Source organism: Flexivirga alba (assembly GCF_042661025.1).
In the GTDB taxonomy this organism is placed as follows: Bacteria; Actinomycetota; Actinomycetes; order Actinomycetales; family Dermatophilaceae; genus Flexivirga; species Flexivirga alba.
Genome location: NZ_JBHSWH010000001.1, coordinates 3461220 through 3682418, shown reverse-complemented (window position 1 = coordinate 3682418; position 221199 = coordinate 3461220). Strand labels below are relative to the sequence as shown.

Genomic DNA, 221199 nt, shown 5'->3' with positions numbered 1-221199 from the left:
TGCGCGAGGACTTCGCGAAGAAGCACGAGGACGTGGTCAAGGCCTGGCTGGCTTCCCAGACCGCCGGCCGCGACTGGATGGTCGCAAACCGGGGCAAGGCCGCCGAGTTGCTGAACAAGACCTGCCTGGGCGGCAAGTTCCCGGACATCGCCAAGGGATACATCGATCACTTCGCCGACGATCTGGTGCCGAAGCTGCACCCGGACTGGAAGGTAGCGAAGGCCGACATCGACGTGATGCTCGATGTGGCGCAACAGATGGGCATCATCAAGAAGGGTCAGATCTCGTTCGAGGACCTTGTTCCAGCATTCGCACGGGCCTGAAACGGTCCGAACGAAAATATCCCCTGCAGTTCCAATCGCCAGGAACTGCAGGGGATTTCGTTCGCCTCAGCGGCGGATCGATCCGCCGTCGACGACGAGAGTCTGCCCGGAGACGAAGGATGCGCCCGGTGACAGGAAGAACCGGACCGGCTCGACGAAGTCGGCGGTGGTCGCCGCTCGCTTGATCGCGCGGGTGCTGATGTTCGCGTCCTCGCCGGCCGCGATGGACTCGGACAGTGGTGTGACGACCAGGCCCGGTGCGATGACGTTGACCGTGATGTCGCGTGCGCCGAGCTCCGCCGCCAGGCTGCGCGCGAAGCCGATGATTCCCGCCTTCGACGCCGCGTACGCCGCGGCGCCGGCGGGCGCCTTGAAGACCGTGCCCGAGGAGAAGAGGACGATGCGTCCGCCGTCGGCGACCTGGTCGGCGATTCCCTGCACGAAGTTGAGCGTGCCGTGCAGGTTGACGGTCAGCAGCCGCTCCCAGTCGGCCCGAGACATCTGCAGGAAGGGCCCGAACTTGCCGATGCCAGCGCAGTGCACCACCGCGTCGATCTTGGTGTCAGAGCCGTACTCGAGCACCTCATGCAAGCTCTCAACGGCGCTGTTCGTCGTGATGTCACCGTTGGCGTAGGCCACGCCGGGCTGGGGGTGAGCAGGCGGTGTGAGGTCCAGCGAGGTGATCCGCCACTCAGCGGAAAGCGCGCTCACCAGCTCGGCGCCGATGCCGGATGATCCCCCGGTGAGTACCAGAATGCGTTCTGCCGCAGGCGGTTTCGCCGAGGATGAGTGGCTGGTTGCGGGCATCGATCGTCGCCTCCGAGTGTGTTGGATGGGTTCGCTCCGCATTGTTTCAGCGGCGTGCCTCGGGAGTCTCCGAAGGAGGCATATCGCGCTGATAGCGGTTCTTCCATTGCCCGGTCGTTGACGCTGACCTCATGCTGGCGCCAAGTCCCCAAAACCCGGAGGCACCAGATGAATTCGGCACCACAACGTATCGGCGTGCCTCGAGAATCCCTGCCACAGGAGACCCGCGTTGCGGCCACTCCCCGGACTGTGCAGCAGCTGATCTCGTTGGGCTACTCGGTCCAGGTCGAGCGGGGTGCCGGCGCGCGGGCGGCATACCTGGACAACGCGTATGTCGGTGCCGGAGCAACGATCGTCGGCGATGACGTCTGGAACGCCGACCTCCTCCTGAAGGTGAATGCGCCCTCCGCAGATGAGGTCCCGCTGCTGCAGCCGGGACAATACCTCGCATCGCTGCTGGCGCCCGCGCTCAACCCGGAGCTCGTCGAGAGCATCGCAGCCCGAGGGGCCACCGCGCTGGCCATGGATGCGGTACCGCGAATCTCCCGCGCCCAGGCCCTGGATGTCCTTTCCTCCATGGCGAACATCGGTGGCTACCGAGCAGTGGTCGAGGCGGCGCACGAGTTCGGGTCCTTCTTCACCGGGCAGGTGACGGCTGCAGGGAAGGTCCCACCGGCAAAGGTGCTCGTGGTGGGCGCCGGTGTCGCCGGACTGGCCGCCATCGGAACCGCCGGCTCACTCGGTGCCGTCGTCCGGGCGTTCGACTCCCGTCCCGAAACAGCCGAGCAGGTGGAGTCGATGGGCGCGGAGTTCCTCCGCGTCGACGTCGATGAAGGCACTGACGAACCCGGTCCGTCTGCTGACGGCTACGCCAAGGAGACCGGTGCGCAGTTCAACCGGTTGGCGGAGCAGCTGTATGCCGCTCAGTCCCGCGACGTCGACATCATCATCACGACCGCTCTCATCCCCGGAAAGCCGGCGCCACGGCTTATCACCGAGGAGATGGTGGCGTCGATGAGGCCGGGGTCGGTCATCGTCGACATGGCAGCGGCCAGTGGTGGCAACGTGGCGGGCTCACGCGCGGACGAGCTCGTCGTGACCGAAGGCGGCGTGAAGATCATCGGCTACACCGATCTCCCCGGGCGGCTTCCAACTCAGGCTTCACAACTGTTCGGCACGAACCTGGTCAATCTCGTCAAGCTCCTCACTCCGGGTCAGGACGGCCGGCTCGCGCTCGATCTCGACGACATTGTGCTGCGGGGGATGACGGTTTGTCGATCCGGCGAGGTGCTGTGGCCACCACCTGCCGTGCAAGTGTCGGCAGCACCGGTCGCTCACCCAGCTGCCGCAGCACAGGCGGTTGCCGAGCCGCCCGCGGCGCCTTCGAAGTATCGGACGCCTGGTCTGCTCATCGGTGCGATCGCGCTGATCCTCGGCATGGGTCTCGTCGTCCCGTCGGCGTTCCTCGCCCACTTCACCGTGTTCCTGCTTGCCGTGGTGGTCGGCTACTACGTGATCGGCAAGGTGCGTCACTCACTGCACACACCGCTCATGTCAGTCACGAACGCGGTCTCGGGAATCGTGGTCATCGGTGCCCTCCTCCAGCTCGGTTCATCCGACCCGACCACCCGCGCGATCGCCCTGGCGGCCGTAACCCTCGCCAGCATCAATGTCTTCGGCGGTTTCACCGTCACGGCACGGATGCTCAACATGTTCCGGAAGGCCTGACCCGATGACCACCACGACACTCACGGGGGTGTACGCGGCATACATCGTGGCGACCTTCCTGTTCGTCCTCACCCTTGCCGCACTCAGTAAGTTCGAGTCCGCGAAGCACGGCAACCTGCTCGGCATCGCCGGCATGGCCATCGCGGTCGGCGCGACGATCGTCTCGGTTGTCCACGGGAACGGCATCGGTCTGCTCGGACCGATCGCCCTCGCAGTGGCGGCAGGGGCTCTCATCGGGACCTGGCGAGCGCGGGTCGTGGAGATGACCGGCATGCCCGAGCTCATCGCCGCCATGCACAGTTTCGTCGGGCTGACGGCAGTGCTCGTCGGATACAACTCCTTCCGTGAGGTTTCGTCCGACATGTCGGTCGCGCGCGACCTGCAAGCCACCGGGATGACCGACGTGCACAGCGTCGAGGTGTTCCTCGGGATCTTCATCGGTGCGGTGACCTTCACCGGATCCGTCGTCGCGTTCCTCAAACTGTCCGCACGGGTGCGTTCGACACCGCTGACCCTGCCCGGTCGGCACTGGCTCAACCTGTCGGCCCTGCTGATTTCGGCGGGTCTGCTGTGGTGGTTCGTCGCGTCACCGTCGCTCGCCCCTCTTGCGGCGATGACGGTGATCGCACTGGCCTTCGGTGCCCATCTCGTGGCATCGATCGGCGGCGGCGACATGCCGGTCGTCATATCGATGCTGAACTCCTACAGCGGCTGGGCCGCCGCAGCATCGGGCTTCATGCTCGGCAACGACCTGTTGATCGTCACCGGGGCACTTGTCGGATCGTCGGGCGCCTACCTCTCGTACATCATGTGTACGGCGATGAACCGCTCGTTCGTCTCGGTGATCATGGGCGGGTTCGGCTCGGACGGCGCACCGTCCACCGGCAGCGCGCGCGACTATGGGGAGCACCGTGAGATCAAGGCCGGCGCAGCCGCCGACCTGCTCGACGCGGCGCGATCCGTCGTCATCACGCCCGGCTACGGTATGGCGACAGCCCGGGCCCAGTACGCGGTGGCCGATCTGGCCCGCCGTCTGCGTGATCGCGGCGTGACGGTCCGGTTCGCCATTCACCCTGTGGCGGGCAGGCTTCCCGGTCACATGAATGTCCTGCTGGCCGAGGCGAAGGTTCCCTACGACCTGGTCCTGGAGTTGGACGAGATCAACGGCGACTTCGACGAGACCGACGTCGTGCTGGTGATCGGCGCGAACGACACGGTCAACCCGGCCGCGACCGAGGAGCCGGGGTCACCGATCGCCGGTATGCCGGTCCTCGCGGTCTGGAACGCCAAGGACGTGATCGTGTTCAAGCGGTCGATGGCGACCGGCTATGCAGGAGTGCAGAACCCGTTGTTCTTCAAGGAGAACACCCGGATGCTGTTCGGGGACGCGAAACAATGTGTCGAGGACATCATCGCGGCCCGGGCCTGAATTTGCCTCTACGCCAACCGGATTCGCAACGGCATCGAACCCCAGCCGCGCAGCGCGTTGTTGTGGTGCCGGTGGATGGGCGCGGCGAGCTCGATGTGCTCGACCCGCTCGATCATCGCCTTCAACAGTGACTCGGCCTGCAGCCGGGCGGCGTGCTGGCCGACGCACTGGTGGATGCCCATGCCGAAAGCCAGGTGACCGGACGGATCGCGCGTGAGGTCGAACAGATCGGGGTTCTGCCAACGGCGGGGGTCCCGGTTGGCGGCCCCGTAGGAGATCAGCAGCCGTTCGCCCTCCGGGATGGTGATGCCGGAGATCGTGACGTCCGTCGTGCTCTTGCGGAAGAGCACCTGAACCGGCGATTCCCAGCGGAGTGCCTCGTCGAAGGCGACGCGTGCCAGGCCGGGGTTGTCGCGCAGCGCGGCCCATTGGTCCGGATGAGTGGCCAGTGCGTAGAGCAGCGCGGCGAGCCCGTAGATGGTGGTGTCGACCCCGGCATTCAGCAGGGACAGGACCAGGATCGGCGCCTGCTCGGCGAGCAGGTCACCACGGTCGACCGCTGCCCAGATGTCTGCTCCGAAACCCTCGGGCTTCAGGCTCTCGCGTTGGCAGCTGCTGGCGGCCCAGGCACCGAGTTCCTCACGGCGGCACTCGCCCTCCTTGACCAGGTCGTTGCGCGGACCGACGGTGTTGAACACCATGTCGGCATACGGCAGCAGGTTCTCCCGGCCTTCTTCGCTGATGCCTGATGCGTTCGGGAAGAAGTTCGTCGGGAAGACAGACGCGATGTCCTGATATCCGTCGATGTCCACCGTCGGACCTGCGCCGTCCAGCACCTGGTCGAGCAGCGCCGCGGCCTGCCGCCCGCATTCCTCGGCCATTGTCCGCAATACGCGCGCGGACATGATCGGCTCCAGGACCGCACGGGGTGCATCGTGCTCGGGTGGGTCCGTCTGCAGCAAGCCGCGAGCGCGCCACGGCTCGTAGATCCCCACGCCGAACCCGGACGCGAGGTCCTGCCAGTTCGACAGCACTGACCTGACTTCGTCATACCGCCCGACCGCGTGCACGCCGTACTTCGGCAGGAACGCGATCGGACCGGCCTCACGCAGGCGCTCTTGGAACGGGAAAGGGTCCTCGAGCGTCGCCGGCGAGAACGGATCCTCGTCGAGCACTGGAGCAGGCTTGCCCTGGGTGGCGGGAGGGACTGCGGTCGACATGGTGGTGATCCTCCTAGAGGTCGAGCACGATGCGTTCGGTGGCTGATCGCGAAACGCAGACGAACATCCGGTCGTTGCGGGCACGTTCGGCGTCGGTGAGCAATGAATCCCGGTGATCAGGTATGCCGTCCAGCACCGACACCTCACAGGTGCCGCAGAGTCCCTCCCGGCACGAGGACAGGACCGGTTTCCCGACCTTCTCCAAGGCGTCGAGCACGGACTCCTCAGAAGTGACGGTGACCGCGATCCCGGATCGGGCCAACTCCATCGTGAACGGACCCTGGCGAAGGGGAGTGGGCGCGACGGCGGCCTGGAAGCGCTCAAAGCGCACGTGACCCACCGGCCACGAAGAGGTCGCGCTCTCGACGGCGGCCAGGAGGGTTCCGGTCCGCAGCAGTACACCTTCGTGCCGTCTGCGGGTTCGATCAGGAAGCTGAGATCGAGCAGTCCGGACTCGTCCTGCGGGCAGATCGTGACGCGCTCGCCATACTGCTCCAGGTGGTCGAGGAACGCCATGGAAGCGCGGGATCGGCCGCCATACAGCAAATGCCAGTCGATCTGCAGCCGTTCCGCGGTGTCGATCATCGCCAGGATGGGTGTGATCCCGATGCCGCCGGCGATGAACTGGTAGGACGTGGCCGGAACCAGGGCGAAGTTGTTGCGCGGCGTGCTCACACCGACCACGTCGCCGACGGCGAGCTCGTCGTGCACGAAGTGTGAGCCACCCCGTGACACTGGCTCACGCAGGACCGCGACTTCATACGCGGCCGGCTCCCAGCGGTTGCCGCACAGCGAGTACTGACGGACCACCTGGTCCGACCCGGCCGACAAGATCAGATCGATGTGCGCACCGGGTGTCCAGAACGGGAGCCGGGCACCGGACGGGGACTCGAGGCGCAGTCGTACGACACCGTCGGCGACCTGGTCCTTGCTCGCGATTCGCACCGAGTGGCTACCGGAACTGCCGGCAGGACCAGTGGCCGCCGGGGAGGTCGGACAGGTATCCATGGTCACCTCGGGACCCACCTCAGCGCGCGCGATTCTGGACGAGCTTGTCGATGCCTGAGACGGCGAAGTCAAGGATCATCGTCATGACCCCCATCGCAATCAGGACGGCGAACGAACCGGCGACATCGAAGTTCGAGGTGAGGGCCGTCAGCCGCTGACCGAGTCCCGAGTAGGCGCCGACCATTTCGGACAGCACCGCGCCGAGGATCGAGTAGACGACACCCAGGCGCAGGCCACCGACGATGCTGGGCAGCGAACTGGGCAGTTCGATCTTGAAGAACCGCTGACGCGCGGACATCGTCAGTGATTCGGCGAGTTGCTCGATGTCATGCTCGATGCCCTGCAGGCCGGACAGGGTCGATGTCAGCATGACGAAGTAGACGACGCTCGCCGCCACCATGGCCTTGGGCGTGAAGCCGAGTCCGAACCACAGGATGAAGATCGGTGCCAATGCGGGCCTGGGCAGGCTGTTGGCGAAGGTGAGGAAGGGTGCCATCGCACGCTCGAGCAACGCCGAACGGGAGAAGATGACGCCGGTCAGGATGCCGAGCACCGCACCCGCGACCAGGCCGCTGATCGCACCGCCGAACGTGGACTCCGCATCGGTCCAGAACGATGCATCACTGAGCTGATTGACGAATGCATCGGCGACGGACTTGGGGCCGGACACCATCAGTGGCGAGACCCACCCCTGTCTGAGGCGAGCCACCAGACACCGATGACGACGACGAGCACGAAAAGTCGCAATGCCCAGGTGTAGAGCAGACTGCGGCGCCGGGCGGCGCGACGCTCGGCCAGGATCTCCTCGCCGATCCGACGCCCGATGGCCGCACTGTCCGGTGGCGTCGCCGCGTCGATGGCGGGGACTTTGGGGGTCATGGTGTCCATCATCTAATGCTTCCCAGGTCGATATCGGAACGTTGACTGGTTGCTGCGAGGGCTCGCGGGGGAGTCGATCACCCAGCGGGATTGCGAACGAGGTCCACGTCCGCTGGAGTCGAAGTGTGTGGCCCGCCGGCGACCCGGATGGTCTCGCCGGTCAGATAGCTCGCCCCGTTGGAACACAGGAAGAGGCAGACCCGAGCGATGTCCTCGGGTCGGCCGATGCGACCCATGGCGACGAATCGGGTCACCGATACCGCGGTCGACTCCTGCAGAGCGAAGCGGGATGCCGGCGTCATGACCGCGCCGGGCTCGACGCAGTTGACGCGGATGTTGTCCTGCGCCCACTCCCAAGCCATGGTGCGAGTGAGGGATGCGAGCCCGGCCTTCGAGGCGGCGTAGGCGCCGCGGAGCGGGTGGGCGTATCCGGCGGAGGCGGAGCCCACATTCACGATGGAGCCGCCTCCGACTGCCCGAAAGAACGGCAAACAGGCGTTCGCCAAATGGAATGCACCGGAAAGATTCGAACCAACCGTCGCATTCCAGGCGTTGACTGAAAGGTCTTCCAGTCGGGCACCGAAATTTCCACCCGCATTGTTGATGAGTATGTCGATGCGGCCGAATCTTTCATGTGCGACGCGGACGATTTCTTCGGCGGTCTCGGGTTCGCGGATATTGCCGGTGACGGCGACCGCGGAGCGGCCGGCGTCCGTGACCGCAGCGACACGCTCGGCCAGTACGTCGGCCTTCCGGCCGTGGACGACGACGTCCGCACCCGCTGCCGCGAACATGTCCGTGACGGCGGATCCGATCCCACCCGAAGCGCCGGTGACGACAACGACCCGGTCGGTGAAATCGAACGTGACGGAACCGTCGTTGGCGCGCTCCGCGGCCGGCTGCGGCTGCGTCGTGAAGGCTGGCTCGGCAGGCATGGACGTCCTCTCGACTGATGCAGTGGAGTGATCAGCATCACGTCGCGGCCGAGGCCCGGCAAGATCGGGACCTCTATCAGGGCGATAGCCGCGTCGCAGCCAGTGATCCGTTGACAGTCCCTCGGCGGTCAACCTACGTTTATGACGATCCGAACGAACGAATCTTGTGGCATACGACTGTGCGAGATTCTGCCAAGAAACTTACTCAGGATTAGCTTCCAGGATGTCGCCGCATTACTTCGACGAATTCCCGTATCCGCGGGTCGCCGTCGCGTCGCGGGAGAGGGATATAGGACGATGAGAACGATGCTGAAGTCACAGTCTCCGGACCGGTCGGAGAGCTCGCAGTCTGTTCCGCAAGAGTCCGGTGCCGAGCGCCGACCGGGACTCGCTGTCGACTTCGCCGGGGTCAATCACAGCTTCTTGCACAACGACAAGCCGGTGCGTGCACTCGATGATTTCAATCTGAATGTTGCCGCGTCCGAGTTCGTGAGCATCGTTGGCCCGTCCGGATGTGGCAAGACCACGGCATTGTCGATGGTCGGTGGACTGTTGGCCCCTCGCACCGGCTCGGTCCGTCTCGACGGCAAGGACGTCAAGGGGACCAGCAAGGACACTGCGTTCCTGTTCGCACGAGACGCCTTGCTCCCGTGGCGAAGCGCGAGACGGAACGTCGAGATCGGTCTGGAAGTGCGCGGAGTGCCGCGCGCCGAGCGCCGTCAGCGCGCGGAGGAATGGTTGCAGCGGGTGCGGCTGGAGGAGTTCGTCAACTCCGACATCCTGCGTTTGTCGCAGGGCATGCGTCAGCGGGTCGCCATAGCCCGGACCCTGGTCCAGAATCCACGCCTGATCCTGATGGACGAGCCCTTCGCAGCCCTCGACGCGCAGACTCGCGCCCAGCAGCAGGAGGAGTTCATCAAGCTCTGGGAGCAGGAGCGGCCGACCGTCATCTTCGTCACGCACGACCTCGAAGAAGCGATCCTGCTCAGCGACCGCGTCATTCTCATGGCGAGCCGCCCCGGGCGCATCGTCGCCGACATCAAGGTTCAGTTGCCCCGGCCGCGGACCCAGGAGATGCGGACCCATGAGGCGTTCACCGCGCACTTCGACGACCTGTCGGCGCGACTTCGCGAAGAAGTCAATCGTGCCGAGGAGCAGCGGCAGGCCAGTGCGAATGAGTGACGCCACCCGGGGGTCGACGGTCGACACGTTCGGCACCGCACAGACCGTCCGGGCGGACGACGGGGTCGACATAGCGTTCCGAGTCCACGGCGCCGGGCGACGCCCGGTCACCTTGCTGCACTCACTGGGTCTGGACGGCTCGTGGTTCGAATCCCTCGTGACTGCAATGGGTTCCGACTATCAGTTCATCGTGCCGGACCTACGCGGGCATGGTCGCAGCGCTACCGGTGAGGTCTCACTGGGCCGGGTCGCAGCAGACGTGATCACCGTCCTCGACGCGTGCGATGCCCGCTCCAGTGCTGTCTTCGGGATCTCGATGGGTGGGATGGTCGCTCAGGTGCTGGCCGCTAGCTACCCGGAGCGTGTCGACGCGTTGTGCTTGGCCGCGACCACGTACGGGTATGACGAGCCGGCCATCGCGGGTGCGCTGGCGCGGGCCGCCGAGGCACGCAACGGCATGGCGCCGATCGCCGCAGCGACGGTGGCTCGCTGGTTCGGTCCGGCGGACGAGGTTCCGCAGCGGTTGCTTCCGCAGGCTCGGCGAGCCGAACAGCAACTGTTGGCCGGCAGCGCGACGGTCCACGCCGACTATCTGGCGGCGATGACCCAGGTCGGTGAGTTTGCGGTTCCGGTCGGGACACCCACGCTGGTGTTGGGCGGCCGCGACGACCTCTCGACCGGTAGCGCCGTGATCGAACGGCTCGCCGGATCCATTCCCGGTGCAGAGCTGCACTTCGTTCCCGGCGGCCACTTGATGGCCTTCACCGACCCCGAGTCCGTTGCGGCGCACCTGCGAGATTTCCTGGACTGCCTCGACTGATCACCAGCTCGGGCACCAGCGCCATACTGCAGCACAGAAGGTAGGAACAATGACATCCCGACCGGTCGAGCCACCGACCATTGACGAACTGCGTCGGCACATCGCCGCGGCGGAGACGCCTGCGCTGCTGATGCTCACCGCGCACGTGACGGATGACCCCGGCATCCTGCGCGAGGAGTGGCGGCCGGATCCGGTGGCGCTGCCGCGCGGCAGCGCGAGCGCCGCGGACGACGCCTCGATCCGTGAGCTGTGCCTGCGTCTGCTCGAGCCACACCTGGCTGGTATGGCGGACTGGCCCGAACGCCCCAGCGCGCTCGTCATGTCCGCCATCGGCGAGTGGGTCCTGGGCGAGAGCGCCGGCGAGGTGCAGGGCCTACTGCACCAGGCGTTCGTCCCGGCCGGCACCGATCCCCGGGCGCCGCAGTGGACCGTGGACCAGGTCGCTCCCGGGCGCAACTTCCGAGTCGCCATCGTCGGTGCAGGCATCTCCGGTCTGCTCGCCGGCTTGCGGATGAAGCAGGCCGGAGTCGAGTTCGTCATTCTGGAGAAGGACGACAGCGTCGGCGGAACCTGGACCGAGAACACCTACCCCGACTGTCGCACCGACGTGCACAGCCACGTTTACTCCTACTCCTTCCTCGACTACGAGTGGCCGTCGTACTTCAGCCGGCAGCACGTCATCCTCGACTCCTTGCGGCAGTTCGCGAGCGATCAGGGCCTGCTCGACCACATCCGGTTCGGCGTTGAGGTCACCGGAGCGTCGTGGAACGACGACCTGGCCACCTGGACCGTCAGCACAGTCGATCGCGATCGAGCCGAGGAGTCCCGCGACTACAACGTGTTGGTGTCGGCGGTCGGTCAACTCAACCGGCCGTCCGTGCCCGACATCGACGGGCTGGACCGCTTCGCCGGGCCGGCCTTCCACTCCGCCGAGTGGGACCACTCCGTGGACTTCGCCGGAAAGCGCGTTGCGGTCATCGGCACCGGCGCCAGCGCTCTGCAGTTCGGCCCCGCCGTGGCCCGGGAGGCAGCGTCGGTGACGGTCTTCCAGCGCAGCGCACCGTGGTTGAAGCCCACGCCTGAGCTGCGTGAGGACATCCCGGATCACGAGGCCTGGTTGTTCTCCCATGTCCCGGCCTATCGCGCCTACTACCGCTTCTCGATCTTCCTGCCCCGCGCCATCGGTCAGTTGGAAGCAGTGACTGTCGACCCGGAGTACCCGCCCACGGAACGCGCCGTCTCCGCGGTGAACGAGCAGATGCGGAAGCTGTTGACGGCCTACCTCGAGGACCAGGTGACCGACCGTCCCGACCTGGCCGAGCAGATCATTCCCGACTACCCGCCGGGCTCCAAGCGGATCATTCGCGACGACGGCACGTGGATCGCCACTCTCAAGCGAGACAATGTGCGCCTGGTCAGCGACGCGGTCGCGGCTGTCGACGAGACCGGGGTGATCACTCGTGGCGGCGAGCACATCGACGCCGACGTGATCTGCTTCGGGACCGGCTTCAAGGCCTCGGACTTCCTGATGCCGATGAAGGTGACCGGCGCCGGGGGAGTGGACCTGCACGAGACCTGGGGCATCGACGCCTGCGCTTACATGGGTATGACGCTGCCGGACTTCCCCAACCTGTTCTGCCTCTACGGGCCCAATACGAACCTGGTGGTTCACGGCAACCTGGTCTTCTTCATGGAGTGCCAGTCGGTCTACTTGTTGAGCGCCGTCAAGACGCTTCTCGAAGGTGGGCACCGGTCGATGAACTTGCGTCCCGAGGTGTTCGAGGACTACCGCGACGAGATCACCGAGGCCAGCGCACAGCGTGCCTGGGGCTGGTCCAAGACACACAGCTGGTATCAGAACGCCGAAGGTCGCTCGACCATCATGTGGCCGCTGTCGGCGCAGCGCTACCTGGACAGCACCGAAGCTGTCGATCCCGATCACTACGAGTTCAGCTGACGACCCTCCGTGCTGGCCGCGCCACTCGCGGAAGCTGAATTCGCCACTCATTGAAGGAAATTGACATGATCAACGACAACACTGTGGTCGTCAACGGCCTGGAGACCCGCTACCTGTCCGGTGGCCCGGATGACGCGCCGGTCGTCGTCTTCCTGCACGACGGCGCGTGGGGTGCCAGCAGCGACGTGACCTGGGGTGAGGTGGCCGCGCTGGCGGCGACCGACTACCGCGTCGTCGCACCGGATCTGCTCGGTTTCGGTGGGTCGGCGAAGTCCGTGCGACTCGACCAGTCGCCCTTCGCCTTCCGCACGACGCACCTGTTCGCGCTGCTGGATCATCTCGGCATCACCGGCCCGGTGCACCTCGTCGGCAACTCTTTCGGCGGCTCGATCGCGCTGCGTGCGCTGACCGATCCCGTTCTGGCAGAGCGCATTTCGTCCGTGACCGCGATCAGCGGAACGGGCGGACCCTGGCGCACCAAGGAGAGCGCACAACTGGGCGCGTTCGACGGCACCGAGGCCGACCTGCAGCGCATCGTGGAGTTGCTGTGCGACCCCTACCCAGGACTTCAGGCGCAGGTGGCCGCTCGCTACCGGTGGGCGAGCATGCCGGGCAACTACGCGGCCACCGTCGCACCGCATGCGGCCGTACCAGAACCGCTGCGTGTCGAGCGCCCGGCCGACCCCTACCCGGCCAACCTCGCTGCGGCGACCGCTCCGGTTCTGTTGTTCGAATGCACCGGGGACCCGCTCGTCGAGGCCGGTTGGACCAAACATCTGCAGGACATCCTGCAGGACGTGACCGTTGCTGAGGTGCCCTACCGGCACGCGCCGAACATCACTCATCCGCACGAGACCTGGGAGATCATCGCGGCGTTCCTCAAGGACACCGATGCAGCTGAGTGACCCGAACCGCGCCGTTGCGGCGTCGCAGGTCGACCACGGCGCGCTGTTCAGCCTGCAGGGCGAACACCACGTGGTGCTCGGCGCCGGCGCCGGAGTGGGCGAGCACGTCGCACGCACACTCTCTGGACTGGGAGCCGAGGTTCTGTGTGTCGACATCACCGAGGGGCCGGTCGTCGAGCTCGCCGAGGAACTGCATGGCGCCTATGTCGTGGCCGACGCCACGACCGAGGTCGGCTTCGACCGGATCGTCGACCGGGCTGGTGAGTGGACCGCGCCGGCAGGCGGCCTTGACGGGTATGTCGACGTCATCGGGCAGATGCAGCGCAAGCCGCTTCCGGAGTTCACCCTCGCCGAGTGGGAACGCGATTTCCGGGTGAACCTGACGCACGCCTTCCTGGCCGGGCAACGGCTCGCACCGCTCGTCCGGGACGGAGGCTCCATCGTGCACGTCTCGAGCGTGATGGGGTCACACTCCGGCCGCACCGCCCCGGGCTATGGGCCGGCCAAGGCAGCGTTGCAGATCTGGGTCAAGCAACTTGCTGCGGAGTACGGGCACCGTGGAATCCGGGTCAATGCGGTGGCGCCCGGGCTCTTCCTGTCTCCGCGCGTCAGCCAGTCTCCCGATCTGGCAACGCAACTCGGTGCGCGACCGATGCTCGGGCGGCTGGGGCAGCCCTACGAGGTCGCCGCCGTTGTCGCATTCCTCCTCAGCACGGCCGCCGGCTACATCACGGGGGCTACGATTCCGGTTGAGGGTGGGGCGACCAGTGTCGACTCCACCGGCCTGGACGACCTGGCTACCTAGGCAGGGCGACATACGACACGCGACCGATAAGGGGTACCGGTGAGGTTCGAGCAGCTCCGCTATCTCGAGGCGGCACTCCGGACCGGCTCGTTCCGTCAGGCCGCCAAGGAGTTGGGAGTCTCCCAGCCCACGATCACCACCCAGGTGCAACGTCTGGAGGAAGACCTCGGCGTTGTGCTCGTCGTTCGTGGCGCGCAAGGCGTGCTGCCGACGTATGCCGCGCAGCGGCTCCTGCCGCATGCCCAGGCCGCCATCCGTGCCGAAGATCTGCTGCGGCAGGAAGCCAGCGCGATCGAGGGCATGAAGGTCGGCAGCGTGCGCATCGGCACGGTCGCGACCGGCAACATGCTGATTCTCCCGGACGTGGTGAAACGGTTGCGTGACGAGCATCCGAACATCCGGTTCGAGGTTGCGGCCGGAGGATCGACCATGGTCCGCCGGGGTGTCATCGGCGGGCACTTCGACCTGGGGCTGCTGATCCGGCTGAGCATGGATGAGAGCCACGAGGACGACGACCGGCTCGCGTACTCGGACCTGATGAGTGGGCGACTGGTCCTGTGCGTTCCCCAAGATCACCGACTCGCGCAGGTCGAGTCCCTCGACGTGGCCGAGCTCAGCGGCGAACCGCTGATCTTCTTCACCAAGGGCAGCATCCTGCGCGTTGCGTTCGAGAAGCTCATCTCCGGGATCGAGGCCAACGTGGTCTTCGAGGCCGACGGCGCCGAGACCGCTCAGCGGATGGTGCGTGCCGGCGTCGGAATCTCGATCGCGAACTCGCTCGCACCGTCGACGGTCAGCGGCAATGGCGTTGTCCTCGTCCCGATCAACGAGCCGTGGGCTCGAGCGACCTTGTCGGTGGCGGTACGCCGCGACGAACAGCGCAGCGTCGTGGTGCAGACTCTGCTCCGCCTCATCCGGGAGAGCCCGAACCGGTAAGAAGCGCAGCGCGTCCGATAGCGGTTTCGAATCGCGGCTCCATCCTTCTTGCTCTATCTTGCGCAGACCTCACACGACAGGCTTCGAGCAGTCCATTCGCCGTTCGGCAAACGAAGCCGATGTCCGATCGAGGTCTGTTTTGTCCCACGATGCCGCGCCCCGTTCCGCCGCGATGCTGCGGGCGGCCATCCAGTCCGTACGATCGTCCGGCGGTCAGGTCGTCCCCGAGCCCGAGGCGAAGGCAGTGCTGCGTGACTTCGGGATCGCCGTCCCGTACGGCCATGCCGGCAACGACGTCCTCGCAACTGCCGCCGGGCTGGACGAACCACTGGTGCTCAAGGCCGTGTCCCCGACCCTGGTGCACAAGTCCGACGCCGGCGGTGTCCGTGTCGGACTCCGCGCGGCCGAACTGCCCGCCACCGCCCAGCAGATGTCGGAAGAGCTGGCCGAGCACGGTCACCGGATTGAACGTTTCCTGGTCGAGGAAATGGCTGCTGCGGGCCAGGAGGTCGCGGTGGGTGCGGTTCGCACCCCGGGGCTGGGCTGGACGGTCATGGTGGGGCTCGGCGGCGTGTTCATCGAGGTGCTCGCGGACGTAGCCTTCGGAGTTGCACCTCTGACGTCGCAACAGGTGCGGGCGATGCTGCGTGAGCTGCAGGGCATGCCGCTGCTGGAGGGCGCACGTGGTGCCGAGCCGCTGGATGTGGACGCACTGGTGGCCCTCGTGGTTCGGCTGGCCGGCGCTGATGGGCTGCTCGCCGCAATGCCTGACGAGGTGACCGAGATCGACCTCAACCCCGTCATCGTGTCGACGTCCGGTGCGGTCGCGGTGGACGCGCGGTTCGTCGTCGGCGGCGCCGACACGGCTGGCGAGCGACCGGCCCGCACGGCCCCGGCCACCACCGATTTCTCTGCGCTGTTCGACCCTCAGACCGTCGCGGTCCTCGGTGCCAGCGCCACCAAGTCCAATGTCGCCAACATGTTCATCAAGAACCTCGTCGCCGGCGGGTATGCCGGTCGCATCCTGCCGATCCACCCCTCGGCGGACACGGTGGAGGGGCTGCCGGCAACGAGCTCGCTCGGGCATGTGGACGGAGTCGTCGACTATGCCTTCGTGGCGCTGCCCGCGGCCAGTGTCACCCCGGCGCTTTCCGTGGAAGGTGCGAATGTGCGGTTCGCACAGGTCATTTCGAGCGGCTTCGCCGAGATCGAGGACGGTGTTCAACTCGAGGCGGACCTGGTCACGACGATGCGTTCTCGTGGTATCCGCTTGCTCGGTCCGAACTGCCTTGGCACCCACTCTTCTCGTGCCCGGCTCGGGTTCATCCCGGACGCACCGTTCGAGCCCGGTCGCGTCGCGGTCATCTCACAGAGTGGTGGCTTGTCCGTCGACATCCTGCGGCTCGGGTCGGCCCGTGGGGTCGCTTTCCACAGCGTCACCTCCATCGGCAACGGCGCCGACGTGACCGCGGCCGAGCTGGTGCAGCACTTTCTCGATGACCCGGAGATTCAGGTCGTCGGCCTCTACCTCGAGTCGCTGGACAACGCGCGCGCCGTCCTCGACGTGTTGCAGGAACGAGCAGACACCAAGCCGGTCGTCCTGCTCGCCGGTGGGCGGACCGACGAGGGTTCACGAGCCGCCACGACCCACACCGGCGCGTTGACGGGCAACCACCGGCTGTGGCCGGCGCTCGCCCGGCAGGCCGGCATGGTTCTCGCGGACTCCCTCGAGGACTTCCTCAACGTGCTGCTGGCCTTCGACAGTTTCGACCTGTCCGATGGCCCCTGGAACCACGACGTGGTGCTGTTCGGTAACGGCGGTGGCGCGAGCGTCCTGGCGGCCGACGCCCTGGCCCGCCGTGGCCTGGCGACACCACGGCTGCCGGAGGAGACGATTGCCGCACTCGATTCGCTCGGCCTGCCGCCCGGCTGTGGTCTGGTCAATCCGATCGATACCCCGGCCGGCACGCTTGCCGTCCGCGGCGGTGCCGTCACCGAGGACATCCTCACCGCGGTCCTCAGCTCGTCCGATCCGGCATACGTGATCACCCATCTCAACGTCGGAATCATTCAGCGCAACCTGGCACACCGTTTCGGCGACGTCACCGGAACGATCATCGACAGCATCGCCCGGACACGGGACAAGTTCGACAGCGGCACCCGTCATCTGCTCGTGCTCAAGGGCGACGGCAAGCCGGACATCGATGAGGAGATCCGCGGCTACGCCCGCCGTGCGAGCGAGTGGGGCATACCGGCATTCCCCGAGTTCGAGGACGCCGCCATTGCCGCGCGGGCGCTCCTGGACCACCACGACTTCACCGCACGAAAGGCGACCTCCTGATGACCGATCTGACCTATTCCGAGATGCACGAGGAGCGGCGCAGCGCTGCGTTGGCGATGGGTGGCGAACGCAAGCTCAAGGAGCGTGCCGCGAGGGGCGACCTCAACGCGCGTGAGCGCGTCGCCCTGCTGTTCGACGAGGGAACGTTCGCCGAGACCGGACTCTTCGCGACCTCGCCCCGCGACGAGGACAAGGACAAGACCCCGGCCGACGGGAAGGTCACCGGGACCGGCGACATCGACGCCCGCCGGGCAGCGGTGATCGCCTACGACTTCACCGTCAAAGGCGCCTCGAGCAGCGCCACCAGCAACAAGAAGATGGGGCACATGAAGGAGCTCGCGGCTCGTGGAATGCCGCTGGTCTACCTCGCCGAGTCCACCGGGGTACGCATGCCTGACGTCATGGGTGGCACCGGGCTCGGCTCGGCGAACGACAAGGCGCGCTTCCTGCGCCGTCGCGAAAGCCCATGGGCATCAGCCGTTTTCGGCTATTCGTTCGGCTCAGCTGCTTGGCACACGGTCAGCTCCGACTTCGCGGTCTTCCGCAAGGGCGCGATGATGGCGGTCTCGAGTCCGGGACTCGTAGAACGCGCTACCGGACACGCCGTCGACCGGGAGGAACTCGGCGGCTGGAAGCACCACGCGACGATCACCGGTTTCGCGGACGCAGTCGCGTCCACCGACGAAGAAGCGATCGGTCTGGTCAGACAGTTCCTCAGCTACCTGCCGTCACACAACGGTGAAGCGCCGCCTGTTGCGCCGGTGACGCCCGGCTCGGGCGAGCGCAGTGCCGAGCTGAATTCGCTCGTGCCGGAGTCACGCACCACGGTCTATGACGTCCGCAAGATCATCGAGGTCATTGCTGACGAAGGATCGGTGTTCCCGATCAAGGCCCAGTTCGGCAAGTCACTGGTCACCTCACTGGCACGGATCAACGGCCAGAGCGTCGGATTCATCGCGAGCAACCCGCTGTTCAAGGGCGGAGCCGTCGACGTCGCGGCAGCGGAGAAGGCCACCAGCTTCATCGTGTTGTGCGACTCCTACAACATCCCGATCGTCTTTCTCGTCGACCAGCCGGGATTCCTCATCGGCATCGAAGCCGAGCGCAACAAGATCGTCGGCAAGGTCATCAACTGGATGAACGCGCTGTCGCTGGCCACCGTCCCGAAGGTCACGCTCATGCTGCGCAAGAACTACGGGCAGGCCTACGTCAACATGGGCGGTGCCTTCACGGCCGACGCGACCGCCGCCTGGTGGTCCGCCGAGGTCAGCTTCATGGACCCGCGCTCGGCAGTGAGCGTCGTGCACGGCATCGACCCCGAGACCGAACCCGACGAATACGAACGCCGGCTCGCGGAGATGTCGAAGGAGTCCACGGCGTATGACGTCGCGCGGGTGTATGGCGTCCAAGACGTCATCGACCCCGCGGACAGCCGCCAGTTCATTCTCACGGCACTGCGCGACAACGCGTTGAGCCGCACCAATGGCGTTGGCGATCACCTGCTCAGCAGTTGGCCCACGAGTTTCTGATGACGGAGAGAAGCATGGCGAAATTTCCGAAGAGTGTCCTGGTCGCGAACCGTGGCGAGATCGCGCGCCGGATCATCCGCACCGCGCGCCGGCTGGGCGTCGAGGCCATCGCGGCCCATCACCTGGTCGACGCAGGGCTGCCGTTCGTGTCCGAGGCCGATCGCGCCGTTGAGCTCACCGGCGAGTCACCGGTGCGGGCCTACCTGGACGGTGAACAGATCATCGCGGCCGCGTTGGCGGCCGGCGCCACCGCCATACATCCTGGTTACGGATTCCTCGCCGAGAACGCCGATTTCGCTCGGAGCGTCGCGGCCGCAGGCCTGCTCTGGGTCGGTCCGTCGCCCGAGGCCATCGCCCAGATGGGTGACAAGGTGACTTCGCGCGCGGTGGTCGCAGCAGCCGGGGTGCCAGTCAGTGGCGAACCCGGCGAGGCCCTCGCCGATGCCGACGAGGCGGTCAGTGAAGCGCAGCGCATCGGCTACCCCGTGATGGTCAAGGCGTCCGGCGGGGGCGGTGGCATCGGTATGGCGGTCGCCCGCGACGAGGCGGCCCTGCGCAAGGCATTCGAGAGCACCCAGTCGATGGCGGTCCGCAGTTTCGGGTCCGATCGCGTGTTCGTGGAGCGCTTCGTGGCCAACGCACGCCACATCGAGGTGCAGGTGCTGGGCACTGCCGACGGCACGATCGTGACACTCGGCGAGCGTGACTGCTCGACGCAGCGCCGGCACCAGAAGCTGGTGGAGGAGTCGCCGGCCGCGAACCTTGATCCGCAGGTCCGCGACCGGATGCAGGAGGCCGCCGTTCGTGCGGCGTCGGCCGTGGGCTATCTCAATGCCGGGACGGTGGAGTTCCTGCTGGACACGCTGACCGGTGACTTCGTGTTCCTTGAGATGAACACGCGTATCCAGGTCGAGCACCCGGTGACCGAGCTGGTGCAGGGAGTCGACCTTGTCGAGCAACAACTCAGCATCGCCCAAACAGGCCGGGTGACAGAGGAATTCGCGCCGGAACCGCACGGGCACGCGATCGAGATTCGAGTGTGCGCGGAGGACCCGGTGCGATTCTTTCCCAGTCCCGGGCCGATCGACGAATGGGTCGAACCGTCAGGCCCGGGCGTGCGGGTGGACGCGGGCTACTGCGCCGGGTCGGAGGTTACGTCGTACTTCGACCCGATGATCGCGAAGATCTGCGTGCATGGCGCGGATCGGGTCGAGGCCATCGAGCGGGCGCGGGCTGCGCTCGGCGATCTGGTCGTCGGTCCGCTGCAGACGAACGTTCCCTTCCTGAGCAAGTTGCTTGCGTCGGAGGAGTTCGCGAGCGGCACCTATGACACCAACATCGTGGCGAACGTCAAGGCCGGCTAGTGCCGTGATCCACGAGTAGAGCTGGTTCGAAGGGGAGGAGACCCGATGGCGGAGACATTTCAGGCAGAGGTGACCGGTCAGGTCCGGGAGGTGCTGGTCGCCCCTGGAGACGGCGTCTCGGAGGCCGACCCGATGGTCGTTCTCGAGTCGATGAAGCTACCGGTCCGGGTGCTGTCAACAGGTGACGGAGTCGTCGTCGCAGTCCATGTGGCAGAAGGCGACACGGTCGGTCCCGGCCAACCTCTGGTCGACGTCGTGATCGAGTGAGCAACGTGCAGCACGCAGCGAAAACCAAATGTCCGAAGGAGAGCTGAGATGGCCGAGACGATCCAGGCCGAAATGGCCGCCAGTGTCTGGAAGATCCTGGTGGCGCAGGGCGATCACGTCGAGGAGGACGACCCGATGATGATTCTCGAGTCGATGAAGATGGAAATCCCGGTGCTCGCCGAGTCCACCGGAACCGTGCTGAAGGTGTATGTCGCCGAGGGCGACCACATCACGTCAGGGCAACCGCTTTTCGACGTGGAGGCAGAATGAGCGCGACAACAGGAACGAGCGCCGCGGCGAAGGCGTGGTCGGTGCCACGCCTCGGTGAACCGCGTGACGTGCTGGAGCTGACCGCTCAGGACGTTCCGGTGCCGGGGGAGGGCCAGGTCGCCGTGCGGGTTCGCGCTGCTGCCGCCAACTTCCCCGACGTCTTGATGTGCCGCGGTGAATATCAGGTGCGTCCGGAGCTGCCCTTCACCCCGGGCCGGGAGATCTGTGCCGACGTCGTCTCGGTCGGACCCGGAACCACCCGCGCCACCGTCGGCGACCGAATCCTCGGCCTGACGACGCTTCCCACGGGAGGCTTCGGCGAATTTGCCTTGATGGACCAGCAACTGGTCCACCAGGCTCCCGCATCGTTGACCGACGCCCAGGCATCCTGCCTTTTCATCGGCTACCAGACCGGGTGGTTCGGTCTGCACCGCCTTGCGCGGATCCAGTCCGGCGAGACCCTGCTGGTGCACGCCGCAGCGGGTGGCGTCGGCAGTGCCGCCATACAACTCGGCAAGGCGGCCGGCGCGCGGGTCATCGGTGTCGTCGGTGGTGCGGCGAAGGCCGACTACGCGAGGCAGCTCGGCGCCGATCTGGTCGTCGATCGCCGCAGCGAAGACTTCGTCGAAGTGGTGAAGGACGCGACCGACGGTCGCGGCGCCGATGTGGTCTTCGATCCGGTGGGTGGTGACGTCTACCAGCGGTCGACCAAATGCATCGCGTTCGAGGGACGCATCCTGGTGGTCGGGTTCGCCGGTGGCGAGATCCAGAGCGCCAAGCTCAACCACGCCCTCGTCAAAAACTACGCGATCCTCGGAATCCATTGGGGTCTCTACAATTCCAAGAATCCGCAGGCGGTCGACGACTGTCACGAAGAGCTGTGTCGGCTGGCCGACGCCGGTGCCATCGACCCGTTCGTGAGCGAGCAGTTCTCGATCGACGGTGTGCCCGCAGCACTCCAACGGCTCGCCGACGGGGAGACCGTCGGCCGCGTTGTGATGGTCGCCGATGGCGACTGATCCACCGCCCGGTCTCGACCTCGACCGGCTCTCGGACTGGCTGGTCGGCCAGCGGGTGACACCGGTTGCCGGACCGCTGCGGGCCGACCTCATCGAGGGCGGTAAATCGAACCTGACGTATGACGTCACCGACGGGCAACACCGGTGGATCGTGCGCCGTGCCCCGCTCGGCCATGTGCTGGCCACCGCGCACGACATGCGCCGGGAGTATCGCGTGGCCGATGCACTGCGCCACACGAGTGTTCCAGTGCCCGCAATGATCGCGTTCTGCTCCGACGACGAGGTCATCGGAACGTCCTTCTACGTGATGGAACGGGTCGAGGGAGTGCCCTACCGCTACGCCGACGAGTTGCGCCGTCTCGGCGAGGCGCGCACTCGAGGCATCTGCGTCGAACTGGTCCGGGCGCTTGCCCTGTTGCACCAGGTCGATCCCGAGAGCGTCGGCCTCGGCGACTTCGGGCGTCCCGACGGGTTCCTGGGCCGGCAGGTGGCGCGCTGGAAAGGCCAACTGGACAAGTCCCGTACGCGCGACCTGCCACTGGCCGATGTCCTGTATGACGCACTCGCTGCTGCGGTTCCGGAGTCGGCGCCATCCGGGATCGTGCACGGTGACTTCCGCCTGGACAACGTGCTGATGGATACCCACGACCGACCTGCCGCCGTGATCGACTGGGAGATGGCGACGCTGGGAGACCCGCGGCTCGATCTCGCCCTGATGCTCGTCTACCAGCGCCGGGCGCGTCTCGTCGCCGACGAGAGCGGGACCGATCCGGCGACGTACGACGTGACGCTCGCACCCGGCTACCTCAGCGAGCCGGAGATCCTGCAGGAGTACCAGGATTCCAGCGGCATCGATGTCACCGGCTTCGGATTCCATCTCGGGTTGGCCTGTTTCAAGCTCGCCGCGATCGGCGAAGGCATCCGCTTCCGCCATACCCACGGACAAACGGTCGGAGCCGGGTTCGAGGGCGCCGGCGACAGCGTGCCGATGTTGCTCGAACTCGGCCTCGGCACACTGAAGGAGTACACCTGATGAACTTCGAGACCGACCCGCAGGTCGAGAGTCTGCGCAAGAATCTGCTCGACTTCATGGAGTCGCACGTCTACCCGGCCGAGTCGGTGTTTGAGCACGAATCGGCAGACGCGGCAGACCGTTTCGCTTCTTCGGACCTGCCGGTGATGCGTGGGTTGAAGGACGAGGCCAGACGACGCGGATTGTGGAACCTCTTCCTTCCTGGCTCGGAGGGCGCCGGACTGACGAACCTGCAATACGCGCCGTTGGCGGAGATCACCGGCCGCAGCAGCACGCTGGCTCCGCAGGCGATGAACTGTTCCGCACCGGACACCGGCAACATGGAGTTGTTGTCGATGTTCGGCACCGAGCAGCAGAAGCTGGACTGGCTGGAGCCGTTGCTGGACGGACGGATCCGCTCGTCGTTCGCGATGACCGAGCCGGCTGTGGCGTCCTCGGACGCGACCAACATCGCCACGTCGATCGTCCGCGATGGGGACGATTACGTGATCAACGGGCGCAAGTGGTTCATCACGGGCGCGATGAACCCGCACGCGAAGATCTTCATCGTGATGGGTAAAACCGATCCCACGGCGCCGCGGCATCGCCAGCAGAGCATGGTCCTGGTGCCGCGTGATACCCCCGGTTTGACCGTCGAGCGTGACCTGACGGTCTTCGGCTACGACGATCACCACAACGGTGGCCACGCCGAAGTCTCCTTCACCGATGTCCGGGTGCCGGCAAGCAACCTGATCGGCAACGAGGGTGACGGGTTCGCGATCGCTCAGGCACGGCTCGGCCCGGGGCGGATCCATCACTGCATGCGAGCCATCGGCACGGCGGAGCGGGCGATCTCGATGATGTGTGCGCGCGCCGAGGAGCGAGTGGCATTCGGCCGGCCGCTCAGCGAACAGGGCGTCATTCGCGACTGGATCGCCGAGTCACGGGTCCGGGTCGAGCAGCTGCGGCTGTTGGTGCTCAAGACGGCGTGGCTGATGGACACCGTCGGCAACAAGGGCGCACATACAGAGATCCAGGCGATCAAGATCGCGACGCCGGCGGCTGTCGAGTGGATCCTCGACAAGGCGATCCAGGTCCACGGCGCCGGTGGGCTGTCCCAGGACTTCTTCCTGGCGTCGGCCTACGCCCACACCCGGACTCTGCGTTTCGCCGACGGCCCGGACGAGGTCCACAAGAACTCACTGGCCCGCCGGGAGCTCCAACGCCAGGCCGCTGAGCGTGCAAACGAGTCATGAGCGTCCTCAACAGGTTTCGGCTCGACGGCCGAGTAGCCGTCGTCACCGGTGCATCGTCCGGGCTCGGCGTGGCCTTCGCGCGCGGCTTCGCCGAGGCCGGCGCGGACGTCGTTCTCGCCGCGCGTCGCGCGGATCGGTTGGAGCAGACCGCCGAGCTGGTGCGCTCGACGGGTAGGCGCGCATTGTGCGTCACCACCGACATCGTCCTGCCCGAGGACTGCGAACGCCTGGCGGCGGCCGCCACGGAGGAATTCGGTCGCCTCGACATACTGGTCAACAACGCCGGTGTGGGCACGGCGGTGCCGGCGTCCCGGGAGACACCGGAGGAATTCCGGCGAGTCGTGGACATCAACTTGAACGGCTCGTATTGGGCCGCGCAGGCGTGTGGCGCTCGTATGACGCCCGGCAGCGCGATCGTGAACATCTCCAGCATCCTCGGTCTGACAACGGCCGGGCTCCCGCAGGCGGCATACGCCTCGAGCAAGGCCGGAATCATAGGTCTGACAAGGGATCTCGCGCAGCAATGGGGTGGCCGCAAAGGCATCCGGGTCAACGCGATCGCACCCGGCTTCTTCTCTTCGGAGATGACCGACAACTATCAGCCGGGCTACCTGGAGAAGATGAGCGAGCGGATCGTGCTCGGGCGGGTCGGCGACCCCGAGGAACTCGCCGCGACTGCAGTGTGGCTTGCCTCGGATGCCGCTGGGTACGTCGTCGGGCAAACCATCGCCGTCGATGGCGGCGTGACGCTCACTTGATCAACTCCAGCAGATTTCGACGAAGGAGCACACCAGCATGACCGAAGCAGTAATCGTCGCCACCGCCCGTTCACCCATCGGCCGAGCCTTCAAGGGCTCACTTGCCGACGTCCGCCCGGATGACCTGGCAGCACACGTGATCGGAGCCGCACTCGCATCCGTTCCGTCTCTCGATCCGACGACCATCGAGGACCTCTACCTCGGGGCGTGGGAGCACAGCGGCGAGCAGTCGGAGAACATCGCCCGCCGGGTGGCAGTCCAGCTGGGACTGGACACCGTGCCTGGCTCGACGGTGAATCGCGCGTGTGCTTCCAGCGTCCAGACGACCCGGATGGCCGCCAACGCCATCAAGTCCGGTGACGGCGAGATCTTCGTTTCCGCGGGAGTGGAGTGCGTCTCCCGCTATCCACGCTCCGAGGGCGGCGTCGGATCGGGCGACCAGAACTTCCACAACCCGCTCTTCGCATCCGCGGAACAGCGCACGGCCAGGCTCGCCGCAACGAACGCGAAGTGGACGGATCCGCGTGCCGAAGGGTCGCTGCCGGATGTCTACATCTCGATGGGTCAGACCGCTGAGAACGTCGCGACCCAGCGCGGGATCAGCCGCGCCGAGCAGGACGAATTCGCTGCTCGCTCACAGCAATTGGCGGAAAAGGCAATTGCCGACGGGTTCTTCGACCGCGAGATTGTGCCGTTCACCAAGGCCGACGGCACGGTCGTGTCCACCGACGACGGACCCCGCGCCGGGACGACGGTCGAGACGCTGTCGGGTCTGCGTACGGTGTTCCGCGAGGACGGGACGGTCACGGCCGGTAATGCGTGTCCGCTGAACGACGGCGCCGCCGCGCTGGTGCTGATGAGCGACACCAAGGCCGCTGAGCTGGGCCTGCAGCCGATCGCCCGGGTGGTGGCCACGGCCGCAAGCGCGTTGTCGCCGGAGATCATGGGTCTTGGTCCGGTGCAGGCCAGTCGCCGGGCCCTCGCCAAGGCAGGTATGACGATCTCGGACATCGATCTGGTCGAGATCAACGAGGCGTTCGCGGCGCAGGTCATTCCGTCATACCGGGAGCTCGGCATCGACCTCGACCGGCTGAACGTCCACGGCGGTGCGATTGCTCTGGGTCACCCGTTCGGCTCGACCGGCGCCCGTATCGCCACGACCTTGCTGCACGGTCTGCAGGAGCGCGACGGTCAGTTCGGTCTCGAGACCATGTGCGTCGGCGGGGGACAGGGTATGGCGATCATCTTCGAGCGTCTCAGCTGAACCACCCGAGAAGGGCCGGCGGACTTCCGCCGGCCCTTCTCATGCGTGGAAACCCTTGTGGCGCAGCCGGTTCAGATCGACAGGCCACCATCGACAGGGAGGACGACACCGGTCACGTAGCCGGCTTCCGCGCTGGCCAGGAAGCTGACGGCGGCGACCATTTCCGAGGGGTCACCGAAGCGGCCCGCGGGTATGGCGGCGATGAGTTCCTGGCGCTTGTCCTCGGGTATGGACGCGACCATGTCGGTCTCGGCATTCGGCGAGATCGCGTTGACGGTGATTCCGAACCGGGCGAGTTCCTTGGCAGCGGTGCGGGTGAACCCGATGATGCCCGCCTTGGCGGTCGCGTAGTTGGCCTGGCCGATGTTGCCGTGCAAACCCGTGTATGACGTGACGTTGACGATCCGCCCGTGGCCCTGGGCGCGCATGACGGGAACGGCCGCACGGGTCATCCGGAACGTACCGCCCGCGTGCACCGCGAGCACGGTGTCCCATTGTTCGTCGGTCATCTTCCACAGCACGGTGTCGCGCAGGATGCCGGCGTTGTTGACCACGACGTCGACACGACCGGTCCGGTCGACGACCTGCCGGACCGCGGCGTCCACGTCCGGGGTCGACGAGACGTCGGCCCTGATCGGCTGCGCGCCGATCTCGTCGGCCGTCGCCGCCGCGGCGGCACCGTCGAAGTCGACCACGAACACGTCGGCGTGCGCTGCGGCGAACGCCCTGGCGATCTCTCGGCCGATGCCGCGCGCGGCGCCGGTGACGATGACCGAGCGCCCGGTGAAGTCGAAGGCGATGTTGCTGTCAGAGGCCGAGGTCACGTCCGACCAGCTCCTTCATGATCTCGTTGGATCCTGCCCAGATCTTGGTGACACGTGCGTCGCGCCAGGCTCGGGCGACCCGGTATTCGTTCATGTATCCGGCGCCGCCGTGCAGTTGTAGACAGTGGTCGAGGACGGAGTTCTGGACCTCGGCGGTCCACCACTTCGCCTTGGCGGCGTCGGTGGGTGTCAGCTGCCGACCGCTGTGCGCCAGCACGCACTGGTCGACATACGCCTGGGTGACTTCGACCTTGGTGGCCAGTTCCGCGAGCAGGAACTTGTTGGCCTGGAAGTTGCCGATCGATTGGCCGAATGCGGTGCGGTCCTTGGCGAAGTCGATGGTCTCGTCCAGGATCTGGCGAGCATGAGCCAGGTTGGTGACCGCCGCCGAGATCCGCTCCTGCGGCAGCCAGGTCATCATGTGTCCGAAGCCCTTGTCACGCTCGCCTATCAGGTGGGAGGCCGGGACACGGACGTTGTCGAAAAACAGCTCAGCAGTGTCGGATTCGGGTTGTCCGACCTTGTCCAGCTTGCGGCCTCGACTGAAGCCGGGGATGTCGGTCGGCACCGCGAATAGCGATATTCCCTTGGCCCTCGAGTTCGGCGTCGTGCGGGCGGCCACGATGACCAGGTCCGCGCCATACCCGTTGGTGATGTAGGTCTTGGAACCGTTGAGGACGAAGTCGTCGCCTTCCGCGGTAGCGGTCGTGCGCAGCGCAGCCAGGTCGGACCCGGCGCTGGGTTCGGTCATCGCGATGGCGGCGACCCCATCGCCCGATGCCAGTCGGGGCAGCCAGGTCGTGCGCACTTCCGGGGTGGCCAGCTCAGTCAGGTATGGCGGAACGATGTCGGCGTGGATGCCGACACACGATGGGAGCGCCATGTTCACCGCGGCGAGCTCTTCCATCAGCACGGCGTTGAAGCGGAAGTCCTCGGCTCCTGTTCCGCCGTGTTCAACCGGGATCTCGAGTCCGAGGAGTCCTTGCCGTCCGGCCGCCTGCCAGAACTCTCGTGGGATGGCCTTGGCGTCCGCCCACTTCTCGACGTGGGGGAGGACCTCACGTCGTACGAACTCTTGGACTGCGGAGCGGAACTCTTCGTGGTCGTCCGTGTAGACGGTCCTGTGCATCACAACTCCTGCGTGATTCTCGTGGCGAGCAATTGGCTGGTCAGCGGCTGCAGTGACCGGTCATGTCGCGCGGGCGAAGTCCGGGACGAGCCGCTCGAAGGTGACGGATCCGGTCTTGACCAGACCCAGTCGCTCCGCGATGGCGATCATCCGGTCGATGCTCTCTCGGGTCACGCCGAACATCGGGTTCATCTTGGGCACCAGTACGTCGGTGAAATGCTTGACGAACGCTGTCGATTCGGTCGCAGCTTTGCCATTGAAGCTGCCGGTGTTGAGTTCTTTCGCTGCGGCTGCTTGATGTTCGGTGATCCAGGTCTTCGCCGCCCACTGCGCGGCGAGCCAATTCTGTGCAGCCGCCCGGTTGGTCTGCGCGAACTTCTCGCGCACGCAGATCGCGTAGACCACCTGCTTGTTCAGGACGTTCGGGACCTCTGCGTCCGTGAAGTCGACCATGATGCGGCCGCCGGCCTCGGACACCATCATCCGGCTGGTCACATAGGAGATGCCGACATACGCGTCGATGCGCCCGCCCTGCATCTGCGCGATCGCCGGTGTCGCCTGGCCGACCGCGAGATGTGTGACGTCGTCGTTCGACATCCCGGCGGCGCTCAGGGCCAGCCGCAACTGCAGGTCGGCGCCCGCCCCGATCGCGGTGACCCCGACGCGCTTTCCGCGCAGGCTTGCCATCTTCTCCTTGAAGCTGGCGTCCTGCGCCGGCCAGTTGTGCCCTTTCGCAACCACGATGGAGTTGATCGGCTCCGGGTAACGGACGCCGACGACGACCGGCCGCTCACCCGGGCGTGAGTGCGCGAACGCCTCGATGGTGAGGAGCATGTCCTGCGCGCCGCCGTTGATGGTTCCGCCGCTGAGCAGCTGCATGCCTTGCACCCCGCTGGTCGGGTAGATGAACTTCGGAACGTCGAGATGGTGTCCTTCGTAGAGGCCCTGTGACTTGTCGACTGCGTCGAGGAAGTAGGTATCACCGGGCGCTGTCGCGATCGGAAACTTCGTCGCGCCGGCAGACCCTGCCGCGCTGTGGTCGTTGCCCCCGCATGCGGCCAGGATGGATCCAGCGGCAGCGGCCCCGAGGCCCAGTCCGGTCCCCCTCAGGATTGACCGACGGTCCCAGTCGAGCGACGGGATTCGGGATGGGTGGGAACTCGGCATGCGGCCGCGGGTCATGGCGCTCCTGACTGATGGACCGTGCAGATCCAGGTCCGCACTCGACATACTTGGCGTGGACCAGACCCGGCTGGCTTCGCCGTTCAGGTGGACCAGCGAAAGCGTATGGCCAGAAAGAGGATTCGCACTGGTCGCGACTCCTATTGCGGTGATAGTCGGGTCAGGCCGACCGTGGCTCGAGCAGCCGTTCTCAGGTCTCGAGGTCGGTGATGAACTGTCGGGACGGCACGAAGAAGGTCGAGCCGGTGACCGCGGTCGAGAAGTCGAGGATCCGGTCGTGCAGTGGCGGTGGGGCACCGACGAACATGCGCTCGAGCATCTTCTCGATCACCCACAGGTGCCGGGAGTAGCCGATGAAGTAGGTGCCGTATTCGCCCTTGCCAGGTATGGCGAACGGCATGTTGTCGCGCAGAATGTCGTGCTCGCCGTCCTCGTCCTCGATCGTGCACAGCGTCTTGTGCGCCTTCTGCTGATCGTCGCCGGCGTCGGGCAACTCGACGTTGTCGAACTTGGTCCGGCCGATGATGGCCTCCTGCGCCTCGGTCGACTGACTGCGCCAATCGCCCAGGTCGTGCAGGTACTTCTGGGTGACGACGTAACTGCCGCCGGCGTATGCCGGGTCCTCCGCTCCGACGATCGTGTCGTGCTCCGCGTCGGGACCGCTCGCGTTCGCGGTGCCGTCGACGAATTCGAGCAGGTCACGAGTGTCGAAGTACCGGAAGCCGGCGACGTCGTCGACTGCACTCACCGAAGTGCCGAATGCCTCCAGCAGCATCCGCTCGAACTCGACGATCAGGCCCAGGTTGTCGGCTCGCAGGTGGAACAACAGATCCCCTGGCGTTGCCACAGCTGTGTGCTTGGCACCCTTGATCTCGGCAAAGGGCTTGAGCTCCTTGGGAGCCGGTTTGCCGGTGAGGCGATCCCAGACCCGATGGCCGATGCCTACGTTGCAGCTGAAGAAGTTCTCGGCGGACCGGATCCGCACGTTCTTGACGAGATCGTCGGTGCTCGCGACCACCGAGCGGGCGGTCCGCGTCGCGTCCTCGCCGTCGTTGATCGTCAGCACCAGGAAGGCCGCCGACTGACTGAGCGGCTTGGCGACGTCTTGTGGCTGTGGGCTCTCGACCTGGCTCATGTGCTCAGGCTAGGACATTGCTGCCTGCCGCCATACAACGCGAAACACCCTGCAGGTCGGGGCTACTCGCTCGCTCGTCCGGCAGGGTGCGTGCCAACTTCTGGTGTCCGGTGCTGCGTTTACGGAACGTCGATATGCGGGGTGAAGTCGTCGGGCCAGGCCCGCTCAGAGATCGGGAACCCGAAGGGCCAGACGACGTTGTCGGTGAACTGGGTCCGCTTGAAGTCGTTGCCACGGACGATGTTCCTGCGCTGACTGCCGGCCTGCCCGCCATGTCGAAACCACACGCATCCGTTCATCCGGCCGATGAACTCGCAGTGGACGAGGTCGGCGTCGTGCGCGAAGTGTCCTTCCCAGCGGCAGTTGAGGAAGGTGCATTCCTCGAAGCGCGCGCTCATCATGCTGAAGCCGCGGCAATGTCCTTGTCGAAGCCGGCGAACGGACCCGCAGCGGTGAAGTGCAGGAAGGCCACAGCAGTGGTGTGTGCACTCTCAGGGGCTGGGCGAAGATGTCTGCTCCAGTCGATCTGGGCCGGTGAGGGTCGCCTCGACTGCGGCGATTCGGAAGCTCGGACTGCGGACAACCTGTGGATGACCGAGCCTCACACCGAGCCGACTCGTCCGCGCGCACGCTTACGCAGAGGTGTGGGTCGGGTCACTGCGGCCGGCGTCGCTGCCGGCGTGCTCCATGGGCGGGTGCGCCACCACCGCAACCGGGCACAGAGCCCGGCGTATGACGCGCTGGCTGACCGTCCCCAGGACGAGTCCGGCGACTTCCCGGTGTCCTCGGGTTCCCACGACCAGCAGCGAGGCGTGGGCGCTGTGCTCGACAAGTGCGCCGGCAGTGGGGGCACACTCCACGCGCGTGGTGACCTTCACATCCGGATACTGCGAGCCGAGTCGGGCGAGTCCCTTGTTCAGGTGCGCCTGGTGGTACTGGTGGGCTGCTTTCACGTCACCACCGGGCATGGGGATGCCGCTGGCGAAGTCCAATCGGTCCAGTTGCCAGCACAAGACGGCGACCAGTCCGACACCGCGGCGGTCGGCTTCGGCGAAAGCGAAGTCGAGCGCCGCGACCCCGTCGGGCCGCAGATCGACACCGACGACGACCGGCCCGTCCGCCTGGCGGTCGGTGACGGCTGCGCGCACGATCAGCACAGGACAGTGGGCTGCAACAGAGACTCGTGTCGTCACCGAGCCCAGGACGGCACCGCGGACCGCGCCGGAGCCTTTCGTGCCGAGCACGATCTCACTGGCCGCGCTTGATGCGTCGACAAGGGCGAGCGTCGGCGACTCGGCCGGTTGCGACCACGTGACGGGAAGTCCTGGGTGGTGCTTCACCACGATGCCGAATGCCTCATCGCAGATGTTGTCGATCGGCTCGACGTTCTCCGTCGAGGCGTAGCCGGAGAACAACGTCCCCTCGGCGTGCAAAATGTGCAACGGGTGGTTCGCCTGCTCGGCGCGGTCGGCGCCCCACCGCAGGGCGTGCCAGCCTTCTTGGGATCCGTCGACACCAACGACCACGGCGTTGTTGGGGATGTGACTTGTCATGGAAGGCCTCCTCGGTCGCGCACCGGTGGGTGCTGTGTGACTTCAGGATCGGCCGACCGGTCCGCGGCGACGAGGGCCAAAGGTCCCGAAGCCTGTTCACGAGCTGCCTGCAGGTCCTAGTGTGAAGTTCATGCAGAGCCCGAATGAAGGTTCTGCCGGTGGGCATTCCCTGGTGACGCCGGCCGCGCTGGACTTGGACGACCTGATCGGCGAGCTTCGCGCACGCGCGGAGGCATCAACCCGGTCGCATGAGCGGTTGGCGCACCTGCTCGACGCAGTCGTAGCGGTGACTGCAGACCTGGAGTTGAGTGACGTCCTGTCCCGGATCGTGCGAGCCGCGTGCGAGCTGGTCGACGCCAAGTTCGGTGCGCTCGGTGTGCTTGACAGGGACCGTGAACACCTGGTCGAGTTCATCACCCGAGGTCTCACCCCGGATGAGCGGGCAGCGATCGGCGATCTGCCGCACGGCAAAGGCATCCTCGGATTGCTGATCCGGGAGCCTCACCCGCTGCGGTTGGGGGACCTGTCGAAGCACCCGGACAGCTACGGTTTCCCCGCCAATCACCCTGCCATGCACAGCTTTCTGGGGGCACCGGTACGCATCCGGGACGAGGTGTTCGGCAACATCTACCTGACGGAGAAGGCCGACGGTGGCCAGTTCACCTCGGATGACGAAACGATCCTGATCGCGCTGGCGGCGGCAGCCGGTATCGCGATCGACAACGCACGACTGTACGAACGGAGCCGGCGGCAGCGCGCCTGGGTGGAAACCAGCAGTGAGCTCAGCCAGCGACTGCTGGAGGGATCGACCGAACGCGATGCGATGCGGTTCCTGGTCGCGGCGGCGGTCGAGCACGCCTACGCACGCAACGGGTTCGTCGCACTGCACGACGAGGTGGGCCAGCTACACGTCGTCACCTGTGACCTACATTCGGGAGGCGAGGCGTGTGACACCGTTCTCTCGGCGCCCGGTTGGCGCACGCTGGTGCAGACGGGCGAGCCGGTCCTGCTCGGCGCGGGCAGTAGCGCGCCGGCCGACTTGGGCACCGGTCTCACGACTGAACTGACGTCTGTGCTGGGCGACGGGCACGGTGAGATAGCGGTGTTGCCCGTTGTCGTCGGAACCGAAGACGTCGGGGTGCTGGTGGTGGTCTGGGACAAGGACAGCGCCTCCCTGGCGGCCGAGATGCTGGAGCTGTTGGCCGGACTCGCCGGACAGACCGGTCTGGCGCTGACCGCGTCGCGTGCCCAGCACGACAGGTCGCGGCTCGGGCTCTTGGAAGACCGCGATCGCATCGCGCGCGACATGCACGACCACGTCATCCAGCGGTTGTTCGCGACCGGGTTGTCCTTGCAGGCAGCCAGCCACCTGGCGACCCATCCCACGGTGCGAGCTCGGGTCGACGACGCGGTCGATGACCTGGACCGGGCGATCAAGGACATCCGGCATGCGATCTTCGAATTGCACGACGTCGGATCCTCGACAGCACGGCAGGCCGTGGAGTCGTTGGTCGCCGAGCTGACCGAACCACTGGGCTTCCCGCCCGAGATCAGCATTGAAGGGCCGGTCGATCGCTTGCCGGCCGGGGTGGTGACCGATGTGCTGGCGGTGGTGCGGGAGGGCCTTTCGAATGTCGCCCGGCATGCCGGCGCGGACCGTGCGTCGGTGGACGTCGACTGCAACGAGGAGCTGATCGTCCGGGTACGCGACAACGGCGGCGGCATACCGCCGGGAACTCGCCGCAGCGGCCTGGACAATCTCGACCGGCGCGCCCGGTCGCGCGGTGGCGCGCTGACGGTGCAGCCGATCGGTCCGGCCGGCACCGAGTTGGAGTGGCGCATACCCGTCGACCGTGCGTCGGCGACATCGACGGGAGAGGCCATGCGCTCATGAAGATTCGCATCTTCCTGCTGGACGACCACGAGGTCGTGCGGCGCGGCATACGGGACCTACTGAACATCGAGCCCGATCTCACCGTTGTCGGCGAAGCCGGCAGTGCCGGCGCGGCACTTCGGGAGATCGTGATCACTCAGCCGGATGTCGCGCTGCTCGACGTCCGGCTGCCGGACGGGTCCGGCATCGACGTGTGCAGAGACGCCCGCTCGGCGCTGCCGACGATGAAGGCGTTGATGTTCACCTCGTACAACGACGCGCGTGCTCTGCAAGCAGCGGTGCTCGCCGGCGCGTCCGGATATCTGCTCAAGGACATCAAAGGCCCGAGTCTGACCGACGCGGTACGCGCGGTCGCTGGTGGTCGCAATCTGTTGCGCGACAACGAGGTCGAGCGGCTTCGTCGAACGTGGCAGGAACCCGACACCACCGATCGGCGTCTGCAACTCCTGACACCGCAGGAGCGCCGTATCCTGGACCACATCGCGCAGGGTATGACCAACAAACAGATCGCCGATGCACTGCACCTGGCCGAGAAGACCGTGAAGAATTACGTGACCTCGTTGCTCGCCAAACTCGGCATGGAACGCCGTACCCAGGCGGCGGTATTCGCCGCCACCCAGGCCGGCGAGTCAAGACAACGGGACCAATGACCCTGTTGGGACACCGCTGCGGGGAGCACCGTGGGTGCCATGAATCTCACGAACAATGACCTCAACACCGCCGAAATGCCTGTCTCCGAGTGCTGGGCACTGATCCGGTCGGTGCCGGTTGGCCGACTGGCGGTCGTTGTCGAGGGCCAGCCGGACATCTTCCCGGTGAATCACCTGGTCGACCACGGCACGATCGTGGTGCGCACCGGCACGGGCACCAAACTGGCCGCGGCCGATCGGCACCCCGTTGCCTTCGAGGCCGACGGGTATGACGTCGCGCGCGCCCAGGCATGGAGCGTTGTCATCAAAGGCACCGCCCGGTCGATCGAACGCTTGCACGAGGTCGTCGACGCGCTCCAGCTTCCGATCTTCCCGTGGCAGGACGGTCCGAAGCCGGCATTTCTGCGCATCGAGCCGGACTCGATCACCGGCCGGCGGATCCAGGTGCAGGGCGGAGTCGGTGGCGACCAGAAGTCGGTGTGACTGACGGCTGACCGTCCGGTCAACCATCGATCCGGACTGTCTCACCAAGTTGCGGCACCACCACACACCAACCCGTGTGTTTGCGGACCGGGCACATGGCACGGCGCAGAACACCCTGGCTGACGGAGCCAAGCACGAGACCCGCAGCCTCGTGCCGGCCGCGCGACCCCAGCACGACCAACGAAGCCTTGCCGCTGCATGCGACGAGCATGTCGGTGGGGTCGCCGCGGACCAGACGCACCTTCACCGCCACCCCGGGGTGTCGATGCTGCTCAGCAGCAACCAAGCGCTGGACATCGGCTCGCTCCAGGAATCCGTACTCCGTGACGTGTACAGGCGCCAACGACTGCTCGGACAGCTCCGCCTCCTGAAACGCCGCCCGCAGTGCATCGCGGTCGTTCGGCCCGCCTTCCAGGCCGACGACGACGGGTCCTACCTGTTCATGCATCGCCAGATCGACTGAGAACAAATGGGTTTCGCTCAAGTCCCGACTTCGGGACTTTGGTCCATGTCGGAAGGACCGCGCACCGGCGACAGTGGATACGTTCGAGCAGCCGTGTCGGACCTTCACTTCCGCACTGAGACCCAAGGAGTTTCACCATGTTCGCGTCCACCACTTCGGCAACGAGACCTCGGCGGCACATGTCTGACGGCAACGCACCCGAACCGGTCAGGCCCGGCGCATGGTTCCAACTCGCCCTGGTGACAGTCGGATTCGCAATCAACTTCTGGGCGTGGGCACTGATCAGTCCGCTCGGCCCGCTCTTCAGCCCGGACAAACACAAGCTCGCACCGGCGGCCTACGACAAGGCGCTGCAGTGGTTGCCGTTCAGCGGCCACCACCCGCTCACCGCCGGACAGGCGAGCCTGTTGGTCGCCGTGCCGGTGGTCGTCGGGTCGATCGGTCGGATCCCGGTCGGGGCTCTGACCGACAAGTACGGCGGTCGTGTGATGTTCCCGCTGGTCTCCGCTGTGACCATTCTGCCGGTGCTGGTGCTCGGCTTCTGGGCGCAGTCTTCGCTGGTCGCGATGCTGATCGCGGGTGTGTTCCTCGGTATCGGTGGCACGTCGTTCGCGGTGGGCGTGCCGTTCGTCAACGGCTGGTTCCCGCCGGAGAAGCGCGGTATGGCGATCGGCATCTTCGGCGCCGGCATGGGCGGCACCGCCATCAGTGCGTTCACAACCGTGAACCTATTCAAGTCACACGGTGGGGCGACACCGTTCGTCGTCGTCGCGGTCGCGTTGGCGCTCTACGCGGTCGCCGCACGCCTGCTGCTGCGCGACGCGCCGGGGCGCGTCATACCGAGCACACCGCTTGTGAAGAGGCTTGTCGGGACCGCGAAACTGCCGGTGGCCTGGCAGGCTGGGCTGCTCTACACGATCGGGTTCGGCGGTTACGTCGCTTTCTCGGTCTTTCTGCCGCTCTACCTGAAGAACACCTACACGCTCACGGCGGCGGATGCAGCGACGAAGATGGCCGGATTCGTCATCATCGCGGTCATCATGCGGCCGATCGGTGGTACCCTCGCCGACCGGCTCGGCTCGGTCCCGGTGCTCGCGAGCTCCTTCGCGGTAGTGGCAGGTTGCGCGGCCCTAGCGGCCGGGGAGCCGCCGTTGCAGGGTTACGGCACGCCGGTGTTCCTGGTTCTGGCCGCGGCGCTGGGTGCTGCGTCGGGGGCGACGTTCGCGTTCATCGCGCACGTGGCCGATCCGGCCCGCGTCGGTGGAGTCACCGGCCTGGTCGGTGCAGCCGGCGGGCTCGGCGGTTTCGTGCCACCACTGGTCATGGCTTACATCTACAGCGCCACACGTTCGTACGCGATCGGCATGTGGCTGCTCGCCGCCTGCTCGCTCGGAGCTCTCGCCCTGGCCGTGACGATTGTTCGGCACACCGCACTCGAGGCCGTGGCACCGGCGGCCGGCGCTGCGTCGGCGCGCCAAGGTCTCGCCGGCGTTCCCGGGACCAAAGGCCCTGCCAGCCAAGGCTGTTCAGACGCGAGTGTGTGACCTATGCAAACATCGACACATCCACGAACCCAGCAACTGACCACCGAGCAGTGCATCGCCCTGCTCCAAGAGGCAGCGGTCGGCCGACTCGGCGTGATCGTCGCCGGACGCCCGGAGATCTACCCGGTCAACCACGCCGTCCACGAGGGCGACATCCTCTTCCGGAGCGGCTCGGGCACCAAGCTGGATGCCGCAGTCGGCGAGCACGTCGCCTTCGAGGTCGACGGTTACGACGCCGAGACGAAGACGGCATGGAGTGTGCTGGTGACCGGTCTCGCGACCGAGGTGGCCCGGCTGCACGAGGTCCTGGACCTGCTGCGGCTTCCGGTCTTCCCCTGGGAGCCGGGTGCGAAGCCCCACCTGGTGCGGATCCACCCCGAGACGATCAGCGGCCGGCGGTTCGCTGCGGTCGACCTGTTGCGGACCTTCGCGACCTGACGGCCGCCCGGGGTGGACACTCGGTGGGTGACGAAGCAGCCCGCGATCCGTGCACGCCACCTCGATGTGTCGCTGCACGGCAACACGGTGTTGCACGACCTGACCTTCGATGTGCCGGCGGGTGCGGTGGTGGGACTCATGGGTCCGTCCGGCTGCGGCAAGACGACCCTGATGCGTTCGATCGTCGGCGTGCAACGTATGGCGTCAGGCGAACTCACCGTTCTCGGGCAGCGGCCCGGATCGGCCGCTCTGCAACACGACGTCGGATATGTCACCCAGGCGGTCAGCGTCTACCGAGAGTTGACTGTCTCCCAGAATGCGTCGTATTTCGCTGCGCTGCAGGGACATTCGCGGGCCAGCGCCGACCGAGCAATTGCAGCGGTCGGGCTCGCCGACCTGGCCGGTCGCCGGGTGGACCGGCTCTCCGGCGGGCAAGCGAGCCGGGCGTCGCTCGCCTGCGCACTCATCGGAGCGCCCGCGCTGCTGGTGCTCGACGAGCCGACGGTCGGTCTCGATCCGGTCACCCGCGAGGAGATCTGGAGTCACCTGCAGTCGGTGGCTGCGCGAGGTGCCACGTTGCTCGTGTCGAGTCACGTGATGGACGAGGCCGCACGATGCGACAGCGTGCTGTTGTTGCGCGACGGTCGGTTGCTCGCGCATCTGTCTCCCGCCCAACTGCTCGACCGAACCGCCGCCTCGTCATACGACGAGGCTTTTCTGCGGCTCATCCGCTCCGGGGAGATGCCGTGAGCGCCCGGATCCTCGGCGCGACGATCCGGCGCATCCTGCAGCAGCTGCGTGCCGACCCGCGGACCGTGGCGATGATCATCGCGGTGCCGGCGCTGCTGTTGACCCTGCTCTACTTCATCTATGGCGGCGGACCCGTGTTCAACCGAATTGCCCTGACAATGCTCGGGATTCTGCCCATGTTGGTGATGTTCCTCATCACCTCTGTCGCCATGCTGCGCGAGCGGACCTCCGGCACGCTGGAACGCCTGCTGACCACCCCGCTGCATCGAGCGGATTTGCTGGCCGGATACGGCATCGCCTTCAGCGTGGCCGCCACCGCCCAATCAGTCGTGCTGGTGGGTGTGAGCGTGTGGGCCCTCGGTGTGACCACAGCAGGCCCGATCGTGTGGGTGCTACTGGTCGCGGCGGTCTCCGCCGCCGTCGGGGTGGCCACTGGACTGTTGGCCAGTGCCTTCGCGCGCACGGAGTTCCAGGCCGTGCAGTTCATGCCGCTGGTCATCGGTCCGCAGATCTACCTGTGTGGCCTGCTCGTTCCGCACAGCTCGATGCCCCGCGGTCTGCAGGCCCTCGCCGACATACTGCCCATGACGTATGCCGTCCGCGCGCTCACCGCCATCGGCGACCAGCCGTCACCGACCGGAGATGTGCTGCGAAACGTCGCGATTCTCGCGGTGTTCGCGCTGGCCGCCCTCGTGCTCGGCGCCGTCTCGATGCCGCGCCGTACTCGCTGATCGCGCATTCGCACGGTGACCAGCGATGCACCCGACCCCGTGGTTGAAACCGCGCCACGGCGAGGCTGTCCGCGAACTGACTGCTCATCCGGCGCGCACACGCTGGCCCGGCACGGTGCCTTCGTCCCGATTTTCCAGGCGAGATTGATCTGACGAAATCGATTGTGGTTTGGGGACTTTCGTCCTAACGCGCGGGTCTGAGACAGCCGGAAAATAGTAGTGAGGCCGACCAGGTCCCACTGTTCAAACTCTGAAGGAGAAGGCCATGCGTTCCACACTCGACAGACTCATCTCATGGATGGGACTCGGGATCGCTGTCGTCCTGCTTGCCGCTGGTGGGATGCTCACGTGGGCCCACAACTTCATCGGCAACGAGGTGCACCAGCAGCTCTCGTCACAGGCGATCACGATGCCCGGCGGTCCAGCGCTCACCACGCAGGACATGAAGGACAACCTCGGCAAGTACGCCGGTCAGACGATGACCACAGGTCCGCAGGCCAAGGCGTACGCCAACCACTTCATCCTCGCCCACATGAACGAGGCAGCGAAGGGGCAGACGTACGCCCAGGTGAGCGCGGCGCAGATGGCCGCTGCAAAGGCTGACCCGAACTCTGCACAGACCCAGCAGCTCACCGAGCTCAAGACCACCCTCTTCCAGGGCGACACACTCCGTGGCCTGCTGCTCTACGGTTACGCATTCGCGACAATCGGCACGATCGCCGGGTATGCAGCGATCGCGGCGTTCGCCGGCGCGGCACTGATGCTGGCGCTCGCGGGGTTCGGTCTGCGGCACGCAGCACTCGCCCGACGTGGTTCGTCGGTCGTCGGACCGCGCGTCTCGAGGAAAGCCGTTCCGCACACCGCGTAGTACCGATCGAGTTGTCGGACGCATCGAACCCGCTCCGCGACCCGTTGGTCTCGGAGCGGGTTCGATGCGCGCCGGCCGGTAAAGGACCTACCTCGCACCCCGGGAGGGTGAGGTATTTCGCCTGGCCGTAGGAGGTTCACCAGCCGGTGTCTACGGGGGCGACGTAGGTCGCGTTGTCGCCGAGCCGCTCGACCGTGGCTGTCGCAGCGGGCTCGCCGGCGGCAGGGGCGATCAACGCCACCTTGCAGGACGACGATCCGGCATTGAGGACCACAACCTTCATCGGGTTGAACCCGCGCCGACCGCACCAGGGCCGGATTCGATCGCCGTTCGACAACGTCGTGTCATGTGTTCCTCCGTCGAGGTCAGAATCAGTGTGCCGCTCCAGTTGATCTCGGCCGCCGAGCGCCTTCCAGGGACCAATGGCCTGCGCCCGGTCGCGGGTGCACGCGCCACCTCGGGGCGAAGGTGCCAGTGTTGCACTCTCGGGACTTTCGGCCCTCCTCCACGATTCTGTTCGTGGCAGAACCTGAGTACATGACACAGACACACGCACAGACACAGACAGCAACCGACCACGAGTTGAAGACCAGCGTCACCGAGGAATTGTCCTGGGCATCCAACGTGAACGCCGACCACATCGGCGTCTCGGTCAATCGCGGCGCGATCACCCTCTCGGGACAGGTGAACACCTACCCCGAGAAGTCGGCCGCGGTGGCGGCAGCGCTGCGGGTCGCCGGGGTGACCTCAGTTGCCGACGAGATCGCGGTGTGGTCCCACCGGGCGGATCGCGACGACACCGGGATCGCCGCGCACGCCCGGCAGGCCCTGGAGAGCAGCGCCTCCGTGCCACACACCGTGCAGGCCGTCGTCCATGAGCACCAGGTCACGCTGACCGGTTCCGTTCCGTGGAACTACCAACGCAACGTCGCCGGCCGGCTGATGGAGAACCTGCCGGGCGTCTATTCGGTGCAGAACGACATCAAGATCGTCCCGCAGCTCCCGTTCGCCGCAGACACGGCGAAGCAGAACATCCGTGCGGCGCTGCTGCGGAACGCTCAGGTCGAGGCCGATCACATTCACGTCCACACCAACGGCACCGAGATCGAGCTGACCGGGAAGGTGCAGACCTGGGCCGAACGCAGCCAAGCCGGACACATCGCCTGGAACACGCCCGGAGTGACGAAAGTGCACAACAACCTTCATATCGCCCCTTGACCCGCTGCCCATCTTCACGAAACGACTGGAACGGCAGATTTCGGGGACTTTGGTCCGTAGACGCAGGCGCCGACTGCGGGGACCGTGGAGGTCATGTTCCATGTCACGTTTCGCCTGCGTCGGCCGCTGTCCCGGATCCTCTTGGGGTCGGTCGCGGCCTTTGCTGTCGCGTTCGGGCTCGCATCCCCCGCCGCTGCCTTGCCCGGGACGTCCGTGACCTACCCGACCGGCTCGAGCGCAACCCGGTTCACCGGCTTGGCGTTCGACACCTGCACCGCGCCCACGACCGCACAGATGACGGCCTGGCGCCCTTCCTCGTACCGCGGGATCGGCGTCTACATCGGTGGCGCCAACCGCACCTGTGCCCAACCTCAACTGACGGCGACCTGGGTCACCACCGTGAGTCGGCAGGGGTGGGCCATCGTGCCGATCTACATGGGACTTCAGGCACCGTGCACCTATCGTCCCAACGCGCAGAAGATCACCCCGAGTCTTGCAGCGGCACAAGGCAAGTCGCAGGCTGCCGACGCCATCACCAAGGCGCGTGCCCTGGGTATGCGGCCGGGGAGCGCCATCTACGGCGACATGGAGCACTACGACGCGACGAATGCCTCTTGCCGCACGACGGTGCTGACCTATCTGTCCGCGTGGACCAGGGAACTGCACCGACAGGGATTCGTCTCCGGGGTCTACGCACATCTCTACTCCGGCGCGCTGCACCTGTCCCAGACCTACAGCTCAACGGCCTATGCACGACCGGATGCGCTGTGGATCGCCCGATGGGATCTCAACTCGTCACTGACCGGTTGGTCGGGGATCTCGAACCTCCACTGGGCCAACGGTCAGCGCGGCAAGCAGTACCGCGGTGACCACACGGAGACCTGGGGTGGAGTGCGGCTGAACATCGACAGCGACCGTTTCGACGCGCCCGTGGCGACCGTCGGTCTGGCCTTCAAAGTCACCAGCACCGTGCCCCTGAACTATCGCAACGCACCGACCACGAGCGCCACGGCCCAGGGTTCCTACGCCCCCGTACAACGCTGCGGGTGGTGTGTCAGACGTACGGAACCACGGTGCACAGCACCGCGGTCTGGGACCGCTTGAGCAACGGGGCCTATGTCACCGACTACTACCTCAGTACGCCGTCCAAGACGACATACAGCAGGCCCCTGCCGAAGTGCAGCTATCCGTACCAGACCACTCCGCCGAGTCTGAACCGTCGTGCCGGCCCGGGACCGACCTACGCGCTGCGCGGGACGCTGCCGGAAGGTTCGCTGGCCTGGGTCTCCTGCCAGTCGCGCGGATCGTCGGTCTACACGACTTCGGTCTGGGACCGCCTCTCGGACGGTTCCTGGGGGAGTGACTACTACGTGTCGAGCCCGAGCAGTACGACGTACAGCTCGCCCGTCCGGCGCTGTTGAGCGGGACTTTTGGCACCGGCGCTCTTGGTGACGGGCGTCGACGATGGGTGTATGAGACTGTTCAGATTCTCTCGGCTCCTTCGAGTGCTGCAGGACAAGTTGCCGGTGCACAGCGAGCCGGCGCAGCGGCGTCGACAGAACTGGTTGGGCGGCGGCCTGATCGCACTGGGTGTCGGCCTGGCAGTGACTTCCTTCCTCGGGCCGTTGGTCACCGGGGTCATCCGGTACCGCGTCACCGGACTGATGAGGACTCAGCTCGAGGCGGCCGACGCCGTTTCATTGATCGTCGTCGCGCCGGTGTCTGTCGCTCTCGGCCTGGCCGCGCTGCGAGGGGCACGACTGACAGCACCCTTGGCGCTCGCGCCGGCGACATACACCCTCTACATGGTCACCGAGGTGGTCCTCGGACCCGACTACTCCGGCATACCCGGGAACGTCGAGCGGTTCTTCCCGCTCCTGTTGGGGCTCCTCCTGGTGGCTGGTGCGGTCGGCGTCGGCGCATGGACCATGACGAGCCCGGCGGTGGTGCCGGCACTGTCACCCGGACGTGCCCGACTGACCGGGGAGTGCTTGCCGGAACGTCCGTGCTGCTCGTGATCGGCCGCTACGTTCCCGCATTGGCCGACGCGATAAGTGCCCACCCGACCAGCCCGACCTACCGAGCGAGTCCGACGATCTTCTGGACGATCGCTCTGGAGGATCTCGTCGTCGTCATACCCACGATGCTCGTTGCGGGCATCGGGACCTGGCGCGGTAGTCAGTGGGCGGTGCGGGCTCGCAGCGCGATCGTCGGCTGGTCCGCCACAGTGCCGCTCGCGATCCTGGCGATGGGCATCGCCATGTATGCCGAAGACGGGCCTGGCTCATCGCCGGCCGACATCGCGGTCCTGGCAGCGTTCTCGGTGACGCTGCTCGTCCCGGCGGTGCTGTGTTATGCGCCCACGAGAGGACGAGCAGGCTCGCCGATGTCGGCTGCAGCCGCCGGGCACTCCGCCTGACGCCCGCCTCCTAACGTTCGGCGAGTTCGGCGTGGTGCACCTCGTCCGCCGGCGTCGGCAGCACGACCACCGGACACGCCGCCATTCGCGAGCAGTACTCGCTCGTCGAGCCGAGCGCCGCATGGCGTATCGACCCGACACCGTGACTGCCGATGACGAGGAGGCTCGCCCCCGCGAGCGAGCCACCAGCACCTCTTCAGGGCTGCCAGTCTCGGTCTCCTCCGAGATCGGTGGTCCGTCGGTCAGGTCGGTGCAGGCATCCCTGACCACTTGGGCCCGGAGTTCTTCTGCAGCTTGACGAGTGTCGGCGCCGTAGGATCCGGCCCGCCATACCGTGACGGCCTCGATGGCACAGCCGCGCAGGGCGGCCTCGCTGATGGCCCAGCGCATCGCTCTCAGCGACCCGGTTGACCCGTCGACGCCTACGACGATGACGCGGCTGTCGTGTTGAATTGGCATGTTCATTCCTCCATCACGATTCAGCGCCGCAGCGCGGCCTGTTCCCTGAAGAACTCGTCCAGGTCGATCTCTCCGCGAGCAAGGCGCAGTCGCAGTGCACGCTCCGCCTCCGACAGAGGTTCCTGTGAGCGGTCCCGATAGTTCACGCGGATCAGCGCGACGGTGCACGCCAGCAGCGCGACGCCGACCACGATCCCGCACACCGCCATCCAGCCGCCTACGCTGCCGACCCCATCTGCCCAACCCATCATCACGAACCTCCTGCTGAACGATTTGTGTTCAGCCTGGCTCTCGGACGCCGACCGCCACAGGGCCGAAGGTCCTGTGGCAGCCCCGCCGGGTCCGTCGCGATGTGTGCTGATGTGGCCTCGGTTGGTCGACGCCACATGGTGGTCACGCGGGGCCGTCTTTGCGGGCCTTGTTCTAGGTCAGGGTAGGCGCGGCCGGCGACGGTGGCCCGGGCCACCGGGGTCACAGGAGGATCTCCAAACCTCGGCGGATGGCTGCGTGGGCTTTCGGGAATTCTGCTGCCATGGTGATCAGGTGGCCGGGTTGGGATCCTGGCCGCTGAAGCCAGCGGCGAAGTGCCTCGTTTCCTGCTTCATAACCTTCGGTTTCGCGCATTCGGAACGCGTCGATGATGGACCGCTCGGCGGAGGCTGAGAGACACGCTGCATCCAGTGCGGCGCTGGCACGGTTGAGGATCGCCATCTGCGGGTAGGTAACCCACGGAAGCGCGCTGACCGCGAGCGGCCATTGCCGACAGATGGGATAACGGGAACGTGTCCACGTTGAACGTGCCTTATCAGCGATTTTCTCCGCACGTTCTCCGCGAATACGCGTTGCTGGCAGACGGTGAGCGTGGCGCGGTGATCGGCCCGCGCGGCGACGTGGTGTGGATGTGTGCCCCGCAATGGCACGACGATGCGGTCTTCTCCGCGTTGATCGGCGGCCCCGGGGTCTACGCCGTGACGCCGACGGATCCCAACATGGTGTGGGGTGGCAGTTACGAGGCGCGGTCACTGATCTGGCGCAGCCGGTGGGTCACGACCGACGCCATCATCGAGTGCCGCGAGGCGCTGGCACACCCCGGAGAGCCTGGCCGCGCGGTGCTGCTCCGACAAATTCGTGCAGTGCGCGGAGCTGCTCGAGTGCGAATCGCACTCGACGTGCGGGCCGGCTTCGGCAAGGAACCAATGCGCGAGGTGCGGCTGGACCACGAGGTGTGGGAAGGGAATTCGGGGGATCAGAGGTTTCGCTGGAGCGGGGCGGCACTGGCCGCGGTCAGCGACGGTGCGCTCATCCAGGAGATCGAACTTGAACCGGGGCAGCGCCACGATCTGGTGCTCGAGATCGGAGCACAGTTGGCGGACAGCCCGGTTCGCGCAGCCGATGCGTGGGTAGCTACCGAGCATGCGTGGGCAAAAGACGTGCCGGAAATGAGCACCAGTCTGGCGCCACGGGACGCCGAGCTGTCGTATGCAGTGTTGCGCGGCATGACCAGTTCGTCCGGAGCGATGGTCGCGGCCGCCACGACAGGATTGCCGGAGCGCGCCGATGCCGGCCGCAACTACGACTACCGCTACGCGTGGATCCGCGACCAGTGTTACGCCGGACAAGCAGTCGGATCGGTCGGCCCGCTGCCATTGCTGGACTCGGCGGTGCAGTTCGTCTCCGAGCGGGTCCTCGCCGACGGCGACAAGCTCCGGCCGGCCTACCGGATCGACAGCGCGAACCTACCCAAGGAGCACGACCTCGGCCTGCCCGGCTATCCCGGCGGCGTCGCAAAAACCGGCAACTGGGTCAAGGGTCAATACCAGCTGGACTGCTGCGGCGAGGCGCTGCTGCTGCTGTCGACCGCGGCGCGCCACGACCACTTGGACGTGGAGCACTGGGACGCCGTACAAGCCCTGGTCGCAGCGATCGAGCACACGTGGACCGAGCCCGACAACGGGATCTGGGAGCTGGATCCCAAGCACTGGGCGCACTCCCGGCTGATGTGCGCGTCCGGCCTGCGCCAGATCGCCCAGCACGCGCCGAAGCACGACGCGGCGCGCTGGGCCGGCCTGGCCGACACCCTTGTCGCCAGCGCGGCCTCCGACTGTGTCGCCGCCGATGGCCGGTGGAAACGCGCTCCGGACGACGACCGCGTCGACGCCGCGTTGCTGCTGCCCGCGATCCGCGGCGGTGTGCCCGCCGACGACCCGCGCAGCGTCGCGACATACAAGGCAGTGCAGGCGGACCTCAGCCAGGACGGTTACGTCTACCGCTTCCGACAGGACGCCGGGCCGTTGTATGACGCCGAAGGCGCGTTCCTGCTGTGTGGTCAGCTGATGGCGCTCGCTGCTCACCAGCAGGGCGACGCGCTGGAGGCCGTCCGCTGGTTCGAGCGCAGCCGATCCGCCTGCGGCTCGCCCGGGCTGTTCACCGAGGAGTTCGACGTCCAGCAGCGCCAGCTGCGGGGCAATTTCCCACAGGCATTCGTGCACGCCATCACCCTCGAAACAGCACACACACTGACGCGACCCGCAGGAGGCATCTCATGAGCAGGAAATCGCAGCACCGCCCGCAGACCGTGGTCGTCACCGGCGCCAGCGGGGGCATCGGCCGTGCAGCCGCGATCGCCTTCGGGGCGCGCGGCGATCGGGTCGCTCTGCTGGCTCGTGGACACGCCGGTTTGGAGGGCGCAGCCGAGGAGGTCCGGCGTGCCGGTGGGCAGGCGATGACGGTACCCACCGATGTGGCCGAGCACGACCAGATCGAGCAGGCCGCAGTGCAGGTCGAGGAGCACTTCGGTGAGATCGATGTCTGGGTGAACGTCGCGTTCACGTCGGTCTTCGCGCCGGTATGGGAGATCGAGCCGGAGGAGTTCGAGCGGGTCACCAAGGTGACCTACCTGGGATTCGTCTACGGCACGATGACCGCGCTGCGCCGGTTCCGGCCACGTGATCGCGGCACCATCGTGCAGGTCGGCTCCGCGCTGGCGTATCGCGGCATACCGTTGCAGTCGGCATATTGCGGCGGCAAGCACGCCATACAGGGTTTCAACGAGGCGCTGCGTTGCGAGTTGCTGCACGAGAAGGCGGGCGTGCACACGACCATGGTGCAGATGCCGGGCACCAACACCCCGCAGTTCTCCTGGGTGCGTTCCCGGCTGCCCAACAACGCGCAGCCGGTGCCGCCGATCTATCAGCCCGAGATCCCCGGTCGTGCCGTCGTGTATGCCGCCGAGCATCCACGCCGTCGCGAATACTGGGTCGGCGGCAGCACCGTCGGGACACTGCTGGCCAACGCAGTCGTCCCCGGCATTCTCGACCGCTATCTCGGGCGCACCGGCTTCTCCTCACAGCAGACCGACCAGCGGCGCGACCCCGATCAGCCGGACAATCTCTTCAGTCCCGCCGACCAGGACCGCGACTACGGCACCCATGGCGCATTCGACAAGATTGCGACGGACACCTGCTATCAGTTGACCGCCTCGCACCACCATGTGGAAATCGGGCTCGCCGCCGCCGCGGCGAGCGCCGGGATAGCCGCTCTGTCGGCAGGTCTACGGCGGCGATTGCGGTGATGCCCGCCGAAGCCGCCGTGACCGGCGCGAGAGCAGCGTGCGGCCTCGCGTTGGCCTGTCGGCATTCCCTGCTCGACCGGCTGCAGGGCGGGCGGATGCTGGTCCAAGCCGGTGCCGAAGCCTGGGCGCGCGGCGTATCGGGCCCGGCCCGGTCAGACACCGCCACCGTCTACACCGCCGCGGCAGCGGTCGATGCGCTGCACGGAGTCTCCATGCTGGCGGTCGCCATCTGGCCCAGCCATCGTCGCCAGGCGTCGGCATCCGCGGCTGTCGCGTTCCTCTTCGCGGTCGGGGACCTGCTGGTGCGTCGCACCGACCGGCCGCACCTGCTGACCACCGTTTTGCTGATGGAGGTATGAAATGTCTTTGTTCCGAATGAGTTCCGCGCAATCCAGTGGGGTCGTCCACCTGATCGACCGAGCCGTGGCGAATGTCGAGCACGGCCGTTTTGAGCAGTCGCTGTCCGGGCTCACCGCGGTGGCCGCACTGGTGACCACGGCCGAGATCTACCTCGAGCACTACAAGGCCGGGTTCGGCAACAAGTGGATGTGGTCACCAGTCCTGGTGACGCCGCCGGTCGTGGTCGCCGGCGTCGCCGGGGTGTTCAGCAAAAAGTGGGCCAAGACCGCACTGCCGGTCACGGCGGCGGCATACACGCTGAACGGTTTGGCGGGGAGTACTTCCACGCCCGCGGCGTCTCGCGCAAGCCGGGCGGCTGGAAGAACGCGTCGTACAACGTCCCGATGGGGCCGCCCATCGCCGCGCCGGGGCTGATGTGCATCGTCGGCGGGATGGGGCTCCTCGCGGCGATCTTGCGGCGGGAGAAGTGATGCCGGCGGAAAGCGACGAGAAGAGGATCGACAAGGACAAGGGCGAGCACCTGCCGCACCTGCGCGCGGACGGGGCGCCCCCGCGCGCCTCATGGCTGCCGCGACAGCGGCGCGGCATCACCCCGCAGATGATTGGGCGTTACCCGGACTACGACGTGCTGGAGGACGCCGACTCCTGGGACGCAGTGACCCGCGGCGTAGTTCTGGCGCGACTCGACCCGGTCGGGCCATTGCGGTTCTTCGAACCGTCGGAGGAGGCGAGCCTACGTGCGCTGTGCGACGTGACCACCGGGCAGGACGAGGACCCGCGGGTTCCGGTCGCCGAATCGGTGGACGCCAAGTTGGCGGACGGCAAGTTGGACGGCTTCCAATACGTCGACATGCCCGACGACCGCGACACGTGGCACCTGGTGCTGGCCGGGCTGGACGAGTCCGCGCACGAGCGGTTCCAGGTCGCGTTCGCTCAGTGCGGGATCGACGAGCAGGAGCAGCTCGTGAGTGACTTCGCCGCGGGGCACCTGAGCGGCGGATCGTGGAGCCAGCTCAACGTCAGTCGCGCATGGTCGGTGTGCATGCGCGCCATCCTCTCCGGCTTCTACTCCCACCCCTGGGCGTGGAACGAGATCGGCTTCGGCGGCCCCGCCTATCCGCGCGGTTACATGCGCACCGGCGCGCTGAACTCCACCGAACCGTCCGAGAGCCGTGGTGCCACCACCGAGGACCCGGTCGGCACGGTCCGGGCGGAGCCGAAGGAGTTCGGGGTATGAGTGTCAAGGAACATCTCCGTAACGTCGCCAAGGGCTCAATCGGCCCGGTCGACAACGATTCCCGGTTCCTGCTCGACGTGCACTCGCGCGCCTTACCGGGGCGGCAGACCATGCAGCAGTATGACGATGAGGACGAGGTCGACCTGGTCATCGTGGGTGCCGGCGCCGGCGGGTCGGTGCTCGCGCAGCGTCTGGCCCGGAAGGGCTGGCGGATCGTGGTGATCGAGGCCGGGCCGTTCTGGGACCCGGACAAGGACTGGGTCTCCGACGAGGCCGGCTCGCACGGGCTCTACTGGACCAGCAAGCGGATCATCGGGGGAGCGGACCCGATCGAGTTGGGCAAGAACAACTCCGGCCATGGTGTCGGCGGCTCGATGGTGCACTACGCCGGCTACACCCCGCGCTTCCACCCGTCGGACCTGGAGACCTTCACCCGCGACGGTGTCGGCGCCGACTGGCCGATCCGCTACGAGGACCTGCTGCCGCACTACGAACGGGTGGAGCGCGAGTTGCCGGTGGCCGGGCAATACTGGCCGTGGGGACATCCACACAGCTACCCGGGCAGTCCTCACCCGGTTTCTGAGTCCGCGAACGTCATCTGGCGCGGCGCCGAGGCCCTCGGCATCCAGATGCGGGTCGGTCCGGTCGGCATCGTCAACGGTACCTTCGGCAACCGTCCGCACTGCATCTATCGGGGTTACTGCCTGCAGGGCTGCAAGGTGAACGCCAAGGCCAGCCCGCTGGTCACCCATCTCCCGGACGCCCTGGCACACAACGTCGAGATCCGCTCGAACTGTATGGCGTCCCGGGTCGAGCTGGACGAGTCCGGCCGCGCCCGCGGCGTGGTCTATCTACCTCAGCCGGGCGGACCAGAGCGCTTGCAGCGTGCGAAATTCGTTGCGGTTGCCGGGTATTCGATCGAAACGCCGCGCCTATTGCTGGCTTCGACGTCGGCGCGGTTCCCGCACGGTCTGTGCAACGACCACGACCTGGTGGGCCGCTACGTGATGGTGCAGGGCGCCACTCAGACCTCCGGCCGCTGGCCGGAGGAGCTGCGGATGTACAAAGCGCCGCCGCCGCAGGTCTCCAGCGAGGACTACTACGAAACCGACACCTCACGCGGCTTTGCGCGCGGCTTCTCGATCCAGACGGTCTCGCCGCTGCCGATCGGCTGGGCCGAGCACGTGCTCGCCGACGGCCACTGGGGCCGTGCCATGCGCGAATACATGCGTGACTACAACCACTGGGCGACCGTCGGTGTGCTCAACGAGCTGCTCGCCCATCCCGACAACCGAATCACGCTCGCCGACGAGGTCGACTCCTACGGCCTGTCCGTGGCCCGGATGGACTACACCCTCACCGACAACGACAAGGCCAACGAGGCCTACTCCACCAAGGTCATCACCGACATCCTCAAGGCCGGCGGAGCCCAGGACGTGCTGACCATCCACCGCTACGCGCACCTGATCGGCGGAGCGCGGATGGGCAGCTCACCGGAGACGAGCGTGGTGGACGCAAACCAGCGGTCGTGGGCCGTGCCCAACCTCTTCCTCGCCGACGGCTCGGTGTGCCCGACCCAGGGATCGGCCAATCCGGCCCTGACGATCATGGCCCTCGCGTCCCGTCTCGCCGAGCGTATGGCGGACGGCTCGGCCATGTCCGACGATCCCGAGCAACGCGCGGGTCCCGTTCGCGCCAGACAGCCGGTCGGGTGATCGACCTGCGCGAGCCCGCGAACAACTAGATCAATGCCATTGCACAGTAAGGAGATTCATCATGAGCGACACCGTCAGCGACTTCGTCATCGACCGACTGATCGAGTGGGACCTGCACCAGTTCTACGGTTTCCCGGGCGATGGCATCGGCGGATTCGACGGCGCCCTGGAGCGAGGTGAGCGGGACGGCAAGGCGTTCCGTTACATCCGCCCGACTCATGAGGAGATCGCGGCCTTCATGGCGTGCGCGCATGCGAAGTTCACCGGGGACGTGGGTGTGTGCATCGCCACGTCGGGGCCCGGCGCCATACACCTGCTCAACGGGCTCTACGACGCGAAGATGGACAACCAGCCGGTGGTGGCCATCGTCGGGCAACAAGGCCTGGCGGCCTTCGGCAGCGACACCCAACAGCAGGTCGACCTCGAGCGGGTCTACCAAGACGTCGCAGGCTACGTGCAGACCGTCGTCACGCCGATGCAGGCGCAGTTGGTCGTCGACCGGGCCGTGCGCATCGCGGCTGCGCAGCGGTGCCCGACGGTGGTCATCCTGCCGGCCGACGTGCAGAACCTCCCGATGGAGGAGCCCACGATGGAGCACTGGGTGGCGCGCACCGGGGTGGGATACGCGTCCACGGTGCTCACCCCGCCGCAGGGGAGCTGCAGCGTGCCGCCGAGGTGCTGAACGCCGGGAGCAAGGTCGCGATGATCGTCGGACAGGGCGCGCGCGGCGCGACTGACGAAGTGATCGCGATTGCCGAGCAACTGGGTGCCGGAGTCATCACCGCGCTGCTCGGAAAGGACGTCATACCAGGCGATTTGCCTTATCACACGCAACAGCTCGGCCTGCTTGGCTCCAAGCCCAGTTACGACATGATGCAGGATTGCGACACGCTGCTGATGATCGGCAGCAACTACCCGTATGCCGAGTTCCTGCCCAAGACCGGACAGGCGCGTGGTGTGCAGATCGACCTGGCGGCAGGGCATCTCAGCCTGCGCTACCCGATGGAGGTCAACCTGGCCGGCGACGCGAAGTCGACGATGACCGCGCTGCTGCCGCTGCTGCATCGCCACGAGGATCGGTCGTGGCAGGAGAAAGCCGTTGAGGGCATGCAGGATTGGGAGCAGGTGCTGATCGAGGAGGCCGCGACCAAGGCGGACCCGATCAATCCGCGCTCCGTTTACCACGAGCTCAACAAACGGCTGCCGTCCGACGTGATCGTCACCGCGGATGCAGGCTCCACCGCGGACTGGTACGGCCATCACATCAAGCTCGGCCGCGAGGCCAGCGGCAACCTGTCCGGCATGCTCGCCTCGATGCTCGCGGCGATGCCGTATGCCGTCTCAGCCAAGTTCGCCCATCCGGACCGGCCGGTCGTTTGCACGATCGGTGACGGCGCCTTCCAGATGCTCGGCATGAACGAGATGATCACCGTGAAGCGACACTGGAAGTCGTGGGCCAACCCGACCTTCATCGTGCTGATCTTGAACAACGGTGACCTCAACCAGGTTTCGTGGGAAATGCGCGAGGCAGGCGATCCCCGGTACGACACCTCGCAGCTGGTCGAGCGCATCGACTACGCCGGCTACACCGAGCTGCTCGGGATGAAGGGCATCACCGTCGAGCGGCCGGAGGACGTAGCCGGTGCGTGGGACGCAGCTTTCGCGGCGGACTGTCCGGTGGTGCTGGATGTGCACACCGACCCGAACGTTCCGCCGCTGCCGGCACACGTCTCACTCAAGGAGGCCAAGGGCTTCCTGGCCGCCATGCGCAAGGGGGACCCGGCGGAGGTCTCCGTCATTCGCGACTCGGTCCGTGCGGTGGGTGCGGAGCTGAAGGCCGGCGTCAAGAACGCGCTGAGTCACGATGACTGATAACGCGTCTGCGGCTGCCGTCCCGGTGCAGCGCGTCGAAGTCTCGGCATACCGATTCCCCACGGACGCACCGGAATCCGACGGCACGCTGGCCTGGGACGCCACCACGATGATCATCGTGCGCGCCCACGCCGGTGACCGGGTCGGAGTCGGCTACACCTATTGCGGGCTGGCCGTGGCGACGGTAATCACCGAGATGCTGGCCGACGTGGTGCGTGACCGGGACGCGCTCACGCCCTCCGCGTCGTGGGCCGCCATGCAGCACCAGGTCCGCAACCTGGGCAAGCCCGGCATCGCCGCGCAGGCCATCGCCGCCGTGGACATCGCCCTGTGGGACCTCTATGCCACGCTGATCGGACAGTCCCTGTCGGTCGCGGCGGGCGCGGTGCACTCGGGAGTGCCGGTCTATGGCAGCGGTGGCTTCACGTCATACGACGACGAGCAGCTCACCGAGCAGCTGACCGGCTGGGTGGAGGCCGGGATCCCGCGAGTCAAGATCAAGGTGGGCCGCGACCCCGATCGGGACGAGCACCGGATCGCCGTGTCCCGCAAAGCGATCGGCCCGGATGTGGAGCTGTATGTCGACGCCAACGGTGCCTATCAGCGCAAGCAGGCGCTGCTTTGGGCCGAGCGCTTCGCGGCGTATGACGTGCGCTGGTTCGAGGAGCCGGTCAGCTCCGACGACCTGGCGGGCCTGCGACTGGTTCGGGACCGTGGACCGGCCGGAATGGACATCACCGCAGGCGAATACGGCTACCACCTACCCTACTTCCAGCACATGCTGGACGCCGGCGCGGTCGATTGCCTGCAGGCCGACGCCACCCGGTGTCTGGGTGTCAGCGGGATTCTGCGGGTCGCCGCGCTCGCCGATGCGCGCAGTATCGACCTGTCGCTGCACTGCGCTCCACAGATCAGCGCGCACGTCGGCACGGCGATCTGGCACCTACGGCACCTGGAGTATTTCCACGACCACACCCGCCTCGAGCAACTCGCGTTCGACGGTGTGCTGCAACCGGATTCGCACGGCGTGCTCGTCCCGGACCGGGATCGTCCCGGGCTGGGCATCACCCTGCGAGAGTCGGACATCGCGCCGTACCAGGTGGGCTGACTGCCGGTGGCCGACATCACGGTGCTGCGTCGACGATGACGAAGTGCAGCTCCGACGAGGGTTCCGCGAGTCGATGTGCATCGAATGGCCGACAGGTGGGTACTCCGGTGGAATGGACACGAGGAGAGCCATTTTCACGACACCCAGGCCCAGCGTCAGCGACGGACCGGAGGACACCTGGGCCCAACGCCCCCTCGCGATGCTGACGATGACACGCTCGCCGAAACGTTCCGCACGATGATCCAGCACCCCGACTATCCGTGTCTCGGCGCGCGCTCGGTGGTCAACCGCCATCGTGCGTCGGTGCTCGTGCTGCCACGACTCGGGGGAGGCAATGCGGCACCGCAACTGCTGGACGGTCTCAGCAGGTTCGCGGCGGAGACGAACGTCGACGAAGGATTCGCCTCATTCGTTTGCATCTTTCGGCAGCCCGAACGCACCGACGAGAAGAGTTTCGAGCAGCTCTTGTGGCAGCAACTGCAAAGCATCGCGGACGCCGACAACGCGCCCTGGAGCAGGGAAGTGTCCGACGACCCGGTCGAACCGCACTTCTCCTTCAGCGCCGCCGGAACGGCCTATTTCGTCGTGGGACTCCACCCGGACGCTTCGCGGATCGCCCGGCGGGCCCCGTGGCCGACGCTGGTCTTCAACCTGCACGAGCAGTTCCAAAACCTCCGCACCGACGGGGGATTCGACCGGATGCGCGAGCGCATCCGGAGCCGGGACAGCGAGCTCCAAGGCTGCCCGAACCCGATGGTCGAGGACTTCGGCGACGCGTCCGAGGCCCGCCAGTACTCCGGGCGGGCCGTGAAAGCGGAGTGGACTCCGCCGGCCGACTTCGGAGCGACGGAACACAACGGACAGGGCCAGTGATGCAGCGAATACCACCCCAGACCGGCCTCGGCATACGACTCCGGGCCGGCGATCGTCTCGTCGTCGTGGACCCGAACGGCGGGCAGGTCAGCGACCTGTTTTGTGTCGCTGGGGACGGTGGAGGCGATTGGTTGAGCAGTGGGCGAACCATCGACTACGGGAACACGATGTACTTCTCGAGCGGCGACACGCTCTACAGCAACCTCAGTCGTCCCATGCTGACGATCGAGGAGGACACCTGCGGCCGGCACGACTTCCTGCTGACACCCTGCAGCCAGGCGACATTCGACCTGTTGTACCCCGACTTCGGCGGTGCGCCTCACCCGAGCTGCTTCGACAACCTCTGTGCGGCCCTCGGCCCCCTCGGCGTGGAGCCGGGAACGATCTCGACAACCTTCAACATCTTCATGAACGTCTGGTTCGACGCAGGCGGCACCATGCACATCGACCCTCCGACCTCTGATGCCGGAGACAGATTCGTCGTCCGCGCGCAGATGGACCTGCTGGTCGGCGTCACTGCCTGTTCGGCGGAGAAGTCGAACGGTGGCGTCTGCAAGCCGATCGACGTCGAGGTCATCTCGAAATCATCGGCCCCTGAATGAGATTCGCGCGAACCGCGACGGCTCACTCTAGTTGGCGCAACTGCTCGTGGGCGCTGGCGAACATGTCCTTGAAGGAGGCACCCATCAGGCCGGTACCGTCCTGCAGTTTCTCGGCGAGCGCGACCTTGGCCTTGGCCTGGTCGGTGAGGTCGCCCGTCAGCTGGCCGAACTCTTCCTCCTCCTCATGCGCGGCGTGGTTGACGACGTCCGAGCACAACGCCCGATATTTGTCTTCGAAGTCGGCAGACATCGCACCATCGCTTTCAAGATCGGAGATCGCGGACTCCGCTGCGGTCTCCTCTTGCACTCGCGCGGCTGCCTCCTCGGGACTGACCTCGGTCGTCGCCAGCAGGTGGACCGTGCTCTGTTCGAGGGCTTCGTGCACGGCCAGCATTCGCCGCACCCGGGTGAACGCCTCCTGCCGTTCGTCGCCGGCGAGGTCCAACACCTTCGGCATCACGTCCTTGACCTGTTGATGTTGGTCGGTCAGATACGTGACCAGATCTTGAGCGGTATTCATTTCGGTGTGCGACATGAGGACGGTCCTTCCAATTGTTGTGTTTAACCGCGCGGCACAGCTACCGGCGAGATGGGAACTCCTCGTCCAAGACACGCACGCGTCGGTGAGACGCGGCGCCGACGATTCCTCCCAGAACCGCGCCGAGCAGTCCAGCAGCGGCGATCACGATCGCGCTGATGACGGCGGCACCCGTGCCATGGAGGGAACCAACGTGAATCCGAGGAAGAGATCGATCTGGTAGAGCGGGCCATACTTCGTGCTGGAGAACTCGACGATGAGCGACACAACCACGGCGGCCAACGCCGCCCACAGCCACACGCTGAGACCTTCGACGAACCCATGCGCGCGTGCCATGGTGCCGCAGACGTAGCCGCCGACGAGGCAGGCGATGAAGGCGAGCACCAACAGGGCGATGGCGCCGCTCCAATGCACCGTCGCCGGTTGGTTCAGTCGTGCGACGCCGAGCGCATCGCCGACTTTGCGGGCAGCGTCGCTACCGATCTTGGTGACGATGGCCTCGACGATCGCGACGATGACCAGGTAGCAGCCAACGGCGGCGAGGTAACCGCACAGTCCGCTGCCGAACTGCGGGGTTCGCGGCGCGATGCGCCGCTTCGTGAGAGCGGTGCCGGTCGCGGTCGTCCGGCCGCTCGGTCCTATCGGTTCAGACGGTTCCCGTTGTACACCACGGCCATCGTGTCTCCCGCCCCCGGACTCGTCGCTGTGTCGTCCGACGACCGTCCCGTCCCCGGTGTCCTCGCGTGCGTTCAGCGGCCCGCTGTCCGAAGCGGTCCCCTCATTCTCGTGCGTCTTTCGAAACCGGTTGAATGGCATGTCGTCATCTCGATCCTGATCGCGTTTGCTCGCCGACTACGCCCATCGCTACTGGGCCCGCGAACGCGGTTCGTCTACCCGTCCGGCGGATGGCCGAAACAGCGTCGATGAGTCGGATGGCCACACTGCGGGTATGCAGACGTAATGGTCGATCAGCAGGCTGACACGCTCGAACGGGATCTCGTCGCTGAGGTGGACGGTGAGATCCGCTTCGACGCGGGCAGCCGCGCCGCGTATTCGACCGACGCGTCGAACTTCCGGCAAGTGCCTATCGCGGTCGTCATCCCGAGCACTGTCGAGGCGGGTGCCAAAGCCGTTGAGGTGTGTCACCGGCACCACGCACCTGTGGTGTCCCGTGGCGGCGGCACGAGTCTCGCGGGACAAGGGACCAACCGCGCGGTCATGATCGACTGGTCCAAGCGCTGTCATCAGGTGCTCAAGGTCGACCCGGCCAGCCGGAGATGCGTCGTCGAACCGGGCATTGTCCTGGACGAGCTCAACCGCGAGTTGGCGCGGCATTCCTTGCGATTCGGCCCCGAGCCGGCCACGCATCCCAACTGCACGATCGGCGGGATGATCGGGAACAACTCCTGTGGGGCAACCGCACAACGCACCGGCAAAGTAGTCGACAACGTGTCGCGCCTCGAAGTCCTGCTCGCCGACGGGACACGATTCTGGTGCGGTCGGACCACCGACGAGGAGTATGCCGAAATCGAGCGGCATGGCGATCGGCGAGCCAGGATCTACCGGTCGCTGCGTCACCTGCGAGACGAGTATGCCGACGAGATCCGTGAGCGCTTCCCCGACATCCCGCGCCGGGTGTCGGGTTACAACCTCGACTCCTTGCTGCCGGAATACGGATTCGATGTGGCGCGCACCCTCGTCGGCAGTGAGTCGACCCTGGTCACGGTGTTGCATGCCGAGTTGGACCTCGTCCCCGTGTTGCTCGAACGCACCTTGGTCGTGCTCGGTTACGACTCGGTGGCGGCCGCCGCCGACGCGGTGCCAGGTCTCCTGCCGTACGACCCGATCGCCCTGGAAGGGTTCGGTGAGCGCCTGATCCACGACGAGCAGGTAGAACATCTCCTGCAGGACGCACGCGGTGAGATGCCGGAGGGGAACGCTTTCCTGATGGTGCAGTTCGGTGCGCGCCGCAAGCCGGACGCGGACCGGGCGGCGCACACCATGCTGCGCGGGCAAGGGCGGCTGTCGGAGGACCCGGACGTGTCACTGGTGGCGGATCCGACCGTGGAGGATGACCTGTGGGCTGTCCGGGAGGCAGGACTCGGGGCAAGCGCGCACGTGCCGGGCGAACCCGACGCCTGGGCGGGATGGGAGGACGCCGCGGTCGCGCCGACGAAGCTGGGCGACTACCTGCGTGACTTCGAGTCGCTCTGCCAGAAGTTCGGCTACGCCGACGACGCGGTACCGAGCATCTACGGGCACTTCGGCCAGGGCTGCATCCATACCCGAATCCCGTTCCGGTTCACCGACGTCGACGGCATCCGTGCATATCGCCAGTTCATGGAGGAGGCCGCAGACCTGGTCGTCGGGTATGGCGGGTCTTTGTCCGGGGAGCACGGGGACGGTCAGTCCCGGGCCGAGCTGCTGCCGAAGATGTTCGGCAACCGGATCATGGCGGCGTTTGCCGAACTCAAGGCGACCTTCGATCCCGAGAACCTGATGAATCCGGGGAAGCTCGTCGCGCCGGCACGACTGGACGAACACCTCCGGCTGGGCGGGTCGTGGTCTCCGCACGTCGATGGTCCGATCGCTTTCGACTATCCCGCGGACGGGGGTTTCGTGCACGCGGCGAACCGTTGTGTGGGCGTCGGCCTGTGTCGCGCACCGGAGCCGAAGGCGGACGACGTGATGTGCCCGTCATACCGAGCCACGCGTGAGGAGGTCCACTCAACCCGGGGCCGCGCGCGGCTGCTGTTCGAGATGATGAACGGACACGGCGACGGCACGATCACCGACGGCTGGCGCTCCAAGGAGGTCAAGGGCGCCCTCGACCTGTGCCTGTCCTGCAAGGGTTGCGCGAGCGACTGTCCCGTCAACGTCGACATGGCGACCTACAAGGCGGAGTTCCTGCACCACCACTACCGACACCGACTGCGTCCACGTGCGCATTACGCCCTCGGCTGGCTACCGCTCGCCGCACGATCGGTCGCTGCGAGTCGAAGTGCGCGGATCGTCAACCGGCTGACCGGAATTCAGTCCGTCCGGAGGGTCGGTGCCAAACTCGCGGGCGTCGAGAATCGGCAGGTGCCGAAGTTCGCGACGCAGACTCTGCAGGAGTGGTGGAGCGAGCGGACCGCACAGGGGAGCGGAGAGCGCGGCACGGTCCTGCTCTGGCCGGACACCTTCACCAACTACTTCGACCCGCAGATCGGGAAGGCAGCCGTCACGGTCCTGGAGGACACCAGCTACGAGGTGCAACTGCCCCGTGAGGCGGTGTGCTGCGGCCTGACCTGGACGTCGACGGGACAGCTGGATGTCGCGCGCCGCGTGCTGCGCCGTACCGTTCGGGCGCTCGCGCCGGCTCTGCACGAGGGCTGGCCCGTGGTGGGTCTCGAGCCCAGTTGCGCTGCGATGCTGCGCTCGGACGCGCCCCGCCTGTTGCCCGACGACCTCGGCGTACGGCGGCTGGCCGCACGCGTCGTCGGCTTCGCCGAGCTGCTCCAGAAGCACACGGATGGCTGGTCGCCGCCCGACCTGGGAGTACGCGAAGCATTGGTGCAGGTGCACTGTCACCAGCACGCGGACAGTGGCTGGGATGCCGACCGCGCGCTGCTGGCGGATGCCGGTGTCGAGGCGCACAGCATCGGCGGATGTTGTGGCCTGGCAGGCAATTTCGGCTTCGAGGCGGGCCACCTCGGGGTGAGTCGCGCGTGTGCCGAGGATCGACTGCTACCCGCATTACGGGATGCAGGCGACTCGGTCGCGGTGCTCGCCGACGGCTTCAGTTGCCGCACCCAGATCGCCGAGCTGGACGAGTCCGGGAAGCACCCCGTGCACCTGGCCGAGCTCTTGGCGAAGGGACTCCAGTCTGGGACGACACACACCGAAGGGGACTGACCGGCCGTCACTGCCCGACCTTGGGGAAATCTCCGGATCTCCGGCCTAGTGGTCGAAGCTCGGGTTGGTCGTCGCGTGCGGCTCTTCCGTCGCGTCTGCGTCGGACAACGCGCCGGCCAGCACGTGTTCCTCGCTGATGATCGTGAGGAAGCCACCTGAGTTGCGGAAGATCTCCTGCCACCTGTCGACCACGACGTCAGCAGAGGCGACTCCGAACCGATCGTTGACCGCCCTGATCAACGCTGCCATCTCATCCGCGTCGGCGTCTCGCTGCTGTGCTGCAGGTCCTTCTTCGTCCAGTCCTGGTACGCCGAGTGCTTGCCGTCCGTGCGGCCGACCTTCGATCGAGATGAATTGGCCGCTGCATTCGCGATGCGCGCCGACTTCTCCTTGCTGTTGCCCTCGTCGCGCAGCTCCTCGTAGAGCTCGTCGTCCTTCACCGACGGTGCGGGCGTCTTCCTGCCGGGCATGCGAGTCTCCTCAGATTGTTGGCGCTTCGGTCCGTGCCTTCGGTTACTACCCGATTGAAGCGAACTCACGCGTCACGTTGGTTCAGACGACGTCTGCGGTAACCCAAATCGGGATGCCTCCAATGGTCGGTCGGGCCCGACCGGTCTTCAGCGCAACCGGGATGGCGTTGCGACTGCTCAGCTGAGACTTTTTCTTCGAATTGCGTTGTGCTGCAATTAAGTTCAGCGATTACCCACCTGGGCGACCTTGCCGAAATCCGTGCATCGTGTCACTGTTGTTTCAAGTGCCGGCTCAAGAAGAGCGGTCGGTGTGGTTTCTCCTTGAAAGAGAATTGCCATGCCGCACTCAGGAACTCTCAGCAGGCCTTCAGGGACGCCCAGCAGGTCGTCTCAGGAACAGCGCGAGCGCGCGGATCATCTGCTGCGCAAGGCGCAGCACGCAAATCGTGGATCAGCTGCCCGGTTACGTCATGAGGTGGTGCTCGACCACCTCGCGCTGGCGACCTCCATCGCACACCGCTACGACCACCGTGGCTTGGAGCGCCAGGATCTGGAACAGGTCGCCTTGCTGGGGCTGGTCCAGGCGGTGCGTCGTTACGATCCGGGACATGGGTCCGGTTTCATGGCGTTCGCGGTGCCAACCATCACCGGCGAGCTGAAGCGACACTTCCGCGACCACGGTTGGGCAGTGCGCCCGCCACGTCAGCTTCAGGAACAATGTCTTACCGTCCGGTCCAGCGCCGAGCGGTTGGCACAAGAGCTCCGTCGGGATCCCACCACTGCCGAAGTCGCCGCGTCTCTGGGGCTGACTGAGCGAGAGGTCGCGAGGGCACGAGGCGTCGACGGGCAGTACGTCGCGCGGTCGATGGACGCGCCGGTCGATCGCGACGGGGGTGCGACCTTGGCCGACACGTTGGGCGAGACCGACACCGATCTCGACCGGGTCGAAGATTTCGAAACGCTTCGTCCGCTGCTGAGCAACCTGAAGTCGCGGGAGCGGCTGATCGTGCGGTTGCGTTTCGTCGACAACCTGACCCAACGGCAGATCGGCCAACAGATTGGTGTCAGCCAGATGCAGGTGTCACGTCTGCTCACCGAGATCCTGCTCCGGCTGCGCCGTGCCATCGCGGCCAAGCACGACGACATCAGCGCGGCATCGTGACTGTCGAATCGTCCTGCAACTACACAGAAGTCACGACTAGTGCTCACATCTGGAGGTACATCTGATGGCTGATCTTCGCTCGCTCATCGTGCGGCTCGCCGAACTCGAGGACGCCGTGCGAACCGTGCCGGTCGTCGCGGCGGGTGACCGCAGCGCCGCGGTCAATCCGGACCTGCAGCATGTCATCGACGAGGAACGTCTCGTGGTGGCGCAGATCCGGGCGTTGCCGTCGGCGGCGGCCGTGACTGAGGTGCCGTGATGTCGTGAGCTGCCGCGCGTCGACGTGTGAACGGAACGTCATGGGGTAGCAGCAGGTCGATCCGAAACAGTCCGCGCCGCCGCGCGAGTAGGGAGTATGTCGTGACTGCGAAGAAGACCGCCAAGAAGGCTGCCAAGTCCGGCCCGAAGAAGGTTCGGGTTGAAGTACCAGGCCGGCCGGGTTCCGAACCGGCAACGCTCGAAGAGCCGACGACCCCACGGGAACCGTTGCCGCCCAAGCCCGACCAGCGCGGTCCCGCGCCCACGTCGCCGACGGGCGCTTCGCTCGAGGTTGATCCGGCGTACGCCGCCCAGCACGGGGAGTACCTCACGACGGCAGGAGGCACGCGTCTGCGGGAGACCGACATCTCGCTGAAGGCGGGGCCGCGTGGGCCCATCCTGCTGCGCGATCACCACCTGCGAGAGAAGATCACCCACTTCGACCACGAACGGATCCCGGAGCGTGTCGTGCACGCACGCGGCGCTGCGGCACACGGACACTTCGAGGCCAACGGCGCCGCCGAGAGGCTGACCTGCGCCGCGTTCCTGCGGTCCGGTGCGCAAACGCCGGTCTTCCTGCGATTCTCCAACGTCGTCGGCTCGCGTGGCTCCATGGACACCGCACGGGACACCCGCGGTTTCGCGACGAAGTTCTACACCGAGGAAGGCATCTTCGACCTCGTCGGCAACAACATGCCGGTCTTCTTCATCCAGGACGGCATCAAGTTCCCCGATCTCGTGCACGCGGTGAAACCGAACCCCAGCAATGAGATTCCGCAGGCGCAGAGCGCGCACGACGGATTCTGGGACTTCGTGTCCCTGCGCACCGAGGCGCAGGCGCACACGATGTGGCAGATGTCGGACAGGGGCATCCCGCGCTCCTACCGGATGATGGAGGGCTTCGGGGTGCACACCTTTCGGCTGGTAAACGCCGAAGGGGAGACGGCTCTGATCAAGTGGCACTGGAAGCCGGCCTTCGGGGTGCACTCGCTGACCTGGGAGGAGGCGCAGCTGGCCGCGGGCAACGACCCTGACTACCACCGGCGCGACCTGTCGGACGCGATCGAGACGGGCGCGTTCCCGCGCTGGGACCTAGGAGTCCAGGTTTTCCCCGACACCGAGGACCAGATCTTTGAGGGCATCGACCTGTTGGACCCCACGAAGTTCGTACCCGAGGAACTGGCGCCGGTGCAGATCATCGGCACGATGACCCTGGATGCGAACCCGGTGAACTACTTCGCCGAGACGGAGCAGGTGGCGTTCCACCCCGGGCACCTGGTGCGCGGTATAGATGTCACGAATGACCCGCTGCTGCAGGCCCGGTTGTTCTCCTACATCGACACCCAGCTGACCCGGCTCGGCGGCCCCAACTTCGAGCAGATCCCGATCAACCGCCCGCACGCACCCGTCAACGACATGCTGCGTGACGGGTTCCACCAGAGCGGCGACCAGGGCGGGGCGGCGCCATACCACCCGAATTCGCTGGACGGCGGCTGCCCGTTCCTGGCAGACGACACGTCGGCCGCGTTCATCGACGTGCCCGAGAAGCTGGCTGCGAGCCACACGGTGCGTGAACAGCCCGCAAGTTTCGACGACCACTTCAGCCAAGCGACCTTGTTCTATCGCTCGCTGTCGCCGGTTGAGCGCGAGCATGTGGCCCAGGCCTATTCGTTCGAGTTGGGCAAGTGCTTCGAGCAGGCTGTCAAGGAGCGTCAGGTCAGCCACCTGGCGAACATCGACGACGAGCTCGCCGAGCGGGTCGCGGCGGCACTGGGTATTCCCGTGCCGAAGCCGACCGTGCCGCCTGCCACCGATGTCGAGGCGAGCCCCGCGCTGAGTCAGGTCGGCGAGTCCTGGCCGGTGGCCGGCCGACGGGTGGCCCTCGTCATCGACTCCGCGAGCGACAACGGTGGCGTCAAGAAGGTGCGCAGCAAGTTGCTCGCCGCCGGAGTGCTGCCGGTGCCCGTCGCACCGCATGGCGGCCAGGTGGCGGGCGTAGACGCGCAGCGCACCTACCTGACGGCGGCGTCGATCGAATTCGACGCGATCATCCTGTTGACGGCCGCGGCACCGGGCGAGGACGCGGACCCGAACCTGGACACCAAGGCGGGGTATGACGACTCACCCGACCGCACTGTCGATCCGCGGGTGGAAAAGCTCGTGGGGGAGTGCTGGCGTCACTCGAAGTCGATCGGCGCGATCGGCGGTGGCCTCGACGTGCTTCCCGCGACCGGTGTGCCGGCTGGGGCGCCGGGTGTGCAGGTTGGGGAGACGGTCGAGGTGGTCGAGGCCGTGCTCCACGATCTGCAGCAGCACCGAGTCTGGCAGCGCTTCGCGGCGGAAGGACGCGCGCTCTGATGAATGTGCCGAGAACAGATGCGCTGCAGCGACTTTCGGCGAGTGGCGTCTCGGTGTGGCTGGACGATCTGTCGCGCGAACTGCTCGCCGGGGAGCTCGACGACCTCGTCGAGCACTACTCGGTGGTGGGCATCACCTCGAATCCGACCATCTTCGCGTCGGCGCTCGCACAGGGCAACCGTTATGACGAGCAGCTGAAAAACCTTGCCTTCGAGGGTGTTTCGGTGCAAGAAGCGGTGTTCCGGATCACCACGGACGACGTGCGATCGGCGTGCGACCGCCTCCGGCGGGTGTATGACGCCACCAACCGCCGCAACGGCCGGGTCTCCATCGAGGTCGATCCCGGCCTGGCCCATGACACGCAGGCGACCGTAGAGGAGGCGCGCCGGCTGTGGAACACCGTCGACCGGGAGAACCTCTTCGTCAAGGTTCCTGCGACGCCGGAGGGCATTCCGGCGATCGAGCAGCTGATCGGTGAGGGCATCAGTGTCAATGTGACGCTGATCTTCTCACTGAGTCGGTACCGCGAGGTGAGCGCGGCATACATCGCCGGACTCTGGACGGCCGCGGGGCGCAAGTTGAGCCTGGCACCGATCGCCTCGGTCGCGTCATTCTTCGTGAGCCGGGTGGACGCGGCGGTCGAGAAGCTGATCGGTCCCGACGATCAGGCGGCCGCCGAGGCCCTCCGCGGCCAGGTCGCGATCGCGAACGCTCGCCTTGCCTACCAGAACTTCAAGGAGACGCTGCGCAGCGATGACTGGCGCGACCTGCGCGAGCAGGGCGCTCGGCCGCAACGTCCGTTGTGGGCGTCGACAGGCGTGAAGGATCCCGACCTGCGCGACACGCTCTACGTCGAGGAACTCGTCGCACCCCAGACGGTGAGCACGATGCCACTGCGCACGTTGCAGGCGGTGGCCGATCACGGTCGCATCACCAGCGACACAATCACCGGCAATTACGGCGCCGCGCAGCGAACCATCCGTACCGCCGAGGACCATGGCGTCGACCTGGCCCAGGTCACCGAAGAGCTGGAGCAGGACGGGGTGCGAAAGTTTGAGGCGAGTTGGGCGGAACTCGCCGGCACGGTCCACCAGCAGCTTGCGCAGCTGGAAAAGCAGGAGCAACGTGAATGACGTCAAGCGTGACCCGGCGGTGGACGCTGTGGCGGGCGCTGACGGGTTCGAGCGCGTGCGGAGCGAGACCGTGCGTGATCACGAGGAGCTCTACGCCTCCCGCTGCCGTCGGGCAGGCGGGCACCTGGCTCGCAGATACCCAGCCGCTGATGGTTGACGCGCTCGCCCGACTTTCGCCCGGCAAAGCCGTCACGGCTTACGATCTCGGGGCCGGGATCGGTCGCCATACGCTCCCGATGCTGGGCCTGTTACGGCCGGGTCCGAGGTTTACGCGGTCGACCTCCTGGAGTCCGAACTTGATCGGATCAGCGGCGCCGACTCACGTGAGAACGGCGTAATCCTGCACACGGTTCAGGGGGATCCTGTCGACTTCACCTTCCGGACGCCGGCCGACCTCGTCATATTCTTCTCCGCCATCGAGCACTTGCCCGATGAAGAGCGAATTCGTAGTCTGCTGGAACGGATCAAGGTCGCGATGAATCCTGCTGGGGTGGCGGCCGCTGGGATCGTGGCCGACCGATTCGAGGAGGTCGGTGACGATGGGAAGCGGCGTCCCGCGCTGCTGGGGAGCGGCTTGTCCGCGTCGAGAGCGCACGAACTACTTACGGAAGTGTTCGATGGCTTGCCATCGACTATGTGCGCTCGAACCCGGCTGAGGTGGACGCAGAACGAGACGGCGAGCACTACACGCTCAACTCCACCCTCGTGACCTTTCTGGCGAGACGACCTACCGCCATCACTGCGCCGCACTCCTCGCCGCCCGTGTGACGTGATGTTTTGAGAAGCACTTGGCGGTGCACTGCTCGTTGGCCGCTGGTAGAGAGACGCGTGGTTCTCGACCCCGTTGGTCCTGCTCCCATGCGCCTGGCAGCTCGTCGCACTTCTAGCGCGTGGCGATGTGGCCGTTTCGTAATTCGTTCCCCACCGACACGGGTGAAGTCGGCCAGGTATGGGTACAGCAGACGTACACCACTCGCGCTGGCCGCTCACGAGCAAGCCAGACCAAACGAAGGAGTCAGTACCGTGATCATCTTGGGTGTCATCCTGCTCATCATCGGCCTCGTCGTGGCATCGCTCCACGTGCTGGTGGTCATCGGCATCATCGTCCTGGTCATCGGCGTGGCACTGGCCGTCCTGGGTCGCACCGGCCGTGCAATCGGAGGGCGTAACCATTGGTACTGAGGCCAGCTCTGAACCCTAAGCTTGGCTCCGGCTCGACGTCATGACGATGAGTCGGTCCGGTGTGCGGCGGACGTCCGCCGCGGCGTTAGCCACGCCAAGATCGTGGGCGAACACGCTGCGTGCGGCAGTGAGGCGGGCCGGGCGGGAAACGCCATACGGCAGTGCTCCTGCTCCGGGCTACGAAAGAGTCAGCCTGGATCCACCGTCCGATGATTTCTTGCGGCGGAATGCGTGAGTGTCGAAACAGGGACGGGCTGCGTTCGAACCGGCCCGTCTCGATGTTGCCGAGCTTTCGGTCGATGCCCTGCAGCACCGGCTGCAGCGGTTCGGGCCCCTGCGAGATGAGGTCCCTGCGAGTCCTTTCAGTCGAGAGCGATCCACAGGATTGATAACCCACGCGCGGTCCCGTCAAACGACCGCCACCGCGCTGGGTCGGTGAGTGCGGCAGCACCCCAGGGAACGACAGCAGGTTTGCGCCGGGCCCTTCGTGGGCACACCTATGGGTGGCGCGGTCCACGGTGGACCTCCTGCCGCTGTGTAGCGCCCCTGATGAGGAGTTGACATCCATGAACGGAACGACCTGGATCTGGATCATCATCGCGATCATCGTGATCCTGATCATCGTCGGGATCGTGGTGACCTGGGCTCGCAAGCGGAGACTGGACATGAACCGCTCCCAGGCGGCCGAGCTGAGGGATGACTCCGCCGAGCACAATCTGGCGCTGCGTGAGCACGAGGCGTCGGCGGCCAGGGCCGCGGCCGAGGCGCGCGCGGGCCAGGCGGATGCCGACCAGCGCGCCGCGCAGGCCGAGCAGCTCAAGGTCGAGGCCGATCGGCAGGACGAGGACCGCAAGGTGGCGCGGCACGAGCATCACGAGCAGCTGCGTAAGGCCGACGCCCTCGATCCAGACACGAGGACGGATCGTGAAGGTTACCAACTCGATGCGAACGGGAACCGGATCAGTCCCGACGAGCCCGGTGGCACGGCCACCGGCCATACCGACGACGCCACCGCGGCCGATGAGCGAAACACCCGACGCGACAGCTGAGCTATTGCACCGACTGGGCGTGCGGTCGACACGCGCGGCCGCGCCGCGACCGTACCGACCCCCGAAAGATGGTGCGGTCGCGGCGCCACGGACCAGCTCATGGCCGCTGGTCGGCGAGCGCGCGGGCGGACTCGAGCAGCATCGCGTGGACGAAAGCCTGCGGCAGGTTGCCACGCATCTGCCGCTGGTTGACTTCGAACTCCTTCGACAGCAGTCCCGGTGGAACAGCACTGACCAGCCGATGACGAGGATTACGTGGACGCTTTGACTGGGATTTCGAAAACCGATGCGTTGCAACAGCTATCGGTGAACGCCGCGACGCTGTCCCGACCCGGGATGCTGCAGACCATTGCGCTTGGCCTGCGGGCCGGAGCAGCGGGCACGACTGTGCTCAGCCTGGTGACGTATGCCGACATGGCTGCTCGCGGCCGACCGTCGAGCTCGGCGCCGGAGCAGCTCGCAGCTCGGATGGCGGGGACTATCGGCATACCGCTCAGAAAGGGAGAGCAGCAGGCGGAGGCGCGCGCGCAGGGCTGGGGCGCCCTGCTCGGCATCGGCAGTGGACTGGTGGCCGGTGTGACTTGCAGCTTCCTGGTGCGCCGCTGTCGGCCACGCGATGTCGTCCTCGCCACAGTGCTCAGTGCCGGAGTCATGCTGGCGAGCGACGTCCCCTTGGTCGCAGCCGGCCTGACAGACCCGCGGACCTGGGGAATGAGCGGCTGGCTGTCCGACATCGTTCCGCACGCGGCGTACGGCATGACCACGGCTCTTGCGCTCCGCTGACGAGCCGCCTCGAGGCTCGTGATCGTCGCGCTGGGGTTGAAGACGCACGCGGCGGGTACAACACGTTTACTACTGGCTGTCCGAGACCCTGACAGCGATCATCACCGGCGTCGAAGGGCTCCACATGAGCAGGATCACCGGCCAGCAGTCTGCGACTCCCGACAGACCAGCTGCGCGCGTTCGTTATGTCGGCTCGTTCACGGAGCTGTCCCGGCAGGTCAAAGACAGCGATCTGCTGGACCGCCGCTACGGCTGGTACTGGTCGCGGATCATCGGCATCGTCCTTGCGTACGCCGCGGTGTGGGTGGCCGTCGTCATCATCGGCGATTCGTGGTGGCAACTGGTCGTGGCGGGTGTCCTCGCGGTCATTTCCGCTCAGATCGGCTTCCTGGGTCACGATGCCGCCCATCGCCAGGTCTTCCGGTCCTGGCAATGGAACGAGTGGACCAGCCGGGTGCTCAGTGGGCTGTTCTTGGGGCTGAGCTATGGCTGGTGGGACAAGAAGCACAGCATGCATCACGCGGCTCCCAACCAGGAGGGTATCGACCCGGACATCGCGTCGGGCGCTCTCGCGTTCACCCCGGACCTGGCCCGGGCCCGGCAGGGGATGGGCGCGGCATTCGCCCGGAGGCAGGGCTGGCTGTTCTTTCCGTTGTTGACCTTGGAGGGGCTGAACCTGCAGCTACGCGGCGTCCAGACCGTGACCAGCAGGCGCCCCTTGCCGCAGCGCTGGGCGGAGGCCTCGCTCATAGGGGTGCGGCTGGTGGCCTACCCGATCGCGCTCCTGCTGCTGTTGCCTCCGGGCAAAGCCGGCGCGTTCTTCGGGCTGCACATGGCGCTGTTCGGTGTCCTGCTGGGAGGCTCGTTCGCGCCGAATCACAAGGGTATGCCGTTGGTGCCGCACGGCATGAAGGTCGACTTCCTGCGTCGGCAGGTGCTGATGTCGCGCAACATAGTGGGCGGGCCGCTGGTCGACTTCGCGATGGGCGGGCTGAACCGGCAGATCGAGCATCATCTGTTTCCGAGCATGCCGCGTCCTAACCTGAGGCGCGTCCAGCCGCTGGTCCGGGCGCATTGCGCCAAGCACAACGTGACCTACACGCAGAAGACGCTGTGGCAGTCCTACAGGATGGTTATTCGTTACCTCAACCAGGTCGGCATCGGTGCGCGAGACCCGTTCGACTGCCCGCTCGTGCGCAGATACCGCGGATAGAACCACCGTCGGTGAGGCTGTGTCGCGACGTTTGTCCGGGTGTTGACGGGGTAAGGACCGAACTGACCACACAGGAGCGTCAGGAGACAGTCATGCGCTCAGCAAACCCCTTGGTACGACTGACAACTCAGCTTGAGGACGACGACTCGCTCGATCAGATCGCGGGGATCGTGTTCCCGATCAGCCAGGCGCTGGTGCGGTCACCGACACGACGCGACCTGCTGCAGGGCGGGTGGCTGGGACACGCCGTGCACCCGATGATGACCATGGCACCGCTCGGCATGTGGATCTCCGCCGGCGTGCTGGACGTCTTCGCCGGGCGGCACGCGGCTCCAGCCGCGCGGAAATTGGTCGGTGCGGGCCCTGCTGTCTGCGTGGCCGACCGCGGTGACCGGTCTCGCGGAGCTGGCGAGCGCCGACCGGCGGGAGCTGCGGATCGGTGCTGTGCACGTCCTGGCGAACACGACCGGCTTCGCGTTGTACCTCGCGTCATACCGCGCCCGGAAGCGCAACCATCACGGCCGGGGCGCCGCGATCGGTCTGGCCGGCTTGGCCTGCGTCGGCGCGGGCGGCTACTTCGGTGGTCACCTGGCGTCGGTGCGCAAGATGTCGAGCGTCAACCCGGCATTCCAGCACGTCGGACGCGATGCATGACAGAAAACTCGGCCGTGCCGAAGCCCCACGCTCGGCACGGCCGCTTCGATGTCCTCCACAGCTGGTTACTCCTTGACGTTGCGCGACGTCACCAGTACGGCCGGTGATCAGCGCGCGAGGAAGCGGCCCACAATGTTGTTCCACTCGTCGGCGTGACTCATGGTGACACCGTGTGGGCCGCCCTTGATCACGTGCAGCTGACTGCCCTCGATCGCGTCGTGGGTGCGCTGCCCCGAGCCCTCGAACGGCACCAGCGCGTCGGAGTCGCCGTGGATGATCAGGGCCGGCACGGTCACCGCGGCGAGATCGGCCCGGAAGTCGGTGGTGGCCCAGGCCTTCAGGCACTCCTCGGCGGCCGACTGATCCGACTGCAGCGCCTGGCACATCGTGTCGCGCTGGACGTTCTCCCCGACGGCCAGGTTCCCGTTCGCCGAGAGGAGCTGCGTGGTGAAGTCGTCGAAGAAGGCGTGCCGGTGGACCTGCAGCGCGGTCAGCATCTCGCCGGCGCGCTCCTTGTCCAGCGGTCCGTCCGGGTTCTTCGCGGTCTTCGCCAGGTATGGCGGAACGGCCGATGCGAACACCACGCTGCGGACCCGGTCGGCGCCATACCGGGAGAGGTAGCGGGCGACTTCGCCGCCGCCCATCGAGAAGCCCACCAGGGACAGATCCCGCAGGTCAACTTCCTCGATCACCGCCTGCAGGTCGGCCGCCAGGTAGTCGTAGTCGTAACCGGCGGCCGGCTTGTCGCTGCGGCCGAAGCCGCGCCGGTCGTAGGTGATGACGCGCAGTCTCGCGTCGCGCAACGCGGGCACCTGGGGTGCCCACGATTCACCGGACAGTGGCCAGCCGTGGATCAGCACCACCGGGCGGCCGGTGCCGCCGCTGTCTTCCACATGGAGCTTCGTGCCGTCGTGAGCGATCACCGTCATGATGCACTCCATACCCATTTCTTGCGGGTCCAGCACCGCTGGGCCGATGGAGCCGGGCCTGACGCAGTGTGCGCTCGGGCTACGGAGTCTTCTCGGTGGCAGGCACATCTCCGGTGGTGAGGACCTGCGTGGAGGTCAGAGTGCCCTGGGCGAGCTGGGCGGCAACCTGCGACAGGCGAGTATGGGTGCGACGGGCGTAGGCGCGCAGTGCGGTGAACGCGTGGTCCATGTCGGTCGCTCCGGAGGCGGCCAGAATGCCCTTGGCCTGCTCGATGACGACACGGCTGCTCAGCGCACCTTCGAGCTGAGCGACCATGACACTGCGGTGATGGATCGCCCGCTCGGACAGAATGCCGATGGTCGCCACATCAGCCAGCGCCCGCGCGACATCCAGGTCGGCCTCGGGCATTGCCCCGGTGCGGGTCCGGAAGAGGTTCATCGCGCCGATGACCTCGTCCCGCAGCCGCATCGGCACGGCGTCCACGGCATGGAAGTCCTGCTCAGCGGCGGCCTGCACGAACCGTGGCCACCGCTCGGTGTGCTCGGCCAGGTCGGGTGCCGACACCGGCTCCCCGGAGCTGACGCAGTCGACGCACGGCCCTTCGTGGGCCTGTTGCTGGAAGAGCTCCAGCAGCCGGGTGTGCTCACTGGAGGAGGCCATTACCCGTAGACCGCCGCGTGGATCGACCAGCAGAATCCCGGCCGCGTCGGCGCGCAGCAGGTCCACGCAGTGGTCGACCAATTCCTGCAGCAGGTCGGTGATGTCGTAGTCGCCGACGAGGGTGTCGGACAGTTCCACGAAGGCCCGCACGAGCTGCTGTTCGCGATCTGCTGTAGTCATGGCGTCTCCTGTGCGTTCCCCGCGATGCAGGTTCGTCTTCGAGTGTAAAACGGTGCGTCCCGTCGGGACCTTTTGCTCGTTGCGTCCTCGATCACGGTGGGCCCGTATCGTCGGCTTGCAGGACCAGGCGGCGCGCGACAATGTCGGCGGACACGTCCTCCAGGGTGCGGCCGTGCGCGAAGGCGTGGGCGCGAAGTCGCGCGAACGCGATCGCGGACGGGACGCCGCCGAGCTGGACCATCGACATGCCCGTTGCCTGATGGACCACCCGGCTGCCCGGGATACCGTCGCCGAGCCATGCACCGTCGTGGCCGTCCACCAGGACCCATTTCTCGCCGACCTGCGACAGCGCCGCAGTGAGAATGTCCGAGGCACCCAGTGCGAACGCCAGGTCGTCGCGGTCCAGCTCTCCGGCCGCCCGCGAATAACACAGCGCTATCCCGATCACGGTCGCTCCCAAACGCATCGGGAAGGCGAACAGCGCCGCCACCGGCAGGCGGGCCAGTCGGTCGATCAGGCCCGGCCACGCTGCCTGCCACTCGGCGTGGCCCAGGTCTGGGACCAGCACCGGCCGTGCCCTGGTGAACGCGTCCAGACTGGGCCCTTCCCCGACGATGTGCTGTGCCTGCTCGACAGCGATGATCACCTCGTCGGTGGCGGTCAGGGTATGCCGCTGCGTGTCCGAGGACATCAGCGTGATCGCGGCGCCATCACCGGGCAACGCCCGCGAGCCGATCTCGGCGACCGTGGTCGCCGTTGTCGGGTCGTCACCATCGGCTCGCATGACCGCGTCCAGGGTGGCCCGTAATCGACTCAGGTCATCCATTGCGGCCGCACCTGCCGTCCGGCAATGCGGGTGTCCATAGCCTCTCCCATCCGCCGAACATCGGCTGTGGAATCAGAGGGGATGACACGGCCTCCCACGGACACCACCGGTCTTGACCCTACGCGGCCGGGCGAGCCCCAGCGGCGTCCACCCGGCCATTGCCTACCCGCGACCGACTGCAGGGAGACGACTCGGTGGCGGCCTGCCGTTCGTCGGCGTCGTCGTTTTCGGGTCGCCCGGTTCTGCGGCAGGCGTTGTCGCGACGGGGGCGAGCTGGTCCAGCACGTGGGCCAGGACAGGATCCGCGCTGGGGTCGGGCCGTTGGTGTCCGCAACTGACCTCGCAGACCAGCGCGGCGATCTCGCGGATCTTGATGTTGGTGTCCCGCGACACGCGATCCAGGACGGCGAACGCCGTCTCGGCGTCGATCCGGTACTGCAGCATCACGACGCCCTTGGCCTGCTCGATCACCGGCAGGCTGAGCAACGCGCTCTGCAGGCCACGGATCTGCTCTTGCAGCGCCGCCATGTCTGGGGGAATCGGCTGGTGATCACCGGCGGGGAAGCGGACGACATCGGAATGGGTCATCAGAGGTGGTACCTCCTACTGGGAATCAGCTCAGTGGAGCCACCGGGGTCTGGGGTGACCAGGTGATCAATTGTAACGTCCTTGGTACCTCGTGGAGGGGCGGCCGACGGCCCCCACCCGCAGCAGACCGTCACTGTCCCCGAGCATTCCTACTCCTGGCGGGACTGCTGCACACCGGCGCGGTCGATACCCGCGACGGGATCCACACGCCCCTCAGCCCCACCGACCCGGATGCTCCCTCTCTACTGGACCTGGCACCCACGGTCCACCAGGCCTCGGGCATGGTCTCGGTGCAACTCAAAACCGACACCGCTGCAGCCTTGGACCGGCTTCGCTCCTTCGCAACCGACCACGACATACCCCTCGACGAAGTGGCCGCGCACGTCGTCAACCGGCAGCTCCGGTTCGACGACCCCGAATAAGCCCCGGGCACGTTGCGCGCTACTACACGCGACGCCGTTGTATGGCGAGCAGGCTCGGTCAGTCGGCCCGCTCGAACTCGCCCTTCATCGTGGCGAGGGTGCGCCTGATGTTGCCACGCTGAAAGTCCGCGAAGAGCTTGCCGCCGGTGACGGCGCGGTCGAAAACGGCGGCGGCCTGGTCCGGCCACCTCGTCCGTCCGTCGGTCCAGGTCTCGGTGATCCGGGTGCCTCCGTCGACCTCCTCGAAGGCATAGGCCCAGGTGGCGATCCGGCCGCGCAGCGTCGGCTTGCGGGCACCGATCATGCGTACGTCGAAGGCGAAGAGCCGTCCGGGGTCGGAGGCCGTGACGACGCACTGGGTCACCCAGCGGGCCCGGCCGCGGCGGTTGGTGCCGTCGAAGGTCTCGCCCACCTCCAGCGGACGGCCTTCCGCCGGTGTGGTGGCGCCGATGTTCTCCGGGCTCCACCTCGGCATCTGCGCCGGGTCGGCGACCTGCTGCCAGATCGTCTCGGCATCGACGTCGATGACGATGCTGTCGCTGACCGCCATGGTGCGGCTCATTCGGGTCCTCTCGTTTCGGGAGCGCTGACCCGCGCGCCACGTGGCCACCAGTACTCGTGTCGCAGCTGGTGGAGTCGGATTATTGACAACACGGCAGGTCCGGCCGTCGGCGGGTCTGGTCGAACTCCTTTACTGCCGGGCACATTCAGCGTTGTACCCGCTGCCACCAAACGGAACCGGTGTGCCGGGGCAGACCGGACGACGTGCGCCCACATTGTCGGGCGCTTGACAATGCCCGCACCTGACCCGCACCGTGGAACACGGCCTTCGAGCAGCGGGGGCACATCACCTGACCGCTGCTCTCGAAGCAGCGGTCACCGGCCCCACTGGAGGCCAGCATGACCATTGACAACGACATTCCCACCCATGCACCGGGATCCGTGCGCGCTTTGATCGGCGAACTGGCACAACTCGAAGACGCCATACGCCGCGCCAGCACCTACGTTTCCCGGAGCGTCAACGGGCCAGTGCTCAACCCGCAACTGCTCGATCTGATCAAACGAGAAGCCGAGGTCGTGGCCGCACTGCGCGCGCGACGGTCACCCAGCGCGCTGCCTGTCCGACCGCAATCGCACGACGACTTTCCGGGAACGGTTCAGCTGCCCTGAGGCTTGCACGGCGGTCAGGAGGGGAGCGCTATGACGCCGACGCGCTGGGTACGTTCACGGCATGATCAGGGCCGCCATCGACCAACCGGGACACGTCCCAATAGGCGGTCCGGGCAGGCGTCGGCCAGGCTGACTCGCAGCTACCGGAGCACCAGCCGGCGGCCCCGAGAACCAGCCGACGGCCACCCCACTGGCGCAGTCCACGGTTCATCGAGGGCTGCGTCAGGCCAACGGTTGGACCGGTACTTGGTCTACCTCGTCATTGCGTCAGCAGTCGTCGCCAGCGGGCTCATCGTCCGGCACTTGCTGCACCGCGGCCGCGCGACAGACGAACCTGAACCAAGGTGAGCCGTCGTCGTTTTGGCGTAGATCTGTGAGACTCAGCGGCTGATTTGGCACACGGCCGTAACGAGGACGATGACGAGGAACGCAAGCATCCCCATCAGGTAGGCGGCGACACCACCTCCCCGGATCGCTGTGGCGCGGGTCCGCCATACCCCGCTGACTTGGCCAGCAGGCGGCGCGAGGACCTCGGCTTGCCGACTTATCGCCCGGGCACGCTTTCGGAGACGGTTGACTTGTGGGCCGGGCCCAACGAGCAGCACCGGGTCAGCGACCCGTCCGCGCGTGTCGCCGGACCGGAGTGATCGCAGTCCTGACCTTCATGCGCTATCTCTTACCCCGTAGCCGGTCCGGTGACACCCCGACCGCACCGGAGGACGTCAGCGCCGACCCAGTAGGCGCTGCCCGGCAAAGCCGGCCGCTTCTTGTCAGCGGTCACTTTCACGTGCGCAGGCGACACGGTGGCACCGTCGAGCGACACGAAGGTCAACCGGCGCCGGCCGATCATGCCGATGGTCACGCAGCCGAACACCGGTTCATCGGTGGTGGTATCGACATACACCGATTCCAGCGTGCCAACTTTGTGCCCGGATTGGTCGACAACGTCGCGGCCGCGCCAGTCTCGAATGTTCTCCGCGTGAAATTGCATTGCTTCGGCTCCTATGCTTCTGGACACATCCAGTGCCGTACCCGCTGTGGCGAAACGGAACCGGTCGTGCGCAGACGCCGGGGATGCTCCAGCTGCAGTTTGCGGGTCAACGCCTGTCGCGCGGTGCCGGCGTGGTCGAGGTCTTGTGACAGGACCGCAGAATTGCCAGGTGATAGTGGTGGGCCACGCGCCCGGTGCGCAATCGGATGCGTAACCAGCGGGCCCGGGCGGGGACGGGGCGCGGCACGACGGCGCCGATGCTACAGGCGACTCCGGCCAGCGCCAGGGCCGCGGCGAGGAACGCCCAGGCGAGCCCGGTCGCGCCGCTCAGCGACAGGGCGAGCAGGGCGCTGAAGCAGCCCAGTGCACCCCCGGTGCGGATCAGCCGGACACGTCGCGTCCAGCCGTGGCGGCGGGTGACCAGTTGTCTCATGAACTCCGGATCATCGAGACACAGGTCGATCATCAGCAGCTTGAACGCGCGCTCGTCCTGCGGAGTCAGTGCCACCACGGCCTCCTGTGCTTCATGAGTCCTCACGCCTCGCGCTCGTCGCGCCGCAGGCGTGCCCCGCGAGCGACATCGTCGTCCTCCTTGGCACGCGCCTTGTCGATCTTGCGGGTGTCGCGGGGTGGGAGCTGGATGGTTTCCTCCGCATGTATGCCGGCCTGTAGCTCACGGCCGCGCTCGAGCTCGGCGTCCAGCTGGGCGCCGAACAACAGCGCCAGGTTGGTGATCCACAGCCAGAGCAGGAAGACGATGACGCCGGCGAAGGGCTGTTTCACGTTGGGGGTGGCGTAGTAGAGCAGCGCCACGATGAGCACCACGATCGCGAGCATCACCGGCCACTTGGCGATCCGCCATACCAGCACCGCGGTGGAGCCCAGTCCGATGGCGTTGCTGACGGAATTGGCCGCGGGCCCACTGACGACCAGACCGACGAGGACCAGCGCGGACAGGATCACCGTGACAAGGGTGACCAGCAACATCACCGGACAGTGCGGCCCAAGCCACGGCGCGGCCCCATGGCGTGCTCGGTTCGTGCATCCGCTCGGCGTTCTTGCCAGACGTGCCCTCGGGATTCTCGTTCGTGTCGTTCGTGTTCTTGCTCATGTCCTTCCTCGTTCATTCAGAGGTCTGCTGCCGGCGGGCGCGGCGGAGTATGTCGGCACCGATCCCCGACGCGGTCAGTCGTCGGGTCGTCGGGCCGGAGGTGTCGTGTCCGACCGCACCTGGTGGAGCGGATCCGTCTCCACGCTGCTGACCGTCGCCGCCCGACGGGTAGTAGCGGAAAAGCTCCTGTTCCTCCTGGGGGCTCAGGTGCTCATCGGACTCCACCTGCGGGGCGTCCTTGATGGTCTTCTTGTCATACGGCACGCGTAGCTGCGAGCCGTCCGCGTCCGCCTGGGTCAGTGGGACGAAGGAGGCCGCGCCGCCGAACATGCCGGTCTTGATGGTGACCCAACGGGGCCTGCCCGAGTTGTCGTCGACATAGACCAGGTCGATCTTGGCGATCTTCGACCCGTCGTCGCCGACAACGGTGCCGTGCTCGAGCAGGGTTGGGATCTGGTCTGTGTTGATCATCTGTTCCTCCCAATGGGACTGGTGCCTCGTGGACTCGGGACGCCGATCTGACGCCCGGTCACCTGTCGCTGGGCGGTGAGGTTCGGTAAGGCCACCTCCAGCACAGGCATGGCTGCCGGGGTCCGGGGCGACACTGCGGCGAATACCAGGTGTCGACGCCGCTTCAAGCGGAGTAACTACCCCCGACGGGCGAAGAAAAACGTCACTCGGCACATTCGGGAGGATCGGCACGGGTTTACGGGCCGACCGATCCCCGGTGACACACACCTGGGTGATCGGCCGTTTGAGGCGTAAGTTGAAAGGGAAATATGAGCGGGGGTGGGGCGTGTGTTTGCCGTATTCCTTTCACCTGTTCAGACCGACGAAACTGTATGGAAGCGAGGTGGCCCCGTGTCGCATGAGACAAAAGACTTCGGTCGTGCTCGGGCGTTCGAGCAGATCAGCCGTGATCTGATGCACGCCGGAGGCGAGCAGCCGACCCTGGCGTTGATCACCGAGCTCGCAGTCGAGACGGTCCCGGCATGTGATGCCTGCGGTGTCTCGATCCGCCGCACCGACGGCACAGTGGACACACCGGCGTGCACCTCGCCGCTGGTGGAGAAGGCCGACGCGCTGCAGTACGAATTCGGGGAAGGCCCCTGCCTGGACGCGGTGTGGAAGCTCGACACCTACGTCATCGAGGACATGGAGTCCGAGAAGCGTTGGCCCCGCTGGGCACCCGCAGCCGCTGAGCTGGGTTTCCGAGCCATCCTGAGTGTGCGCCTGGACACCCCGGAGCGCACCCTCGGCGGGCTCAATCTCTATGCCCACGCCCCGGACGTCTTCGACAACACGGACGTGATGATCGCCAGTATCTTCGCGCGCCACGCCGCCAACGCTCTGACCGCCACCCGCCGCAACGACGGCTTGCACACCGCACTCCAGACTCGCCAAGCCATCGGGATCGCCCAGGGCATGCTGATGCAGCGATACGGGCTCAACCTGGACCAGGCGTTCGAGGTGCTGCGCCGCTACTCCCAGGAGCAGAACATCAAGCTCCGGGTGGTGGCCGAGGAACTGGTCGCCGCGGGGACCATCACGCAGGGCATCGGCGCAACACTCAACGAGGCCGAGCCCGAGACCGCATCAGCCGGCAGCCCGCCTCAGCAGGTGTCCCGACCCGCAGTCTGAGTCCGCCGCGCGGGACCGGCAACCCATCCCGCATCGAGCCGCCGTAGGCGGCTGGCCCGTTTGATCACTCCCGCGCTCGGGTAGCTGCTCCGTCAGGAAGCCTGCCGTGCTGCGCGAGGAGAACCTGATGGAAGCCCGGATCATTCTGCGCGTCGACGGTCGGCGACGCGCCCTGACGGTCGACACTCGCACGAGCCTGTTGGATGCGCTGCGGGATCGACTGGGTGTCACGGTGCCGAAGAAGGGCTGTGATCGCGGGCAGTGCGGCGCGTGCACAGCGTTGGTCGACGGCCGCCGCGCGACCACGTGCCTGTCTCTCGCGGTCGCCAATGACGGCGCCGAGGTGGTGACGGCAGGCGGACTGGCCGATGACGAGGGCCAGCTGCACCATGGGGGCAGCCCCACGGAGGGCGCCATGACTGAAGCCGAGGCGCCGAAAGACCTTGTGGCGAAACAGTTTGCGGCGCACTCGTTCGGAGCGCAGTTCGCCGAGGTGCGAGTTCACCGCGACACCGGGGAGATTCGTGTGCCGCGCATGTTGGGCGTCTTTTCCGTCGGGCGGATCATCAATCCGCGCACCGCGCGCTCCCAGCTGATCGGCGGTATGACGATGGGCCTGTCGATGGCTCTCTTCGAGCACAGCGTGATGGACCCGAGCTTCGGGCACATCGTCAATCACGATTTCGCGGAGTACCACATCGCGGCGCACGCGGATGTCGCCGACATCGAGGCGGTGTGGCTCGACGAGTCCGACCCGCACACCAATCCGATGGGGACCCGAGGCATCGGCGAGATCGGCATCGTCGGTGCGGCCGCGGCGATCGCGAATGCCGCCCACCACGCGACTGGCGTGCGCGTGCGCGATCTTCCGATCACTCCCGACCAGTTCGTCAGCGCAGAGGAGACATGAGATGTCACACGTGGAGCATTCATCCGGTCAGCAGGACACCGGACGGCAGGAGGCCGAACAGGTCGAGCTGACCGATAAGGGAAAGCGCACGATCTGGACGTGGGCTTCGGTGATCGCCGTCGGCGGGTTCCTGTTCGGCTACGACACCGGCGTGATCTCCGGGGCGCTGCTGTTCATCAAGACCGACTTCCACCTCTCCTCCACCGAACAGGGCGCGGTCGTCAGTCTGCTGCTGCTGGGCGCGATGGTCGGCGCACTCGGTGAGGGCCGAGTGGCCGACTCGCTCGGACGTCGCAAGGTGCTGGCTCTGGTCGGAGTGATTTTCCTGATCGGCACCGCGATCGCAGTCTTCGCCACCGGTTACGTCATGTTGCTGGTCGGCCGGGTGGTGCTCGGTCTCGCAGTCGGCAGCGCCTCCGCGCTGGTGCCCACCTACCTGGGCGAGCTCGCACCGGCGCAGGTCCGCGGCCGGGTGCTCACCCTCAACCAGCTGATGATCACGATCGGGATCATGGTCGCCTACCTGGTCAACCTGGCGTTCTCCAGCGTCCAGAGCTGGCGCGGGATGTTTGCGGTCGGCGCGATCCCGGCGATCGTCATACTGCTCGGCGCCCTGATCATGATTCCGGAGTCTCCGGCCTGGTTGCTGACCAACGACCACACCGACAAGGCGCAGAAGGTCTACCGCCGGATCGCCGGCGACGAGGACGGTGGCCAGCAATTGCTGGAAGCGCGCCAGCAGGAGATGGAGGAAGAGCAGCACAAGAGCGGTGAGAAGGTCGGCTGGCGCGGCCTGTTCAACAAGGCGGTGCGACCGGCCCTCGTCGTCGGTGTCGTGCTGGCAGCCCTCCAACAGTTCGGTGGGATCAATACGATCATCTACTACGCACCGACCATCATGCAGAAGACCGGCTTGACCGCGTCCAACTCGATCTACTACGCCGTCGCCGTCGGCGTCATCAACCTGCTCATGACGATCGTCTCGCTGTGGGTGGTCGGCCGGATGGGGCGTCGCAAGCTGCTGCTCATCTCGATGAGCGTCATGCTGGTCGCGCTCGCAGTGATGGGCCTGTCGTTCGTGGCCTCCTGGGGTTCGGTCCTGTCGCTGGTGTTCATGGTGCTCTACATCGCGGGCTTCGCCGTCGGCATGGGGCCGCTCTTCTGGGTGCTGATCGGGGAGATTTTCCCGCCGAACGCCAGCGCGACGGGCTCCGGCGCGGCCACCGCAGTCAACTGGGCGTCCAACCTCATTGTCAGCCAGGTGTTCCTGACGGTGGTCACCACGATCGGCCTCGGCCAGACGTTCTGGTGCTTCGCGGTCATCTGCGTCTTCGCCCTGTTCTTCATCGGCAAGTACGTCCCGGAGACCAAGGACCGTGACTTCCCCGAGATCGACGAGGACATGCAGCACCGCTTCGGTCGGGAAGCAGCCCCGCAAGAGGCTGAGTCTCCCTCGTCGTCTTGACCCGCTCCAGGTTGTTGCCTGCTGACGCCGAGCACTGGCGACAGCTGATCGCGGGTGAGGTCGACGACGCCTGGCAGCGGGTGCGCAGCGGCGGCTGGCCCGCCATACAGGGGACGTTCGCCGCCACGGTCTCGTGGGTGATCGCCCGGCATCTGGTCCAGCACCATCAGCCGTTCTTCGCACCGATCGCCGCCGTCGTAGCGCTCAACGCCACCCGCGGGGAGCGCGGCACGAACGCGCTACGGATGCTGGCGGGCGTCATCCTCGGCATCGTCGTCGCGGAGGCGGCCGTCACGGTGATGGGCTCCGGATACGTGACCCTGGCGGTGGCGACGCTCGTCTCGATGCTGCTCGCCCTGGTGCTCGGCTCGGCTCGGATGATCATCGCCCAGGCGGCGGCGAGCGCCATACTGACCGTCGCCACGAACGCGCCCGGGGTCGGCCCGGCCCGACTGATCGACGCGCTGATCGGCGGCGGCGTCGCGCTGGTCGTCAGTCAGCTGCTGTTCCCGGCAGCGCCGCTCAAACTGTTGCACCGGGACGAATCCGCTGCCCTCGCCGGTATGGCGCGATCGATGCACCTCGCCGCCGAGGCCATCGAACGCAACGACGACGCACCCGCCGACCGCGCCGTCGAGCAGCTGCGCACCGTGCGTGACCGACTCACTGAGCTCGGCAAGACACGGCAACTGACGCTGCACACCGCCCGACGCACGCCGCGGTGGTGGCTGCGCCGAGAGCCGATAGTCCAGGAGGAGGAGAACGCCGGACAGCTCGACCTGCTGGGCAGCAGTTGCCTCGCGCTGACCCGGGCGATCATCGCCGCCGGCGAGGCTCAACTGCAATCGCTGAAGGGCGCGATCAGCGAGTTGGGCGACGTGCTGCAAGCACTCGCCACCGCTCCGACGAACCGCGACGTGCGCCAGCACGCGGCTGACGAGGCGCTGCGGATCGCCCGCAGCACATCGCAGATCTCACCAGACGCTCCGGAACCGGAACGGGCCGTGGCCTGGTCGATGCGGCAAGTCGCTCACGACACGATCATGTTTGCCGGCATCGACCCGGAGCAGTGAGGCCGGACCGGTAGCAGCAGAGCCACAATCCGCGGGCCTTGTCGGCGCGGAGTCTGATGCCCGGGTCGGAGCGTCGGCTTTCGACGGCACCCCGACCGGTCTCCGCGGAATTGAGGGCCGAGCGGGCTGGGTTATCAGTACCCGGTTCGCGGCGGCGTGCTCCAGCTGGTTGAGGAACGCTGCCGTCTCGTCGGCAGCTCGGCAGGGATGATCATTGCTTTCCCGCGCTATGGCCTGACAAGCATCCACGACAGCCAGCGGGTCCACGTCGCTCTCCGGTATGGGTGTCCACGTGTACCCGTGGTACAGGGCACGGTGGCCGTCATCGTCGCACTCGCCGCGATGGTGGGCGCCCTCGCAGTAACCGCTGGCGACGTGGCCGCGCAACAGCATGCGTCCCAAGCGATCGGGGTCCAGACCCTGATCGTCGCTGGCGACGGCCCGGACGCGGTACATCATCGCGGCCGTGACAAGGAAGTCGACCGGGTCACACTGGCGTACGAAGACACTCATGATCGATCCATTGTGGAGTTCGGAGGGGGTGTCCAGTGTTTCACCGGTCTGGTCGTATCGCCGGCCAGTGGTGTGCGACCAGGTCGCGGCAGTGCAGGCACAAGGTGACACGTGGGAATGCGCCCAGGCGCGCCACGCCGATCGGGTGTGTGCACGACTCACAGGTCCCGTACGTGCCGTACTCGATGCGCTTGAGGGCTGCGGTCGTCTCCTGCATCAGCAGCCGAACTTCGGCGACCGCGCCGTTACCGCGGTCGATCCGGGACGGCGGCGCGGCACCCAGGTCGCCTGGGTCATCGCCGGTCGCGCCGCAACGCACGTAGGTGGTGGCATCCGCGCCTGCCGTGACCAGTTCCTCGCGAAGCCGGAACAATTCTGAGTCCAAGCGCGCGCGTGCCCGCGCCAGGTCAGCGGTGGTCAGGCTGTGTCGGGTGCTTGTGTTGGGTTTCGTCACGACGTGCTCCTAACGGGAACCTGAGGTGGTGACGGCCCTGACTCACCCGAGCCAGGCAGAGCCCAGCCGACGCTGCGGGGACAGCGGCAGCAAATGTGTGAATAACGCTCCGGTCTGCCCTTACCCATTTACAGCGCACCTACACGTGAGGCCGCACGCGCTATGGGCAGCAGCGCTCCTTACCGCGCGAGCTGCCGGTAGATCTCATCGAATCTGGCAACCGTGCGCCGGGCAGCATGGCGCTCGGCGATGTGCCTGCTGACAGCGCACATCGTCCGCCGGTCCGCGGCGAGTAGCGTCAGCAGCGCCTGCGTAAGCGCGGTGATATCGCCGGGTGGGTAGAGGAAGCCGTTGGCGCCTTGCTCCACCAGGTGCGGCAGGGCGACCGCATTGGCGAGCACAACGGGCAGCCCCGTCGCGAGTGCTTCGAGGGTGGCAATGCTCTGCAGCTCCGCAATCCCTGGCATGCAGAACACGTCGCACGCGGCATACACCTCGGGCAGGATCGCGTCCGGCACGAAGCCGAGGAAGTGGGTCCGCTCCGCGATGCCGAGATCGGCCGCGAGCTTCTCCAACCGGGGACGGCACGCACCAGCGCCGGCGACCACGAAGTGGACCGGAACGGGAAGGCGGGCGAGTGCCTGTATCGGCTCCTCGAGCCGCTTGTCGGCGTCGAGCCTTCCGACATACCCGATGGTCGGCACGTCGGGGAGCGCGAGCGCTCGCCGGCTGGCCTCCGGACCTGAGCGCGGGTGAAACGCGTCGGTGTCCACGCCGCATGAAATCGGTTCGACCGCACGGCTCAGACAGTGCCGGCGTACCAGCGCGGCAGCCGTCGGGGTCGGCGCGGTCACCCGATCTGCGTTGCGGTACACCCGCTGGAAGTCGTACCACGCGGCACCGGCCAGCAGCGGGCGGCACGGACGTGGAATGTATGGCGTGAGGTTCTGCGGCATGAAGTGGTTGGTCGCCACCACCGGTATGCCGCTTTTAACGGCGGCCCGGATCGCTGCGCGACCGATCGTGAAGTGATCCTGTGCATGCAGCACGTCGGGCCGGATCCGCGCGACCAGTCCGTGCACGCGTCGAGACGCGCCGACCGGATTCGTGAAACGCAGCGGTGGATGGATCAGCAACGGTAGGGACGGCAGCCGGTGGACGCGGACCCCGTCGGGGTCGACGACCAGCTTCCGCGGCCCACTGTCCGAGGAACACACGACGTGGACCTCGTGTCCGTATTCGACCAGACCCCGGGCGAGCCGCCGGGCGAAGACGGAGCTGCCGCTGACGTCGGGCGGGTAGGTGTCGGTAGCTATCAAAATGCGCATCAGGTGGCACTCTGTTCCCGCGAGTGTGCTGGGTGGACGTGGGACAGTACGACGACACCGGCCGCGGTCAGCCCGGCCGCGAGCGCGACCCAGGCCAGATTCAGCGGCGCGGTCGGGATCTGGTCTCCGAACACGAGGACGCCGGTGAATGCTGCGCTCAACGGATCGACGACCAGCACAACGGCATACACCTCGGCGAATCGCGCCAGCCGGTAGGCGGACTGCTGCGCCACCCCACCGACCAGGAGCAGGGCGATCACCAGGAGTGTCGGCCAGCCCAGCACGGCATCGAGACTGGCCGCCGCCTGCCGCCCGATCGCCCCGATCAATGCCGCGCCCACCCCGAATGACGCTCCCGCGCCGGCCGCGATTGCCGCAGCACGCACGTCGAGGCTGACTCGCCGGCGCGGCAGGGCCAGCGCGACGCCGGCGATCCCGAGCGCGATCACGGTCATACCGACCGCGCCACGGGCCGGTACGTGCGTGCTGCCCTCACCATGCGGCAGCACGACCAGGAACGCAGCCAGCCCGACGATGACGATCCCCGATCCGATCAGCGCACGCGTGCTGGGCCGGGTCCGGTCCAGAGCCGACCTCGCACCCACCGCGAAGATCAGACCCACCGTGCCCACAGGCTGGATCGCACTCACCGGTCCGATGCTGAGCGCGACGACGTGCACCGCCACGCCGCTGACACTTGCCACCGCGCCAGTCAGCCAGCGCGGCTGCCGAATCAAGATGAGCAGGAAACGGATCCGGCTGATTCGCTCGGAGCGGACACCGACCGCGGTGCGCGACTGCAGCGCGGCTCCGACGGCGATCAGCAGGGCCGCGACCACCGCAAGCACCACTGCAAGCTGATACACCGCGATGCCTCAACTCGCGTCCTTCAGCGCGCGTGCCATGGCAGCACGTTCGCAGCCCGTCCTGGACAAGCCCTGCGAGCTCACCATCGGACCACCTCTTCCAGCTTCCGGCTCGTCGGTGGCGTGATTCAGCCGTCTGAACGAGACCCGTCGGACGGGGCCGGCGGTCCGTACCGGCCACGGGAGAGCCGCTCGGCGCGCCCCTCAGCCACCGCCTCCCGCAGTGCGCGGCGGAATCGCCCAGGACCCCAGTAGCGCCCGTGCACCATCTCGAACAGGTTGGAGGTATTGAGCGCTCCATGATCGGCCAACGCCCGGACGATGGACTCGATCTCGTCGTCGAGCACGTCAGGTGGTTCCGTCGGGTCTGACACAGACATCCGAGGCGACCAAAGCGTCCGGCCCGGACCCGGCCGGTACCGAGCCGCCCCGGTCGTCTGCCGCCGTTGCCGGCGTTCCTCCCGCGCCCTGATCCGCTCGTCCCGGGCCCGACGTTGCTCGTCCCTGCGTGTCTTCTCGTCGTCGTCGGCGTCGTCACCCGAGGACCCGGTGTCCTGAGTCTTCTGCTCGTGCTCCGCGCCGCCGCGCCCCTGTCCGCCGTCCTTCGCGTCTTCGGCAGTCAGCGGCATCGCGATGCTCTCCAGGCTCTTGCCCTCCGAATTCACCCCGAAGAGCAGCTCGACGACTCCGCCGATCGCCATCACCACAGCACCGATGATGAAGCCCAGAGCGATCAGCGAGGTGTCGCCGGAGTCGATGAACCGGCCGAACAGCAGTGGCCCCGCGATGCCGCCCGCAGCGGTGCCAATGGCATAGAAGAAGGCGATGGCCAGCGCACGCGTCTCCATCGGGAAGATCTCGCTGACCGTCAGGTAGGCCGCGCTCGCACCGGACGAGGCAAGGAAGAACGTCACCATCAGCATGGCTTCGAATCCCCATACGCCACCTGCCGATTCGACGACGACCCAGGCCAGGACCAGCCCGGCGACAGCCGAGCCGAGGTAGGAGATCGCGATCATCGGCTTCCTGCCGACCGTGTCGAACAGCCGACCGAGCAGCACCGGCCCCAGGAAACTGGCTACGGCATACAGGATGAAGAAGATCGGAATCCGGTCGGATGACACCTTGTATGCCTTGCCCAAGAGGGTTCCGAGGTCGAAGGTGATCCCGTTGTAGAGGAATGCCTGGCCGACGAACAACGAGAAGCCGAGGATCGCGCGTTTCGGATAGAGCTTGAACGCGACCTTGGCGATCTCCCGGAACGGGATCGCCTGGCGTTGCCGGACGGTGATGCTGTCGCCCGGCTCGGACAACTCTTGGCCCGTCTCCTCCTCCACGTCATCTTCGATGTCGCCGACGATCCGTTCGGCCTCGTCCTGCCTGCCGTGGATGAACAGCCACCGGGGACTCTCGGGTACGTGCCGCCGCACGAGCAGCACCAGCAGTCCGAGGATCGCGCCGAGCCCGAAGGCCAGTCGCCAGCCGAGGTCGGCCGGCAGCACGCCCTTGTTGAGCAGCACGATGGCCACCGCGGCCCCGCCCGCGGCCCCAGCCCAATAGGTGCCGTTGATGATCAGATCTATCCGGCCGCGGACCCGGGCCGGGATGAGTTCGTCGATGGCCGAGTTGATCGCTGAATACTCGCCACCGATGCCGGACCCGGTGAAGAACCGCATGAGGAAGAAATACCAGGGCGCGAAGGCGAAGGCGCTGAGCACGGTGGCGGTGATGTAGACGCCCAGGGTGAGCATGAACAGCTTCTTACGACCGAAGCGGTCGGTCAGCTGACCGAAGAACAGCGCTCCGACACAGGCGCCGACGACGTAGATGGCGCCGGCCATCCCGATCTGCGCCGAAGTGATCGAGATGCCGCTGTCGCCCTCGGTCATCCGGGCGGCCACGTTCCCGACCATCGTGACCTCGAGGCCGTCGAGGATCCAGACGCTGCCGAGCCCGATGACGACCCGCCAGTGGAACTTGGCCCACGGCAGCCGGTCAAGCCGAGCCGGGACCTTGGTGGTGATCGTGCCTGTCTCGGCACTCATCTCTGTGCGTCCTTTCGATTGCGCAAGAACCGCCACAGTCGCAACGGGAACATCCCCAGAAGTGGCGCACGTTTGCCGACGTCCTGACCGTCGCGCCGGTCGAATGCGCGGGCATACTTCCTCGCAGCAACGGCAGAGTCATAGGTCTTGGATCCCGTGTGTCCACCACACCATTCGCAAGCCCACGTCATGGTGCGGTCTTGCGCGTGGAACCGGACCCGGTGGCCGACGAACACGCACTTCGGGTTTCGTGCTCGGTGCTCGCGGTCGACTCTCATCAGGTCATTCATCACGAAGACTCCGTGCTGCGGCGGTGATCGCCTCGGCGTCGATGCCGGCTGCGTGCATCAATTCCTCGGGAGTGCCCGAGGTCGGCATGATGTCCACGGCCAGCTTGCGGACCACGGGCCGCTCTTCGCTTTCCGCCAGCGCTTCCAGGACCGCGTCGCCGAGCCCGCCCTCGCCGCGATGGTCCTCGACGGTGATGATGGCTTTCGTGTCGGCCGCAGCCTGGCGTACTGCTTCTTCGTCGATCGGTTTCACCGAGTAGCAGTCGATGACCCGTGCCGTGATCCCATGTGCGGCAAGGAGATCCGCGGCCTTTACGGCCTCATCGACCGTGACTCCGCACCCGATCAGGGTCACGTCGTCGTTGTCGCCTTCCCGCACGGTCCGGCTGCCGCCGACGTGGACGCGTTCGTCGGACGCTGTGCGCACCGTCGTCTTGCCGCGCAACACCCGCAGGTAGGAGATGCCGCTGCGGTCGGCGATCTCCTCCATCAGGCAGGTGACTTGGTTCGCGTCGGACGGATGCAGCACGACGCTGCCGTGGATGGCACGTAGTGACGCCATGTCCTCCAACGCCATCTGCGAGGGGCCGTCCGCGCCGATGGCGACGCCTGCGTGAGATCCGCACAGGCGCAGGTCGGCGCGTGACACCGCAGCCATGCGGACGAAATCGTAGGCCCGTGCCCAGAACGCCCCGAAGGTCGAAGCGAAGGCCGTCCAGCCTCGCGTGCCGAGGCCGACGGCAGCCGCTGCCATCTGCTGCTCGGCGATGAACATCTCGAAGTACCGCTCGGGCCGGGCCTCGGCGAACTGGTCCGAATGCGTGGAGTTTGAGACCTCACCGTCCAGCGCGACGATGTCCTCACGGGTGGCGCCGAGCCAGGCCAGCGCGGCGCCATACGCCTCCCGCGTCGAGCCCTCGGTGCCGACTTCGTATGTCGGACGGTCTGCCTGCGTGCTCGAGAAGCGGTGCGGGTCCTGGCTGGTGTCGGGATGCTGCACGTCGACCTGCAGGTCCCGGAATCCGCCGAGCTCCTGGACCGCGGAAGCTGCGTCCTCCAACGGTTTTCCGTGCTTGCCGGGCTGGTCTTCTACCGCCTTGACGCCCTTTCCCTTGAGCGTGCGCGCAATGATCACGGTGGGCTTGCCTGATACGCCGGCAGCCTCGGCATACGCCTCGTCAATGGCCTGCACATCGTGGCCGTCGACGACAATCGGATGCCAGCCGAACGCCGTCGCCCGGTCGGCATACGCCTGCAGGTTGTGACCGAGCATGGTCTCGCGGGTCTGCCCGAGGCGGTTGACGTCGATGATGGCGGTCAGGTTGTCCAGCCCGCGCCAACCGGCGTAATTGAAGGCTTCCCAGATTGATCCCTCCGCCATCTCGGAGTCACCGCACAGCACCCAGACGCGGTAGGGGAGTTGCTCAAGAGCCTTGCCGGACAAGGCGATTCCCACACCGATCGGCAGACCCTGACCGAGTGACCCGGTCGCGACATCGGTCGGGGGCATCCTCGGTGTCGGGTGTCCCTCGAGCCTGCTGTCCAGCCGACGGTAGGTGCGCAGCTCCTCCTCGTCGATGGCACCTGCGGCGTGCAGCATCGCGTAGTAGAGCGGCGAAGCATGGCCCTTGGAGAAGATCACATGGTCGTTGTGCGGGTCGTCCGGTGTCTGCAGGTCCCAGTGCAGGTGGCGGGCCATCAGCACCGCGATCAGGTCGGCCGCTGACATGGACGACGTGGGGTGACCGGAGCCGGCCCGATCACTCATCACCACCGAGTCGACCCGGAGTTGTTGGCCCAGTTCAGCGCAGAAATCCAAGTCCGGCCGAGTGTCCGAGGTTGTTGTCATCGAGTGTGCTGCTCTCAGCGACGCAGGATGAGCGGCATCTACCCGTCCTCGTGAAGGGGGAAACCGGGGACCGTCGGGAGGGTTGGGTCGTTGCTGCAATGGGTATGCGGCGGGGATGAGGCCCGGAGCTGTAGTCGACGAGGTCGAGGTCCGCGCGCTGTCGTTCGCGACCTCGGCGCCGGAGAGCGACGGCACCCTGACGTGGGATCACATCAATGTCGTGACCGTGGAAGTACGTGCGGGCCCAGAGGTCGGCCTCGGGTGGTCGTACACGTCGCCGGCAGCCGTGGAGATCATTCGATCGGTTCTCGCGCCGGAAGTTCTGGGCGAGGATCCGTCCAGTCCCGGACGTCTGTGGGAACGGATGCACCGTGCCTGCCGCAACCTCGGGACGCGCGGTGTGGCGATGGCGGCGATCAGTGCGATGGACATCGCGTTCTGGGATCTGCGCAGCAAAGGGCTGCGGTGCCGCTGGCGGACCTTTGGGGTGCGCACCGCGACTCGGTCCCGATCTACGGGTCCGGCGGCTTCACATCGATGGACGAAGGTCAGCTCGACGAGCAGGTCGAAGCGTGGCTGAGTGCCGGTTGTTCGGCGCTGAAGCTGAAGATCGGTGAGAATTGGGGCCGCAACCTGACGCGTGACATCGACCGGGTCGCGCGTGTCATGGCCAGAGTGCGCGGCGACGTCGAGGTGATGGTCGACGCGAACGGCGGCTACTCACGAAGCCAGGCGATGCACGTCGGACAGGACCTGGACCTGCTCGGCGTGACGTGGTTCGAGGAGCCGGTGTCCAGCGAAGACCTGTCGGGGCTCGGACAGTTGAGCGACGCCCTGAGTTGTGATGTGGCCGCGGGGGAGTACATCGCCGAGATTTCCGATGCGCGCTCGATGTGTGAGGCCGTCGACTGTGTCCAGCTGGATGTGACACGGTGCGGCGGGTACACGGGGTGGCGGCGGTGTGCGGCATACGCGCACGCGGTCCACGTCCCTGTCTCCGGGCATGGCGCGCCGGCGCTACACCTGCCGCTGGCACTCGCAGATCACACAGTTCGCCACGCCGAGTGGTTCAGCGACCACGTCACCGTGGAGGAACAGTTGATCGAGGGCGCACCGGCCGTCCGAAACGGGCAGATGTCGTCGGTGCGCCCCGCGGCCGTGGGTCACGGTTATCGGCTGAAGGACGTGTCGCGGTTCGCGGTCGACGATGTCTCGACCCAACGGATCGGTATGCGCGGAATCACCTCGCTGGACGCGCATCGGCCCCCACGGCTCACCTGAGCTGGCTGTGTCATCGCCGGCAAGAGCGGGTATGGCGCGGGTATGGACCAGCACAACATCGACGACATACCCACAGCGATTGAGATCGCCGGCGCGGTCACGGCGCAGCACGGCATGATCCGCGCCGCGTTCCACGCCGCGAAGACCGGGTCCGAGGAGGATCAGGAAGTGGCCACTGAGCTGCTGTTGCGGTTGCTCGCCATGCACGAAGCAGCCGAGCAGTTGACGGTCCACCCCTCGCTCGCGCACGCCGGGGGTGGTCCGGTCGGGGTCGGCGACGACCGCATGGCCGAGGAGCGGCAAACGGTCCAGCTGGTCGAGCGGCTTCAGGAACTCGACCGCGGGTCGTACGAATACAACATGCAGCTCGCTCTGCTCGAGGAAGCCGTCACGCATCACGCGACGGCCGAGGAGGCCTCTGAACTGCCGTTGTTCGCCGATCTCGGCGCCCCCAGCGACTGAGGATCGGGCAGGCGCTGCACGCGGTCGCGACCGCGGTGGAAGGCGAGTGCCCGATCGAGTACGGGGACTTCTCCACCATGGTTCGGGACAGCACCACCTGGCTGGCCGGCTGACGATGCGAAGTAACGGTGTGATGCCTTCCATGTCCGATGCCCAGCAAGACCGCCCGCAGCGAATCGTGGTGGTAGGCAGCGGTTTTGCCGGTTTCGAGGCCGCACGAGGGCTCTCGCGCCGCCTTCGTCGCGCGAGTGTCTCCGCCGAGATCATGCTGGTGTCGCCCGACGACTACATGCTCTACACACCACTGCTGCCGGATGTCGCGGGTGGCCTGCTCGACCCGAAGTACGTCGCCGTACCACTTTCGAAGACGTTGCCCGACGTGGTGTTGCGGCCGGGGCGTGTCGCAGCTGTCGATCTCGACGCGCACACCCTGCAGCTGCGGGACCAGATCGCGGGAACATCCGAAATGCATTGGGACAAGCTGGTTCTCACGCCCGGCTCGGTGACCCGGCTGTTCGATGTCCCCGGTCTCGCCGACAATGCCCACGGGCTGAAGACCGTCGCGGAGGCGCTCTACCTGCGTGAGCACTTCCTGCGCGAACTCGAGCTCGCCGACCACGACCCCGATGAAGAGCGGCGGAAGGCTCGTCGAACGGTGGTCGTGGTCGGGGCGTCATACGCGGGCACCGAGTTGGTGACCCAGTTGCGGAAAGATCACGCCTCCCACGGCACAGCACGCCACACGGCAAGGCCGGGTCGTCGCCCGGAACGTGGCCGCGAGCCTCGGCGTCGGCGCCCCGATCAACTACAAGCACCACGACCTCGGCCTGGTGGTCGACCTCGGGCCGGGTTTTGCAGTCGCGAACCCACTGGGGATCCGGCTCGCCGGTCGCCCTGCCAAGTTCGTCACCCGCGCCTACCACCTCTCGGCGCTGCCCCACGCGCCGAATCGGTGGGCGACGGCGGCGGCCTATCTGCGCGACACCGTCGCCACGCGACCAGTGTCGTTGCTCGGGCTGGTCGGCTCGGAGGCAGCGAGCTTCCGCAGCAGCGAGGACGTCTCTGATGACCGGCACGACTGAGGGTCGGCCGACGCGGCAGGCCGCGGACAGTGCATTCGCACGGGCTCGGCACGAGACGGTGCGGTATCACGAGGAGTTCTATGCGTCTGCTGCCGTGGGGCAGCCAGGTACTTGGATGGAGGAGCCTGACCAACTGATGGTCGACGCACTGGAGAGACTTCCGCAGCGCGGCACGGTCACGGCTTACGACCTCGGCGCCGGTATCGGCCGTCATACGCTCCCAATGCTGAGTCGGCTACCGGCTGGCTCCGAGGTGTATGCCGTCGACCTGCTGCAGTCCGCCCTCGATCGAATCAGCAGCGCCACGGTGCCGCAGGACGGCACAACGCTGCACACAGTGCAGTCGGACCTGGCCGACTTCACCTTCCAGACGGCGGCTGACCTCATCATTGTCTTTTCGGCCATCGAGCACCTGCCGGACGAGGGGGCCATTCGCGTTCTGCTGGAACGGATTCGAGCCGCTCTGAACCCTGGTGGAGTGGTGGCAGCAGGAATCATCGCCGACCGATTCGAGGTCCGCGAAGATGGGACGCCGCGAGCGGCGCTGTTGGAGAGCGGACTGTCTGCCGCTACAGCTGCGGACCTGCTCGCGGACGTGTTCGGTGCGTTCAGCGTTGACTATCTGCGCTCGAATCTCGCTGAGGTGGACGAAGAACGGGATGGGGAGCGCTACACGCTCCGCTCTACGCTCGTCACCTTTCTGGCAAAAAAACATCAGTGAGCCCGTCGACGACGGCTGACGCGCGAGTACCGTCATGGACAGTCGGCGATCTGGTGGAGGACAACGCTCAGGATCCAGACGGAAGCCGTGGATTGAGCCGGGTCATAATTCGCGCAGCGGCGCCATGTCTGCAGGTAGGTCGCGATCATCAGTTCGGGCGCACGTTCGGGTCGCATGCGTCGGATCAGCCCGAAGACCTGGACGGAGGTGGCGTCGTAAAGCCGTGCCAAGGCGGCCAGGTCGCCACCTGAACATGCGAGCAGCAGACCGGACAGCATTTCATCCTGTAACGCGGGTGCTGCCGACGCAGTCAGAAGATTGATCTCGGGGTGGCGCTTGCGGCGTGGAGTCTCGGACATGTAGGCCTCCCGGTCGATCACCAGACGATCGCCGAGGTCGTTCGTGGCGCCGCGGCAACACTCCAATTCGTGAATGCTGAGTCGTACCCACCGGCCGCCTGGTGCATTCCCTGCCGCGCGACGCGTCTCTGCGAGGCGCCCGCACCGGTGGCATGTCATCGAGGCATCGGATCCTGCCCATCCGTGTCGGACAGCTCTGCATCCAAGCGTTCCAGTACCCGCTGGACGAGGATGTCTGAGCCCATCACCTGATCGCGAATCGGCGGCCAGCCGTCACCGTCGCCCATGTCGGACTCGACGCCCGGTCGAACGTCGTGGTCGACGACTCGGACGACGTCGCAGTCCGCGCCGGGCATCGCCTCCAAGACTTGTCCGGACGAGGCGCTGTTTCGCCGTTCGACGTTGCAAGGCAAGCGACAGGAAGAACCATGCTGAACAAGCAGGTGCATCCGGACGACCTGCGAGGGCTGCCGTTCCACGCCGCTTCACTGGCCGCGGTCGGGCTGTGCGTCGGCCTGTGGATTCGCGCGAAGACGGTCGACGAGACCGAGCGCGGCAACGCTGAACGCCGAGCGCTGTTCGTCGGTCTGTGGCCACCTACCCTCTGGATGATCGGAGACACGGTTCGCGGTTGGGACAAGTAAGTGCTCAGCCGAAAGGTCTGCCGAGTTGCTCGGTCATGCCGGTCTCGCCAGCTGATCGACGGCTGCGGCGAACACGCTCGGCGCAACGGATGCACTGTGCACGATGTGCCGGCGTACCACGGAGAGCCGCGTCGTCATCACGAGTCCGCTGGTCAGGGCGGTATGCCGCCATCCGATACGTCGCCACGCCGCTTCGTAGCGCGACGGGGTCCCGGCAACCACCGCTTCGACGGCGGCACGCGCCTGCGCCATCCCGATCGCAATGCCCTCGCCGGTGATCGCATCGATGTAACCCGCGGCGTCACCCACCAGTAGGACGCGACCGGCGACTCGTTGCTTCGAACGCTGCCGCAAGGGTCCGGCTCCGCGTGGACGGGAGCGCACCTGGTCGTCGATACGTGCTGCGAGCAGCGGGAACCCTCGCAACAGTTCGGCCAGTGGACGACGATCCCTGCTCAGCACCGCGACACCGACCTGTCGCGGTCCGACGGGAGTGACGTAGGCCTCGCCGACGGCTGACCAATGCACCTCGACGTACGACGTCCACGGCTCCATCTCGACGTGACAGCGCTGGCCGAAGCGGGGGCTGCTTGCCGGGGGACGGTCGAGCCTCAGCGCGCGTCGCACGCGGGAGTGCAGTCCGTCTGCGGCGATCACGTACCGCACTGGGGCGCCATCGACCTCGACGTGGTCTGCTGCATTGAGGACCTCGTGCACCCGCCGTGCCTCAGTCGTCACACCCGCAGCCTCGACGCGACGCGCGAGTGCCTGTTGCAGGACCGTCCGGCGCACGCCCAGGCCGAAGTCTGCTCGGAACGCCGCCTCGGCAGTGTGGCGCGCGTCGAGGTAGCGGATGCCGCACAGTTGTCGTCCTTCCGGTCTGACCCCGAGATCGCGCAGTGCGGCGACAGCGCCCGGCATCAGCCCCTCGCCGCACGCCTTGTCGATGGGTCCGGTCCTGGGCTCTCGGATGACGACGTCGAGGCCGGCGCGGGCGGCATACAGGGCGGTGGCCAGCCCGATCGGGCCGCCTCCGGCGATGAGCAGATCACGCATGGGCCGCGCGCGTTTCCTGGGGCAACGACGCGAGTGCCGCGTTCTCGGTGCGGATGCGCACGGTCAGGAGCGCAGCGTTCAGGACGGTGAACACCAGCGCGGTGATCCAGCTCGCGTGCACCATCGGCAGGGCAATGCCCTCTACGACCACGGCGACGTAGTTCGGGTGGGCGAACCACCGGTAGGGGCCCGATCGCACCGGCGCCAACCCGGGGACGACGATCACCCGCGTGTTCCAGCGGTGGCCGAGGACGCTGATGCACCGCCAGCGCAGGCCTTGGGCGGCGACGACGAGCACGAGCATCGGCCAGGCGAGACCAGGCGGAACCTCGGGCCTGCGCACAAGGGCCTCGACCAGCATCGCGAGGAGAAGTCCGGTGTGCAGCACGACCATGGCCGGGTAGTGGCCCTGCCCGGTCTCTCGGCCACCGTGCGCCAGACTCCATGCGGTGTTTCGCCGGGACACCACCAGCTCGGCCAGTCGTTCGACGCCGACCAGGGCGACCACGAGGATGAACGCGGGCAGGCCGGCCAGTGCCGTCACGACGCCTGCCGCGGGTCGGTGGCGCGCAGCAGCACGACCTCGGAGCAGAATCCCGGGCCCAGCGCCAGCAGCAGCCCGTAACTGCCCGGTCGTGGTGGCCGGTCGCGCAGGGTGTCCTGCAACACGTGCAGCACCGAGGCCGACGAGAGGTTACCGATACGCGCCAGCGAGTCCCGAGTCAACGCGACGTCGTGCTCGGTGAGGCCAAGGAGTCACCCAGTGCGTCGATGACCTTCGGCCCGCCGGGGTGGCACACCCACCAGCCGATGTCAGCGCGCGTCAGGCCGTTGTGCTCCAGGAAGTCGTCGACGTCGTCGCGGATATACCGCTGTACGACCGCCGGCACTTGTGCGTCGAGCACGATCCGCAGGCCGCCTTCACCGACGTCGAAACCCATGATCCGCTCGGAGTCGGGATAGAGGTGGCTGCGACTGTCGAGCACCTCGATCGGACCGCCGTGTCCCGTCCCGCCGTGTGCGACGACCGCCGCTGCCCCATCCCCGAACAAACCGCTGGCCACCAAGTTGGGAATCGTGGTGTCGTCGCGCTGGACGGTGAGCGAGCAGAGTTCGACGGTGACCAGCGCGGCGACCTTGCAGGGGTGTCCGACGAGGTAGTCGTGCAACCGCGCAACGCCTGCGGCGCCGGCGACACAGCCGAGGCCGACCATCGGGACTCGCCGGACGTCGGGGCGAAGACCGAGTGTGCTCGCGATCCGAGCATCCAGCGACGGGATCGCCAAACCGGTGACAGTTGCGCAGATCAGGTAGTCGACGTCCGTGGGTGCCAGGCCGGCATCCTTGAGCGCATCTTGCAGCGCCTGCGCGCCGAGCGGCACGGCGTGCTCGATGAACAGGTCGTTGGCAGCACCGAAGCTGTCGAGCGTGCCGTAGTCCTGCAGTGGCAGAACGACGTGGCGAGTGTTCACTCCGACGTTGCGGTGCAGCCGGCGCAGCATCTTCTCGTCCAGCCCGCCGCGGGCGATGACCTCGGCGAACGCGTCGGTGATCTCGTCCTGCGTGTGACGTTGCTGCGGTAGCGCGCCCCGAACCGCGAGGATCTCCATGTCAGTGTCCCTTCAGACGGATGAGTTGGTTGCGTACGAGACCACAGGCAAGAGAGGCGGCCAACCGCGCAGTGAGCCGGCCGCCACCTAGCCCGAGTTCGACCAGATCGTCGAACGTCCGCTGGTCGTGGGCCGCGCTCGTGATTCCGGCTTCGACGATCGCTGGACGCGTTGTCAGTCGCGCCGCCAGCCAGGTGTGGTGCAGGTGCGTGTTCAGCTGGGCACGCACGGCGCCGCGGTACCGTGCGGCCACGTCGCCACGGCCGCCGTCGACGGCAGCGCGGGTCAAGGCTGCGTAGTAGATACCTTCACCGGTCATCGGATTCACCAGCCCGGCCGCATCGCCGGCATACAGGACGTGGCCGTCGGGTTGCTCGGAGTGCCAGCCGTACCTGGACAACGGGCAGGTGGTGTGCGCGCCACCGGCTGCCGTGCTGCGATGGCCCGCCGACCCTGGGTCGGCGCGAGGGACGCGCGGATCACCGAGTGCGCGCCGTCGGCGCTGATCAGGGCGCGTGTCCGGAATTGTTCGTCGATCACAACACTGGCTCCGTCGACGCGCGCGTCGCGCACCCTGTGGTGGGCCAGATGTGCACCGGCGCTGACCGCGCGTTCCACCAGCCGTGTGTCGAACACCTCACGCGGAATGACGTACACCGGGCGAGCCATCAGCCCTCGGACAGTCCGGGAGCCTCGGGACAGCTCGAGCTCGCGCAGCGGCGTCCAACCGTCGACGATGGCGCCGACGCCCAGACTGTCCAACACGTCGATGACCTGTGGCGCGAGTCCGTCGCCGCAGCTCTTGTCCCTCGGGAAAGTTGCGCGGTCGAGCAGGAGAACGCGCGCGTTGGGCTGCTCCTGCAGCACCGCCAGTGCGGCTGAGGAACCGGCCGGACCCGCGCCCACGATGACGACATCCCATTCCTCGCTCATCCGGCGACCAGCAACAGTCCGACGTCAGCGACAGCGATACCCATAGCGGCGTAGAACGGCGTTTTCCCGTCACTCACCATGGCCAGTCCGGCGAGCACGGCCACGACAGCGGCAACGGCGCCTGCTGCAACCGGCTCGGTCCGGGCCTCGATCAACAGCAGCAGGACCGAGGCCGCGAGGAGGCTCGTTACAGCCAGCAGGCTTGTCCTGCGCGCGCCGAGACGATGGGCCAGACCGTGGATGCCGGTTGCCTCGTCGTCGGCCAGATCGGGCAACACATTCATCAGATGCGCACCGACGCCGAGCAGAGCGCCTGCCACCGCAACCCACCACGGCGACGTCGCACCGCCGGCGAGGGCGACGGACACCGGAAGACCACCGAACGCAACGGCATACGGCAACCAGGACAGCACTGTTCCCTTCATCCCGAGGTTGTAGGACCAACCGGCAGCGACGCACGGAAGATAGACCTCGGAGAACCCGATGCCGTTACCCAACGACAGGACAACGGTCCCGATGGCCGTGACTGCGCAGGCGACTCGTCCGGCGCGGATGGACAGCTCCCCGGTGGCGAACGGCTTGTCCCGTCGAGCCGTGGCGCGGTCCCGGTTGACGTCGATCAGATCGTTGCTCCACCCGATGGATAGTTGTCCGGTCAAGACGGTCGCGGCGACCAACGCGATGCGTGAAGCCGGTAAGCCGATCGATACGCCATACGCCGAGGCGAGCACAGTGACCGCCAGGCTGGGGCCCGGGTGGCAAGCCTTGAGAAGTCCGCGCAGTTCGCGTGCTTCTTCGATGGGGCGCCGTGGCCTCCCGGTTGAGAACTTCCACCGCTTGCCGCGAGCGGTGGTCGACGCCGACGTGCCGAGACCGAGAGCGCGAAGCAGCGTGCCACCGAACCGGGTGGCGAGTCCCACCGGGTGGTCGGCTACGAGTGCGTCGCGTGTCGCGATGTCCCAATCTCCGCTGCATTTGTCCAACGGCTGCCGGAGTGGCACCCAACAGGGCTATGCCCGGCCACCCGCGGTTTGAAACCATGAGCCGCGCGGGCGATGAGGACGTCAGCCCTTCACCGATGCCTTCGACCCGGGAAGGTCGGGGTCGGCGGACGCGTCGGGTTCGGCAGCGGGGATCGTGGGTAGAGCAAGCGCATGGCACTCATATCCAGTACAGGATTTGCTCATGTTCGGCTCACCGTGACCGACATCGCCCGGTCGAAGTCGTTCTACGACCAGGTGTTCGGGTGGCCGGTGGCCATCGACGCTTCCGACCAGGTCGACGAGCCGGGGGTCAGGGCCTCACAGGAGAAGTTCTATGGCGGCACGATCTATCAGACACCGCAGGGCACCCTGTTCGGGTTACGCCCGGTCGGCACCGATGGTTTTGACCCTGGCCGGACCGGGCTGGACCACGTCAGTTTCGCGGTCGCCTCCCGCGCCGAGCTGCATTCGGCCGCTACAGCGCTGGACGAGGCGGGGATCGAGCACGGCTCGGTCCAGGATCTGCCCGCCGCCGGCCTGGCGATCCTGTCCTTTCAGGACCCCGACAACATCAACGTCGAGCTGACCGCACCTCTCACCTGACGGTGCTCGATCTGCAGGTTCAGGCCACCCATCGCGAAGTCGAGCAGCGGCCCACCCAGGACGTTGCGTGACATCAGGACCTGCCGCCGCAGGAAGTCAACCTTCACGCCCGGCGGCACCAACGGCATACGTTTGTGGTTCGGCGCGAAGGAGCCGCCCAGCAGGACCCCGAACAACCCCGTCTGTAATGCGAAGAACGCCGCTGGCTTGCCGACGGGCAACAGCAGCAGTAGAGCGAGCGGGTACGCCGTCAGGCGCACCCCGATGAGCAGGACTTCTGCCCAACACCGCTGCAGCGGCCTCTCGCTGGCCACGGTTCGGACACTCTGCAATTGAAGGTTCAGTCCCTCCAAGGTCAGCACTGGAAAGAACAGCATCCTTGCCGGCTGGCGAAGGCCGCGGCCATCCCGTGCCGTGCCCGGGCCACGACCGGGGTGAACGCGAGGGCTCCCGACGCGATGTCCGGATCGCTGCCTTCCTGGTTGGGGGACGCGTGATGCAGGGTGTGCTCTTGTCCCACCAGCCGTAACTCAACCCCAGGAACAAGCCGCTGAGTACCCGGCTGGTCCACTCGTTCCACTGCCACGACCGGAAGATCTGGCGGTGGGCGCCGTCATGACCCAGGTAGCCGATCTGCGCAGACCACACCGCCGTGAACGCCGCGAGGGTGCCGATGATCCGTGACCAGTACCAGCCGTAGCGACGGTCCAGCAGATGGCTCTCCATGAAATGCCCGGTCCTGGACGTGGTCGCGACCCCGCCTGAACGCGAAACACCCCGCAGATTCGGACGATTCGCTCGCTCGTTCTGCAGGGTGTCGTGCAACTTCTGGTGTCCGGAGGGGGACTTGAACCCCCACCCCCGTTAGGGGACTAGCACCTCAAGCTAGCGCGTCTGCCATTCCGCCACCCGGACAAATGGGTGTGTCGACCGTCCTCGCAGCCCGGCCAACGAGCGGAAACACTAGCACGCAGTAGCCGGTTTCCTTCAATCGTGCCACGGCCCGCGGCACAAGGCATTCGCCATACGCGCCACGGGCCCTCGACACACAGATCTGGTCGCTCAGACGTCGAGCCCGAAGTCCTTGATGACGCCGGCGAGGCCGCTGGAGTAACCCTGACCGACAGCGCGGAACTTCCACTCACTGCCGTTGCGGTAGAGCTCGCCGAAGACGAGCGCCGACTCGGTCGCGGCGTCCTCGCCGAGGTCGAAGCGGGCGCCCTTGTCGTTGTTGGTCGGGTCGTCGGCGTCGAAGACGCGGATGAATGCGTCGGAGACCTGACCGAAATTCTGGCCACGCGCGTCGGCCTGGTCGATCGAGGCGATGAAGGTGATGCGCTGGACGTCGGGGGAGACCTGGCCGAGCGACACCTTGATCTGCTCATCGTCACCGTCACCTTCACCGGTGCGGTTGTCACCGAGGTGCTGCACGGAGCCGTTGTCGCCGGTCAGGTTGTTGTAGAAGACGAAATCGGCCTGGCTGCGGACCTTGCCGGTGTCTGCCAGCAACAGCACCGACGCGTCCAGGTCGAACTGTGCGCCGTCGGTGGTCCGCGGGTTCCAGCCCAGGCCGACCATCGCGGTCGTCATACCCGGCGCTGCCTTCTCCAATGAGATGTTCGCGCCCTTGCTCAGATTGACCGGCATGTGCTGTCCCTTCATGTCTCTGGCTGCTTTCAGGTATGACGCTAGCCTCTCGCGGTCGTTCCCGTATGTCGGAGGTGGAAGGCAGACTGCAGCCATGCTGTTGGAGCAGGTCATCTCGGTGTCGCAGGCCGTGCGGGCGACACGATCCCGGTTGGCCAAGCGGGACGCGGTCGCGCAGCTGTTGCGCGATGCGAGCCCGGGCGAGGTGCCGCTCGTTGCGTCATACCTTGCGGGGTGCTGCCGCAGCGACGGATCGGTGTCGGCTGGCGTGGACTACGCGACGCTCCGGAGCCGAGTGACGACGCCGCCGTGACGGTGACCGAGCTCGACGACGTGCTCTCTGCAGTCGCCGCGGTGAGCGGGGCGGGCTCGGTCGGGCAACGCAAGGAATTGCTGGGGAGTCTGTTCGGCCGGCTGACTGCTGCTGAGCAACGCTTCGTGACCGGTCTCATCCAGGGCGAGCTGCGGCAGGGAGCCGGCGACGGGGTGATGCTCGCCGCGATCGCGGAGGCCAGCGGCGTGCCGGAGACCGCAGTTCGGCGGGCGGTGATGCTGGCCGGCTTCACCGCGCCGGTCGCCGCGGCAGCCCTGAACCACGGCGCCGAAGCCGTGGCCGCCGTCGGGTTGGTCGTCGGTCGGCCGGTCCGTCCGATGCTGGCCGGCAGCGCCACCGACATCGGCGCCGCAGTCGATGTCGAGGCCGCGCAGCAGGTGGAGACCAAGCTGGACGGCATCCGCGTGCAGGCGCACAAGATCGGCGACGAGGTCCGCCTCTTCACGCGCAGCCTGGATGAGATCACCGACCGGCTCCCGGAGGTCGTCGAGATCGTGCAGCAGCTCCCGGCGGGTCGGCTCGTGCTCGACGGCGAAGCAGTCGCCCTGACCGCCGACGGCAGGCCTCTGCCGTTCCAGGTCACCGGCGCACGCACCGCGAGCAGTGCCGACCCACAGCGGCTTCGGGAGGAGACGCCGGTGACTCCGATGTTCTTCGACCTGCTGCACCTGGATGGCGAGGACCTGATCGACCGGCCGTTTCGGGAACGGCACCGGCGACTGGTCGACCTGGTGCCGGCGCGGTGGCTCGTGGCGCACGCAGCAGCCGATCGAGTCGAAGCGGCGCGGCACTTCTTCGACGAGCGTGTCGCGGCCGGTGACGAGGGTGTCGTCGTCAAGGACCTCGACGCTCCGTATGCCGCAGGCCGTCGCGGCGCCGGCTGGGTGAAGGTGAAGCCACGGCACACGCTCGACCTGGTGGTGCTCGCGGTCGAATGGGGCAGCGGACGCCGCAAGGGATACCTCTCGAACATCCACCTCGGAGCGCGAGATCCGGAAACCGGCGGCTTCGTGATGCTCGGAAAAACATTCAAAGGTATGACGGACGAGATGCTCCGCTGGCAGACCGAGCGCTTCACCGAGCTCGCAACCGACCGCGGCGACTGGGTGGTGCACGTCCGGCCGGAGCAGGTTGTCGAGATCGCCTTCGACGGACTGCAGCGCTCCAGCCGCTACCCGGGCGGGCTCGCACTGCGTTTTGCGCGAGTCATCCGTTACCGTGACGACAAGCGGGCTGAGGACGCCGACACCATCGACACCGTTCGAGCGCTGGCCGGGCAGTGATCGAGTGCGCCATACGTGGCAGGCTGGTCGAATGACTTCCCACGACACCGATGACAAGGAATTGCGCGCCGAGGACGAGGTTGTCCGCATCACGCAGGATCTGATCGGCATCGACACGAGCAACTACGGCGACGGCAGCGGCCCGGGTGAGCGCAAGGCTGCCGAATACGTGATGCAGGAACTCATCGAGGTCGGTCTCGACCCGACGCTGCTGGAGAGTGAGCCGGGTCGCGCGTCAGTGCTGGTGCGGATCGAAGGCGAGGACTCCGATCGTGGTGCACTCGCTGTGCACGGTCACCTCGACGTCGTCCCGGCGAATGCCGAGGATTGGCAGGTGGATCCGTTCGGAGCAGAGATCAAGGACGGCTGCGTGTGGGGACGCGGCGCGGTCGACATGAAGGACATGGACGCGATGATCCTGTCCTGCGTGCGCGAGATGGCCCGCACCGGTCGCAAGCCGGCCCGCGATCTGCTGATCGGCTTCCTGGCTGATGAGGAGGCAGGGGAGTCAAGGGCAGTCATTGGCTGGTCGACAACCATCCGGAGCTGTTCGAAGGCGTCACCGAGGCGATCAGTGAGGTCGGTGGCTACTCGGTCACCTTCGACGGCAAGTCCGGCCAGCAACGTGCCTACCTACTGCAGACCGCGGAGAAGGGCATCGCCTGGCTGCGGCTGCACGCGCACGGGCGAGCCGGCCACGGCTCGGTGCCCAACGACGAGAATGCGGTCGTGCGCCTAGCGCAAGCCATCGCTCGCATCGAGGCACACGAGTGGCCGCGCGAATACATCGCCTCCGTGCGGCAACTGTTGGACGGTTTGAGCGACCTGACCGGCGCGACCTACAGCGACGACGACCTTGGCCCGATCCTGGACAAGCTCGGTGGTGCCCGAGGGTTCGTCGAAGGCACGCTGCGCGACACCTCGAACTTCACCATGCTCGACGCGGGCTACAAGCACAACGTCATACCCCAGAGCGCGTCCGCGTCGCTGGACTGCCGCTACCTGCCGGGCCACGAGGACGACCTGATGGCGATCATTCGCGAGCTCGCCGGTGAGCACGTCGAGGTCGAGGTGCTCCACCACGACATCGCGCTCGAGGCGCCGTTCGACGCACCACTGGTCGAATCGATGAAACGCGCACTGCTGTCACACGACCCGCAGGCCGCGATCCTGCCCTACTGCCTGTCCGGTGGCACGGACAACAAGGCGCTCAAGCGGCTCGGGATCACTGGCTATGGCTTCGCCCCGCTGCAGTTGCCGGCCGACCTCGACTTCGCGCCGATGTTCCACGGCATCGATGAGCGAGTCCCGGTGGAGTCGTTGAAGTTCGGTGCCCGGGTGCTCGGACAGTTCCTGCACGACTGCTGAGGGTTTCGACACGCCTCCTACGCTGCGCTCCTCCGGCTACTCAACCAGTTTGGTGCGCATCACGCAGTGCGGCGGACGCGGATGATTCGGCGACGCAACCAGACCTTGCGTGCGCCACCCAGATAAAGGCGGCTGCGGGCCAGCTCCCAGTGGCCGTATTCCGCCTGATCGGTGATCGCCTGGCGGACCTCGGACCGACTCATATCGCGGGGAAACGTCAACACGCGGAACTCGTACTCGGTCATCGCGATCATTATCCCTCAGTCATCCGCGGATCCGACCGATTGACAAGGGCGTTGCTCTATTACGAATCCGCTGTGACCGGGTACGGTCAAGCCATGACCGCTGAGCCGCGTGCCGCATTGTCCGCCCTGGTGAGTGCGTTGGAACGACACTTGGAGGCCGCTGCATCACGCCGCAGCGAGAACGATCCATCGGTGGTTGCGGCATACCGCGACCTGGCGGATGCGTTCGAGGATTACGACGACGCACTCATGGACAACTATGGCGAGGTCACTCCGCTCGAGGTCTACGTCGGCGATGACGACGAGGATGACGAGGACGATCTCGAGAGCGACGACCCCGAGACCGACGACGATCTCGATGAGGACTCCGAGGGACAGTACATCGGCCTTGCCGGTGACGACACGGACGACCTCGATTACGAGGACTCCGAGCGGTAGTTAGTCAGCCGACCCGCGACACGTCGTCCAGCGCTTGCGCTATCTGCGGCGGCAACTGAGTTTCGGCGCTCGCCAGCACCGTGCGCAGCTGGCTCCGGTTGCGAACCCCGACCACCAGTGAGCTGATACCCGGCCGGGTGCGCGCCCAGCTCAACGCGATCTGTGCCGGGCTCGCGCTCAGACCCTCTGCGGCTGTCGCCACGGCATCCACGATCGAGTCGGAGGTGCCGCCGAGGCGGCGAGCGGCCCACCCGGAGTGCCGACCGGAGGCTGCGCGAGAGTCGGCAGGCACGCCCCGGCGGTACTTCCCGGTCAGCACGCCGCCGCCGAGTGGTGCCCATGCCAGCAGGCCTGCGCCGACGTGCTGCGCAGCGGGAAGGACCTCGGCGTCGGCACCCCGCTCGACGAGGCTGTACTCGATCTCATTGGCAGTCAACGGAATTCGCGCCTGTTGCAGGATCGAGTGCGCTGCGACGAGCTGCCAGCCGGAGTAGTTGGAGACCCCGACATACCGAGCGCGTCCAGTAGCGAGAGCGTGTTCCAGCGCCGACATCGTCTCGGCGAGCGGCACGTCATCAGCCCAGGTGTGCACCAGCCAGAGGTCGAGGTGGTCGGTGCGCAACCGCCGCAGCGACGTGTCCAGCTGGCTCAGCAAGGTGCCGCGCGAGGTGTCGACCACACGAGAGCCGGTCGTGCGCGAGATGCCGGCCTTGCCGACGAGGACGAGTTCGTCCCGACGCCCGCCGGCGACGAACTCACCCAGCATCTCCTCCGCGGCCCCGTCCGTATAGCCGTATGCCGTGTCGATGGTCGTTCCGCCCGCTTCGCGGAAATCGCGCAGGATCTCCTCGGCGAAGATCTCGTCGACGGTGTCGCCCCAATTCATGGTGCCGAGAGTGAGATCGCTGACGCGCAGCCCTGAGCTGCCGAGATTCGCCGATTGCACGGCACAACCGTAGTGGTCGGGGCTCGCCGGGCTGCGCAGGCCGGGCGGTGACCTGAGGAGCGGTGAGGTACGAGCCGCGTCTCGAAGGGCCGCGTCTCGAAGGGTAGCGTCGTCGCCATGGATCTGGGCATCAACCTCGGTTACTGGGGCACAGCGGGTACGGACGACCTCACAGCGATGAAGGAGCTGACGCTGGCCGCGGACGATTCTGGCTACCGCGTCGGCTGGCTGGCGGAGGCCTACGGCTCCGACGTGCCGTCGCTGGCGGCATACCTGAGCGCGTTCACGAAGAACCTCGAATGGGGCAGCGCCGTCTTCCAGATCCCCGCCAGGACGCCGGCGATGACCGCAATGACCGCTGCGACCCTGGACAAGATCACCGGCGGTCACTTCCGCCTGGGCCTCGGCGTGTCCGGCCCGCAGGTGAGCGAGGGCTGGCATGGAGTGCGATTCGACGATCCGCTGGGCCGCACCCGCGAGTATGTCGACATCATCCGACTCGCCTTCGACCGCAAGAACGTCGAATACCACGGCAAACACTTCGAATTGCCGCTCCCGGACGGCCCCGGAAAGGCGCTGCGCCTGCTGCTCCTGCCGGAGCGGGCGCAGGTGCCGATCTACCTGGCGGCCATCGGACCGAAGAACATGGAGCTGACCGGCGAGATCGCCGATGGTTGGCTCGGCATCTTCGTCAGCCCCGAGCACGTGCCAGAGCAGCTCGCGCAGCTGCGCATCGGCCGGCAGAAGGCCGGACACGCTGACGGGTCCCTCGACGGCTTCGACGTCGTGGCGACTGCCGGGCTGAGCCTCGCCGACGATCTGGACACCGGCGCGAACCGGCTGCGCGCGAACGCCGCGCTCTACATCGGCGGTATGGGCTCCCGTAAGAAGAACTTCTACAACGCGCTCGCCCGGCGGATGGGGTTCGACGAGGCAGCGCAGCAGGTGCAGGACCTCTTCCTGGATCGCAAGCACCGCGAGGCGGCGATGGCCGTCCCGCGAGACTTCATCGACCAGACCGCGTTGATCGGGCCACGTGAGCACGTCGCCGAGCGGCTGCACGCGTATGCCGACGCCGGTGTGACGACCCTCAGCGTGGCTCCGGCCGGCGACAGCCTGCCGGATCGGGTCGCCGCGGTGCGGACGCTCGCGGAGATCATGGACTCGGAAGGACTCCGGTAACACATGGCAACGGTTCTGCTGCTGAGGCACGGTCGCACGACCTCGAACACCTCTGGGGTGCTTGCCGGTTGGACCCCGGGCGTCGGCCTCGACGAGACCGGTGAGCGACAGGTTTCCGAGGTCCGTAAGCGGCTCGAGCAGCTGCCGATCGTGCGGATCGTGAGCAGCCCGCTACAACGCTGCCAGGAGACCGCAGCCGCGATCGGGGCAGGTCTACCGGACATCACCGTCGAGACCGATGAGCGCCTGGGGGAGTGCCGGTATGGCGCTTGGACCGGCCGCAAGATCGGTGACCTCGCCAAGGACGACCTGTGGCGGACCGTGCAGGACCACCCGTCCGCCGCCGTGTTCCCACCGTCACCCGACTTCGCCAACGAGTCACTGGCGCAGATGTCCGCACGTGCGGTAGCGGCCACGCGGGAGATCGACGCCGCGGTCCAAGCCGAGCACGGGCCGAAGGCGATCTGGGTGGCGGTCTCGCACGGCGACGTCATCAAAGCGCTCCTGGCAGACGCGCTCGGATCACACCTGGACCAGTTCCAACGCATCGTCGTCGCTCCGGCGTCGGTGAGCGCCGTGCGCTACACAGCGCGTCGACCGTTCGTGATCCGGGTCAACGACACCACGGGCGACCTGACCGACATACCCGACAAGTCCACCCCATCCGGCGACGCGACCCCCGGTGGCGAGACCGGCGCGGAATCGTCGGATTAGGCTGCCGAGTATGCCGACCATCGAATTCGACCACCCCGACCGGTTCATCGCCGGCACGGTCGGTCCACCCGGTGCCCGCACCTTCTTCCTGCAGGTAGTGCAGGGGCGCCGCGTGGTGTCGGTCTCCCTGGAGAAGGAGCAGGTCGAGGTGCTCGCGGAGCGCGTCAACGACCTGCTCGACGAGCTCTCGGTCGACGAAGACCTGCCGGTCGCCGACGAGGACAACGACCCACTGACACCGCCCATCGAGGACGAATTCCGGGTCAGCACACTGAGTTTGGCCTGGGAGCCGGAGCGCAGCGTCCTGATCATCGAAGCCCACGATCGGCAGGTGGAGCTCGAGCCGACCGGCGAGGGTGAGGAGTTGCAAGAGATCACCGACCCCGACGGCCAGCTGGTGCGGGTGTTGCTGGATGCCGCGCACGCGCGCGAATTCGCCCGTCGCGGACTTGCGTCCGTCGCGGACGGTCGCCCGTCCTGTCCCTTCTGCGGTGGCCCGCTCGACCCGACCGGCCACATCTGTCCTCGTGCCAACGGCTATCGACGCTGAGCGGTTGCAGCGGCTGTTGCTCGACGGGCCGCTGGAGGTCGAAGGGCGTCTGGTCGAAGCGTCCAACTTTGTCCTGCGTGTCTGGATCGACGACGACGGCGGGGAACGAATTCCCGCTGTTTACAAGCCGATTCGCGGAGAGCAACCCCTGTGGGACTTCCCCGAGGGAACGCTGGCAAGTCGCGAATATGCCGCCTACCTGATCTCGAGCGCCGGCGGGTGGGACTGCGTCCCGGTGACGGCATTGCGCCCCGACGGACCGCTCGGTGCGGGCTCGGTGCAGCAATGGGTCGGTCCGCTGGATCCGGTCGCCGAGAACGACCTGTTGCGCATCGATCCGGTTGCCGCGGTGCCGACCGGCTACCTGCCGGTGCTGGGAGTTCACGACGAGGACGACCAACCGCTGGTGGTGTCGCATGCCGCGCTTGATGCGCTGCGTGGTGTGGCGCTGTTGGACGTCGTGTTGAACAACGCCGACCGCAAGGCGTCCGCGCTCATCCTGGACGCCGGTCACCTGTACGCCGTCGATCATGGTCTGACGTTGCACGCCGAGGAGAAGCTGCGCACGGTGCTGTGGGGGTTCGCCGGACAGGACCTGTCCCCTGTCGAGATCGGCCGGATCGACGCCGTGCGGGAAGAGTTGGCGGGCCCGCTGGGCGAGAAGCTGCGTGGCGTCATACAAGAGGACGAGCTGGAGGCGCTGAGTGACCGCGTCGACCTGCTGCGGGCGACGGGGCAGTTCCCGGCGCCGCCGGACGACCGGCACCCGCTGCCCTGGCCGCTCTGGTGATTGCCGACCGAGGCGAGGACACGAACGCAGTGAGGCCCGGAGGCGAGGGCAGAGGCGCGACCGAAAAAATGGCGGCTTAAGCTGGAGAGCGTGACGATTGCTCCGTGGACTTCGCCGAATCTGCCCGGTTTACAAGGAAAAGGCCGACAGCTGGCGTTGTGGCAGCAGCAGACCGCGGAGATGGTTCCGCTCGAGGTCGGCGAGACCGCCCGGATGTACGTCTGCGGCATCACCCCGTATGACGCCACCCATCTCGGGCACGCCGCGACCTATGTGACCTTCGACCTCGCGGCGCGAGTGCTGTGGGACGCAGGGCACGAGGTGCGCTACGTGCAGAACGTCACCGACGTGGACGACCCGCTGCTGGAACGCGCAACCCGCGATGGCGTCGACTGGCGGGACTTGGCAACCAGCGAGATCGAGCTGTTCCACTCCGACATGGCAGCGTTGCGAGTGCTCGCGCCCGACCATTACGTCAGTGTCGTGGAGACGATGGATCGGCATGTCGCGACGATCCAGGGGCTCGTCGCCAAGGGCGTCACCTATCTGGTGCCGACGCCGGACGCCGCTGAGGACGGTGCGCAGGACATCTACCTGGACCTGTCCACCCAGCAGACCTTCGGCGCCGCGAGCGGATGGGACCGGGCGCAGATGCTCGAGGTCTTCGCCGATCGAGGCGGCGACCCCGAGCGTGCGGGCAAGCGCGACGAACTGGACCCCCTGTTGTGGCGGGTCGAACGCGAGGGTGAGCCGGCGTGGGACGCCGGCGAGCTGCGCCGTGGCCGGCCCGGCTGGCACGTCGAGTGCACCACGATCGCGCTGGACCACCTCGGCATGGGCTTCGACCTGCAGGGCGGCGGCACCGACCTGATCTTCCCGCACCACGAGATGTCGGCCGTGCAAGCTGTTGCGCTGACCGACGACCCGCCGTTCGCACGCACCTACGCGCACCAGGCGATGGTCGCGTATGACGGCGAGAAGATGAGCAAGTCCAAGGGCAATCTGGTGCGCGTGTCCGACCTGCGGCGGGCCGGCGTCGACCCGATGGCGATCCGGCTGGTGCTGCTCGACCACCACTACCGGACGCCGTGGGAGTACACCGACGACATGCTGGACACCGCCGTGAAGCGGTGGGACCGGTGGACGCGTGCGCTGGCCTGCCGTGGCGACGACAACGCCGCGACCCTGATCGATGGGATGCGCACAGCGATGGCGGGCGACCTGGACAGTGCAGGTGCTGTACGGCTGATCGACGACTGGGCGGCCGGCCCGGACGTGGGCGCTCCGAGTCCGTTGGTCACCGACGCCATCGACGCATTGCTCGGTCTGCGGGCGTAACGGAAACATGCTGGTCTAGCGGAGGAGCGGGCGGGGTCCCCGCGAAGTATTCGGAGGAGCGCAGCGGGGGAGAAACTTCGTGGGGTGCCGGAGCGGGGGAGCGTATCGAGGCCCACTCAGTCGTCGGTCTCGCGGCGGCGCAGGTATTTCTCGAACTCCCGGGCGATGGCATCACCGCTGGCCTCGGGCAACTCGGTGGTGTCCTGGGTCTGCTCAAGCGAGTGCACGTAGTCGGCGACCTCGTCGTCGGACGCCGCAAGCTCGTCGACGCCGTGCTCCCAGGCACGTGCCTGCTCCTGCAGGTCGGCATGACCGATGAGGGTGTCGAAGAGTTCCTCCAGCCTGGTCAACAGGGCCAGTGTCGCCTTGGGTGACGGTCCGGCGCCCGCGTAGTGGGGGACGGCCGCCCAGCAGGACAGGGTCGGTATGTCGGCCTGGTGTGCCGCGTCGGTCAAAACGCCCACGATGCCGGTCGGGCCCTCGTAGCGGTTGGGCTCGACGTCATACCGCTGCCGGGTCTCCTCGTGCTCGGAGGTGACGGTCACCGGGATCGGCCGGGTGTGCGGGACGTCGGCGAGCAGGCCACCGAGGGTGATGATCGTGCCGACTCCGCAGTCGGTGGCGAAGTCCATCAGCTCCTCGGTGAAGCCACGCCATTTCATCGACGGCTCGATGCCCTGAACCAACAGGACGTCACGGTCGAGTGGGGTGTCCTGCGCCAGGAAGATCTTGGTGGTCGGCCAGACGATCTCGCGCCGACCCGTGTCGCTGGTGATCCGGGGACGGTTGACCTGGAAGTCGTAATAAAGCTCCGGGTCGAGTGCGGCCAGCGGCTCCGCATCCCAGGTCTCGATCAGATGCAGCACCGTCGCCGAGGCGGTCTCGCCGGCGTCATTCCATCCCTCGAACGCCGCGATCATGATCGGGTCGCGCAACGGCGGCACGTCCTCGAACTCGATCACCCGGTCCTCCTCTGCAAGCTCGCCATCAGGAGTTCAGCTTAAGCACCCGAGCGCCGCTGCGCCCGTAGGGGACAAGGCGTGGCAACGCGGCTCGGCGAGACTGCCGATCAGCGGACGCGCGCCGTCGTTAGACTCGTGCCGTTCTGCGCAAACTTCCCCGAAGGGATCTCACAGTGAGCAGCCGCTCCGATATTGCGTTGGTGGCGCCGTCAACGCGCGACACCACGCTGGTCCGTCCAGACTCCACCGAAGCCCTTCGCAGCGCGATGGCGCAGCGAGTGCTCATGCTCGACGGGTCGATGGGTGTGTTCATCCAGCGGCACAAGCTGTCCGAAGCTGAGTTCCGGGGTGACCGGTTCGCCGACTGGGACCAGGACGTCAAGGGCAACAACGATCTGTTGTCGATTACGAACCCGCCGGTGATCAGCGCGATCCACGAGGCCTACCTCGCCGCGGATGCCGACATCATCGAAACCAACACCTTCAGCGCACAACGCATCTCGATGGCCGACTACGGCATGGAAGAGCTCAGCTACGAGCTCAACTACGAGTCGGCCAAGCTCGCGCGGGCGGCCTGCGACGCTGTCGCCACTCCCGAACGCCCCCGGTATGTCGCCGGCGCGCTCGGTCCGACCAACCGGACCGCGTCGATCTCACCGGACGTGAACGATCCCGGCGCCCGCAACACCTCCTTCGAGCAGCTCGTCGCGGCATACAAGGAACAGGCCGAAGGGCTGGTCGACGGTGGCAGCGACATCCTGCTGGTCGAGACGATCTTCGACACGCTCAATGCCAAGGCGGCGATCTTCGCGCTGGAGACGCTCTTCGACGAGCGCGAACGCCGGTGGCCGGTGTTCATCTCCGGCACCATCACCGACGCGTCCGGGCGGACGCTGTCCGGGCAGGTCACCGAGGCGTTCTGGAACAGCATCCGGCACGCGCGCCCGCTCGCCGTCGGCTTCAACTGTGCGCTCGGCGCTGCGGACATGCGGCAGTACGCCGCCGAATTGTCCCGGGTGGCGGACTGTTTCACGTTCTGTTACCCCAACGCAGGCCTGCCGAATGCCTTCGGCGAATACGACCAGCCCGCTGAGGAAATGGCCGACATCCTCGGTGAGTTCGCCAAGGATGGACTGGTCAATGTGCTCGGTGGCTGTTGCGGCACGACGCCTGAGCACATCTCCGAGATCGCCGAACGCATCGAGGGTGTGCCACCGCGTGTTCCGGCTGAGCCGGCATCGGCCATGCGCCTGTCCGGGCTCGAGCCGTTCAACATCACTGAGGACTCCTTGTTCGTCAACGTGGGTGAGCGGACCAACATCACCGGCTCGGCGCGTTTCCGCAAACTGATCAAATTGGGTGACTACGGGACCGCGCTCAATGTCGCTCGCCAGCAGGTGGAGTCCGGCGCTCAGGTCATCGACATCAACATGGACGAAGGCATGATCGATGGCGTGGAGGCCATGGATCGCTTCTGCAAGCTGATCGCGACCGAGCCCGACATCTGCCGTGTGCCAGTGATGATCGACTCCTCGAAGTGGGAAGTCATCGAGGCCGGCTTGCGCTGCATCCAGGGCAAGCCCATCGTCAACTCCATCTCGATGAAGGAGGGCACCGAGAAGTTCATCGAGCAGGCCCGCTTGTGTCGTCGGTATGGCGCGGCGGTCGTGGTGATGGCCTTCGACGAAGACGGTCAGGCGGACACCTTGGAGCGTCGCAAGGAGGTGTGCCAGCGGGCCTACGACATCCTGACCAAGGAGGTGGGTTTCCCCGCCGAGGACATCATCTTCGACGCCAACATGTTTGCCCTGGCAACCGGTATCGAGGAGCACCGCGCCTACGGCACCGATTTCATCGAAGCGGTTCGGTGGATCACCCAGAACCTTCCCGGCGTGCTCACCTCCGGTGGCGTCTCGAACGTGTCGTTCTCGTTCCGCGGCAACAACCCGGTTCGTGAAGCGATCCACGCCGTTTTCCTCTATCACGCGATCCAGGCCGGCCTGTCCATGGGCATCGTCAACGCCGGCCAGCTCGCTGTGTATGACGAACTCGATCCGAAGCTGCGAGAGCGCATCGAGGACGTCGTGCTCAACCGGCGTGACGACGCCACCGAGCGACTGCTCGAAGTGGCCGAGGAGCACAACAAGGAGGGCGAGGAGCAGGGCCCGGACGACAAGCTGAAGTGGCGCGACGAGCCGGTCCGTGAGCGCATCTCGCACGCGCTGGTGAAGGGCCTCGACGAGTTCATCGTCGAGGACACCGAAGAGATGCGGCTGGAGCTGAAGGAGCGGGGCGAGCGTCCGCTCAACGTCATCGAAGGTCCGCTGATGGACGGCATGGGCATCGTGGGTGACCTCTTCGGTGCCGGCAAGATGTTCCTGCCCCAGGTCGTGAAGTCAGCGCGCGTGATGAAAAAGGCCGTGGCACACCTGATTCCGTTCATCGAGGCGGAGAAGAAGCCCGGCGACGCCGAGCGCGCCAAGGGCAAGATCGTGATGGCGACGGTGAAGGGGGATGTCCACGACATTGGCAAGAACATCGTCGGTGTCGTCCTCCAGTGCAACAACTACGACGTCGTCGATCTCGGTGTGATGGTGCCCGCACAGAAGATCCTGGACACCGCGAAGGCTGAGAAGGCGGACATGATCGGGCTATCCGGCCTGATCACACCGTCGCTCGACGAAATGGTCAACGTGGCCGCCGAGATGGAGCGGCAGGGCTGGGACATCCCGCTGCTGATCGGTGGTGCCACGACCTCTCGCGCGCACACCGCGGTGAAGGTGACCCCGAGGTACCACGGGCACGTGGTCTGGGTGAAGGACGCCTCGCGTTCGGTCCCGACCGCAGCTGCGCTGCTGTCGGACGAGCGACGTGATGCGTTCATGATCGACGTCAATGCCGAGTACGAGTCGATCCGGAAGCGGCATGCCGCGAAGAACAGTGAGCGGCCGCTGCTTTCGTATGACGACGCGCTGAAGGCACGGACGCCCATCGACTGGAGCGACTATCAACCGCCGCGGCCCCGCTTCCTGCTGCAGCAGGCGCGAGACGTGGGCGCCGACGGCGAACTCGGGCCGATCTCGTCATACACGCGGACCTTCCAGGACTACCCACTGGAGACGTTGCGCGACTACATCGACTGGCAGCCGTTCTTCAACGCGTGGGAGATGAAGGGGAAGTTCCCCGACATCCTCAACAACCCGGCGACCAGCGAGGCCGCGCGTCCGTTGTGGGATGACGCCCAGGCGCTGCTCGACAAGGCGATCGAGGGACAGTGGCTGCACGCCAACGCCGTCGTCGGCTTCTTCCCGGCGAATGCGATCGGGGACGACGTCGAGCTCTACACGGACGAGACCCGGAGCGAGATCCGCACGACGCTGCACCACCTGCGGCAGCAGGGCCACCATCGTGAGGAGTTCCCAACCGGTCGCTGGCCGACTACATCGCGCCGAAGGACACCGGGCTGCCCGACTACATCGGCGGCTTCGCGGTGACCGCGGGGCTCGGCGCGCAGGAGAAGATCATGGAGTTCAAGGCCGACCTGGACGATTACAGCGCGATCCTGCTGGAATCCATCGCCGACCGGTTGGCCGAGGCGTTCGCCGAGCGGATGCACGATGTCGTGCGGCATGACCTGTGGGGCTACGCACCGGACGAGAAGCTGACCAACGAGGACATGATCGCCGAGAAATACCGCGGCATCCGTCCGGCGCCCGGCTATCCCGCTTGTCCCGAACACACCGAGAAGGCAACGCTTTTCGAGCTGCTGGATGCCACCAACCAGACCGGGATCGAGTTGACCGACTCGATGGCGATGTGGCCAGGGGCCGCGGTGAGCGGCTGGTACTTCTCGCACCCCGACTCGCAATACTTCGTCGTGGGACGGCTCGGACAGGACCAGGTCGCGTCGTATGCCGAGCGCAAGGGCTGGACAATGAAGGAGGCGGAGCGCTGGCTTTCGTCCAACCTTGGCTACGAACCGGAGGACTGACCCATCGACACCAATGCTCTTCCGGCCGCTGTCCTCTGGGACATGGACGGCACTCTTGTTGACACCGAGCCGCTGTGGATTGCGGCCGAGACGGAGCTCGTCTCGTCATACGGCGGGGAGTGGACCGACGAGATGGCGCATCAGTTGGTGGGCAGCCCACTGCTGGTGTCGGGCCAGTTGATCAAGGACAACAGTCCGGTGACCCTCTCCGCGGCGGAGATCGTCGACTACCTTCTGGAGCGGGTCATCGCTGGCATGCGCCGTCATGTCCCGTGGCGGCCGGGCGCCGAAGAGTTGCTGAAAAGCCTTGTCGCACAGGGCGTTCCGAACGCTCTGGTCACGATGTCCTACGAGTCGTTCGCGGGCGTGCTTGTCGAGGCCGTGCCGGCCGGGACCTTCTCGGTGGTCGTCACCGGCGACACCGTGAGCAACGGCAAGCCCGACCCGGAGGCCTACCTGACAGCGGTGAAGCAGCTCGGTGCCGACGCGGCTGACTGCGTGGCCATCGAAGACTCGATCCCGGGTGTGCGCGCTGCAGTCGCGGCGGGCGTTCCCACGATCGCCGTGCCGCACGTCATCGAAGTCCCGACCATCGAGGGCGCGACCCGAGTCGACAGCCTCGACGGACTGCACGCCGGTGATCTGCGCCGGATAGCGAGGGGCCGCTGACGAGCGGCCACTGTGATCGGTCAGTCGAACTGCACGCCACCGATTTCTCGCAGTCGCACGATGCGATCGGAGTCCGCAGACGTCTCCGGCACGTGCACAACCATGCGTAGATCAGCCGTCCCGTCGATCGAGTAGCTGAGCGTGTTGAGCCGGATGAGTCCGACCGGGGGACAATGGAATTGCTTGAACTGCGGACCGGTCGGCTGCACTTCCTGCCTGGCCCACGCCGTCCGGAAGAGTGCGCTGGTGCGGGACAGTTGGTCGATCAATGACTCCCACTCCGGCTCACCGATGTGCTCGGCGTACCGCAACCGTAGGTTCGCCACGAGCCGGCCGAAGAGCTCAGGGTTGATGGGGCGCACGTCGTCACCGGCGATGGCAACGCGCCACAGGACGTTGCGTTCGATCCCGTCGGCGGACACGACCCACGGAAACATGCAGGCGTACGCCTCGTTGTTGGCGATGAGGTCGTAGCGTGCGTTGTAGATGCACGCTGGATTCGGATCGAGTTGATCGAGGACCTGGACGGCGTTGGGCGGCACCTCCTCGGGCATCGTCGGTGGCATCGGCACACCCGGGACTTGCGCCAATCGGTAGAGGTGCCAACGCTCTGCTGCGCCCAGCTGCAGAATCCGGGCCACCGCATCGAGCACCTGGGTGCTCACGTTGATGTCCCGTCCCTGCTCCAACCACGTGTACCACGTGAGGCCGACACCGGCGAGCTGAGCGACCTCCTCACGTCGCAGGCCCGGGGTGCGACGACGGGGGCCGACGGATACGCCGACCGCGAGCGGGCTGACCTGCTCGCGGTGCGCCCGCAGGAAGCGGGCCAGCTCGCGGCGGTGAGCAGGCTTGTCCGAGCTGCCGGTCGCGATCTTTTCGTCGGTGATGCTCATGACCTCGATTCTGCGACGGAACGCGTGGATCAAGCGACCGTGATCCTGGTGTTGTTGATACCAGGATGAACGCGCTCCTGTCCCCAGCGATCGGATGTCCCCACCATCGATGCATGACAACGACCCAGGTGCGACCCGCACCATCTCGTCAACCGACGGCGCCTGCCTCAGGACTGCTGCTTGCAGTGCTGCTCGGCGGCCTCTTCATGAGTTTGCTCGACATCTCGATCGTCAACGTCGCGATCGGGCCACTGCGTGACGGGTTGCATGCCTCCGGCGCGCAACTGCAGCTCATCGTCTCCGGCTACGTGATGACGTATGCCGTGCTGCTGATCACCGGCGCACGCCTCGGCGGGCGGATCGGCCATCGGGCGGTGTTCCGCGCCGGGCTCGCCGGATTCGTGCTGGCCTCCGCGGCATGCGGTATGGCGCCCACGGCAACCCTGTTGATCGTGTGTCGTCTGGTGCAAGGTGGCGCGGCGGCATTCATGCTGCCGCAGGTCATGAGCCTGATCCAGATCTGCTTCCCGGCCGGCCCGCAACGCTCGCGCGCCCTGGGTTGGTACGGACTGGTCCTCGCCCTCGGAACCGTAAGCGGTCAGTTGCTCGGCGGCGTCCTGCTGCGATGGGACGTTGCCCGACTCGACTGGCGCACCGTGTTTCTCGTCAACGTGCCGGTCGGACTCGTGCTGCTCTGGATGTCCGGTCGGTCCTTGCCTCGCCATACGCGAGCGCCACGCACCGGGCTCGACATCTCGGGCACGATCCTGCTCGGCTCGATCATCGGACTCGTCGTCGTGCCGCTCGTTCTCGGCCGCGAAAATGGCTGGCCCCTCTGGGGATTCATCGCATGGGGGATCGCTGCACTTCTACTGCCGGTCTTCGTGCTCGTGGAACGCTCAGGGGCGGCGCCGGTGATCCCTGGCGACCTGTTGCGTACCCCAGGACTGCTGATGGGCCTGGCTGTGGTGGTCGTCACGATCGCGGGGTATGCCGCCTACCTCTTCGCCTTCGCCGTCCACCTGCAGACAACGCTGCAGCTGAGCCCCTTGAAGACCGGCCTGACCTTCCTGCCGCTGGCCGTCGGATTCGCCGTGTCCTCGTTGGCATGTCCCCGTCTGCCGGCCCGCATCTCCCGGACACTGATCCCGGTCGGACTGCTGCTGTGCGTCATCTCCTTCCTCGGATCGGAGAGATCACCGCGGACGGGGAACGACCCGGCACGGCGCTGCTCCTGCTCTTCGCGCTGGTCGGGTTGGGTCAGGGATTCGCGATCACGCCCGTCATGGGACTCGCGCTCAGCCGGGTAAGGATCGAACGGGCAGGAGAGGCGAGCGGCGTGCTGTCCTGTGCCTTCCAGCTCGCTCAGGTGCTCGGTGTCGCGGGGATCGGATCGGTGTTCCTCAGCGCAGCCGACCACTTCGGCACGGCATCGGCCGCGCGGTTGGTCTGCGTCGTGATCGCAGGGGGATTGCTGGTTGGCGTGGTCGCATCGCGGCGCCTCCTGGCCGTGAGTCAGAAATAGAGCAGGTACGGATGTGGGCAAAGTTGCTGGTCAGGCGCGAAGCGACTGTCAAGCAACTTTGAACGCACCGCACTGGCCGCGACCCGCTGATCAGTCCTCGGTCGGCGACGCCTCGCCTGCGCGCACCGGGTCCAGCGCAAGGCCGATGGCGTTGTCCGGGAGCTGCGGGGGAGTGCCGCCGAACTCCGGGCAGATCGCCTGGTGGCTGCACCAGTCACAGAGCTTGGTGCGATGTGGGCGCCAGTCGCCGGTGGTGGCCGCTCGCTCGATCGCCTGCCACAGGGCCTTTATCTTGCGTTCGGTCGCGAGCAGGTCGGCTTCGGCCGGCTCGTAACGCACGATCTCGCTGTTGCCGAGGTAGACCAGCTGCAGCATGCGAGGTATGACGCCGCGAGTGCGCCAGAGGACCAGCGCGTAGAACTTCATCTGGAAGAGCGCCTTGGCCTCGAACAGCTCCGAGGGTGAGCGCCCGGTCTTGTAGTCCACGACCCGTAGCAGGTCGCCCGGTGCCTCGTCGAGCCGGTCGATGTAACCACGCAGTGTCAGCCCGTCGACTTCTGCCTCGACGTACAGCTCGCGCTCGGCCGGCTCCAGCCGGGTCGGGTCTTCGAGGGCGAACCAGCGACGAACCAGCTCCGCGGCGTCGGCCAGCCACGACTCGTGTGCGGTGGTCTCCTCGCCGATGAGGCTCGCCAGCTCGGGCTCCTGCTCCACCAGCGCGGCCCACTGCGGCTCGAGCAGGGCAACCGCGGTCTCGAGGGTCCGCTCGGCGGCCGGGACGTCGAAGAGGTGCTCCAGCACCGAATGCACCAGGGTGCCGCGCGCCGCGGCCGCAGAGGGCTCCTCGGGCAGTCGGTCGACCACCCGGAAGCGATAGAGCAGCGGGCACTGCATGAAATCGCCTGCGCGGCTCGGCGACAGCGCCGGCTTGACCGGTCGGGGCCCTGAGCCCTCCGACCGCGCCTGCGTCGTTGCCGCTGCCGTCTGATCCATGTCTGCGACGTTATCCGGCAGCGCAGACATCCCGGCGCCCGGTAGCTCACACCAACCGCAACGTAGGCTGGATGAATGGCGAACGCGGACCGGCCCGGCTGGCAGTTGGGCACGCTGCGCGATGTCCCGATCTACATCGGCCGGACCTGGCCCATCATCGCGGTTGTCATCATCGCGACCTTCGGGCCGCAGGTCGCCGATGCCTACCCGGACCTGGGCGGAGCCGCCTACTTCGTCGCGTTCCTCTACACGCTCCTCCTGCTGCTGTCCGTGGTCGCGCACGAGGCTGCGCACGCGCTGGTCGGACAATGGCGCGGCTACCACGTGCGGCGCATCGTCGCCGACCTGTGGGGCGGGCATACGGCATACGACACCGATGACAGCTCGCCGATGTCCAGTGCACTGGTCGCTGTGGTCGGGCCACTCGCGAACGCCGTTCTCGCGCTTGCCGGTTGGCTCGCTCTGCACGGCGTCGGCCACGATCGTGAGGTCGCCCGACTACTGATCGGCGCCTTCGTCTTCACCAACGCGTTCGTCGCGATCTTCAATCTGTTGCCCGGTATGCCGCTGGACGGCGGCTTCATCCTGGACGCGGTCGTATGGCGCGCCACCGGCTCCCGCTCGGCCGGGCTGCTCGTGGCAGGGTGGTGCGGCCGCGTGCTGGCGGTGTTGTTCGTCGCCTGGACCGTGGTGCGGCCACTCCTGCGTGGCGACACACCGCAGACGTTCTATGTCCTCTGGTCGGTGCTCATAGCCGGTTTCCTCTGGGTCGGTGCCGGTAATGCGATCGCCCGGGCCAAGGCGGGTCGTCTCTTCGCCCGCGTGCGAGTGCGCGACGTGCTCCGGCAGGCAGCGATCGCTCCGGACACCGCACTGGTGACGCAGTTGCCGAGGAACACTGATGTGGTCGTGGTCGATCGGCAGGGTGTGCCGTGGGGGTTGATCGCCCCTGCCGACCTGCTGCAGGCCGCAAGGCCGGAGCTGCAGGACGTTCGTGCCGCGGCGCTGGCCCGCGTCCAGCCCGCCGGCTGGGTGGCCCAGGTGCCGTCGGTCGACGTCGACGTGACCGCTCTGGTTCGAGCAGCGCAGAACGTGGGTGGCGCCATACAGGAGCTGTTGGTGGTGGTCGACGGACAGCCTGCGGGTTTGGTCGCCATTCAGGTGCTCGGAGATGCGCTGGCGGCTGCCGAGCGCCCTGCCGTCGCATCCGTCTAGGCTGGGCGATCGTGAACTCGCCCGAACCCACCGGAGCCGCCGCGCGTCGCGGACCATTTGCAGCCGGCGAACGCGTGCAGCTGACCGACCCGAAGGGCCGGATGCACACGCTCGAGCTGACGCCGGGCAAGCAGTTCCACACGCACCGCGGTCACCTCGTCCACGACGACCTGATCGGCCTGCCGGACGGCAGCACGATCACCAACACCGCCGGCACCGAATATCTCGTGCTGCGGCCGCTGCTGTCGGACTACGTCATGTCGATGCCGCGCGGCGCCGCTGTCGTCTACCCGAAGGACGCCGGGCAGATCGTCGCGATGGCCGACATCTTCCCTGGAGCGCGAGTGGTGGAAGCCGGCGTCGGCTCCGGCGCCCTGTCGATGTCCTTGCTGCGCGCCGTCGGTGACGGCGGCGAGCTGCACTCGATCGAGCGACGCCGGGAGTTCGCCGACATCGCCCGTGGCAACGTCCGTTCGTTTTTCGGGGAGAGCACCCGGCCTGGACGATCACCGTCGGCGACTTCGTCGAGGTTCTGCCCACGGTCACGGAGCCGGGGACGATCGACCGGGTGGTGCTCGACATGCTCGCGCCGTGGGAGTGCCTGGACGCGGCCGCCGATGCGCTGGCGCCCGGCGGCGTCTTCATCGCGTATGTCGCAACGGTCACCCAGCTGTCCCGGGTGGCCGAAGGAGTCCGAGCGCACGGTGGTTACACCGAGCCGGAGGCCTGGGAGTCGATGGTGCGCGGCTGGCACCTGGAAGGGCTCGCGGTGCGTCCGCAGCACCGGATGCACGGACACACAGGCTTCCTGATCTCGACCCGTCGGCTGGCTCCGGGAGTGACGCCGCCGTTCCGGAAGCGGCGGCCGGCGAAGAGTGCGAGCGGCTCCGATGCTCCAGATATTGAGACGAGCACGTTCGAAGCCGGTCGGTCTGACGAGTCGTGGACTTCGGAGAATCTGGGCGAGCGCCCGGTCTCGGAGAAGAAGCTGCGCAAATTGCAACGTTCAGCAGGCGAGCCGCCGCTGGACTGAACATGTTTGAGAGTTAGGGTCGGGTTGCATCGAACCGCAGTGACGGCTTCGGCAGCACGCTCGAAGTTGGTGCGGCACAAGCACAGGAGGCCGACCGTGAACGATCACCCCCTGAGTCAGGTACGCCGAAGAGCTCGATCGAGAGCTTGCAGCGCGAGATCCGGACACTGCGCGAACGACTCGCGATGTCCTCGCACTCCAGCGCCGGAGACCTGCAGCAGCAGGTTCGCCAGCTTCAGGCGTCAGTCGGGACCATGTCCGCCCAGAACGAACGCCTGGTGCGCACCCTGAAGGAAGCCCGCGAGCAGATCGTCAACCTCAAGGGTGAGGTGGACCGGCTCGCGCAGCCGCCCGCGTCATACGGCGTGGTGATCGAGACCCACGATGACGGAACGGCCGACATCCTGTCCTCCGGGCGGAAGCTGCGGGTGGCGGTGAGCCCGTCCATCGAGCCGGGTGAGCTGTCCCTCGGTCGCGAGGTCATGCTGAACGAAGCCTTGAATGTCGTTGCCGCTGTTGGCTTCGAGCGGGTCGGCGAGCTCGTCCAGGCAAAGGAGCTGCTCGGTGAGGACCGTGTCCTGGTGGTCGCGCACGCCGACGAGGAGCGGGTCTGCCGGATCGCTGCCAAGCTGGCCGGCGAGACGATCCGGGCCGGCGACTCGCTGCTCGCCGACAGCCGCAGCGGGTTCGTCTTCGAGCGTATCCCCAAGGCCGAGGTCGCCGACCTCGTGCTGGAGGAGGTGCCCGACATCCGCTACGAGGACATCGGTGGTTTGGCCGGCCAGATCGAGCAGATCCGCGACGCCGTCGAACTGCCCTACCTGCACGCCGACCTCTTCCGGGAGCACGCGCTGCGCCCGCCGAAGGGCGTCCTGCTCTACGGCCCTCCCGGCTGCGGAAAGACGTTGATCGCCAAGGCTGTTGCCGCCAACCTGGCGCGCAAGGTCGCCGAGAAGACCGGGCGAGACGAGGCGGCATACTTCCTGAACATCAAGGGACCCGAGCTGCTCAACAAGTATGTCGGTGAGACCGAGCGGCACATCCGGCTGATCTTCCAGCGGGCCCGGGAGAAGTCGTCCGACGGCACACCGGTGGTGGTCTTCTTCGACGAGATGGAGTCGCTCTTCAGGACTCGTGGTTCGGGTGTCTCGTCCGACGTCGAAACGACGATCGTGCCGCAGTTGCTGTCCGAGATCGATGGTGTGGAGCAGCTCGAGAACGTCATCGTCATCGGTGCCTCGAACCGCGAGGACATGATCGATCCGGCGATCCTGCGACCTGGTCGCCTCGACGTGAAGATCAAGATCGAACGCCCGGATGCCGAGAGCGCCCGGGACATCTTCGGTAAATACCTCGTGCCGGGGCTGCCGTTGCACGCCGACGACCTGGCCGAGCACAACAACTCGCCGCAGGAGACCGTCGAGGCGATGATCCAGGCATCGGTCGAGCGGATGTACACCGAGATCGACGAGAACAAGTTCTTGGAGGTCACCTACGCCAGCGGCGACAAGGAGATTCTCTACTTCAAGGACTTCAACTCCGGCGCGATGATCCAGAACATCGTCGACCGCGCGAAGAAGATGGCGATCAAGGACCAGCTGACGACCGGTCAGAAGGGCATCCGGGTCGAGCACCTGCTGCGTTCGTGTGTCGATGAGTTCAAGGAGAACGAAGACCTGCCCAACACCACCAACCCGGACGACTGGGCGCGCATCTCCGGCAAGAAGGGCGAACGGATCGTTTATATCCGCACGCTCATCGACGGCAAGGACGGCGCCGAACCGGGTCGCGCGATCGACTCGATCAAGGGCACCGGCCAGTACCTCTGACCCCTCATGCGGGTTGAGTAGCCTTGGGAGGCGTTTCGAACCCCCGGCTATGCCGTCCGCGCGGTGGAGCGCGCGGACGGCATAGCCGAACGAGCGGGCGCCCTCAGTTGTCCACAGGGGCGCTGCAGGACTTCGGCGAATCGGCCAGGATCGCCCGATGCAGCGAGAACAGGCGGAGGCACGGCACTGGTCGATCCGGAGGCCTGCGCGCACGGGTGTCGCCCGACGCGGCACAGCCGCCGAGCTCGCCACTGCTCATGGCGGGGTCGTGCATCGGCAGGAGTTGGCCGAGTGCGGGATCGATAGCGACGGGATCCGGAACGAAGTCGCGGCTGGACGCTGGTTCAAGCTCGGCCGGCATACGGTGGCGATCGGTTCGCCTGAGATCGGCCTCGTCGCCCAGTGGTGGCGAGCGGTCTGGGAGAGCGGTGCGGGTGCACGGCTCGACGGTGCCAGTGCGCTCTGCGCACATGGAATGACTGGTTTCCGTGCCCAAGTCATCGATGTCTCGTTGCCGGCGCGTAACCGGCATCACGCCGTCGACGGCGTTCGGCCGCACCGGTTGAGGCAACCGCCACCCGCGGCGAAGGTTGGCATACCGCGGGTCTCGGTGGAGATGGGCATGATCCACGCCGGCCAGTGGGCCGTTAGCGACAGACAGGCAGCCCTGGTGATCTGCCTGCCGATGCAGCAACGGATGACTTCGACGGCACGGCTCAGCCTGGCGTGGCGCGGCATCGGACGCTCGGCACGTCGCCCATTCCTCGACGCGGTGATCGCTGATGTGACGGACGGCGCCCACTCGTTGGGCGAACTCGATTTCGCCCGAATGGTGCGACGCGTCGGCCTTCCTGCTCCGACCCGTCAGGCAATCCGATGCGGAGCGGACGGAAGGGTCTACCTCGATGTCAGTTGGGACGATGTCGGCCTGGTGGTGGAGATAGACGGCGGCCACCATGCGCTTGCGCTGAACCCGGTCGACGACGCGCTCCGTCAGAACGACCGCGTCATCGCGGGCGAACGCGTCCTGCGTATCCCGGTGATCGGCCTCCGGCTGGCGCCCGATCAGTTCCTGATGCAGATCCGTCGGATGTATGACGCTCTCCGAATCACCCAGTGAGCGCAGGCTGCCCGACGGCTATGCCACGCGCGCGGTGGAGCGCGCGTCCGGCATAGCGCAAGCGGGAAGCAAGGGGCGGATTGACCTTCGAGTTGGTTGAGGGGCCAAGCTGGGCTCGTGCCTGATCAGCGTGCCGGCCGAAGGACGGACCATCAGCGTAGAGCGACTGAGGCGAAGATGAGGAACGAGTCTTCGTCCCAGTCGTCCCTACTGACCATAGGTGCGTTCGCGCGGTTGGTCGGCCTCAGCTCGAGTGCGCTCCGTTTCTACGACGACTGCGGGCTGTTGCACCCGCAAGAGGTCGATGCGGCGAGCGGCTACCGTTACTACTCGGCCGAGCAGGAGCGGCGCGCCTCGACGATCAGCCGACTGCGGGGGATCGGGTTGCCGTTGCATGACATTCGCACGGTGCTCGACGGTCCGCCCGAGCAGGCCAGAGCAGCCTTGCGGACGTATGCCGAGCAAGCTACCGGCATCGCGCGACAGGCTCGCGAGACCAGCGAGGACGTCATCGCGTCCCTGCCGGACGGTGCGGGCGCGAGCGCGCCGACAACCGTGATCGTCCGCGGCCCAGAGCTGGCCAGTGCGTTGCGACAGGTGTCTCCGGCGGCAGCGGCAGTGCCCGACATACCCGTGCTGAAAGGCGTGCTGCTGCAGCTGGGCGCCGACGAACTCACCGTGGTTGCGACTGACCGCTACTGGATGGCGGTGCGCAGCCTGCCCGTCGAGGAGACCTCGGGACCGGACCGGCCCATCGTCGTCGCGGCCGGTGCGGTGGCCGCGGCGGTTACGTTTGCCGCCGCTCACGACCGAGTGCGCCTACGGGTCGGCGACGATGGGGCCACCACGCTCGAGTCAGGCGACAACGAACTCAGCCTTCCGACTCTCGATGCTCAATTCCCGTCGTACCACTCGGTGTTGGTGTCTTTGCCGCCGACGGCGGGTCGTGTCACGGTCGACCGCGCAAGGCTGGCAACGGAGCTGCTGCAGCTTGACGACGCGGACGCCGTCGTGCTCACAACGGGGACGGATCACCTCGACCTGAGGGTCGACGGGGACCGGCACGGTGTGCGACTGAGCGCTATCTGCACCGGCGAATCCCTGACGACCGCGTTCCGGCCGTCCCTGTTGCTCGGAGCACTCGAGGTGAGCATCGGTCCAGAGGTGCTGCTCGAACTTCCGGCTCAGGCGAGCCGCCCGGTCGTCGTGCGTTCCGCGGACCAGGGCACCTTCACCACCATCGTGATGCCGGTCCGGAGGGACAGCGCCGGGTCATGAGCGAGCACACCGTGTCCGCGACTGCGGTCGATGCAGGCAGACTGCCTGCGGCATATATCTGGTGGACGGTTGCCGCCGCGACAAGCACTCTGGGCAGTTCGGCGTTCGGCTTCGCGATGACCTGGTACGCGACCGGTGTATCCGCGGGACTGACGGGGCTCATCGGTGTGCTGATCACCCTGCCGACGGCGGCCCTGCTGCTGATCGGCGGCGCGGTCGCCGACCGGGTTGGCGTGCGCCGGATGCTGGTCGCCGGCGATGCGGTCATGCTGCTACTCAGCCTCTTCGTGGTGCTGGCCGCGACAGCGTTCGGCGTGCACGCGTGGCTGCTCATCGTCGTCGCGGTCGTCTCGGGTGTCGAGAGCGCCTTCTACCTACCCGCAACTGGGGTCGTGCCCCGGCTGTTCGCCACCGGCGACGCTCTCCCGAGAGCCACTGCGGTGAACAGCACGCTCACCCAGCTGGCGCGTATCGCGGGGCCGCCCTGTGGCGCTCTGGCAGTCGCCGCGATCGCATTCTCCGGAGCGGCCGCAGTCGATGGTTTGACCTTTGCGCTGATTTTGTTGGTGCTGCTGCGGATTCGGCCTTCACACGCACCGCCGTCGGACTCCGTTGCTGGGGGCTTGTCCATCCTCCGCTCGCTCACGACTGTACGGTGCGCCCCGCAGCTGCGCGCGGTTCTGGTGACGACCGGTGCGATCGCCGGCGCCGTGCTTCCGGCCGTGATCTACGGACCGTCGTTGCTCGCACGCGAATCCGGCTGGGGCCCAGGCGCTTCCGGGTCATCGAGGTCGGTTGGCTGGTCGGCGGCCTGGCGGTGACTGCAGTCATCGCGCGGCGCGGTGCGGCCCGGCGAATCGGCCTGGCAGTCGGCGTCGGATTACTGATGGTGACCGCCGGGCTGTTCTGTATGGCACTGTCCCCACTGCCGGGCGTGGCGTTCGGATGCACGGTCGTCCTCGGCGTGGGCGTGTCCGTCTGCACGGGTCACCTGTGGCCGGCATACCTCCAGGCCACCCCGATGGATCAGCTCGGCCGATACCAGTCGTTGCTCGTATTCGCCCAGATGGCAGCACTTCTCATTGCCACCGTCCTGTTCACGGCCATCGCCGGCCGGCTCGGCGCACGTTGGTCACTTGCGTTGTGCGCTGCCTGCACCCTGGTGACGCTGATCTGGTGGATCACATCTTCGCAGCGCCGGCTCGGATCGCCTTCCTGATCCGGAAGTAGGTGCCACAGCGGCATACGTTGCGGATGCTGTCGAGGTCGTCGTCGGTGATCGCGCGGCCCTCCGCCTGGACCTTCTTGACGAGCGCGACGGCGGCCATGATCTGACCGGGCTGGCAATAGCCGCACTGCGCGACGTCCTCCTCGAGCCAGGCTTCCTGCATGGGATGCAGCTCCTGGTCCGTGGTGGCGGCCAGACCCTCGATCGTCGTGACCTCGTCGGTGGACTTGATGTCCTTGACCTGCACCGAGCAGGGGTTGAACGCCTTGCCGTTGATGTGCGATGTGCAGGCCTTGCAGACGTTGATGCCACAGCCGTACTTCGGGCCGGTCACCTTGAGGACGTCGCGCAGGACCCAGAGCAGTCGCACGTCGTCCTCGACGTCGACGGTGACCTGCTCGCCATTGAGCTTGAAAGTGTGGGTGGACATTGGCAACTCCGCTCAGTAGGTGTGCGACAGGCCGTCGGTGGGCGACTCGGGGAGTGATGGCACGTAGGGCTTCACGTCGAACGACAGCGTGTCGTGGTTGATCGGGAATCGTTTCGGGACAGTGCCTGTCGCGCGCGCGTAGGCGCAGGCAACTGCGGCGAACGATGCCGGAACGCCCGCCTCACCCACGCCCCCGGGCTGATCGGACGACGACGGCATGATCACGCACTCGAACTCGATCGGCGCGTTCCACTCGCGGGTGTAGAAGTAGTTGTCCCAACTCGCCTCGAGGAAATGTCCGTCCTTGAGGTGCGTGCTGTTGGTCAGTGCCAGCCCGATTCCGTCGGAGGCAGCGCTCATCATCTGTGCCTCGATCCCTCGCGGATTGATGACCAATCCGGCATCCACGGCAACGACCACCTTGGTGACCCGCGGACCGCCGACGCCGTTCGCGATCTTTCGATTGACCGTCTCTGGACGACAGTCGATCTCGACGAGAAACGCTGTGGCGCCTTTGTATTCGCGATGTACTGCGATGCCCTGTGCGGTTCCGGGTGCCATCGTGCGGCCCCAGTTGCCGACTTCGGCGACCTTCTCCAGCACCGCCTTGACCTCGGGATACTTGATGTTGGCGAGTCGGAAGGCGAGCGGGTCCTTCCGGGCCTTCTTCGCCATCAGGTCGACCGTCAGCTCGCTGGCGCACGCGACGTCCTGGGAGTAGATGGACCGCATCGAGCCGGTGTTGAAATGCGTGTCGGTCTCATCGAGCAGCTGGGTCACGACACCGAAGTTGTAGGGCAGGTCCTGGGTGAGCAGGAAGATGCTCTGGGAGAGGCCGACCCCGACGAGACCGGGCGGCAGATCCGCGGCAGTGGCAACGAGCATCTCGCCGAGCCCGTGGCTGAAATCGGTGGTCACGCTGGTATGCCGCTGCTCGAAAGTCAAGACCTGGTCGCCCAGCATGGTCGCTCGGCAACGCGAGGTGACCATCGGGTGCATGCGTCCTTGGCGCGGCTCGTCGACGCGGTGCCACATCAGTTTGACCGGTTTGCCCATTGCCTTGGACACACGAGCCGCCTCGAGCGCCGGGTCGTGGAAGAGCTTGTGGCCGAAGGATCCGCCGCCGGTCACCACGTTGACGGTCACCTTGCTCACCGGCAACCGGACCGCCTCGGCGATCTTGCCCTGAGCGACGATCGGCGACTTCAGGCCGGACCAGATGGTGGCGTGGTCGTCCCGAACGTCTGCGATCGCGCAATTGGTCTCCAGAGCAGCACTGGAACGGAACATGAACTCGAAGTCGGTGTCCACCTGTATGCCGAGCAACGGAAGTTTCGGCACCGCCAGCGGTATTTCGGCCTTGCGAAGCTCTGCCAGGATCGACTCATCGTCCGCGGCGCCGACGACACTGGCGCCGAACTGCGCTTTCATCGCTCGCACCGCATCGATGCACTGTCCGAACGTCTTCGCCCGCACGGCCACACCGGTCGGTATGACGGCGACATCTGTCACGCCGGGCATTGCCAGGATCGCGGCCTCGTTCGCCAACCCGGTCGGGTGACCATTGAGCCCGGTCGCGCGACACAGCATGGTGGGAAGTGCGTCAGGGACCTGCAGGTCCATCGTGAATTGCTTCTTACCGGTGACGATGTCGCGTGCGTCGACTCGCGTGTGCGGCTTGCCGACCACGGTGAAGGCTGAGCGGGCCTTCAAGTCCACCTGGACGCTTTTCGTTGTCGCCCCGGCGGCCTTCACCGCCAGCTTCCCGTAGGTGGTCGACTTTCCGTCAGGGGCAGTGATGACACCCTGTTTCGAGGTGAGCTGGTCTACGGCATACCCGAGTTCGATGGCTGCGGCCTGGAGCAGTGCGCCCTTTGCGATGTTGGCTGCGACTCGGATCGGTGTGTACGTCGACACCGTCGAGTTCGACCCACCGGTCAACTGATTGAACACGAGCTCCGGTCGTGCCGGAGCCAATGACACGTTCACCTTCTCGACGGGCAGGTCGAGTTCCTCCGCGATGATCATCGAGGTGGACGTCGTGATGCCCTGGCCGACCTCGGCGCGTGGCAACGCGAAGCTCGCCGTGCCATCGCTGTTGATGGTGATCGTGATGAGGTTGGCAGTCGCCAGGCCGGCGGTGTCCTGCAGGTCCTCCAGGTCGAACAACGCAGCGATCTGAGGTGGGGAGGGGACCGACGCCTCAGCGGGCGTGCCGAGTCGGAGGTCGGCCGCCACAGTCAGCGTCGTGCCGGCAACGAGGTAGCCGACGAACCGTCTTCGGCTGATACCTCGACGACCGGCGGGTTCGGGCTTTGATACTGCGTGTTGAGAGGCCACCCGAAAGACAGTGACACAGATCACCTACCGGACGGTAGGTTGCGAATTCAAAGACTTGGTCAATGTTCACCAGGCCGCGCCCGTTGCCCTTGACGGGAAATCGAAGTGCTCCCTCGGGCGGGTCTGTGAGAGCCTGGGAAACGGCGTACCGGACCTGCATCGAACCCGTGCGCCGGTTCTGATCGACGGTGAGCGGCCTGGTGCCGCCGGAAGCGAGGTCGGCCGCATGGCCTGCTCAGCACACAGCTGACCTGCCCGGTTCAGGACGAGACGACGGTCTCGCCGGATCGGTGCATTCGCCATGCCTGTGCGGCATACGCAGCGGACGTGTTGCATGCCGCCGTTTCACCGATCGAAGGACTTCTTCACCATGTATGCACTGACCGATGCCGCGATCCGCGGCTCATTCATCAACGCCAGCAAACGCGAGGTACGCGACGCGATCCTGCCGGACCTGGCGACCATCGACTGGGACGCACTCGACCTGCTCGGCTGGCGGGACGGCAAGAAGGACAACACCGCGTATGTCGTGACCGTGCTCGACGACACGCCGGTCGGAGTCCGTTTCACCACCGCGTCGAGGACAGGCCCGCGCCGCAAGTCACTCTGCGCCTGGTGCCAGGACGTCGTCGTGGAGGACGACGTGACCATGTATGTCGCCCGTCGCGGCGGAGCACCTGGTCGCAAGGGCGACACGATCGGCACTCTCATCTGCAGCGACTTCGGCTGCAACGAGCATGTCCGGCGCACACCGACGCTCACCGAGGTCGGCAGCTCCGACGAACAGGACCGGATCAACTTGATCCACCGGCGGATTGACGGTTTGCGCGAACGCTCGTCGAACTTCGTCCGTCAGGTGCTCGCGACCCGCTGACCCTCGTCGACCGTCACGTGGCGCCCGCTCAGGCGCGCGCCACGTGACGGTCGACGAACCCGTTACGGAACTTGCCGCGTGGGTCCAGCAAACGGCGCAGGTCGTCGAAATCGTCCAGCCGGTCATATGCGAAGTCGAGCCGTCCGGGGTAGGTGAACGCCTTGCCCCAATGCGGTCGTGGGGCCAGGTCGGCAAGCGCCTGCTCCACGATGCCAACCGCGCGATGGACACCCTCTGTGTCCGGCTTCCAGGTGAAGTGAAAGGCCACCGAGTCGCGACCGTATGCCGGGCTGAGCCACTGGGATTCGCTTGCTATCGCACGTATTTCGGAGACCAGCAGGTAGGGCGCAAGGGCGTCGCCAATGTCCAGCAGTGCCTCGATGCCACGGTCGGCGTCCTCCGCCGCGACGAAGAACTCGGATTGGATCTCCGCACCGGCGCTTGGCGTGAAGCCCAGCTTGAAGTGCGGCAATCGATCGGCCCACGAGCCAGCAACGCCGCCCTGTTCGGTCACTGCGTCCGGCGTCGCTCCGGCCGCTTGCAGCGGATGCAGGGTGTCCGGCGTCCAGCTCGTGCCGGAGATGGAGGGACGGGTGCCGTCACCTTCCCCGTCCACGACCGACTTCACGATGATGTGATCCGGCCCGGCGCCGGTCCACCGGCCGAACACACTCACGCTGTATGACGTGGCGAGCACGTCGTTGACCCGAGCGATCAGCTCGCCCCAGCTCATCCCCAGGAACGCGTCCTGCCGGACCTCGTAGTGCGGCACGGTCGACAGGCGCAGGCGGGTGACGACGCCGAGCGCCCCGAGCGAGACGACGACACCGTCGAAGTGGCGATCCGTCGCATCGATCCAGCGAAGTTCGCCGTCCGCCGTGAGGAGTTCGACGGCCTCCACCGCCGACGCGAGCCCGGGCTGACGAGCACCGGAGCCGTGCGTCCCGGTCGCGACGCTGCCCGCAACGGTGATGTGGGGGAGCGAGGCGAGGTTGGCCAGCGCGCGGCCTGAAGCGGTGAGTGCGGGCACCAGGTCGCCATACTTCATGCCCCCGCTGACCGTCACCGTGCCAGTCTCCGAGTCGACCTCCGGAGCTGACACGAGACCGGAAACATCCAATTGCCAACCAGTTTCGCTGTCGGCGATGCCGTTGAAGCTGTGTCCGGAGCCGGCGATCTTCACAGCCGGCGCATCGGCGACGAGCTGCTGCAGCTCCGCCGCCGTGCCCGGCCGCTCACGCCGAGCCGCGCGGTAGTCGTAGGTCCCGGACCAGTTCGTCGTCATGCGTGCGCCTTTCGTTGCCAGACCCCGGCAGCGAGACGCCATCCGAGTAGGAAGATCCCGAGAAACACCGTTGCGACCACGATGAAGGCGAAAGCGGTGCCCTCTCCGGTCAGTCGACGCAGCACCATTCCGACCGCGACTGCACACAGCCATACCGGCCAGCCGGTCTTCGCGAGTAGCGGCAGATGCCCGAAGATCGCTCGCACGAACAGCCAACCCACCGCGACACCGACCAGGAACGGCCACGCGGTCTGCAATGAATCGAGGACCGGGTTGCTCTCGTGGTGCGAAGCGCGGCCGATGCCCGCGAAGACGAGAACGACCAACGCGTCGATGCCGAGGGCTGCCAACGCCCGCTCACTCATACCGGCTCGCCGGGGTATCGCACGCCAAGCTGAGCGCGCACCTCGTCCATGAGCCCCATGATGCGCAGTGTCTCGTCCCAGGTCATCAAGGGTGACTCGACGTCGCCGGCGCTGATCCGGCGCGCCGCCTCCACAGCCTCGAAATGCAGCCCGTGCTGCGTCGGCGCCGGGTCGTAGGTGTCGACCACCTTGTCGTCGGGGCCGACCAGGCGCACCTGCCCCTGCTGGTAGAACCAGCCGGGGAGCTCGAGACGGGCCGAATCTCCTGCAATGACAGCGGTGTTCGCGGTCTGCGCCGACATCGTGGTGACACACGTCGCGATCGCGTCGTTGCCGGTCAGCACCACGGTCTCGCTCCGGTCCACACCCTCCGGCGTCAGCGCACCAGTCGCATTCACCTGGAGGTCGCCGTCCAGCAGCATCGCGGCGAGTGAGATCGGGTAGATGCCCAGGTCCAGCAACGCACCGCCGGCGAGGGCCGGATCAGCCAGGCGCTGCGGCCCATTCGGATAGAGCAGCTGGCCGTGGTCGGCGACAATGGTGTCCAGCCGGCCGAGCAGGCCGTCGGCAACGGCCCGCCGCACGACGTCATACCTCGGCAGGAAGCGCGACCACATCGCCTCCATGCAGAACAGTCCGCGACTGCGTGCCTCATCGATGACCTCGGTGGCCTCGGCCGTGTTTCGGGCGAACGCCTTCTCGACGAGCACCGGCTTGCCGGCGCGCAGCGCCAACAGGGCGTGCTCGCGGTGCGCGGAGTGCGGCGAGGCGACATACACGACGTCGACGTTCGGGTCGGCGACGAGGTCTTCGTAGGACCCGTGCGCGGTGAAACCGCCGAACTGCGAGGCGAATTCGCGTGCCCGGTCCAGGTTGCGCGAGCCACAGGCGACGATCTGCTGACCGGTGCCCGCGAGCAGCGCGGCCGCGAATGCGGCGGCGATGCCGCCCGGCGCGAGGATGCCCCAACGCAGCACGGGCGCATCGATCGGATCAGGTGTCGTGGGAGAGGGGAGCGTTGTCACGCGAACCATCCTCGCAGAGTGTCGACGATCTCCCAGCGTGCTTGCCAGGCAACCGGTGCGAAGCCGGGAATGTTGAGGAAGCCGTGGGGAACGCCGTGGTAGTGCGACAGGTGGGCTCTGACGCCGTCGCGCTCGAGCGCGGCGACATAGTCAGCACCTTCGGGCGCGAGCGGGTCGAACTGCGCGGTCTGTACGAGGGCGGGAGCGGCGCCGGCGTGCGACGGCGCCTGTAGGGGAGATGAGTGGGTCGCCGGGATCGATGCCGGAGCCGTCGAGATAGAGCGCCAGGTAGGTGTCGAGTGCTTCGCCGTCAAGCATCGGGGCGTTGCGATAGGTGTGCTTGCGACTCAGGTCCACGGCGGGATAGATCAACACCTGGCCGGCGAGTGCGGCACCGGCGCGCAGGGCGACCAGGGCCGAGAGGTTGCCGCCCGCGCTGTCACCCGCGACCACGACGCGCGACGGCGACACAGGCAACCAATCCGGGTCCGCCAGCACGAGATCGAGCGTGTCGTGCGCGTCAAGCACCGCGGCCGGCGCCTTGTGGTCGGGCGCCTTGCGATAGTCCGGTGCCACGACGACCGCACCCGTTTCGTCGGCGATCATCGTCAGCAGCGACTCGTAGTCGAGCGGCCGGCCCAGGGTCCACCCGCCACCGTGGTAATAGACGACCACCGGTGCGCTGCCGGTGACATCCGGGCGCCGATGGATGCGTGCCGGGATCTGCACACCGTCACGCATCCGCAGTTGCACGGTGTCGCGTCGGACATTGCGTCGGACACGGCCGGTCACGAGTGTCACCGGGAAGCGCGGATCTGGCGCCAGCGCACGACTGGCGGCGATCTGCTGCGGCTCCATCGCCGCGACGCCCTTGCGCGCCAGATCGGACACCATGCACCACAGGCGCGTCCGGATCGGCATGTGCGGCAAGTCCGTCCAGTGAACCCTCGTCATGGCGGAAGTATTGCGGTCATAAGGTCGAGCCATGACTGTGCGCCGCATCATGGGCATCGAGACCGAGTACGGCATCTCCGTGCCCGGCGATCCGACTGCGAACCCGATGGTTCTGTCCGGACGCGTCGTCACGGCATACGCCACGCAGGTGGGCATGCGGGCGGCCCGGGCCGGTTGGGACTACGAGGACGAAGCACCGCTGCGCGATGCACGCGGCTTCGACATGGCCCGGGGCAATGCCGACGCCAGCCAGCTGACCGACGAGGAGGACCCGACCCTCGCCAATGTCGTGCTCACCAACGGGGCACGGTTGTATGTCGACCACGCCCACCCCGAATACAGCTCGCCGGAGGTCACGACCCCGCGCGATGCGATCAAGTGGGACCGCGCGGGCGAGCTGGTGATGCGTGAGGCGGTGCGACTGCTGTCCGGTCCGGGCACGCCAGGGGTCAACCTCTACAAGAACAACACCGACGGAAAGGGCGCGTCCTACGGCACGCACGAGAACTACCTGATGAGCCGGTCGACTCCGTTCTCGGAGATCGTGCGTCACCTCATCCCGTTCTTCGTCGCGCGTCAGGTGATGTGCGGTTCGGGTCGCGTCGGCATCGGCGTGGAGTCGGGCAAGCCGGGCTTCCAGCTCGCCCAGCGATCCGACTTCTTCGAGGTCGAAGTGGGCCTGGAGACCACCCTGAAGCGGCCCTTGATCAACACCCGCGACGAGCCGCACGCCGTTGCCGACCGCTACCGACGACTGCACGTGATCCTCGGTGACGCCAACCACTGCGACGTGACCAACCTGCTGAAGCTCGGCACGACCAGCCTGGTGCTCGGCATGATCGAGGACGGCGCCATCACCCAGGACCTGACCGTCGACAAGCCGGTCGAGGCGTTGCAGCGGCTGTCGCACGACCCGACGCTTCGCGCGACCGTCGAGGTCTCCGGCCGGCGCACCATGACCGGCGTCCAATTGCTCTGGAATTACTACGAACTCGCCAACAAGTGGCTACAACGGCAGTATGGCGGGGAGCTCGACGCGGACACCGCCGAAGTCATGCAGCGGTGGGAGCAGGTGCTGACCAAGCTCGAGCGCGACCCGATGGAGGCGGCCCGCGAGGTCGACTGGGTCGCGAAGCTGAAGACGCTGGAGAGCTATCGCGCACGAGACGGGCTGGACTGGTCGGATCACCGGCTGCGCGCCATCGACATCCAGTGGTCGGATGTGCGCGCCGACAAGGGCCTCTTCAACCGTCTGCTGGCCGCCGGCCGGTTCGAACAGCTCGTCGATGACGCCGCCGTCCAGCGCGCCGTGGCAGAGCCGCCGGTCGACACCCGGGCCTACTTCCGCGGCACCTGTCTTGCGCGCTTTCCCCGTGAGGTCGCCGCCGCCTCATGGGACTCGGTCATCTTCGACGTGCAGTCGCAGCCCAGCCTCCAACGCGTGCCGATGCTCGAACCAGCACGCGGCACGAAGGCACACGTGGGCGGCCTGCTGGACCGTGCGAGCTCTGCGGACGAGTTGTTGCGGCTGCTGGCGAACGAACCACGGCAGGTCGACTGACTTCTCAGATCACGAAAGGTGGCGCGCCGTCGCGTCATACGGGGTGCCGCACGTAGGGTTGGGAATGAGGCGCAGCGCGCCACGTCGAACGAGAGGACACCGCCATGGCCACGCAGGAACACAAGAATCCGCAACGCCGCGACGCCGACCCGGCCGATGACGCCCCGGAGCCGGCACCCGCTGCCGCGCCCGCGAAGCAGGAGTTGGACGACGACATCGACAGCGTCCTGGACGAGATCGACGGTGTGCTGGAGTCCAACTCCGAGGAATTCGTGCGCGGCTTCGTCCAAAAGGGCGGGGAATGATCACCCCACAAAGTTCTCCGCTCGTACCTTGCTCCGATACTTTGCGGGGACCCCGATGAGTAGTTCCAACAAGCTGCCCGACTCCTACTTGCAAACCGGTTCCTCGTCGTTCACCGAGTTCCTCGCCGGGCACGCGCCCGATCTGGTGCCAGGCTCACGCACACTGCCGGTGGCTTCGGTGGAGGCGCCGCACGGCACGACGATCATCGCGCTGGCGTATGCCGACGGCGTGCTGCTCGCAGGCGACCGACGGGCCACGATGGGCAGCCTGATCGCCAACAACGAGATGCTCAAAGTCTTTGCCGCGGACGACTACTCCGCGGTCGGCATTGCGGGCACGGCAGGCACCGCCATCGAGATGGTCCGGCTCTTCCAGGTGGAGCTCGAGCACTACGAGAAGATCGAGGGCACGCGGCTCTCGTTGGTCGGCAAGGCCAACCGGCTCGCCACGATGATCCGCGGCAACCTCGGGATGGCCATGCAGGGTCTGTCGGTCGTGCCGCTCTTCGCCGGCTACGACCTCGGCCGCGCTGCCGGCCGGATCTTCTCCTACGACGTGACCGGCGGTTGCTACGAGGAGCATGACTTCCACTCGGTGGGTTCGGGCTCGCTCTTCGCCCGCGGCGCGCTCAAGAAGCTGTGGCGTCGTGGCCTCACCCGTGACGAGGCCGTCCACGTCGCCATCGAGGCCCTGTATGACGCCGCCGACGACGACTCCGCGACCGGCGGACCGGACTTCGGGCGACGCATCTGGCCCACGGTCGCAGTGGTTGACGCCGAAGGCACCCGGTTCGTGAACGACGACACGCTGGCCGCGGTGGTCGAGCAGGTCCTTGATGCCCGCCGCGAAATCGGAGGTACCCGCTGATGTCGATGCCGTTCTACGTCTCGCCCGAGCAGTTGATGAAGGACCGGGCCGACTACGCGCGCAAGGGTATTGCTCGCGGGCGGTCGGTGGTCGTCCTCGCGTATGACGGTGGCATCGCCTTCGTCGGGGAGAACCCCAGCCGGGCGCTGCACAAGGTGTCGGAGATCTACGACCGGATCGCGTTTGCGGCCGTTGGCAAGTACAACGAGTTCGAGAACCTGCGCGTCGCCGGCATCCGGTATGCCGATCTTCGTGGCTACTCCTACGACCGCTCGGACGTCACGGCCCGCGGACTCGCGAACGCTTACGCCCAGACCCTCGGCACCGTCTTCACCCAGGAGTCCAAGCCCTACGAGGTCGAGATCGTCGTCGCGCAGGTGGACGCGGACCCGGCCGAGGACCAGATCTACCGGTTGACCTACGACGGGTCGGTGGGTGACGAGCACGGCTTCGTCGCGATGGGTGGCGCGTCCGAGCACATCAACAGCGTGTTGCAGGAGCGCTGGGAGTCGGGCATGGATCTCGGCACAGTGTTGCGACTCGCCGTTGCGGTGCTGGGGGAGGACCCGAACGGCGGAGACGCGCGCACGCTGTCCGCCGATCAGCTCGAGGTCGCCGTTCTTGATCGGGCCAGGGAGCGCCGTAAGTTCCGCCGCATCGCCGGCCCGTTGCTCGAAGCGCTGTTGAGCCCGGACGACCCGACCGAGGACGTGCCGCACACCGAGGACGAGGGCGGGGCGCACGACACCCACCGGGTCGACGACGAGCCCGAGGTCTAGCAGCCGAATATCGGGATGCCCTTTGTCGGTGGTGCGTGACATGATCAATAGACATCCCAGTTATCTCGCGCACGCCCACTGAGGTCGAAGTTCCAGGGGACTTCGCCGCCTTGACTTCAAGTGTGGTTGAACGTCGAGGCTGAGGTGTGCTTCGCCGTCGTCACTCACCCAGGAGCCTGCACCTCACGATGACCCATCAGCCACCGCCGGCAACCGTTCCCTCCGATAGTTCCGATGTCTCGCGCTCCGCAGCCGCGGGCCTGAGCTCCGCATCCAGCATCAAGCCAGCACCGGAGCGGCACAGTCGTATGACGAGCCTGCTGAGGCTGGCGCCATACGTGAAGCCCTACCGGGCCCGGTGGATCACCATGATGGTCTTCGGACTCGCCAGCCTGGCCGCGACCATCGTCATACCGCTGATGACCAAGGCTGTCATCGACGGACCGGTCACCCACCACGACCAGCGCGGTCTGTGGGTGCTCGGCATCGCCGCCCTCGCGATCGGTATCGCGGAGGCGGTCCTGTGGTTCGGCCGACGATGGCTGGTCGCACGCGCCACGATGGGCATCGAGCGCGACATCCGCAAGGAGATGTACGCCCGGCTCCAAATCTTGCCCATGTCGTTCCACAGCCAATGGCAGTCGGGTCAGCTGCTGTCGCGAATCATGAACGACCTCAGCATGATTCGTCGGTTGCTGAGCTTCGGCATCGTCATGCTGGTCCTGAACACCCTGCAGATCATCGTCGTGACGATCATCCTGCTGCTGCTCTACTGGCCGCTCGGGGTCGTGGTCGTGATCTCGATCGTGCCGATCGCGGCGACCGTGCTGCACAACCAGCGCAAGTTCACCAAGCTCTCCCGGATGGCGCAGGACCAGACGGGTGTGGTCGCGACCACCGTCGAGGAGTCCGCCCTCGGCCTGCGGGTGATCAAGTCGTTCGGCCGCGAGGACTACGTCTACGAGCGCTTCGACGAGAAGGCGACCGAGCTCTTCGACATTCAGGTGCGCAAGGTCCGGTTACAGGCGAGCTTTTGGACGCTGCTGGAGGTCATCCCCAACATCACGCTCATCGTCGTCCTCGGGCTGGGTGCGGCCGCAACCGGGTCGGGGCGCATCACGCTCGGCACACTCGTCGCGTTCATCACCATGATGTTGTCGTTGGTGTGGCCCATCGCGGCGATGGGTTTCCTGCTGTCCATGACTCAGGAGGCGATGACCGCAGCCGACCGGGTGGCGGAGATTTTCGACTCCGAGCCGGACATCACTGACGGCCCGGTCAACGACGTATCGCGCGGCGGCTCACTGCGGCTGGTCGACGTCGGGTTCAAGTTCCCCGATGCCCAGGACGGCGACGAGGCGTGGACACTGCGACATGTCAATCTGGATCTGGCTCCGGGGAGACCATCGCCCTGGTCGGGGCCACCGGCTCTGGCAAGTCGGTCCTCACTGGGCTGATCCCGCGGCTGTATGACGTGACGGAAGGTCGCATCGAAGTCGACGGCACCGACATACGCGAGCTGACCCTGCCGGCGCTACGCGCCACCGTCGCAACGGCTTTCGAGGACCCGACCCTGTTCTCCCTGTCCGTGCGCGAGAACCTCACGCTCGGCCGGCCGGGAGCCACCGAGGATGAGATCGCGGAGGCGATCGATGTCGCCCAGGCCCATTTCGTCCACGATCTGCCGTTCGGGCTCGACACCCGCATCGGTGAGCAGGGCATGAGTCTGTCCGGCGGACAGCGGCAACGACTGTCACTCGCACGCGCGGTGCTCACCCAGCCGAAGGTCCTCGTCCTGGACGACACCCTGTCGGCCCTGGACGTGCACACCGAGGCACTCGTCGAAGAGGCGCTTCGCCGGGTGCTGCACTCGGTGACCGGCCTGGTCGTTGCTCACCGGGCATCGACCGTGTTGCTCGCCGACCGGGTCGCCCTGTTGGACAACGGCACGATCACCCACGTAGGCACGCACTCGCAACTGCTGGCCAGCGTCCCCAGATATCGATACCTGCTGGCTGCTGATGACGAGCTCGACGACGGTGCGGAGGCCGATCCGACCTGGTGCACGGACGACGAGCGCCGATGCGCTCGGGAGGACAGCGAGATCGCCGAGAGTTCCGAACGCGCCTCTCGCGACGACGATTTCGGGTCTCTGCACAGCCCGGCGCGGGAGGCGCGACGATGAGCGAGCGGAGCGAGCGACCAAAGGCACAGGCTCAGTGCGAGGTACGACGAAGGAGGAACTCGCTATGAGTACCGATACGCAACCTCGCACCGACGAGTCCCTGAAGGAGGTGGAGCGCTGGCGGGGCCGGATGATGTCCGACAACGACAGTGACCTGCCGATCGACGAGTCCCGGCCGATGCGGCGCGAAGCGCGTCAGCTGCTGGGGTCGCTCCTGGCGCCATACAAGAAGATGGTCGCGGTCCTGTGCGTGCTGGTCGTCTTCGAGAACCTCGCACGCCTCTCGGTGCCCAGGCTGGTCCAGCTCGGCATCGACCACGGCGTCCCGCCGATCCGCCGCAGCGGCGACTCGCACGTCCTGCTCGTGGTCATCGGCGTCCTGTGTGCCGTCGTCGCGGTGCAGGCGGTCACTCGCATGCTCTTCCTGCGACAGTCCGGCACGATCGGCGAGCTCGCGCTGCTGGAGCTGCGCCGCCGCATCTTCCGACACTTCCAGCGGCTGGACGTCTCGTTCCACGACAAATACACCTCCGGTCGCGTCGTCAGCCGTTCGACCAACGACGTCGAGGCCATCCAGGACATGCTGGAGAACGGCTTCGACAGTTTGGTGACTGCGGCACTGACGCTCGTCGGGACGGCGATCCTGTTGGTAACCCTCGATGTCGAGCTGGGTCTGATCTGCCTGGTGAGCTTCCCGGTGCTCGTGGCGCTGTCCGCCTGGTTCCGCAGCGCGTCCAGCAAGACCTATCGCGAGGTCCGCGAGAGCGCGGCGCTGGTGATCGTGCAGTTCGTCGAGACCATGACTGGCATCAAGGCGGTGCAGGCATACCGTCGCGAGCCGCGCAACCAGGAGATCTTCGAAGAGGTCGCCGAGCGCTACCGCGCGATCAACGAGAAGACGTTCCAGCTGGTGGCGATCTTCATGCCCTCGGTCAAGCTGGTCGGCAACATCATGACCAGCATCGTCCTGCTGTATGGCGGCTACCGCGTGCTGCACGGGCACATGACCATCGGGGTGCTGACCGCGTTCCTGCTCTACCTGCGGATGTTCTTCGAACCGATGCAGGACATCACCCAGTTCTTCAACACCTTCCAATCGGCATCGTCGGCGTTGGAGAAGGTCGCCGGCGTCATCTCGACACCTCCCGGGATCAAGGACCCAGAGCAGCCCAAGCAGCTCGAAAGCGTCCAGGGTGCAGTGCAGTTCGCTGACGTGCGGTTCGAGTATGTCGAGGGGCGCCCGGTGCTCCCCGGGCTGACGCTCGACATACCGGCGGGGCAGACGGTGGCTCTGGTGGGCACGACCGGTGCGGGCAAGACGACGATCGCCAAGATGATGGCCCGCTTCTACGACCCGACGTCCGGCGCGGTGCGGTTGGACGGCACGGACCTGCGCGATGTGGACCAGCCGCAGTTGCGGCGCCACGTAGTGCTGGTGACGCAGGAGAACTTCATGTTCGAGGGCACCGTCGCCGACAACATCCGCTTCGGCAAGCCCTCGGCGACCGACGACGAGGTCCACGCCGCAGCCGAAGCCGTCGGTGCCGATCAGTTCATCGACAAACTGCCCGACGGCTACGACACCGACGTCGCCAAGCGCGGTGGCCGGTTGTCGGCGGGGCAGCGGCAGCTGGTTGCGTTCGCGCGGGCGTTCCTGGCCGACCCGGCGGTGCTGATCCTGGACGAGGCGACCTCGTCGCTGGACATCCCGAGCGAGCGGCTGGTGCAGCGTGCCCTGGAGACCGTGCTCGCCGACCGGACGGCGCTGATCATCGCGCACCGCCTGTCGACCGTCGAGGTCGCCGACCGGGTGCTGGTGCTCGAACACGGCCAGGTGATCGAGGACGGCACGCCGGCCGACCTGATCGGCGCCGGTGACGGGCGGTATGCCGCCCTGCACCGTGCGTGGGTGGAGTCCCTCGCCTGATCGCATAACACGTGCGCCCCTGACCGAGAGGACAGCCAAATATCGAGAGGACAGGCAATGGCCACCTCACCAGCCACATCCGTCACAAATCGCCTGTCCCGTCGACGAAAGACTGTCCTCTCGGTCGGAGGGGAGGCCAGCCTGGTGAGGGAGCGTCAGAGGTCGGTCGCGCGAGCGTCCGAGATGAGCACGACCTCATCGGCGGGGGAGAGGCCCGACTTGCGGACGCGCCCCGGTCCGGCCTGCAGCTCCCACGCGAGAGTGTCGCGGATCGACTCCTCGAGTGGCCGGGTCTGCAACCCGGCCGCACGAGCAGCCGCGGTCGATCGCGTTGCGAATCCTGCGTATTCGGGCTGCGGTAGCCACAGCGGGAGGCTGCGTTCGCCGGCCCACGGCACGATCTCGTGGTCGGTGATCCACTGCTGGTCGACCGTGACGAGGTCGCCGTCATGACCGGCCACGTCGCGAGCCAGCGCAAAGTAGTCGCCCAGCGCGATGTGCTCGGTGGTCGTGTTGAACACCCCTGCCGTGCCGCGTTGGGTGGCCTCCACGAGCCAGCGTGCGAGATCCCGTGCGTCGATCAGCTGGACCGATGCCTCGGGCGCGTCCGGCACGAGCACTGCGCCGTCATCAGTCGCCGGATGCGCAAAACGCAACGGCCAGTAGCCGGTTCGGTCGCTGTGGTCACCGGGTCCGGTGATCAGTCCCGGCCGGGCGATCAGCGCGCTGTCACCGTATGCCGCGAGCACGGCCTGCTCGCAGGCGACCTTGCACTCGCCATACTTTTCGATCTCGAACGCGCCGTCCCAGGCCGGCTGCAGGGGCGCGGACTCATCCTGGCCGGGCACGTCGTCCTGCGCGTAGACCGAGCAGGTCGACACCAGCGCCCAGTGGTCAACCCGATCCCGGAGCGCGGTTACGGCGCCGCGCGCGTGAGCCGGGACCATCGTCACGTCGAGCGCCGCGTCGAAGCGTCCGTCGAGCGCCGAATATGCCTGTGGATCATCACGATTCGCGGCAACGAGCGTCGCACCGTCCGGGGCGGGCCGATCGCCGCGCGCCATACAGACCACTTCGTGGCCATCCTCGAGTGCGGCGCGAACGATCTCGCCGCCGAGCCATGCCGTCCCACCGAGCACCAGAAGTCGCATGCGGTCAGCCGACCACGTTGCGCGGCCCGTTGGCAACGGGTCGCTGCTCACGGCAGCGGCCGAGTCACGCCCTCGGCGCCAACCCGTCGAGGATCAGTTCGAGGATGTGCGGCGCGCGGTCCTCCGGCATCGAGGGGGCGCGCCAGAGTGCGCCCGTGAGCTGGAGGAAGTCTGCGGGATTCGCATCGGCCCGGATGACTCCGGCTGAGGCGCCCGCCTCCAGCAGGGCGCCGATCGCGCCCACGACCGGACCGTACGAACTCTCGGTCACCGACTTGTGGGCGCTCGGCGTCAGCGCGTCACCGAGCCCGTGCTTGCGGCGCATCGCTGCGACGAGGTCCAGAGTCCAGGTGCGGAGCGCGTCGACGGGCGACAGCCTCGACAGCAGTTCGGGAACGGAGTCGACCAGCCGAACGACCTCGTCCTGGTAGACCGCCAGCACAAGATCCTCCCGTGTCGGGAAGTTGCGGTACAGCGTGCCGGCACCGACTCCGGCAAGTTGCGCGACCTGATTCATCGACGCCGCAGCGTCTTTCGCGAATGCATCGCGAGCTGCCGTGAGGATGCGCATGCGGTTCTCGCGAGCGTCGGAACGGACCACGGAAGAACATCCTTTGCTAAGTGGAGAGTTCTCCACTAATGTAACTGGAGAACTCTCCGCCTACGTTAGAGGAGCACCATGCAGTACATCAAACTCGGCACGACCGGTCTGGACGTGTCACCGATCGCCATCGGCGCCATGACCTACGGCGAGCCCGACCGAGGGCACCCGGTCTGGTCCAAGACCGAGAGCGAGGCGCGCCCGCTCATCAAGCACGCCCTGGATGTCGGGATCAACTTCTTCGACACGGCCAACATGTACTCCAACGGTTCGAGCGAGGAGATCCTCGGCCGAGCCCTCCGGGACTACGCCGACCGCGACGGGGTCGTCATAGCGACCAAGCTGCGGCACCCGATGCGGTTGGGCCCCAACGGTCGTGGGCTGTCGCGTAAAGCCGTCATGACCGAGGTCGACCACTCGTTGCGTCGGCTCGGCACCGACTACATCGACCTCTACCAGATCCATCGCAACGACCACTCGACGCCGTGGGAGGAGACCTTGGAAGCCCTCGACGATGTCGTCAGAGCCGGCAAAGTCCGCTACGTCGGCGCGTCGTCGATGCATGCGTGGGAGTTCGCCAAGGCGCTGCACCTGCAGCGGCAGCACGGGTGGGCCCGGTTCGTCTCGATGCAGGATCACTACAACCTCCTCGCGCGCGAGGAGGAGCGCGAGATGATCCCGCTCTGCCGGGACGAGGGTGTCGGCACCATCGTCTGGTCGCCACTTGCCCGAGGACGCCTCGCCCGCGCCTGGGATGACGCACGCGCCACCGCCCGCTCCGCGACCGACGGCGCGTTCGCGGACCTGCTGTACTCGCCCGCCGAGGAGGAGTCGAACCGCGCCATCATCGACGCCGTCGGGATGGTCGCTGACCGGCACGGTGTCACGCGCGCACAGGTCGCACTGGCCTGGCTGCGACGTCAGTCCGTCGTGACTGCCCCGCTGGTTGGCGCCGGATCGATCGAGCAGATCGACCAGGCGGTGGCCTCGCTGGACCTCACCCTCGACGACGACGACCTGCGCGCGCTCGAAGCTCCGTACACGCCGCGATACGACTGGCAGGGCGTCTCCGACGAGGAGGAAATGGACGCCATCCGGGCGCGAGTCCCGGGAATGGCGCTCTCGTAGAAAGCGATTCGCGGGCTAGGCTCGCCGTTCATGACCTACCGGACGATCGGCGCGCCATGCATCGGCGAGATCGAGATCAGCCGGTCGCGCTTCCTCGCCGATGTCCGTAGGGTCGAGAGCGAAGAGGCAGCACGTGCGGTCATCGCCGAGGTGCGAGCCGCACATCGCGACGCCCGACATCACTGCAGCGCCTTCGTGCTCGGCCCGGACGGGCGCCTCCAGCGGAGCAATGACGACGGCGAACCCTCCGGCACCGCCGGCGCTCCGATGCTCGCAGCTCTTCGTGCCGCCGAACTGTCGGACGTCGTCGCCGTGGTGACCCGATGGTTCGGCGGCACGTTGCTGGGCACCGGCGGCCTGACGAGGGCGTATGGCGGGGCGGTCGACGCTGCCCTGCGACAGGCCCGTTTCGTCATACGGGAGCAACGCGAAGCGGTCGACCTGGACGTCCCGCATGCAGACGCGGGGCGGGTCGAGGCCGAGCTACGGGCCCGCGGTGTCGACGTCACCGGAACCGAGTACGCCGAGGTCGCGACGCTACATCTGACGACCACCGACCCGGACGCACTGGAAGCCCAGATCGCGGAGTTGACCGGCGGCACGGGCGACGCCATACGAAACGGTCCCCGCTGGCACGACATCCGCAGTTAGGGTCAATGTATGGAGCGGCGGATCTTCGGCATCGAGAACGAATACGGCGTGACGTGCACCTTCGACGGGCAGCGTCGGCTGACGCCGGACGAGGTCGCGCGCTACCTCTTCCGCAAGGTTGTGTCCTGGGGCCGGTCTTCGAACGTGTTCCTGGGCAACGGTTCCCGTCTCTACCTGGATGTCGGCAGCCACCCCGAATACGCCACCCCCGAGTGCGACGACGTGCGTGAAGCCGTCATCCACGACAAAGCGGGCGAGCGCATCATCGAGGGCTTGGTCGAAGAAGCGCAGGCCCGCCTCGCCGACGAAGGCGTCGAGGGCAAGATCTTCGTCTTCAAGAACAACACCGACTCGGCCGGCAACTCCTACGGCTGCCACGAGAACTACCTGATCGGGCGCGCGGGCGAGTTCCAGCAGATCTCCGACATCCTCATCCCGTTCCTGGTCAGTCGCCAGATCACCTGCGGCGCAGGCAAGATCGCGACGCTCGGCCACAAGCCGACCTTCTGTGTCAGCCAACGAGCCGATCACATCTGGGAGGGCGTCAGCAGCGCCACCACCCGGTCGCGGCCGATCATCAACACCCGCGACGAGCCGCACGCCGACGCCGAGCGATTCCGCCGCCTGCACGTCATCGTCGGCGACAGCAACATGAGCGAGACGACGACAATGCTCAAGCTCGGCTCAGCGCACCTGGTGCTGCGGATGATCGAGGACGGCATCTCCATGCGTGATCTCACCCTGGAGAACCCGATCCGCGCCATCCGGGAGATCAGCCACGACGTCACCGGCCACGCGCTGGTACGCCTGGCCAACGGCCGTGAGCTGTCCGCGCTGCAGATGCAGGCCGAATACTTCGAGCGCGCCCGGTCGTATGTCGACAGCCGCAACCTCACCGACGACCTCACCAAACGGATCATGGATCTGTGGGAACGGACCCTGACCGCGATCGACACCGACAATCTGGCCCTCGTGGACACCGAGATCGACTGGGTCATCAAGCACAAGCTGCTGGACCAGTATGCCGCGAAACACGGTCTGGCACTTGACGATCCGCGTATGCTGCAACTCGATCTGACCTACCACGACATCAACCGCGAACGCGGCCTGTTCTACCTGTTGCAGCGGCGTGGGAAGGCTGCGCGAGTGTGCTCGGATGTCGAGGTGTTCGAGGCCAAGACCTACCCACCACAGACGACCCGCGCGAAACTGCGCGGCGATTTCATCCGCGCCGCACAGGCGGCCAGGCGTGACTTCACCGTCGACTGGGTGCACCTGAAGCTCAACGACCAGGCGCAGCGAACCGTGCTGGTCAAGGATCCATTCACCGCCAGCGACCAACGGGTGGAGCGGCTGATCGACGGAATGTAAAAGCGCCGTCGGATACCCCGCTCATACGCGGTCCACAGCGGGCTTCGTTAGGGTGGCGCCCGCTCGATATTCACGAACAGACTCCCAACGCTTTCTGATGAGGTTCTTCGACGTGCGCCGTATCCCGATCCGCCTGCTCGCTGCCGGCACCCTGCCCGTCCTGTTGCTCGCCGGTTGCGGCAGCAGTTCCTCCAACGGCAGCGGTTCCTCGTCGAAGGCAAGTTCGTCGTCGAAGGCGGCGACCGCCAGTTCGTCGACATCGCTGCCGCCATACACCGTGGCTGCGAAGGACGTCTCACCGATCAGCGACGTGAAGGTGACGACTGCCACGGGCAAGAGCCCGGCGATCACGCTGGGCAAGAAGCCGTTCCAGGTCAACACGACGACCGTGGCCGTCAAGTCCCAGGGCACCGGCGCCGTCGTCAAGGACACCGATCTCGCCGACGTCAGCTACGTCGCCGTGAACGGCCGCACCGGCAAGACGCTCGCCGACACGTTCGCCAACGCTGCCGGCCCGATGTACCTCAAGGACCCCTCGCAGTTCCCGGGGCTGGTCAAGGCGATCACCGGTAAGAAGGTCGGCACGACCGAGACCATCGCGGTGCCGCCGAAGGAGGCCTTCGGGTCCGAGGGCAACTCCCAGCTCGGTGTCACCCGCAAGGACTCGGTGGTGTTCTACCTGAAGATCAACGGTGCCCGCCAGAACCTCGCCTCCGGCACCACGGTCGCGCCCAAGTCCGGGATGCCGACCGTGAAGTGGAACGGCATCACCAAGCCGGCCACGATCACCATGCCGAACGCCGACGCACCCAAGAAGCTGGAGTCGGCGAACCTGATCAACGGAAACGGCCCCACCGTCAAGAAGGGCCAGACGCTGACCGCCCTCTACACCGGTGTCATCTGGACGAAGGGCAAGGCCGGCAAGGTCTTCGACTCGACCGGCAACACCGGCCGCTACGGTGTCCCGGCCAGCTTCCCGATCGGTGAAGGCAAGGTCATACCTGGCTGGGACAAGGCACTCGTCGGCAAGAAGATCGGCGACCGGGTCGAGATCGTCATTCCGCCGTCCGACGGTTACGGCAAGACCGGAAACCCGCAGGGTGGCATCAAGGGGACCGACACGCTGGTCTTCGTCGTCGACATCGTCGACGCCAGCTGACCCAGCCCGACACCACACACGAAGCGAGGAAGCCATGCCGTTCGACCCCAACACCACCAAGCCGGAGATCGACTTCCCGGGTGCCGAGCCGCCCACCGAGTTGGTCATCGAAGACCTCAGCGCCGGTGACGGTGCCGAGGCGCAGACCGGAGACCAGATCCAGGCGCACTACGTGGGTGTCGCCTGGTCCTCCGGCGAGGAGTTCGACGCTTCCTGGAACCGCGGTGCACCGCTGGACTTCCAGGTCGGCGTCGGCCAGGTCATCCCGGGCTGGGACCAGGGCATCGTCGGCATGAAGGTCGGTGGTCGTCGCAAGCTGACCATCCCGCCGCACCTGGCGTATGGCGAGCAGGGCGCCGGCGGCGCGATCGGTCCGAACGAGACACTGATCTTCGTCGTCGACCTGGTGTCGACCAAGAAGCCGGGTGCAGGTCGGGCCTTCGGCCTGAGGTAATCCGGGCCGATAGCGTGGCTGTATGACGCAGCCACACGACGAGCTCAACGTCGGTATCAAGGCCAATGACGACGGTGGGGGAGAAAGCACCCTCACCGTCGTCATCGCGTTGGTCGCCAACACGCTCGTCGCAATCGCCAAGACCATCGCCGCGGTCATCACCGCGTCGGCGTCCCTGGTGGCCGAGGCCGCGCACTCGTGGGCGGATGCCGGCAACGAGGTCTTCCTGCTGTTTGCCGACAAGCGCTCGCGCAAGGAGGCCGACCCCCAGCACCCCTTGGGCTACGGCCGAGAGGCTTACGTCTGGTCGCTCTTCGCTGCGCTGGGGCTCTTCGTCGCAGGTGCAGCGGTGTCGATCTGGCACGGCATACAGGCGCTCATCAGCCCGGAGGCCGCCAGCGACTACCTGATCGGCTACATCGTGCTGGCGATCGCATTCGTCCTCGAAGGCTTCTCGTTCCTGCAATCCGTGCGACAGGCCCGCGGCGAGGCCACGCATTACGACCGCGAGTTGCTTGAGCACGTGCTGGCCACCTCGGACCCCACGCTGCGCGCGGTCTTCGCCGAGGACGCCGCCGCACTCGTCGGCCTGGTGCTGGCAGGCGGAGGGCTCGGACTGCACCAGCTCACCGGTTCGCCGACCCCGGACGCAATCGGCTCGATCCTGGTGGGCTGCGTGCTGGGCGTCGTCGCCGTCATCCTGATCCGGCGCAACGTCGGCTTCCTGGTCGGTGAAGAGGTGTCTCCGGAGGTCCGCCGGGCCGCACTGCGTGCGTTGCTCGCCCTCCCGGAGGTCGCCCGGGTCACCTACTTGCGGCTGGAATTCGTCGGTCCGCGCAAGGTTTATGTCGTCGGCGACGTCGACCTGGCCGGTGACCGCGCCGAGCACATTGTCGCCAACCGCCTGCGTGCTCTGGAGGCGAAGGTCACCGCCAATCCGGCCGTCGCCGGCACGGTACTGAGCCTGTCGGCCGATGACGAGCCGTCCCTGACGATCGACGACCCCACCCCGACGGTCTGACGTGTCGTACATCCGTCCGGACATGAGATAGCGTTTCGTTCATGGCTTCTCCGTCACCCGCTGCCAAGACCGAGCGGCTGCTCAATCTGGTGATCTGCCTGCTCTACACCCGGCAACCGCTGTCCAAGGCGCGCATCCGCGATGCCGTGCCGCAGTATGGCGAGGCAGCCTCCGACGAAGCCTTCGACCGAATGTTCGAGCGCGACAAGGACGAGCTGCGAGAGCTCGGCATACCGCTGCGGATGGAGCCGCTCGACGCGTTCTTCGACGACGAGACCGGCTACCGCATCGACCGTCGCGAATACGCATTGCCGGAGCTGAGTTTCGAGCCGGATGAGTTCGCAGTGCTCGGCCTGGCCAGCCGGACTTGGCAGCAGGCCAGCCTCGCCGGGGCCGCAGCGACCGCACTGCGCAAGCTGGAAGCCGCCGAGGTCGAGCGCGACGTCAACTCGCTCGTCGGACTCGAGCCACGGGTCAGCACCACCGAGCCGGCCTTCAACACCGTCAAGGACGCGGTGCTGCGACGCCAGGCAATCGGCTTCGCCTACCGCAAGGCGGGCGGCGACTCGACTCCTCGGCGGCTACAACCCTGGGGAGTCGCAAACTGGCACGGCCGTTGGTACGTCACGGGATTCGACCTCGACCGAGATGCTCCGCGGGTCTTCCGACTCGGCCGTATCGACGGAGCAGTCAAGCGGGTCGGGAAGCCGGGTGCGTATGACGTGCCGGCCGACCACGACCCAGTCGCGATGATCGACGGCACCGAGAGCACCCCGCCCGCCGAAGCCGTCGTGCTCGTGCACGAGGGCGCCGGCAACACCCTGCGCCGACGCGCGAAACTGGCTGATCAGGACGAGTCCGGGACCCGGCTCGTGCTCGACTTCACCGATCCCGGCGCCTTCGCGGACGAGATCGCCGGGTTCGGCCCGGCCGTCCGTGTGCTGTCACCACCGGAGCTGGTGGATCAGGTCGTATGGCGCCTGCGCGGTGCGCTCAACCGGAACGGAGACGCGTGATGGCCAATCCCGAGAGCGCCACCGCACGACTCGGCCGGCTCTTGACGATGGTGCCCTGGCTGGTCAACCGGCAGGGCATCGACATCGCCGAGGCGGCGCAAGAGCTCGGCGTGACGACCGAGCAGGTCGAAGCCGACCTGGCGTTGCTCTTCGTCTGCGGCACGCCCGGCCACATGCCCGACGACCTGATCGAGGCCGAATGGGAGGAGGGCCGGGTCTTCCTGCGCAATGCGGAGACGATCGCGCGGCCGCTGCGGCTCGGCTTGGACGAAGCCACCGCACTGATCGTGGGGCTGCGCACGTTGGCAGCGGTCCCCGGCCTCGGGGAGCGCGATGCGGTCGACCGGGCTCTCGCGAAATTGGTTGAGGCTGCTGGTGACTCGGGTGCCGCGAGTGACCGGGTGCGGATCGCGCTGGAGTCCGAGGTGCCCTCCGAGACGCTGACTGCGATGCGAGCAGCGGTGGCCGGGCACAAGCGGCTGCATCTGCACTACGTCGTGCCGTCACGTGACGAGACGACCGAACGAGACGTCGACCCGATGCGGGTCGTCTCACTCGACGGCAACTGGTACCTCGAGGGCTGGTGCCACCGGGCCAACGACGTCCGGCTCTTCCGGCTAGACCGCGTCGCGGAGGTGGAGGTGCTCGACGTCGACGGGACTCCGCCGACTGAAGCGCGCCCGCGTGACCTCGGATCCGGTTTGTTCACGCCGGGGCCCGACGACCTGACGGCGGTCGTCGAGTTGTCGCCGGACGCTGCCTGGGTCGTCGACTACTACCCGGTCGACACCGTTGAGCGTGGCTCCGACGGCGTGCTCACTGCGACGTTCCGCACCGCCGATCTGCGATGGCTGCGTCAGCTGATGTGGCGGCTGGGGGAGTCCGCACGGGTGCTGGAGCCGGTCGCCTTGCGCACCGAGGTCGCGGACGGTGCCCGCGCCGCATTGGCGGCATACCAGTCGTGAGTTGGTGGCAATGGGTGTTGCTCTGGATCCTGCTCGCCGTGCTCGGCACCGCCTACCTCGGCTGGCGGGTATGGCGACTGTGGGCGCCGTTGAAGCGGTTGGGGTCTGAGCTGGCCATCGCCCAGGAGCAACTGGCCGCGATCGAGGCGAAAATTGACACGCTGGACGAGCAACTGCGCAGCGTCGATGACCTTGCGGTGCTCCAGGATCCGGCACAATTGCGACGACACCGGTCTGACCTCAAGGCGCAGCAACGCGCCCAGCGCGAAGCTCGCCGCAAGTCGCGGCGCCCGGAGTGGGCGCATCACGTAGAGTGGTGATGACGGTGCGGAACGCCGCTTGTTCGCGCACTCAAACTTTCAGGAGCTAGTTATGTTTCGTGGAGCCCTAGAGCCGTGGCACCTCCTTATCCTCGTGCTCATCGTGGTCATCCTCTTCGGCTGGAAGAAGCTGCCCGACGCAGCGCGCAGCCTTGGCCGTTCGGCGCGCATCCTCAAGAGCGAGCTGGGTGTCGACGACGACAAGAGCTCTGCCTCCGGCCAGACGGTGCCCGGCCAGACCCAGCCGCAGACCGGCAGTGCTCCCGGCGAGGCGCCGGTCCCCGGCGCGTCCGGCTACCCGCAGCAGGGCCAGCAGGCCGCTCCGCAGCAGGGCTACCAGCCGCAGCCCGGCCAGCAGGGTTACCAGCAGCCGCAGCCCGGCCAGCAGGGTTACCAGCAGCCGCAGCCCGGCCAGCCCGGATACCAGCCGCAGCCCCAGCAGCCGGCTCAGCCGCAGGCGCCTGCGGGCTATCCACAACACGGCAACAACGCGGGCAACGGCAACTGATCACCGTCCCGTAGGGACCTACTGCGCAGGACGACACAGAACATATGGCCCTATTGAGGCGTAAGGACAATCCGGACGCCCGGATGTCCCTCGGCGAACACTTCCGTGAGTTCCGCCGACGTGCTCTGGTTGCGGCGATCGCGATCGTCATCGGGGCCATCGTGGCGTGGATCTACTACGACACCATTTACGGCTGGGTGGAGTCGCCGCTGCGCACGGTGCAGGCCCGTCACAATCTTGCGGTCGTCGGCCTCAACTTCGGTAACGGTGGTGTGACTGAGCCGTTCAGCATCAAGCTGAAGATCTCCTTGTGGAGCGGTGTCATCGTGACCTGCCCGATATGGCTGTGGCAGATCTGGGCTTTCCTGGCACCCGGCCTGACCAAGAAGGAGAAGCGCGTCAGCATCGCCTTCATGGCGGCGGCGGTGCCTCTTTTCGCGCTCGGCTGCTACGTCTCGCACTTCGCGATCACCAACGCCGTCGACTTCTTGATGGGCAGTACGCCCCAGGTCAAGGGCGCGGGTCACACACCCATCTACAACCTCACCGACGCTCAGAAGTACGTCAGTTTCGTCACCAAATTCGTCGTCGCGTTTGGTCTGGCGTTCCTGCTGCCGGTATTCCTCGTCGGCCTCAACCAGATCCGGGTCTTCCCCGGGCGCGTCATGCTCAAGGGCTGGCGGGTGGCAGTGATGGTCATCGCGGTCTTCTCCGCTGTGATGAGCCCGGCACCGGACGCGTGGTCGATGCTCGCTCTGATGGTGCCGATGATCGTCCTCTACTTCGGAGCATGCGTCGTGTGCATGTACCTCGACCGGCGCCGCGCCGGCAAGGAGGAGAAAGCCCGCTCCGAGTGGCTCGACGTGCCGGACGACGAAAAGTCCCAACTCTAACCGAAGGGTCGAAGTAACCTTCCGACATGCCGGATTCCGTGGAACGCCAGGAGATTTCCGCCGCCCAGCGGGGGTTCGACTCGACGCACTTCGACCGCTTCGCGGCCGGGTACGACTTCCCGTTCGATGACTTCCAGCGTCTCGGGATCGAAGCCGTGCAGTCCGGTCGCAGTGTGCTGGTCGCGGCGCCGACCGGGTCGGGCAAGACGATCGTCGGAGAGTTCGCGGCATACCTGGCGCTGCACACCAATCGCAAGACCTTCTACACGACGCCGATCAAGGCGCTGTCGAACCAGAAGTATGCCGATCTGGTGGCTCGGCACGGTTCCGAGAACGTCGGTCTGCTGACCGGGGACTCGTCGATCAACGGCGAGGCGCCGATCGTGGTGATGACCACCGAAGTGCTGCGCAACATGATCTATGCCGGCTCCGCGACGCTGGGTCGGCTGGGCTTCGTGGTGATGGACGAGGTGCACTACCTCGCCGACCGGTTCCGCGGTGCGGTCTGGGAAGAAGTCATCGTCATGCTGGCGCCCTCGGTGCAGCTGATCTCCCTGTCTGCGACGGTCAGCAACGCCGAGGAGTTCGGCGACTGGTTGCGCGAGGTGCGCGGCGACACCGAGGTGATCGTCGAGGAGCATCGACCGGTGCCGTTGTGGCAGCAGATGATGGTCGGCCCCTCACTGATGGACCTCTTCGTCGACGACGGCCGGGAGAAGCTGCGCGTCAATCCCCATCTGTTGCAACGCATCGACCAGATGGACCGCGAACGCCGCGACCAGCGTCACGGCCGCCGAGAAGACGCCGGAGCACCGCGCGGGCGTCGCGGTCGACCGAGAGGCGGCTCCGATCGCGGACCCGTCCGCGGCGGTCGTCCCAGCCGGGGGCCCAGCCGCCCGCAGGTCATCGAGGCGCTCGACCACGACGGGCTGCTGCCGGCGATCACCTTCATCTTCAGCCGGGCCGGTTGTGAGGGCGCTGTCGCGCAGCTGCTTGCCTGGGGCACCAAGCTGATCCCTGACCCTGCGGGCGTGAAAGTGCGTCGCCTCGTCGAGGAAAGAGTCGCCGGCCTGCCCGAAGATGATCTCGCGGTGCTCGGCTACTACGACTTCGTCGAGGGCCTCAGCCGGGGCTTCGCAGCACACCACGCGGGAATGCTGCCGATCTTCCGGGAGATCGTCGAGGAGCTTTTCACCGACGGCACGATCAAGGCGGTTTTCGCGACCGAGACGCTGGCGCTGGGGATCAACATGCCCGCACGCACTGTGGTGATCGAGCGACTGGTGAAGTACAACGGCGAGACGCACGCCGACATCACTCCGGCCGAATACACGCAGCTCACCGGTCGCGCCGGACGCCGCGGCATCGACTACGAAGGGCACGCGGTCGTGCTGTGGGCGCCGGGTGTCGACCCGCATGAGGTCGGTGGCCTGGCGTCGACCCGGACCTACCCGTTGCGGTCATCCTTCGTGCCGACGTCCAACATGGCGGTCAATCTGGTCGACAAGGTCGGCCGGTGGCGAGCCGGTCAGATTCTGGAGCAGTCGTTCGCGCAGTTCCAGGCGGACCGGTCGGTCGTCGGCTCGGCGCGCGCCATACATCGCAACGAGGAAGCCCTGGAAGGGTATGCCGAGGCGATGCGCTGCCACCTGGGCGATTTCGCCGAATATGCCGCGCTGCGAAGGGAACTCACCGATCTGCAGAAGTCCGCTGCGAAGCAGCGTTCGGCCAGCCGTCGCGCGGCAACCGCGGTCTCGCTGGAGCAGCTGGAGCCCGGCGACATCGTCCGGGTGCCGGAGGGCCGACGGTCGGGCTACGCCGTGGTCGTTCCGTCCGGGCGGGGCAAGGGCGGAAGCGGCGAGGTGCCGTCCATCATCAACGGCGACGGTCAGCTGCGTCGGCTCAGCGACACCGACGTCGCCGACGTGGTCGAGCCGGTCAACCGGATCCCCGTTCCGCGCAGTTTCCAGAGCCGCTCGCCGCGCGCACGCCGCGACCTGGCCGCGTCGATGCGCAACAAATTGCGCGACGAGCCACCGCCGAGCCCGGCCGAGCTGCGCGCTGCCGAAGCTGCCGCACAGGAGTCGTCCACGGCAGAGGTTGAGCGGCTTCAGGCCGCACTGAAGGCTCACCCGTGCGACGACTGCCCCTACCGGGAGCAGCATGCGCGGTGGGCAGAGCGCTGGTGGAAGCTGCGTCGCGAGACCGATGGACTGCAACGGCAGGTCGACCGACGGACGCATTCGGTCGCGCGCACCTTCAACCGGATCTGTGACCTGCTGGCGGAGCTCGGCTATCTCGACCAGGACGGCGCGACCGTCACCGATCAAGGTCGGGTGCTGCAGCGGATCTACACCGAGAAGGACCTGCTCGCCGCTGAGTGTCTCGAGCACGACGTATGGCGCAAGCTCGACGCACCTTCATTGGCAGCGGTCGTGTGCGCACTGGTCTACGAGGCCCGGCGCAGCGATGGCGGCAGCGAGGAGCCGCGCATCCCCGGTGAACAGACTCGGGACGCATTGGCCGAGATGACGAACATCACCCGCGGCTTGCAGGAGTCCCAGCGCCGGCTCGGCCTCACCCCGATGGGCGACGTCGATCCCGGTATGACGTGGGTGATGCATCGTTGGGCGAGTGGTGGCCGCCTCGAGACCGTGCTGCGGGACAGCGAGATGTCCGCCGGTGATTTCGTGCGGCGTTGCAAGCAGGTGGTGGACCTGCTGGACCAGATCGCCAACGCGGCCCCGCACGAGGGCGTGCGTCGTACCGCCCGCACCGCCATTGACAAGGTGATGCGCGGCGTCGTCGCCGCCGATCGCTTGGACTAGACGGGCATCGCCGCGTGTAATCGAGTGCGGTTGAGGCGCGCCATGGCAGGATGCGTGCCATGGCGTTCTCGGCAAAGCACCTCGCACGCGGCGAACAGATCGATCTGGAGTTGCGCACGCACATCAAGGAGATCTTCTTCCCCTTGGTCATCGGCGTAGTGACCATCGTCGTCGCACTGGCCGCGTCGATCTGGTTCAGTGACAAGGGCTGGTCCGGCTGGGCGACGCTGGCCGTGTGGATCGTCGCACTGCTCATCCTGTGCGTCTTCGTGCTGGCGCCGGTGCTGCGCTGGATGACCACCATCTACGTGATCACCAACCGCCGGCTGATCACCCGCCGCGGCATCATCAACAAGTCCGGACGCGACATCCCGCTCTACCGGATCAACGACGTGTCCTACGAAAAGACCCTGTTGGACCGCATTTTCGGCTGCGGCACGCTGATCATCAGCGATGCCAGCGAGCAGCGCGGCGTGCCGCTGCACGACGTGCCGCATGTCGAAGACGTCCAGGTCCGACTGAACGAACTGCTCTACCACCAGGACGACGGTGGGGACGACGACGGCACCTTCCCGCCGAACGACCCTCGGAACCCGCGTCGCCAGTAACCCGGAGCCGTCAGGCCAACTGCAACGCCTTGAGCAGTCGCGAGACCGGCGTCGTGAGGTCGTGCTGCACGGTCAGCTCGCGTAACCGCCCGGGTTCGGCGATCGTCTGGGGGAGTGCGGCACTGAATTCCGTTGGCAGCGTGATGTTTTTGACGACTTCGACGACCGCCGGTGCGGCATCCAGATAGGCCTCCGCCGCCTCCAGTCGCTTCCGCTGCGCGCCCTTCAGCAGCGGGTCGCCATCGCCGATGGCGGCACGCAGGGTGGCAAGGTCGCCATACCGATTGATCAGGGTTGCGGCGGTCTTCTCGCCGATGCCCGTGACACCGGGCAGCCCGTCGCTGGAGTCCCCGCGCAGCACGGCCATGTCGGCGTATGCCGCGCCGGTGGCGACCGCGTATTTGCGCTCCAGGAACGCCTGGTCGACCAGGTCGGGGTCGCGCACCCCGCCGCGCGCCGTGTAGAGCACGCGCACGCTCTGCGCGTCGTCGACCAGTTGAAACAGGTCACGGTCACCGGTCACGACGTCGACCTGGGCGCGTCCGTGCGCGCCGACCGCCAAGGTGCCGATGATGTCGTCGGCCTCGTAACCGTCGACACCGAGTCGGGTGATGCCGATCGAGGACAGCACGTCGACGATGACCGGCACTTGCGGCGTGAGGTCGTCCGGAGACTCCTCGACTCCGTCCGTGCCGTCGACCATCCGGTGCGCCTTGTATGACGGGATCGCTTCGACACGGAACGCCGGGCGCCAGTCGTTGTCCCAGCAGGCCACCAGCTCGGTCGGTGAATACTCGGTGACGAGTGTCGCGATCATGTCGAAGAAGCCGCGAATCGCGTTGTTAGGCATGGCATCCGGTGTGGCGCGCCGATCGGGCACGCCATAGAACGCTCGGAAGTAGAGACTCGCTGAATCGAGCAGCATGAGGCGAGGTTGCATGGATACATGTTGTCAGAGCTTTAGAGTGCGGATATGGAAGAACTCGACCGGCAGATCGCGCAACTGCTGTCCCAAGACGGTCGGCTCAGCTACACCGACCTGGGCAAGGCCACCGGCCTGTCGACGTCCGCGGTGCACCAGCGGGTGCGACGCCTGGAGGAGCGCGGGGTGATTCGCGGCTACCGCGCGGTGATCGACCACGAGGCGGCCGGCATACCGATGACTGCGCTGATCTCGGTCACGCCTTTCGACCCGTCCGCACCGGACGACATACCCGACCGGCTGCGGCACCTGACTGCCATCGAGTCGTGCTTCTCGGTCGCCGGGGGTGAGAACTACGTTCTCAAAGTCCGCGTCGCCAGTCCGAGCGAGCTCGAGACGCTCCTGGCCGAAATCCGTTCTGCCGCAAGCGTTACCACGCGGACGACGGTGGTGCTCAGCACCCCGTGGGAGGACCGCTCGCCATTGGCGGACTGACCCAACCCGACTGAGTCAGCGGACGAGGTCGGCGACCTGCGCGCCGGTCACTGCTATCAGGTCCGCCGGTGCCAGCTCGATATCAAGTCCGCGCCGGCCACCGCTGACCAGGATCGTCTCGTGAGCCTTCGCCGAGCGGTCCAGCACGGTGGCGAGCGGACGCTTCTGTCCGATCGGGCTGATGCCACCGACGAGATATCCGGAGCTGCGCTCGGCGGCAGCGGCGTCGGCCAACGTGGCACGCTTGCAACCGAATTCGCGGGCAAGGGCCTTGAGGTCCAACTGCTTGTCGACCGGGACGATCGCAACCACGAGTCCTTTGTCAGTCGCTCGATCCGTGTGTGCGACAAGGGTTTTGAACACCCGCTCGGGTTCAACCTGCAGCGCTGCCGCAGCTTCGAGCCCATACGACTCGGCGTCCCGGTCGTGTTCGAACTCGTGGGCGGTGAAGTCGATGGCGGCCCTGCGCAGTGCGACGGTCGCGGGCGTTCCGGCAGACGGCGAGTGACTACGAGATGACACGCATACATCATGCCGTTCGGCGTGTCGCCCGCAACACGCCGGTCATTCCTGAAGAAATTCTGAGTAGTCACACCGCCCTGACCTGCACAAACGCACGTTTGCGCAGGTCAGGGGCTGTTGACACTCACTGACGCGCCGGTAAATTCATCCCCAACGTTCGGAGCTCGCCACGGCGAATTCGCGGACGGCAGGGTGCCGTAGATGGGCCCCTCGTCTAGTAGAAAACGTGCACGCTGCGGGTGACCCGCGTGTATTGGTCCCAACGACGAGGCGGCCCGTCTGCGAGCCAACCGTCCCGAGCCCGCGCGGCCGCATCCACTACTGCTCCGAATCATCGGGAGCGCCCAGCTAGGCTTGTCCGGTGATCTCCCGCCTTGCCCTTGCCGTCGCGGGCGGGCTCTGTGTGTGGCTGTCGTTCCCGGGCCCTGCGGTGTGGCCCGCCGCCATCGTCGGCGTGGCGTTGCTGGCCTTGGCAACCAAGGGAACTCGGGCACGCACCGGCTTCCTCCTCGGCCTCGTGGGCGGCTTCGCTTGCATGGGTCCGACCCTGCATTGGGCGGGCACCTACGTCGGCGCCGTGCCGTGGCTCGCGCTGTCCATCACCGAGTCGGTCTACCTCGCCCTGATGGGTATGGCGTGCTCCCTCGTCCAGTCCGCGCGCCGTTGGGAGCGCGTACCGGCGTGGTTGTCCCCGGCCGACGGGCCGCACGTGCGGCCGCTGGCGATCGCGCTGCTCTGGGTGCTGCAGGAGGCCGTGCGCGACTCGATGCCGTTCGGTGGATTTCCCTGGGCACGGCTCGCCTGGTCGACAGCAGGGTCGCCGCTCGCGCATCTTGCCTCGATCTTCGGTGCCCCCGGGCTGACCTTCGTCGTGGCGTTACTGGGTGGCTGGCTGGCGTTGGCGATCGACCGCATCCGACGAGGTATGCCGCCGGCCCGCGCCATACTCCCTCGACTGTGGCCGGTGATTGCCGGAGTGGCGGTGCTCGGAGTCGCAATCGTCTACCCGACGCCTACCAACGGTAAGAAGATCCAGGTTCTCGCCATACAGGGGAACGTGCCGACCGCAGGCCTGGAGTTCAACGCTCAGCGCCGCGCCGTCCTGGACAACCACGTCAAGGTCACGGACGCAGCAGCCAAGAAGATCAAGGCCGGCAAGCTGGCCGAGCCCGCGTTGGTGATCTGGCCGGAGAACTCCTCGGATATCGACCCGACCCGCAATCCCGACGCGGGCACCGAGATCGTCCAGACCGTCGATGGCATCGGCGTCCCGCTGATCGTCGGGGCAGTGCTCAACGAACCGGCACCCCAGACCAGCAACACCTCGCTGCTCTACCTGCCGGACAAGGGCATCGTCGACCGCTACGTCAAGCAGCACCCGGTCCCGTTCGCCGAATACATGCCCTACCGGTCGTTCTTCCGGAACTTCTCCTCGGCCGTCGACCTGGCCGGCAATTTTGCGGCGGGTCACAAGACCGGACTGTTCCGGGTCCCGACAAAGACCAACGGTGTTGTGAAGGTCGCGCCGGTGATCTGCTTCGAGGTCGCCTACGACTCGCTTACCCGCAAGCCGGTGCGCGACGGCGCGCAGATCCTGACCGTGCAGACGAACAACGCGACCTTCGGCCACACCGCGGAATCCGAGCAGCAGCTGGCGATCTCGCAGATCCGCGCCATCGAGCTGGGCCGGTCGATCGTGCACATCTCAACGGTCGGCGTCAGCGGACTGATCACCCCCGACGGCGTGGTGCACGACAAAACCAGCCTCTTCACTCCGCAGGCGATCGACGGTGCGCTGCCGCTGCGCTCGGGGGAGACGCTCGCCGTACGCCTCGGCGCGCTGCCGGAATGGTTCGGCTGCGGCGTCGCCTTGCTACTGTGCGGGATCGCCCTGGGCGGCAACCGTTCGTCCCGCCGCCGGTCCCTGAGTGTCAAGGAAGTTCACGAGCTTGTCTGATCAAGACATCCACCGCCCTGCTCTGTCCAAGGTCCTGGTGCTTGTGCCGACATACAACGAGCGCGACAACCTGCCACTGATCATGCGACGCATCCGCGCGAGCGTGCCCGACGCCGACGTGCTGGTGCTGGAGGACAACTCGCCGGACGGCACCGGTGACGTCGCTGACCAACTGGCCGCCGACGACGACCGCATCCAGGTCATGCACCGCCCGGGCAAGGAGGGGCTCGGCAAGGCCTACCTCGCCGGGTTCGCCGTCGGTCTCGAGCGCGGGTATGACGCACTGGTCGAGATCGACGCGGACGGCTCTCACCCGCCCGAACGCCTGCCCGCGATGCTCGAGGCTGCGCAGGATGCGGACGTGATCATCGGGTCGCGGTGGATCCGCGGCGGGAAGGTCGTCAACTGGCCGTTGCATCGCAAGGCGCTCAGCGTCGGCGGCAACCTCTACGTCAAAACCCTGCTCGGTATGCCGGTGAACGACGCCACTGCGGGATTCCGGGTCTACCGGGCGGACGCCCTGCGGACCATCGGCCTGGACGGCGTCGACTCCTACGGCTACTGCTTCCAGGCAGACCTGACCTGGCGAGCCATCCGGGCGGGACTGCGCGTGGTCGAGGTCCCGATCACCTTCGTCGAGCGGGAGATCGGCCAGTCGAAGATGAATCCGGACATCGCCCGCGAGTCGTTGCTGAACATCAGTCGCTGGGGTTGGGAGTACCGGCGCGGTCAGGTTCGTTCTCTTGGTGAACGCCTCGTTCACCGACAGAAGGACAATCCATGAGCACCACCCCCGGCCGCGCGCCGTTCTGGGCGCGGCTGCTGTTCGCCGTCGCCTTGTGTATGCCGATCATCGAGGTGATCGTCATCGTGCTGGTGTGGCACGTCATCGGCTGGTGGACGCTGCTCGCGCTGGCCGCTTGCTTCTGCCTGGGGCTGCTCGTCATACAGCGTGCCTCGATCGGTGCCGCGCGTGAGATGCGTAGCGCGATGGCCGAGCGCCGCCCGCCGGCGCGCGAAGTGGCCGATGCGCCGCAGGCGCTGGTGGGTGGCGTGCTGTTGCTGATCCCGGGGTTCGTGACCTCGCTGCTGGGAATCATCCTGATCCTGCCCGGCAGCGCTCGATCTCCCGGCGGCTGATGCAGGTCTTCGTCGGGCGCCGGATGGGGTCCGGGAGCGCGCAGGTCGTCGACTACACCGCGACGCACACCACAGTGCGTCCGGACGATCCCGAGGTGATCGACGGCGAGATCATCGACGAGGACGGCAACAAGCGCTGAGCAGCACAAAGAGAAGGAGCCGACCGGGGTGTCCGGTCGGCTCCTTCTATGACTGCGTAGCTCAGGCGGAGCGCTTGCGACGCGGCTTCTCGCCACGCGATGCGCGCAGCAGCGTCAGGCGCTCCTGCAGCAGCTCCTCCAGCTCCGGGATCGAGCGGCGCTCAAGCAGCATGTCCCAGTGGGTGCGGACCGGCTTGACCGGCTTGCGCTCCGGCTCGGGGCCGTCCTGCAGCTGGGCTTCTGCACCACAGGTGCCGCACTCCCACAGACCCGGAACGTCGGCCTCCACAGAGAACGGCAGCTCGCTGACGTGGCCCTGCGCGCAGACGTAGCGCACGATCTGGCGCTCACTGAACGCGATGTTGTCCTCGGTCTCCAAGGACAGGGTGCTGAGGTTGGTCCCTCGCAACGAACGCTCTGCCATGTCCACTCACTTCTCTCTCGTGTCGGGCCTGTCCGAGAACCTGCCCCCTCGGGTCGGTCCGGTCTCGGCGATCTATGTTGTGCAACGGTCGGTTCGGTCGGGATGTTCCCGAGAATTCACTACTCTGGCCCGCCCTGACCTCCGACGATCCACACAATCAAAGACGTCGTAGCCTCGCAAAAGGTTGCCATCATACGTCGTCGGCCGGCCCAGTATGTCGTAAACGCCCAGAAAAGTCGCATCGAGCGTGATCGAATTGTGACCGGCATCACAGCTGGCGGGCGTCAAACGCGTTCGTCCGGTCATCGGGGTCCCCGCGAAGTATTCGGAGGAGCGAAGCGGAGGAGAAACTTCGTGGGGTGATCAGACAACGTGAGGCGGGGTGTTGCCGGCCTCGATGATGCCCTCTCGGACCCGCACACCGCGCAACAGAATCGCGCCGACGCCGAAGAAGATGACCAGCGCGATGATCGAGAAGCGGTAGTCGCGGAACCACTGGAAGACCAGCCCGAAGACCAGCGTGCCCAGCCAACTGGTGCCGCGTTCCATGGCTTGATAAAGGCTGAAGAACTCCGACTCGCGGCCGGCCGGGATGAGGCCGCTGTAGAGCGACCGCGACAGGGACTGGCTGCCGCCCAGCACGAGGCCGATGGCGACTGCGACCAGCAGCCAGAGCGCGAGGTTCTTCTCCGGCAACGCGCAGGCCGCGCAGACGACGGCGGTCCACAAGAAGAGTGAGGAGTAGATCAGCCGTTGGGCGCCGTGCTGTGCCGCCAGCCGCGCGAACGCCAGGGCGCCGAAGAACGCGACGAACTGCACCAGCAGGATCGTCACGACCAACTCGCTCTCGCTGAACTTCAGCTGCTTGCTGCCGTAGAGGCTCGCCGCGGCGATCACCGTCTGCATGCCGTCGTTGTAGAAGAGGTAGGCGAGCAGGAAACGCTTCGTCTGCGGATAGTGCTGCAGCGACGCGAACGTCACCCGCAACTGTCGGAAGCCACCGAGCCGGTCCCGCGGCGCCGGTCGCTCCAGCTTCGACAGGCTGCGCAGACCGCGCAGCGGGATGAGCGCGAACAGCGCCCACCAGATGCCCGCGACCAGGAAGGCAGCACGGACCGCGGACGCCTTGTCCAGGCCGAACGCATCGTGTGCGACCAACAGGACCAACGTCGCAGCGAGCAACGAGCCGCCACCGAGGTAGCCGTAGGCCCAGCCGCGTGCCGACACGTAATCCCGGTCATCGGGAGGGGTGATCCGGACCATGATCGCCGAGTAGACGATCAGTGCCGCGCCGAGGGCGAGGTTCGCAACGATCGCCAGCGCCACCCCGAGCTGCCAGTTCGTGCCGCCGATCAGGACCATCGCCGCGGCGGCGGCGGCACCGACATACGTGAAGGCGGCCAGGTAACGCAGCGGGTACTTCGACCGGTCGACGATCGCGCCGATGAAGACCAGCACCACCGCGGAGATGACCGTGGAGGCCGTCAGGATGTAGGGAACCAGCGATCCCGGTGCGATGCCGATCCCGAGCACGTCCAGGTTGTTGTCACACGCCGCGTCAGTCGGCTGGCCGGGGCAGGCGACCTTGTTCGCGATCGAGGTGAGGTATGGCGCGAAGAGCACCGCCGCGGTGACCGTCACGTATGACGCCGCGGCCCAGTCGTACCAATACCAACTGCGTTGCAGGCGCTTCTGCTCCGGGCCGGAGACTTGCGCGATGGGCGTCCGCAGCAGGGTCACGCGCGACACTGTGACACACCGGCGGTGGTGTTGTCAGAGGCTGAGCCCGCTGTGTATGCGGCGTTGCGGGTCGTATTGCTTGCGAAGCTGCGTCAGCCGAGCGAGGTTGCCGCCGTAATAGCGTTGCGCGGACTGTCCCGATTCGAGGTAGTTGACGTAGCCACCGGAGGAGAACGGCGCCAGCTGCCGATGTGCCTGCGTGATCCAGTCGTGCGCCGAGGCATACAGACTGCCTCCGACGTACCACTGCAGCGAGGCGACGTGATCGCGCCACGGGAACGCCGTGTCGGTCCGTTTGGGGTCGCCGACGGCTCCGGTCAGCGGGTCGAGCAGGGCGCTGCCCGCGCCTCCTGCGCGGGACCGGTCGATGACAGTGCGGGCGATGGCGCTCGCGGCCTGCTGGCCGAGGGTGGCCAGGATGTCGGAGCCGGCCATGAAGGGCTGCCGGGCGGACGTCGTGCCGCCGCCGAGGTAGATCGCCGCGCCCAGGTAGCTGAACCGCCGGTAATTCGTCGCAATGGGGGAGACCCCTATCGCATGCACCAGCGACGTGGCTGCGGCGTGCTCGTCGCCGGCGGTCGTGACGCCGACGATGCTCACGTGCAAGCTGCCACGGCCGATCGCATCGACGTGCACGCCGGCCCAGCGCGACCGTGTCGCGGTGCTGATCCACCGTGCCCAGCCGGTCATCACCGGCACAGCGGCGCTGCCGGCGAACGTGAGGGTGAAGATGCCCTGGCCGGTGGCCGGGTGGGTGGCGAAACGCATTGCCGTGACGACACCGATGTTGCCGCCACCACCGCCGCGCAACGCCCAGAAGATGTCGGCGTGCTGCGTCGCGCTCGCCGTGACAGACGTGCCGGTCGGGAGCACCAATTGCGCCTCGGTGAGCCGGTCCGCGGTCACGCCATGAGCGCGCGATTCCACGCCGAGGCCACCGCCCAGCGTGAGGCCGGCTGCCCCGACGGTCGGGCACGTCCCGGTCGGTATGCCGCGCCCGTACGGCGCCAGGTGCGCCTTCACGTCATACAGGGAGGCGCCGGAGGCGACCAGGACGGTGCGGGTCTTCGCGTCATACGCGATGGAGCGCAGCGGGCGCAGGTCGAGCACCAGGGTGCCGTTCGCCGCCGAGGCACCGACATAGGAATGGCCGCCGCCGCGCGGCGCCACCTGAAGGTTGAAGCGCTGCGCGAAGTGCATCGCCCTCGCGATGTCGGCAGTGCGCTCGACGACCATCACCGCGGCCGGCTTGTTCGTGTCGAAGCGCGTGTCGAAGACAAGCTTGGCCCGGTTGTATGGCGACGAGCCCGGCAGATCGACCGGCCCTTGCACCGTGTGGGCGAACGAAATCCAGTCCTGGGTGGTCGGTTTCGCGATGGCCCGAGCAGCTGCCAGTTGCCTGGCATTGCTCGGTCCGGCGTGACAACCGGTGAGCGCAGCGACCGCGCTGCTGCCGGTCAGTGCGAGCGCGCTCCGTCGGGTCGTGGTCGTCATACCCAATGGGACGCCGCAGGCGTCGGTTGCGTTGTCTCAGCAGCCGTCGGGGCCGCACACGGCGCCCTCGGCCTCCTGCATCACGAGTGGATGTGACGCCTGCCAGGCCTGCTCGAGCGCGCCGGTGAAGGTCTGGGCCGGTTGTGCCCCGGAGACGCCGAACTTCTCGTCGATCACGAAGAACGGAACGCCCTGGATGCCGGAGGCACGTGCTTGCGCGAAGTCCTGCTCGACGTCCGAGCGCACTGCTGGGTCGTCCAACGCCGCTCGTACCTCGGTCGCGTCGAGGCCGTGCTGGACACCGATCTCGACCAGCTGCGCCGGGTCTCCGATGTCGACACCGTGCTCGAAGTGGGCGGACAACAGCGCCTCCTTCACGGCGTCCGCAACACCGTGGCGAGCGGCCAGGTGCAGTAGGTGATGCCCGCGCATGCTGTTGGCGACGACGAGTTTGTCGAAGTCGTAGTGCAGTCCTTCTGCTGCTGCTTGCTCGCGCACGTGGCCGATCATCTGCTTGACCTGCTCGCGCGGCATACCCTTCCGGTCGGAGAGATATTCGATCTCGGTGCCGTCGAAGTGCTCCGGCAACGATGGGTCCAATTGGTAGCTGTGCCAGGTGATTTCGACATCGTCGGCGTGCGCGAAGTCACGCAGTCCGGACTCGAAGCGGCGCTTGCCGATGAAGCACCAGGGGCAGGCGATGTCAGACCAGATGTCAACCTTCATGTATGCCGCAACGGCCTTTCGCTCGTGCGCATTCCGCTACCGTCCTCGAGGTGACCACCGTCCATCGGTTGACGCGCGCCGACGCCCGTCGGATAGCGGTGCGCGCGCGACTCCTCGCATCGCCGCGTCCTGCCGAGCTGCTGGAGGTCGTACGTGGTCTCGGGTCGGTGCAGGTCGACCTGACGTCGGCGGTCGCGCCGAGCCCGGAGCTCGTCTGCTGGAGTCGACTGGGCACGGCATACGAGCTGGGCGGGTTGGACGATCTCTTCGATGCACGCGACGTCGTCGAATTGCGCGGCCGGGTCATGGCCGCGGACGACATCCGGCTCTATCGCGCCGAGTTGGCGGACTGGGGTCAGCATCCGCGTCACGAGTGGCAGGAGTTCGCAGCCGAGTGGGTCCAGGCCAACGATCTGTGCCGCCGGGACATCCTGGACCGGCTGGCGGAGGAGGCTCCGTTGCCGGCGGCCGCGTTCGAGGACACCTGCGAAGTGGCGTGGCGTTCGTCGGGCTGGACCAACAACCAGAACGTCGTTCGTCTCATCGACTTCATGGAGAGCAGAGGCGAGGTCGCGGTGGCCGGGCGCGGAATCCGTGGCGAACGGCTGTGGGACCTCGCCGGCCGCGTCTATCCCGAAACCGACACGGTGCCGCTGGAGGAGGCGCTGGTGCAGCGCTCCCGGAGAGCGTTGCGCGCGCTCGGGTTGATGCGCCCCAGGATCTACGACCTGGCCGGGATCGCCCGCAAGGAGGTCGAACCACCCGGAGAGCCCGCCGTCATTGAGGGCGTGCGCGGGAAGTGGCGCGTGGACCCGGAGCAGTTGGACACCTCGTTCCGGGGGCGCACCGCCGTGTTGTCACCGCTGGACCAGCTGATCTTCGACCGAAAGCGGATGGGTGAGATCTTCGAGTTCGACTACCAGTTGGAGATGTACAAGCCGAAGTCGAAGCGGCGCTGGGGCTATTACGCGCTGCCGATCCTGCACGGCGACCGGCTGGTCGGGAAGGTCGACGCCGCCGCCGACCGTGATCGCGGGCGGCTGGTCGTGCATGCCATACATGAGGACGAGGAGTTCACCGCGTCGCTACGCGCCTCCGTGCGCCGCGAAATCGACTCTCTTGCAACGTGTTTGGGTCTACAGGCCGAGCACTGACAGCTCGGAGCAGCGCGATGCGGTTCGCGCAAAGTCTCCCCTCCGATGCCGGGACGGTTGTCGGAGCCAGCGGATACGCTTGTAGACGTTTTCGAAGAACCGTATAAACACTCGAGGTGAGGCAGCGAATGGCGCAACCGAGTCCCTACACGCCGGGCGCCGTGGCGCGCGAGGTGCCGGGTCGCACCGTGCAGCTGGCCCAGATCGAGGAACGCCTCGACCTGATGACAGCACTCGGCCGGTTGGTGCCGCGAATTCGCGTCGACCACGGTCCTCGGGGAGTCGGTAAAACGTCGTTGCTTCGTCAGGTCGAGCAGCGGGCGCACGCGAAGGATGCCGACACGATCTGGGTGACAGCGGGAGAGTCGTCCGGCTTGGTGCCCGCGATCGCGGACGGTGCGGGGCGGCTGGTGCGCCGCTGGCCGGCGAGGATGCGTGAGAAGGTCACCACCGCGCTGTCCCACCTCGAGCTCAAGGTGACCGGGGAGTGCCTGGAGTCGCCAGCATCGAGGCCGGCTGGAACGCCACCGGCAGCGGCCGTCGGGTTCGCGGCGCGACGCGTGAGTTCGAGGACCTGTTGGTCGCGACGGCGGAGGCCACGCTGGAGCGTCGGCACTCCGGTCTGGTCGTCCTGATCGATGAGGTGCAGGCTGCCGATGCGGCGAGCCTGCGGACGATTTCCTATGCGTGGCAACACTTCCAGTCCGAGCGCCGCATGCTGCCGGTGTCACTCTTCATGGCCGGGCTCCCGGAGAGCGTGGGCATCATCAATGCCGCGGTGAGCAACTCGGAGCGATTCGCCTATCGGCAGCTGAAGGACCTCACACCGGAAGCTGTGGCGGTGGCGCTGGCCAACCCAGCCAGGCAGCTCGGTGTGGGGTGGAGCGCGGACGCACTCGACGCAGCGGTTCGGTATGCCGCGGGCTACCCGCACACCGTGCAGCTGATCGGTGAAAATGCGTGGCACCACGCGGGATTCCCCGATCCGGGCGGCACCATCAAGCGGCAGCACGTCGAGGCGGCGGCGGCCGACGTGGAGGAGGACCTGCGCGAGTTGTTCACCGCCAGATTGTCGAAGGTGACCCGCGAGGTGGAGCTCGATTTCGTCCTGGCAATGGCCGGCCTCGGCGATGAGCCGGTCCGGCGCAGCGCGATCGCTGCAGTGATGGGCAAGCCGTCTGACGCTCTCGGTGTGCCCCGGAGCCGGCTGATCGGCGCCGGCATCATCACCGACAGCAGCCATGGCTACCTCGAATTCACCGTGCCCGGTTTCGCGGCGTTCGTGCGCGACGTGCACGACCTCCCCGATCCGGGCGCCTGAGGCCTGTCGTCTCACCCGGGCCGGGAGTCAGGCGTCCGGCGCGGGCCGCTGCATGCGCTGGTCGAAGCAGCGCCATACGTCGTCATACCGCTCAGTTCCGTCGAGCTCGAAGCCGAGCTTGCGGTAGAAGCCGATGGCTCGCTCGTTGCCGCGCAGCACCCACAGGTAGGCATCGGCGTCTCCGACCGCCTCCGCCGTCAATGCTTGCGCCACGCCTCGACCGTGCCATTTACCGGCCACGTTGAGGCTGAGAAGTTCAGTCGACCGGGGTGCCTCGTCGTCCGCGGCGGGGCCGGCTTCGACAATGCCGACCGGCTCCTCGTCGACGAAGGCGGCCAGCACGGTGTGACCGAGCTGACCCGCGCTCAGGGACGTGATCGTCTTGTCCCAGCGCCGCACACTGCGCGACAGGTCCATCCCGTCGAGCAGGGGCTGCTCGATGAGACCGCGGTAGGCGTAGCGCCATACAGCGACATGCAGGACGGCCAGCGACTCGACGTCGCCCGGCTCTGGCGGTCTGATCGTCCAATCCGGCACGCAACGGAGTATGCCGTAGCCGACCTGCGGGGTCTGAGATTTGTGCGTGCCTCGTGTCAGGGATGCAATACGCAATCTCCGCACATCCCGATGCCGGCACGGTAGATCAGGCAGCAACTGTGCCGGCGGAAGTTTGTGCCGGTGCGCAGCGCGCCTCCGTCGATTCGCGGGTCGTGCAGGAGTTCGTCGGCCGCTTTCTGTGCTCGTTCCACCAGGTCGGGACGGGTCGCCCGTAGCAACGTGACGGTGCTGTTGGCCGCGGATCCGACGTTGCCCCAAAGGACCTGTGCGCTGACGCCATACAGGCGCTGGATGGTGTCGGTGACCTGGGCGATAGCGCCATGCTGCAACGGATTTCGCTGATGTGGGCTTCGTGCGAGAGACAGCCGCAACAGCTGGCCGGGACGCTGCTGCCACCAGATTTCGTCCCCAGCGAGATCGAGTGACAGGCCGAGAGCCCGTGCGCAGACGTGGGCCGAGACGAGTCGAGCGACCAGGCCGAACTGTTCGGTGGACGCTGCGACGCGCAGGTCGACCGACCTGCCGTCGGGGGAATGCAACTGTGCCCGAACCGCCTCGACCCTGGCCCGCAAGGCGGACTCGTCCGTCCGGACTGTGAGCGGTTGCCAAGGGGCTCGAGGGGCCGCGCTCGCCGCGTGTTCGTCGAACGCCAGCGCGCCGCCGAGGCGGTGCGGATCGTTCACGAGGCGGCCAGTCGATCGAGGAGCCCTTGTAGTGGCTGCGGAACATCCTCCGGCTCCAACGCGCCGGCGAGGGCACCGGCCAGGAGTTCCTTGCGTCCGGAGGCGACTCCACAGAAGCGGTGCAGTTGCTCAGCGAGAGGGCGGTCCTGCCACGCGGGCTGCTGACGGAGCGTGGCCAGCTTCGTGTCGAGGCCGAGCTGCTCGACGACGGCCACGGCGCGGTCGGTTCCGAGGGCGCGGATGAGCTCCTCCTCAAGGTCGGCGTGACACACGAAGAAGCCGTATGTCGGTAGGTCGCTCGCGTCCCTGACGGTGCCACCCACTTCGTTGAGGGCTTGCTCGACAAAGCGCACTTCCGGCGCGTCGCACAGTCCGAGGATCTCCAAACCGACTGAGCCACGGTGCAATTCGATCAGTTCACGTCGGACATTCGTCACTCCGGCGAGATCTATCAGGTCGACGTTGTCCAGGTTGACGTCTTGGGTCTTCGCTACGGCGGTGAGCGCCGCGATGTCGCTGACTCCCTCGAGCAACACGACCTGGTGGACTGCGGCGGCCATCAGTCGTCGAGCGGGGAGAGCACGGCGAATCCCGCTCGCTCAGCGACTTCCTGCAGTTCTTGGTCGTACGTGGCGATCTCGTCGACTCCCAACCGCAGCGCGACCTGAAGGTGAATGGCATCATTCGACCGCAACGGCACGTGCAGCCCTGCACCCAATAAATCTCCGCGGGTCACGTCGAAGAGATCAACTGTCGCGAGCACTTCTTTGACGTCGCGAATGTCGATGTCAGCCGGATGACGGCCTGCCGCGCAATGCAGCTCGGTGTGGAGCAGCATCGATGACACCAGACGTCGCTGCTTGGTGGCATCCGCAAGCAGCTCGACCAGCTGGGCCGAACCCGCTTCGTCGACAATGAGTTTCATCGCTGCGGAGGTGTCGAGGTAGCAAACCGTGGCGGCCGATTCGGTCACCAAGCGCCCCTCGTGTCTCGAAGAATATCGGCCGATGACCTGCTCGTCTTGCGGCGTCGGAGGTCGCGCAGCGTTGCGGTTGGTGCTGTTGCCGGGCGATATGGGCCTAAGTCTGTAGCGCCATCTCCCGCAGGGGAGTGAGACGCGCAACAGGCACTCCGTTGTTGGTCACCTCGAATGATTCGCCCGCCACGGTGCGACGCAGGTACTCGCCGCTCCGGTTACGCATTTCACGCTGACTGATCGTGTCCATGACACAACCGTAGCACCGCGTAGCACGCAGTGTCGGACCGATCACTGCGTGGTGCGGAACCCGCCGTTGCTGTACAGGACCTGGCCGGTGACCCAACCTCCGGCCGGCGACAGGAGGAAGGTGACGAGGTCGGCGGTGTCGCGTGGTGTTCCAAGTCGGCCAGCAGGAGTCTGCTCGACACCGCTGGCACGGATCTCGTCGTTCATCCAGCCGGTGTCGATCGGACCGGGGTTGATCGCGTTGGCCCGGATTCCCTTCTCTGCCAACTCGATCGCAGCAGCCACCACGATGCGGTCGAGCGCCCCTTTGCTTGTGCCGTAGGGGAGATTGTGCGCCGAATGATCGCTGGTGAGCGCGACGATGCGGCCGCGTTCCGCCTCGCCGACTGCAGGCGGCAACTGCACTGCGAAAGCCTTGATCAGCAACCAGTTCGCGCGTGCGTTGACCGCATAATGGCGGTCCCAGCTCTCGAGGGTGGTGTCGAGGATGCCGCTGTTGACTCCTTCCGTATGTGCGAGCACCAGCGCGCTCAGGTCACCGCGTTTGTTCGCAACGCGCACCAGGTTGCTCGGGACTGCAGGGTCGCCGAGGTCACCGGGCACCAGGTCAACACTCCGGCCGAGCTGTCGGCACTCGTCGGCGATCTGCTCGGGGTCGGAGTCGCCGCGCTCCATGTCGAGGCGGCTGTCATAGTCACTCCAGTAGTTGAGCGCCAGGTCCCAGCCTGCCGCGGCAAGACCGCGAGCGAGTCCTGCGCCGATGCCGCGCTTGCGCCCCACGCCGGTCACCAACACTGTTCCGTTCGACACGGGCCACCTCCGAAATAGATGTTGCTGGAACGCAAATCAAGCTACGGAGGCAAGGCGGCATTGTCATATCCTTTCTGCCGCCGCGGAACGATAGCCGCCCGCGTTCGAATGCGTCTATCCGGCGCAAGAGTGCTCGTATTTGGCCGATTCCGGTGCAGCCGAGCGGCGTGGAGCGCCAACATTGCTGACATGCGGAACGTTCCATGAGGGCCGGCCGCCGCAACAGAAATCTATGTCTGGTCGAGGCGAGTTGGGGCTGCTGGGTCGCAGCGGATCTGGCTCTGCTCGTCATGCTCGCCGTGGTCGCGTTCCGCGTCGGCGGAGTCGGTCTTGTCGGACTCGTCGGTGCCGCTCGGGTGCTGCCCGTCGCGGTTCTCGGACCTCTCGTCGTGCCTTGGACGGACCGACTGTCACGGCCACACCGACTAGTTCTCTCCCACGTATCCGCGGCGGCGATGTCGCTTGCCCTCGCCGGCGCTGCCGCGAGAGGGAGCGCGTGATTGCTCGTCCTGGTGGTCGGGTTCGGCTCACTCGCCGGATCCGTTCTCAAGGCGGTGCTCCGCTCCGCGATCATCCAGACCGTCGTGATGCCGGAGGAACTGGTCGGCGCGAATGCGGCGTACGCGGCGATCGAAGGAATGGGCACTGACGTGGGTCCGCTGCTCGGCGGCGTCCTCCTGGCCCTGCTCGGCGCGTCGAGAGGTCTGGGCAGCTTGCCCTGATCTATGTCGCGGGCGCGGTGCTGTCAGCGCTGGTCAGCACGGCATACCAAGTGCCCGCGCGTGTGACCACGAGTGCGAAATGGCATGCGGCACACGCCTTTCGGCACTCGGCTCGAACGTCTACGAGGACAGCACCCCGCACCGAGCCTGGGTCGAGCCGGCGGGGTGGGGCGGTCCCACCCTGTGGTTCCAGAGAGTCCCGGAACCGAAGACAGCCAAGAATCGACAGCACTTCGATCTTCGCGCGGCCGGGCGCCTGCAGGATGAGGTCGAGCGTCTCAAAGACCTCGGAGCCATCGTGGTCAGCAGCAACCCGGACTTGGTCGTCATGACAGACCCCGAGGGCAATGAGTTCTGCGTCGAAAACTGACGACTCGACGGGACATCGCGCGAAGGATCAGGTGACCTGACAGGTTGCGACACAGCTGTTGCGGTGATGCCGCAGAGCTGAGAAATCCGGCTTCTAGCGTCCTGGGCATGCGCTCGAAACCACATACCAAGCGAGTCGGACCAACGTACCTGGGTGTCCTTGGCATTGCGTGCATCTGCGTGCTGCTCGCGGGTGGCGTCATGTCCCAACGGACACGTGCGATTGGCGTCCCACAGGGACGGGCGCTGGTCACTTCGAGGGAGACCACTGCATCTGCGGTGCGCGTGCCGCCGGTAGCGACGCCGCGTGGAGGTCCGGCGTCGGGACCTGCAGCGGGGGAGATCCCCTCGGCTGAGCACCTCGGTCCGGACGCCGACGTCCCAGCGATCAGCAAACTCGACCCGGCACTTCGGCAAGCACTGGAAGCGGCTGCAAACGCGATGGGCAGCAACGGGATTCAGCTGTGGATCACGTCGGGCTGGCGCACGGTTGCCTACCAACAGCGGCTGTATGACGAAGCAGTCGCAGAGCACGGCCTGACCTATGCCCGCACTCACGTCGCGACCCCGGACAAGACGGAGCACACCAAAGGGGCCGCTGTGGACATCGCACCGACCTCAGCGGACGGCTGGCTGAGCCGGCACGGTGCTCAGTTCGGGCTGTGCCAGACCTACGCGAACGAGATGTGGCATTTCGAACTGACGGCCAAGGACAGCCAATGCCCGGCAATGCGAACGGACGCGCTGGGATGACCACTTCGACAATGCGGGAGCCCGCCCGCGCCATACGTCTCATGGTCGGCATCGGATGCTGGATCGCCGTCCTCGTTCTGTATGCCGTGGCCGTGCGTACCGCACCGGGCCGCCTCGTCGACGACATGGCGTTTCAACAATTGCGCGACAACTTGTCCACGCGTTCCTGGATCCCCGACGGCACCTCGCTGGCGCGCTCTCAACTGGCGCTGTTGGTGATCGGCGCCGGTGTAGTGTGCGCGACGTGCTCGGTGAATCGCTGCGCCCCACGCACGACGACTGCGGCCTTGGCACTCGGTTGTGCGCCAGGCCTGCTGGCGGACGTCTTGAAGAGCGTCCTCACCCGACCGTCATCCCCAGCCGAATTCGTTGCGCACAACTCGTTTCCGAGCGGCACGGTTGCCGCGTTCGCCGGCGTCGCTTCGGCCCTGACGTTCGTCGCCAGATCTCGGCTGCAACAAGGCATCGCTTGTGCTGCGTGGTCGGGCACCGGCCTGATCGCACTGATCGTCATACGGGCTCATTGGCATCGGCCGAGCGACGTCCTCGGTGCCCTGTTGCTTGCGCTCGGAGCATTGGAAGTGGCCTCCGGTATGACGAGAGGCGCGCGTCCCGTGCGAGTTCGGCCACCTGCGGCGGCTACGACCGCCGACCTGGAAAACTCAGGTCCTGTGTGTCAGCGCTGACCAAGCAAGAAGCGGAATTGCGTTGAAGAACATGGGGATTCGTGCGCGCACCGTGATTGCATCCATCGTGGTCGTGCTGCTGGTCTCTGGTGGCACTGCAGTCGCAGTCGTCGCCACCGTGGGCACGTGGGTCTATTCGGTGGCCCGCAGCCAGGCCCAGGACCAGTTCCTTCAGGAGGCGCGTCGCATCCAGCAGGCTGATCTCCTTGCGCCACGACAGATCACAGCCTCACCCGACATGACGATCGTCGTCGACGGTCACATCACACGGCTCGGCTCGGCCAAGAGCGCTGACCTCACTCCGGGCGTCACGTCCACGAACCACACCGATCTGCAGGTGTTGCGGCGCACCAGAGGGCTCTACCGCATTCTCTTCGGCACCCAGGTCACCCTCCGCGGCCCTCCGGGGTCGAACGGCGTGCAGGTGCAGCTGTATTCGGTGCGGCCGCTGCTCGGCGTGCATGACAAGATCGTATCGGTCATCAAGGTGGTTGCGATCTGTTTGTTGGTCGGTGTGCTGCTCGGTGCTCTGGTCGCGCTGTGGCTGTCCCGTTACATCGTGCGGCCGTTGCAACGCATCGACCGCGCTGCGGCGCGCGCCTCGGACGGCGACATCACGGTCCGACTCGGGCCGCAGGGTGCTCCGGAGTTGGAGCGACTGGTTCAGTCGTTCAACGGGTTGATGGACACGCACGAGCACTCGCTACAGCAATCCCACCGCTTCGCTGCCGACGTCTCCCACGAATTGCGCACTCCGCTGGCCGCATTGTTGCCTGCAGGGGAGGTGCTTCAGGAGGAGTCCGCATCCATGTCACCGGATGCGCGAGAGGCCGCCGGGCTCTTGAACGGGGAGATTCAGAACCTCGCCAGGCTCGTGGAGGACCTCATCGAGATTTCCCGTCATGACAGCGGACAGGTGGTGTTGTCGCTCGAGACAACCGATCTCGTAGAACTGACGAACGACGTGCTCGACCACCGGGGTTGGCTGGACGACGTCAGGGTAAGTGCCCAGCCGCACGTGATCGCGCAGGTCGACCGACGGCGGATAGAGCTTGTCATCGCCAACTTGGTCGGCAACGCCGTTCGTCACGGGCGACCACCTATCGCGATCGACCTCGCCAGTACGCCGAGTGACACCGTCATCGAGGTTACGAACGCCGGAGAGCCGATCCCGCCGCAGGTGCAGGACCGGCTCTTCGACAGGTTCTACAAGGTCGAGACCGCGCGGACCCGGACGCAGGGGAGTGGTCTCGGCCTGGCGCTCACTCTGGAGAACGTCCGAGCACACCATGGACGGATCGGCGTCCACAGTGACGAATCCGCGACGACCTTTCGGGTCACATTGCCGAATTCCCCCAAGCGACAGGGTAATTGATGGCCAAAGTGCTGCTCATCGAAGACGACACGGCTGTGGCGCAGGCCCTGATGCTCGGACTGCGTCGGCTTGATCACGACGTCGAGCATCTGCCTGACGGCAATCGTCATCTCGGCGAATCGATCCGACGCAATGACGTTCTCGTGCTCGACCTAGGGCTACCGGGCCGCGACGGCTTCGACATCTGCCGGACCGTCGCCGCCGAGCAGTTGCTTCCGATCCTGGTGTTGACCGCACGATCCGACGACATCGACGTCGTCGCGAGCTTGGAGTCCGGAGCCGACGACTACGTCACCAAACCGGTGTCGCCGCGTGTCCTGGATGCCCGGATCAAGGCCCTGTTGCGACGTGCCGGCCGATCGGGTCGATCGACCGGCGGGACACAGGCGCGAACGGTGATCACCGCCGGCGATCTGCAGATCGACGAAGAGTCGCTCGAGGTTCGTCGTGCCGGCCAGCTGCTGGAGCTCTCTCCGACAGAGATGCGGATGATGATCACGTTCACACGAAACGCCGGACGGGTGCTGAGCCGAGACACGCTGTTCGAACATATCTGGGGGAGCGACTTCCGCGGCGACTCACGGGTTGTCGACACCACAGTGCAGCGGCTACGCGGGAAGATCGAGACCGATCCGAAGAATCCTGCTGTGCTCATCACTGTGCGTGGATTCGGTTACCGCCTCGTGCCGTGACGGTCGCCTACGCGTCATACGAAGTCAGGGCGCGTCGGCCAGGGCGCGTTCGATCATCTCGTGGCCCTGCGCTTCGAACCCTTCGTCGCCCATCGTGTGCGCCCAGACCGCGGTGTTGATCGCCTCGCGCAATCGTTCCCGAAACCACGCGACCGGCTCGCGCGGGTCTGCGCCATACCCTTCGACAAAGGCGCGCTCCCGATGTGGGTCAGCCCGAAAGTCGCGTGCTTCCAACCGAACCCAGTCGCTAAGCGCCGGACGCGGGGCAGCTCGGCCGAAATCTATGACGCTGACCTGACCGTCGTGCACCAGCCAGTTGCGCGGCTGCCAGTCGCCGTGGCAGGGGACGAGGACGACCGGGTAGGTGTCCCAGGACGACACGATCTCGCGAAGGTCTGCCGCGCGGGCCGGCGCGATCCGGTGGTCCTTGTCGAGGTTGCGGAGGATCTTGGCGTTCTCTTCCGCCTCGTATGACGCACCGGCGCACCCGGTTTGCCTGTGCAGCAACGCGAGCAGTTCGCCCGCTTGGCGGAAGGTGTCGGGATCCTCCTGCGCACTCGAGCCGAGCACGAGCTCGCCGGGTAGATACGAGGTGAGGAGGATCCTGGCCGCCCGGTCACCGGCCACGAGTCGCGGTGCCCGACCGATGGAGACCCAGGGAGAGAGCCACCGCTCGTGGGCGTCGAGTTCGCGTCCGATGTGGTTGGTCAACTCACCGTCGGCCTTGACGATGTACCGCTCGCGACCGGACTCCAGCTCAGCGACGACGTTGTCCACCAGGCCCCAGCTGTGATCGCGGACGACTCGTGCGCCTGGCAGCCATTGCTCGAGGAGGGCGCGCTGCGCGGCGCTGAGCTGTGCCAAGGGAGTGGCCATTCGCAAGACTGTAGCGTTGTGGGTGATGACCTGGATGAAGCAGCGACGACGCCTGGCACTGACAGCAGGAATCGCGGTTCTCGCGTTGACTGCCGGAGCGTGTTCGAGCAACCGATCCGGTGGCTCGGCGGGGGTGACGGCAAGTCGACCCTCATCGCAGACCGCCTCTTCCCCGGTGAAGAGCCCGGCTGCCACCGCAAGTACATCGTCGACACCGGCAGCGAAGGGTGACCCGCTCACCGGCGGCAAGAAGACCGGGCACCCGGTCATCGCGGTCAAGCTGGAGAACACTGCGGCGGCGATGCCGCAATACGGATTGTCGCCGGCCGACCTCGTTTTCGTCGAACAAGTCGAAGGCAACCTCACGCGCCTGATGCCGGTCTATCAATCGTCCTACCCGAGCCGGGTCGAGCCGGTCCGCAGCGCACGCAGCACAGATGTCGACATTCTGCCCGCATTCGGTCGGCCCGCACTGGTCTACTCAGGCGCCGCCTCGCAGATCCGCACGAAGCTCAGCAAGGCCCCGATCAAGTTGTATGGCGGCAACCTTCGCGACTCGAGCCGCCCGGCTCCGCACAATCTGTACCTCGACGTCGCCACGTTGTCGAAGCGGCAGGGACTCAGCACTTCCAAGGACATCGGGCTGCGCTTCGCCAAGACCGATCCACGACTGGCGCATGCGAAGACACAGACCACCTTCACGGTGAAGGTCGGTGGGGATCGATTCTCCTTCGCATACAAGGGAACTCACTATCTGCCGAGTTGGAACGGACGCCCGTACACGGACTCCGGAGCAGGTGGGAAGCGGGTGACCGCGAGCAACGTGCTGGTGCTCAGCGTTCGGACCGTCTCTGACCATTACAGGGACCCGGCCGGCAACCCGGTCTACAAGTCGTTGACCACGGGGTCGGGCAAGCTCACCATCTACCGCAACGGGAAGGAGCTGTCAGGGACCTGGCATCGTCCGGCCACCAACAAGCCGTTCCGGTTCACGGACGACCATGACAAAGAGCTGCGCCTGACGCCTGGCAAGACCTGGATCTTGTTGCAGGACTAGGACAGCACCCGCGCGAGGTGCGGCTCGACGAGGGCCAGCATCGCCTGCTGAGTAGGACGGTCCGCTGCGACGATCAAGCCACGACCCGTGTGCAAGGGCTCGCCGCACAGATCGCTCACGACGCAACCTGCCGCCTCGGCGATGGCGATGCCGGCGGCGAAGTGCAGATTGTCGCGGAACGTGCCGTCCGAGATGTATGCCGCCCGACGCCCCGCGGCGACCCATGCGACGCCAAGGGTGGAGGAGATGACTCGCGGTCCGAAAGCAGCGCGAAGCGCCGGGTCGTGCACCAGCTGCCCTCCCACAAAAGGGCGATCCAGGGGACCGTCGCAATTGATCTCCACGAGGCCTGAGTCCGGCGCAGGGGTGACCTTCAGATCACCGTCGCGACGCAGATATGCCTGAAATCCGTCCGTCCAAAATGCCTCTCGCGCAATAGGATCGACCGCTGCGGCTGCTCGCGCGCTGCCCGCTTCCAGGAGCGCGACGTTTACGGCGACGAGTGGAGTGCTGGCCGCGAAGTTCAGGGTGCCGCACAGCGGGTCGACGAGCCAACGGCGTCCGGCGACACCCTCCGGTGAGTTACCTGACTCCTCGCCGGTGCGCTGATCGGTGGGCCGATGCCGCGCCAAGACATCCATGATCGCCGCTTCGGCATCCAAGTCCGTCTGGGTGGCGAAATCGGTTGCGGTCTTTGCGAATCGGACCGGGTCCCTGCCGTAGTCCCGGCGGACGATCTCGGCGCCGGCAAGGGCGGCAGCCACCGCGACTTCGGCATCACTCAAGGGCATGGGCCGACCCTATGCGGAGAGGTCCTGGTCGTCGCTCGGTTTCGGCATCCGGAGGAACGCCGACACGACGAGGGCGAGGGCGGGAAACACCAACAGCACCGTCAGCGCCATACGCAGGCTGGTGGTGTCGGCGAACCAGCCGAGCACGGGGTTCGCCAGACCGCCGATGCTCACGGCGAGGCCGACGGTCACGCCACTGGCGGTGCCGATCCTGCTCGGCAGATAGTTCTGGCCCAGCAGCACGAACACGCTGAACGGGATGTAGGTCGCAATGCCGGTGACGGCGATACAGACGAGCGCCACCGGTGTCGATCCGGCGAGGAGGGTGCCCGCCAGGGCCGGGATCGCCAACGCGAATCCGCTGCGAATACTCACGATTGGGCTGAAATGGTCTCCGAGCCAGCCACCGAGAAGTGTGCCGAGCGCACCGGTCACCAGGAAGATCGTCAGCGCGGCTCCGGCGGTCGCCTTCGTTGAGCCGAAGTGGTTGATGAAGTAGAGCGCGATGAACGAGGTGATCCCGAAGAAGAAGATGGATCGGATGACCACGATCGTGGTGAGCGTCAGGAACGCGGGCCAGTCATCCTGTCCGCTGGGCAGTCGTGACCTCGCTCGATGCTCCTCGCGATGGTCCAGCGTGTGGTTGAGCGTCCGCGACAGGATCAACGCCATCACGGCGGCAGGTAGCACGAGTAGCCCGGTGCCGTGGACTCCGAACCACAGCAAGACCGGCGTGGTGACCAGCGAGCCCAGTGCGTAGCCTGCGTTGCCGCCGAGCGCGAAGACACTCATCGCGGTGTTGCTGTTGCCGGCGGCTTGCCGCGCGCTTCGTGCGGCCTCCGGGTGGAAGGCGGCGACACCCAGACCGGACGCCGCGACCACCAGCCAGGTCAGTGCGTATGACGGCATGAGGCCGGCGACTGACGCACCGATCCCTGCGAGCAGCAGCCCCGCGGGCACCATCCAGCGTCGCGACCGACGATCGGCCAACACACCGAAGGCCGGTTGCGCGACCGAAGAGAGCACGGTGGCCGCCAGGGTGATGCCCGAAATGGCGGCGTAGCTGTAGTGGCGCTCCGACACCAGGAAAGGCAACAGCGCCGGTATGACGCCCTGGTAGAAGTCGTCGACCACGTGGGCGCCGGACACAAGAGCCACTCCACGGACATTGACCGGCGACTTCTTGTGCACGCTTCGACGCTAGAGGTGGTGGCGCAGAGCGTTATCCCCGGGTCGCAGGAAGGGGTGGATGCAGCTTCAACCTGGAGCGCGCGGGAGCTTCGTCAGAGATTGGCGATGATCTTCTGCCGTAGCTCGTCATTCTGTGGACCGAGCGCCGTCTCGCCGCCGTAGAACAGCTCTTTGTCGTAGCGCCATACCGGCCCGCCGATGCGGTCGGTCGGCTCCCACTCGTAGCGGGCGAAGATGTGCGCGTGCAGGTAGGCGTCGGTGTTGCCGAGGATCTCGTAGTTCAGTCGTCGGAATTCCGGGTCGAGCTCGGTGCACGCCCGTTGGATTGCCTCGCCGAGTCGGTCCATGGACTCCAGGAATCGCAACCGCCGGTCGCGGGGGAGATCGGTGAGTCGGTCGACTGCCGGATCATCAACGAGCAGAACGCAATAACCCGGCAGGTACTGCGCGTCCCCGATGACCGCGAAGCTCTCCGGCAGTTTGGCCAGCACCGTGGGGTTGCGTCCGTCATGGGCGGCTCGGATGCGGTCTTGCTTCCAGTCGTCGGTCACAACGTGACCCTATTGCCACCGACCGTTGTCAGGGCGTCCGAGCTTCTTGTCACCCCTGCGATCTCAGCACGTCGAACTCGCAACCGGGCGCGTCCGGGTCGAAGCCGTGCTCGATCAACCATCGGGCCGCGAGCAGGCTGCGTACGGACCACCAACCGCGTATGACGTCGACGTCGACGGAAGAGCCGTAGCCGGCGATGAGGTCGTCGAGGTGTTCCGGGTGGCCAAGTGTCAACGTGGCGATGTCATACAGCGCGTCACCCTGCGCAGCCTCGGACCAGTCGAGCACGCCTGCGACTTGGTCGTTCTCGTCGATGAAGACGTGTGCGATCTGTAAGTCGCCGTGGATGAATGCCGGGGTCCAGGGACGAAGCGCGGCAGCGGCAACCCGGCGACTTCGCTTCACCACACCGCCCGGGAGTAGACCGTTGCTCACGAGCCAGTCGCACTCCTCGTCGAGTTTCGCGGCGATCTCCTCGGCGCCTTGACCGACCCATGGAGGCAGTGGCGCATCATGCAACTTGCGTATGGCGGCACCGGTCGCCTCCCACGCAGTCGCGGACTGCGTCGAGGGTTCACCGAGCCGCCCGAGCGGCCTCCCAGGTAGGGCTGCGAGAGCGAGCACCGAGCGCTGCTGCCACAGGATCAGGGGCGTCGGAATGGGCGCCCGGGCCATCGCTTTCGCCTCAGCCTCAAGACGTTCCGCGTCTGCGTCGACCTTCAGGAACATGTCGCCGATGCGCAGGGTGGTCCGCTCGGAGTGCGAGACGACGACCTCGATGTCATCGACCACGACCAGCGTCCTCAGCCATGGACCGAACGTAGCCGGTGATCACAGGACGATGCGCCTCAATTTCTGCAGGCCGGGTGCGCCACCGTGGACAGGTTTCACGCGTGAGATTGACGTGAGCGCGTCACGTTGCCATCGCAGCCTTGCGGCTCAGCCGACCCAATTGGGAGGATCGAGCATGAAGATCGCACTTGCCGCGGCCACCGCCTGCGCTGTTCTGTCGCTCACTCCCACCGCCGCGACCGCCATGGTCAACGCGCGGCCGGACAATGCGCACCCTGAGGCGGGCGCGTTGTACTTCAGCGAAACAGCGAGCAGCACAAGACATTTCGCGTGTAGCGGTGCACTGATCGATAAGACCGCGTTCTTGACCGCGGCACACTGCTTCGCCGACTATTACCGCGCGAACGGTCACTTGCCGGTCGCGTGGGTGACGTTCGACCAGCGACCGTCCGGCTCCAGCACCTTCTATCAGGGCTCGATCTCGATCGACCCGGCCTTCCTGCCGAAGTTGACGAGCAGTCAGAACGTCTACGCCAACGACACGAACGACATTGCCGTCATACACCTCTCGCAGAGTCCGGGGATCGTGCCTGCCAGCCTGCCGAAGGCGGGAGCGTTGAACCAGATACCGCAGAACCAGACCTTCGACGTTCTCGGTTACGGGTCCAGCGTGACCTTCGGGGAGGGGCACACGAATATCCACCGACCGGTGACCGCGAGCTGGCACTGCTCGGTTTGAACAGCATCACCGGCAGTTGGGTGCATGAAAACCAGAATTGGTCCGCAGGTTGGGGCGGCGCCTGCGGTGGGGACTCGGGCGGCCCGAACTACCTCAGCGGCACCCACGTGATCGCGTCCACGACGATCACCGGCGACATGGTGTGCAGATCCACGAATGTCGCCTTGCGCCTCGACACCCCATCGGCACGGGCCTTCCTCGCGACCCAGGTGACCTACCCGTTGCCCTGAGGACGTTGCTGGGACCGGGCTACTCACGTGACCTACCAATGGGCTCTCATATCCTGACCAGATGGACCCGGACCCGCCACGCGTCAGTCTGCTAGCGAAGCGAGCGGAGGCAGTCCAGCGTCTGCGTGGGCTCGAAGCGAGCTTCACCGACATCGTGGAGGCCGCCCAGGACAGCAACCTGGACGATGAGCATGACCCAGAGGGCACGACGGTCGCGGTGTCTCGGGCACAGGTGTCATCTCTGGCCGCGGAGACGCGGCTGCAACTGGTCGCGATCGATGCGGCACTGGTGCGTGTCCAGACCGGCACTTACGGCGTCTGCAGTCAGTGCGGCGCGATGATCGCACCCGCGCGTTTGGAGGCGTTGCCGGCCACCACCAAGTGCATCTCATGCGCACAGTTGGTCAATCGCGCACGTGACTGACACGTTCAGAACTGCGTGGCGATGCCGATAGGTGCCCATCGTTCGAGGTCTGCCAGCTGCGCGGTCAGTTTTGCTCGGATCCGGTCAATCGCCTCTGGCCCCAACGGAATACGAAGAGGAGCATTGTCCGAGGACACGGCGTCCACGATGATTCTTGCGGCCCGTATTGGGTCGTTCGGCTGCCCGCCGTCCTGGGCGCGGAACCTGTGGCGCACCGCCCCGGCAGGTGTGTCCGCATAGTCCTCGATCGGTTCGGCGAAACTCATTGACCTGCCTGCAAATTCGGTCCGGAACGGTCCAGGTTCGACGATGAGCAACTTGATCCCAAGGGAGTGGCAGGACACGCTCCGGGCCGCCGTCGAGTGCGACCGCATCGGGTCGCCGAGCCGTGGCAGCGACGCGGTTGCCCCGCGATAGCGCCTCTCGCGCAATGGCTTCGCCGAAGCCACTGTTGCTGCCGGTAATCATCCAGGCCTTGTCTTCGCTCATGGTTCAGGTATACCTTGAGACTCAAGATATACGCAAGGAGGTATGTGTTGAGCTCTGGAGGAGAGCCTCCGAAGGACTCACTGGCGCGTGAGTTCGATACCTGGCTGAGCGCCATACCGGGTGATGTGGACGCGGCCAGCGAGATTGTTCGTCAGCGAATCGGATGCGTTTCCAGGCAGTTTGAGCGCGTCCTGGCCGTTGTCGCAGGTGATCATGACATGAGCGCGGGGGACTGGGAGGCACTGTCGGCGCTCGCGCGGTCATCCGACGACGGGGGAGTGACACCAGGTCGGATGGCGACGCTCCTGGGGTTGACTTCAGGAACGGTCAGCGTGCGGATTGAGCGCTTGATGAGTGCCGGTCTGGTAGAGCGCGCCGAGGGAACTGACAAGCGGCAGCGGCCTATTCGACTCACGGCGTCGGGCAGGGACGCATGGGGTGCAGCCACGCTGGCGCGTACGAGGACCGAGAGCTGGCTGCTACGTGATTGCTTGAGCGAGAAGGAGATTGACGATCTCGGCGGCTTGCTCGGTACGTTGCTCGCACGCTTGGAGACCGAGTATGGGCTGGCGCCGCGCCATGACATGACACGCGGCAGGTCGCCACGGCCATGACACGTCAGCGTGGGGTTCTACTCGCGCGGCGCGCCTGCCGTGTGCAACACCCTGAACTCGTTCCGGCGCAGCAGACGCAAGACAGTGCGTGCTGGGACGGGAAATGCCTCGCGCCCGCGCTGCGGGTCGCATTCCCTGATGCTGTCGATCTGGTATTCCTGGCGGCGATGCAGCACAGTGCAGCCGCCGGCAGCGATCACGTTGCGGTACCAGTCGACCTGGTCGCCATACGAGAGTTCGGCCACGAAGCCCTGTGGCACACCGGCAAGGATGACCGGGGTCCGATATACGCGGCCCGACGTGCGCCCGGTGTGTTCGATCAACGAGAACGGCCCGAAGCCGCTCGTCGCCATACGCGTTGTCAGTCGGTTCAGCGCGTGCTTCAACAGGTGGGGTATGAAGCGTGCCCGTCGATTGCCCGGCGTCATAGAGGCAGCCTAGGGCAGTGGTGAGCGTCCCATTTGAACATTACTTGACATAATGTAGATTATCGGATCTTTAAACCTGGGCATCATTCGTAGTGGTAGCGACAGGCGGCGTTGACCCGGGCACGGACGGCACGCCCGAGGATGGCGCCCCCGCACTGACGACGATCATCGAGCGAGCGAAGAGCGGCGCCTGACGAGCTCAGCCCGCTGCTTCACGCAGGGTTTTCCAGTCACCTTCGGAGATGACGCGCACCTCGCCGTCGACTACCGAGATCGCTGTCTGGTCGTCCATGGCGTATGCCGGAGCCGAGATGCTCGCGGCCCACGCTTCCGCCTCGGCAAGCGAGTTCCCCGGCATACCATCCGGCGCCAGGTGCGGGCAGATCGAGAAGTCGACGAGGCCGAGCGTGCGGTCGTCACCTTCCGGTGGCCGCCACTGAATGAAATCGTCCCCCACCTCGGGTGTCATCACCATGCTGCCTGCACTCAGCCCGACCCAGACGGTGTCCGTCAATGACGGGAGCAGATCTGCGAGTCCGGACTGTCGCATCCAGTAACAGAGGTAGAGCACGTCTCCTCCTGCCGCCAACAAGACATCCGTGTTGCGAACCAACGGAATCCATTGCTGTGCATCGATACTCGGCAATGCGGTCAACTCCAGGACGCCGACCGACTTCCATCCGAGGTCGACCATCGGGTTCGTCGAGTTGCCGCTGATGAACTCCCACGCCCTCGTGCCCGGCCCGACGGCTGGATGCCCATACATCGCGGTGGGGATGCACAGCGCGGTGCACTCTGCGATCGGCTTCCCCAGCAGCTGGACGAGAGCATGCCGGATGCTGTCGTTCGTCACTCCCCCGGATGTGAGTAGAAGTTTCACCGTGGCCTCCTGACCCGTGTCTGCCCACCATGCTATTCGGACAGTCTCTCCCCCAGGGCGACCTCGTCGTTCAGCGCGCCGAACGGAACGCGCCGTCTGCGAGCATCGGCACGACAGCCGACGAGTTGAGCTCAGCTGCCACGGCGACATCGGCCTGGAACCCATTGCCTATCAGTTCACGCCCACCGACGCACCCTTGTAGCGTGTCGGTGAGTTCGTTCTCGATAGCGTCGAAAAGTGTTGCCGCACAGACGGATTCAGGGCTCATGGATTCACCGCAGCCGAGAGATCGGAGAGTCGACAGGATCGCGCCGGCGCCGAGCTGGTCCTCCAGCGCGGGCCGCAGCGAGCCGTCACTGACCCACCGCTCCCCCGCGGCGATCACGGCGACGGACCTGCCTTCGTCAAGGTGTACACGCAACCAGTTGGCCACCGCACGAGCGTTCCGCAGGCAACCGACGGCCACTCGCGAACCGCTCTCCAGTAAGGACGCCGCAATCGACGAACCATTCGGTGACGGCAGGACGATGCGTGGTTCAAACCGGCAGGTGAGCAGTCCAGCAGGCGAAAGCGATGGCGCCACAACGGATCCCGGCTTCGTTGACTCGAGGCGCCCGACGGCAAGTGTCGCGTCGTGCGCAGCAGCGAACTCGGCTGCTCGCAGGTCATTCCAGGGGAATGGGTAGACGTCCATGCCGCGTTCGACGGCAATGGTGACGGCGGTCGAGAAGCTCAGAACGTCCACTACGACAGAGACATCAGCTCTCAGTTGGTGAGCGCCGTTCGGTCCCCAGTCGAACCGTATGGCGTAGTCGCCCTGCCCGAATATGTCTGCCACAGCCACCAGGCTATGCGTGGCTGCGAGAGGGTTCGCCTACTCCTTGCGACCGAGGTCGCGTCGCAACGGCAGCTTCTCGAAGCCCGCCGAGACGTATGCCGCGACGCCACCGACATTCGAACTCGGCGTGCACACCAGCATCGACGACGACCCCATGTCCCGCAGCGCGATACCGGCGGCGTGACAGATGGCCCGGCCGTGTCCCTTCCTGCGGTGATCGCGATGGACACCCATGGGCTCGATCAGCCCGGGCTTGCCCGGCCCGGCGGACCAGACCGTCACGGCGGCCACCGCAGCTCCCTCGTCGTCGTAGCCGAGCAGGCAGCGTGCGTCGGCATACGGCACTCCGCCAGCCATCGCGTGCCAACCGTCTGCGGTGAACTTCGAGTTCTCGAAGGACGCACGCTGCAGCGCGGTGCGAGCGTCAGCGAGATCAGGTCCGACCACCTCGATCCGCAGCTCGGGCTCCGGGAGGTCGGCAAGATCGTGCCGCATCGGCGTCCATTCTTCGTCCAGCTGCCAACCCTTTTCGCGAAGGACGTCACGAACACGGACGTCGTTGGGTACTTCGACAACAACCTCGCCTTCACCGAGGATCCCGCGCGTCGGATCGGACAGGTCGGTGGCCAATCGCTCGGCGAGCTCCACGTCGTGGGCCAAGTCCGGCGCCAACGTCATGCGGATCAGATCCGGCTCGTCCGCCATCCCGACAGCGACGATGCGGCCGTCGCGGGTCCAGGCACGTGTCGCAGCGGCCGTCGCCTCAGCGCCGAACCGCCAGAACCAGCCAAGGTCGCCCGGATGGAGCTGCAGCGGCAAGTCATCACGCTGCCAGTCCCGCAACGCTTCGGTGACGTCGAACAGGGCATCGACATCCGGCGTGTTCAGCTCGATCGGCATACAGGGAGCAGACACCGCGCGGCACGACTGACGCAACCGCATTGTCCGCTGGCGCCGAAAAGGGTTACCGCGCCAGCGGAATGCTTGCGATGGTCTCGTGGCGCGGTCGCCGTCGCGGCCCCTCCCCCAGGTATGACGAGATCAGCTCGACGTCGGTGACGGTCCAGGGGGCACTGGCAAAGGTGTCGAGGACCTGTAACCAGCGGCGTGCGTCGATAGGCCGGCGAGGGCGGGCCACGCTCAGGTGACCGACGAAGCTCTGGCCGTCCGGTGTAGCCCCGACAGAGTTCGCCGCGTGACGGATGCCGGTGGCCAGCGGCGTCAGGTCGACCGTCGGTCGCAACCACATGACACGCGTCTCCAGTGCATTCGGAAAAGCGCCGGCACCCGCCAGCTGTAGCTCGAAAGCACTGTGCCGCAGTGCTGTTCGCTCGAGCGCCTCGACCAGGTCGGCTTCACGGTGCTCGGGCACAACTGCCAGAAATGCCAGCGTCAGATGCCACTGTGCAGGGTCGATCCAGGTCATGCCGTCCCGTGGGGCAAGGAAGTCGGCGAGCTGGTCACGGACCCCTTCCGGCGGCCGGATGGCGACGAACATACGCATGGAGAACATCGGGACCAGGCTAGTCGGACTCGCCATCGTCGTCCTCGCTGTCGTCTTCGTCATTCGTCCTGACGGAGTGGTGCCAGGTGATTTCCATCAGGGTGCGTTCGAGGTATGACCGGGTTGGTGGTGGCATGCCTGGTGGTGTGGGTGGGTGACTGTGGGCGGTGAATCCGCCTGTTGTGGTTCGGGTTTGGCTGGCGTCGCCGGTCAGGGTGTGGTCGGGGTGTTCTTCGACGTAGTTGCAGCGGGCGCACAATCCTTGCCCGTTGCGTTCGGAGGTGGGGCCGCCGTCGGCATGTCGGGTGATGTGGTCGGTGTGCCGGATCGGTGCCCCGCACCAGGGTGTGCGGCACACCTGATCACGTAACAGGATCAGCATCGCCAACAGTCCGGGGTAGCGGCGGGCCCGGGACTCCATGCCGATGATGTCCCCGGTGCCGGGGTGGGTGAACAGGCGCCGGATCAGCGGCCCGGTCGGGTCGCCCTGGGTGAACCATTGCTGGACCAGGTCCGCCGGGACCGGCCCGTAGCCGGGCACGTACGCGGGGGTGTTCCCGGTCAACGAATCCAACGACATCAGCAGGTTCACGTTGAGGTCGGTGCCGCCGGTGGCGGGCCGGCGGCCGGTGACGCGTTCGACGAGGGTGTCGGCCATCACCTGCCCGCGCGGCGGCACCGGTCGGTCTGATGCTGCTTCGCACGCGAGGGCGTCTTTGACGGGCAGGAACGCGGTCAGGTAGGCCATCGCGTCGGGTGCGGGTCGGACAGTGACTCGTCGTTCGGTTTCGGCTTTGACTCGGCGGGCTCGGATCGCGTCGGGGTCGACCCGGCACGCTGCGGTCCGGGCGGCGGTGACCAGCCGGTTGGTGGCGACGGCGCCGAGTTGGTCGCCGATCGCGGCGTCCACCCGCGCCCGCCCGGCCCGGGTCAGGCCGGCGACCTCCCGGGTGATCCGGGTGGCGTCCCATTCGGAGATCACTCCGGCCGCCAACGCGGCCAGCGTGCGGGGCATGTCGTCGACCAGGGTGTGGGCGAGGTTCAGGAACGCTGTCCCGCGGTGCCCGGGGCAGCGGCGGGCGAACCCGATCTGGGAACCCACTTCGCGGGTGGTGTCGCGGGCGGTGATGCCCCGGGGGATGTCGCGGGCCTGCTGGGCCTCATCGGCGGCGACGACCAGGTGGGCTTGCCGGGCCGAAATGGCGTTCTGTAACTCGGCCAGCGCCCGGATTGCTTCCAACGGGTTGTCAGTGCTGCTGATGTCGTCGAGCCGGTCGTGGAAGGCGCGCACCGCGGCCACGTCGAGGACACCCGTGGATGTGCTCGTGTCGTGCTGCAGTGTGTCGTCCATGTGTTCGAGTATGTCACGAATACTGCTGCAGCGCAATGGTTTTCGCGTCCGGGTGTTATCCACATCCCCTTCGGTCGTCCACAGTGTCGCGACCGTGCGGTGGACAAAACAGGGGCAGCCCAGGAAGACGACCGAAAGGGCTGGGTCCCGCGGCCACCGGCCCACAGATCAACGCCACGGACCGACGACGACTTGAGGTGAGGACGGCGACAACCCGGCCCAAGATCAGGCGAGCGGCGTCGGGTTCGTCGTCGCGACGGGCCTATGCAGAGAGCGGAGCGCTAGCGGAGCGAACGGAGTGAGACCGGCGCGGCGGCGGAGCCGACGCCATACCAAGGTGACCGACCGGGGATGGGGTCTCGACACCTCCCCCGCTTCGCTCCTCCAGCACTCGACCCGCCTGTTCGCGGTCTCGATACGGCCTCGCCTAGCGGCTCGCCCTACTCGACCCGCATTCTCAGCGGTCGGCGGCCTCGAGGAAGCGCAGCACGGCTGCGACCCGACGGTCGGTGTCGTCGCCGGGTTCCAGCGCGAGCTTGGCGAAGACGTTGCGGATGTGCTTGTGCACGGCGTTGTCCGTGATGAAGAGGCGCTTGGCGATAGCCGCATTGCCGAGACCCTCGGCCATCACCGAAAGCACCTCTCGTTCCCGAGGACTGAGCAGTGCGATCCGGTCGTTCGCCCGCTGCCGGGAGAAGAGCTGCGCGACGACATCCGGATCGATCGCAGTGCCACCTTCGACCACCCGGTGCAACGCATCGAGGAAGGTCGCGACCCGACCGACCCGCTCCTTGAGTAGATAGCCGACTCCCCCGGCACCGTCGGCGAGCAGCTCGGTGGCGAAGCTCTGCTCGACATACGCAGACAGGACGAGCACGGCAAGGTCGGGATGCGCCCGACGCGCAGCCACGGCCGCTCGAATCCCCTCGTTTGTGTGTGTCGGCGGCATCCGCACATCGACCACGGCAACATCGGGACGGTGCTCGTCGACGGCCTGCAGAAGTTCGTCCGGACCCCCGACTGCGGCGACGACGTCGAGTCCTTCACCTTGCAGCAACAGGACCAGCCCTTCCCGCAACAACGCGTCGTCCTCCGCGATCACGACGCGCATGGCAACTTCACCTCCACCACGGTCGGCCCACCGGCTGGGCTCGACACGGTCAGTGTCCCGTCATGGGCTTCGGCACGCCGCGCGATGCCGGCCAGACCTGAGCCCTCACGCACCTGCGCTCCGCCGTGCCCGTCGTCCTCGACCAGGACCTGCAGCATCTCGCCCTGTGTCGTCACGACGACCGAGGCGCGGGTTGCGCCGCTGTGCTTGGCGACGTTGGTCAGCGCCTCCGCGACGGCGAAGTAGGCCGTGGTCTCCACGGACGCAGGCAGCCGCCCGGTCGTCACACTGAGCCGCGCCGGCACCGGTGACTGCGCGGCCAGAGCAGATAGCGCGCCGTCCAGCCCGCCGTTCTCGAGCACCGGCGGCAGGATGCTGCGGACGACGGACCGGAGCTCGGCAAGCGCGGATTCCGCACTGGACTGGACTCTTTCGAGGATCTCGGCCGCGCGCACGGGGTCATGCTCCATCGAGCGCTGCGCGGCTCCGGCCAGCACCGCGACGGTGACCAGCCTGTTCTGAGCACCGTCGTGCAGTGCGCGCTCGATGCGCCGCAGCTCGAGCGCGTGCGCATCGAGAGCCGCGGCGCGTGTCGCCGTCAGCTCCGCAACTCTCGTCGACCAGTCGAGTGTCGGATCGGGCGGAAGCCACCGCAGGCCGGGTGCGGACTGCATGCGCAGCAGCATCGGGTTCAACGCGACCGCGAGGATGAGCCACACCGCGCCCATCGCCATCGCGGCCCACGCCCCTTTCCAAGTGCTTACCGACACGAGGCCATTGACCAGGGTCGCGTCACCGGACGGGACCAGTCGCCACCAGGCCGGGAAGGTCAGTGCCTGCACCGCGTTCGCGACGACTTGCAGCGCGACCCCGCCCACGAAAGTGCCCACCACGGCGTATGACGCCAGCCATTTCAAGTCACGACGGCTCGTCGAGTCGTGCACGGCGGTCCGCCACGCTTCCCGCACGCCTCGCGGCAGCGCGTCATACGGCATCTGGACCGGGTGACCGCTCACCCGCAGCCGACGACGCTCGAGCTCCGCAACACGTCGAACAAGCCCGAGCATGGCTGGTATCAGGAGCAATCCGACGCCCACGATGCAGAGCAGTCCAGTCAGCACGACAATCGCCAGAACACAGATCGCCAGCAATCCGATCAACAGCCCGGTGACCAGCCACTTGAAGGCGACGGCGGACCGCCGTACAGCCCGCCACGCGTCGGTCAGCACGGTCGTGCGGTCCGCACGTACCGACGGGCTCGACACCGGTGACCTCCTCGATCGCGCGGCTCCTCCGCGACTATGTCGACCGTATGCGGAAGGTGGGTCACCGTGCACGTTCACCGGGCCGATCGGCGTGAGAAGTACAGCCTGCTGTACCTCGTTGGGGTAGCTCACCGGATCGTGCTGCGCCGTCCTTGTTCCTAGCGTTGAAGACATCCGAATCAGTCGATCTTCCAAGCAGTGATGGAGCCCGAATCATGAGCGATCCGTACCGAATTGACCAAACGCCGACGGGTGGTGATGGATACGAGCGCGTCTACCGTCCGGTCTCCTCGCCAGGCGCGGCAGGGAAGACCGGTGGATCGGTCAGCACCCTGCTCTGGATCGTCGTGGCGATCGGCGCCGGCCTGAACACCGCGTGCTCGGTGGCCGGCCAGGACGTCCTGGGTGGCCTGTTCGGCGGACTTGCGGGTGCCGGCCTGATCGCACTCCTCGTGCGCTACCTGAATCGGAGGAAGCGATGACCGCCTCCGTGACCAAGCTGTTCGAGCGGGCCACGACCATTGGTCCACGCCATCCATCCACTGCCCCGGTCGACGAAGACGTTGCCGTGCAACTCACCGAGGTGACCAAGACGTACGGCTCGGGCGACAGCCGGGTCGACGCACTACAGACGGTCTCGCTCCGCATCCCGCGCGGTAGGTTCTTGGCGATCATGGGCCGTTCCGGGTCCGGCAAGAGCACGATGTTGCACTGCGCCGCCGGCCTCGACGTGCCGACCACGGGCACCGTCTCCATCGGCGGCACGACCGTGTCCAACCTGAACGAGACACAGCGGACCGTCATACGCCGGCAGCATGTCGGGTTCATCTTCCAGTCCTACAACCTGATCCCGTCGCTGTCCGTCGAGGACAACATCACCCTGCCGCTGCGTCTCGCCGACGCCAAGCCCGACCGAGAGTGGCTCGCGGCGGTTGTCGACCGAGTCGGTCTCACCGGCTATCTACGTCGTATGCCGTCAGAGTTGTCTGGCGGCCAGCAGCAGCGCGCCGCGATCGCACGTGCCGTCGCGAGCAGACCCGATGTGATCTTCGCCGACGAACCGACCGGAGCGCTCGACCTGAGCACCGCGACCGCGGTCCTCGACCTGTTGCGCGAACTCGTGTCGGAGTTCGGCCAGACGGTGGTGATGGTCACCCACGACCCGCTTGCCGCGTCATACGCTGACGACACCGTGGTCATGCTCGACGGCCGCATCGACCAGGTCTTGCGGAGTCCGGACGCCGCGACGCTGGCCGCCGTGCTCGGCGGGTACCACCGATGAAGCCCACGCTGCGCCCCCGGCTCGGTGAGGTCGTCGCGATCGCCTGCGCGGTCTTCGTCGGCGCGATACTCGTCACGGCGAGTCTCGTGATGGCTGAGACGGGCTACCGCTCGCACCTGCCGGCGCACCGGCTCGCGTCTGCGGACCTCGTGGTCTCGGCTCGTCAGTCGGTCCCGGTGGATCAAGACCTCGATGTGGCGCTACCCGACCGGGCACCCATCGGGGCCGACATCACGCATCGCGTTGCGGCGGTCGACGGGGTCGCTGCCGCAGCTGCCGACATTTCCTTCACCGCAACGTTGGTCGGCGCCGACGGCAATCCCGTCGCGGCGCCCGATGTGACACACAACGGCCACAACTGGGTTCGGATTCTATTGCCGGACAAGGGAATCAACGGCCACGCACCTCACGGTCCCTCCGAGCTCGCGCTCTCCGAGAGCGACGCATCCGCGGTGGGCGCCAAAGTCGGCACTCGGGTCGAAGCGGTGCTCGACGGGCACACGCGGTCGATGACGGTCACCGCAATCGTTCCGGGCTCCGCACCGGGCTTGTATGTCGATTCGACGACCGCCCGCTCCCTGTCTCCGCACCCTGATGCGGTCGACCTGGTAGCAGTTCGGCTGACGGAAGGAGCCAACGTCTCGACCGTTTCGGACCGTGTGCGGGAGGCATTGGCCGGCACCGGACTCATCGTGTCCAGCGGGGACGAGCTCGGCGATGTCGAGAGTCTCGGCGCAGCGGCAGCCAGCGGCGACCTCATCACCTTCGCCGCATCCGCTGGCGGCGTCATCGTCCTGCTGGTTGGGTTCCTGGTCGCCGGCGCGGTCACCATCTCAGTCACCAACCGGGCGCGCGAACTAGCCCTCCTGCGCGCAATCGGGGCAACCCCTCGACAAGTGCGCAGCATGGTGGCCCAACAGTCGAGTCGTATTGCGCTGATGGCGATTTCAGGCGGAGTGCTCGGTGGATATCTGCTGGCCAGACCGCTGTTGGACGTGATGGCGGACAACGGCGTCGTCTCGTCCGAGCTGCCCGTCGCGTGGAGCCCGGTGCCCGCGATGATCACGGCCGTCCTGCTGCTCGGTGTGGTGCGTGGCGCTGCCCGGATGTCGTCCTGGCGGATCTCGCGCGCATCCGCGACGCGTGCCGTGGCCGACACCCAGACCGAGCCGGCGAGCGGAGGCGTGCTGCGGACCCGGATCGGGATCGCGCTGCTGGTGCTCCCGATCGCGGCCTCATTGGTGCCACTCTTCGTCCGCAACGACATCGCACTCATCAGTGCTTCCTCCGGAATCCTCGTGGCGATGATCGGGCTGTCCATGGCGGCTCCCGCGCTGATGCGCAGTCTCGGAAGCCGTCTGTCGGAGCGGATCTCAGCACGTCAGGGTCCCGTGAGCCGGTGGCTCGCGGTGAACAACAGCGGTGCCTACGCGCTGCGCACCGGCGGGGCGCTGGCCGTGCTCGCCCTCGCCCTCGCGCTGACCATGACTCAGCTCTTCGTCGCGAGCACTCTCGCAGCCGCAGCGAGCCACGACCGGTCCGCAGCCACCCACGCCACCGCGGTTGTGACCGCGGATGCCGCCGGTGGGGTGAGCCCGCAGGTTCTCGCCGCGGTTCAGCGCACACCGGGAGTCACGGCGGCCGTTCCGATGAGCGGCACCACCGTGGTGCTGACCGGCGTGAGCGATGGCGCACACACCGCGGAAGCCTTCCCTGCGACGGCACTCGGTCATGACGCTCCTGCCGCACTGGATCTCGACGTCACCCACGGGAACCTGCACCGGTTGGTCGGCGATACGGCGGCACTGGATTCCTTCACCGCGTCGTCAAAAGGCATCGCCATCGGACACCGGTTCCCAGTGACGATGGCCGACGGCACTGCCATACATCCGAAACTGGTGGCGACCTACGACCGCAGTTTCGGCTTCGGCAAGGTCGTGCTGTCGAGCGACATACTTGCGGTGCACGGGCACCGTTCGTACGACTCGGTGCTCGTCACGTCAAGCGCCGACCCGACTGCTCTGGTGAGCAAGCTGAAGACAGCGGTACACGGGACGGTGGGTGCCGAAGTGACTGCCGGTTCACTGCCCTCTGCTGCGGTGAGCACCGAGGAGCCGGGCCAGAACATCAGCCTTGCGCTGACGCTCGTGCTGCTGGGCTACGTGCTGCTCGGGGTCGCCAACCGACTCGTGGCAACCACCGCACGACGACGTACGGAATGGGAGACGCTGCGTGCGATCGGCGCGACACCCGGACAGATCAGTCGCATGGTGCGAGTCGAGAGCGGCCTGATCGTGGGCGGCGCGATCGTCGCCGGGTTGCTGATCTCCCTGGTGCCGATGACCTTCATCAGCATCGGTCTGGTGGGTGAGCCATGGCCACAGGGATCTGCTTGGCCGGTGGCGCTGACCTGTCTCGTGGTGGGCGGAACGGCATACGCGGCAACCATGTTGACGACCCGGCACACCTTGAGGAACATCGCGACGTGAAGTGCGGCAGGCGTGCCGGTCGGAGGTCTGCTCCAGACCGCCGGCCGGCCCGCGTCGCTAGCCGACGTATGCCGCCAGGTGCTGGCCGGTGAGAGTGGATCTCGACGCGACAAGGTCTTTCGGTGTGCCCTCGAAAACCACTGTGCCACCATCGTGTCCGGCGCCCGGACCAAGATCGATGAGCCAGTCGGCACGGGCCATCACCGCCTGATGATGCTCGATCACGATGACCGACTTGCCGTCATCGACCAGCCGATCCAGCAGTCCGAGCAACTGCTCGACATCGGCGAGGTGCAGCCCGACTGTCGGCTCGTCCAACACATAGATGTCAGCCTTCTCCCCCATCTGTGCGGCCAGCTTGAGCCGTTGCCGCTCGCCGCCGGACAACGTGGTCAGCGGCTGGCCGACGGTCACATAGCCGAGCCCGACGTCGACGAGGCGGCGCAAGATCTTATGAGCGGCCGGCAGGCGCCCTCCCCGCCGCGAAGAACTGCTCGGCGTCCGACACCTGCATGCCGAGCACCTCACTGATGTCCTTGCCACCGAAGGTGTAATCGAGCACCTCGGGCTGGAAGCGTTTGCCCTCACACACGTCGCAGGGTGCGGCCACGCTGGCCATCATCGCCAGGTCGGTATAGACGACCCCGGCTCCGTTGCAGTTGGGGCAGGCGCCATCCGAATTAGCGCTGAACAGACCGGGTTTGACGCCGTTTGCCTTGGCGAACGCCTTACGGATCGGGTCCAGCAGGCCCGTGTAGGTGGCCGGATTGCTCCTGCGAGAGCCACGGATCGCGGTCTGGTCGATCGTCACCACACCGTCACGGCGTGCCACCGAACCGTGGATCAAGGAGCTCTTGCCCGAACCCGCGACACCGGTCACGACGCAGAGCACGCCTAGAGGTATGTCGACGTCGACGTCCCGCAGGTTGTGCAGCGACGCCCCACGGACCTCGAGCGCAGCATCCGAAGAGCGGACGTCGTTCTTCAGCGATACCTTGTCGTGCAGATGTCGAGCAGTGCGAGTGTCAGCTGCGCGCAACTCCTCGACGGTCCCTTCGAAGACGACTTCGCCACCGTCGACCCCTGCGCCCGGACCGAGGTCGACCACGTGATCGGCGATCGCGATCATCTCGGGCTTGTGCTCGACCACGAGCACGGTGTTGCCCTTGTCGCGCAGTTGCAGCAAGAGCTCGTTCATTCGCTCGATGTCGTGCGGATGCAGGCCGATGGAGGGTTCGTCGAAGACATAGGTCACGTCGGTCAGTGAGGACCCGAGGTGCCGAATCATCTTGGTGCGTTGGGCTTCTCCGCCGGACAGCGAGCCCGATGACCGGTCCAGGCTCAGGTAGCCCAAGCCGATCTGGACAAAAGAATCGAGTGTGCCGCGCAACCCATCCAGCAGCGGTTGGACGGACGTGTCCTGGACCGTGTGCATCCATTTCGCCAGATCGCTGATCTGCATCGCACACGCATCGGCGATATTGACCCCGTCGATTTTGGCGGACCGGGCAGCGTCGTTGAGACGGGTCCCGTCGCACTCCGGGCACGCGGCGAAGGTGACGGCCCGATCGACGAAAGCGCGGATGTGTGGCTGCATCGCTTCTCGGTCCTTGGCCAGGAACGACTTGCGGATGCGCGGGATCAGGCCCTCATACGTGATGTTGATGCCGTCGACCTTGATCTTGGTCGGTTCCTTGTGCAGCAGCGCCTCACGCTCGCGCTTGGTGAACTTCGCGATCGGCTTGTCCGGGTCGAAGAAGCCACAGCCCAGGAAGATCCGGCCGTACCAGCCGTCCATGCTGTAGCCGGGGATGGTGAGGGCGCCGTCACGAAGCGATTTCGACTCGTCATACAGGGCAGTGAGGTCGAAATCGGTGACGCTGCCACGTCCCTCGCACCGTGGACACATGCCGCCGAGGATGCTGAAGGCGCGACGCTCCTTGACCGTGCGTCCCTCCTTCTCGATGGTCACCGCGCCTGCCCCACTGACGGAGGCGACGTTGAACGAGAATGCGCGCGCCGGGCCGATGTGCGGTTTCCCGAGGCGACTGAACAGGATTCGCAGCATCGCCAACGCATCCGTCGCCGTGCCGACTGTTGACCGCGGGTTGGCACCGAGGCGTTCTTGGTCGACGATGATCGCGGTGGTGAGGCCGGCCAGCAGGTCGACGTCGGGTCGGGCGAGATTGGGCATGAAGCCCTGGACGAACGCACTGTAGGTCTCGTTGATCTGCCGCTGCGACTCCGCCGCGATCGTGTCGAAGACCAGCGAGCTCTTTCCGGACCCGGAGACGCCGGTGAAGACGGTCAGGCGCCGCTTCGGCAACTCGACGTTGACCTCTCGCAGGTTGTTCTCACGCGCACCGAGAACGCGTATGACGTCGTGCGCGTCCGCGCGGCCTCGGGCAGCTGCAGGCGTTGACGAATGGCCGGTCATGACCCGAAATCTACGTCCTGTGTCTTTACAGTCGCAGCGATCCGACCGGGAGCGGCTTGCTCCTGCCAGTAGAGGTTGGTGTGCGCGATGACCAGCTCCGGCGTGGGTGCACCGTATGACGTGAGGTCCTCCGTCGTGTGGGCATCGCCGACCAGCGTCACGTCATACCCGCGAGCGAAGGCGCCGTGGATCGTCGACCGGATACACATGTCGGTCTGCGCACCCGCTACTACCAGGTGTCCGACGTGTGCGCCGGAGAGCACCTCCTCGAGATCGGTGGCCTCGAACGAGTCGCCATACTCCTTCTCGACCAGCGGCTCACCCGTCTCTCTGGACAGCTCAGGGGCGAGTTGCCAAGCAGCAGAACCCTGTTCGAGCCCATCGTCGTGGTGTTGCACCCACACCACCGGGACGTTTCGGGTGCGCGCTCGGTCGACGAGCGACGCGATGTTGGCCACCACGGCGTCGCGGTCGTGAGCGCCCTCCACGACGCCCTGTTGCACGTCGATCACCAACAGCGCGGTCTCGGATCGGTCGGTCAGCGTGGTCATGGCGGCTCCTCGATTCGGTGAGGCATATGACGGTAGCCGTGGACACCGACAGCGGTGCCCGCGTTGTTGCCGAAGGCTCATCACTCGCGGTGACGGATTACGTGCACGTGCAAGGGCGTTCGTCGTATGGCGGACGCCCTTGCACCTCTGACTAAGAGGATCAGAGTCTCGATACGCCGACTCCCCCGCTGCGCTCCTCCATCGGCTACTCGACCAGCATGGTCTGCCCTAGTCGACCAGCTTTCGTGAGGGACAATCAGGCACATGCAGTGCGATTACTTCGATGCCGCGGCGTGCCGGTCGTGCACGCTGATGGGCGAGTCGTATGCCGCACAGGTGCGCGACCTCCAAGCGACCGTCGCTGACACGTTGGCGGAGCGGGTTGCTCCGGGCAACTGGGACGAGCCGGCAACCGGGCCGGAGTCGCACTTCCGCAACAAGGCCAAGCTCGCCGTCGGCGGGACCCGGCAGGCGCCGACCTTCGGCATCCTGGACCGTGGCGGACACGGAGTCGACCTGCGCGACTGCGGACTCTACGAGCCCGGACTGCACCAGGCCGTCCTACAGCTGGCCGGCTTCGTCACCGATCTCGGGCTCACCCCGTATGACGTCCCCCGGCGCACCGGCGAGCTGAAGCACCTGATCGTGACGCACTCGCCGGACGGCGAATCGATGATCCGCTTTGTGCTGCGCTCCCCGGGCAGCTGGGCCGGATCGAACGGGCGCTCCCCGAACTGCTCGCGGCTGTCCCGGGCACGCGTGTCGTTTCGGTCAACCTGCTGCCCGAGCACAAGGCTGCGCTCGAAGGTGACGACGAGATCTTCTTGACGAGCGATCAGACGCTGCCGATGCGACTGAACCACATCACCCTCCACCTGAGGCCGCGCAGTTTCTTCCAGACCAACACTGCTGTGGCCGCGCAGCTGTATCGGCAGGCGCAGCAATGGATTTCGGAGATCCAGCCGACCAGTGTGCTGGACCTGTTCTGTGGGGTGGGTGGCTTCGCGTTGCATGCGGCGACCGTGGCGGGGCCGGTTCGAGGGGTCGAGTTATCAGAGGACGCCGTTGCCAGCGCACGCCTGAGCGCCGAGCAACTGCCGGGCCGGGAGTCGCTGGGCGCCATACAGTTCGAGGCGGGAGACGCGACCAGCGCGCTCGACGACGGGCGGCCGGCCGATTTGGTCATCGTCAATCCGCCGCGCCGCGGCATCGGCGAACTCGCCGCCGCACTGGACCGCTCGAGCGCCACACACGTGCTCTACTCCAGCTGCAACGCGACCAGCCTGGCCGCCGACCTCGCGCGCATGCCGAGCCTTCGCGTCACGCGAGCACGACTCTTCGACATGTTCCCGCAGACCCGGCACCACGAGGTCCTGCTGCTGCTCGAGCGCTGAGCCGGGAAGACATAATGAATCCACCATGACCCAGAAGACCGCCGCGCCGAGCATGCCGCGCGAGGTCTGGGTTCTGGTGTCGGCCGGCTTCGTCATCGCGCTGGGCTACGGCGTCGTCGCGCCGGCACTCCCACAGTTCGCGCACAGCTTCGGCGTCGGTGTCACCGCGGCGTCAGCGATCGTGTCCGCGTTCGCGGTCATGCGATTGGCGTTCGCACCGAGCTCCGGCCGGTTGGTCCGCAAGTTCGGTGAGCGACCGATGTACCTGCTCGGCGTGTTCATCGTGGCACTCTCGACGTTGGCCGCTGCATTTGCCCAAACCTATTGGCAGCTCATGCTTTTCCGTGGCACCGGTGGCGTCGGCTCGGTGATGTTCTCGGTGGGCGCGATGGGCCTGATGATCCGCATCGCACCACCGGCAATACGCGGTCGCGTCTCGGGGCTCTACTCCTCGGGCTTCGTGCTCGGCAGCATCAGCGGGCCGATCCTCGGCGGAGCCCTCGTCGGCTTCGGCCTACGCGTCCCCTTCGTCGTGTATGCCGTGGCACTCTTCGCTGCGATCGCCGTCGTGCATCTGCAGTTGCGGGGTAGCACCCTCGCGTCTATCGACCGGAACGACACCGTCGAGGCGATGCCCCTGGCGGAGGCACTCAGCATCGGGGGTTACCGGTCGGCGGTTGTGACTGCAGCGATCTTCGGCTGGGTCTACGCGATGCGGGTGTCCCTGGTCCCGCTCTACTTCTCGCTCGAGCTCCATCAGGCGGACGGCGTCGCGGGGCTGGCCCTGGCGACCTATGCGTGCGGCGACGTCATCGCGATGATGCCCGCCGGCCGGTTGTCGGACCGGGTCGGTCGTCGCCCACTGATCATCGCCGGTATGACGGTGCTCGCCCTTGCGACGCTCGCGCTGGCACTGACCAGCAACGTGTGGTTCGCGTTCGCGTCCACGCTCGTCGGAGGCATCGGCACCGGCATGGTCAGCCCGTCGCAGCAGGCCGTCCTCGCCGATGTGATGTATGGCCGGGGGCGCGGCGGCCCGGTCCTGGTCACCTACCAGATGAGCCAGGACCTGGGCACCGTCATCGGACCGATCGTCGGAGGATTCATCGCCCAGGAATGGGGATTCCCCACGGCGTTCACCGTCACCGCCATACTCGCCGGGTGTGCTGCAGCAGCGTGGATCATGGTCCGAGACACCATGATCGTCCGCGCCGCTTGAACGCTCGAAACCTCAGCGCCGTAGCCGCTTGATGAGTCCAGCAAAGATTGCGAGGCCCGCGACCGCAGCGACCGCCTGCTTCCAGTAGGCCTTCGCCAGCACCGGCAGGACGGCCGCGCCGAGGTCCAGTGAATCGTCCTCGGACCTGGCCGGAGCCGATGCGAGCGGAGTCGCGGGAGTCGGCCGCGCCGCCGGTTCGGGAGACGGTGTCGTCGAAGATGCGACCGATGATGCGACAGGGGCAGCCACGGAGGCCGACTCGGCCGACTCGGCCGACGCCCGGTCCGCCGCCTCAGCCGAGGCGGTGCTCGAACCGACCTTCGCCTGCAAGCAGTCGACGAACTGGCCGAGCAACTTGTCCGAGACGTCCTGGATGACGCCGCGGCCGAACTGCGCCGGCTTGCCGGTGATCGCCAGGTCCGTGACGACGTCCACCGTGGTGCCGCCGTCCACCTCGGCCATGGTGGCGGTGACCAGCGCACCGGCCGTGCCGTTGCCGCGCTTGTCCTTGCCCTTGGCGTCGATGACCATCTTGTGGGTGGACTCGTCACGCTCGGTGAACGTGCCAGTCCCCTTGTAGACCAACGCGATCGGACCCAGCTTGACCTTGACGGTCCCGTTGAATGTGTCGCCCTCGACCGAGATGATCTGCGCACCGGGGAAACACTCGGCGACGGACTCGATGTCCTGGAACGCCGCCCAGGTCTCGTCGATGCTGGCGGGAACGGTGAAGGAATGTTTCAGATCCATCGGGTCATCCTGTCGCAGCGGTGAGCACGGCGCGCCGGGTCAGCACCTCAGCGAGGTGCTTGCGATAGCCCGCATCACCGTTGAGGTCCGTCGGCGGGTTCGTACCCTCGGCGACCGCAGCGACCGCGGCTCGTATGGCGTCCTCGGTGGCCGGCTGACCCTGCAACGCCTGCTCGACCGACGTGGCCCGGATCGGCGTGGATCCCATGTTGGTCAGCGCCACGCGCGCTTCCGCGATGTTGCCTCCCTCGGAGCGAACCGACGCCGCAACCGCCACGATCGACCACTGCTGCGCGATCCGGACGAACTTCTCGTAGTGCGCACCCCAGCCGGTGTGCTTCGGGATGCGGACCTCGGTCAGCAACTCATCCTCGGCGATCGCCGTCTCGAAGAGATCCACGAAGAATTCGGACGCGTCGACGGTGCGGGTCGATCCGCCCTGACCGGCGATCACGAACTGCGCGCCCAGCGCGAGGGCCGGCGCTCCGACGTCACCGGCCGGGTCGGCGTGGGCGAGCGCCCCGCCGAACGTGCCGCGGTTACGCACCTGTGCGTCGGCCACTGTCGCGACCGCCTTGCCGATCAGTGCCGCGTGCTGGGCGACCAGCGGATCTGACGCCACTGCGCTGTGGGTCGTCATCGCACCGATGACCAACGCGTCGCCGTCCTCCCGGATGCCGCGCAACGCGTCGATCTTGCCGAGGTCGATGACGAACTCGGGCGCGTTGAGCCGCAGTCGCAGGACCGGGAGCAGTGACTGCCCCCGGCGATGATCTTGGCGTCGTCGCCGTGCTCGGCGAGGAGCGTGAGTGCCTCCTCGACGCTCGCTGGTGCCGCGTAGTCGAATGCTGCCGGGATCATTGGCCCGCTCCTTCCGCTGCGGAGCCGGTATCGCCGGCCCGGCCGGCCGCGATGGCCGCGTAGACCCGTGCCGGAGAGCACGGCATGACGATGTCGCTGACGCCGAACTGCCGCACGGCGTCGAGCACCGAGTTGACGACGGCGGGTGTGGAAGCGATGGTGCCTGCCTCGCCAACTCCCTTTGTCCCCAACGTGTTCGTGGTGGCCGGGGTCGACGCGGTGTGTGCGTCGAAGCTGATCAGGTCGGCTGCGCTGGGCACCAGGTAGTCGACGAACGACCCCGACACCAGGGTGCCCCGATCATCGAAGACAGCGTCCTCGAACAGTGCCTGTGCGATGCCCTGCACCAGGCCGCCGTGCACCTGGCCCTCGACGATCAGCGGGTTGATGATGTTGCCGATGTCGTCCACGCAGGTGTATTTGCGCAGCTTGACCTGACCCGTCTCGGTGTCCACTTCGACAGCACACAGGTGGGTGCCGTGCGGGTAGTTGAAGTTGATCGGGTCGTATGTCGCCTCGGCGTCGATCGAGGGCTCCATACCGTCCGGCAGGTTGTGGGCGGTGAAGACAGCGCCGGCAACCTCCTGGATGGACAGTCCGGCGTCGGTGCCCTTGACCTTGAACTGTCCGGCGGCGAACTCGATGTCGTCCACCGACGCCTCCAGCAGGTGCGCCGCAACGGGCTTGGCCTTCTCGATGACCTTGTCAGCGGCCCGCACGATCGCCTCACCGCCGACGACGAGTGACCGAGACCCGTAGGTGTCCAGGCCCTTGACGGAGACCTGGGTGTCACCGTGCAGGATCTCGACGGCCTCGAAAGGCACCCCGAGTCGGTCGGCGACGATCTGGCTGAACGCGGTCTCGTGGCCTTGCCCGTGCGCACTCGTGCCGGTCACCACTTCCACGGTGCCGGTGGCCAGCATCCGCACCGAAGCGTGCTCCCAGCCGCCCGCGCCGTAGTCGAGCGATCCGAGCACCCGCGACGGGGCGAGACCGCACATCTCGGTGAAGGTCGAGACGCCGATGCCGAGCTGGACGGTGTCGCCGGCCTCCCGGCGCCGAGCCTGCTCGGCGCGCAGTTCGTCATACCCGAAGAACTCCTTGGCCGCCGAAGTCGCCGCTTCGTAGTTGCCCGAGTCGTATTCGAGCCCGGCAACCGTCGTGAACGGGAACTCCTCGTGCTTGATCCAGTTCTTCTCCCGCAACTCCAGGGGGTCCATCCCCAGCTCATTGGCCAGCTCGCTCATCAGCCGCTCGATGGCGAAGGTGGCCTCCGGCCGGCCGGCGCCCCGGTAGGCGTCCGTCCAGGTCTTGTTGGTGAGGACCGTCTGGCAGGCGAAGTGGTATGCCGGGATCTTGTAGATCGCGTTGTACATGAACGCACCCAGCACGGGCACCCCACCGCCGACGATCGCGACATAGGACCCGAGGTCGGCGGTCAACTCGACCTTGAGCCCGGTGACCTGTCCTTCCTTGGTTGCCGCGAGTGTGAGCTTCTGCCACTGGTCGCGGCCATGGTGACCGGCGACCATCGACTCGGAGCGGGTCTCGGTGAACTTCACCGGCTTGTGCAGTTGGCGGGCGATCCACCAGGCCAGCCACTCCTCGGGAGTGACCTGCAGCTTGCCGCCGAAACCGCCACCGACATCCGGAGCGATGACTCGAATCTTGTTCTCGGGCACGCCTGTCGTCGCTGCCAGCGCGAAGCGCACGATGTGCGGAACCTGCGTCGCCGACCACATCGTCAGCTGCTCGCCGGTCGGATCGACGACGACGGACCGTGGCTCCATGTATGCCGGGATCAGCCGGTTCTGGCGGAACTCCCGCTCGATGACCACGCCGTCTGTGCGCGCCTTGCTGATGGCGTCTTCGACATTGCCGCCGGTGCCCGCCTCCGCGGAGTCGAACACCCACAGTGCGGACTTGTTCGTGCCGAGGTCGGGATGGGCCAGCACCTTGTCGGCGACCGCATCCTTGAGGTCGATGGCGGCCGGCAACTCGTCGTAGTCGACGTCGACCAGCTCGGCCGCGTCGCGGGCGGCGGCTGCGCTGCGAGCCACCACCACGGCGACGATCTCGCCCGCGAAAGTCACTCGGTCGGACGCCAGGATCGGATGCACGGGTGTCTTCTGGTCCGGCGTGATCGGCCACGCGTTGATCAGCACGCCTGCCGAATCGTCAAGGTCTGCAGCGGTGTAGACCGCCACGACGTTGGGGGCCTGCTTGGCCTCGGACGTGTCGATCGACGTCACCTTTGCGTGCGCGAATGGACTGCGCACCATCGCCAGTTGCAGCATGCCCGGCAACACGATGTTGTCGGTGTAGCGGCTGCTGCCGGTGATCAGCCGGCGGTCCTCCTTGCGTCGGCGGTCCTTGCCTATCTCGGCGGCCGGACGGTCATCTGTCACAGTCATGACTGGGCTCCCTTTCCGGCAGCCGCCGCGGTCTGCACCGCGCGCACGATGTTGTGGTAGCCGGTGCAACGGCACAGGTTGCCTTCCAGCCCTTCGCGGATCTCTGCTTCGCTCGGGTCGGGATTCTCGTTCAGCAGGTCGACCGAGCGCATGATCATGCCCGGTGTGCAGAAGCCGCACTGCAGGGCGTGGCACTCGTGGAAGGCGGCCTGCATCGGGTGCAGGTCTCCCCCGTCATACGTCGCTGCGAGGCCTTCGATCGTGGTCACCTCGGCCCCATCGGCCTGTACGGCGAGCATGTTGCACGACTTCACGGCGTGGCCGTTCAGGTGCACAGTGCAGGCGCCACAGTTGCTGGTGTCGCAACCGATGAGAGTGCCTGTCTTTCCTAGCTTTTCGCGCAGGAACTGCACGAGCAACATCCGTGGCTCGACGTCATCGGAGACCTTGCCTCCGTCGACGGTGAGTTCGATCTTTGTCATGTTCGGCACCCTTCGCAGTACGCAGACTTCTGGCGTCAGTCCGAACCTATGACGAACTGGTTGGCCGAAGGTTGGCCCTCACCCCACGAAGTTCTCCCCCGCTTCGCTCCTCCGATACTTCGCGGGGACCCCGAGTTCTCCGCTTCAACGTTTCGCAGCGGCCAAACGCCCACGGAGCAGCGGGACGGCGCGGTGCGTGTCACCGCCGATCCGGCGCAGGCAGGTCTCGAGTACTTCTGCGTCATACGGGGCGATCTCGCTGTAGCCGAGCACTGCATCGGGGTCGGGGTCGGCGAGCAATGCCTCGCGCACGGCGACCGCGACAACCTCGGCCAACTCGGACAACGCGGGTGAGTCCGTGCCGGGCATCAGATCGCCGCCGTATGCCGCAACGGCAGCCAGCACCTGGCCCTGACGGATCCGCTCCAGCACTTCGTCGACGTCGATGGTCACCGGCAACATCAGCCGGTAGGGCCTTGAGGAGATCGCGCCGCCCAGCGTCGAACGCAGGTGGGACACCTCGGCTTTCAGCGTCGAGGCGCTCACGGCAGCGTCGCCGTAGAGCAATGCGTGCAACCGCTCGAGGGACAGCCCGTCTGGGTGCAGGCCGAGCAACGCGAGGATCTCGGTCTGCCTCCGGTTGAGCAGCAATCGCTGACCGTCGAGTCGCGCCTCCGCCGCCCCCAGCAGTGTCAACGCGAGCCCTTGGTCCGAGCCGGCGATGCCGTGTCGCGGATGCTGCCGCGTGTCAGGCAGCGCGCTCTCGATCATCCGAGCCATCAGCCGCGCAGTCGCCAACCCGATCGGGTGCGCGCGGTCCCAGGTCGTCGACAGGTCGATCACACCGAGCCGCTCCCCCGTCACCGGGTCGTGCACAGGCGCGGCCCAACACACCCAGTTGTGCACCATTGGCGAGTAGTGCTCGGCGGAGAAGACTGTCGCCGGCGCATCCAGTCGCCCGGCCAGGTCCAGGGCGTTGGTGCCGACGCTGGCGTCGTCCCAGCGACCACCCGGGACGAAGTTGACGGACTCCGCCTTGCGGCGCATCACCCTGCCGCCATACGTCCACAGGATCCGGGTCTTGGTGTCCGTGACCGCCAGCACCAGGTCGCCGTCCTCGGCACTGCGTCGCAACTCCTGCTCCACCGTCGACACGGCAGACTGCAACGGTGAGTCCTGCCAGAACGCGGCAGTGTCGTGCTCATCCGCAAGCGGAGCTCCGGTCGCGTCCAGCGCGGCGCCCTGGGCAGACCGTCGCCAGCTCGACAGGACCTCCGGCCGAACCCGGACAGCGTCGTCACCCTCGGTGACGAATGCGGTCCATGCGCGCACCGCATCGAGGCGACGGTCGCGCAGCGAACCTAGGGAGTGCTCCATGGATGACCTCCGACGAAGTGACCCCCATCACACTATCCCGGCAGTGCCATGGACCAAGGCGGTTCAGGCGTGGATGCGGCCGCTGATCTCACCCAGGCTGTTGCCGCTGCCACCCCATTGCCGGGCGATGATCTCCGCCGCGATGCTGATCGCGGTCTCCTCGGGTGTGCGACCACCAAGGTCGAGTCCGAGCGGACTGGACAATCGCTCCAGTTGGTCCTCGGCGACACCGATTTCGCGCAACCTGGTCAAACGGTCCTCGTGGGTCCGCCGCGAACCCATCGCACCGATGTAGGCGACCTCTGGCGCCCGCAGCGCCACCTCCAGCAGCGGCACGTCGAACTTCGGGTCGTGGGTGAGTACGGCGATCACGGTGCGGCCGTCGATCCGGCCGGCGTCGACCTCGCCGGTCAGGTAACGGTGCGGCCAGTCCACGATCACCTCGTCGGCGTCGGGGAACCGCGAGTGCGTGGCGAAGACCGGTCGGGCGTCGCACACGGTCACCCGGTAGCCGAGGAAGGAGCCGACCTTGGCCACCGCGGCAGCGAAGTCGATGGCGCCGAAAACCAGCATCCGTGGCGGCGGTGCAAACGTCGAGACGAAGACCCGCATGCCGTCTTCGAGCCGTTGCCCGTCGGGCCCGTAGGTCAGCGTCGCACTGCGTCCGCTGGCCAGCAGACCGAGCGCGTCGTCGGCCACCGCGGAGTCGGCCCGGTCACTGCCCATCCGCCCGATCGGCTGCTGGTCGGGTCGGATCACCATCCGCCGGCCGACCCAGGACGGGTCAGGGTGCTCGATCACGGTGGCGACTGCGACCGGCCGGTCCTGCTCGATGTCCTGCGCGACTGCCGGCAGCTCGGGAAAGGTTGTCTTGTCGACCTTTTCGACATACACGTCGAGTATGCCGCCGCAGGTGAGTCCGACGGCGAACGCGTCGTCGTCGGACACTCCGTAGCGCTGCAGCACCGACTGACCGGACTCGAGAACCTCACCGGCCAGCTCGTAGACGGCGCCCTCGACGCAGCCGCCAGAGACCGAACCGACTGCTTCACCGCCGGGGCCAACCAGCATCGAAGCTCCCGGCGGTCGCGGCGCCGAGCGGAAGGTCGCCACGACGGTGCCGACGCCGACGGTCTCGCCGGCGTCATACCACTGCATCAGCTCCGTCAGCACTTCACGCATTGCCGACCACCTCCAAGACCTGCTCGAACGAACGCAACGAGTGCCCGGCCACGAAGTCGTCGCAATGCGGAAGCGCCGCGACGATTCCTTGCTGCACGGGCTCGTAACCTTCCTTGCCGCGGTGCGGGTTGACCCACACCACCCGGTGCGCCAGCCGGGCCAGTCGGGCCATCTGCTCGCCCAGCAGGTGCGCGTCACCGCGCTCCCAGCCGTCACTGAAGACAACCACGACAGCGCCCCTCGCCATTCCCCGCGCACCCCATCGGGTCAGGAACGCCTCGAGCGCCTCCCCCAGCCGGGTACCGCCCGCCCAGTCGGGAACCTCGTCCCCCGCACGGACCAGGGCTCGGTCCGGGTCGGCGACGCGCAGCGCGGTCGTGATCCGAGTCAGCCGCGTCCCGAGGGTGAAGACCTCGACGGAGCCGCCGGTCCGGACCAGCGTGTGGGCCAGCCGCAACAACGCGTCGGCATACGGACGCATGCTCGCGGACACGTCGACCAGGAGGACCACGCGACGCGGCTGGGTGCCTCGCCGGCGGCGTTGCACCTGGCCCGGTTCCCCCATCAGCCGCAACGAACTGCGCAGTGTCCGTTGCAGATCGACCTCACCCCGGCGCCACGCTGTATGGCGCGAAGCGCGACGCACCGGCACGCGTGGATGCAGAGCACGGATCATCGCATCCAGGATCGCCTTCTGCGCACCGTCCATCGATGCGACATCGCGGTGCCGCAGGATCTCGGTCTCCGACGCCGCTGCCTGCACGACGTCCGGCTCCCCCTCGCCGCCGGCGTCATCAGGGTCGTCGCTGACCGGCAGCGGTGCGGCAACCTCCTGGGGCCGCTCTCGCGGAATGGTGCGTGGCAGCTCCGACCGGTCACCGAACCAGGCTTCGAAGACCCGGTCGAACCGCTCCAGGTCGTCAGGCCCGGAGCACAGGGTCGCTCGGCCGGCGACATACACCGCCTCGGGGTCGCCCAGCCCGACGATCGCGGTTGCCGTCAGGAAGCTCGTGGCCCGGTCCTGCGTGACCCGTACACCGGCAGCTCGCAGCGCTCGCGTGAAGCCCAGCAGAATGTTCTCAGCGGCGTGACTTTGTGGGGTGATCATCGGGGTCCCCGCGAAGTATCGGAGCGAGGCACGAGCGGAGAACTTTGTGGGGTGATCATCTCGCCAGCATCCGATCGAGGACGTGCTTCACCCGGTCGGTGTCTTCGCGGTACTTCACCACCGCTCCGAGAGTGACGGCCGCCTGCTCCAGGTCCAGCTCGGTGGCGCCGAGCCGGTGCAACGCGCGTGCCCAGTCGAGCGTTTCGGCAACGCCGGGCGGCTTGAGCAGGTGCTCATTGCGCAGTTCCTGGACGACCTCGACCACTTGCCGCGCAAGGGTTTTCGGCACGTCGGGCTCGCGGGATCGCAGGATCGCGACCTCGCGTTCGAGGCCGGGGTGATCGATCCAGTGATAGAGACAGCGACGCTTCAGCGCATCGTGCAGCTCGCGCGTGCGATTCGAGGTGAGCACGACGGTGGGCGGTGTCGACGCGGCCACAGTGCCGAGCTCCGGGATGCTCACGGCCCAGGTCGACAGCACCTCCAGCAGGAACGCCTCGAACTCGTCGTCCGCCCGGTCGACCTCGTCGATCAGCAACACTGCGGGTGACTCGCGCAACGCGCGCAGCACCGGACGCGCGAGCAGGAAACGCTCGTCGAAGAGCGACTTCTCAGCTTCGGCCGGATCGAGCGACCCGTCCTTGGTGGCCGCTTCAAGGGTGCGCAGGTGCAGGATCTGCCGCGGGAAGTCCCAGTCGTAGAGGGCCTGGCTGGCGTCGATGCCCTCGTAGCACTGCAACCGGATCAGCGGCACGTCCTGGATCTGGGCGAGCGCCTCGGCCAGCGCGGTCTTGCCGGTTCCAGGCTCTCCTCGAGCAGGAGCGGGCGTTCCATCTGGTCGGCCAGGAAGGTTACGGTCGCCAGCGCCGAATCGCTCAGGTAGCCGGTCTGTTCCAGCGCATGCGCCACCGCACTCGGTGAATCCATGACCCCAGGCTAGCCATGACCGGGTTGGTGAGCGGTTGGCTCGGCGGCTCGGTCGACATCCCGGCCGGTGGCGAGGTCACCGCATTCGACGAGGACCGTCTGATGCGCCCGGAGATAGTCGCGTGCACCGCGGTCACCGGTCGCCCCGGACATCGCACCGGCCCAGTGATCACGTCCCATCAGCACGGGGTGGCCGGGCACGGCGTCATACGTCGCGCGCGCCAGGACATCGGTCGTGTCCGGCTGCGCCAGCACCCGTCGTATGACGTCGACGCCGACATCGGGTAGGTCGACAAGTGTGAGTAGACAACGGGTTTCGTCGGTCAGCGCGGCCAGGCCGGCCCGCAGCGATGCGCCCATACCGGTGTCCCAGTCCGGCGCGACGACAACCTGCACGTGCCGGTCCGTGATCAGTGCGCGAGCATTCTCCGCCTGCGCGCCCAGCACGACGACGACCTGGTCGCAATCGGTAAGGGTGTCGATCGCATGGCGCAGCCACCCGTCGACCAACGCCTTCGGCCGGCCCATCCGTCGGCCCGCACCTGCCGCCAGCAGCACTCCCGCGGTCGTCATGGCAACCAGTATGTCGCCGCACATCGTCTCGATCCCGCCCTGTGGGGCATGCCGTCGCCATACCCGCAGGCCGCCTAGGGTGGCTCCGGTCATGCATCCCCTCCAGAAGCTCCGCATCGACGGGTTCATCCTGGCGATCCTGGCCACCGTCGTGATCGCCAGTGTGTTCCCGGCGAGTGCTTCGTTCGCGCCGTCGCTCGATCACATCGTCACGGCGGCGATCGCGCTGCTCTTCTTCCTGTATGGCGCACGCATGCATCCGCAAGAGGCGATCCGCGGACTACAGCACTGGCGGCTGCACCTGCTGATCCTGGCGTTCACGTTCGTCTGTTTCCCCGTCGTCGGGATCGCGCTGCGCGTGCTGCAGCCGCACGTGCTCAACAGTGACCTCTACACCGGAGTGCTCTACCTGACCCTGGTGCCGTCGACCGTCCAGTCGTCGATCGCGTTCACCTCGATCGCACGCGGCAACGTCGCGGGCGCGATCGTGAGCGCATCCACCTCCAACCTGCTCGGCGTGTTCTTGACGCCGCTATTGGTGATCGCGATGACCAGCACCGGGGTGATCGGTGGAAGCGGGAACATCTCGATCAGCGGGCAATCGATGGTCGACATCTGCCTGCAGATCCTCGCGCCGTTCATCGTGGGGCAGCTTGCCCGGCCACTGGTCGGTTCGTGGATCGAGGGACACAAGGCCAAGCTGAAGTATGTCGACCGTGGCTCGATAGTGCTGGTCGTCTATGCCGCATTCAGCAAGGGCGTCCGCGACGGCATCTGGCATGCGGTTGATCCAGAACAGATCGCGGTGCTGATCGTGCTGTCGATCCTGCTGGTCGTCGCGATGCTGTGGTTGACGTGGCACGTGGCGGCACGACTCGGCTTCGATCGCGGCGATCGCATCACCGTGCAGTTCTGTGGGACCAAGAAGAGCTTGGCAAGCGGACTTCCGATGGCCGCAGTGCTTTTCGCCGGACCTCAGGTCAGCATCATCGTGTTGCCGTTGATGGTCTTCCACCAAGTGCAGCTGATGATGTGCTCTTGGCTGGCCGGCCGGTATGCCGCCGAACCCGAAGATGTGAAGGTCTCTGAAATCGGCGGCACCGGCATCAAGTAGCCGCGACCTGCGCGCTCCCGCGCTGGGCGTCGCCGCGCAACCGCTCGGCGACGAAGGAGATCAGGTAGATCCCGAAGCTGACGAACGCGATGAGGACGCTTGCCTTGATATCGGTGTTGCTCAGCGCGAGGCTGAGCAGGAACCCGCCATCCGCAGCGAGGAGCGCGAAGAGGACCGAGATCGCTGTGAAGGCAAGTGGATTCGCGGTCCACCGCCGCGCAGCCGCAGCCGGCGTGATGGCCAAGCTCAGGACCAGCAGGGTGCCGACGACCTGGGCGGCCTCGGTGACCGTCAGCGCGAGCAGGAGCAGGAAAATCAGGCCGAGCCGCTGAACAGGCACGCCGCGTGCGGTGGCCACTGCCGGATCGACCGATGCGAAGAGCAACGGGCGGAAGATGAACACCATCGTGATCACCACCACGACGGCCAGCACGCCGAGGATCACCACGTCCCGGGTCGAGGCCGAGACGAGCGAGCCGAAGAGGATGTTGGTGGCCGCCGACGAGAAGCCGTTGTAGAAGCTCAGCAGGAACACACCGAGCCCGAGCCCGAACGCCAGGACGACACCGATCGCGGTGTTGCTTTCACTGCGTCGGCGGCCGAGCAGCGCGAAAGCCGTTGCGACGACGATCGATCCGACCAGCGCACCACTCACGGCGTCGCTGGCGATCAACAGCCCGGCGACCGCGCTCGGGAAGGACAGCTCCGCCGTACCGTGCACGGCGAACGCCATGTCCCGCATGACCACGAACGGCGCCACCAGTCCACAGGTGATCGCGATCAGGGTCGCGGCGATCAGGGCGTGCTGCGCGAAGGGGTACTGCAGCATGTCGAATGTATTGCTCATTCGGCCACGGCCATCTCTGGTCCGCAGTGGTGCGACTGCTCGGGTGATTCCCCGCCACCCACCACGATGACGCGGCCGCGCACCCGCAGCACGTCGACAGGTGCGCCATACAGACTGGAGAGGCGCTCCGTGGTGAGCACCTCGTCGGGGGTGCCGACCGCCCAGTTGCCACCGACCAGATAGATGATGCGGTCGACGTAGGGAAGGATCGGGTTGATCTCGTGGGTGACCATGACGACCGCGGTGCCGGCGCTGCGCCGGCGGGCGTCCAGGAGTTCAAGCACTCCCTCCTGGTGACGCAGGTCGAGCGAGGTCAGCGGCTCGTCGCACAGCAGCACCTTGGGGTCGCTCATCAGCGCCTGCGCGATGCGCAGCCGCTGTTGCTCACCGCCGGACAACTTGCCCACCGGCGCATCGGCGTATGACGTCGCACCCACGGCCCGGATCATCGCGTCCGTGGCGGCGCGGACCGAGGGACGCGCCCACGGCATACCGAAGCGGTGGCCGTCGGCGCCGAGGGCGACCAGGTCGCGGCCGCGCAGGCCGAGGTCGCCGTCGAATATCTTCTGCTGTGGGATGTAACCGACGTCCGAGCTGCCGCGCGATGGCTTCTTTCCAGCGACCGTCACCGAGCCCGCCGACAGTTCCTGCAACCCGAGCAGTGCACGCAGCAGCGTGGTCTTCCCGGCGCCGTTGGGGCCCAGGATTGCGACGAACTCCCCTGTGTGCACACCGAGTTCGAGGTCGGACCACAGGGTGCGACCGCCAAGCGTGAGCGTGGCGCCGCGGAAGTCGATCAAAGGGGTGTCGTTCCGGGGTCCCCGCGAAGTATCGGAGCGAGGGACGAGCGGAGAACTTCGTGGGGTGGATTTCATGCGGACTTCTCCAGGGCGGTGCGTAGTGCTTCGGCCTGCTTCAGCTGCCACACCTGGTAGCTGGCGCTCTTCGGCGGCATGGTCTCGGTCACCGGGACCAGGGGCACACCGGCGTCGGTCGCCTGCTTCTTCAGCTGGTCGGTCTGCTTGTCGGTCACCTGGCTGTTGTAGATCAGTGCTCGCACTGTGTGCTTCTGCAATGCCTTCTCGAACGCAAGGGTATCGCCCGGACTCGGGTCGTCGCCCTCTTCGACGGCCCGGGGGAAGCCGGCAGGTATGCCGAGCGTCAGCCCGGCCTCGGCAAGCAGGTAGCCGGCCACTCGCTCGGTGTAGGCGATCTTCGCGCCATCGTCCTTGGCCTTGATGGACGCAAGCACCTTCTCGATCGGCTGCAGCGACTTCTTGAACGTCGTGGCGTTCTTGCGGTAGTCGGCACTGTGCTTCGAGTCGGCCTTGGAGAGGGCGCCCGCGATCGCGTCGGCCACCTTCGGCATCCCCGCGACGTCATACCAGAGGTGCGGGTTCGCGTCGTTTCCATCGACCCCGAGCACCTTGGACGCGGTGATCACAGTCTGGTGTCGCGAGCCCGAGCCGGAGGTCAGCTGGTCCATGAAGCTGTCGTAGCCCAGGCCGTTCTCGACGACGAGCTTCGCGTCATACACCGTGGCGGCGTTCTTCGCGTTCGATTCGTAGCCGTGCGGATCGACGTTGGGGTCGCTCAATACGGACGTGACGTCGACGTGCGAGCCGCCGATCTGCTTGACGATGTCTCCGTAGACGTTGGTGCTCGCGACGACACCGACTTTGCCGTCGGCCTCCCCGGCGTCTTCGACGACCCGCATCCGACGAGTACGAACGCCGGCATGACCGCCACTGCGACCCAACGCAGATGCATGCGCATTCCCTCAATCTGTATTGATAGTCATTCTCGTTAAGGGAACGATAGCAGCCGCCCAGGATGAAGACGAACCTCGACTCGCACACTTGGTGTCGAGTCGCACAGCTGCAGCTGTGCGACTCGACATCAGGTGTGCGGCTCGGCAGTCACGAGCCAGTCGGCGATCGTCCGGCCCAGGGCGCGGTCTGCGACAGCGCTCATGTGGTTTCCGGGGATCTCCACGAAGGTGCCGTTCGGGACAGACTTCGCGAGCTGCTCCGCGCCCTCGTGGTGGTCGACGTCCTGCGCGCCACAGATCGCCAGCAACGGCATCGAAATCCCTGCAAGCGCAGCGGGATCCGTGATCACACTCGATCGCCATACACCACGCAACGCGACCGGGTCCGAACCTGTCTGCCGCATGAAGATGCGCGCCTTGCCGGCAGCCGAGCGCTTGTCCACCTCTTGGTCCAGGTCGAAGGCAGTCTCGTAGACGTCGTCGCGCGTCTTGAGGTTCTCGATGCCCGCCAGACCCATCCCAGCGGTGATGAGCCTCGCCGGTCGGGCGCCGCGCAACACCATCCGGACGCTGGTGTGCGCGCCGAGCGAGTAGCCGCCGAGGTCGTAGTCGGTCAGCCCGAGGTGATCGACCAGCGCTGCACCATCCATTGCCAGCACATCGGGTGGGTATGCCGCCGCGTCGTGCGGCTGCGCACTGTCGCCGTGACCGCGCAGGTCGGGCATGATCACCCGAAAGCCTTTGTCAGCAATCGTTTTCGCGTGTCCGTAGCGGATCCAGTTGGTCAACGCGTTGGAAACGAAACCGTGGATCAACACGACGGGCCGCCCCTGGCCGAGCTCCCGCCATACGAGCTGGGCGCCGTCGAAGGAGGCGAACTGATGTTGGGTGAGCTCAGACATTTCAGGCGAGTGAGCCCATCGGGTCCCAGGCGGGCAGGACGATCGGCTCGATGTCGAGCGCTGCCTGCAACTCGGCCGGGAGGCTGTCGCGGCGAGCCGCGATCTCGAAGACGTATTCGCCGAACCACGAGTCGTTCATCGTGTAGAAGCCCTTGTCGGCCTTCTCGTCGCCCCAGGAGTTCTCGACACGCCACTTGCGCGGAGTGTCACCGTCCAGGTCGACACCGGTCAGCAGCATCGCGTGGGTCATCAGCGTCTCGTGGAACTCCAGGCGTGCTGCCTTGTCCAGCTCGAACTTCGCGTCGTAGATGCCCGCGAAGTCGTAGAGCTCGGCGTCCCACACTCCGGTCTCGCGTTCCATCATCTGGCCGACGTCGCAGCCGAACCAGACCGGCTCGCCATCCTTGATGGCTTGCGCAGCAAGCGTTTTCAGCGTCTCCGACGGCACGTTGAGGTAACGCACGGGTGCTCCCCCGACGATGCTGCCCAACTGGTCAACGGTGAATGTGCGGCCGCGAGGACTGCTCGCCCGCGGGTCGTCGACCAGGCAGACGTAGTCGTTGACGTCGATGGCCAGGTAGCGATCACGGAACTGCGCCGGGGTCAGCGTCCCGTCGCGGTGGAACTCACCCTCGTCGTCGGTCCACTGCCAGTCGAACTCGGTCGGCGGCGTGCCCAGGTGGATTGCGAGCATCCGGTATGCGGCCGACAGGACCTGAGAGCGGATCTCCTGCACTGCACCCTCGTCCTTCGCCGCACGGATGTCGCGGGCTGCCTGGCGCAAGAGGCTACGGAGGTTCTTGTTCATCGCTGCGGTGTTGGACGACGACTCGGTCTCCGGCATCACCGACTTCGGGACGATGCCGTGCTTGGTGACCAAGGCGGCGAACATGTTCCATTGACCGCCGTCACCCATGACGTCCTGCATGACCCACGACAGTGTCCGGTCATCGGTGGGTCGGTCGGCCAGCTGCACGACTGACTCCAGGAAGTAGTTGCACCGCTCGAGCTTGTCCCAGAACAACGGGTAGTTCTGCGACAGCTCGAAGTCCTTGACTCCGAGCTTGCCCATGACGCCGGCGCGCAGCAGGTTGAGCCCGGCGAACATCCAACACCGACCGCTCTTCTCCTGGTTGGTGACGGCCCACTTGTCGAGGCGGTGGGACATGGACCGGTCGATGCGAGTGACGACCGACCTGTCGAGTGCGACCTCGGTGATCGAGTTTCCGGTCACGGCGTTCTGGAAAAGGCGATTGACCGGCCGGGCGTCGAACTCCTTGCGGAGAAGTTCGACGTCCTGCTCGGTCAACGGAGTGGAAGTTTGGCTCATGACTTCAGCTTCTCATGTTGCTGCGTGGACCTGCATCGAGTCAGTGCACCACGTCGGACTTGCGGTCCTCTTCGCGCTCGTAGTCATCGAAAGCTCCTGCGGCGCCGCCGAATTCATCGCCGACCTCGCCGGCGATCTGCGCCGGCTCGTCAGAACCGTCGACGTGGTGCCCGGTCTCGTCCATGCCCTTGTCGGCTGCAGCGAGAGTGCGATGTGCGGTGCTGAGCAGGACGGCCGCGAGGACGGCGGTGACGGCCGCAATGGCGAACGGAACGTGCAAGTTGTAGTGCTCCACCAGCTTGCCTGCGGCGAATGGCGCAAGCCCGCCACCGATGAAGCGGACGAAGCCGTATGCCGCCGACGCGACCGGACGCTCGACCGGCGAGATGACCATGACAGCCTGCGTGGTCAGAGTGTTGTTGATGCCGATGAAGATGCCTGCGGCGATGACCGCACAGATCAGCACGGTGCGGTTGGTCGGCCAGATGGCGATGATCGCCAAGTCGACCGCGAAGAGCGTCAGGGCGACATACAGAGTGGGTGCGGTGCCGAAGCGGCGCTGCAGCCACGGTGCTCCGAAGACTGCGAAGAGGGCCACCAGGATGCCCCAACCGAAGAAGACGAAGCCGAGTTGGATGGCCGACAGCTTCATCGGGAACGGCGCGTAGCCGAGCATTGTGAAGAACGCCCAGTTGTAGAACAGCGCCGCGACTCCCATCGTCAGCAGCCCGCGGTGGGTGAGCGCCTTCAGCGGCGCGAGCAGGGAGGTGGGAGCCTTGGGCTTCGGAGTGTCTGGGAGGAAGAAGACCGTCGCGATGAGTGCGATCAGCATCAGCACGGACACGCCGAAGAACGGGTAGCGCCAAGACATTTCGCCGAGTAGGCCGCCGAGCAACGGGCCGCAGGCGATGCCGACCCCGAGTGCGGTTTCGTAAAGAATGATCGCGCCCGCGAAGCCGCCGGTCGCGGACGACACGATGACCGCCAGCGACGTCGCGATGAACAGCGCGTTGCCCAGGCCCCAGCCGGCACGGAAGCCGACGATGCCGTTGATCGATCCGGCCGATCCGGCCAACGCCGCAAAGATGACGATCAGGGTGAGCCCAGCGATCAGTGTCTTCTTCGCACCGATCCGGCTCGAGACTGCGTTCGTCACGAGCATCGCGACCGCAGTCACCACCAGGTAGCTGGTGAACAGCAAGGTGACCTGGCTGGGCGTAGCGTCCAGTTGGGCGGAGATGGCCGGGAGGATCGGATCGACGAGTCCGATGCCCATAAAGGACACCACACAGGCGAAGGCGACGGCATAGACCGCCTTCGGCTGGTTGAACATCGACGGCCGTTGCTGCTCCGCGGCTGCGGGATGACTCACTACGCGCTCCTCGTGGACGACATCAGAACCACGAGAAACAATATGCCTTCTCTATGTATTGTTCAAATCGTCGCGCTCGATCCACGGGTGAGCGCGGCGCCGCACTGCTGACCACTTCGCAGTCGCCGGCGGCGGGTCGGATCTGTGGGGCAGCAAGGACAACTACACGACCGTCTATCGCAACGGAGTCGTTGGAACGTCATCGACGGTCACCACAAAGGTGACCTCGGTCAGTGGCTTGTCCGGCTACGGAAAGACCGGCATTGTCGTGCGCAACGGCCAGACCTACACCGGGTTCTACTCGACCGATGACGGCGCGACCTGGAAGGAAGTCGGTTCGGCCACCCTGAGCGGGCAGACCGACACAGAATGCAGGTTTGTTCGTGACCTCGGCTGCATCCGGGTCCCCGGCCACGACGCAGTTCCACGGTTTCGACGTCAGCGCCGGATGATCCCCGGAGCTGACGACGCCGGGCCACGGCCCGCATCGCGGGCGCCCGCCACCGACCTCGATCGGTGGCGGGCGCTCTCGTGCATCGACTTACGGGATGAGCAGCACCTTGCCGGTCGTCTGGCGACCTTCCAGAGCCTCGTATGCCGCAGCGGCATCGTCGAGCGCAAACTTCGCGCCGACCTGCAGCTTCAGGCTGCCGTCGGCCAGCTGCCCGAGGACGTCGCCGGAGCGCCAGAGCAACTCTTCCCGGTCCAGCAGGTATGACGCAAGGGTCGGCCGCGTCACGAAGAGCGACCCGAGCCGGTTGAGCACCTGCAGGTCGAGGGGTTCCACTTGGCCGCTGGCGCCGCCGAAGAGCACGCCCATTCCACGCGGGCGCAGCGACTTCAGCGATGCGTCGAAGGTGGCCTTGCCGACCCCGTCATACGCGACGTCAACGCCGCGACCGGCGACCTTCCGCACCTGCTCGGCAAGTGCGTCGCCGGAGAACTCCCGGTAGTTGATGAGCTGTGCGGCGCCGAGATCCTTTGCGATCTGGAGCTTTTCGTCACTGCCCGCGGTTGCAACAACCGTGGCGCCCTTGCTGGTGATGAGCTGCACCAGCAGTTGTCCCACTCCCCCGGCGGCCGCGTGCACGAGGGCGATCTGGCCCTCTTGGACCGGCCAGGTCGAGTTGACGAGGTAGTGCGCCGTCATACCTTGCAGCATCGCGGCGGCGGCCACGTCCAACTCGACACGGTCCGGCACCGGAACCACTTGTGTGGCAACAATGTTCGTGAGTTCGGCCGCGCTGGCCGGCGACCCGGCCCAGGCGACCCGGTCACCGATCGAGACACCCTCGACGCCTGAGCCGACGGCCTCGACCACACCGGCGCCCTCGTCACCGAGAGTGAACGGTGTGGGCAACGGATAGACACCCTGCCGCTTGTAGACGTCGATGAAGTTGACGCCGACCGCAGCAACCCGCACCTGCACTTCGCCGGGTCCCGGCGACGCAACGTCCACCTCCTGCACCTCGAGAACGGATCGGTCACCAGGCTTCGTCACAACCAGAGCTCGTGTCATGACTCAACTCTAAGCAGGGTCGGGTCCCCCGAATCGGGCCGTGTAGTGCCACACCTGCTTGATCGCCTGCGGGTGGTGACCGCCCGTGCGAGCGGCGTCACCGATGAGGCGCGGAGTCAGCACCCCATCGGTCGCCAATTGTGCAGCGAGAGAGACGATTTCGGCGCCGCGGTAATCCGGGTGTGCCCGTATCTCGCCGATGGAGGCGACAAACCCGTCATGCCATTCGACCGGACACGGGAGATCACGGGCAGCGGCTTCCACCGATGTGCCTCGGTAGCTCGGGTCCAGCACCAGCGCCTCGACATCCGTGACGAGATCAACGTGGCCGTGCACCTGTGCCTCGACGTAGTCGTCCAGCAGATCCCGATCGTCGGCGTCCGCAAGATCTGTCAGCGAACACGCGCCGACGACACCGAAATCGCTCGGGTCGTCGAAGCTGTCCGGGTAGCAGAACGTCGTGCGCGCCAGTGTGTGTGCCGCCAGTCGGATGTATGACGACCCGAACCTCGGGGAGGCCCCGGCCCGCCGAAAACGGTGGTTCAGTGCGCCATACTTCGGCCGCAGGTCCGGGTCGGCTTCGTCATACGCGCCGCCGAACAGCGCGCTCTCCCAACGGAATCGGTCGCCGCCACGAAAGGCAGTGAGTCCGCCGTTGCTGGTCCCCGTGACGAACTGCGAAGCGTAGAACCGGTCCCTCGCCAGACGCTCGATCACCAGGTCGTTCGCGTCCGGTCCGGCCCACCGGTCCGGATGGAAGCTGCACGTCACGCGCTGCTCCGGGTCCAGCGGTGTGCCACTGGACCGTGCCATGACACTCGCGACAGCGCGACGAACTGGTTGCGGTTGCTTCACGCCTCGAACGGCGCCGGGTCGCCCGCGCCGGCTCGTGTCACTTCGGCAAACCCGTCGGAGAAGTCGACGACCGTGGTCGGCACCACGCCGCACTCGCCCGAGTCGATCACTGCGTCGACCTGGTGGTCGAGCGCCTCCTTCACCTGCCAGCCGTCGGTCAGCGGGTCGTCCTCACCCGGCAGCAGCAGAGTGCTGGTCATGATCGGCTCGCCGAGCTCGGCGACCAGTGCACGCGCGACCGGATGGTCACTGATCCGCACACCGACCGTCTTCGTCTTGGGCTGCTGCAGCCGGTGGGGCACGTCCGAGGTCGCCGGCAGGATGAACGTGTAGGGACCCGGAGTCGCGGCCTTGATGGCCCGGAACACCCGGTTGTCGATGTGCACGAGCTGCCCGAGCTGGGCGAAGTCTCGGCACATGAGAGTGAAGTTGTGCTTGTCGTTCAGCTGCCGGATGCGCACGATCCGGTCACGCCCGTCACGATTGCCCAGGGTGCAGCCGAGCGCGAAGCACGAGTCGGTCGGGTAGGCGATCAGACCCCCGTCGCGCAGGATCTGCACAGCCTGCGCGATGCTCCGCGGCTGCGGGTCCTTGGGGTGCACGTCGAAATAGCGAGCCATGGGTTCACCGTACGACGTGCTCCACGGACGGCGCAGTGTCTCTCAGCCCCACTTGTCGGCGAGCGTGCGCACAACCTTCAGGTCGCGGGTCGTGGCGACCGGGCCGCCTCGCTCCAGCACGGCGTTGGAGATCTTCGCCTCGTGAGCGGGTTTAGCCAGCCACCAATGGATTTCGCTGCCCACCGGGTGCAGGCGCTCCCCCGGCACATCCCATTCAGACAGCACCGCCGCCCGGTCGGCGGGCAGCGGCTCCTGCAAGAACGTCACGTAGCGCCGCAGAGTGCCACCCTCGAGCGGGTCGGGGAGACCCTCGGCATACTCGGCCACCTGCCGCAGCTGTGCCGGGCTGCGCACCACACACGGTATGGCGAAACCGAACTCGGCCTCGAGCAACTGCTCGAGGGCGGCGCCGACCTTCTGCGCGCTGCGCATCGGGCTGCCGAGAAAGACGTTCCCGCTCTGGATGTGCGTCTGAACATCGTCGAAACCCGCGCTGGTCAACACTTCTCGCAGTCGCTGCATCTTTACCCAGCGACCGCCGACGTTCACCGCCCGCAACAGGACGACGTGGCGCGCCATGGTCAGCCGGCCGGGTGCGACGTGACGTCGGTCGGCAACATCACCGTGCGGCTCACGGTGCACAGCCGATCGTGCGACTTGCGGATCGCGTCCGGCAACACCTTGCGCGCGGCGTCGCCCTCCTCGCCCTCGGGAAACGAGATCTGGAAGCGGATGTCGATCGGACCCATGTGGTTGCCCTCGTCGTCGCGCAACTTGTCACCCTCTGCCGTCACCTCGAACT

General features: G+C 66.6%; 234 protein-coding genes, 1 tRNA gene and 9 pseudogenes (2 of these 244 running past the window's edge). 134 read left to right on the top strand and 110 right to left on the bottom strand.

Annotated features, from left to right (window positions below):
• Nucleotides 1–323, top strand: the final stretch of a protein-coding gene (locus ACFQDH_RS18255; RefSeq protein WP_382403808.1) for an ABC transporter substrate-binding protein. Its footprint begins 799 nt before the window's first position; only the last 323 of its 1122 coding nucleotides appear in the window; the start codon falls outside the window, past its left edge; the stop codon is at nucleotides 321–323.
• Between the two features lie 66 nt (nucleotides 324–389).
• Here ACFQDH_RS18255 and ACFQDH_RS18250 read toward each other — a convergent pair whose 3' ends face one another.
• Nucleotides 390–1130, bottom strand: coding sequence for an SDR family NAD(P)-dependent oxidoreductase (locus ACFQDH_RS18250; RefSeq protein ID WP_382403807.1), 741 nt, complete (start codon nucleotides 1128–1130; stop codon nucleotides 390–392).
• A 168-nt stretch (nucleotides 1131–1298) separates the two neighbouring features.
• Between ACFQDH_RS18250 and ACFQDH_RS18245 the strand changes: the two genes are divergently transcribed.
• Nucleotides 1299–2858, top strand: a complete 1560-nt coding sequence (locus ACFQDH_RS18245; RefSeq protein ID WP_382403806.1) for a Re/Si-specific NAD(P)(+) transhydrogenase subunit alpha — start codon at nucleotides 1299–1301, stop codon at nucleotides 2856–2858.
• A gap of 4 nt (nucleotides 2859–2862) precedes the next feature.
• Nucleotides 2863–4287 (top strand): Re/Si-specific NAD(P)(+) transhydrogenase subunit beta, encoded by a 1425-nt coding sequence (gene pntB, locus ACFQDH_RS18240; RefSeq protein ID WP_382403805.1) that lies wholly within the window; start codon nucleotides 2863–2865, stop codon nucleotides 4285–4287.
• Between the two features lie 8 nt (nucleotides 4288–4295).
• Here pntB and ACFQDH_RS18235 read toward each other — a convergent pair whose 3' ends face one another.
• Nucleotides 4296–5507: a cytochrome P450 gene (locus ACFQDH_RS18235; RefSeq protein WP_382404899.1), complete on the bottom strand. Its 1212-nt coding sequence runs from the start codon at nucleotides 5505–5507 to the stop codon at nucleotides 4296–4298.
• A gap of 13 nt (nucleotides 5508–5520) precedes the next feature.
• On the bottom strand, nucleotides 5521–5838 hold the full coding sequence (locus ACFQDH_RS18230) for a 2Fe-2S iron-sulfur cluster-binding protein (RefSeq protein ID WP_382404898.1): 318 nt from the start codon (nucleotides 5836–5838) through the stop codon (nucleotides 5521–5523).
• 215 nt (nucleotides 5839–6053) lie between these two features.
• Between ACFQDH_RS18230 and ACFQDH_RS23965 the strand changes: the two genes are divergently transcribed.
• Complete coding sequence (locus ACFQDH_RS23965) at nucleotides 6054–6227, top strand: hypothetical protein (RefSeq protein ID WP_465253886.1); 174 nt, start codon at nucleotides 6054–6056, stop codon at nucleotides 6225–6227.
• Nucleotides 6228–6534: 307 nt separating this feature from the next.
• On the opposite strand, the gene ACFQDH_RS18220 is transcribed toward ACFQDH_RS23965, so the two are convergent.
• The 3 genes from ACFQDH_RS18220 to ACFQDH_RS18210 form a co-directional block, all read right to left on the bottom strand.
• Nucleotides 6535–7188, bottom strand: a complete 654-nt coding sequence (locus tag ACFQDH_RS18220) for an ABC transporter permease (RefSeq protein ID WP_382403804.1) — start codon at nucleotides 7186–7188, stop codon at nucleotides 6535–6537.
• The gene (locus ACFQDH_RS18215) at nucleotides 7188–7394 is read right to left on the bottom strand and encodes a hypothetical protein (RefSeq protein WP_382403803.1); all 207 of its coding nucleotides are present in this window, start codon (nucleotides 7392–7394) and stop codon (nucleotides 7188–7190) included. The genes ACFQDH_RS18220 and ACFQDH_RS18215 overlap by 1 nt, the downstream gene beginning before the upstream one ends.
• Nucleotides 7395–7471: 77 nt before the next feature.
• Nucleotides 7472–8329, bottom strand: a complete 858-nt coding sequence (locus ACFQDH_RS18210; protein WP_382403802.1) for an SDR family NAD(P)-dependent oxidoreductase — start codon at nucleotides 8327–8329, stop codon at nucleotides 7472–7474.
• A gap of 306 nt (nucleotides 8330–8635) precedes the next feature.
• Between ACFQDH_RS18210 and ACFQDH_RS18205 the strand changes: the two genes are divergently transcribed.
• The 16 genes from ACFQDH_RS18205 to ACFQDH_RS18130 all read left to right on the top strand — a co-directional run bounded on the left by ACFQDH_RS18205 (nucleotide 8636) and on the right by ACFQDH_RS18130 (nucleotide 26014).
• Nucleotides 8636–9511, top strand: a complete 876-nt coding sequence (locus ACFQDH_RS18205) for an ABC transporter ATP-binding protein (protein ID WP_382403801.1) — start codon at nucleotides 8636–8638, stop codon at nucleotides 9509–9511.
• The gene (locus ACFQDH_RS18200) at nucleotides 9504–10331 is read left to right on the top strand and encodes an alpha/beta fold hydrolase (RefSeq protein WP_382403800.1); all 828 of its coding nucleotides are present in this window, start codon (nucleotides 9504–9506) and stop codon (nucleotides 10329–10331) included. The genes ACFQDH_RS18205 and ACFQDH_RS18200 overlap by 8 nt, the downstream gene beginning before the upstream one ends.
• 49 nt (nucleotides 10332–10380) lie before the next feature.
• Complete coding sequence (locus ACFQDH_RS18195; RefSeq protein ID WP_382403799.1) at nucleotides 10381–12288, top strand: flavin-containing monooxygenase; 1908 nt, start codon at nucleotides 10381–10383, stop codon at nucleotides 12286–12288.
• Nucleotides 12289–12353: 65 nt separating this feature from the next.
• Complete coding sequence (locus ACFQDH_RS18190; RefSeq protein WP_382403798.1) at nucleotides 12354–13193, top strand: alpha/beta fold hydrolase; 840 nt, start codon at nucleotides 12354–12356, stop codon at nucleotides 13191–13193.
• Nucleotides 13180–13998 carry an SDR family NAD(P)-dependent oxidoreductase gene (locus ACFQDH_RS18185; RefSeq protein WP_382403797.1) on the top strand — a complete coding sequence of 273 codons (819 nt, stop codon included), beginning with the start codon at nucleotides 13180–13182 and terminating at the stop codon, nucleotides 13996–13998. The genes ACFQDH_RS18190 and ACFQDH_RS18185 overlap by 14 nt, the downstream gene beginning before the upstream one ends.
• 39 nt (nucleotides 13999–14037) lie before the next feature.
• Nucleotides 14038–14934 carry a LysR family transcriptional regulator gene (locus ACFQDH_RS18180; RefSeq protein ID WP_382403796.1) on the top strand — a complete coding sequence of 299 codons (897 nt, stop codon included), beginning with the start codon at nucleotides 14038–14040 and terminating at the stop codon, nucleotides 14932–14934.
• Between the two features lie 139 nt (nucleotides 14935–15073).
• A complete protein-coding gene (locus tag ACFQDH_RS18175) occupies nucleotides 15074–17275 on the top strand; it encodes an acetate--CoA ligase family protein (RefSeq protein WP_382403795.1) in 2202 nt (733 codons plus the stop codon).
• Nucleotides 17275–18804, top strand: coding sequence for an acyl-CoA carboxylase subunit beta (locus tag ACFQDH_RS18170; RefSeq protein ID WP_382403794.1), 1530 nt, complete (start codon nucleotides 17275–17277; stop codon nucleotides 18802–18804). Before ACFQDH_RS18175 ends, ACFQDH_RS18170 begins: the two co-directional genes overlap by 1 nt.
• Nucleotides 18805–18818: 14 nt before the next feature.
• Entirely contained in the window at nucleotides 18819–20168 is a 1350-nt protein-coding gene (locus ACFQDH_RS18165) for an acetyl-CoA carboxylase biotin carboxylase subunit (protein ID WP_382403793.1), read from the top strand.
• Between the two features lie 45 nt (nucleotides 20169–20213).
• Nucleotides 20214–20435 carry an acyl-CoA carboxylase biotin carboxyl carrier protein subunit gene (locus tag ACFQDH_RS18160; RefSeq protein WP_382403792.1) on the top strand — a complete coding sequence of 74 codons (222 nt, stop codon included), beginning with the start codon at nucleotides 20214–20216 and terminating at the stop codon, nucleotides 20433–20435.
• A gap of 48 nt (nucleotides 20436–20483) precedes the next feature.
• On the top strand, nucleotides 20484–20705 hold the full coding sequence (locus ACFQDH_RS18155; protein WP_382403791.1) for a biotin/lipoyl-binding carrier protein: 222 nt from the start codon (nucleotides 20484–20486) through the stop codon (nucleotides 20703–20705).
• Nucleotides 20702–21724: an NADPH:quinone oxidoreductase family protein gene (locus tag ACFQDH_RS18150; protein ID WP_382403790.1), complete on the top strand. Its 1023-nt coding sequence runs from the start codon at nucleotides 20702–20704 to the stop codon at nucleotides 21722–21724. The genes ACFQDH_RS18155 and ACFQDH_RS18150 overlap by 4 nt, the downstream gene beginning before the upstream one ends.
• Complete coding sequence (locus ACFQDH_RS18145) at nucleotides 21714–22757, top strand: phosphotransferase family protein (protein WP_382403789.1); 1044 nt, start codon at nucleotides 21714–21716, stop codon at nucleotides 22755–22757. Before ACFQDH_RS18150 ends, ACFQDH_RS18145 begins: the two co-directional genes overlap by 11 nt.
• Complete coding sequence (locus ACFQDH_RS18140; protein WP_382403788.1) at nucleotides 22757–23992, top strand: acyl-CoA dehydrogenase family protein; 1236 nt, start codon at nucleotides 22757–22759, stop codon at nucleotides 23990–23992. Before ACFQDH_RS18145 ends, ACFQDH_RS18140 begins: the two co-directional genes overlap by 1 nt.
• Nucleotides 23989–24750, top strand: coding sequence for an SDR family NAD(P)-dependent oxidoreductase (locus tag ACFQDH_RS18135; RefSeq protein ID WP_382403787.1), 762 nt, complete (start codon nucleotides 23989–23991; stop codon nucleotides 24748–24750). Before ACFQDH_RS18140 ends, ACFQDH_RS18135 begins: the two co-directional genes overlap by 4 nt.
• Nucleotides 24751–24787: 37 nt before the next feature.
• Nucleotides 24788–26014, top strand: a complete 1227-nt coding sequence (locus ACFQDH_RS18130; protein ID WP_382403786.1) for an acetyl-CoA C-acetyltransferase — start codon at nucleotides 24788–24790, stop codon at nucleotides 26012–26014.
• 71 nt (nucleotides 26015–26085) lie between these two features.
• On the opposite strand, the gene fabG is transcribed toward ACFQDH_RS18130, so the two are convergent.
• The 6 genes from fabG to ACFQDH_RS18100 form a co-directional block, all read right to left on the bottom strand.
• Nucleotides 26086–26838 carry a 3-oxoacyl-ACP reductase FabG gene (gene fabG / locus ACFQDH_RS18125; protein ID WP_382403785.1) on the bottom strand — a complete coding sequence of 251 codons (753 nt, stop codon included), beginning with the start codon at nucleotides 26836–26838 and terminating at the stop codon, nucleotides 26086–26088.
• Complete coding sequence (locus ACFQDH_RS18120) at nucleotides 26822–27967, bottom strand: acyl-CoA dehydrogenase family protein (protein ID WP_382403784.1); 1146 nt, start codon at nucleotides 27965–27967, stop codon at nucleotides 26822–26824. Before ACFQDH_RS18120 ends, fabG begins: the two co-directional genes overlap by 17 nt.
• A 60-nt stretch (nucleotides 27968–28027) precedes the next feature.
• Nucleotides 28028–29149 (bottom strand): ABC transporter substrate-binding protein, encoded by a 1122-nt coding sequence (locus ACFQDH_RS18115; RefSeq protein WP_382403783.1) that lies wholly within the window; start codon nucleotides 29147–29149, stop codon nucleotides 28028–28030.
• 190 nt (nucleotides 29150–29339) lie between these two features.
• Entirely contained in the window at nucleotides 29340–30284 is a 945-nt protein-coding gene (locus ACFQDH_RS18110; RefSeq protein ID WP_382403782.1) for a Dyp-type peroxidase, read from the bottom strand.
• Between the two features lie 119 nt (nucleotides 30285–30403).
• Nucleotides 30404–30685, bottom strand: coding sequence for a hypothetical protein (locus ACFQDH_RS18105; RefSeq protein WP_382403781.1), 282 nt, complete (start codon nucleotides 30683–30685; stop codon nucleotides 30404–30406).
• A 231-nt stretch (nucleotides 30686–30916) separates the two neighbouring features.
• Nucleotides 30917–31837, bottom strand: coding sequence for a universal stress protein (locus tag ACFQDH_RS18100; protein WP_382403780.1), 921 nt, complete (start codon nucleotides 31835–31837; stop codon nucleotides 30917–30919).
• Nucleotides 31838–31967: 130 nt separating this feature from the next.
• On the opposite strand from ACFQDH_RS18100, the gene ACFQDH_RS18095 reads away from it, so the two are divergent.
• Genes ACFQDH_RS18095 through ACFQDH_RS18085 form a run of 3 tightly spaced genes read left to right on the top strand, consistent with a single transcriptional unit; the run spans nucleotide 31968 to nucleotide 34864 of the window.
• Nucleotides 31968–33731: a sensor histidine kinase gene (locus ACFQDH_RS18095; protein ID WP_382403779.1), complete on the top strand. Its 1764-nt coding sequence runs from the start codon at nucleotides 31968–31970 to the stop codon at nucleotides 33729–33731.
• Nucleotides 33728–34381 carry a response regulator gene (locus ACFQDH_RS18090; RefSeq protein ID WP_382403778.1) on the top strand — a complete coding sequence of 218 codons (654 nt, stop codon included), beginning with the start codon at nucleotides 33728–33730 and terminating at the stop codon, nucleotides 34379–34381. The genes ACFQDH_RS18095 and ACFQDH_RS18090 overlap by 4 nt, the downstream gene beginning before the upstream one ends.
• Nucleotides 34382–34420: 39 nt before the next feature.
• The gene (locus tag ACFQDH_RS18085) at nucleotides 34421–34864 is read left to right on the top strand and encodes a pyridoxamine 5'-phosphate oxidase family protein (protein WP_382403777.1); all 444 of its coding nucleotides are present in this window, start codon (nucleotides 34421–34423) and stop codon (nucleotides 34862–34864) included.
• Nucleotides 34865–34883: 19 nt separating this feature from the next.
• Here the strand turns inward: ACFQDH_RS18085 and ACFQDH_RS18080 are convergent, their stop codons facing one another.
• The gene (locus ACFQDH_RS18080) at nucleotides 34884–35312 is read right to left on the bottom strand and encodes a universal stress protein (protein ID WP_382403776.1); all 429 of its coding nucleotides are present in this window, start codon (nucleotides 35310–35312) and stop codon (nucleotides 34884–34886) included.
• Between the two features lie 152 nt (nucleotides 35313–35464).
• On the opposite strand from ACFQDH_RS18080, the gene ACFQDH_RS18075 reads away from it, so the two are divergent.
• From ACFQDH_RS18075 to ACFQDH_RS18055, 5 genes are all read left to right on the top strand, one after another.
• A complete protein-coding gene (locus tag ACFQDH_RS18075) occupies nucleotides 35465–36871 on the top strand; it encodes an MFS transporter (protein WP_382403775.1) in 1407 nt (468 codons plus the stop codon).
• 3 nt (nucleotides 36872–36874) lie between these two features.
• Complete coding sequence (locus ACFQDH_RS18070; protein ID WP_382403774.1) at nucleotides 36875–37309, top strand: pyridoxamine 5'-phosphate oxidase family protein; 435 nt, start codon at nucleotides 36875–36877, stop codon at nucleotides 37307–37309.
• A 27-nt stretch (nucleotides 37310–37336) separates the two neighbouring features.
• A complete protein-coding gene (locus tag ACFQDH_RS18065) occupies nucleotides 37337–38059 on the top strand; it encodes an ABC transporter ATP-binding protein (protein ID WP_382403773.1) in 723 nt (240 codons plus the stop codon).
• Nucleotides 38056–38790 (top strand): ABC transporter permease, encoded by a 735-nt coding sequence (locus ACFQDH_RS18060; RefSeq protein WP_382403772.1) that lies wholly within the window; start codon nucleotides 38056–38058, stop codon nucleotides 38788–38790. Before ACFQDH_RS18065 ends, ACFQDH_RS18060 begins: the two co-directional genes overlap by 4 nt.
• Nucleotides 38791–39055: 265 nt before the next feature.
• Entirely contained in the window at nucleotides 39056–39658 is a 603-nt protein-coding gene (locus ACFQDH_RS18055; RefSeq protein WP_382403771.1) for a hypothetical protein, read from the top strand.
• A 136-nt stretch (nucleotides 39659–39794) separates the two neighbouring features.
• Here the strand turns inward: ACFQDH_RS18055 and ACFQDH_RS18050 are convergent, their stop codons facing one another.
• Nucleotides 39795–39941, bottom strand: coding sequence for a hypothetical protein (locus ACFQDH_RS18050; RefSeq protein ID WP_382403770.1), 147 nt, complete (start codon nucleotides 39939–39941; stop codon nucleotides 39795–39797).
• A gap of 254 nt (nucleotides 39942–40195) precedes the next feature.
• Between ACFQDH_RS18050 and ACFQDH_RS18045 the strand changes: the two genes are divergently transcribed.
• From ACFQDH_RS18045 to ACFQDH_RS18025, 5 genes are all read left to right on the top strand, one after another.
• The gene (locus tag ACFQDH_RS18045; RefSeq protein ID WP_382403769.1) at nucleotides 40196–40876 is read left to right on the top strand and encodes a BON domain-containing protein; all 681 of its coding nucleotides are present in this window, start codon (nucleotides 40196–40198) and stop codon (nucleotides 40874–40876) included.
• 93 nt (nucleotides 40877–40969) lie between these two features.
• Nucleotides 40970–41980 (top strand): DUF1906 domain-containing protein, encoded by a 1011-nt coding sequence (locus ACFQDH_RS18040; protein ID WP_382403768.1) that lies wholly within the window; start codon nucleotides 40970–40972, stop codon nucleotides 41978–41980.
• Nucleotides 41950–42297 (top strand): hypothetical protein, encoded by a 348-nt coding sequence (locus tag ACFQDH_RS18035; RefSeq protein ID WP_382403767.1) that lies wholly within the window; start codon nucleotides 41950–41952, stop codon nucleotides 42295–42297. The genes ACFQDH_RS18040 and ACFQDH_RS18035 overlap by 31 nt, the downstream gene beginning before the upstream one ends.
• Before the next feature lie 51 nt (nucleotides 42298–42348).
• Nucleotides 42349–42894, top strand: coding sequence for a hypothetical protein (locus ACFQDH_RS18030; RefSeq protein ID WP_382403766.1), 546 nt, complete (start codon nucleotides 42349–42351; stop codon nucleotides 42892–42894).
• Nucleotides 42882–43295 carry a hypothetical protein gene (locus tag ACFQDH_RS18025; RefSeq protein ID WP_382404947.1) on the top strand — a complete coding sequence of 138 codons (414 nt, stop codon included), beginning with the start codon at nucleotides 42882–42884 and terminating at the stop codon, nucleotides 43293–43295. Before ACFQDH_RS18030 ends, ACFQDH_RS18025 begins: the two co-directional genes overlap by 13 nt.
• Before the next feature lie 10 nt (nucleotides 43296–43305).
• On the opposite strand, the pseudogene ACFQDH_RS18020 reads toward ACFQDH_RS18025, so the two are convergent.
• The 4 genes and pseudogenes from ACFQDH_RS18020 to ACFQDH_RS18005 all read right to left on the bottom strand — a co-directional run.
• Nucleotides 43306–43455: pseudogene (locus ACFQDH_RS18020) on the bottom strand (universal stress protein); the annotation flags it as partial.
• 35 nt (nucleotides 43456–43490) lie between these two features.
• Nucleotides 43491–43754 (bottom strand): annotated as a pseudogene (locus ACFQDH_RS18015) (universal stress protein); the annotation flags it as partial.
• Nucleotides 43755–43774: 20 nt separating this feature from the next.
• The gene (locus ACFQDH_RS18010; protein WP_382403765.1) at nucleotides 43775–44005 is read right to left on the bottom strand and encodes an SHOCT domain-containing protein; all 231 of its coding nucleotides are present in this window, start codon (nucleotides 44003–44005) and stop codon (nucleotides 43775–43777) included.
• A 220-nt stretch (nucleotides 44006–44225) separates the two neighbouring features.
• The gene (locus ACFQDH_RS18005; RefSeq protein WP_382403764.1) at nucleotides 44226–44465 is read right to left on the bottom strand and encodes a hypothetical protein; all 240 of its coding nucleotides are present in this window, start codon (nucleotides 44463–44465) and stop codon (nucleotides 44226–44228) included.
• A 71-nt stretch (nucleotides 44466–44536) separates the two neighbouring features.
• Here ACFQDH_RS18005 and ACFQDH_RS18000 point away from each other — a divergent pair, with 71 nt between their 5' ends.
• The 11 genes from ACFQDH_RS18000 to ACFQDH_RS17950 all read left to right on the top strand — a co-directional run bounded on the left by ACFQDH_RS18000 (nucleotide 44537) and on the right by ACFQDH_RS17950 (nucleotide 55092).
• On the top strand, nucleotides 44537–46300 hold the full coding sequence (locus tag ACFQDH_RS18000) for a glycoside hydrolase family 15 protein (RefSeq protein ID WP_382403763.1): 1764 nt from the start codon (nucleotides 44537–44539) through the stop codon (nucleotides 46298–46300).
• A complete protein-coding gene (locus ACFQDH_RS17995) occupies nucleotides 46297–47325 on the top strand; it encodes an SDR family oxidoreductase (protein WP_382403762.1) in 1029 nt (342 codons plus the stop codon). Before ACFQDH_RS18000 ends, ACFQDH_RS17995 begins: the two co-directional genes overlap by 4 nt.
• Nucleotides 47325–47684, top strand: a complete 360-nt coding sequence (locus ACFQDH_RS17990) for a hypothetical protein (protein WP_382403761.1) — start codon at nucleotides 47325–47327, stop codon at nucleotides 47682–47684. The genes ACFQDH_RS17995 and ACFQDH_RS17990 overlap by 1 nt, the downstream gene beginning before the upstream one ends.
• Before the next feature lies 1 nt (nucleotide 47685).
• A complete protein-coding gene (locus ACFQDH_RS17985; RefSeq protein WP_382403760.1) occupies nucleotides 47686–48099 on the top strand; it encodes a hypothetical protein in 414 nt (137 codons plus the stop codon).
• Between the two features lie 55 nt (nucleotides 48100–48154).
• Nucleotides 48155–48922, top strand: coding sequence for a gluconate 2-dehydrogenase subunit 3 family protein (locus tag ACFQDH_RS17980; protein ID WP_382403759.1), 768 nt, complete (start codon nucleotides 48155–48157; stop codon nucleotides 48920–48922).
• Nucleotides 48919–50637, top strand: a complete 1719-nt coding sequence (locus ACFQDH_RS17975) for a GMC family oxidoreductase (RefSeq protein ID WP_382403758.1) — start codon at nucleotides 48919–48921, stop codon at nucleotides 50635–50637. Before ACFQDH_RS17980 ends, ACFQDH_RS17975 begins: the two co-directional genes overlap by 4 nt.
• A gap of 61 nt (nucleotides 50638–50698) precedes the next feature.
• Entirely contained in the window at nucleotides 50699–51319 is a 621-nt protein-coding gene (locus ACFQDH_RS17970) for a thiamine pyrophosphate-binding protein (RefSeq protein WP_382403757.1), read from the top strand.
• Nucleotides 51313–52509, top strand: a complete 1197-nt coding sequence (locus ACFQDH_RS17965) for a thiamine pyrophosphate-dependent enzyme (protein WP_382403756.1) — start codon at nucleotides 51313–51315, stop codon at nucleotides 52507–52509. The genes ACFQDH_RS17970 and ACFQDH_RS17965 overlap by 7 nt, the downstream gene beginning before the upstream one ends.
• Nucleotides 52502–53617, top strand: coding sequence for an enolase C-terminal domain-like protein (locus tag ACFQDH_RS17960; RefSeq protein WP_382403755.1), 1116 nt, complete (start codon nucleotides 52502–52504; stop codon nucleotides 53615–53617). Before ACFQDH_RS17965 ends, ACFQDH_RS17960 begins: the two co-directional genes overlap by 8 nt.
• An 84-nt stretch (nucleotides 53618–53701) precedes the next feature.
• Nucleotides 53702–54490, top strand: coding sequence for a guanitoxin biosynthesis heme-dependent pre-guanitoxin N-hydroxylase GntA (gene gntA, locus ACFQDH_RS17955; RefSeq protein WP_382403754.1), 789 nt, complete (start codon nucleotides 53702–53704; stop codon nucleotides 54488–54490).
• The gene (locus ACFQDH_RS17950; protein WP_382403753.1) at nucleotides 54490–55092 is read left to right on the top strand and encodes a DUF1989 domain-containing protein; all 603 of its coding nucleotides are present in this window, start codon (nucleotides 54490–54492) and stop codon (nucleotides 55090–55092) included. Before gntA ends, ACFQDH_RS17950 begins: the two co-directional genes overlap by 1 nt.
• 22 nt (nucleotides 55093–55114) lie before the next feature.
• On the opposite strand, the gene ACFQDH_RS17945 is transcribed toward ACFQDH_RS17950, so the two are convergent.
• A complete protein-coding gene (locus ACFQDH_RS17945) occupies nucleotides 55115–55627 on the bottom strand; it encodes a hypothetical protein (protein WP_382403752.1) in 513 nt (170 codons plus the stop codon).
• A 147-nt stretch (nucleotides 55628–55774) separates the two neighbouring features.
• The gene (locus ACFQDH_RS17940) at nucleotides 55775–56446 is read right to left on the bottom strand and encodes a hypothetical protein (protein WP_382403751.1); all 672 of its coding nucleotides are present in this window, start codon (nucleotides 56444–56446) and stop codon (nucleotides 55775–55777) included.
• A gap of 144 nt (nucleotides 56447–56590) precedes the next feature.
• Between ACFQDH_RS17940 and ACFQDH_RS17935 the strand changes: the two genes are divergently transcribed.
• Nucleotides 56591–59527 (top strand): FAD-binding and (Fe-S)-binding domain-containing protein, encoded by a 2937-nt coding sequence (locus ACFQDH_RS17935; RefSeq protein WP_382403750.1) that lies wholly within the window; start codon nucleotides 56591–56593, stop codon nucleotides 59525–59527.
• A 45-nt stretch (nucleotides 59528–59572) separates the two neighbouring features.
• Here the strand turns inward: ACFQDH_RS17935 and ACFQDH_RS17930 are convergent, their stop codons facing one another.
• Nucleotides 59573–59776, bottom strand: coding sequence for a hypothetical protein (locus ACFQDH_RS17930; protein WP_382403749.1), 204 nt, complete (start codon nucleotides 59774–59776; stop codon nucleotides 59573–59575).
• Nucleotides 59764–59997 carry a DUF7218 family protein gene (locus ACFQDH_RS17925; protein ID WP_382403748.1) on the bottom strand — a complete coding sequence of 78 codons (234 nt, stop codon included), beginning with the start codon at nucleotides 59995–59997 and terminating at the stop codon, nucleotides 59764–59766. Before ACFQDH_RS17925 ends, ACFQDH_RS17930 begins: the two co-directional genes overlap by 13 nt.
• Before the next feature lie 337 nt (nucleotides 59998–60334).
• On the opposite strand from ACFQDH_RS17925, the gene ACFQDH_RS17920 reads away from it, so the two are divergent.
• From ACFQDH_RS17920 to ACFQDH_RS17900, 5 genes are all read left to right on the top strand, one after another.
• Nucleotides 60335–61159 carry a SigB/SigF/SigG family RNA polymerase sigma factor gene (locus ACFQDH_RS17920; protein WP_382403747.1) on the top strand — a complete coding sequence of 275 codons (825 nt, stop codon included), beginning with the start codon at nucleotides 60335–60337 and terminating at the stop codon, nucleotides 61157–61159.
• A 64-nt stretch (nucleotides 61160–61223) separates the two neighbouring features.
• Complete coding sequence (locus ACFQDH_RS17915; protein ID WP_382403746.1) at nucleotides 61224–61418, top strand: hypothetical protein; 195 nt, start codon at nucleotides 61224–61226, stop codon at nucleotides 61416–61418.
• Between the two features lie 101 nt (nucleotides 61419–61519).
• A complete protein-coding gene (locus ACFQDH_RS17910) occupies nucleotides 61520–63775 on the top strand; it encodes a catalase (protein WP_382403745.1) in 2256 nt (751 codons plus the stop codon).
• Nucleotides 63775–64908 (top strand): transaldolase, encoded by a 1134-nt coding sequence (gene tal, locus ACFQDH_RS17905; protein ID WP_382403744.1) that lies wholly within the window; start codon nucleotides 63775–63777, stop codon nucleotides 64906–64908. The genes ACFQDH_RS17910 and tal overlap by 1 nt, the downstream gene beginning before the upstream one ends.
• Complete coding sequence (locus ACFQDH_RS17900; protein WP_382403743.1) at nucleotides 64901–65065, top strand: hypothetical protein; 165 nt, start codon at nucleotides 64901–64903, stop codon at nucleotides 65063–65065. Before tal ends, ACFQDH_RS17900 begins: the two co-directional genes overlap by 8 nt.
• Nucleotides 65066–65227: 162 nt before the next feature.
• Here the strand turns inward: ACFQDH_RS17900 and ACFQDH_RS17895 are convergent, their stop codons facing one another.
• Complete coding sequence (locus tag ACFQDH_RS17895; protein WP_382403742.1) at nucleotides 65228–65503, bottom strand: hypothetical protein; 276 nt, start codon at nucleotides 65501–65503, stop codon at nucleotides 65228–65230.
• A gap of 428 nt (nucleotides 65504–65931) precedes the next feature.
• Between ACFQDH_RS17895 and ACFQDH_RS17890 the strand changes: the two genes are divergently transcribed.
• The 5 genes from ACFQDH_RS17890 (at nucleotide 65932) to ACFQDH_RS17870 (ending at nucleotide 69789) form a co-directional block, all read left to right on the top strand.
• Nucleotides 65932–66090, top strand: coding sequence for a DUF6131 family protein (locus ACFQDH_RS17890; protein ID WP_382403741.1), 159 nt, complete (start codon nucleotides 65932–65934; stop codon nucleotides 66088–66090).
• A 566-nt stretch (nucleotides 66091–66656) separates the two neighbouring features.
• Complete coding sequence (locus tag ACFQDH_RS17885; RefSeq protein ID WP_382403740.1) at nucleotides 66657–67139, top strand: hypothetical protein; 483 nt, start codon at nucleotides 66657–66659, stop codon at nucleotides 67137–67139.
• Between the two features lie 255 nt (nucleotides 67140–67394).
• Complete coding sequence (locus ACFQDH_RS17880) at nucleotides 67395–67922, top strand: hypothetical protein (protein ID WP_382403739.1); 528 nt, start codon at nucleotides 67395–67397, stop codon at nucleotides 67920–67922.
• A gap of 124 nt (nucleotides 67923–68046) precedes the next feature.
• Entirely contained in the window at nucleotides 68047–69135 is a 1089-nt protein-coding gene (locus ACFQDH_RS17875; RefSeq protein ID WP_382403738.1) for a fatty acid desaturase family protein, read from the top strand.
• Between the two features lie 354 nt (nucleotides 69136–69489).
• Nucleotides 69490–69789 (top strand): hypothetical protein, encoded by a 300-nt coding sequence (locus ACFQDH_RS17870; protein ID WP_382403737.1) that lies wholly within the window; start codon nucleotides 69490–69492, stop codon nucleotides 69787–69789.
• 107 nt (nucleotides 69790–69896) lie between these two features.
• On the opposite strand, the gene ACFQDH_RS17865 is transcribed toward ACFQDH_RS17870, so the two are convergent.
• The 4 genes from ACFQDH_RS17865 to ACFQDH_RS17850 all read right to left on the bottom strand — a co-directional run bounded on the left by ACFQDH_RS17865 (nucleotide 69897) and on the right by ACFQDH_RS17850 (nucleotide 72973).
• Nucleotides 69897–70721: an alpha/beta fold hydrolase gene (locus ACFQDH_RS17865; RefSeq protein ID WP_382404897.1), complete on the bottom strand. Its 825-nt coding sequence runs from the start codon at nucleotides 70719–70721 to the stop codon at nucleotides 69897–69899.
• Between the two features lie 76 nt (nucleotides 70722–70797).
• Complete coding sequence (locus ACFQDH_RS17860; RefSeq protein WP_382403736.1) at nucleotides 70798–71559, bottom strand: GAF and ANTAR domain-containing protein; 762 nt, start codon at nucleotides 71557–71559, stop codon at nucleotides 70798–70800.
• 91 nt (nucleotides 71560–71650) lie between these two features.
• The gene (locus ACFQDH_RS17855) at nucleotides 71651–72385 is read right to left on the bottom strand and encodes a GAF and ANTAR domain-containing protein (RefSeq protein WP_382403735.1); all 735 of its coding nucleotides are present in this window, start codon (nucleotides 72383–72385) and stop codon (nucleotides 71651–71653) included.
• Between the two features lie 162 nt (nucleotides 72386–72547).
• Entirely contained in the window at nucleotides 72548–72973 is a 426-nt protein-coding gene (locus ACFQDH_RS17850) for an ANTAR domain-containing protein (protein WP_382403734.1), read from the bottom strand.
• Nucleotides 72974–73035: 62 nt separating this feature from the next.
• Between ACFQDH_RS17850 and ACFQDH_RS17845 the strand changes: the two genes are divergently transcribed.
• Nucleotides 73036–73395, top strand: a complete 360-nt coding sequence (locus ACFQDH_RS17845) for an ANTAR domain-containing protein (protein ID WP_382403733.1) — start codon at nucleotides 73036–73038, stop codon at nucleotides 73393–73395.
• A gap of 58 nt (nucleotides 73396–73453) precedes the next feature.
• On the opposite strand, the gene ACFQDH_RS17840 is transcribed toward ACFQDH_RS17845, so the two are convergent.
• Nucleotides 73454–73957: an SRPBCC family protein gene (locus ACFQDH_RS17840; protein WP_382403732.1), complete on the bottom strand. Its 504-nt coding sequence runs from the start codon at nucleotides 73955–73957 to the stop codon at nucleotides 73454–73456.
• A gap of 338 nt (nucleotides 73958–74295) precedes the next feature.
• On the opposite strand from ACFQDH_RS17840, the gene ACFQDH_RS17835 reads away from it, so the two are divergent.
• Nucleotides 74296–74565, top strand: coding sequence for a hypothetical protein (locus tag ACFQDH_RS17835; protein WP_382403731.1), 270 nt, complete (start codon nucleotides 74296–74298; stop codon nucleotides 74563–74565).
• 676 nt (nucleotides 74566–75241) lie between these two features.
• Here the strand turns inward: ACFQDH_RS17835 and ACFQDH_RS17830 are convergent.
• The 4 genes from ACFQDH_RS17830 to ACFQDH_RS17815 form a co-directional block, all read right to left on the bottom strand.
• Nucleotides 75242–75556: a PRC-barrel domain-containing protein gene (locus tag ACFQDH_RS17830; RefSeq protein ID WP_382403730.1), complete on the bottom strand. Its 315-nt coding sequence runs from the start codon at nucleotides 75554–75556 to the stop codon at nucleotides 75242–75244.
• A gap of 106 nt (nucleotides 75557–75662) precedes the next feature.
• Complete coding sequence (locus ACFQDH_RS17825; protein ID WP_382403729.1) at nucleotides 75663–76064, bottom strand: hypothetical protein; 402 nt, start codon at nucleotides 76062–76064, stop codon at nucleotides 75663–75665.
• 26 nt (nucleotides 76065–76090) lie between these two features.
• Nucleotides 76091–76543: a YihY/virulence factor BrkB family protein gene (locus tag ACFQDH_RS17820; RefSeq protein WP_382403728.1), complete on the bottom strand. Its 453-nt coding sequence runs from the start codon at nucleotides 76541–76543 to the stop codon at nucleotides 76091–76093.
• Between the two features lie 136 nt (nucleotides 76544–76679).
• Complete coding sequence (locus ACFQDH_RS17815; RefSeq protein WP_382403727.1) at nucleotides 76680–77138, bottom strand: PRC-barrel domain-containing protein; 459 nt, start codon at nucleotides 77136–77138, stop codon at nucleotides 76680–76682.
• A 390-nt stretch (nucleotides 77139–77528) separates the two neighbouring features.
• Here ACFQDH_RS17815 and ACFQDH_RS17810 point away from each other — a divergent pair, with 390 nt between their 5' ends.
• From ACFQDH_RS17810 to ACFQDH_RS17795, 4 genes are all read left to right on the top strand, one after another.
• A complete protein-coding gene (locus tag ACFQDH_RS17810; protein WP_382403726.1) occupies nucleotides 77529–78308 on the top strand; it encodes a GAF and ANTAR domain-containing protein in 780 nt (259 codons plus the stop codon).
• A 127-nt stretch (nucleotides 78309–78435) separates the two neighbouring features.
• Nucleotides 78436–79218: a molybdopterin cofactor-binding domain-containing protein gene (locus ACFQDH_RS17805; RefSeq protein ID WP_382403725.1), complete on the top strand. Its 783-nt coding sequence runs from the start codon at nucleotides 78436–78438 to the stop codon at nucleotides 79216–79218.
• A 1-nt stretch (nucleotide 79219) separates the two neighbouring features.
• Nucleotides 79220–80683 (top strand): sugar porter family MFS transporter, encoded by a 1464-nt coding sequence (locus tag ACFQDH_RS17800; protein WP_382403724.1) that lies wholly within the window; start codon nucleotides 79220–79222, stop codon nucleotides 80681–80683.
• Complete coding sequence (locus tag ACFQDH_RS17795; RefSeq protein WP_382403723.1) at nucleotides 80680–81756, top strand: FUSC family protein; 1077 nt, start codon at nucleotides 80680–80682, stop codon at nucleotides 81754–81756. The genes ACFQDH_RS17800 and ACFQDH_RS17795 overlap by 4 nt, the downstream gene beginning before the upstream one ends.
• Before the next feature lie 553 nt (nucleotides 81757–82309).
• Here the strand turns inward: ACFQDH_RS17795 and ACFQDH_RS17790 are convergent.
• From ACFQDH_RS17790 to ACFQDH_RS17770, 5 genes are all read right to left on the bottom strand, one after another.
• The gene (locus ACFQDH_RS17790; RefSeq protein WP_382403722.1) at nucleotides 82310–82723 is read right to left on the bottom strand and encodes a TraR/DksA family transcriptional regulator; all 414 of its coding nucleotides are present in this window, start codon (nucleotides 82721–82723) and stop codon (nucleotides 82310–82312) included.
• A gap of 179 nt (nucleotides 82724–82902) precedes the next feature.
• Complete coding sequence (locus ACFQDH_RS17785) at nucleotides 82903–84051, bottom strand: glycosyltransferase (protein WP_382403721.1); 1149 nt, start codon at nucleotides 84049–84051, stop codon at nucleotides 82903–82905.
• Nucleotides 84051–84917 (bottom strand): DMT family transporter, encoded by an 867-nt coding sequence (locus ACFQDH_RS17780; protein ID WP_382403720.1) that lies wholly within the window; start codon nucleotides 84915–84917, stop codon nucleotides 84051–84053. The genes ACFQDH_RS17785 and ACFQDH_RS17780 overlap by 1 nt, the downstream gene beginning before the upstream one ends.
• Before the next feature lie 128 nt (nucleotides 84918–85045).
• On the bottom strand, nucleotides 85046–86962 hold the full coding sequence (locus ACFQDH_RS17775; RefSeq protein WP_382403719.1) for an MFS transporter: 1917 nt from the start codon (nucleotides 86960–86962) through the stop codon (nucleotides 85046–85048).
• Nucleotides 86963–87244: 282 nt separating this feature from the next.
• Nucleotides 87245–89101 (bottom strand): transketolase, encoded by a 1857-nt coding sequence (locus ACFQDH_RS17770; protein WP_382403718.1) that lies wholly within the window; start codon nucleotides 89099–89101, stop codon nucleotides 87245–87247.
• A 115-nt stretch (nucleotides 89102–89216) separates the two neighbouring features.
• On the opposite strand from ACFQDH_RS17770, the gene ACFQDH_RS17765 reads away from it, so the two are divergent.
• From ACFQDH_RS17765 to ACFQDH_RS17745, 5 genes are all read left to right on the top strand, one after another.
• Complete coding sequence (locus ACFQDH_RS17765) at nucleotides 89217–89681, top strand: enolase-like domain-containing protein (RefSeq protein WP_382403717.1); 465 nt, start codon at nucleotides 89217–89219, stop codon at nucleotides 89679–89681.
• Complete coding sequence (locus tag ACFQDH_RS17760) at nucleotides 89639–90382, top strand: enolase C-terminal domain-like protein (RefSeq protein WP_382403716.1); 744 nt, start codon at nucleotides 89639–89641, stop codon at nucleotides 90380–90382. The genes ACFQDH_RS17765 and ACFQDH_RS17760 overlap by 43 nt, the downstream gene beginning before the upstream one ends.
• Nucleotides 90383–90424: 42 nt before the next feature.
• The gene (locus ACFQDH_RS17755) at nucleotides 90425–90844 is read left to right on the top strand and encodes a hemerythrin domain-containing protein (protein ID WP_382403715.1); all 420 of its coding nucleotides are present in this window, start codon (nucleotides 90425–90427) and stop codon (nucleotides 90842–90844) included.
• A gap of 142 nt (nucleotides 90845–90986) precedes the next feature.
• Entirely contained in the window at nucleotides 90987–91910 is a 924-nt protein-coding gene (locus tag ACFQDH_RS17750; protein WP_382403714.1) for an NAD(P)/FAD-dependent oxidoreductase, read from the top strand.
• A complete protein-coding gene (locus ACFQDH_RS17745; protein WP_382403713.1) occupies nucleotides 91910–92647 on the top strand; it encodes a class I SAM-dependent methyltransferase in 738 nt (245 codons plus the stop codon). The genes ACFQDH_RS17750 and ACFQDH_RS17745 overlap by 1 nt, the downstream gene beginning before the upstream one ends.
• A gap of 32 nt (nucleotides 92648–92679) precedes the next feature.
• Here the strand turns inward: ACFQDH_RS17745 and ACFQDH_RS17740 are convergent, their stop codons facing one another.
• Nucleotides 92680–93027, bottom strand: a complete 348-nt coding sequence (locus tag ACFQDH_RS17740) for a sigma-70 family RNA polymerase sigma factor (RefSeq protein WP_382403712.1) — start codon at nucleotides 93025–93027, stop codon at nucleotides 92680–92682.
• A 134-nt stretch (nucleotides 93028–93161) separates the two neighbouring features.
• Nucleotides 93162–93362 (bottom strand): hypothetical protein, encoded by a 201-nt coding sequence (locus tag ACFQDH_RS17735; RefSeq protein ID WP_382403711.1) that lies wholly within the window; start codon nucleotides 93360–93362, stop codon nucleotides 93162–93164.
• A 72-nt stretch (nucleotides 93363–93434) separates the two neighbouring features.
• Here ACFQDH_RS17735 and ACFQDH_RS17730 point away from each other — a divergent pair, with 72 nt between their 5' ends.
• Complete coding sequence (locus ACFQDH_RS17730) at nucleotides 93435–93650, top strand: hypothetical protein (protein ID WP_382403710.1); 216 nt, start codon at nucleotides 93435–93437, stop codon at nucleotides 93648–93650.
• Nucleotides 93651–93683: 33 nt separating this feature from the next.
• Here the strand turns inward: ACFQDH_RS17730 and ACFQDH_RS17725 are convergent, their stop codons facing one another.
• The 6 genes and pseudogenes from ACFQDH_RS17725 to ACFQDH_RS17700 all read right to left on the bottom strand — a co-directional run bounded on the left by ACFQDH_RS17725 (nucleotide 93684) and on the right by ACFQDH_RS17700 (nucleotide 98250).
• Nucleotides 93684–94706 (bottom strand): NAD(P)/FAD-dependent oxidoreductase, encoded by a 1023-nt coding sequence (locus ACFQDH_RS17725; RefSeq protein ID WP_382403709.1) that lies wholly within the window; start codon nucleotides 94704–94706, stop codon nucleotides 93684–93686.
• Entirely contained in the window at nucleotides 94699–95250 is a 552-nt protein-coding gene (locus tag ACFQDH_RS17720; protein ID WP_382403708.1) for an isoprenylcysteine carboxyl methyltransferase family protein, read from the bottom strand. Before ACFQDH_RS17720 ends, ACFQDH_RS17725 begins: the two co-directional genes overlap by 8 nt.
• Nucleotides 95247–96316 (bottom strand): annotated as a pseudogene (locus ACFQDH_RS17715) (type III polyketide synthase). Before ACFQDH_RS17715 ends, ACFQDH_RS17720 begins: the two are co-directional and overlap by 4 nt.
• Before the next feature lies 1 nt (nucleotide 96317).
• Nucleotides 96318–96635: a hypothetical protein gene (locus ACFQDH_RS17710; RefSeq protein WP_382403707.1), complete on the bottom strand. Its 318-nt coding sequence runs from the start codon at nucleotides 96633–96635 to the stop codon at nucleotides 96318–96320.
• 5 nt (nucleotides 96636–96640) lie between these two features.
• Nucleotides 96641–97249, bottom strand: coding sequence for an NAD(P)/FAD-dependent oxidoreductase (locus tag ACFQDH_RS17705; RefSeq protein WP_382403706.1), 609 nt, complete (start codon nucleotides 97247–97249; stop codon nucleotides 96641–96643).
• Nucleotides 97246–98250: a UbiA family prenyltransferase gene (locus tag ACFQDH_RS17700; protein WP_382403705.1), complete on the bottom strand. Its 1005-nt coding sequence runs from the start codon at nucleotides 98248–98250 to the stop codon at nucleotides 97246–97248. The genes ACFQDH_RS17705 and ACFQDH_RS17700 overlap by 4 nt, the downstream gene beginning before the upstream one ends.
• A gap of 153 nt (nucleotides 98251–98403) precedes the next feature.
• Between ACFQDH_RS17700 and ACFQDH_RS17695 the strand changes: the two genes are divergently transcribed.
• Nucleotides 98404–98835: a VOC family protein gene (locus ACFQDH_RS17695; RefSeq protein WP_382403704.1), complete on the top strand. Its 432-nt coding sequence runs from the start codon at nucleotides 98404–98406 to the stop codon at nucleotides 98833–98835.
• On the opposite strand, the pseudogene ACFQDH_RS17690 reads toward ACFQDH_RS17695, so the two are convergent.
• From ACFQDH_RS17690 to ACFQDH_RS17680, 3 genes and pseudogenes are all read right to left on the bottom strand, one after another.
• A pseudogene (locus tag ACFQDH_RS17690) lies at nucleotides 98787–99263 on the bottom strand (fatty acid desaturase); the annotation flags it as partial. The gene ACFQDH_RS17695 and the pseudogene ACFQDH_RS17690 overlap by 49 nt on opposite strands.
• Before the next feature lie 401 nt (nucleotides 99264–99664).
• Nucleotides 99665–99750 (bottom strand) — tRNA-Leu (locus ACFQDH_RS17685).
• A gap of 147 nt (nucleotides 99751–99897) precedes the next feature.
• Entirely contained in the window at nucleotides 99898–100497 is a 600-nt protein-coding gene (locus ACFQDH_RS17680; RefSeq protein ID WP_465253885.1) for a TerD family protein, read from the bottom strand.
• A gap of 79 nt (nucleotides 100498–100576) precedes the next feature.
• On the opposite strand from ACFQDH_RS17680, the pseudogene ACFQDH_RS17675 reads away from it, so the two are divergent.
• Nucleotides 100577–102099: pseudogene (locus ACFQDH_RS17675) on the top strand (ATP-dependent DNA ligase).
• Between the two features lie 31 nt (nucleotides 102100–102130).
• A pseudogene (locus ACFQDH_RS17670) lies at nucleotides 102131–103467 on the top strand (M20/M25/M40 family metallo-hydrolase).
• A gap of 59 nt (nucleotides 103468–103526) precedes the next feature.
• Here the strand turns inward: ACFQDH_RS17670 and ACFQDH_RS17665 are convergent.
• Nucleotides 103527–103712: a DUF5703 family protein gene (locus ACFQDH_RS17665; protein ID WP_382403703.1), complete on the bottom strand. Its 186-nt coding sequence runs from the start codon at nucleotides 103710–103712 to the stop codon at nucleotides 103527–103529.
• Nucleotides 103713–103805: 93 nt separating this feature from the next.
• Here ACFQDH_RS17665 and ACFQDH_RS17660 point away from each other — a divergent pair, with 93 nt between their 5' ends.
• Nucleotides 103806–104150 (top strand): hypothetical protein, encoded by a 345-nt coding sequence (locus tag ACFQDH_RS17660; protein WP_382403702.1) that lies wholly within the window; start codon nucleotides 103806–103808, stop codon nucleotides 104148–104150.
• Nucleotides 104151–104154: 4 nt separating this feature from the next.
• On the opposite strand, the gene ACFQDH_RS17655 is transcribed toward ACFQDH_RS17660, so the two are convergent.
• The gene (locus tag ACFQDH_RS17655) at nucleotides 104155–105096 is read right to left on the bottom strand and encodes an aldo/keto reductase (RefSeq protein ID WP_382403701.1); all 942 of its coding nucleotides are present in this window, start codon (nucleotides 105094–105096) and stop codon (nucleotides 104155–104157) included.
• Nucleotides 105097–105213: 117 nt separating this feature from the next.
• Here ACFQDH_RS17655 and ACFQDH_RS17650 point away from each other — a divergent pair, with 117 nt between their 5' ends.
• The 5 genes from ACFQDH_RS17650 to mshC all read left to right on the top strand — a co-directional run bounded on the left by ACFQDH_RS17650 (nucleotide 105214) and on the right by mshC (nucleotide 109670).
• Entirely contained in the window at nucleotides 105214–106278 is a 1065-nt protein-coding gene (locus tag ACFQDH_RS17650) for an LLM class F420-dependent oxidoreductase (RefSeq protein ID WP_382403700.1), read from the top strand.
• 3 nt (nucleotides 106279–106281) lie between these two features.
• On the top strand, nucleotides 106282–106992 hold the full coding sequence (locus ACFQDH_RS17645) for a histidine phosphatase family protein (protein ID WP_382403699.1): 711 nt from the start codon (nucleotides 106282–106284) through the stop codon (nucleotides 106990–106992).
• Between the two features lie 10 nt (nucleotides 106993–107002).
• Complete coding sequence (locus ACFQDH_RS17640; RefSeq protein WP_382403698.1) at nucleotides 107003–107542, top strand: DUF3090 domain-containing protein; 540 nt, start codon at nucleotides 107003–107005, stop codon at nucleotides 107540–107542.
• On the top strand, nucleotides 107520–108332 hold the full coding sequence (locus ACFQDH_RS17635) for an SCO1664 family protein (RefSeq protein WP_382403697.1): 813 nt from the start codon (nucleotides 107520–107522) through the stop codon (nucleotides 108330–108332). Before ACFQDH_RS17640 ends, ACFQDH_RS17635 begins: the two co-directional genes overlap by 23 nt.
• 96 nt (nucleotides 108333–108428) lie before the next feature.
• Entirely contained in the window at nucleotides 108429–109670 is a 1242-nt protein-coding gene (mshC, locus tag ACFQDH_RS17630; RefSeq protein ID WP_382404895.1) for a cysteine--1-D-myo-inosityl 2-amino-2-deoxy-alpha-D-glucopyranoside ligase, read from the top strand.
• 116 nt (nucleotides 109671–109786) lie between these two features.
• Here the strand turns inward: mshC and ACFQDH_RS17625 are convergent, their stop codons facing one another.
• Complete coding sequence (locus ACFQDH_RS17625) at nucleotides 109787–110632, bottom strand: PAC2 family protein (protein ID WP_382403696.1); 846 nt, start codon at nucleotides 110630–110632, stop codon at nucleotides 109787–109789.
• Nucleotides 110633–110805: 173 nt separating this feature from the next.
• Here ACFQDH_RS17625 and metH point away from each other — a divergent pair, with 173 nt between their 5' ends.
• From metH to ACFQDH_RS17615, 3 genes are read left to right on the top strand one after another with little or no spacing between them, the layout of a single operon-like run.
• Nucleotides 110806–114126, top strand: a complete 3321-nt coding sequence (gene metH / locus ACFQDH_RS17620; RefSeq protein WP_465253884.1) for a methionine synthase — start codon at nucleotides 110806–110808, stop codon at nucleotides 114124–114126.
• Nucleotides 114063–114623: a vitamin B12 dependent-methionine synthase activation domain-containing protein gene (locus ACFQDH_RS23960; protein WP_465253896.1), complete on the top strand. Its 561-nt coding sequence runs from the start codon at nucleotides 114063–114065 to the stop codon at nucleotides 114621–114623. Before metH ends, ACFQDH_RS23960 begins: the two co-directional genes overlap by 64 nt.
• A gap of 3 nt (nucleotides 114624–114626) precedes the next feature.
• A complete protein-coding gene (locus ACFQDH_RS17615) occupies nucleotides 114627–115292 on the top strand; it encodes an HAD family hydrolase (RefSeq protein ID WP_382404894.1) in 666 nt (221 codons plus the stop codon).
• A 20-nt stretch (nucleotides 115293–115312) separates the two neighbouring features.
• On the opposite strand, the gene ACFQDH_RS17610 is transcribed toward ACFQDH_RS17615, so the two are convergent.
• Nucleotides 115313–116188 carry a helix-turn-helix transcriptional regulator gene (locus tag ACFQDH_RS17610; RefSeq protein ID WP_382403695.1) on the bottom strand — a complete coding sequence of 292 codons (876 nt, stop codon included), beginning with the start codon at nucleotides 116186–116188 and terminating at the stop codon, nucleotides 115313–115315.
• 113 nt (nucleotides 116189–116301) lie between these two features.
• Here ACFQDH_RS17610 and ACFQDH_RS17605 point away from each other — a divergent pair, with 113 nt between their 5' ends.
• Together ACFQDH_RS17605 and ACFQDH_RS17600 are read left to right on the top strand one after the other, a co-directional pair.
• The gene (locus ACFQDH_RS17605; RefSeq protein ID WP_382403694.1) at nucleotides 116302–117498 is read left to right on the top strand and encodes an MFS transporter; all 1197 of its coding nucleotides are present in this window, start codon (nucleotides 116302–116304) and stop codon (nucleotides 117496–117498) included.
• 29 nt (nucleotides 117499–117527) lie between these two features.
• Entirely contained in the window at nucleotides 117528–117713 is a 186-nt protein-coding gene (locus ACFQDH_RS17600; protein WP_382403693.1) for a hypothetical protein, read from the top strand.
• Nucleotides 117714–117803: 90 nt separating this feature from the next.
• Here the strand turns inward: ACFQDH_RS17600 and ACFQDH_RS17595 are convergent, their stop codons facing one another.
• Entirely contained in the window at nucleotides 117804–118706 is a 903-nt protein-coding gene (locus tag ACFQDH_RS17595) for a RecB family exonuclease (RefSeq protein WP_382403692.1), read from the bottom strand.
• Nucleotides 118707–118781: 75 nt separating this feature from the next.
• Here ACFQDH_RS17595 and ACFQDH_RS17590 point away from each other — a divergent pair, with 75 nt between their 5' ends.
• From ACFQDH_RS17590 to ACFQDH_RS17560, 7 genes and pseudogenes are all read left to right on the top strand, one after another.
• A complete protein-coding gene (locus tag ACFQDH_RS17590; RefSeq protein ID WP_382403691.1) occupies nucleotides 118782–119921 on the top strand; it encodes a site-2 protease family protein in 1140 nt (379 codons plus the stop codon).
• 8 nt (nucleotides 119922–119929) lie between these two features.
• Nucleotides 119930–120954: pseudogene (locus ACFQDH_RS17585) on the top strand (tRNA (adenine-N1)-methyltransferase).
• Nucleotides 120955–121139: 185 nt separating this feature from the next.
• On the top strand, nucleotides 121140–122783 hold the full coding sequence (gene arc, locus ACFQDH_RS17580) for a proteasome ATPase (protein ID WP_382403690.1): 1644 nt from the start codon (nucleotides 121140–121142) through the stop codon (nucleotides 122781–122783).
• Nucleotides 122784–122940: 157 nt separating this feature from the next.
• The gene (locus tag ACFQDH_RS17575) at nucleotides 122941–123903 is read left to right on the top strand and encodes a PDDEXK family nuclease (protein WP_382403689.1); all 963 of its coding nucleotides are present in this window, start codon (nucleotides 122941–122943) and stop codon (nucleotides 123901–123903) included.
• Between the two features lie 177 nt (nucleotides 123904–124080).
• Nucleotides 124081–125181, top strand: a complete 1101-nt coding sequence (locus tag ACFQDH_RS17570) for a DNA polymerase III subunit beta family protein (protein WP_382403688.1) — start codon at nucleotides 124081–124083, stop codon at nucleotides 125179–125181.
• Nucleotides 125178–126002, top strand: a complete 825-nt coding sequence (locus ACFQDH_RS17565) for an MFS transporter (RefSeq protein ID WP_382403687.1) — start codon at nucleotides 125178–125180, stop codon at nucleotides 126000–126002. The genes ACFQDH_RS17570 and ACFQDH_RS17565 overlap by 4 nt, the downstream gene beginning before the upstream one ends.
• A complete protein-coding gene (locus ACFQDH_RS17560) occupies nucleotides 125999–126400 on the top strand; it encodes an MFS transporter (RefSeq protein WP_382403686.1) in 402 nt (133 codons plus the stop codon). The genes ACFQDH_RS17565 and ACFQDH_RS17560 overlap by 4 nt, the downstream gene beginning before the upstream one ends.
• On the opposite strand, the gene ACFQDH_RS17555 is transcribed toward ACFQDH_RS17560, so the two are convergent.
• Nucleotides 126363–126839: a (2Fe-2S)-binding protein gene (locus ACFQDH_RS17555; RefSeq protein ID WP_382403685.1), complete on the bottom strand. Its 477-nt coding sequence runs from the start codon at nucleotides 126837–126839 to the stop codon at nucleotides 126363–126365. The two genes, ACFQDH_RS17560 and ACFQDH_RS17555, sit on opposite strands and share 38 nt — an antisense overlap.
• Before the next feature lie 12 nt (nucleotides 126840–126851).
• A complete protein-coding gene (locus ACFQDH_RS17550) occupies nucleotides 126852–129077 on the bottom strand; it encodes a molybdopterin cofactor-binding domain-containing protein (protein ID WP_382403684.1) in 2226 nt (741 codons plus the stop codon).
• Nucleotides 129078–129549: 472 nt separating this feature from the next.
• Here ACFQDH_RS17550 and ACFQDH_RS17545 point away from each other — a divergent pair, with 472 nt between their 5' ends.
• Entirely contained in the window at nucleotides 129550–130053 is a 504-nt protein-coding gene (locus tag ACFQDH_RS17545; RefSeq protein WP_382403683.1) for an FBP domain-containing protein, read from the top strand.
• A 28-nt stretch (nucleotides 130054–130081) separates the two neighbouring features.
• Here the strand turns inward: ACFQDH_RS17545 and ACFQDH_RS17540 are convergent, their stop codons facing one another.
• The 4 genes and pseudogenes from ACFQDH_RS17540 to ACFQDH_RS17525 all read right to left on the bottom strand — a co-directional run bounded on the left by ACFQDH_RS17540 (nucleotide 130082) and on the right by ACFQDH_RS17525 (nucleotide 133469).
• Nucleotides 130082–131338, bottom strand: a complete 1257-nt coding sequence (locus tag ACFQDH_RS17540; protein WP_382403682.1) for an FAD-binding protein — start codon at nucleotides 131336–131338, stop codon at nucleotides 130082–130084.
• The gene (locus tag ACFQDH_RS17535; RefSeq protein WP_382403681.1) at nucleotides 131335–131703 is read right to left on the bottom strand and encodes a DUF3054 domain-containing protein; all 369 of its coding nucleotides are present in this window, start codon (nucleotides 131701–131703) and stop codon (nucleotides 131335–131337) included. Before ACFQDH_RS17535 ends, ACFQDH_RS17540 begins: the two co-directional genes overlap by 4 nt.
• Nucleotides 131700–132728, bottom strand: a complete 1029-nt coding sequence (locus ACFQDH_RS17530) for a Gfo/Idh/MocA family protein (protein ID WP_382403680.1) — start codon at nucleotides 132726–132728, stop codon at nucleotides 131700–131702. Before ACFQDH_RS17530 ends, ACFQDH_RS17535 begins: the two co-directional genes overlap by 4 nt.
• A pseudogene (locus tag ACFQDH_RS17525) lies at nucleotides 132725–133469 on the bottom strand (alpha/beta hydrolase). The gene ACFQDH_RS17530 and the pseudogene ACFQDH_RS17525 overlap by 4 nt, the downstream one beginning before the upstream one ends.
• A 244-nt stretch (nucleotides 133470–133713) precedes the next feature.
• On the opposite strand from ACFQDH_RS17525, the gene dop reads away from it, so the two are divergent.
• From dop to ACFQDH_RS17490, 7 genes are all read left to right on the top strand, one after another.
• Nucleotides 133714–135243: a depupylase/deamidase Dop gene (dop, locus tag ACFQDH_RS17520; protein ID WP_382403679.1), complete on the top strand. Its 1530-nt coding sequence runs from the start codon at nucleotides 133714–133716 to the stop codon at nucleotides 135241–135243.
• A 104-nt stretch (nucleotides 135244–135347) separates the two neighbouring features.
• The gene (locus ACFQDH_RS17515) at nucleotides 135348–135548 is read left to right on the top strand and encodes a ubiquitin-like protein Pup (RefSeq protein ID WP_382403678.1); all 201 of its coding nucleotides are present in this window, start codon (nucleotides 135348–135350) and stop codon (nucleotides 135546–135548) included.
• Nucleotides 135549–135603: 55 nt separating this feature from the next.
• Nucleotides 135604–136416: a proteasome subunit beta gene (gene prcB, locus ACFQDH_RS17510; protein ID WP_382403677.1), complete on the top strand. Its 813-nt coding sequence runs from the start codon at nucleotides 135604–135606 to the stop codon at nucleotides 136414–136416.
• Nucleotides 136416–137195: a proteasome subunit alpha gene (gene prcA / locus ACFQDH_RS17505; RefSeq protein WP_382403676.1), complete on the top strand. Its 780-nt coding sequence runs from the start codon at nucleotides 136416–136418 to the stop codon at nucleotides 137193–137195. The genes prcB and prcA overlap by 1 nt, the downstream gene beginning before the upstream one ends.
• Before the next feature lie 308 nt (nucleotides 137196–137503).
• A complete protein-coding gene (locus ACFQDH_RS17500) occupies nucleotides 137504–138652 on the top strand; it encodes an ABC transporter ATP-binding protein (protein WP_382403675.1) in 1149 nt (382 codons plus the stop codon).
• Entirely contained in the window at nucleotides 138556–139380 is an 825-nt protein-coding gene (locus ACFQDH_RS17495; protein WP_382403674.1) for an ABC transporter ATP-binding protein, read from the top strand. The genes ACFQDH_RS17500 and ACFQDH_RS17495 overlap by 97 nt, the downstream gene beginning before the upstream one ends.
• A gap of 64 nt (nucleotides 139381–139444) precedes the next feature.
• On the top strand, nucleotides 139445–141307 hold the full coding sequence (locus ACFQDH_RS17490) for an ABC transporter ATP-binding protein (RefSeq protein WP_382403673.1): 1863 nt from the start codon (nucleotides 139445–139447) through the stop codon (nucleotides 141305–141307).
• Between the two features lie 155 nt (nucleotides 141308–141462).
• Here the strand turns inward: ACFQDH_RS17490 and ACFQDH_RS17485 are convergent, their stop codons facing one another.
• Together ACFQDH_RS17485 and ACFQDH_RS17480 are read right to left on the bottom strand one after the other, a co-directional pair.
• Nucleotides 141463–142458 carry an NAD-dependent epimerase/dehydratase family protein gene (locus ACFQDH_RS17485; RefSeq protein WP_382403672.1) on the bottom strand — a complete coding sequence of 332 codons (996 nt, stop codon included), beginning with the start codon at nucleotides 142456–142458 and terminating at the stop codon, nucleotides 141463–141465.
• Between the two features lie 64 nt (nucleotides 142459–142522).
• Nucleotides 142523–143059, bottom strand: a complete 537-nt coding sequence (locus ACFQDH_RS17480) for a TetR/AcrR family transcriptional regulator (RefSeq protein ID WP_382403671.1) — start codon at nucleotides 143057–143059, stop codon at nucleotides 142523–142525.
• A 78-nt stretch (nucleotides 143060–143137) separates the two neighbouring features.
• On the opposite strand from ACFQDH_RS17480, the gene ACFQDH_RS17475 reads away from it, so the two are divergent.
• From ACFQDH_RS17475 to ACFQDH_RS17415, 13 genes are all read left to right on the top strand, one after another.
• Nucleotides 143138–144187, top strand: a complete 1050-nt coding sequence (locus tag ACFQDH_RS17475; protein WP_382403670.1) for an aldo/keto reductase — start codon at nucleotides 143138–143140, stop codon at nucleotides 144185–144187.
• A 30-nt stretch (nucleotides 144188–144217) separates the two neighbouring features.
• Nucleotides 144218–144838, top strand: a complete 621-nt coding sequence (locus ACFQDH_RS17470) for an IMPACT family protein (RefSeq protein WP_382403669.1) — start codon at nucleotides 144218–144220, stop codon at nucleotides 144836–144838.
• A gap of 9 nt (nucleotides 144839–144847) precedes the next feature.
• A complete protein-coding gene (gene pafA / locus ACFQDH_RS17465; protein ID WP_382403668.1) occupies nucleotides 144848–146209 on the top strand; it encodes a Pup--protein ligase in 1362 nt (453 codons plus the stop codon).
• A gap of 97 nt (nucleotides 146210–146306) precedes the next feature.
• Nucleotides 146307–147368, top strand: coding sequence for an FKBP-type peptidyl-prolyl cis-trans isomerase (locus ACFQDH_RS17460; RefSeq protein WP_382403667.1), 1062 nt, complete (start codon nucleotides 146307–146309; stop codon nucleotides 147366–147368).
• A 34-nt stretch (nucleotides 147369–147402) separates the two neighbouring features.
• Nucleotides 147403–147822, top strand: coding sequence for an FKBP-type peptidyl-prolyl cis-trans isomerase (locus ACFQDH_RS17455; protein WP_382403666.1), 420 nt, complete (start codon nucleotides 147403–147405; stop codon nucleotides 147820–147822).
• A 22-nt stretch (nucleotides 147823–147844) separates the two neighbouring features.
• Nucleotides 147845–148843, top strand: coding sequence for a cation diffusion facilitator family transporter (locus ACFQDH_RS17450; protein ID WP_382403665.1), 999 nt, complete (start codon nucleotides 147845–147847; stop codon nucleotides 148841–148843).
• 41 nt (nucleotides 148844–148884) lie between these two features.
• Entirely contained in the window at nucleotides 148885–149859 is a 975-nt protein-coding gene (locus tag ACFQDH_RS17445) for a helix-turn-helix transcriptional regulator (RefSeq protein ID WP_382403664.1), read from the top strand.
• Nucleotides 149859–150824, top strand: coding sequence for a helix-turn-helix transcriptional regulator (locus ACFQDH_RS17440; protein ID WP_382403663.1), 966 nt, complete (start codon nucleotides 149859–149861; stop codon nucleotides 150822–150824). Before ACFQDH_RS17445 ends, ACFQDH_RS17440 begins: the two co-directional genes overlap by 1 nt.
• The gene (locus tag ACFQDH_RS17435; RefSeq protein ID WP_382403662.1) at nucleotides 150821–151144 is read left to right on the top strand and encodes a hypothetical protein; all 324 of its coding nucleotides are present in this window, start codon (nucleotides 150821–150823) and stop codon (nucleotides 151142–151144) included. The genes ACFQDH_RS17440 and ACFQDH_RS17435 overlap by 4 nt, the downstream gene beginning before the upstream one ends.
• 94 nt (nucleotides 151145–151238) lie before the next feature.
• A complete protein-coding gene (locus ACFQDH_RS17430; RefSeq protein WP_382403661.1) occupies nucleotides 151239–151652 on the top strand; it encodes a twin-arginine translocase TatA/TatE family subunit in 414 nt (137 codons plus the stop codon).
• Nucleotides 151653–151735: 83 nt separating this feature from the next.
• On the top strand, nucleotides 151736–152545 hold the full coding sequence (gene tatC / locus ACFQDH_RS17425) for a twin-arginine translocase subunit TatC (protein ID WP_382403660.1): 810 nt from the start codon (nucleotides 151736–151738) through the stop codon (nucleotides 152543–152545).
• Between the two features lie 26 nt (nucleotides 152546–152571).
• Nucleotides 152572–155373, top strand: coding sequence for a DEAD/DEAH box helicase (locus ACFQDH_RS17420; RefSeq protein ID WP_382403659.1), 2802 nt, complete (start codon nucleotides 152572–152574; stop codon nucleotides 155371–155373).
• A 59-nt stretch (nucleotides 155374–155432) separates the two neighbouring features.
• Nucleotides 155433–155981 carry a PH domain-containing protein gene (locus ACFQDH_RS17415; RefSeq protein ID WP_382403658.1) on the top strand — a complete coding sequence of 183 codons (549 nt, stop codon included), beginning with the start codon at nucleotides 155433–155435 and terminating at the stop codon, nucleotides 155979–155981.
• Nucleotides 155982–155991: 10 nt separating this feature from the next.
• Here ACFQDH_RS17415 and ACFQDH_RS17410 read toward each other — a convergent pair whose 3' ends face one another.
• Nucleotides 155992–156906, bottom strand: coding sequence for a 5'-3' exonuclease (locus ACFQDH_RS17410; protein ID WP_382403657.1), 915 nt, complete (start codon nucleotides 156904–156906; stop codon nucleotides 155992–155994).
• Nucleotides 156907–156954: 48 nt separating this feature from the next.
• Between ACFQDH_RS17410 and ACFQDH_RS17405 the strand changes: the two genes are divergently transcribed.
• Nucleotides 156955–157398 carry an Lrp/AsnC family transcriptional regulator gene (locus ACFQDH_RS17405; RefSeq protein ID WP_382403656.1) on the top strand — a complete coding sequence of 148 codons (444 nt, stop codon included), beginning with the start codon at nucleotides 156955–156957 and terminating at the stop codon, nucleotides 157396–157398.
• A 15-nt stretch (nucleotides 157399–157413) separates the two neighbouring features.
• Here the strand turns inward: ACFQDH_RS17405 and ybaK are convergent, their stop codons facing one another.
• Complete coding sequence (gene ybaK / locus ACFQDH_RS17400) at nucleotides 157414–157920, bottom strand: Cys-tRNA(Pro) deacylase (protein WP_382403655.1); 507 nt, start codon at nucleotides 157918–157920, stop codon at nucleotides 157414–157416.
• Between the two features lie 361 nt (nucleotides 157921–158281).
• Between ybaK and lnt the strand changes: the two genes are divergently transcribed.
• From lnt to ACFQDH_RS17380, 4 genes are read left to right on the top strand one after another with little or no spacing between them, the layout of a single operon-like run.
• Entirely contained in the window at nucleotides 158282–159877 is a 1596-nt protein-coding gene (gene lnt, locus ACFQDH_RS17395; RefSeq protein ID WP_382403654.1) for an apolipoprotein N-acyltransferase, read from the top strand.
• Nucleotides 159870–160661: a polyprenol monophosphomannose synthase gene (locus ACFQDH_RS17390; protein WP_382403653.1), complete on the top strand. Its 792-nt coding sequence runs from the start codon at nucleotides 159870–159872 to the stop codon at nucleotides 160659–160661. The genes lnt and ACFQDH_RS17390 overlap by 8 nt, the downstream gene beginning before the upstream one ends.
• Nucleotides 160658–161017 carry an FxsA family protein gene (locus tag ACFQDH_RS17385; protein WP_382403652.1) on the top strand — a complete coding sequence of 120 codons (360 nt, stop codon included), beginning with the start codon at nucleotides 160658–160660 and terminating at the stop codon, nucleotides 161015–161017. Before ACFQDH_RS17390 ends, ACFQDH_RS17385 begins: the two co-directional genes overlap by 4 nt.
• Nucleotides 161017–161157, top strand: a complete 141-nt coding sequence (locus ACFQDH_RS17380; protein WP_382403651.1) for a hypothetical protein — start codon at nucleotides 161017–161019, stop codon at nucleotides 161155–161157. The genes ACFQDH_RS17385 and ACFQDH_RS17380 overlap by 1 nt, the downstream gene beginning before the upstream one ends.
• A gap of 61 nt (nucleotides 161158–161218) precedes the next feature.
• On the opposite strand, the gene ACFQDH_RS17375 is transcribed toward ACFQDH_RS17380, so the two are convergent.
• The 4 genes from ACFQDH_RS17375 to ACFQDH_RS17360 form a co-directional block, all read right to left on the bottom strand.
• Nucleotides 161219–161581: an RNA polymerase-binding protein RbpA gene (locus tag ACFQDH_RS17375; RefSeq protein WP_382403650.1), complete on the bottom strand. Its 363-nt coding sequence runs from the start codon at nucleotides 161579–161581 to the stop codon at nucleotides 161219–161221.
• A gap of 363 nt (nucleotides 161582–161944) precedes the next feature.
• The gene (locus ACFQDH_RS17370) at nucleotides 161945–163321 is read right to left on the bottom strand and encodes an MFS transporter (RefSeq protein ID WP_382403649.1); all 1377 of its coding nucleotides are present in this window, start codon (nucleotides 163319–163321) and stop codon (nucleotides 161945–161947) included.
• 33 nt (nucleotides 163322–163354) lie between these two features.
• Nucleotides 163355–164815, bottom strand: a complete 1461-nt coding sequence (locus ACFQDH_RS17365; protein ID WP_382403648.1) for an FAD-dependent oxidoreductase — start codon at nucleotides 164813–164815, stop codon at nucleotides 163355–163357.
• A gap of 36 nt (nucleotides 164816–164851) precedes the next feature.
• A complete protein-coding gene (locus tag ACFQDH_RS17360; RefSeq protein WP_382403647.1) occupies nucleotides 164852–165541 on the bottom strand; it encodes a DsbA family oxidoreductase in 690 nt (229 codons plus the stop codon).
• Between the two features lie 50 nt (nucleotides 165542–165591).
• On the opposite strand from ACFQDH_RS17360, the gene ACFQDH_RS17355 reads away from it, so the two are divergent.
• Both ACFQDH_RS17355 and ACFQDH_RS17350 read left to right on the top strand, forming a co-directional pair.
• The gene (locus tag ACFQDH_RS17355; RefSeq protein WP_382403646.1) at nucleotides 165592–166695 is read left to right on the top strand and encodes a DNA glycosylase AlkZ-like family protein; all 1104 of its coding nucleotides are present in this window, start codon (nucleotides 165592–165594) and stop codon (nucleotides 166693–166695) included.
• Nucleotides 166696–167182: 487 nt separating this feature from the next.
• Nucleotides 167183–168016 carry a hypothetical protein gene (locus ACFQDH_RS17350; protein ID WP_382403645.1) on the top strand — a complete coding sequence of 278 codons (834 nt, stop codon included), beginning with the start codon at nucleotides 167183–167185 and terminating at the stop codon, nucleotides 168014–168016.
• 27 nt (nucleotides 168017–168043) lie between these two features.
• Here the strand turns inward: ACFQDH_RS17350 and ACFQDH_RS17345 are convergent, their stop codons facing one another.
• The 6 genes from ACFQDH_RS17345 to ACFQDH_RS17320 all read right to left on the bottom strand — a co-directional run bounded on the left by ACFQDH_RS17345 (nucleotide 168044) and on the right by ACFQDH_RS17320 (nucleotide 171292).
• Nucleotides 168044–168553 (bottom strand): GNAT family N-acetyltransferase, encoded by a 510-nt coding sequence (locus ACFQDH_RS17345; protein ID WP_382403644.1) that lies wholly within the window; start codon nucleotides 168551–168553, stop codon nucleotides 168044–168046.
• A gap of 56 nt (nucleotides 168554–168609) precedes the next feature.
• Nucleotides 168610–169257, bottom strand: coding sequence for a (2Fe-2S)-binding protein (locus ACFQDH_RS17340; RefSeq protein WP_382403643.1), 648 nt, complete (start codon nucleotides 169255–169257; stop codon nucleotides 168610–168612).
• Nucleotides 169254–169817, bottom strand: a complete 564-nt coding sequence (locus ACFQDH_RS17335; protein WP_382403642.1) for a hypothetical protein — start codon at nucleotides 169815–169817, stop codon at nucleotides 169254–169256. Before ACFQDH_RS17335 ends, ACFQDH_RS17340 begins: the two co-directional genes overlap by 4 nt.
• A complete protein-coding gene (locus tag ACFQDH_RS17330) occupies nucleotides 169817–170230 on the bottom strand; it encodes a type II toxin-antitoxin system VapC family toxin (protein ID WP_382403641.1) in 414 nt (137 codons plus the stop codon). The genes ACFQDH_RS17335 and ACFQDH_RS17330 overlap by 1 nt, the downstream gene beginning before the upstream one ends.
• A gap of 106 nt (nucleotides 170231–170336) precedes the next feature.
• Nucleotides 170337–170483 carry a type II toxin-antitoxin system Phd/YefM family antitoxin gene (locus ACFQDH_RS17325; RefSeq protein ID WP_382403640.1) on the bottom strand — a complete coding sequence of 49 codons (147 nt, stop codon included), beginning with the start codon at nucleotides 170481–170483 and terminating at the stop codon, nucleotides 170337–170339.
• Between the two features lie 41 nt (nucleotides 170484–170524).
• On the bottom strand, nucleotides 170525–171292 hold the full coding sequence (locus ACFQDH_RS17320; RefSeq protein WP_382403639.1) for an SDR family oxidoreductase: 768 nt from the start codon (nucleotides 171290–171292) through the stop codon (nucleotides 170525–170527).
• A gap of 500 nt (nucleotides 171293–171792) precedes the next feature.
• Between ACFQDH_RS17320 and ACFQDH_RS17315 the strand changes: the two genes are divergently transcribed.
• From ACFQDH_RS17315 to ACFQDH_RS17290, 6 genes are all read left to right on the top strand, one after another.
• Nucleotides 171793–172014 (top strand): hypothetical protein, encoded by a 222-nt coding sequence (locus ACFQDH_RS17315; RefSeq protein WP_382403638.1) that lies wholly within the window; start codon nucleotides 171793–171795, stop codon nucleotides 172012–172014.
• A 79-nt stretch (nucleotides 172015–172093) separates the two neighbouring features.
• Complete coding sequence (locus tag ACFQDH_RS17310; protein ID WP_382403637.1) at nucleotides 172094–172384, top strand: VOC family protein; 291 nt, start codon at nucleotides 172094–172096, stop codon at nucleotides 172382–172384.
• 107 nt (nucleotides 172385–172491) lie between these two features.
• On the top strand, nucleotides 172492–173136 hold the full coding sequence (locus ACFQDH_RS17305) for a M15 family metallopeptidase (RefSeq protein WP_382403636.1): 645 nt from the start codon (nucleotides 172492–172494) through the stop codon (nucleotides 173134–173136).
• On the top strand, nucleotides 173133–173822 hold the full coding sequence (locus tag ACFQDH_RS17300; protein ID WP_382403635.1) for a phosphatase PAP2 family protein: 690 nt from the start codon (nucleotides 173133–173135) through the stop codon (nucleotides 173820–173822). The genes ACFQDH_RS17305 and ACFQDH_RS17300 overlap by 4 nt, the downstream gene beginning before the upstream one ends.
• A gap of 31 nt (nucleotides 173823–173853) precedes the next feature.
• Nucleotides 173854–175197, top strand: a complete 1344-nt coding sequence (locus tag ACFQDH_RS17295) for an ATP-binding protein (RefSeq protein WP_382403634.1) — start codon at nucleotides 173854–173856, stop codon at nucleotides 175195–175197.
• Nucleotides 175197–175889 (top strand): response regulator transcription factor, encoded by a 693-nt coding sequence (locus ACFQDH_RS17290; protein ID WP_382403633.1) that lies wholly within the window; start codon nucleotides 175197–175199, stop codon nucleotides 175887–175889. The genes ACFQDH_RS17295 and ACFQDH_RS17290 overlap by 1 nt, the downstream gene beginning before the upstream one ends.
• Before the next feature lie 24 nt (nucleotides 175890–175913).
• Here ACFQDH_RS17290 and ACFQDH_RS17285 read toward each other — a convergent pair whose 3' ends face one another.
• Nucleotides 175914–176765 (bottom strand): phosphotransferase, encoded by an 852-nt coding sequence (locus ACFQDH_RS17285; protein ID WP_382403632.1) that lies wholly within the window; start codon nucleotides 176763–176765, stop codon nucleotides 175914–175916.
• 25 nt (nucleotides 176766–176790) lie between these two features.
• Here ACFQDH_RS17285 and ACFQDH_RS17280 point away from each other — a divergent pair, with 25 nt between their 5' ends.
• The gene (locus tag ACFQDH_RS17280) at nucleotides 176791–177822 is read left to right on the top strand and encodes a DUF3048 domain-containing protein (protein WP_382403631.1); all 1032 of its coding nucleotides are present in this window, start codon (nucleotides 176791–176793) and stop codon (nucleotides 177820–177822) included.
• On the opposite strand, the gene ACFQDH_RS17275 is transcribed toward ACFQDH_RS17280, so the two are convergent.
• From ACFQDH_RS17275 to ACFQDH_RS17260, 4 genes are all read right to left on the bottom strand, one after another.
• Nucleotides 177819–178613, bottom strand: coding sequence for an inositol monophosphatase family protein (locus ACFQDH_RS17275; protein WP_382403630.1), 795 nt, complete (start codon nucleotides 178611–178613; stop codon nucleotides 177819–177821). The genes ACFQDH_RS17280 and ACFQDH_RS17275 overlap by 4 nt on opposite strands.
• 9 nt (nucleotides 178614–178622) lie before the next feature.
• Entirely contained in the window at nucleotides 178623–179804 is a 1182-nt protein-coding gene (locus ACFQDH_RS17270) for an MFS transporter (protein WP_382403629.1), read from the bottom strand.
• A gap of 92 nt (nucleotides 179805–179896) precedes the next feature.
• Nucleotides 179897–180355: an HIT family protein gene (locus ACFQDH_RS17265; RefSeq protein WP_382403628.1), complete on the bottom strand. Its 459-nt coding sequence runs from the start codon at nucleotides 180353–180355 to the stop codon at nucleotides 179897–179899.
• A 49-nt stretch (nucleotides 180356–180404) separates the two neighbouring features.
• On the bottom strand, nucleotides 180405–181148 hold the full coding sequence (locus ACFQDH_RS17260; RefSeq protein ID WP_382403627.1) for a phosphotransferase family protein: 744 nt from the start codon (nucleotides 181146–181148) through the stop codon (nucleotides 180405–180407).
• Between the two features lie 175 nt (nucleotides 181149–181323).
• Between ACFQDH_RS17260 and ACFQDH_RS17255 the strand changes: the two genes are divergently transcribed.
• From ACFQDH_RS17255 to ACFQDH_RS17245, 3 genes are all read left to right on the top strand, one after another.
• Entirely contained in the window at nucleotides 181324–181887 is a 564-nt protein-coding gene (locus tag ACFQDH_RS17255; RefSeq protein WP_382403626.1) for a trypsin-like serine protease, read from the top strand.
• A complete protein-coding gene (locus ACFQDH_RS17250; protein ID WP_382403625.1) occupies nucleotides 181884–182117 on the top strand; it encodes a hypothetical protein in 234 nt (77 codons plus the stop codon). The genes ACFQDH_RS17255 and ACFQDH_RS17250 overlap by 4 nt, the downstream gene beginning before the upstream one ends.
• Nucleotides 182118–182178: 61 nt before the next feature.
• A complete protein-coding gene (locus ACFQDH_RS17245; protein WP_382403624.1) occupies nucleotides 182179–182541 on the top strand; it encodes a TraR/DksA family transcriptional regulator in 363 nt (120 codons plus the stop codon).
• 5 nt (nucleotides 182542–182546) lie between these two features.
• On the opposite strand, the gene ACFQDH_RS17240 is transcribed toward ACFQDH_RS17245, so the two are convergent.
• Complete coding sequence (locus tag ACFQDH_RS17240) at nucleotides 182547–182807, bottom strand: Rossmann-fold NAD(P)-binding domain-containing protein (protein ID WP_382403623.1); 261 nt, start codon at nucleotides 182805–182807, stop codon at nucleotides 182547–182549.
• Nucleotides 182808–183248: 441 nt separating this feature from the next.
• Here ACFQDH_RS17240 and ACFQDH_RS17235 point away from each other — a divergent pair, with 441 nt between their 5' ends.
• Nucleotides 183249–183644 (top strand): MarR family winged helix-turn-helix transcriptional regulator, encoded by a 396-nt coding sequence (locus tag ACFQDH_RS17235; protein ID WP_382403622.1) that lies wholly within the window; start codon nucleotides 183249–183251, stop codon nucleotides 183642–183644.
• Between the two features lie 17 nt (nucleotides 183645–183661).
• Here the strand turns inward: ACFQDH_RS17235 and ACFQDH_RS17230 are convergent, their stop codons facing one another.
• From ACFQDH_RS17230 to ACFQDH_RS17195, 8 genes are all read right to left on the bottom strand, one after another.
• A complete protein-coding gene (locus tag ACFQDH_RS17230; protein WP_382403621.1) occupies nucleotides 183662–184072 on the bottom strand; it encodes a PNPOx family protein in 411 nt (136 codons plus the stop codon).
• Between the two features lie 199 nt (nucleotides 184073–184271).
• Entirely contained in the window at nucleotides 184272–184952 is a 681-nt protein-coding gene (locus ACFQDH_RS17225; protein ID WP_382403620.1) for a Type 1 glutamine amidotransferase-like domain-containing protein, read from the bottom strand.
• Between the two features lie 70 nt (nucleotides 184953–185022).
• Nucleotides 185023–185790 carry a 2-phosphosulfolactate phosphatase gene (locus ACFQDH_RS17220; protein WP_382403619.1) on the bottom strand — a complete coding sequence of 256 codons (768 nt, stop codon included), beginning with the start codon at nucleotides 185788–185790 and terminating at the stop codon, nucleotides 185023–185025.
• Between the two features lie 36 nt (nucleotides 185791–185826).
• Nucleotides 185827–186690 (bottom strand): GNAT family N-acetyltransferase, encoded by an 864-nt coding sequence (locus ACFQDH_RS17215; protein WP_382403618.1) that lies wholly within the window; start codon nucleotides 186688–186690, stop codon nucleotides 185827–185829.
• A gap of 64 nt (nucleotides 186691–186754) precedes the next feature.
• Nucleotides 186755–187303: an RNA 2',3'-cyclic phosphodiesterase gene (gene thpR, locus ACFQDH_RS17210; RefSeq protein WP_382403617.1), complete on the bottom strand. Its 549-nt coding sequence runs from the start codon at nucleotides 187301–187303 to the stop codon at nucleotides 186755–186757.
• Between the two features lie 10 nt (nucleotides 187304–187313).
• The gene (locus tag ACFQDH_RS17205; RefSeq protein ID WP_382403616.1) at nucleotides 187314–188645 is read right to left on the bottom strand and encodes an HNH endonuclease; all 1332 of its coding nucleotides are present in this window, start codon (nucleotides 188643–188645) and stop codon (nucleotides 187314–187316) included.
• Nucleotides 188646–189102: 457 nt separating this feature from the next.
• On the bottom strand, nucleotides 189103–189756 hold the full coding sequence (locus tag ACFQDH_RS17200; RefSeq protein WP_382403615.1) for a response regulator: 654 nt from the start codon (nucleotides 189754–189756) through the stop codon (nucleotides 189103–189105).
• Nucleotides 189744–191021, bottom strand: coding sequence for a sensor histidine kinase (locus tag ACFQDH_RS17195; protein ID WP_382403614.1), 1278 nt, complete (start codon nucleotides 191019–191021; stop codon nucleotides 189744–189746). The genes ACFQDH_RS17200 and ACFQDH_RS17195 overlap by 13 nt, the downstream gene beginning before the upstream one ends.
• 215 nt (nucleotides 191022–191236) lie before the next feature.
• Between ACFQDH_RS17195 and ACFQDH_RS17190 the strand changes: the two genes are divergently transcribed.
• Genes ACFQDH_RS17190 through ACFQDH_RS17180 form a run of 3 tightly spaced genes read left to right on the top strand, consistent with a single transcriptional unit; the run spans nucleotide 191237 to nucleotide 194792 of the window.
• A complete protein-coding gene (locus ACFQDH_RS17190) occupies nucleotides 191237–191503 on the top strand; it encodes a hypothetical protein (RefSeq protein ID WP_382403613.1) in 267 nt (88 codons plus the stop codon).
• On the top strand, nucleotides 191500–192303 hold the full coding sequence (locus tag ACFQDH_RS17185) for an ABC transporter ATP-binding protein (protein ID WP_382403612.1): 804 nt from the start codon (nucleotides 191500–191502) through the stop codon (nucleotides 192301–192303). The genes ACFQDH_RS17190 and ACFQDH_RS17185 overlap by 4 nt, the downstream gene beginning before the upstream one ends.
• Nucleotides 192300–194792, top strand: a complete 2493-nt coding sequence (locus ACFQDH_RS17180; protein ID WP_382403611.1) for an ABC transporter permease — start codon at nucleotides 192300–192302, stop codon at nucleotides 194790–194792. The genes ACFQDH_RS17185 and ACFQDH_RS17180 overlap by 4 nt, the downstream gene beginning before the upstream one ends.
• A 57-nt stretch (nucleotides 194793–194849) precedes the next feature.
• Here ACFQDH_RS17180 and ACFQDH_RS17175 read toward each other — a convergent pair.
• Nucleotides 194850–197229, bottom strand: a pseudogene (locus tag ACFQDH_RS17175) (ATP-binding cassette domain-containing protein).
• Nucleotides 197226–197780, bottom strand: coding sequence for a cysteine hydrolase family protein (locus ACFQDH_RS17170; protein ID WP_382403610.1), 555 nt, complete (start codon nucleotides 197778–197780; stop codon nucleotides 197226–197228). Before ACFQDH_RS17170 ends, ACFQDH_RS17175 begins: the two are co-directional and overlap by 4 nt.
• 264 nt (nucleotides 197781–198044) lie before the next feature.
• Between ACFQDH_RS17170 and ACFQDH_RS17165 the strand changes: the two genes are divergently transcribed.
• From ACFQDH_RS17165 to ACFQDH_RS17155, 3 genes are read left to right on the top strand one after another with little or no spacing between them, the layout of a single operon-like run.
• A complete protein-coding gene (locus ACFQDH_RS17165; protein ID WP_382403609.1) occupies nucleotides 198045–198608 on the top strand; it encodes a class I SAM-dependent methyltransferase in 564 nt (187 codons plus the stop codon).
• Nucleotides 198605–199174, top strand: coding sequence for a methyltransferase domain-containing protein (locus tag ACFQDH_RS17160; protein ID WP_382403608.1), 570 nt, complete (start codon nucleotides 198605–198607; stop codon nucleotides 199172–199174). The genes ACFQDH_RS17165 and ACFQDH_RS17160 overlap by 4 nt, the downstream gene beginning before the upstream one ends.
• Nucleotides 199175–199199: 25 nt before the next feature.
• A complete protein-coding gene (locus ACFQDH_RS17155) occupies nucleotides 199200–200393 on the top strand; it encodes an MFS transporter (RefSeq protein WP_382403607.1) in 1194 nt (397 codons plus the stop codon).
• A gap of 12 nt (nucleotides 200394–200405) precedes the next feature.
• On the opposite strand, the gene ACFQDH_RS17150 is transcribed toward ACFQDH_RS17155, so the two are convergent.
• The 10 genes from ACFQDH_RS17150 to ACFQDH_RS17110 all read right to left on the bottom strand — a co-directional run bounded on the left by ACFQDH_RS17150 (nucleotide 200406) and on the right by ACFQDH_RS17110 (nucleotide 210160).
• Entirely contained in the window at nucleotides 200406–201143 is a 738-nt protein-coding gene (locus ACFQDH_RS17150; protein ID WP_382403606.1) for an SRPBCC family protein, read from the bottom strand.
• Between the two features lie 4 nt (nucleotides 201144–201147).
• The gene (locus tag ACFQDH_RS17145) at nucleotides 201148–201852 is read right to left on the bottom strand and encodes an FAD binding domain-containing protein (protein ID WP_382404893.1); all 705 of its coding nucleotides are present in this window, start codon (nucleotides 201850–201852) and stop codon (nucleotides 201148–201150) included.
• A gap of 148 nt (nucleotides 201853–202000) precedes the next feature.
• The gene (locus tag ACFQDH_RS17140; RefSeq protein WP_382403605.1) at nucleotides 202001–204418 is read right to left on the bottom strand and encodes a xanthine dehydrogenase family protein molybdopterin-binding subunit; all 2418 of its coding nucleotides are present in this window, start codon (nucleotides 204416–204418) and stop codon (nucleotides 202001–202003) included.
• On the bottom strand, nucleotides 204415–204900 hold the full coding sequence (locus ACFQDH_RS17135) for a (2Fe-2S)-binding protein (RefSeq protein ID WP_382403604.1): 486 nt from the start codon (nucleotides 204898–204900) through the stop codon (nucleotides 204415–204417). The genes ACFQDH_RS17140 and ACFQDH_RS17135 overlap by 4 nt, the downstream gene beginning before the upstream one ends.
• 144 nt (nucleotides 204901–205044) lie before the next feature.
• On the bottom strand, nucleotides 205045–206277 hold the full coding sequence (locus ACFQDH_RS17130) for a sigma-54-dependent transcriptional regulator family protein (RefSeq protein ID WP_382403603.1): 1233 nt from the start codon (nucleotides 206275–206277) through the stop codon (nucleotides 205045–205047).
• A 63-nt stretch (nucleotides 206278–206340) separates the two neighbouring features.
• Complete coding sequence (locus ACFQDH_RS17125; protein ID WP_382403602.1) at nucleotides 206341–207459, bottom strand: XdhC family protein; 1119 nt, start codon at nucleotides 207457–207459, stop codon at nucleotides 206341–206343.
• Nucleotides 207452–208567, bottom strand: coding sequence for a vWA domain-containing protein (locus ACFQDH_RS17120; RefSeq protein ID WP_382403601.1), 1116 nt, complete (start codon nucleotides 208565–208567; stop codon nucleotides 207452–207454). Before ACFQDH_RS17120 ends, ACFQDH_RS17125 begins: the two co-directional genes overlap by 8 nt.
• A gap of 55 nt (nucleotides 208568–208622) precedes the next feature.
• On the bottom strand, nucleotides 208623–209321 hold the full coding sequence (locus ACFQDH_RS17115) for an AAA family ATPase (RefSeq protein WP_465253883.1): 699 nt from the start codon (nucleotides 209319–209321) through the stop codon (nucleotides 208623–208625).
• Nucleotides 209312–209494: a hypothetical protein gene (locus ACFQDH_RS23955; protein WP_465253882.1), complete on the bottom strand. Its 183-nt coding sequence runs from the start codon at nucleotides 209492–209494 to the stop codon at nucleotides 209312–209314. Before ACFQDH_RS23955 ends, ACFQDH_RS17115 begins: the two co-directional genes overlap by 10 nt.
• Before the next feature lie 9 nt (nucleotides 209495–209503).
• Nucleotides 209504–210160, bottom strand: coding sequence for a nucleotidyltransferase family protein (locus ACFQDH_RS17110; protein ID WP_382403600.1), 657 nt, complete (start codon nucleotides 210158–210160; stop codon nucleotides 209504–209506).
• Between ACFQDH_RS17110 and ACFQDH_RS17105 the strand changes: the two genes are divergently transcribed.
• Complete coding sequence (locus ACFQDH_RS17105) at nucleotides 210159–211181, top strand: bile acid:sodium symporter family protein (RefSeq protein WP_382403599.1); 1023 nt, start codon at nucleotides 210159–210161, stop codon at nucleotides 211179–211181. The two genes, ACFQDH_RS17110 and ACFQDH_RS17105, sit on opposite strands and share 2 nt — an antisense overlap.
• Here the strand turns inward: ACFQDH_RS17105 and ACFQDH_RS17100 are convergent.
• The 11 genes from ACFQDH_RS17100 to ACFQDH_RS17050 form a co-directional block, all read right to left on the bottom strand.
• A complete protein-coding gene (locus ACFQDH_RS17100; protein WP_382403598.1) occupies nucleotides 211174–212028 on the bottom strand; it encodes a metal ABC transporter permease in 855 nt (284 codons plus the stop codon). The two genes, ACFQDH_RS17105 and ACFQDH_RS17100, sit on opposite strands and share 8 nt — an antisense overlap.
• Nucleotides 212025–212828 carry a metal ABC transporter ATP-binding protein gene (locus tag ACFQDH_RS17095; protein WP_382403597.1) on the bottom strand — a complete coding sequence of 268 codons (804 nt, stop codon included), beginning with the start codon at nucleotides 212826–212828 and terminating at the stop codon, nucleotides 212025–212027. The genes ACFQDH_RS17100 and ACFQDH_RS17095 overlap by 4 nt, the downstream gene beginning before the upstream one ends.
• 71 nt (nucleotides 212829–212899) lie before the next feature.
• Nucleotides 212900–213745 (bottom strand): metal ABC transporter solute-binding protein, Zn/Mn family, encoded by an 846-nt coding sequence (locus tag ACFQDH_RS17090; protein WP_382403596.1) that lies wholly within the window; start codon nucleotides 213743–213745, stop codon nucleotides 212900–212902.
• A gap of 182 nt (nucleotides 213746–213927) precedes the next feature.
• Nucleotides 213928–214701, bottom strand: a complete 774-nt coding sequence (locus ACFQDH_RS17085) for an alpha/beta fold hydrolase (RefSeq protein WP_382403595.1) — start codon at nucleotides 214699–214701, stop codon at nucleotides 213928–213930.
• 1 nt (nucleotide 214702) lies between these two features.
• The gene (locus tag ACFQDH_RS17080; protein ID WP_382403594.1) at nucleotides 214703–216031 is read right to left on the bottom strand and encodes a C1 family peptidase; all 1329 of its coding nucleotides are present in this window, start codon (nucleotides 216029–216031) and stop codon (nucleotides 214703–214705) included.
• A gap of 40 nt (nucleotides 216032–216071) precedes the next feature.
• On the bottom strand, nucleotides 216072–217403 hold the full coding sequence (locus ACFQDH_RS17075) for an MFS transporter (RefSeq protein ID WP_382403593.1): 1332 nt from the start codon (nucleotides 217401–217403) through the stop codon (nucleotides 216072–216074).
• A gap of 541 nt (nucleotides 217404–217944) precedes the next feature.
• Entirely contained in the window at nucleotides 217945–218922 is a 978-nt protein-coding gene (locus tag ACFQDH_RS17070; protein ID WP_382403592.1) for a quinone oxidoreductase family protein, read from the bottom strand.
• Between the two features lie 9 nt (nucleotides 218923–218931).
• Complete coding sequence (locus tag ACFQDH_RS17065) at nucleotides 218932–219735, bottom strand: DUF3626 domain-containing protein (protein WP_382403591.1); 804 nt, start codon at nucleotides 219733–219735, stop codon at nucleotides 218932–218934.
• A 38-nt stretch (nucleotides 219736–219773) separates the two neighbouring features.
• Nucleotides 219774–220397, bottom strand: coding sequence for an L-threonylcarbamoyladenylate synthase (locus ACFQDH_RS17060; RefSeq protein WP_382403590.1), 624 nt, complete (start codon nucleotides 220395–220397; stop codon nucleotides 219774–219776).
• A gap of 42 nt (nucleotides 220398–220439) precedes the next feature.
• Entirely contained in the window at nucleotides 220440–220976 is a 537-nt protein-coding gene (locus ACFQDH_RS17055; RefSeq protein ID WP_382403589.1) for a DUF1697 domain-containing protein, read from the bottom strand.
• 2 nt (nucleotides 220977–220978) lie between these two features.
• Nucleotides 220979–221199 carry the 3' portion of an OsmC family protein gene (locus ACFQDH_RS17050; protein ID WP_382403588.1) on the bottom strand. It continues 214 nt past the right edge of the window, so only the last 221 of its 435 coding nucleotides appear in the window; its start codon lies off the right edge, out of view; the stop codon is at nucleotides 220979–220981.

Excerpts from the sequence above, each read along its gene's own strand:
- ACFQDH_RS18195 (WP_382403799.1), top strand. The coding sequence starts at position 10,381 with ATGACATCCCGACCGGTCGAGCCACCGACCATTGACGAACTGCGTCGG.
- ACFQDH_RS18220 (WP_382403804.1), bottom strand. The coding sequence starts at position 7,188 with ATGGTGTCCGGCCCCAAGTCCGTCGCCGATGCATTCGTCAATCAGCTC.
- ACFQDH_RS17680 (WP_465253885.1), bottom strand. The coding sequence starts at position 100,497 with ATGAAGGGACAGCACATGCCGGTCAATCTGAGCAAGGGCGCGAACATC.
- ACFQDH_RS17310 (WP_382403637.1), top strand. The coding sequence starts at position 172,094 with ATGGCATGCGGCACACGCCTTTCGGCACTCGGCTCGAACGTCTACGAG.
- ACFQDH_RS17080 (WP_382403594.1), bottom strand. The coding sequence starts at position 216,031 with ATGAGCCAAACTTCCACTCCGTTGACCGAGCAGGACGTCGAACTTCTC.
- ACFQDH_RS17945 (WP_382403752.1), bottom strand. The coding sequence starts at position 55,627 with ATGTCGCACACCGAAATGAATACCGCTCAAGATCTGGTCACGTATCTG.
- ACFQDH_RS17730 (WP_382403710.1), top strand. The coding sequence starts at position 93,435 with ATGCTGAACAAGCAGGTGCATCCGGACGACCTGCGAGGGCTGCCGTTC.
- ACFQDH_RS17290 (WP_382403633.1), top strand. The coding sequence starts at position 175,197 with ATGGCCAAAGTGCTGCTCATCGAAGACGACACGGCTGTGGCGCAGGCC.
- ACFQDH_RS17785 (WP_382403721.1), bottom strand. The coding sequence starts at position 84,051 with ATGCGCATTTTGATAGCTACCGACACCTACCCGCCCGACGTCAGCGGC.
- ACFQDH_RS17180 (WP_382403611.1), top strand. The coding sequence starts at position 192,300 with ATGAAGCCCACGCTGCGCCCCCGGCTCGGTGAGGTCGTCGCGATCGCC.
- ACFQDH_RS17545 (WP_382403683.1), top strand. The coding sequence starts at position 129,550 with ATGTATGCACTGACCGATGCCGCGATCCGCGGCTCATTCATCAACGCC.
- ACFQDH_RS17440 (WP_382403663.1), top strand. The coding sequence starts at position 149,859 with ATGGCCAATCCCGAGAGCGCCACCGCACGACTCGGCCGGCTCTTGACG.
- ACFQDH_RS18100 (WP_382403780.1), bottom strand. The coding sequence starts at position 31,837 with ATGACAAGTCACATCCCCAACAACGCCGTGGTCGTTGGTGTCGACGGA.
- ACFQDH_RS18165 (WP_382403793.1), top strand. The coding sequence starts at position 18,819 with ATGGCGAAATTTCCGAAGAGTGTCCTGGTCGCGAACCGTGGCGAGATC.
- ACFQDH_RS17855 (WP_382403735.1), bottom strand. The coding sequence starts at position 72,385 with ATGGATGACCTGAGTCGATTACGGGCCACCCTGGACGCGGTCATGCGA.
- ACFQDH_RS18160 (WP_382403792.1), top strand. The coding sequence starts at position 20,214 with ATGGCGGAGACATTTCAGGCAGAGGTGACCGGTCAGGTCCGGGAGGTG.
- ACFQDH_RS18095 (WP_382403779.1), top strand. The coding sequence starts at position 31,968 with ATGCAGAGCCCGAATGAAGGTTCTGCCGGTGGGCATTCCCTGGTGACG.
- ACFQDH_RS17775 (WP_382403719.1), bottom strand. The coding sequence starts at position 86,962 with ATGAGTGCCGAGACAGGCACGATCACCACCAAGGTCCCGGCTCGGCTT.
- ACFQDH_RS18185 (WP_382403797.1), top strand. The coding sequence starts at position 13,180 with ATGCAGCTGAGTGACCCGAACCGCGCCGTTGCGGCGTCGCAGGTCGAC.
- ACFQDH_RS17170 (WP_382403610.1), bottom strand. The coding sequence starts at position 197,780 with ATGACCACGCTGACCGACCGATCCGAGACCGCGCTGTTGGTGATCGAC.
- ACFQDH_RS18105 (WP_382403781.1), bottom strand. The coding sequence starts at position 30,685 with ATGATGAGCGCGCGCTTCGAGGAATGCACCTTCCTCAACTGCCGCTGG.
- ACFQDH_RS17105 (WP_382403599.1), top strand. The coding sequence starts at position 210,159 with ATGCATCCCCTCCAGAAGCTCCGCATCGACGGGTTCATCCTGGCGATC.
- gntA (WP_382403754.1), top strand. The coding sequence starts at position 53,702 with ATGGCCGACAGGTGGGTACTCCGGTGGAATGGACACGAGGAGAGCCAT.
- ACFQDH_RS17935 (WP_382403750.1), top strand. The coding sequence starts at position 56,591 with ATGGTCGATCAGCAGGCTGACACGCTCGAACGGGATCTCGTCGCTGAG.
- ACFQDH_RS17070 (WP_382403592.1), bottom strand. The coding sequence starts at position 218,922 with ATGACACGAGCTCTGGTTGTGACGAAGCCTGGTGACCGATCCGTTCTC.
- ACFQDH_RS18075 (WP_382403775.1), top strand. The coding sequence starts at position 35,465 with ATGTTCGCGTCCACCACTTCGGCAACGAGACCTCGGCGGCACATGTCT.
- ACFQDH_RS18085 (WP_382403777.1), top strand. The coding sequence starts at position 34,421 with ATGAATCTCACGAACAATGACCTCAACACCGCCGAAATGCCTGTCTCC.
- ACFQDH_RS17820 (WP_382403728.1), bottom strand. The coding sequence starts at position 76,543 with ATGTTGCTGGTCACCCTTGTCACGGTGATCCTGTCCGCGCTGGTCCTC.
- ACFQDH_RS17830 (WP_382403730.1), bottom strand. The coding sequence starts at position 75,556 with ATGCAATTTCACGCGGAGAACATTCGAGACTGGCGCGGCCGCGACGTT.
- ACFQDH_RS17125 (WP_382403602.1), bottom strand. The coding sequence starts at position 207,459 with ATGCGTGAAGTGCTGACGGAGCTGATGCAGTGGTATGACGCCGGCGAG.
- ACFQDH_RS17090 (WP_382403596.1), bottom strand. The coding sequence starts at position 213,745 with ATGCGGGTCGTCGAAGACGCCGGGGAGGCCGACGGCAAAGTCGGTGTC.
- ACFQDH_RS18090 (WP_382403778.1), top strand. The coding sequence starts at position 33,728 with ATGAAGATTCGCATCTTCCTGCTGGACGACCACGAGGTCGTGCGGCGC.
- tatC (WP_382403660.1), top strand. The coding sequence starts at position 151,736 with ATGTCCCTCGGCGAACACTTCCGTGAGTTCCGCCGACGTGCTCTGGTT.
- ACFQDH_RS18135 (WP_382403787.1), top strand. The coding sequence starts at position 23,989 with ATGAGCGTCCTCAACAGGTTTCGGCTCGACGGCCGAGTAGCCGTCGTC.
- dop (WP_382403679.1), top strand. The coding sequence starts at position 133,714 with ATGACTGTGCGCCGCATCATGGGCATCGAGACCGAGTACGGCATCTCC.
- ACFQDH_RS17455 (WP_382403666.1), top strand. The coding sequence starts at position 147,403 with ATGCCGTTCGACCCCAACACCACCAAGCCGGAGATCGACTTCCCGGGT.
- ACFQDH_RS17610 (WP_382403695.1), bottom strand. The coding sequence starts at position 116,188 with ATGAGCATCACCGACGAAAAGATCGCGACCGGCAGCTCGGACAAGCCT.
- ACFQDH_RS18120 (WP_382403784.1), bottom strand. The coding sequence starts at position 27,967 with ATGCACAGGACCGTCTACACGGACGACCACGAAGAGTTCCGCTCCGCA.
- ACFQDH_RS18215 (WP_382403803.1), bottom strand. The coding sequence starts at position 7,394 with ATGACCCCCAAAGTCCCCGCCATCGACGCGGCGACGCCACCGGACAGT.
- ACFQDH_RS17235 (WP_382403622.1), top strand. The coding sequence starts at position 183,249 with ATGAGCGCGGGGGACTGGGAGGCACTGTCGGCGCTCGCGCGGTCATCC.
- ACFQDH_RS18070 (WP_382403774.1), top strand. The coding sequence starts at position 36,875 with ATGCAAACATCGACACATCCACGAACCCAGCAACTGACCACCGAGCAG.
- ACFQDH_RS17500 (WP_382403675.1), top strand. The coding sequence starts at position 137,504 with ATGACGAGCCTGCTGAGGCTGGCGCCATACGTGAAGCCCTACCGGGCC.
- ACFQDH_RS17765 (WP_382403717.1), top strand. The coding sequence starts at position 89,217 with ATGAGGCCCGGAGCTGTAGTCGACGAGGTCGAGGTCCGCGCGCTGTCG.
- ACFQDH_RS18210 (WP_382403802.1), bottom strand. The coding sequence starts at position 8,329 with ATGCCTGCCGAGCCAGCCTTCACGACGCAGCCGCAGCCGGCCGCGGAG.
- pntB (WP_382403805.1), top strand. The coding sequence starts at position 2,863 with ATGACCACCACGACACTCACGGGGGTGTACGCGGCATACATCGTGGCG.
- ACFQDH_RS17640 (WP_382403698.1), top strand. The coding sequence starts at position 107,003 with ATGCCGACCATCGAATTCGACCACCCCGACCGGTTCATCGCCGGCACG.
- ACFQDH_RS17445 (WP_382403664.1), top strand. The coding sequence starts at position 148,885 with ATGGCTTCTCCGTCACCCGCTGCCAAGACCGAGCGGCTGCTCAATCTG.
- ACFQDH_RS17805 (WP_382403725.1), top strand. The coding sequence starts at position 78,436 with ATGGAAGCCCGGATCATTCTGCGCGTCGACGGTCGGCGACGCGCCCTG.
- ACFQDH_RS17735 (WP_382403711.1), bottom strand. The coding sequence starts at position 93,362 with ATGCCCGGCGCGGACTGCGACGTCGTCCGAGTCGTCGACCACGACGTT.
- ACFQDH_RS17980 (WP_382403759.1), top strand. The coding sequence starts at position 48,155 with ATGCCGGCGGAAAGCGACGAGAAGAGGATCGACAAGGACAAGGGCGAG.
- ACFQDH_RS17875 (WP_382403738.1), top strand. The coding sequence starts at position 68,047 with ATGAGCAGGATCACCGGCCAGCAGTCTGCGACTCCCGACAGACCAGCT.
- ACFQDH_RS17555 (WP_382403685.1), bottom strand. The coding sequence starts at position 126,839 with ATGTCCACCCACACTTTCAAGCTCAATGGCGAGCAGGTCACCGTCGAC.
- ACFQDH_RS17815 (WP_382403727.1), bottom strand. The coding sequence starts at position 77,138 with ATGATCAACACAGACCAGATCCCAACCCTGCTCGAGCACGGCACCGTT.
- ACFQDH_RS17750 (WP_382403714.1), top strand. The coding sequence starts at position 90,987 with ATGTCCGATGCCCAGCAAGACCGCCCGCAGCGAATCGTGGTGGTAGGC.
- ACFQDH_RS17930 (WP_382403749.1), bottom strand. The coding sequence starts at position 59,776 with ATGGCAGCGTTGATCAGGGCGGTCAACGATCGGTTCGGAGTCGCCTCT.
- ACFQDH_RS17460 (WP_382403667.1), top strand. The coding sequence starts at position 146,307 with ATGAGGTTCTTCGACGTGCGCCGTATCCCGATCCGCCTGCTCGCTGCC.
- ACFQDH_RS17985 (WP_382403760.1), top strand. The coding sequence starts at position 47,686 with ATGTCTTTGTTCCGAATGAGTTCCGCGCAATCCAGTGGGGTCGTCCAC.
- arc (WP_382403690.1), top strand. The coding sequence starts at position 121,140 with ATGTCCTCGCACTCCAGCGCCGGAGACCTGCAGCAGCAGGTTCGCCAG.
- ACFQDH_RS17475 (WP_382403670.1), top strand. The coding sequence starts at position 143,138 with ATGCAGTACATCAAACTCGGCACGACCGGTCTGGACGTGTCACCGATC.
- ACFQDH_RS18055 (WP_382403771.1), top strand. The coding sequence starts at position 39,056 with ATGCGTTCCACACTCGACAGACTCATCTCATGGATGGGACTCGGGATC.
- ACFQDH_RS18115 (WP_382403783.1), bottom strand. The coding sequence starts at position 29,149 with ATGACCCGCGGCCGCATGCCGAGTTCCCACCCATCCCGAATCCCGTCG.
- ACFQDH_RS17860 (WP_382403736.1), bottom strand. The coding sequence starts at position 71,559 with ATGACTACAGCAGATCGCGAACAGCAGCTCGTGCGGGCCTTCGTGGAA.
- ACFQDH_RS17215 (WP_382403618.1), bottom strand. The coding sequence starts at position 186,690 with ATGCCGATCGAGCTGAACACGCCGGATGTCGATGCCCTGTTCGACGTC.
- prcB (WP_382403677.1), top strand. The coding sequence starts at position 135,604 with ATGAGTAGTTCCAACAAGCTGCCCGACTCCTACTTGCAAACCGGTTCC.
- ACFQDH_RS17280 (WP_382403631.1), top strand. The coding sequence starts at position 176,791 with ATGACCTGGATGAAGCAGCGACGACGCCTGGCACTGACAGCAGGAATC.
- ACFQDH_RS17770 (WP_382403718.1), bottom strand. The coding sequence starts at position 89,101 with ATGACAACAACCTCGGACACTCGGCCGGACTTGGATTTCTGCGCTGAA.
- ACFQDH_RS17205 (WP_382403616.1), bottom strand. The coding sequence starts at position 188,645 with ATGGACGACACACTGCAGCACGACACGAGCACATCCACGGGTGTCCTC.
- ACFQDH_RS17140 (WP_382403605.1), bottom strand. The coding sequence starts at position 204,418 with ATGACTGTGACAGATGACCGTCCGGCCGCCGAGATAGGCAAGGACCGC.
- ACFQDH_RS18205 (WP_382403801.1), top strand. The coding sequence starts at position 8,636 with ATGCTGAAGTCACAGTCTCCGGACCGGTCGGAGAGCTCGCAGTCTGTT.
- ACFQDH_RS18245 (WP_382403806.1), top strand. The coding sequence starts at position 1,299 with ATGAATTCGGCACCACAACGTATCGGCGTGCCTCGAGAATCCCTGCCA.
- pafA (WP_382403668.1), top strand. The coding sequence starts at position 144,848 with ATGGAGCGGCGGATCTTCGGCATCGAGAACGAATACGGCGTGACGTGC.
- ACFQDH_RS17575 (WP_382403689.1), top strand. The coding sequence starts at position 122,941 with ATGCAGCGAGAACAGGCGGAGGCACGGCACTGGTCGATCCGGAGGCCT.
- ACFQDH_RS17940 (WP_382403751.1), bottom strand. The coding sequence starts at position 56,446 with ATGCCATTCAACCGGTTTCGAAAGACGCACGAGAATGAGGGGACCGCT.
- ACFQDH_RS17490 (WP_382403673.1), top strand. The coding sequence starts at position 139,445 with ATGAGTACCGATACGCAACCTCGCACCGACGAGTCCCTGAAGGAGGTG.
- ACFQDH_RS17695 (WP_382403704.1), top strand. The coding sequence starts at position 98,404 with ATGGCACTCATATCCAGTACAGGATTTGCTCATGTTCGGCTCACCGTG.
- ACFQDH_RS17335 (WP_382403642.1), bottom strand. The coding sequence starts at position 169,817 with ATGGCCGCCGCAGTCCACCAGGTCGTGTTGCTCGAGGGAGTCAGCGAC.
- ACFQDH_RS17305 (WP_382403636.1), top strand. The coding sequence starts at position 172,492 with ATGCGCTCGAAACCACATACCAAGCGAGTCGGACCAACGTACCTGGGT.
- ACFQDH_RS18045 (WP_382403769.1), top strand. The coding sequence starts at position 40,196 with ATGACACAGACACACGCACAGACACAGACAGCAACCGACCACGAGTTG.
- ACFQDH_RS18150 (WP_382403790.1), top strand. The coding sequence starts at position 20,702 with ATGAGCGCGACAACAGGAACGAGCGCCGCGGCGAAGGCGTGGTCGGTG.
- ACFQDH_RS17100 (WP_382403598.1), bottom strand. The coding sequence starts at position 212,028 with ATGAGCAATACATTCGACATGCTGCAGTACCCCTTCGCGCAGCACGCC.
- ACFQDH_RS18250 (WP_382403807.1), bottom strand. The coding sequence starts at position 1,130 with ATGCCCGCAACCAGCCACTCATCCTCGGCGAAACCGCCTGCGGCAGAA.
- ACFQDH_RS17960 (WP_382403755.1), top strand. The coding sequence starts at position 52,502 with ATGACTGATAACGCGTCTGCGGCTGCCGTCCCGGTGCAGCGCGTCGAA.
- ACFQDH_RS18080 (WP_382403776.1), bottom strand. The coding sequence starts at position 35,312 with ATGCATGAACAGGTAGGACCCGTCGTCGTCGGCCTGGAAGGCGGGCCG.
- ACFQDH_RS17085 (WP_382403595.1), bottom strand. The coding sequence starts at position 214,701 with ATGTCTGAGCTCACCCAACATCAGTTCGCCTCCTTCGACGGCGCCCAG.
- ACFQDH_RS17385 (WP_382403652.1), top strand. The coding sequence starts at position 160,658 with ATGAGCACCACCCCCGGCCGCGCGCCGTTCTGGGCGCGGCTGCTGTTC.
- ACFQDH_RS17975 (WP_382403758.1), top strand. The coding sequence starts at position 48,919 with ATGAGTGTCAAGGAACATCTCCGTAACGTCGCCAAGGGCTCAATCGGC.
- ACFQDH_RS17725 (WP_382403709.1), bottom strand. The coding sequence starts at position 94,706 with ATGCGTGATCTGCTCATCGCCGGAGGCGGCCCGATCGGGCTGGCCACC.
- ACFQDH_RS17595 (WP_382403692.1), bottom strand. The coding sequence starts at position 118,706 with ATGGATCAGACGGCAGCGGCAACGACGCAGGCGCGGTCGGAGGGCTCA.
- ACFQDH_RS17230 (WP_382403621.1), bottom strand. The coding sequence starts at position 184,072 with ATGACGCCGGGCAATCGACGGGCACGCTTCATACCCCACCTGTTGAAG.
- ACFQDH_RS17535 (WP_382403681.1), bottom strand. The coding sequence starts at position 131,703 with ATGAGTGAGCGGGCGTTGGCAGCCCTCGGCATCGACGCGTTGGTCGTT.
- ACFQDH_RS23965 (WP_465253886.1), top strand. The coding sequence starts at position 6,054 with ATGCCAGTCGATCTGCAGCCGTTCCGCGGTGTCGATCATCGCCAGGAT.
- ACFQDH_RS18200 (WP_382403800.1), top strand. The coding sequence starts at position 9,504 with ATGAGTGACGCCACCCGGGGGTCGACGGTCGACACGTTCGGCACCGCA.
- ACFQDH_RS17925 (WP_382403748.1), bottom strand. The coding sequence starts at position 59,997 with ATGCCCGGCAGGAAGACGCCCGCACCGTCGGTGAAGGACGACGAGCTC.
- ACFQDH_RS17295 (WP_382403634.1), top strand. The coding sequence starts at position 173,854 with ATGGGGATTCGTGCGCGCACCGTGATTGCATCCATCGTGGTCGTGCTG.
- ACFQDH_RS17200 (WP_382403615.1), bottom strand. The coding sequence starts at position 189,756 with ATGCGCGTCGTGATCGCGGAGGACGACGCGTTGTTGCGGGAAGGGCTG.
- ACFQDH_RS18170 (WP_382403794.1), top strand. The coding sequence starts at position 17,275 with ATGACCGATCTGACCTATTCCGAGATGCACGAGGAGCGGCGCAGCGCT.
- ACFQDH_RS18145 (WP_382403789.1), top strand. The coding sequence starts at position 21,714 with ATGGCGACTGATCCACCGCCCGGTCTCGACCTCGACCGGCTCTCGGAC.
- ACFQDH_RS17055 (WP_382403589.1), bottom strand. The coding sequence starts at position 220,976 with ATGGCGCGCCACGTCGTCCTGTTGCGGGCGGTGAACGTCGGCGGTCGC.
- ACFQDH_RS17665 (WP_382403703.1), bottom strand. The coding sequence starts at position 103,712 with ATGACCGAGTACGAGTTCCGCGTGTTGACGTTTCCCCGCGATATGAGT.
- ACFQDH_RS17150 (WP_382403606.1), bottom strand. The coding sequence starts at position 201,143 with ATGGATCTGAAACATTCCTTCACCGTTCCCGCCAGCATCGACGAGACC.
- tal (WP_382403744.1), top strand. The coding sequence starts at position 63,775 with ATGAATGTGCCGAGAACAGATGCGCTGCAGCGACTTTCGGCGAGTGGC.
- ACFQDH_RS17240 (WP_382403623.1), bottom strand. The coding sequence starts at position 182,807 with ATGAGTTTCGCCGAACCGATCGAGGACTATGCGGACACACCTGCCGGG.
- ACFQDH_RS17885 (WP_382403740.1), top strand. The coding sequence starts at position 66,657 with ATGAACGGAACGACCTGGATCTGGATCATCATCGCGATCATCGTGATC.
- ACFQDH_RS17570 (WP_382403688.1), top strand. The coding sequence starts at position 124,081 with ATGAGGAACGAGTCTTCGTCCCAGTCGTCCCTACTGACCATAGGTGCG.
- ACFQDH_RS17375 (WP_382403650.1), bottom strand. The coding sequence starts at position 161,581 with ATGGCAGAGCGTTCGTTGCGAGGGACCAACCTCAGCACCCTGTCCTTG.
- ACFQDH_RS17380 (WP_382403651.1), top strand. The coding sequence starts at position 161,017 with ATGCAGGTCTTCGTCGGGCGCCGGATGGGGTCCGGGAGCGCGCAGGTC.
- ACFQDH_RS18110 (WP_382403782.1), bottom strand. The coding sequence starts at position 30,284 with ATGAGCCAGGTCGAGAGCCCACAGCCACAAGACGTCGCCAAGCCGCTC.
- ACFQDH_RS17710 (WP_382403707.1), bottom strand. The coding sequence starts at position 96,635 with ATGACCGGTGAAGGTATCTACTACGCAGCCTTGACCCGCGCTGCCGTC.
- ACFQDH_RS17155 (WP_382403607.1), top strand. The coding sequence starts at position 199,200 with ATGACCCAGAAGACCGCCGCGCCGAGCATGCCGCGCGAGGTCTGGGTT.
- ACFQDH_RS17565 (WP_382403687.1), top strand. The coding sequence starts at position 125,178 with ATGAGCGAGCACACCGTGTCCGCGACTGCGGTCGATGCAGGCAGACTG.
- ACFQDH_RS17840 (WP_382403732.1), bottom strand. The coding sequence starts at position 73,957 with ATGAGCCGCACCATGGCGGTCAGCGACAGCATCGTCATCGACGTCGAT.
- ACFQDH_RS23955 (WP_465253882.1), bottom strand. The coding sequence starts at position 209,494 with ATGGATTCACCGAGTGCGGTGGCGCATGCGCTGGAACAGACCGGCTAC.
- ACFQDH_RS17285 (WP_382403632.1), bottom strand. The coding sequence starts at position 176,765 with ATGGCCACTCCCTTGGCACAGCTCAGCGCCGCGCAGCGCGCCCTCCTC.
- ACFQDH_RS17110 (WP_382403600.1), bottom strand. The coding sequence starts at position 210,160 with ATGACCGGAGCCACCCTAGGCGGCCTGCGGGTATGGCGACGGCATGCC.
- ACFQDH_RS17605 (WP_382403694.1), top strand. The coding sequence starts at position 116,302 with ATGACAACGACCCAGGTGCGACCCGCACCATCTCGTCAACCGACGGCG.
- ACFQDH_RS17360 (WP_382403647.1), bottom strand. The coding sequence starts at position 165,541 with ATGAAGGTTGACATCTGGTCTGACATCGCCTGCCCCTGGTGCTTCATC.
- ACFQDH_RS18040 (WP_382403768.1), top strand. The coding sequence starts at position 40,970 with ATGTTCCATGTCACGTTTCGCCTGCGTCGGCCGCTGTCCCGGATCCTC.
- ACFQDH_RS17060 (WP_382403590.1), bottom strand. The coding sequence starts at position 220,397 with ATGGCTCGCTATTTCGACGTGCACCCCAAGGACCCGCAGCCGCGGAGC.
- ACFQDH_RS17995 (WP_382403762.1), top strand. The coding sequence starts at position 46,297 with ATGAGCAGGAAATCGCAGCACCGCCCGCAGACCGTGGTCGTCACCGGC.
- ACFQDH_RS17745 (WP_382403713.1), top strand. The coding sequence starts at position 91,910 with ATGACCGGCACGACTGAGGGTCGGCCGACGCGGCAGGCCGCGGACAGT.
- ACFQDH_RS17130 (WP_382403603.1), bottom strand. The coding sequence starts at position 206,277 with ATGGAGCACTCCCTAGGTTCGCTGCGCGACCGTCGCCTCGATGCGGTG.
- ACFQDH_RS17755 (WP_382403715.1), top strand. The coding sequence starts at position 90,425 with ATGGACCAGCACAACATCGACGACATACCCACAGCGATTGAGATCGCC.
- ACFQDH_RS18005 (WP_382403764.1), bottom strand. The coding sequence starts at position 44,465 with ATGGCGATCCTCAACCGTGCCAGCGCCGCACTGGATGCAGCGTGTCTC.
- ACFQDH_RS17660 (WP_382403702.1), top strand. The coding sequence starts at position 103,806 with ATGACCGCTGAGCCGCGTGCCGCATTGTCCGCCCTGGTGAGTGCGTTG.
- ACFQDH_RS17515 (WP_382403678.1), top strand. The coding sequence starts at position 135,348 with ATGGCCACGCAGGAACACAAGAATCCGCAACGCCGCGACGCCGACCCG.
- ACFQDH_RS17420 (WP_382403659.1), top strand. The coding sequence starts at position 152,572 with ATGCCGGATTCCGTGGAACGCCAGGAGATTTCCGCCGCCCAGCGGGGG.
- prcA (WP_382403676.1), top strand. The coding sequence starts at position 136,416 with ATGTCGATGCCGTTCTACGTCTCGCCCGAGCAGTTGATGAAGGACCGG.
- ACFQDH_RS17120 (WP_382403601.1), bottom strand. The coding sequence starts at position 208,567 with ATGATCACCCCACAAAGTCACGCCGCTGAGAACATTCTGCTGGGCTTC.
- ACFQDH_RS17645 (WP_382403699.1), top strand. The coding sequence starts at position 106,282 with ATGGCAACGGTTCTGCTGCTGAGGCACGGTCGCACGACCTCGAACACC.
- ACFQDH_RS17705 (WP_382403706.1), bottom strand. The coding sequence starts at position 97,249 with ATGAGCGAGGAATGGGATGTCGTCATCGTGGGCGCGGGTCCGGCCGGT.
- ACFQDH_RS18050 (WP_382403770.1), bottom strand. The coding sequence starts at position 39,941 with ATGAAGGTTGTGGTCCTCAATGCCGGATCGTCGTCCTGCAAGGTGGCG.
- ACFQDH_RS17485 (WP_382403672.1), bottom strand. The coding sequence starts at position 142,458 with ATGCGACTTCTGGTGCTCGGTGGGACGGCATGGCTCGGCGGCGAGATC.
- ACFQDH_RS17990 (WP_382403761.1), top strand. The coding sequence starts at position 47,325 with ATGCCCGCCGAAGCCGCCGTGACCGGCGCGAGAGCAGCGTGCGGCCTC.
- ACFQDH_RS17540 (WP_382403682.1), bottom strand. The coding sequence starts at position 131,338 with ATGACGACGAACTGGTCCGGGACCTACGACTACCGCGCGGCTCGGCGT.
- ACFQDH_RS17275 (WP_382403630.1), bottom strand. The coding sequence starts at position 178,613 with ATGCCCTTGAGTGATGCCGAAGTCGCGGTGGCTGCCGCCCTTGCCGGC.
- ACFQDH_RS18190 (WP_382403798.1), top strand. The coding sequence starts at position 12,354 with ATGATCAACGACAACACTGTGGTCGTCAACGGCCTGGAGACCCGCTAC.
- ACFQDH_RS17185 (WP_382403612.1), top strand. The coding sequence starts at position 191,500 with ATGACCGCCTCCGTGACCAAGCTGTTCGAGCGGGCCACGACCATTGGT.
- ACFQDH_RS17590 (WP_382403691.1), top strand. The coding sequence starts at position 118,782 with ATGGCGAACGCGGACCGGCCCGGCTGGCAGTTGGGCACGCTGCGCGAT.
- ACFQDH_RS17135 (WP_382403604.1), bottom strand. The coding sequence starts at position 204,900 with ATGACAAAGATCGAACTCACCGTCGACGGAGGCAAGGTCTCCGATGAC.
- ACFQDH_RS17920 (WP_382403747.1), top strand. The coding sequence starts at position 60,335 with ATGCCGCACTCAGGAACTCTCAGCAGGCCTTCAGGGACGCCCAGCAGG.
- ACFQDH_RS17970 (WP_382403757.1), top strand. The coding sequence starts at position 50,699 with ATGAGCGACACCGTCAGCGACTTCGTCATCGACCGACTGATCGAGTGG.
- ACFQDH_RS17915 (WP_382403746.1), top strand. The coding sequence starts at position 61,224 with ATGGCTGATCTTCGCTCGCTCATCGTGCGGCTCGCCGAACTCGAGGAC.
- ACFQDH_RS17325 (WP_382403640.1), bottom strand. The coding sequence starts at position 170,483 with ATGGACACGATCAGTCAGCGTGAAATGCGTAACCGGAGCGGCGAGTAC.
- ACFQDH_RS17165 (WP_382403609.1), top strand. The coding sequence starts at position 198,045 with ATGCAGTGCGATTACTTCGATGCCGCGGCGTGCCGGTCGTGCACGCTG.
- ACFQDH_RS17410 (WP_382403657.1), bottom strand. The coding sequence starts at position 156,906 with ATGCTGCTCGATTCAGCGAGTCTCTACTTCCGAGCGTTCTATGGCGTG.
- ACFQDH_RS18155 (WP_382403791.1), top strand. The coding sequence starts at position 20,484 with ATGGCCGAGACGATCCAGGCCGAAATGGCCGCCAGTGTCTGGAAGATC.
- ACFQDH_RS17255 (WP_382403626.1), top strand. The coding sequence starts at position 181,324 with ATGAAGATCGCACTTGCCGCGGCCACCGCCTGCGCTGTTCTGTCGCTC.
- ACFQDH_RS17800 (WP_382403724.1), top strand. The coding sequence starts at position 79,220 with ATGTCACACGTGGAGCATTCATCCGGTCAGCAGGACACCGGACGGCAG.
- ACFQDH_RS17245 (WP_382403624.1), top strand. The coding sequence starts at position 182,179 with ATGGACCCGGACCCGCCACGCGTCAGTCTGCTAGCGAAGCGAGCGGAG.
- ACFQDH_RS18130 (WP_382403786.1), top strand. The coding sequence starts at position 24,788 with ATGACCGAAGCAGTAATCGTCGCCACCGCCCGTTCACCCATCGGCCGA.
- ACFQDH_RS18030 (WP_382403766.1), top strand. The coding sequence starts at position 42,349 with ATGAGACTGTTCAGATTCTCTCGGCTCCTTCGAGTGCTGCAGGACAAG.
- ACFQDH_RS17950 (WP_382403753.1), top strand. The coding sequence starts at position 54,490 with ATGCAGCGAATACCACCCCAGACCGGCCTCGGCATACGACTCCGGGCC.
- ACFQDH_RS17470 (WP_382403669.1), top strand. The coding sequence starts at position 144,218 with ATGACCTACCGGACGATCGGCGCGCCATGCATCGGCGAGATCGAGATC.
- ACFQDH_RS17835 (WP_382403731.1), top strand. The coding sequence starts at position 74,296 with ATGACCATTGACAACGACATTCCCACCCATGCACCGGGATCCGTGCGC.
- ACFQDH_RS17190 (WP_382403613.1), top strand. The coding sequence starts at position 191,237 with ATGAGCGATCCGTACCGAATTGACCAAACGCCGACGGGTGGTGATGGA.
- ACFQDH_RS17405 (WP_382403656.1), top strand. The coding sequence starts at position 156,955 with ATGGAAGAACTCGACCGGCAGATCGCGCAACTGCTGTCCCAAGACGGT.
- ACFQDH_RS17650 (WP_382403700.1), top strand. The coding sequence starts at position 105,214 with ATGGATCTGGGCATCAACCTCGGTTACTGGGGCACAGCGGGTACGGAC.
- ACFQDH_RS17300 (WP_382403635.1), top strand. The coding sequence starts at position 173,133 with ATGACCACTTCGACAATGCGGGAGCCCGCCCGCGCCATACGTCTCATG.
- ACFQDH_RS17065 (WP_382403591.1), bottom strand. The coding sequence starts at position 219,735 with ATGGCACGGTCCAGTGGCACACCGCTGGACCCGGAGCAGCGCGTGACG.
- ACFQDH_RS17850 (WP_382403734.1), bottom strand. The coding sequence starts at position 72,973 with ATGACCCATTCCGATGTCGTCCGCTTCCCCGCCGGTGATCACCAGCCG.
- ACFQDH_RS18140 (WP_382403788.1), top strand. The coding sequence starts at position 22,757 with ATGAACTTCGAGACCGACCCGCAGGTCGAGAGTCTGCGCAAGAATCTG.
- ACFQDH_RS17760 (WP_382403716.1), top strand. The coding sequence starts at position 89,639 with ATGGACGAAGGTCAGCTCGACGAGCAGGTCGAAGCGTGGCTGAGTGCC.
- ACFQDH_RS18235 (WP_382404899.1), bottom strand. The coding sequence starts at position 5,507 with ATGTCGACCGCAGTCCCTCCCGCCACCCAGGGCAAGCCTGCTCCAGTG.
- ACFQDH_RS18010 (WP_382403765.1), bottom strand. The coding sequence starts at position 44,005 with ATGATGGGTTGGGCAGATGGGGTCGGCAGCGTAGGCGGCTGGATGGCG.
- thpR (WP_382403617.1), bottom strand. The coding sequence starts at position 187,303 with ATGTTCTCCATGCGTATGTTCGTCGCCATCCGGCCGCCGGAAGGGGTC.
- ACFQDH_RS17450 (WP_382403665.1), top strand. The coding sequence starts at position 147,845 with ATGACGCAGCCACACGACGAGCTCAACGTCGGTATCAAGGCCAATGAC.
- ACFQDH_RS17415 (WP_382403658.1), top strand. The coding sequence starts at position 155,433 with ATGGCGTTCTCGGCAAAGCACCTCGCACGCGGCGAACAGATCGATCTG.
- ACFQDH_RS17365 (WP_382403648.1), bottom strand. The coding sequence starts at position 164,815 with ATGACGACCACGACCCGACGGAGCGCGCTCGCACTGACCGGCAGCAGC.